The following is a 230,686-nucleotide window of genomic DNA, read 5'->3' as shown; positions in this document are numbered from 1 at the left end:
TCGATGGCTGCGATTTTCGCGTTTCAGCACAGGGCTCTTTCAATCGCCGTAATCACCGCAGGATCATCCGGCGCCGTGCGCGGCGAGAAACGCGCCAGAACGCGACCGTCCTTGCCGAGCAGGAATTTCTCGAAATTCCAGGTGATATCGCCGGGAAATTCGGCGCCCTCGCCCGCCAGCAGACGGTAGAGCTGATGGCGATCGTGGCCGTTGACTTCGAGCTTCTTCGACAACGGAAAACTCACGCCATAGTTGAGGCTGCAGAATTCCTGAATCTCCTGCTCGCTGCCCGGTTCCTGGCCGGCAAACTGGTTGCACGGCAGGCCCAGCACGCTGAAGCCTTTGCCCTTGTATTGCTGATAGAGGTTTTCCAGCGCCGCGTACTGTGGAGTCAAGCCGCATTTGGAGGCGACGTTGACCACCAGCACGACTTGGCCCTTGAAGGGTGCCAGCGGTAGCTCCTGACCATCCAGGGCTGTCAACTTAAGGTCGTGAAAAGCACTCATGACGAACTCCAGATTCCCGTGTTCTACTCGAAACAGCCACTTGGCGAGGCCACCAAGGACAGCCGCGGACTAAAAAGGCGCCCTCGGGCGCCTCTCCAGTTCTCTGAGCTTAGCGCAGAAAATCAGTGGTGATGGCCACCTTCGCCATGGACGTGACCATGAGCGACTTCTTCCTGGCTGGCGTCACGGATGGCAACGACCTTCACTTTGAAGTTCAGGCGCTGACCGGCCAGCGGATGGTTGCCGTCGACGGTGACGTCGTCGCCGTCCAGGTCACGAATGGTGACGATCTGCATCTGGCCGTCCGGCGCCGAAGCGTGAAACTGCATGCCGACTTCCAGCTCGTCGACGCCTTCGAACATGCTGCGGCTCAGGGTGCTGACCAGTTCGGCCGAGTACTCGCCATAGGCATCTTCCGGCTCGACGGAAACTTCCAGCTCGTTGCCGACTTCTTTGCCTTCCAGGGCTTTTTCCAGGCCCGGGATGATGTTGCCTGCGCCATGCAGGTAAACCAGCGGAGCGCCGCCGGCGGAGCTGTCGATGACCTCACCAGCGTCGTTGGTCAGGGTATAGTCGATGGAGACAGCCTTATTGGCGGCGATCAGCATGGGGCGAGACCTTTTGCATAAGAATATAGAAAGGCCAAGTTTAGCGAAGCAATCGCTCGAAAGCGAACACAACCCTGACAAACGGGATTCGACGATCACAGGCTTCCATCAGGACGAGGACGGTCACTGGGTGGTCGAACTTTCCTGCGGCCACACCCAGCACCTGCGTCACCAGCCGCCGTGGCAGTCACGGGCATGGGTGCTGGACGCAACGCAACGTATTGAAAAAATAGGCCAACCCTTTGCTTGCGGTTGGTGCGCACAAGGCTCGGTTAGCGCTAACCTTGACGCCTGAAAAATCGGTGGAAGGCCAGCCATAGGCCAACGCCCTTGCCATGCACCCTTAGAGAATCCGCATGCAAACTTTTTTTATCGCGCCCACCGATTTTGGTGTGGGTCTGACCTCCATCAGCCTCGGGCTGGTGCGTACGCTGGAACGGGCCGGGCTGAAGGTCGGCTTCTTCAAACCGATTGCCCAGCCGCATCCGGGCGACACCGGCCCTGAGCGCTCCACTGAATTGGTGGCACGCACCCATGGCCTGAAGCCGCCGCAGCCACTGGGCCTGGCTCACGTCGAGCGGATGCTCGGCGACGGTCAGCTCGACGAGCTGCTCGAAGAAATCATCGCGCTCTACCAGCAGGCAGCCATCGGCAAAGACGTGCTGGTCGTCGAAGGCATGGTGCCGACCCGCAGCGCCAGCTATGCCGCACGGGTCAACCTGCACCTGGCCAAGAGCCTGGATGCCGAGGTGATTCTGGTCTCGGCGCCGGAAAACGAAGTGCTGACCGAACTGTCCGGCCGCGTCGAGTTGCAGGCACAACTGTTCGGTGGGCCGAAAGACCCGAAAGTCCTCGGCGTGATCCTCAACAAGGTCAAGACCGACGAGAGCATGGACGCCTTCGCCGCGCGCCTGAAAGAACACTCACCGTTGCTGCGCAGCGGTGATTTCCGTCTGCTCGGCTGCATTCCGTTCCAGCCGGAACTCAACGCCCCGCGCACCCGCGACGTCGCCGACCTGATGGGCGCCCAGGTGCTCAACGCCGGCGACTACGAAACCCGGCGCATGACCAGGACCATCATTTGCGCGCGCACCATGCGCAACACCGTGGATCTGCTCAAGCCCGGCGTGCTGGTGGTGACCCCCGGCGACCGCGACGACATCATCCTCGCCGTCAGCCTCGCGGCCATCAACGGCGTACCGCTGGCCGGCTTGCTGCTGACCAGCGACACCCTGCCGGATCCGCGCATCATGGACCTGTGCCGTGGCGCATTGCAGGCCGGTTTGCCGGTGTTGTCGGTGAGCACCGGCTCCTACGACACCGCCAACCTGCTCAACGGCCTGAACAAGGAAATCCCCGTCGATGACCGCGAGCGTGCGGAGATCATCACCGATTTCGTCGCCAGTCATCTGGATGCCAACTGGCTGCACCAACGTTGCGGCACGCCACGGGAAATGCGCCTGTCGCCAGCGGTGTTCCGCTATCAATTGATTCAACGCGCGCAGGCCGCCAACAAACGCATAGTCCTGCCCGAAGGCAGCGAGCCTTTCACCGTGCAAGCGGCGGCGATCTGTCAGGAGCGCGGGATCGCCCGTTGTGTGTTGCTGGCCAAACCGGCAGACGTCGAAGCCGTCGCCCGGGCCCAAGGCATCGTGCTGCCGCCGGGGCTGGAAATCCTCGATCCGGACCTGATCCGCGAGCGCTACGTCGAACCGATGGTCGCCCTGCGCAAGAGCAAAAGCCTCAACGCGCCGATGGCCGAGCAGCAACTGGAAGACACCGTGGTGATCGGCACCATGATGCTGGCGCTGGATGAAGTCGACGGACTGGTTTCCGGCATCATCAACACCACCGCCAACACCATCCGCCCGGCCTTGCAACTGATCAAGACGGCGCCGGGCTGCACGCTGGTGTCGTCGGTGTTCTTCATGCTGTTCCCTGAAGAAGTGCTGGTCTACGGCGACTGCGTGATGAACCCGCATCCGAGCGCCAGTGAACTGGCCGAGATCGCCCTGCAAAGCGCCGACTCGGCCGCCGCGTTCGGCATCACCCCGCGCGTGGCGATGATCAGCTACTCCAGCGGCGAATCGGCCACCGGCGAAGAAGTCGAAAAAGTCCGCGAAGCTACCCTGCTCGCCCACGAACAACAGCACTCGCTGCTGATCGACGGCCCGTTGCAGTACGACGCTGCTGCGAACGAAACCGTGGCCCGGCAACTGGCGCCGAACAGCCAGGTGGCCGGTCGCGCCACAGTGTTCGTGTTCCCCGACCTGAATACCGGCAACACTACGCACAAAGCCGTGCAGCGCAGCGCCGACTGCGTGAGCCTCGGCCCGATGCTGCAAGGCCTGCGCAAACCGGTGAACGATCTGCCGCGCGGTGCGCAGGTCGATGACATTGTCTACACCATCGCCCTGACCGCGATTCAAGCTGCCAACCGACCTTTGGATATCTGACTCAATGCTGGCCTTTCTCCCTGCCCCCTTGCGCGGCGTGATCGCCGCGCTGCTGTTGGCGCTGAACACGATTCTGCTGTGCTCGTTCCTGTTTCTCGTGGCCCTGATCAAAGTGCTGCCGTTCGACCTCGCACGCCGTGCCTCGCGCTGGCTGATGAGCCACACCCACGAAGCCTGGATCAGCAACAACAAAGGCTGGATGAACCTGGTCCGCCGCACCCGCTGGCACCTCAGCGGCTTGCAAGGCCTGGACTATCAACACTCGTACCTGATCACCAGCAACCACCAGAGCTGGGTCGACATTCTGGTGCTGCAATACGTGCTGAACCGGAAAATTCAGCCGCTAAAATTCTTCCTCAAACAGGAACTGATCTGGGTGCCGATCATCGGTCTGGCGTGGTGGACGCTGGGCTTTCCGTTCATGAAGCGCTACTCGAAAGCTTATCTGGAGAAGCACCCGGAAAAGAAAGGCAAAGACCTGGAAACCACCCGCAACACCTGCGCGAAATTCCGCGACAACCCGGTAGGCATCTTCAACTTCGTCGAGGGTACGCGCTTCACCGAAGGCAAACATGCACAGCAGCAATCGCCGTTCAAATACTTGCTCAAACCAAAGGCCGGCGGCATTGCGTTCGTGCTGGATGCGATGGGCGAACAGCTGGAATCGATCGTCAACGTCACCATCCACTACCCCGGCGGACGCCCTGGCTTCTGGGATCTGTTGTGCGGCAACGTCCGAGACGTAGTGGTGCACTTCGAAGAGCTGAAAATTCCACCGCAGTTCATCGGCAAGAACTACGACCAGGACGGCGAATACCGCCTGCAATTCCAGGGCTGGATCAACCAGCTGTGGCAGGACAAGGATGCGTTGCTGGAGCAGATGCATCGCGAATATCCGAACCAACGCTGATTACCCTGAGGGAGCCCCTGACAGAACAGGCCGGCCGTCAGGCCGCCATCGTCAGCAGGCTGACTCCCACGGGAAAGCAAAAGCAGTTCGCCTCTCGCTTCCCACCACTCAACACGATGAGCGTTAGCTCAAGTACCGCTTTTGACGTACCGGCCCCGTTGAGAGGCTGAGTGGAGGGGTTTATCCGGGGGTGGGCGCGAAGCGCCGTTTGGCGAAGCCAAACGCATCGAGAGGAGGTGCAGCGAAGCAAACCGGAGGCGATGCCCCCGGATGAATCCCGGAGCGAAGGAACGCCGAGCCACAGCGAGGCGCCGAACGTTGGGGCAAGACTTTTTGGTTACTTTTGGCTGGGCCGGCATTCCGGGCGTTTGTCAAAAGTGACTCGCCGTAAGGGCGAAACCGCCAGCCGCAACACCCGAAGAAACGGATATTCACCCCAACCAACCCAATAAAAAACCCGCCGATAATCACTCATCGGCGGGTTTTTCATTTCCAGCTAACGCTTAAATCGCGCCACGCTTGCGCAGCAGATCCAGCACTTGCTTCACACCCTCTTCCAGCGACAGCGACTGGGTATCGATCACCAGATCAGCATCCAGCGGCACGTCATACGGGAAAGACTCACCCGGAATGTTATCGCCACCCGCTGCATACAACCCTTGCGGATCACGCTCGGCGCAGACAGTCGGCGAAGCCTGGACATAGACCGTCAGCAGACGCTCCTTGCCGATCAGGTCCTTGGCCTGTTCACGACCTTCAGCACTCGGCGCCACAAACGCAGCAAGCGTCAGCAGACCCGCTTCGTTGAACTGACGCGCCACGTGTGCGGCACGACGCCAGTTCTCGGTGCGACCGGCTCGATCCTGCGGCAGCCCCTTGTTGAGGTCATGACGCAGATTCTGGCCATCGAGTACAAACACCGCACGTCCCATGTCGAACAGCTTGCGCTCGACCGCGTACGCCAGCGTGCTCTTGCCAGCACCGGACAGGCCGCTGAACAGCACGGTGGCCGGTTGCTGACCGAAACGCTGGGCGCGTTCTTCGGTTGCTACATGAGCCAGTTTGCCATGGTGGGTGGCCGTGCCATGGGTTACCGGCTGAGCCACGATCATGCCGGCGCCGACGGTGCCGTTGGTCAAACGGTCAATGATGATGAACGCGCCAGTGGTGCGGTTGCTGTCATAACCGTCGAGGGCGATCGGCGCGTCGAGCGCGATCTTCACCTTGCCGATTTCGTTGAGCTGCAACGCGCTCGCCGGGCCTTCTTCGAGGGTGTTGACGTCGACCTTGTTGACGATGCTGGCGATGGAGCCCGGCACGTAACTGGTGGCGCGTTTGATGTCGTATTTCTTGCCCGGCAGCATCGGCTCTTCAGCCATCCATACCAGCATCGCTTCGAAGCTGTCGGTCACCGGCGGTACGTTGTCGGCGTGTACCAGCAGGTCGCCACGGGAGATGTCGATCTCGTCTTCCATGGTCAGAGTCACGGCCTGACCCGGGCCTGCATGCTCCAGCTCACCTTCGAAGGTGACGATGGATTTCACGCGGCTGCTCTTGCCCGACGGCAGGACCACGACTTCGTCGCCCTTCTTGACGATGCCGCTGGCCAGGGTGCCGGCGAAACCGCGGAAGTTCAGGTTCGGACGATTGACGTACTGCACCGGGAAACGCAGATCGGTGAAGTTGCGGTCGCCCGCCACTTCCACGGTCTCGAGGATTTCCATCAGCGACTGGCCGGTGTACCACGGCGAGCGCTCGGACTTGTTCACCACGTTGTCGCCCTTCAGAGCGGACATCGGCACGAAGTGCATGCTCGTCGGCTTCATCTTCAAGCCTTCGGCAAACTTCAGGTAGTCGGCCTTGATCGACTCGAACACGCCCTGATCGAAGCCCTTGAGGTCCATCTTGTTGATGGCGACAACGATGTGCTTGATGCCCAGCAACGAGGCGATAAAGCTGTGGCGACGGGTCTGGGTCTGCACGCCGTAACGGGCGTCGACCAGGATGATCGCCAGGTCACAAGTGGATGCACCGGTGGCCATGTTGCGGGTGTACTGCTCATGGCCAGGGGTGTCGGCAATGATGAATTTGCGTTTGGCGGTGGAGAAATAGCGGTACGCGACATCGATGGTGATGCCCTGCTCGCGCTCGGCCTGCAGGCCGTCGACCAGCAACGCCAGGTCGATGTCGTCACCGGTGGTGCCGACTTTCTTCGAATCGCGGGTGATGGCTTCGAGGTGATCTTCGTAGATCATCTTCGAGTCGTGCAGCAGGCGCCCGATCAAGGTGCTCTTGCCGTCATCGACGTTACCGCAGGTCAAAAAGCGCAGCAGCTCTTTACGTTCGTGCTGGCCCAGGTAGGCGAGGATGTCCTCGCTGATCAAATCAGATGCGTGCGACATGACAACCCCTTAGAAATAACCCTGACGTTTCTTGTCTTCCATCGAGCCTGCGCCATCGTGGTCGATGACCCGGCCCTGGCGCTCGGAAGTTCGCGTCAGGAGCATTTCCTGAATGATGTCCGTCAGGCTTTCGGCCTCGGACTCCACCGCGCCCGTCAACGGGTAGCAGCCAAGGGTACGGAAACGCACTTTCTTTTTGACGATGCGCGCTTTGTCCTCGTCGGACAGGTGCTCAAGGATGCGCTCGTCGTCGATCATGATCAGCGTGCCGTTCTTCTCGATCACTTCGCGTTCGGCGGCGAAGTACAGCGGCACGATCGGGATACCTTCGAGGTAGATGTACTGCCAGATATCCAGCTCGGTCCAGTTCGACAAAGGGAATACGCGGATGGATTCGCCCTTGTTGACCTTGCCGTTGTAGACGTTCCACAGCTCCGGGCGCTGGTTCTTCGGGTCCCAGCGGTGCTTGCTGTCACGGAACGAATAGACGCGCTCCTTGGCACGGGACTTCTCTTCATCGCGACGGGCACCGCCGAACGCGGCGTCGAAACCATGCTTGTCGAGTGCCTGCTTCAGGCCCTCGGTCTTCATGATGTCGGTGTGTTTGGCGCTGCCGTGGGTGAACGGGTTGATGCCCTGCGCAACGCCATCCGGGTTGACGTGGGTGATCAGGTCCAGACCAAGTTCTTCGACCATCTTGTCGCGGAACTTGTACATCTCCTGGAATTTCCAGCGGGTGTCGACGTGCATCACCGGAAACGGCAGTTTGCCCGGGAAGAACGCCTTGCGTGCCAGATGCAGCATCACGGCGGAGTCTTTACCGATGGAGTACAGCATTACCGGGTTGTCGAACTCGGCGGCCACCTCGCGGATGATGTGGATGCTTTCCGCCTCCAGCTGTTTCAGATGCGTCAGTTTGTCGACCATGGCTACTCACGAAAGCTTTCTTATGAACGGCCAGCGGGCCGTGTTCGAGCGGGGAATCCTAGCACAGCGCCCCCTTCTAATCAGGACGCCAACTAGATCGAAAGGGCATATGAATATGCCCGCTCGTTCGGGTGTTTTTCAGGGGAAAGTCAGATCGGATTCGGGCAGTCGATGAAGATGTGCTCAAGGGCAAACCGCTTCGCCAGATAGTCGCCCAGCGCCTGCACGCCGTAGCGTTCGGTGGCGTGGTGGCCGGCAGCAATAAAGCTGATGTCGTTTTCCCGGGCGCTGTGGAACGTCTGCTCGGAGGCTTCACCGCTGAGGAACAGATCGACGCCGGCAGCGATGGCATTGTCGATGTAGCCCTGACCACCGCCGGTGCACCAGCCGACGCGACGAATCATTGCGCTGCCTTCGATCAGCAGCGGCTCGCGGCCCATGCGTTCCTGCACACGACGGGCGAAATCGCGGGCGGTCACCGGCTCGTCCAGCGAACCGACCAGGCCAACGATCTTCAGGTTGTCAGGATCCAGCGGCCCTTCAACAGTAATGTCGAGCTGCCGGGCCAATTGCACGTTGTTGCCGACGTCCAGGTGCAAATCCAGCGGCAGGTGATAGGCCAGCAGACTGATGTCGTGTTTGAGCAGGGTCTTCAAACGACGCTGCTTCATGCCGGTGATGCACGGGTTCTCGCCCTTCCAGAAATAACCGTGATGCACCAGCACCAGATCGGCTTCGGCCTCGACGGCAGCATCGAGCAGCGCCTGACTGGCGGTGACGCCGCTGACGATGCGCATCACCTGCGGACGGCCCTCGACCTGCAGGCCGTTGGGGCAATAATCGGCAATTTTCGCACTACCGAGATAACGGTCGGCTTCTTCGACCAGGGTACTGAGGGCAACGGCCATGAAAGACTCCTGAAAATCCCGTTCAGAGGCACGCGCGGCCTCGTATAATGCGCGACATTATGGGCGGTCTGACCCCGCCTGCAACCTTTCCAGGACGTGCTTAATGCTCAAGGCGCTGCGTTTTTTCGGCTGGCCGCTGTTGGCCGGTGTGCTTATCGCTCTGTTGATTATTCAGCGTTACCCGCAGTGGGTCGGGCTTCCGAGCCTCGACGTCAACCTGCATCAGGCTCCGCAGACCACCAGCGTGCAACAGGGGCCGGTGTCCTACGCCGACGCGGTGGTCATTGCCGCGCCGTCGGTGGTCAACCTCTACACCACCAAAGTCATCAACAAACCGGCGCATCCGCTGTTCGAGGATCCGCAGTTCCGCCGCTTCTTCGGTGATAACTCACCGAAGCAGAAACGCATGGAGTCGAGTCTCGGCTCCGGCGTGATCATGAGCCCGGAAGGCTACATTCTGACCAACAACCACGTTACCACCGGCGCCGACCAGATTGTCGTGGCGCTCAAGGACGGTCGTGAAACCCTGGCCAGGGTGATCGGCAGCGACCCGGAAACCGACCTCGCGGTCCTGAAGATCGATCTGAAAAATCTGCCGGCGATCACCGTCGGTCGCTCCGACAATATCCGCATCGGCGACGTGGCCCTCGCCATCGGCAACCCGTTCGGGGTCGGCCAGACCGTGACCATGGGCATCATCAGTGCCACCGGCCGTAACCAGCTGGGCCTGAACAACTACGAAGACTTCATCCAGACCGACGCGGCGATCAACCCGGGCAACTCCGGCGGCGCGTTGGTGGACGCCAACGGCAACCTCACCGGCATCAACACGGCGATCTTCTCCAAGTCCGGCGGCTCGCAAGGGATCGGTTTTGCGATTCCAGTGAAACTGGCGATGGAAGTGATGAAATCGATCATCGAGCACGGCCAGGTAATTCGTGGCTGGCTGGGGATCGAGGTGCAACCGCTGACGCAGGAACTGGCCGAGTCGTTTGGCCTGTCCGGGCGTCCGGGGATTGTAGTGGCGGGGATTTTCCGCGACGGTCCGGCACAGAAGGCCGGCCTGCAACTGGGTGACGTGATTCTGAGCATCGACGGCGAACCGGCCGGCGATGGCCGCAAGTCGATGAACCAGGTGGCGCGGATCAAGCCGACCGACAAGGTCACGATTCAGGTGATGCGCAATGGCAAGGAGTTGAAGCTGACCGCTGAAATCGGCCTGCGTCCGCCGCCAGCGCCGGTACAGGAAAAGGAAGAGTAAGACTTTGTTCGCGTCATTGGCGCGAATAACAGAAATTCTCAACAGGCATGTTATATTGTTTCAATTAGCACATTGGAACAACATAACATGTCGTCTCGAAAAAAGGCCTCTCTCCTCGGCCTGACCCTTGGCCTGCTTGGCGATCCCGTGTTTGCCGATGAACCGCAAACGCTCGAACTCGACGCCATCAGCGTCACCTCCGATTACGAATCCCCTACTGGCCCGGTCAATGGCTACCGCGCCACGCGCTCGTCCAGCGCCACCAAAACCGACACCGCAATCCGCGATATTCCGCAGGCCATCAGCGTGGTGCCCGCCAGCGTACTCAAGGATCTGGGCAGCACCAGCGTCGAACGCGCGCTGGATTTCGCCGGTGGCGTTTCAAAGCAAAACAACTTCGGCGGCCTGACGCTTTACGAATACAGCGTGCGCGGCTTCACCACCTCCGAGTTTTACCAGGACGGCTTCAGCGCCAACCGTGGTTACCCGAGCACACCGGACGCCGCCAACATCGAGCGCATCGAAGTGCTGAAAGGACCGGCCGCCAGCCTTTACGGCCGAGGCGATCCGGGTGGCACGGTCAACATCGTCACCAAGAAACCGCAGCCCGAGGCCTTCACCACCCTGCAAACCAGTGCCGGCAGTTGGGATCGTTATCGCACCGCGCTGGACGTCAACACGCCGCTGGATGATCAGGGTGATGTGCTGTCGCGAATCAACCTCGCGGTCGAGGACAACAACAGCTTTCGCGATCACGTCGACAGCAAACGGGTCTTCGTCGCCCCCTCTTTCAGTTGGCGGTTGAACCCGGACACCAGCCTGCTGGTGGAGAGCGAATTCGTGCGTCATAGCTCGACCTTCGACCGCGGCATCGTTGCGCCAAACAATAAATGGAGCGGCGTCTCGCGCTCGACATTCCTGGGTGAGCCGAACGACGGCAACATCGACAACCACAACAACAGACTGCAAGCCACGCTTGAGCACCACCTCAGCGATGCCTGGAAACTGCGCCTGGCCAGCCATTACAAGGAAGGCAAACTGTGGGGATTCGCCTCCGAAAACCGTCCTTTGAATGCCAATGGCCACACAGTCAACCGCCGCTATCGCGAACGCGATACCAACTGGCACGACAGCATCACCCAGCTGGAACTGCGCGGCCTGTTCGACCTCGGCACCTGGCAGCACGAACTGCTGATCGGCAGCGAGTATGAGAACTTCCGCAAGAACGAGCGCGTCACCACCATCGCCGGCGGGCCTTACGCCATCGATATCTATAAACCGGTGTACGGCCAGCCCAAACCCAACGGCGCACGCTCCGGCACAGACTTCTTCGAACACGTCGAAAGCCATGCGCTGAACCTGCAGGATCAAATCGTCTTCAGCGAAAAACTGCGCGGGATGATCGGTGCGCGCTTCGAGCATTTCGACCAAGACATCGATGACCACAGCCGCAACACCACCAGCCGCCAGACCCACGATGCGCTCACCCAACGTGCCGGCCTGCTCTATCAACTGACACCGGACACCGGCCTGTTCGCCAACGCCTCGACCTCATTCAAACCGAACAACGGCCTCGATGCGGCTGGCAAATCCTTCGATCCGGAGGAAGGTGTGGGTTACGAAATCGGCATCAAGAACGAGCTGTTCGACGAACGGTTAAGCAGCACCCTCGCCTTCTTCCATATCGACAAGGAAAACGTCCTCGCCCTCGACCCGGGCACCGACACCAGCCGCGCCATGGGCAAGGCCCGCAGCCGGGGTTTCGATCTGCAAGTCACCGGGCAAGTCACCGACGCCGTCAGGGTGATCGGCGCCTTCGCCTGGATCGACGCCGAAGTCACCAAGGGTGATGCCGCGATTCCTGCCGGTAGCCGCATCCTCGGGGTGGCCAAACGCAGCGGCAGCCTGCTGGGTGTTTACGAGTTTCAGGACGGCCGCTTGCGCGGCTCGGATATCGGCGCGGCGTTCACCTACGTCGGTGACCGCTCGGGTGAGTCCGGCAGCGATTTCGAGCTGCCGGCCTATCACACCGTCGACCTGCTGGCCCATTACAAGGCCAGCGACACCGTCACTCTCGGACTGAATCTGAACAATCTGTTCGACGAAAAGTATTACGAGCGCTCGTACAGCGACTACTGGGTCAACCCCGGCGAGCCGCGCAATTTCACGGTCAGCCTGACACTCAACCTGTAAAAGGACGTCACAATGCATTACGGCAAATCCCTGCTGCTCATCGCCGCGCTGTTCGCCACTCACGCCTCGGCCCATGGTTTGTGGACCGAACAACGACGCGGCAATATCGAAGTCGTCTACGGCCACGGTGCCGAGGACAATGCGTTCAAACCGCAGAAAGTCAGCGGGGCGTGGGCCTTTGACGCGAGCGGCAAGATGATTCCCGTCAGTGTGCAGCGCCTGGCAGATCACGCCCGCCTGCAACCGTTGAAACCGCCGGCGGTGATGGCCGTGGCCCTGAACAACGGCATGTGGTCGCAAACCGCCGACAAGAAATGGGCCAACGAGGGGCGTAGCAAAGTCCCGGGAGCCATCGAGTCGACCGAGACCCTCAAGTACAGCCTGGCGATTTATCAGCCCGGAGCGAAGTTGCCCAAACTGGATCAGATCAAATTGCTGATTTTGCCGGAGGTCGATCCGCTGACCGTCGGGCCGGGGAAATCATTGCCGGTGCGGGTGTTGCTGGATGGCAAACCGGCCGCGGGCGTGAAGTTGATCGGTGACTACCGCAGCGCGCCGAATACCTTGAGCACTGAAACCGACAAGGACGGCCGCGCTCAGGTGCTGGTGCGTAATGAGGGATTGAATGTGATTGCGGCGCAGGTGGAAGTGCCGGTGAAGGACAGTGCAGAGGTGAGCAGCAGAGGGTTGTTCAGTTCGTTGACGTTCCTTGGCGAGCCGCATCACGAATAAACCAGCGCTGATCCCTGCGGGACTGAACCCACAGGGATCAGCGTCGTTTCAGAGTTCGCCCAGACCGTCGATCAACGCCTGATTCTGTTCCGGCGTGCCGATCGAGATCCGCAGGAACTGGGCAATCCGCTCCTGCTTGAAGTGGCGCACGATCACGCCCTGCTCACGCAGTTTGGCCGCCAGCCCCGCCGCATCGTGTTGCGGATGCCGGGCGAAGATGAAGTTGGCCGCTGACGGCAGCACTTCAAAACCTTTGGCCTGCAACTGCGCAACCACCCACTCGCGACTCTCGATGACCAGTGCGCAGGTCTTGTCGAAGTACTCGCGATCCTCGAACGCTGCCGCCGCGCCGACGTTCGCCATGCGATCGATCGGGTAGGAGTTGAAGCTGTTCTTGATCCGCTCCAGCGCCTCGATCAGGTCCGAATGGCCAACCGCCAGACCAACCCGCAGGCCCGCCAGCGAACGGGACTTCGACAAGGTCTGGGTCACGAGCAGGTTTGGATAACGGTCCACCAGACTGATCGCGGTCTCGCCGCCGAAGTCGATGTAGGCCTCATCGACCACCACCACTGAATCCGGGCTGGCCTTGAGGATTTGTTCGACGGCTTCCAGTGCCAGCAGGCAACCGGTCGGCGCGTTCGGGTTGGGGAAGATGATCCCGCCGTTCGGTTTGGCGTAGTCGGCCGGGTTGATCTGGAACTGCGCATCCAGCGGCACCGCGTCGAATGTGATGCCGTAGAGACCGCAGTAGACCGGATAGAAGCTGTAGCTGATGTCCGGGAACAGGATCGGCTGATCGTGTTGCAACAGGCCGTGAAAGATGTGCGCCAGCACTTCATCCGAACCGTTGCCGAGGAACACCTGGTTGCTCTGCACTCCGTAGTATTCGGCGACAGCGTTTTTCAGCCGATCGCTGTTCGGATCCGGATACAGACGCAGGTTGTCGTTGAGTTCGGTCTGCATCGCCGCCAGGGCTTTTGGCGACGGGCCATACGGGTTTTCGTTGGTGTTGAGTTTGACCAGCCGGGTCAATTTCGGCTGCTCACCCGGTACATAAGGCACTAGATCCTTGACGAACGGGCTCCAGAATTTACTCATGTTCAGTTCCCCTTCACTTCGTCTTTGATGCGGTATTCAGCGCTGCGAGCGTGAGCGCTCAGCGATTCACCACGGGCCAGGATCGATGCAGTCTTGCCCAGTTCCGAAGCACCTGCCTCGGAGCAGAAGATGATCGACGAGCGTTTCTGGAAGTCGTACACGCCCAGCGGCGAGGAGAAACGCGCAGTGCCGGAGGTCGGCAGCACGTGGTTCGGACCGGCGCAGTAGTCGCCCAGCGCTTCGGAGGTGTGTCGCCCCATGAAGATCGCGCCGGCGTGGCGGATCTGCGGCAGCCAGGCCTGCGGGTCGGCGACCGACAGTTCAAGGTGTTCCGGGGCAATGCGGTTGGCAACTTCGATGGCCTGGGCCATGTCGCGCACCTGGATCAGGGCGCCACGGCCATTGATCGAGGTTTCGATGATGGTCGCGCGATCCATGGTCGGCAGCAGTTTATCGATGCTCGCGGCGACCTTGTTGAGGAACTCGGCGTCCGGGCTGACCAGAATCGCCTGGGCGTCTTCGTCGTGCTCGGCCTGGGAGAACAGATCCATGGCGATCCAGTCCGGATCGGTCTGGCCATCGCACACCACGAGAATTTCCGACGGGCCGGCGATCATGTCGATGCCGACCTGACCAAACACGTGACGCTTGGCAGTGGCGACGTAGATGTTGCCCGGGCCGACGACCTTGTCCACCTGCGGCACGCTTTCGGTGCCATAGGCCAATGCGGCAACGGCTTGCGCGCCACCGATCGTGAACACCCGGTCGACGCCGGCGATGCACGCCGCCGCCAGCACCAGCTCGTTGACTTCACCGCGCGGGGTCGGCACCACCATGACCACTTCGGTCACGCCGGCGACCTTGGCCGGAATCGCGTTCATCAACACCGACGACGGGTACGACGCCTTGCCGCCCGGCACATACAGACCAGCACGATCCAGTGGCGTGACTTTCTGGCCCAGCACCGTGCCGTCGGCTTCGGTGTAGCTCCAGGAGTCCTGCTTCTGTTTTTCGTGATAGCTGCGAACGCGAGCGGCAGCTTTTTCCAGCGCTTCGCGTTGCGCCACGGTGATACGGGTCAGGGCCAGTTCCAGACGCTCGCGCGGCAGGATCAGGTCTGCCATGGAGGCGACTTCGAGGCCATCGAATTTCTGCGTGAACTCGACCAGCGCCGCGTCACCCCGCTCGCGCACAGCCTTGATGATGTCCAGCACCCGCTGATTGACCGAGTCGTCAGACACACTTTCCCAGCTCAGCAGATGATCCAGATGTTGCGCGAAATCCGGGTCAGCAGCGTTGAGTCGGCGAATTGCAGTCGGTGCGGTCATAGCGAGAGCCTCATAGGAATGGCAAAAAACTCAGGCGCCCGAAATTACCATTCGATCCGCTTGGGCACCTGAGATTCTGGCTATGAGGCGGATAGACGGGCGCGACTTAACGTCGCGCAGGTACATCAGCCGCGGTGTCGAGACTCCACTGCCTTGCGCAGGGTGTCGATCAACGCCTGGATTCGGGCGTGTTGCATTTTCATCGAAGCTTTATTGACCACCAGACGCGAGCTGATCGTGGCGATCAGTTCCTGGGGTTCCAGGCCGTTGGCGCGCAGGGTGTTGCCGGTGTCGACCACGTCGATGATCTTGTCGGCCAGGCCGATCAGCGGTGCCAGCTCCATCGAGCCATAAAGCTTGATGATGTCGACCTGACGGCCCTGCTCGGCGTAGTAGCGCTTGGCAACGTTGACGAACTTGGTGGCAACGCGCAGACGGCCCTTTGGCTCGACCGCGCCGACCTTGCCGGCGGTCATCAGTTTGCACTGGGCAATCTGCAGATCCAGCGGCTCGTACAGGCCTTGTCCTGTGTATTCCATCAGCACGTCTTTACCGGCAACGCCGAGGTCGGCCGCGCCATGCTCGACATAGGTCGGCACATCGGTGGCGCGCACGATCAACAGGCGTACGTCTTCCTGGGTCGTGGGGATGATCAGCTTGCGGCTCTTGTCCGGATTCTCGGTCGGCACGATGCCCGCTTCGGCGAGAAGCGGCAGGGTGTCGTCAAGGATGCGGCCCTTGGACAGTGCGATGGTCAACATGGGAAACGTCAGTCCTTATCAAGGTACTCATGTCCGGTCGCAATCGGCGCCGGACATACATCGAGGGCGTCACCCCCCCCGATCAAAACGAATTCAACGGACACGTCCCTGTGTCCAGATGCAGCGACTAGCCCGGAACGCGACGGATCTTGGCGCCCAGCATCTGCAGTTTTTCCTCGATGCATTCGTAACCACGGTCGATGTGGTAGATGCGGTCGATCAGGGTATCGCCCTCGGCCATCAGCGCCGAGATCACCAGGCTGGCCGAAGCCCGCAGGTCGGTTGCCATCACTGGCGCGCCTTTCAGGATTTCAGTACCGGTCACGATGGCCGTGTTGCCTTCGACCTGAATCTTGGCGCCCATGCGGTGCAGTTCGTACACGTGCATGAAGCGGTTTTCGAAGATCGTCTCGATCACGGCACCGGTGCCTTCGGCAATGGCGTTGAGCGAGATGAACTGCGCCTGCATGTCGGTCGGGAACGCCGGGTACGGCGCGGTGCGCACGTTGACCGCTTTCGGGCGCTTGCCATGCATGTTCAGTTCGATCCAGTCTTCACCGGTGGTGACTTCTGCACCGGCTTCGCGAAGCTTTTCCAGAACGGCTTCGAGAATGGTCGGATCAGTGTCCTTGACCTTCACGCGGCCACCGGTAACCGCGGCGGCCACCAGGTAAGTACCGGTTTCAATGCGGTCAGGCATCACTTTGTAGAAGGCCGAACCCAGGCGCTCGACACCATCGATGGTGATGGTGTCGGTGCCAGCGCCAGAGACCTTGGCACCCATGGCGTTCAGGAAGTTCGCCAGGTCGACCACTTCAGGTTCGCGGGCGGCGTTCTGCAACACGCTACGGCCCTTGGCCAGAGCAGCGGCCATCATGATGTTCTCGGTACCGGTCACGCTGACGGTATCGAAGAAGAAGTGTGCACCGCGCAGGCCGCCTTCAGGGGCCTTGGCCTTGATGTAGCCGCCTTCGACGTCGATGATCGCACCCATGGCTTCCAGGCCACGGATGTGCAGATCGACCGGACGCGAACCGATCGCGCAACCGCCAGGCAGAGCCACTTCGGCTTCACCGAAACGGGCCACCATCGGGCCCAGCACCAGGATCGATGCACGCATGGTTTTCACCAGTTCGTACGGAGCGATCAGGGTCTTGATGGTGCGCGGATCGATTTCGACGCTGAGCTTCTCGTCGATCACAGGCTCGATGCCCATGCGACCGAACAGCTCGATCATGGTGGTGATGTCGTGCAGGTGCGGCAGGTTGCCAACGGTGACCGGCCCATCGCACAGCAGGGTGGCGGCCAGGATCGGCAGGGCGGAGTTCTTCGCCCCGGAGATGCGGATCTCGCCATCAAGACGAGCGCCACCAGTAATAATCAATTTATCCATAACAATCTCGACGCCCTAGGGCTCAGGTGCGCTCGGCCCAGGCCGCGCTGCTGAAAAATTTCATAGTGACCGCGTGGATGCTGCCATCGGCGATCCATGGGTTCAAATGGGCATAGATGCTTTGCTGACGCTTGACCGGGCTCAACGCCGCCAGTTCATCGCTAATCACGTTCAGCTGAAAGTTGCAGCCTTCGCCTTCAACTTCCACCTGCGTTCCTGGCAGCTTTCCTTCAAGGAAGCTCTTCACTTCTACGGCCTGCATGCTCAACCTCAATCGGCGCCCTGTGCGCACGGGTCGGACATCATACAAAAAAGCCCCGCGCCTGCGAACCCCGCTGCGCAGGACTCTGACGGGGGGCTTCTTTATAGATGCGGGTTCAGGGTTGCGCCAACAGCTCGGTCAGTTCGCTGACCTGAGCGATTTCACGCATGTCTTCCGGCATCCCGCGGATACTGACCGCCTTGCCGGCGGCTTTCGCATCGCGAATGAAACACAGCAGCAACGACAGGCCGACGCTGCTGGACTTTTCCACCGCCGAACAATCGATCACCAATGCCGGGGCATTGCACGATTTGATCAGCGCCCGGCCCTGCTCGCGAAGGCCAGGACCGGTGCGGTAATCCAGCACACCGGTGAGCTGAAGCTGACTGGCTTCGTCCAGACGAATGGCCGACTCGGTCATTGGGCAGGCTTCTCTTGTTTCTCGGCGGTCTGCTTGGCCTTGGCCACTTCGCCGGCCCAGCCATTGATGGTCTTGTCCAGGTCGTTGCCATTGCGCTGCATCGCGTCGGCGAACTGGTCACGGAACAGCTTGCCGATGTTGATGCCATTGATGATCACGTTGCGCAGCTTCCACTCGCCGCTGATCTTCTCCAGCGTGTACTGAACCGGATAAATCGCGCCGTTGTTGCCCTTGACGGTCATGCCGACGCTGGTGCGGTCGCCCGACTCATCTTTCGGCGCATCGACGGTGATGCCCTGGTTGTTGTATTCCAGCAAGGCGTTGCCATAGAACTGGAACAGGCCACGCTTGAAGTTTTCCTGGAAGGTCTGCATCTGCGCCGGGGTGGCCTTGCGCGAGTACTTGACCGTCATGATGCTTTTGGAAATGCCTTCGGCGTCCACTACCGGACCCACAATGGTATTCAGCGCGGTGTAGAAGTCCTGCGGGTCCTGCTTGTACTTCTCTTTATTCGCCGCCAGATCGGCGAGCATCCGGTTGGTGGTGTCCTGAACCAGATCGTGCGCCGACTGCCCGGGCGCAGCGTTCGCCAGCAGCGGCAGTGTCGCGAGCAACATCAACAGGCCACGTCGCAAGGTAGAGATCATTCAAAAGCTCCTCATTTGGCGTCTTTGCTAACGGTATTGAGCAGGAATTTACCGATCAGGTCTTCCAGCACCAGAGACGACTGGGTGTCGTGAATGGTTCCACCATCCTTGAGCCGGGTTTCTTCCCCGCCCACGCTGATGCCGATGTACTTCTCGCCCAACAGGCCAGCGGTCAGGATAGACGCTGTGGAGTCGGTCGGCAGGTTGTCGACCTTTTTATCCACCAGCAGGGTCACCCGGCCGGTAAAACTGTCGCGGTCCAGATCGATCGCCGTGACCTTGCCGATGGTCACACCGGCCATGGTCACTTTGGCTCTGACCGTCAAACCGGCGATATTGTCAAAGTAGGCATAAAGCTTGTAGGTATCGGTGGTCGAAGTCGGAGACAGGCCACTGACCCGCAGGGCAAGCAGCAACAAAGCCAGGATCCCTGCCAGCAGGAACAGGCCGACACCGATTTCCAGGGTGCGGTTTTGCATCAGAAATCTCCAAACATCAAAGCGGTCAGAATAAAGTCCAGGCCGAGCACTGCCAGCGAGGCAAACACTACGGTCTTGGTGGTGGCACGACTGATCCCCTCGGAAGTGGGCTCACAGTCATAGCCTTGGAATACGGCGATCCAGGTCACGACAAAGGCGAAAACGATACTTTTGATCACGCCGTTGAGCACGTCGCTGGAGAAGTTCACGCTGTTCTGCATGTTCGCCCAATAGGAGCCTTCATAGACGCCCAGCCAGTCGACCGCGACCCAGGAACCGCCCCAGATGCCGACCACGCTGAAAATCATCGCCAGCACCGGCAGGGAAATGAAACCGGCCCACAGGCGCGGGGCAATGATGTACTTGAGCGGGTCCACACCGATCATTTCCAGGCTGGACAACTGCTCGGTGGATTTCATGTTGCCGATTTCCGCCGTCAGCGCCGAACCGGCACGACCGGCGAACAGCAGCGCCGTCACCACCGGGCCCAGCTCACGCAGCAAGGTCAAGGCAACCATCTGCCCCACCGCCTGCTCCGAGCCATAGCTCGACAGGATGTTGAACCCCTGCAGCGCCAGCACCATGCCGATGAAAATCCCGGAAACCACAATGATCACCAGCGACATCACGCCGACCGAGTGCAGTTGCTTGACCAGCAGGCCAAAACCGCCACCGATGCTGCCACGACCGAGCAAGGCATGAAACAGGAACAGGGTCGAACGCCCGAATACCGCGACGGTGTCGATCCCCGCCTGGCCAAACCGACGCACGCGCTCCATTAGTGTAATTCTGCGCATCAGCGGCGTTTCCCCAGAAGATCTGCGCGGTAATCCGTCGCTGGAAAATGATATGGCACCGGACCGTCGGGTTCACCGGTCATGAATTGACGGATTCGCGGCTCGTCCGAGTTCATCAGCTCATCCGGCGTGCCCTGCCCCAACACCTGACCATCGCCCACCACATAGATGTAATCGGCAATGCTCGCGGTTTCGGCGAGATCGTGGGAAACCACGATACTGGTGATTCCCAACGCATCGTTGAGCAGACGGATCAGACGCACCAGAACGCCCATGGCGATCGGGTCCTGGCCGACGAACGGCTCGTCGTACATGAGAATCTGCGGATCAAGCGCAATCGCCCGGGCCAGAGCCACGCGGCGTTTCATGCCGCCGGACAGTTCATCGGGCATCAGCTCGATGGCGCCCCGCAGACCGACCGCCTGCAATTTGAGCAGCACGATGTCGCGGATCATCTCTTCCGGCAACTGGGTATGAACGCGCAGGGGAAAGGCGACGTTCTCGAACACATCGAGATCGGTGAACAGCGCGCCGCTCTGAAACAGCACGCCCATGTGCTTGCGGGCATCGAACAGATCGCTGCGCGACAGCTTCGGCAGGTTCTGGCCGTTGACCCAGACCTCGCCCTGCGATGGCCGCAACTGGGCACCCATCAGGCGCAGCAGCGTGGTCTTGCCACACCCGGAAGGCCCCATGATGCCGGTGACCTTGCCGCGCGGGATGCGGATATCGACGTTATTGAAAATGCTCCGCGCACCGCGCTTGAAGGAGACTCCCTTCAGCTCGACCGCGTAGGCGTTATCGGCACTCATCTAAACTCCTTGCGATGCAGCCTCTCACTCGGACGCCTGGCTTTCTGGAGAAAGCCCTTACATCCCGGGCAGGCCGAACTGGCGGCGAACTATATCACTGCAAAGGGCAAGCGCCCAAGGCCTCTCCCCGGCCACGTTCAGCGATATGACAGGCCCGAGGCTTCTATAAAAGGGTTTTAGTAACCGGGAATGACAAAGCACGACGAACTTGCGTGAGGCTTTTCAACATAACCGCTATAATCGCCGCCTTTTCATCGGGCTATACGATTTCTGACATGAGCCAAACCAGCGACCTGATTCAATCGGCACAACGCACCATCCGCCTCGAAGTGGAAGCCGTACAAGGCTTGTTGCCCCATATCGACGCCGATTTCGTACGCGCTTGCGAGATGATTCTGGCCAGCAAGGGCCGTGTAGTGGTGGTCGGCATGGGCAAGTCCGGACACATCGGCAACAAGATTGCTGCGACCCTGGCCAGCACCGGCACCCCGGCGTTTTTTGTACACCCGGCCGAAGCCAGTCATGGCGACATGGGCATGATCACCCGTGACGACGTGATCCTGGCCCTGTCGAATTCCGGTTCCACCAACGAAATCGTCACGTTGCTGCCACTGATCAAACGCCTGGGCATCCAGTTGATCAGCGTGACCGGCAACCCGCAATCCCCACTGGCAAAGGCGGCGGAGGTCAATCTCAACGTTCACGTCGAGCACGAAGCCTGCCCGCTGAACCTGGCGCCGACGTCCTCGACCACCGCCGCACTGGTCATGGGCGACGCCCTGGCCGTGGCGCTGCTGGAAGCCCGCGGTTTCACCGCCGAAGATTTCGCCTTTTCCCACCCGGGTGGCGCACTGGGCCGACGCCTGCTGCTGAAGGTGGAAAACGTCATGCACGCCGGCCAGGAGCTGCCGCAGGTACAACGCGGCACCCTGCTTAAGGACGCACTGATGGAAATGACCCGCAAGGGTCTGGGCATGACCGTCATTCTCGAGGCCGACGGCAAACTCGCCGGGATTTTCACCGACGGCGACTTGCGCCGCACGCTGGATCGCAGCATTGATATACGCAGCGCCACCATCGACCAGGTGATGACTGTGCATGGCAAGACCGCCCGCGCCGAAATGCTCGCCGCCGAGGCCCTGAAAATCATGGAAGACCATCGAATCAACGCGCTTGTCGTCGTGGATGAGGACGATCGCCCTATCGGCGCCTTCAACCTCTCCGACCTGCTGCGCGCAGGAGTGATGTAAATGAGCACCGATCTGCTGCAACGCGGCAAAGCCATCAAACTGGCAGTTTTCGACGTCGACGGCGTCCTCACGGACGGGCGCCTGTACTTTCTTGAAGACGGCAGCGAGTTCAAGACTTTCAATACGCTCGACGGCCAGGGCATCAAGATGCTGATGAACGCCGGCGTACAAACGGCCATCATCAGCGGTCGCAAGACCCCGGTGGTCGAGCGCCGGGCGAAAAACCTGGGCATCCCGCACCTGTTTCAGGGCCGTGAAGACAAACTCGTCGTCCTCGACGGCCTTCTCGAGCAACTGGGCCTAAGCTATGAACAGGTCGCCTATCTCGGCGACGACCTGCCCGACCTGCCGGTGATTCGCCGGGTGGGGCTGGGAATGGCGGTGGCCAACGCTGCCTCCTTCGTGCGCGAGCATGCCCATGGTGTTACCCAGGCCCGTGGTGGTGAAGGTGCCGCCCGTGAATTCTGCGAACTGATCCTGCGCGCCCAGGGCAGCCTCGATGCCGCCAACAACGCGTACCTGTGAGTCAAACCATGTTTAGCAAAAAGTTTCGCAACATACTGCTGTTCGGCTGCATCGCGGCGATTTTCGGCGCGGTCGGCTACTGGAACATCAGCCCGGAACGCTTCCTCGACAAGCCTCCTGTCTCGACAGAAGAGAGCCCGATCGACTGGTACGCGACCAATACCCACACCTTGCAATACCTGGAAGACGGCAAGGTGCAGTACGAAATGACTTCCGACAAGGCCGAGCACGTCAAGGCGACCGACATTACACTGGTCACCAAGCCCGACCTGAACATGTATCGCGGCACCGACTTTCCGTGGCACGTGACCAGCGAGCGCGGTGAAGTGAACTCCGGCGGTACCGAGGTCGAGCTGATCGACTCGGTTCGCGTCAAGCGCACCGATGAAAAGAACCGTGACACCCTGATTACCAGCACACGCATGACCGTGTTTCCGCAGCAGCAATATGCGCAGACCGAGCAACCCGTTAGAATCGACGGCGCTGGCGGTGTATCGACTGGCGTGGGAATGAAAGCGTATTTGAAGGAAAGCAGGATACACCTGCTATCGAACGTAAGAGGACAGTATGAGGCTCGTTAAAACCCTCCCTATTTTGCTCAGTCTGGGCGCAGCACTGGGAAGCGTGAGCGCCTGGGCTCTGCCGAACGATAGTCAGCAACCGATCCGCATCCAGGCTGACGATGCTCAGCTCGATGACAAGAATGGTATCGCGACCTATAAGGGCGATGTAATCATCACCCAAGGCTCGATGATCGTAAAAGGCAACACCGTGACCATGACCCGTGCACCCAACGGCGATATCGACGTCGTGACTTCGGTGGGCAACCTGGCCTACTTCGAGCAGTTGCAGACCCAGGGCGACGCCAAGCCGGTCCAGGGCTACGGCGTGACCATTCAGTACCACGCGCAGCAAAACCGCGTAGTACTGATCGACAAGGCCAAGGTCATCGACAAGGACAATAACGTCACCCAAGGCGAGAAAATCGTCTATGACACGGTGAAAAAGCTGGCCAGCGCGGGTCGTGCCACCGGCAACAAAGTCACCGAAGCGCGTCCGCGCATTGACATGGTGATCCAGCCGAAGAAGAAAACCGACGAGAAAACCCAGTAATGGCAACCCTGAAAGCTCAGCACCTTGCCAAGGCCTATAAAAGCCGCCAGGTCGTGCGCGATGTCAGCCTGTCGATCGACAGCGGTCAGATCGTCGGCCTGCTCGGCCCCAACGGCGCCGGCAAGACCACCTGCTTCTACATGATCGTCGGCCTGGTGCAGGCCGATCAGGGTCGCGTGCTGATCGACGACCTGGACGTCAGCCACCAGCCGATGCACGGCCGCGCCAAGGCCGGTATCGGCTATCTGCCACAGGAAGCGTCGATCTTTCGCAAACTGTCGGTAGCCGACAACATCATGGCCATCCTCGAGACCCGTCAGGAGCTCGACAAGGCCGGCCGTCGCAAGGAGCTGGAAAGCCTGCTGCAGGAATTCCACATCAGCCACATCCGCGACAACCTCGGCATGAGCCTGTCCGGTGGTGAGCGTCGCCGGGTGGAAATTGCCCGTGCACTGGCCACCGCACCGAAATTCATCCTGCTCGACGAACCGTTCGCCGGTGTCGACCCGATCTCCGTGGGCGACATCAAGCAGATCATTCACCACCTCAAGGCCAAGGGCATCGGTGTGTTGATCACCGACCACAACGTCCGCGAGACGCTGGATATCTGCGAAACGGCCTACATCGTCAATGACGGCCAACTGATCGCCGAAGGCGACTCCGCGACCATCCTCGCCAACGATCTGGTGAAGGAAGTGTATCTGGGTCACGAGTTCCGTCTGTAAACGCGACAGCATTCGACCGACCGTCCGGGTGCTGTAACGTTGAAGCGCACTTTTATACGCTTTTATTGTTACAGCGCTCTAGGCAAACACGACAGTTTCAGGCATATAATTTGCTTAAGTTTGGCGCTTCGGCGCCCTGTAGTGGATGGCGCATAGCGCCGGCGAATAAGGTGTTAAGCCCCTGCCATGAAACCATCGCTAGTCTTGAGAATGGGCCAGCAGCTGACGATGACACCGCAGCTGCAACAGGCCATCCGCCTGCTCCAATTGTCGACCCTGGACCTGCAACAGGAAATCCAGGAGGCTCTGGAATCCAATCCGATGCTCGAACGCCAGGAAGACGGCGACGACTTCGACAACTCCGATCCCATGGCCGACAACGCCGAACAGAAGCCCAACACCGAGATTCAGGAGCCTTCCTATCAGGAGACCGCCCCAACGGTCGACAATCTTGAAGAAGGCGAATGGAACGAGCGAATCCCCAACGAACTGCCTGTCGACACCGCCTGGGAAGACGTCTACCAGACCAGCGCCAGCAGCCTGCCAAGCAGCGATGACGACGAGTGGGACTTCACCACCCGCACCTCTGCTGGCGAGAGCCTGCAAAGCCACTTGCTGTGGCAGTTGAACCTGGTACCGATGTCCGACACCGATCGCCTGATCGCCGTGACCCTGATCGATTGCATCAACAATCAGGGTTACCTCGACGAAACCCTTGAAGAAATCCTCGACGCCTTCGACCCGGAGCTCGACATAGAGCTGGACGAGATCGAAGCCGTCCTGCACCGCATCCAGCAATTCGAACCTGCCGGGATTGGTGCACGCAACCTGGGCGAATGCCTGCTGCTGCAATTGCGCCAGCTGTCGGCCAAGACCCCTTGGCTGGCCGAGGCCAAACGCCTGGTCACCGATTACATCGACCTGCTCGGCAGCCGCGACTACAGCCAGTTGATGCGGCGCATGAAGCTCAAGGAAGATGAACTGCGCCAGGTCATCGAACTGGTACAGAGCCTCAATCCGCGCCCTGGTTCGCAGATCGAATCCACCGAAGCCGAATACGTGGTGCCTGACGTGATCGTGCGCAAGGATAACGAGCGCTGGCTGGTCGAGCTGAACCAGGAATCGGTGCCGCGCCTGCGGGTCAACGCCCAGTACGCCGGTTTCGTACGCCGCGCCGACACCAGCGCCGACAACACGTTCATGCGCAATCAGTTGCAGGAAGCCCGCTGGTTCATCAAGAGCCTGCAAAGCCGCAACGAAACCCTGATGAAAGTAGCGACCCAGATCGTCGAGCATCAGCGCGGTTTTCTTGAATACGGCGACGAAGCCATGAAGCCACTCGTGCTGCATGACATCGCTGAAGCGGTGGGCATGCACGAGTCGACAATTTCCCGGGTAACCACACAAAAATTCATGCATACCCCACGGGGCATATATGAACTGAAATACTTTTTCTCCAGCCACGTCAGCACCTCCGAAGGCGGCGAATGCTCGTCCACGGCAATCCGCGCGATCATCAAGAAACTGGTTGCTGCGGAAAATCAGAAAAAGCCGTTGAGTGACAGCAAGATCGCTGGTTTACTGGAAGCACAAGGCATTCAGGTGGCTCGCCGCACCGTCGCCAAGTACCGCGAATCCCTCGGGATCGCGCCTTCGAGCGAACGCAAGCGGTTGATGTAAGCCACGTTACAGCGTTCCAGTGGCAGGCTCTTCGGCCTGCCGCTTTATGCACTGGCAACGAAGGAGAAGCTGTATGCAAGTCAACATCAGTGGACACCAACTGGAAGTTACCCAACCTCTCCGTGAGTACGTTGAGCAAAAGCTCAAGAGGCTTGAGGGGCATTTCGACAAGATCACCAACGTGCAAGTCACGATGTGCGTCGAGAAGCTGAAGCAGAAAATCGAAGCCACGCTGCATATTCCCGGCAACGAGGTCGTCGCAAACGCGGAACATACCGATATGTACGCAGCGATCGACGCGCTGACCGACAAGCTTGATAAACAACTCAAAAAGCATAAGGAAAAGACCCAGAGCCTGCTTCAGGGCGCTACCGGTCGATAACCCCCACCCCCATGATCCGACTTGAAAGCATCCTGACCCCCGGCCGTTCCCTGGTGAACGTGCCGGGCGGCAGTAAAAAGAAAGCCCTCGAACAAATTGCCAACCTGATCGCCCGGGAAAAGCCGGATCTGGAGATGCAAGATGTCTTCGAGGCGCTGATTGCCCGTGAAAAACTCGGTTCGACCGGTTTTGGCAACGGCATCGCCATTCCCCATTGCCGCCTCAAGGGCTGTGAGTCGCCCATCAGCGCCTTGATGCACCTTGAAGCACCTATCGATTTCGATGCCATCGATGGCGCACCGGTCGACCTGCTGTTCGTGCTGCTGGTCCCGGAAGCTGCCACCGATGCACACCTGGAACTGCTGCGCCAGATCGCCAGCATGCTCGATCGCAAGGAAGTACGCGAAAAGCTGCGTCGCGCCACCACCAACGAAGCCTTGTATCAGGTTGTCCTGGACGAGCAAAACGGGCACTAAACATGCGCTTGATCATCGTCAGTGGCCGCTCCGGCTCGGGCAAAAGTACGGCCCTGGATGTCCTCGAGGACAACGGCTACTACTGCATCGACAATCTGCCGGCCGGCTTGCTGCCGGAGCTGGCGGAACGCGCACTGATTCATACGGAACTGTCTCAGCCACTGGTCGCGGTATCGATCGATGCACGCAACCTGCCAAGCCATCTTTCGCGTTTTCCGGAGTTGCTTGAGGAAGTCCGCAGCCGGCACATCCAGTGCGACGTTCTGTATCTGGATGCCGATGAAGAAACCCTGCTCAAGCGTTTCTCGGAAACCCGTCGCCGTCACCCGCTGAGCAGTGCCAATCGTTCGCTGGCTGAAGCCATCAACGATGAAACAGCTCTGCTGGGCCCGATCGCCGACCTGGCCGATCTGAAGGTCAATACCACCAATCTGAACCTGTACCAGTTGCGCGACACCATCAAGCTGCGCCTGCTGAACCAACCGGAGCCGGGCACCGCGTTTCTGGTGGAGTCGTTCGGTTTCAAACGCGGCATGCCGGTGGATGCGGATCTGGTGTTCGATGTACGCTGCCTGCCCAATCCGTACTGGAAACCGGAACTACGCGCGCAATCAGGCCTCGATGAGCCGGTAGCCGAGTACTTGGCGGCACAGCCGGAAGTCGAAGAGATGTTCCAGGACATCTATACGTATCTGTTCAAATGGCTGCCGCGCTTCGCTGCAAGCAATCGCGCCTACGTCACCATTGCCATTGGCTGCACCGGCGGGCATCACCGCTCCGTCTACCTGACCGAACGCCTGGGTCAGGCCCTGCAGAAAACCCTGAAGAACGTCCAGGTTCGCCACCGCGACCTCAGCTAAAGGATTCACACCGCGATGCCTGCTCTGGAAATCGAAATCATCAACAAGCTGGGCCTGCATGCCCGGGCGTCGGCAAAGTTCGTTGGCGTGGCGGGGCAGTATCCCGACTGCACGATCAGAGTGGGTCGCACCCCGGAAACCACGGTAGATGGCAAAAGCATCATGGCAATGATGATGCTCGCCGCCGGCAAGGGCACCAAAATCTTTCTGAGCACCGAAGGACATCAGGAACAGGAAGCCCTGGATGCCTTGGTGACACTGATCAACAACTACTTCGACGAAGGCGGTTGAAAGCCTTTGGTAGCGAGGGAGCAAGCTTCCCTCGCCCCTCTCATCCCAACGCAGTGTCCATCACCATCATCAAGCAGAACCCGATCAACAACCCCAGGCTCGCCAGTTTATCGTGACCATTGCGTCGCGATTCCGGGATCACTTCGTGGGTCACCACCAGCAACATTGCCCCGGCCGCCAGCGCCAACCCCAAGGGCAACAACAACTCCGCCAGGCTGACCAACCACGCACACAGCAGTGCAAATACCGGTTCGACCAGCCCCGATGCCGCTCCTATCAGAAACGCCTTGACCCGCGACATCCCGGCTCCGGCCAACACCAGCGCAATCACCAGACCTTCCGGCACATCCTGCAGGGCGATACCCATCGCCAGGCTATCGGCGTCCGGCATGCCGCCGCCAGCGGAGACGCCGACGGCCATGCCTTCCGGAATGTTATGGGCAATGATGGCAAACACGAACAGCCAGATCCTCGGTGGAATCACCGGATGCTCAACAGTGCCGATGAGCATTTCCGGTGAAGCGCCGGACAACTTGCGGTCCACCAGGTACAGACCAAAAGCACCGAGCATGATGCCGAAACAGATCAGGCTACTGGCGCCCCAAGGACTCAGGCCAAGGCTTTCTGCGGCAGCAATCCCTGGCACGATCAGCGAAAACGCAGTCGCCGCCAGCATCACGCCGGCGCCAAACCCCAGCAGCGTGTCGCCCAGCGCCTGCGGCATGTTGCGGATTACCAGCACCGGAACGGCACCGAGCGCCGTGCCGAGCGCGCAGATCGCACCGCCCTGCAATGCCCGTGACAGTTTCGACTCCAGGTTCAGCCATTCCAGCCCGTGAGCCACCAGCAAGGTCATCCCCGCCAACAGCAGCAGCGACCCGAATGCGTAACGAAACATTCGTCCGCTTCCGATCGCCAGTGTTTCAGTGCCCATAGTCAGCCCTGGATTGTTTTTATAGGAGACTTAAACCAGTGCAGCCTGATAACGCGCAGCGACTTCAGGCCAGTTGATCACGTTGTAGAACGCGCTGATGTATTCCGGGCGGCGGTTCTGATAACGCAGGTAGTAGGCGTGTTCCCACACGTCGAGTCCAAGAATCGGCGTATTGCCGCCCATCAGCGGGCTGTCCTGGTTGCCGCTGCTTTCCACCACCAGTTTCTTGTCGGGGGTGACACTGAGCCACGCCCAGCCGCTGCCGAAGCGGGTCAGCGCAGCCTTGGTGAAGGCCTCCTTGAAGCTGTCGAGGCCGCCCAGTTGTTCCTCGATCGCCCTGGCCAGCGCGCCATCCGGCTTACCGCCACCTCCTGGCACCATCACTTCCCAGAACAGTGAATGGTTGGCATGACCGCCGCCCTGATTGATCACCGCCGCACGCAGCTTTTCCGGCAGTTGCTGGACGCTGGCGACGAGTTTTTCCACCGGCCACTCGGCGTATTCCGTGCCTTCGACCGCAGCGTTCAGGTTGTTGATGTAGGTCTGGTGATGCTTGGTGTAATGAATTTCCATGGTCTGCGCATCGATGTGCGGTTCCAGTGCGTCATAGGCGTAAGGCAGGGCTGGCAGGGTAAAAGCCATTTCAGTGGACTCCATGGTGATGTTGGGCAGGCACGCGGCGCGCATTGCCGGTATTCGGGTGCAGCAAGCGCTGGGTGCGCGGGTATTCGCCGTGTTCGCTGATGAAATTGAGCAACTCGACATAGGTCTTGCTGCTCTGGCGCAACGCCGCCTCACGCAAGGCCGGACGCAGACGCTCGTCCTGCATGGTCTGCAATAGGCGTTGATGGATCGCGCAGAGGTATTCGGCGCTCTCCTCCGGCTGGTTCAGGCGCAGATGCAGGTCGGCCAGGTTGTGATGGGAAATGACACAGGCCGCCACCGCTTCGTCGGCATCGGCCCAGCGCTCGAACAGCACCTGGGCCAGGGCTAGCGCTTGCAGATAGGCTTCGCGGGCATCGATCAGCTCGCCCAGCATGAAGCAGCGATTGGCCCGTTCGATCGTGCGTTTCCAGTGCTCCATGGTGAACCTCCAAAGCGGTTGCGGTGCTTACACGCCGCCAGCGGTGAGTTTCTCGGGATTGAGCAACTCTTCCAGCTGGCTGCGCGACAGGTCGGTGTGCTCCAGCGCGACGTCGATCACCGGACGGCCCTGTTTGTAGGCCTGCTTGGCGATTTCGGCGGCTTTCTGGTAACCGATGATCGGGTTGAGTGCGGTGACCAGAATCGGGTTGCGCGCCAACGCTTCCTTGAGGCGCGACTCATTGACCTTGAAGCTGGCAATCGCCTTGTCACCCAGCAGACGGCTGGCGTTGGCCAGCAACTCGATGCTGCTCAACAGGTTCTGGGCGATGATCGGTAGCATCACGTTCAGTTCGAAATTGCCCGACTGACCGGCGATGGTGATCACCGAGTCATTGCCGATCACTTGCGCGGCAACCATGGTGGTGGCTTCCGGAATCACCGGGTTGACCTTGCCTGGCATGATCGATGAGCCAGGCTGTAGGCCTTCCAGCTCGATTTCTCCGAGGCCGGCGAGCGGGCCGGAGTTCATCCAGCGCAGATCATTGGCGATTTTCATCAGAGACACGGCGGTGGCCTTGAGCTGACCCGACACGGCGACGGCAGTGTCCTGCGAGCCGATCAGCGCAAATAGATCCTTGCCCGGGGTGAATTGCACGTTGGTCAGTTGGCTAAGCTGGCGGCTGAAACGCGCAGCGAATTCCGGATACGCGTTGATCCCGGTACCGACCGCCGTGCCGCCCTGAGCCAGGGATTGCAGGCTTGGCAGCAAATCCTGCAGGTGACCGATATTGGCCTTGAGCTGCTGCGCCCAACCGTTGAGCACCTGGCTCATGCGCACCGGCATGGCGTCCATCAAGTGAGTACGGCCGGTCTTGACGTGGTGATGCACCTGCTCGGCCTTGCGCTCGATGACTTGCACCAGATGCAGCAGCGCCGGCAGCAACTGTTCGTGCAGGGCCAGCGCGGCACTGACGTGGATGGTAGTCGGGATGATGTCGTTGCTGCTCTGCCCGCAGTTGACGTGATCGTTAGGATTGACCGGCTCGTCGAGCAGGCGGCTGGCCAGGGTGGCAATCACTTCGTTGGCGTTCATGTTGGAGCTGGTGCCGGAACCGGTCTGGAAGATATCCACCGGGAAATGCTGCATGAAATCGCCTTCAAGCAACCCTTGGGCCGCGTCGCTGATGGCTTTGCCTTGAGCGGCGCCGAGCTGGTTGAGTTCGACGTTGGCCCGGGCGGCAGCGGCTTTTGCCAGGATCAGCGCGCGAATGAACTGAGTCGGCATCGGCTTGCCGCTGATCGGAAAGTTATCCACTGCGCGCTGGGTCTGCGCGCCGTAGAGAGCGTCCATCGGCACCTGCAGTTCGCCCATGCTGTCGCGCTCAATACGTGTCTTGGTCATCGGTAAATCCTTGGACTAATTCAATGAGAGGAATCGAGGGTTGCAACTCGCAGGTGGCGAGCTGCCAGGTGTAGCTTTGCCAGCGTTTGAGCCGGCATTTGCACAGCGACAGGCGCTCCATTTCACGCAATGGGTGCCAGGCTTGATCGAGACAGAGGCTGCGCCAGTGCCACGGCAACGCGATATCGGTGGCCGTGTCGAGCAGCAGACGGAAAGAGGTTTCAGCGACAGTCCAGGGCGAGGTCGCCGTGCAGCAGGCCAAATACCGGCCTTCGGCCAGGTAATGTTCGATCAGACGCGGTTCGTCGGGATCCATGGCACAACGGATCTGGCGACTCATCCAGCGCCAGCTATCGAGGTACGGTTGCTCGTGCAAGGCAGAACTCATGATCCTGGGCTCATCCGATAATGAGATTTATTATTAGATGATAATGAGAACCAAAACAAGGGTAGCTTTTTAGCTGGCCTGATCAGCCGAAAAAATCTGCGAACACAAAAAAGGCGCGCCACCCAATCGGATGGCGCGCCTTTTGTGTAACTGCCTGGAGCTTAACTGCCCGCGACGGTCATCTTCTCGATCAACACCGAACCGGTGCGAATGTTGCTGCGCAGCTCCAGATCGTTACCAACCGCGACGATCTGCTTGAACATGTCGCGCATGTTGCCGGCGATGGTCACTTCCTGCACCGCGAACTGGATTTCACCGTTCTCGACCCAGAAACCCGCCGCACCGCGCGAGTAATCACCGGTAACCATGTTCAGCCCGTGACCCATCAACTCGGTGACCAGCAGGCCACGCCCCATGCGTCGCAGCAGTGCGGCCTGGTCTTCATCACCATGAGTGACGAACAGGTTATGCACCCCGCCCGCGTTGGCGGTGCTCGGCATGCCGAGTTTGCGCCCGGAATAAGTGCCGAGGATGTACGACACCAACTCGCCTTTTTCGACGAACGGTTTGGCATAGGTCGCCAGACCGTCACCGTCGTACGACGCACTGCCCATGGCACGCATCAGGTGCGGGCGCTCGTCGATGGTCAGCCACTCCGGGAACAGCTTCTGCCCCAGCGTGCCTTCCAGGAACGACGATTTACGGTACAGGCTGCCGCCGGAAATCGCCGACAGGAAGCTGCCGAACAACCCGCCCGCCAGCTCGGCGGAAAACAGCACCGGCACTTCGCAGGTCGGTACCGGGCGTGCGCCCAGACGGCTCGCCGCCCGTTGCGCAGCACGCTGGCCGATGCTCACCGGGTCGGCCAGCAAGCTGCCCTGACGGTTCACGTCATACCAATAATCGCGCTGCATCTGGCCCTCGGCCTCGGCGATCATCACGCAGCTCAGGCTGTGTCGGGTCGACGCGTAACCACCGATGAAACCGTGGCTGTTGCCGTACACGCGGCAGCCCTGATGAGTGCTCAACGTGGTGCCATCGGCATTCTTGATGCGCGCATCGGCGTCGAACGCGGCGGCTTCGCAGAGCAGCGCCTTCTCGATGGCCTGTTCCGGGGTGATGTCCCATTGGTGGAACAGGTCGAAATCCTGAATATCCTTGGCCATCAGCGCGGCATCCGCCAGCCCCGAGGCTTCGTCTTCGGACGTGTGCTTGGCAATCGCCAGTGCCGCAGCGACGGTCTCGCGAATCGCATCCGGCCCGGTAGCGGACGTGCTGGCCGAGCCCTTGCGCTGGCCGACGTACAGCGTGATGCCAAAGCCCTGATCGCGGTTGAACTCGACCGTTTCGACTTCACGTTGACGCACCGAAGTCGACAGGCCCTGCTCCAGCGACACCGCCACTTCACAGGCGCTGGCGCCCTGACGCTTGGCTTCGGCGATGATCTGCTCGACCTGTTCCTGCAGTGCCGGCAATGCCTGTGGGCCGACGCTTTCAACTGCACTCATGCTCATCTCCACTCAAATTCTGCTTTCGGCTGGGGCCTTCGAGCGACCGGGCCGGACAAGCGGCCCCCGACTGGTTATCATGGCGGCGTTTCTTTGCGGACTGCCACCATGGTTGATTCTTACGACGACTCCCTCGATACGGGAGAAAAAAGCAAATCCCAGGTCAAACGCGAGCTGCATGCTCTGGTTGACCTTGGCGAGCGCCTTACAACGCTCAAGCCCGACTTGCAGGCGAAACTGCCATTGACCGACGCTTTGCGCCGGGCCTTGGCCGATGCGCCCAAGCACACCGCGAACATCGCGCGTAAACGGCACCTGCAGTTCATCGGCAAACTGATGCGCGATCAGGACACTGACGCGATTCTCACCTTGCTCGATCAACTCGATGCCTCTACCCGTCAGTACAACGAGCGTTTCCACAACCTCGAACGCTGGCGTGACCGCCTGATCGGCGGTGACGATGCCGTGCTGGAGAAATTCGTCGTCGAGTACCCGGACGCCGACCGCCAGCAACTGCGCTCCCTGATCCGTCAGGCCCAGCACGAGGTTGCACATAACAAGCCTCCTGCCTCGAGCCGTAAAATCTTCAAGTACATCCGTGAGCTGGACGAGACTCAACGCGGTCTGCGTTGATATTCGCCACCGGGTGGCCGCACTGCGCGCCACCCGAAGCTCCATCCCTTCTTACGCGCCCGTGCCACCCACGGTGATCGCATCGATTTTCAGCGTCGGCTGACCCACGCCCACCGGCACCGATTGCCCGTCCTTGCCGCACGTGCCCACACCGCTGTCCAGCGCCAGATCGTTGCCGACCATCGACACCCGGCTCATCGCTTCCGGGCCGTTGCCGATCAACGTCGCGCCTTTGACCGGTGCGGTGATCTTGCCGTCCTCGATCAGGTACGCCTCGCTGGTGGAGAACACGAACTTGCCGCTGGTGATGTCGACCTGACCACCACCGAGGTTGGCGCAATAGATACCCTTCTTCACCGACGCGATGATTTCCGCCGGATCGCTCTGGCCACCCAGCATGTAGGTATTGGTCATCCGTGGCATCGGCAGGTGTGCGTAGGATTCGCGACGACCGTTGCCGGTACGGGCCACGCCCATCAGACGCGCATTGAGCTTGTCCTGCATGTAGCCCTTGAGCACACCGTTTTCGATCAGCGTGGTGCACTCGGTCGGCGTACCTTCGTCGTCGACGCTCAGGGAACCGCGACGACCGGCCAACGTGCCGTCATCGACAATGGTGCAGAGCTTGGAAGCGACCATCTCACCCATGCGCCCGCTGTAGGCCGAACTGCCCTTGCGGTTGAAGTCGCCTTCCAGACCGTGGCCGACCGCTTCATGCAACAGCACGCCAGACCAACCCGAGCCCAGAACGACCGGCAAGGTGCCAGCCGGGGCCGGAATCGCTTCCAGATTCACCAGCGCCTGACGCAGCGCTTCACGGGCATAACCCATGGCGCGGTCTTCGGCGAGGAAGTAACGGTAGTCGGTACGCCCGCCGCCGCCATGGCCACCGCGCTCACGACGGCCATTCTGTTCGACGATCACACTGACGTTGAATCGCACCAAAGGACGCACGTCGGCCGCCAGGCCACCGTCGGTCGAGGCCACCAGAATTCGTTCCCAGACCCCGGCCATGCTCACGCTGACCTGCTGGATACGCGGATCAAGGGCGCGGGTGGCAACGTCGATGCGCTTGAGCAGTTCGACTTTTTCGGCGCGACTCAGCACTTCCAGCGGGTTGTCCGGCGCATACAACTGAGCGACGTCCTGGGTGCTGAACGCTTGCACCGTACCGCTCTGCCCGGCACGGGAAATCGAACGGGCCGCACGGGACGCCGCGCCAAGGGCTTCGAGGGTGATCGCGTTGCTGTAGGCGAAACCGGTTTTTTCGCCGGACTGCGCACGCACGCCGACGCCCTGGTCGAGGTTGAAACTGCCTTCCTTGACGATGCCGTCTTCCAGCGACCAGGACTCGGAAATCTGCCCCTGGAAATACAGGTCGGCCGCATCAATGCCTGGACCCGCCAGATCACCGAGCACGCCTTGCAGGCTCTCGATCGTCACGCCGCCTGGCGCCAACAGGTGATCACTGACTGAGGACAACAACTCGCTCATAGGTTTTACGCCTTAAATTCGTGTTCTGAAGCAGGTCGCTGTGCGCCCTGCGAAAAAAACCGCCGATGACCCGTCACCGGCATTCGCGCCCGGATGGACGCCTGTTCGTTGCTGTCGCGCTCGGCCAGCAACACGGCTTCGCCTTGCTCCTGCTGCGCCAGCACGCGGCCCCACGGATCGATAATCGCCGCATGGCCAAAGGTTTCCCGCGGCCCCGGATGCGTACCGCCCTGGGCTGCGGCTAACACGTAACACTGGGTTTCAATCGCCCGTGCACGGATCAACACATCCCAGTGTGCTGCACCGGTCACCGCAGTGAAGGCCGACGGTGCAGTAATCAGTTCAGCCCCGGCAGCACGCAACTCGCTGTACAGCTCCGGGAAGCGCAGGTCGTAACACACCGTCAGGCCGATTCGGCCGACCGGCGTGTCCGCGACCACCACGCCACTGCCATAAGCATAGTCATCGGATTCGCGGTAACGGCCGCGATTGTCCGCTACATCGACATCGAACAGATGCAACTTGTCATAGCGGGCAACAAACTCGCCCTGATCATCCACCAGCAACGAGCAGGCATGGGACTTCGCCGCAGGCTGACCCACCGGGGGCAACGGCAAGGTGCCGGCCACTATCCATAACTTGAGGTCGCGGGCGGTCTGTTTCAACCACGGCAGGATCGGGCCTTCGCCAAGCGCTTCGGCACGGCCGATGTCGGCGATGTCGCGACGCCCCATGGCGGCGAAGTTTTCCGGCAGCACCGCCAGCTTCGCACCCGCGTTGGCCGCTTGTTCGAGCAAACGTCGGGCATCGCGCAGATTGGCCAGCACATCGCTCTGGCTGACCATTTGAATCACCGCTAAAGACATGGCGAACTCCGCAAGAGGTAGGCAGCCATGCTACTCCATCGGTTTATAGCCTGTTTGATCAAAAAGGCTTGTCGAAGGTGATTTTCGGCTCTTTCCACGGGCCTTTGACGGTGTATTTGACGCTGGCGAACCGCGCCACGCGATCACCGATCAATTTATCGATCAGGAACAGCGCGCCGCCGACGGCTGGTGCGCCGACAATCAATGCGGCAATCGGCAGGTTGTTGGTCACCGGCAGGGTCACCAGTAATTTTGCGTCGACTTGATCGGCGACCAGATCCAGCGTGCCGTTCAGTTCAATGTTGCTCGACGGCCCGGTCAATTTGATCGGCTCTTGCGTCACGTAGACGCCGTTGTTTGCCACCAGCAATCCCTTCACTCGGTCATAGCTCAAGCCTTTGCCGAACAAGTCGGAGAAGTCGAGGCGCAGACGCCGACCGATGGAGTTGAAGTTGAGCAGACCGAACACCCGTAATGCCTGAGCGCCGCCCTCCACTTCAACAAACTGGCCTTTATTCAACGACGCATCGAGGGTGCCAGAGAAGCGCTTGGTCGCCAGCCACGCCGGCGAACCCGGCCAGCGGCCGTCGACATCCATGTGGAATTCTTCGCTGGTCACGCTCGGCGCAAAGCCCCAGCCCTTGAGCACGTCGGCGAGATTCTTGCCGCCGATCCGGCCCTTGTACCAACTGCTGGTAGCACCGGGCGTGCCCTCCCAGCCACCGCTGCCCTGCAGCAGAATGCCTTTGAGACCCAGATCGAGATTGTTCAGGGCGATGCCTTTGGCAGTCGGCCGGACTTTCAGCGACCAGCCACCGATCAGGTCCTGGCCCTGGAACAGCTGATTGATGGTGATATCCAGCGCCGGGATCTTGGTTGGATCGACCGAGGCCAGGGGGTCAGGTGCGTTATCGTCGGCCTGCACCGTCGGGTCCGATGCCGGCAAGCGCACGTATTGCAGGTTCACCACGATCGGCGCGCTTTTGGCGTCGGGAATGCCGACCGTGCCCTTGGCCTGCTGGCTGTCGAGGGCCAGCGCCCAGGCGCCGGGCTTGCGATCCAGTTGCACCGCCGCCTGATCCAGCGTGGTGCCAAAGGCTGTCAGTTTGCCGACCTTGAAATCCGCGCTGCTGAGCAGCTGCTTGGCGCTGCCCCCAGGATCCTGACCGGCGTACTTGTCCACCAGATCCTGCCAGGGTTTGACGTCCAGCTCGGACAACACACCGCGTATCCGCAAGCCTTTGTTGCCCGGCAATACCGCTTCGCCGGCGCCTAGGAACAGCTCGCCGCGGCCATCGACGAGACTGTTCGGTGGCGCAGCGAAGGTGAAGTTGGCCAGTTGATCGTAATTGACCCAGTAACGCCGCTCCTGCCCTTGCAACGTCATGCGGAACACCGTGTCACGCCCGACATCGGCCGTCATGCCGAACGGTGCGGGCAGATCCACCGCCACGCCCTTCATACTGGAACTGACCATCAACTGGCTGTCGGCACCGTCCAGATTCACTTGCAACTGGTAAGGAATGGTCCCCGACACCGGCAACGGCTGAGTCACGCCGAGCCAGTCGGTGAGTTTCTTGACTTCAACCTGCCCCGACGCCGCCACCCGGGTCTTGAGCCTGCCGGGGCCACCATCGGCAAAGATCTGCGCAGTGACCGGTTTGTCAAAGGCCCGGGCACTGATGTTCTGCCCGCTCAGCCCCTTGGCGCTGTCGAAACGGAAATCCCCCTTGAGCTGGCTCAACTCCAGCTTCGGCTCGGCCAGTTTCAATCGCGCATTGGCGGTTTTGAAGTCCACGAGGATTTTCGGCTGATCGCCCTTGGCCAGCGGCACGTCCAGTTTGAGTTTGCCTTGCAGATCGCCCTCGCCTTCCCAGCCGGCGAAAGTGTCAGCGGTGCCGATCGGCGCTTCCTGAAGAATCTTCAAGCCATCGCCAAGTCCGCCGGCAAATTCGCCGTCGAGGTACATATGGCTGTGCTCGCCATTCGGGACATGAGGGATATTGACGAAGACGTCGTTGACCTGAGTGTCGAGCAACTGACCTTTGCTGGCGACGATCCGCACACCGCTGTCCTCGATAAACACATCACCGCTGACTTTGCTCACGTGTGGCCAGCCAGGCTGGAATGCCAGTTCGGCATCATGCACCTTGAAGAACAGACTGATGCTGCGATCCGCATCTGCGGCGCCTTTGTTCAGGGAACCCTGATATTGGAAAAACCCTTGATCCACTGCCCCTTTGAGAATCGCCGTGCGCAGCCATTCGTCGAGGGCCGGGCTCAGGACTTCCGGCAGGTATTTGGCGGTGTAGCGACCGTCGCCGTCCACTAGGCCGACCCGCAGGTCCATGTAGTCTTCCTGGTCGTGGTCGAAATGCAGGCGGATCAGGAAGTCGCCGGCAATCTTGCCCTCTTCGCCGAGCACCTTCAGGTACGGAGCGATCAGGGTGAAGCCTTCCTTATCGAGCTTCCAGGTCAACCGGGCGTTGGCCTGAATGTATTGCCATGGTTTGGCGAAGATCGGATCGAGGTGCAGGACGAAGTCCTTGCTGTCCATGCGCAACTCACCGCCGCCGAGGTTTCCGGTCAGGCTGCCGCTGACATTTCGCGCTGCGGGTGCGCCGTGATAGGCGTCAAAACCGACCTGATCGAGGTTGGCGGCGAAGCTGAATTTGCTGTCGTCGGTGGCGTTCGGGCGGAAATCCAGCAGTACGTTGCGCAAGCCACCGGTCACTTTCAGATGCTCGATTACGGTGGCAAAGCCTTGTGGCAACGGTCCCAGCGCATTGAGTAACGGGGTTATCGGCGTCAGGTCGAGACGATCGGCCTGCAGGTGCCAGAGCTCGTCAACCTTGTCGGTAGCAGCGGTCTGTTTGACCTGGACACGGGACTCCCAACGCGTTTCGCCAAAGTTCATCGCCAGTGAATCGAGAGTGACAGTCGCGCCCTCGGCGCTGCGCTGGAAGTACCCGTTGAGGGCCAGATTGTTGATCTGGATTGGCTTGCGCTCTGCGTAAGCGCCGGTCAGTTGCGGAGCGTTGAGGCGAATGGCAGCGCTTTGCAGCGCGCCCTCGCTCCAGTTGACCCACAGCTCGCCACCGGCCTTGATCTCGGAGAAATTCCATTGCTGGGTCAGGCGCTCGGGCAGCCATTTCGCCCAGTCGCTTTGCGGCAGACTGATGTAGCCCTCGACCGCACTGTCCTGCAACTGGCTGGCATGAATCTGCGTACGCAGGCTCAGTGCGACGGGTTGCCCGTCGGGCAATGTCAGTCGCGCGTCGAGGCGCTGGCGATTGAGGCCGGTCTTGAGGTTGAGCCCGACATAGGTAAGGGTCATCGGTGCCTGTTCCAGCGGCTGCAAGGTCACCTGACTGTCGAGCACCGACAATTGCTGGACCATTTGCATGCGGTTGAACAGTTGCTCGGGATCCATGGGCTGATCCTGCTGCACCGGCAATCCTTCGAGCACCCATTGGCCGTCTTCACCCTCTTTGAGGCTGATCTTCAGGCCATTGAGCTCAAGATGCGCGATACGAACTTCGCGGGCCAGCAGACTGGCCCACAGATCCGGCACTGCGCGCACCCGATCCAGGCGCAAGGCATTGGCGCCGTCGCCGACCATCACGTCGTGAGCCAGCAGGATCGGCGCGAAACCGCTCCAGTTGCCTTCCAGCTCACCGATCTGCAACGGCATGCCCAAGGCCGCGCTGGCCTTTTCTTCCACGTCGGTACGGTATTCGGCCACCAGTGGCGTGAGTTCCCGGCCGAGGCTGACGTACAACGCCATCAACACCAGAACCAACGCGCACAGGCCCAGACCCCAGCGAGTCAATGCAGCCAAAATGCGTGTCAGACGTTCCATGTCAGTTGGCTCCCATGGCAAAAATACTGCAAAAAGCTGAGGCCAGCCGTTTCAGGAAAAAGGTGACGCAGGGGATCAGAGCAGCACCACGTCATATTGTTCCTGGGAATACATGGTTTCCACCTGGAAGCGTATGGTGCGCCCGATAAATCCTTCAAGCTCGGCGACGTTACCGGACTCTTCATCGAGCAGCCGGTCGACGACTTTCTGGTTCGCCAATACGCGATAACCCTCGGCCTGGTAGGCGCGGGCTTCGCGCAGGATCTCGCGGAAAATCTCGTAGCAAATGGTTTCCGGCGTCTTCAGCTTGCCGCGCCCCTGACAACTGCTGCAAGGCTCGCACAGCACCTGCTCCAGACTTTCGCGAGTCCGTTTGCGGGTCATCTGCACCAGACCCAGTTCGGTGATGCCGATGATGTTGGTCTTGGCGTGATCGCGCTCCAGCTGCTTTTCCAGGGTACGCAGTACCTGACGCTGGTGCTCTTCATCTTCCATGTCGATGAAGTCGATGATGATGATCCCGCCCAGATTGCGCAGGCGCATCTGCCGGGCAATCGCCGTGGCGGCTTCAAGGTTGGTCTTGAAGATGGTTTCTTCGAGGTTGCGATGCCCGACGAACGCGCCGGTGTTGACGTCGATGGTGGTCATGGCTTCTGCCGGATCCACCACCAGATAACCGCCGGACTTCAGCGGCACCTTGCGCTCAAGGGCTTTCTGGATTTCGTCTTCGACGCCGTACAGGTCGAAAATCGGCCGCTCACCCGGGTAATGCTCCAGACGATCGGCAATTTCCGGCATCAGTTCGGCGACGAACTGCGTGGTTTTCTGGAAGGTTTCCCGGGAGTCGATGCGGATCTTCTCGATTTTCGGGCTGACCAGATCACGCAAGGTGCGCAGGGCCAGACCGAGATCTTCGTAGATCACGCTCGGTGCGCCGATGGTCTTGATCTGTTCGTTGATCTGATCCCACAGGCGTCGCAGGTAGCGGATGTCCATCAGGATTTCATCGGCCCCGGCGCCTTCGGCGGCAGTGCGCAGGATAAAGCCGCCGGCCTCCTTGATGCCTTCTTTGGCCACACAATCGCTGACCACCTGTTTCAGGCGTTCGCGTTCGGCTTCGTCTTCGATCTTCAGGGAAATGCCGACGTGGGCGGTGCGCGGCATGTACACCAGGTAACGCGAAGGGATCGATAGCTGAGTGGTCAGACGCGCCCCTTTGGAGCCGATCGGGTCCTTGGTGACTTGCACCACCAGGCTCTGGCCTTCATGCACCAGCGCACTGATGCTTTCCACGGCCGGGCCTTCGCGCAGGGAAATTTCCGAAGCGTGGATGAACGCCGCACGGTCCAGGCCGATGTCGACGAAGGCCGCCTGCATGCCCGGCAGTACCCGCACGACCTTGCCTTTATAGATGTTGCCGACGATCCCGCGTTTTTGCGTGCGCTCGACGTGCACTTCTTGCAGCACACCGTTTTCGACCACCGCCACGCGCGATTCCATCGGCGTGATGTTGATCAGAATCTCTTCACTCATGGCAGGGTCTCGTTCAGGCATGTTCACGATAATGGCCGCATCTTGTTCCGTTCGACGCTTACTGCGCACTCAGGTTTTGCCAACAGGGTATGCCGAAATGGCCGAGCAGTTCTGCGCTTTCGCACACCGGCAAACCGACCACGGCTGAATAGCTGCCGTTGAGACCGGCGACGAACACCGCGCCAAGTCCCTGAATGCCATAACCGCCGGCCTTGTCCCGAGGCTCGCCGCTGGCCCAGTAGGCGGCAGCTTCTTCGCGGCTGATCGCCCGGAACCGTACCAGACTGCGCACCACTTGCGACTCGCAGCGCTCACCGTCGAGCACGGCGATGGCAGTCAGCACTTCGTGCTCCTTGCCGGACAACATCATCAGCATGGCGCATGCATCGGCTTCGTCCACCGGTTTGCCGAGAATTTTGCCGTCCAGCACCACAGCAGTGTCGGCGCCCAGCACGCAAAACGGTTTGTCGGTAACGACAGAGCGCTGCCCGGCCTCGGCCTTGCCGCGCGCCAAGCGCTCGACATAGGCCGACGGGGACTCATTGGCGAAAGGGGTTTCATCGATGTCCGCACTGATGGCGGTGAACGGAACGCCGATCTGCGTGAGCAGCTCACGCCGACGCGGCGATCCAGAGGCGAGGTAAAGCGGCTTCATCAAGACATCTCCCTGTCGAGGTGGCAAATGCCTGACCGAATCAGTTGATTTTGTAGCGTCGGCGCAATCCACGCAAAGCGAAGCTGACCCAAGGCCAGAGCAAGGCACTGACCAGTGCCGGCAAGACCAGCGCCAGGGTCGGCTGGCGATTGCCGGTCAGGGCACTGAGCCAGAGTTGTACCAACTGAGCGAGGCCGAAGATCACCAGGATCACCAGACATTGCTGCCACATCGGGAACATCCGCAAACGCTGTTGCAACGACAGCACCAGGAACGTGATCAACGTCAGGATCAACGCGTTCTGTCCAAGCAGCGTGCCGTACAGCACGTCTTCAGCAAGCCCGAGGCAAAATGCAGTGACCATGCCGACCTTTTGCGGCAGGGCCAATGCCCAGAACGCCAGGAGCAAGGCCAGCCAGAGCGGGCGCAGGATTTCCATGAATTGCGGCAATGGCGACACGCTGAGCAGCATGCCGATCAGAAACGTCAGCCAGACGATCCAGCCATTCCGGGAGGCTTTGACACCGACCATTATTCTCGTCCCCCAGTGGTGCCCGGCGCAGTGACCGGCGGTTTGGCGGCCGGCCGTGTACTGGCAGGCTGAGCGGCCGGCGGCTTGCTGGCTGCCGGGGTCGCCGCGGGTGGTTTCGCTGGCGGTTTGCTGGCAGCGGGTTTGGCCGGTGTAGCAGTCGCGGGTGCAGCGGCGGACGTACCAGACGCAGCAGGTGCCTGAGCGGGTGTATTCACCGTTTTCGGTACCGTGGCCGGAATGATCGGGCCACCGCCAAACGCATCAAGATTCTCCTGAGCCTGTGCCGCATCGTTGGCACGCTCTTCAGCCGTACGGTTGTCGCTGAACACCAGCAACAGGTAGCGGCTGCGATTCAGCGCGGCGGTCGGCACGGCGCGGACAATGGCGAATGGCTGACCGGAATCGTGGATCACTTCCTTGACCGTCGCTACCGGGTAACCCGCCGGAAAACGCTGACCGAGACCGGAGCTGACCAGCAGATCGCCTTCCTTGACATCGGCCGTATCGGCCACATGCCGCAATTCAAGACGCTCAGGGTTACCGGTGCCGCTGGCAATCGCCCGCAAACCGTTACGGTTCACCTGCACAGGAATACTGTGGGTCGAGTCGGTCAGCAGCAAGACACGGGAGGTGTACGGCATCAGTTCGACCACCTGCCCCATCAGGCCGCGCGCATCGAGCACCGGCTGACCGAGCACCACGCCGTCGCGCTCACCTTTATTGATGATGATGCGATGTGTGAAGGGGTTGGGATCCATGCCGATCAGTTCGGCCACTTCGACCTTCTCGTTGACCAGCGCGGAGGAATTGAGCAACTCGCGCAGACGGACGTTCTGCTCGGTGAGGGCTGCCAGCTTTTGCATGCGGCCCTGTAACAGCAGGTTCTCGGTCTTGAGTTTTTCGTTTTCGGCGACCAGCTCTGTGCGACTGCCGAACTGACTGGCGACACCTTCCCACAGCCTGCCGGGCAGGTCGGTGATCCAGTAAGCGTCCATCAGCACCAGCGACATCTGGCTGCGGGCAGGCTTGAGCAGGCTGAAGCGGGCATCGACCACCATCAGCGCGACCGACAGTACGGCCAGCACCAACAGGCGCACGCCCAGTGAGGGGCCCTTGGCGAAAAGCGGTTTAATAGGCCGCTCCTCCCAGGCAAATGTTCTGTTTATTCATACGGCATCAAACCGGCCTGGATGAAGACTGACAGAAGATAAACGCCAACAGGCAGCACTGCAAAGTGCTGCCTGCGCGCTCACCCACGTATTGCACCCGGCGACTTATTCGCTGGAAAGCAGGTCCATGGTGTGCTTGTCCATCATTTCCAGTGCACGGCCACCGCCGCGAGCAACACAGGTCAGCGGATCTTCGGCAACGATCACCGGCAGACCGGTTTCCTGGGCCAGCAACTTGTCGAGGTCACGCAACAGCGCGCCACCACCGGTCAGCACCAGGCCACGCTCGGCGATGTCGGAAGCCAGTTCCGGCGGCGATTGTTCCAGGGCGCTTTTCACGGCCTGAACGATAGTAGCCAGCGACTCTTGCAGAGCTTCCAGCACTTCATTGGAGTTCAGGGTGAATGCGCGTGGAACGCCCTCGGCCAGGTTGCGACCGCGAACGTCGACTTCGCGAACTTCGCCGCCCGGGTAGGCCGTACCGATTTCCTGCTTGATGCGCTCGGCAGTGGATTCACCGATCAGGCTGCCGTAGTTGCGACGCACGTAGGTGATAATCGCTTCGTCGAAGCGGTCGCCGCCAACGCGGACGGATTCGGCATAGACCACACCATTCAGGGAGATCAGCGCGATTTCGGTGGTACCACCACCGATATCCACAACCATCGAACCGCGTGCTTCTTCAACCGGCAGGCCGGCACCGATCGCAGCAGCCATCGGCTCTTCGATCAGGAACACTTCACGGGCACCGGCACCAAGGGCCGATTCACGAATGGCACGACGCTCAACCTGGGTGGACTTGCATGGAACGCAGATCAGCACACGAGGGCTGGGCTGCAGGAAGCTGTTTTCGTGAACCTTGTTGATAAAGTATTGCAGCATCTTTTCGCAGACACTGAAGTCGGCGATCACGCCGTCCTTCATCGGACGAATGGCAGCAATGTTGCCCGGCGTACGGCCGAGCATGCGCTTGGCCTCGGTGCCGACAGCAACGACACTTTTCTGGTTACCGTGTGTCCGAATGGCCACAACCGATGGCTCATTCAGGACGATGCCGCGCTCGCGCACGTAAATAAGGGTGTTGGCAGTGCCCAGGTCAATGGAAAGATCGCTGGAAAACATGCCACGCAGTTTCTTGAACATGGGAAAGGGACCCTAGGCAACGCGTGGGTAAAAAAGTGCGGCAAACTCTAACAACGACAGGGATTTTGGGCAAGGCGCCAATATGTTAAATTGGCCGCTTTTCTGTGCACCAAGCCCCACAATCGCGGCCTTATGACCGTAGAAGTGCGGTAGTGTTCCGACAATCTAACACACGGACGCCGTCCGTCCTGTTTTCCACTGGAGAAACCCGATGGCGCTAGAACGCTCCGACGTGGAAAAAATCGCTCATCTGGCCAGCCTTGGCCTGAATGACGCCGATCTTCCACACATCACTTCGGCCCTCAACAGCATTCTCGGGCTGGTCGACGAAATGCAGGCGGTCAATACCGATGGTATCGAGCCGCTGGCACACCCGCTGGAAGCCAGTCAGCGCCTGCGCGCCGACGTCGTGACCGAAAGCAATAACCGCGAGGCTTATCAGTCCATCGCACCAGCGGTCGAAAACGGCCTGTACCTGGTTCCGAAAGTCATCGACTAAAGGGAAAGAGCCTGCAATGCATCAATTGACTCTGGCCGAGATCGCCCGCGGTCTCGCCGATAAAAAGTTTTCTTCCGAAGAGCTGACCAAAGTCCTGCTGGCGCGCATTACCCAGCTCGACCCGCAGCTCAACAGTTTCATCAGCCTCACCGAAGAGCTGGCCCTCGAGCAGGCGAAAGCCGCCGACGCGCGCCGGGCCAATGGTGAGAGCGGCGCCCTGCTCGGTGCGCCGATCGCCCACAAGGACCTTTTCTGCACCCAGGGCATCCGCACGAGCTGCGGCTCGAAAATGCTCGACAACTTCAAGGCCCCGTACGACGCCACCGTGGTCGCCAAACTGGCTGCTGCCGGCACCGTGACCCTGGGCAAGACCAACATGGACGAATTCGCCATGGGCTCGGCCAACGAGTCGAGCTGGTACGGAGCAGTAAAAAACCCGTGGAACCTGGAGCACGTTCCGGGCGGTTCGTCCGGTGGTTCGGCGGCGGCCGTTGCCGCTCGTCTGTTGCCAGCCGCTACGGCCACTGACACCGGTGGCTCGATCCGTCAGCCGGCCGCGTTCACCAACCTCACTGGCCTGAAACCGACCTACGGTCGCGTTTCACGCTGGGGCATGATCGCTTACGCCTCCAGCCTCGATCAGGGCGGCCCTTTGGCTCGCACGGCCGAAGACTGCGCGATTTTGTTGCAAGGTATGGCTGGCTTCGATCCGAACGACTCCACCAGCATCAATGAACCGGTGCCGGACTACACCGCCGGTCTGAATGGCTCGCTGCAAGGCCTGCGCATCGGCGTGCCGAAGGAATACTTCGGTGCCGGTCTCGACCCGCGCATCGCCGACCTGATCCAGAACAGCATCAAGGAGCTGCAGAAGCTCGGTGCCGTGATCAAGGAAATCAGCCTGCCGAACATGCAGCACGCGATTCCTGCGTATTACGTGATCGCTCCGGCAGAGGCGTCCTCCAACCTCTCGCGTTTCGACGGCGTGCGCTTTGGCCACCGCTGCGCAGACCCGAAGAACCTGGAAGACCTGTACAAGCGCTCGCGTGGCGAAGGCTTCGGGCCTGAAGTACAGCGCCGGATCATGGTCGGTGCCTACGCACTGTCCGCCGGTTACTACGACGCCTACTACCTGAAAGCGCAGAAGATCCGTCGCCTGGTGAAGAACGACTTCATGACCGCATTTAATGAAGTCGACATCATCCTCGGCCCGACCACGCCAAACCCGGCCTGGAAACTCGGCGCCAAGAACAGCGACCCGGTCGCTGCCTACCTGGAAGACGTCTACACCATCACCGCCAACCTCGCGGGCCTGCCGGGCCTGTCGATGCCGGCCGGTTTCGTCGACGGCCTGCCGGTCGGCGTGCAACTGCTCGCTCCGTATTTCCAGGAAGGTCGCCTGTTGAACGTTGCCCACCAGTATCAGTTGAACACTGACTGGCACACCCGCACCCCAACCGGCTTCTGAGGAGACACACATGCAATGGGAAGTCGTGATCGGGCTGGAGATTCACACCCAGCTCACCACCCGGTCGAAAATCTTTTCCGGTAGTTCCACCCAGTTCGGTTCCGAGCCGAACACCCAGGCCAGCCTGATCGACCTGGGCATGCCCGGCACCCTGCCGGTACTGAATCAGGAAGCAGTGCGCATGGCGGTGATGTTCGGTCTGGCGATTGACGCCGAGATCGGCCAGCGCAACGTGTTCGCCCGTAAAAACTACTTCTACCCGGATCTGCCGAAGGGCTACCAGATCAGCCAGATGGAATTGCCGATCGTCGGCAAGGGCCACCTGGACATCGCCCTGGAAGACGGCACGGTCAAACGCGTCGGCATCACCCGCGCGCACCTGGAAGAAGACGCCGGCAAGAGCCTGCACGAAGAGTTCAGCGGTGCCACCGGCATCGACCTGAACCGTGCCGGCACGCCGCTGCTGGAAATCGTTTCCGAACCTGACATGCGCAGCGCCAAGGAAGCCGTGGCCTACGTCAAGGCGATCCACGCGCTGGTGCGCTACCTGGGCATCTGCGACGGCAACATGGCCGAAGGCTCGCTGCGTTGCGACTGCAACGTGTCGGTGCGTCCGAAAGGCCAGGTCGAATTCGGCACCCGCTGCGAGATCAAGAACGTCAACTCGTTCCGCTTCATCGAGAAGGCGATCAACTCCGAGATCCAGCGTCAGATCGACCTGATCGAAGACGGCGGCAAAGTGATCCAGCAGACCCGTCTGTACGATCCGAACAAGGACGAGACCCGTCCGATGCGCAGCAAAGAGGAAGCCAACGACTACCGTTACTTCCCCGATCCGGACCTGCTGCCGGTAGTCATCGAGGATTCGTTCCTCAACGACGTGCGCGCCACCCTGCCGGAGCTGCCACCGCAGAAGCGCGAGCGCTTCCAGAGTGCCTTCGGTCTGTCGGCCTACGACGCCAACGTGCTGGCCACCAGCCGTGAGCAGGCGGACTACTTCGAGAAAGTCGCGAGCATTGGCGGCGACGCCAAACTGGCGGCGAACTGGGTGATGGTCGAGTTGGGCAGCCTGCTCAACAAACAGAACCTGGACATCGAGGATTCGCCGGTTTCGGCCGAGCAACTGGGCGGCATGCTGTTGCGCATCAAGGACAACACCATCTCCGGCAAGATCGCCAAGGTTGTGTTCGAAGCGATGGCCAACGGCGAAGGCAGCGCAGACGAGATCATCGAAAAGCGCGGTCTGAAGCAGGTTACCGACACCGGCGCCATTTCGGCAGTGCTGGACGAAATGCTCGCGGCCAACGCCGAGCAGGTCGAGCAATACCGTGCGGCAGACGAAGCCAAGCGCGGCAAGATGTTCGGTTTCTTCGTCGGTCAGGCCATGAAAGCCTCCAAGGGCAAGGCCAACCCGCAGCAAGTGAACGAACTGCTGAAAAGCAAGCTCGAAGGCTGATGAAAATGGGGCCAGTTCCAACGCCTGGCTCCATTCCCTGTGGGAGCCGGCCGACTGGCTCCCACATCTGTTTTCGGGAAACCTTTGAATGAAGCGTCTATTCATCAGCTGCGCCCTGCTTTCCCTGCTGGCCGGTTGCGCCAGCACCGACACCATCGACCCGCACGGTTACGACCAGACCGGCGTCGCCTCCTATTACGGAGCCAAACACCACGGCAAACGCACCGCCAGCGGCGAAGCGTTCAACCAGAATTCCCTGACCGCCGCCCATCGCCAGTTGCCGTTTGGCACGCGGGTGAAGGTCACCAACCTGAAAAACGAAAAATCCTGCGTGGTGCGTATCAACGACCGCGGGCCGCATACCCGTGGACGCATCATCGATGTTTCACGGGAAGCCGCCGAACGCCTCGGCATGATAGGCAGCGGCACGGCGCGGGTTCGCGTGCAGGCCCTCGACGACTGATGGAGCGCCCGCCATTTTCGGACTGACCGATTTACCGCTGATCAACGTAATCGAACTGCTCTGCGGATTGTTCCTGCTGATCGCCGGTGCCGAACTGATGGTGCGCGCCGCCGTACGCCTGGCGGCGCGCCTGCATGTGCGGCCGCTGATCATCGGTCTGACCATCGTCGCCCTCGGCAGCAGCGCCCCGCAAATGGCGGTCAGCCTGCAAGCGACCCTGACGCACAACCCCGACATCGCGGTCGGCAGCGTGATCGGCAGCAGCATTTTCAACATCCTCGTGACCCTCGGCCTGTCGGCGCTGATCATCCCATTGCGCGTCTCTCGGCAACTGGTGCGCCTCGACATCCCGCTGATGATCGGCGCCAGCCTGCTGGTGTTCGTGCTGGCCTGGAACGAAGAGATCGGCCGTTTCGACGGCATCCTGCTGCTGGCAGCACTGGGACTGTATCTCGGATTGTTGTTGCGCCAGTCGCGGCACTCGACCCGCCCACATTCCGATCATCCTCAGACTCAGCCGGCCCCATGGTTCATCAGTCTGCTGATGATCGTTGCCGGGCTGGCCATGCTGGTGTTCGCCGGGCATTTGCTACTGGGTGCCGCTGTCGCAGTGGCCACCGATCTCGGATTCTCCGAGCGGGTGATCGGCCTGACCGTGGTCGCGGTCGGCACCTCGCTGCCGGAGCTCGCCACTTCGTTGATCGCCGCATTGCGCGGTCAGCGGGACATTGCCGTGGGCAACGTGATCGGCGCCAACCTGTTCAACCTGCTCGGGGTCCTCGGCATCACGGCATTGATTGCACCGACGCCACTGTCGGTCTCGCCGAACGCGCTGGATTTCGACCTGCCGGTGATGCTCGGCGTCGCGGCGCTGTGCCTGCCGGTGTTCTATTCCGGTTACCGCGTGACCCGGGCCGAAGGTTTGTTGCTGCTTGGCTTGTACCTGGCGTACGGGCTGCATGTGGTGTCGTTCACCACCGGCATGCCACTGGCCGGCAAGCTCGAACGGTTGATGCTGTTTTATGTTCTGCCGGCACTGCTGACGTTTCTGTTTTTCACGTCCGTACGCGCCTGGCGCCGCCAACACCATAAGAGGGATGTGCCATGACCGAATCGAAGAAGTCCGGGGTCGAAATCCGCCGCCAGGTAATGGGTGACGCGTTCGTCGACCGCGCCCTGGGCAATGCCACCGGGTTCACTCAACCACTGCAGGACTTCGTCAACGAACACGCCTGGGGCGGTGTGTGGAATCGCGAAGGTCTGCCGCTGAAGACCCGCAGCCTGATCACCCTCGCCGCGCTGACCGCGTTGAAATGCCCACAAGAGTTGAAGGGCCACGTCCGCGGTGCGCTGAACAACGGCTGCACGGTCGATGAGATCCGTGAGGCGCTGCTGCATTGCGCGGTGTATGCCGGCGTGCCGGCGGCGATCGATGCGTTTCGTGCGGCGCAGGAAGTGATCGACAGTTACCAGCAGCCTGAGTAACTGCCGGCTCTCAGATCCACCCGCTCCACTGCAAGAAGAAGATCCCGACGTTGGTGGTCACCGCCGCCATCAACGTGGTCAACACGATGATCGCCGCCGCCAGTTCATGATTGCCCTGCGCCGCTCGGGCCATGACAAAACTGGCGGCCGCCGTCGGACTGCCGAAGTACAGAAACAGAATCCCCAGCTCCGCCCCGCGAAAGCCCCAAAGCCACGCCCCCAACGTCGCGAGCACCGGCAGACCGATCATCTTCACCAGACTGGAACTGAGCGCCATGCTCCCGCTCTTGCGCAGCGCCGCCAGTGACAGTGTGCCGCCAATGCAGATCAGCGCCAACGGCAGCGTGGTTTGCGCCAGGTACTGACCCGACGTCTCCAGCCATCCCGGCAGACCAATCTTGAACCAGGCAAACGGCGCCGCCGCGATCACGCTGATGATCAGCGGATTGCTGAACACGCTTTTGCAGATGCTCCATGGGTCGGACTTGATCACCGGGCTGTACACCGCCAGCACGATGGTCGACAGGGTGTTGTAGAACAGGATCACCAGCGCCGCGAGAATCGCCCCGAGGGAAATTCCGTAGTCGCCGTACATGCTCGCGGCCAGCGCCAGGCCGATCACCCCGTTGTTGCCGCGAAACGCGCCTTGCGTGTAGATGCCACGATCTTCGCGCGGACAGCGAAATATCGCCCAGCCCCAGGCCACGGCAAAACTGACCAGCGTGGCCAGTGCGAAATAGATCAGCAGCGCCGGTTGCAGCGCGGCGTGCAGGTCGGCATGCAGGATGCCGAGAAACAGCAGCGCCGGCATGCTGACGTTGAACACCAGCGACGACGCCGTGTGGATGAAGTTGTCGTTGATCCAGTCGATGCGCTTGAGCAACACCCCCAGAAACAGCATGGCAAACACCGGCGCGGTGATGTTCAGGGTTTCGAGGAAGATTGCCAGCATGCCGGAGAGCCTTGAAGGTGAGCGTCGTCAGGGGGCTAATGATAAGCCACTTTCACCCCGATCGTTCCCACGCAGCGCGCGGGAACGATCAACCATCAAGTAATCGGCGCCGGATTGAACAACGTAATGTCGTTATGCAGTTTGTGCTTTTCAGCCCACGTCTGCTGCTTGCCGCTCGCCACATCCAGATAGTAGTGGAACAACTCCCAACCCAACTCCTCGATCGACGCGCGCCCGGTAGCAATCCGCCCGGCGTCGATGTCGATCAAGTCCGGCCAACGCTGCGCCAGCTCCGTACGGGTCGAAACCTTCACCACTGGCGCCATGGCCAGACCATAAGGCGTGCCACGCCCGGTGGTGAACACATGCAGGTTCATCCCCGCCGCCAACTGCAAGGTGCCGCAGACAAAATCACTCGCCGGCGTCGCACAAAAAATCAAACCCTTCTGCTTGAACCGCTCCCCCGGACCCAGCACGCCGCTGATCGCGCTGCTGCCGGACTTCACGATCGAGCCCAGCGACTTCTCGACAATGTTCGACAACCCGCCCTTCTTGTTGCCCGGCGTGGTGTTGGCGCTGCGATCCGCCTCGCCCTTGGCCAGGTAACGGTCGTACCAATCCATCTCACGCACCAGTTCCTCGGCAACGGTTTTGCTCTGGGCCCGGGAGGTCAGCAGGTAAATCGCATCGCGCACTTCGGTGACTTCGGAAAACATCACCGTCGCCCCTGCTCGCAGCAACAAGTCCGAGGCATAACCGAGCGCCGGGTTGGCGGTGATCCCGGAAAACGCATCGCTGCCGCCGCACTGCATACCGAGGATCAACTCGGACGCCGGCACGGTTTCCCGGCGGCGCTGGTCGAGTTTCTTCAGGCGGGTTTCGGCCAGTTCCATGATCTGCTCGATCATCTCGGTGAAACCGTGACTGGAATCCTGCAAGCGATACAGCCATGGCTCGCTCAGGTCCACCGACGCATCGTCCTCGTGCATCACCTGCCCGGCCTGCAATTTCTCACAGCCGAGGCTGATCACCAGCGCCTCGCCACCGAGGTTCGGGTTGCGCGCCAGATTGCGCACGGTGCGGATCGGGATGTAGGCATCGGTGGCCGTTATGGCCACGCCGCAACCGTAACTGTGGGTCAGCGCCACCACGTCATCGACGTGCGGATACTTCGGCAACAGTTCATCCTTGATTCGCTTTACCGCGTGATCCAGCACCCCGGTGACACATTGCACGGTGGTGGTGATCCCGAGAATGTTGCGCGTGCCGACGGTGCCGTCGGCATTGCGATAACCCTCGAAGGTGTAACCCTCCAGCGGAGCCTGCGCGGCCGGCACGTCGGTGGACAGCGGCAAGCTGTCCAGCGGCGGCGCGGTCGGCATGCGCAGTTGATCTTCCTTGACCCAACTGCCACGGGGAATCGGCTGCAACGCGTAGCCAATGATCTGACCGTAGCGAATCACCGTGCCGCCCTCGGGGATGTCCACGAGGCTGACCTTGTGACTCTGCGGCACGAAATCCACCGTCACCAGGCCATCGGCAAATGCGGTGCCGGCCGGAACGCCTTGGTCATTGACCACTACCACTACGTTGTCCCGCTCGTGCAGGCGGATGTAGCGCGGCGAGTCGGAATGTTCAATCAACTGCATGACGCCGCTCCTCAGGAATGCGCTTGAGACAATTTACCGGTGGCTTCGGAACCGCCATTGGCTGGCGGCTCTTTCAGTACCACACGTTTGATCGGGCCGACGATCACCAGGTAGCTGATTACCGCCACCAGTGCGTTGGCGCCGACGAACACCAGCGCCCATTTGAACGAACCGGTGGAGCTGATGATGTAGCCGATGACGATCGGCGTGGTGATCGAGGCGATGTTGCCGAAGGTGTTGAACAGGCCGCCGCTCAGACCGGCAATCTGTTTCGGCGAGGTGTCGGAGACCACCGCCCAGCCCAGTGCACCCACGCCTTTGCCGAAGAACGCCAGGGCCATGAAGCCGACCACCATCCATTCAACGTCGACATAGTTGCAGGCCACGATGCTGCTCGAAACCAGCAGACCGGCAATGATCGGTGCCTTGCGGGCGAAGGTCAGCGAATGGCCCTTGCGCAGCAGGTAATCGGAAATCACCCCGCCGAGGACGCCGCCGATAAAACCGCAGATCGCCGGCAACGAGGCAATGAAACCGGCCTTGAGAATAGTCATGCCACGCTCCTGCACCAGGTACACCGGGAACCAGGTCAGGAAGAAATAAGTGATGCCGTTGATGCAGTACTGGCCCAGGTACACGCCGAGCATCATGCGGTTGGTCAGCAACTGACGGATGTAATCCCACTTCGGGCCGTCAGCCCTTTTGCCTTGTTTCTGGTCCATGTCGACCATGCCGCCGTTGTCGGCGATGAACTTCACTTCCGCTTCGTTGGCCATCGGGTGCTGGCGCGGGCTGTGGATAACCTTCAGCCAGATCAGCGAGAACACGATGCCGAACACACCCATGACAATGAACACGTGTTCCCAGCCGAAGGCATAGACGATCCAGCCCATCAGCGGCGCGAACAGCACGGTGGCGAAATATTGCGCCGAGTTGAAGATCGCCGAAGCGGTGCCGCGCTCAGCGGTCGGGAACCAGGCCGCGACGATGCGCGCGTTGCCGGGGAACGAAGGCGCTTCGGCCAGGCCTACCAGGAAGCGCAACATGAATAGCGCGACGATGGCCGTGGACATGCCGAACTCACCGACGAAGCCTTGCAGCACGGTGAACAGCGACCAGGTGAAAATGCTCAGGGCATAGACTTTTTTCGAGCCGAAACGATCGAGCAGCCAGCCGCCGGGAATTTGCCCGGCCACGTAGGCCCAACCGAATGCAGAGAAGATGTAGCCGAGGGTGACCGCATCGATGCCGAGGTCTTTTTGCAAACTGGAACCGGCGATCGCGATGGTGGCGCGGTCGGCGTAGTTGATCGTGGTCACCAGGAACAGCATGAGCAGAATCAAATAGCGGACGTGAGTCGGCTTGGACGATTGCATGTAGATGTACTCCCACTGATTATTTTTATGCGGGTAAAACATTCTTTGGTCTTGTGCCGCGCAGGGCCTTGGCAATAACCCTGCGCGGGTGCAGCGACTTACGAACCGATGTAGGCGGTTTTCACTACGGTGTAGAACTCTTGCGCATAGCGGCCTTGCTCACGTGAGCCATAGGATGAGCCCTTACGGCCACCGAACGGAACGTGGTAATCGACACCGGCGGTCGGCAGGTTGACCATCACCATCCCGGCCTGGGAATGACGCTTGAAGTGGTTGGCGTACTTCAGCGACGTGGTGGCGATACCCGCCGACAGGCCGAATTCGGTGTCGTTGGCCATGGCCAGTGCAGCCTCGTAATCGGCCACGCGGACGATGTTGGCCACCGGGCCGAAGATCTCTTCGCGGCTGATGCGCATAGAGGCTTCGCTGTCGGCAAACAGCGTTGGCGCGAGGAAGTAACCCTCGGTGTCGCAGGTCACCAGACCACCGCCGCTGACCACCCGGGCACCTTCGGACTGACCGATGTCGATGTACTTCAGGTCCTGTTCAAGCTGCGCTTGCGAGACCACCGGACCGATATCGGTGCCAGCCTTCAGCGCATGGCCGACCTTGATCGATTTCATGCGCTCGGCCATCGCTTCGACGAACTTGTCATGAATCCCGGCAGTGACGATCAAACGGCTCGACGCAGTGCAACGCTGGCCGGTGGAGTAGAACGCGCTCTGCACCGACAGCTCCACCGCCTGCTTGAGGTCGGCATCGTCGAGAATGATCTGCGGGTTCTTACCGCCCATCTCCAACTGAACCTTGGCTTGGCGCGACACGCAGTTGACGGCGATCTGACGGCCGACGCCGACGGAGCCGGTGAAGCTGATGCCGTCGACTTTCGGGCTGTTGACCAGCGCTTCACCGACCACGCGACCGCTGCCCATCACCAGGTTGAACACGCCGGCCGGGAAGCCCGCGCGAGAGATGATTTCGGCCAGGGCCCAGGCGCAACCCGGTACCAGATCCGCCGGTTTCAACACCACACAGTTGCCGTAGGCCAGGGCCGGGGCGATTTTCCATGACGGGATGGCAATCGGGAAATTCCACGGGGTGATCAGGCCGACCACGCCGAGGGCTTCGCGGGTGACTTCAACGTTGACGCCCGGGCGCACCGACGGCACGTAGTCGCCGGACAGACGCAGGCACTCGCCGGCGAAGAACTTGAAGATATTGCCGGCGCGGGTCACTTCGCCGATGGCTTCCGGCAGGGTCTTGCCCTCTTCCCGGGCCAGCAGGGTGCCGAGTTCTTCGCGGCGGGCGAGGATCTCGGTGCCGACTTTGTCCAGCGAGTCGTGGCGAGCCTGAATGCCCGAAGTCGACCACGCAGGGAACGCGGCGCGAGCGGCGTCGATGGCGGCGTTGACCTGAGCCAGGTCAGCTTTGGCGTAGTCGCCGATGGTGTCGCTCAGCTCGGACGGGTTGATGTTGACCGAGTAATCGTTGCCGGCGACCCATTCACCGTTGATGTAATTGTCATAGCGCTTGGTCACGAATCATTCTCCTGACGCAAAAGGCCGCTGATTGCTCAGCGGCCTTGTTTATAGAGTTGGGTTACTGCGCACCTTGCTTGTCGATCAGCGCGGCAAGCATTTCGTACTCTTCGCGAGTCAGGTCGGTCAGCGGCGCCCGCACCGGGCCTGCGTCATAGCCGGCGATCTTGGCGCCTGCCTTGACGATACTTACGGCGTAACCGGCCTTGCGGTTGCGGATGTCCAGGTACGGCAGGAAGAAGTCGTCGATGATCTTGCCGACGGTGGCGTGATCTTCGCGGGCAATCGCGTGGTAGAAATCCATCGCGGTTTTCGGGATGAAGTTGAACACCGCCGACGAGTAGACCGGCACGCCCAGGGCCTTGTAAGCCGCGGCGTAGACTTCAGCGGTCGGCAGACCACCGAGATAGCTGAAGCGATCGCCGAGACGACGACGGATCGACACCATCAGCTCGATATCACCCAGACCGTCCTTGTAGCCGATCAGGTTCGGGCAGCGTTCGGCCAGACGTTCCAGCAGCGGCGCGGTCAGGCGGCAGACGTTGCGGTTGTAGACCACCACACCGATGTTCACCGATTTGCACACCGCTTCAACGTGGGCGGCAACGCCGTCCTGGCTGGCTTCGGTCAGGTAGTGCGGCAGCAGCAACAGACCTTTGGCGCCCAGGCGCTCGGCTTCCTGTGCGTATTCGATGGCCTGGCGGGTCGAACCGCCGACACCGGCGAGGATCGGCACGCTGCTGGCGCAGGTGTCGACGGCAGTCTTGATGATTTCCGAATATTCGCTGGCAGCCAGGGAGAAGAACTCACCGGTGCCACCGGCGGCGAACAGGGCCGAAGCACCGTACGGAGCCAGCCACTCCAGGCGTTTGATGTAGCCCGCGCGGTTGAAATCGCCCTGGGCATTGAAATCGGTGACCGGGAAAGACAGCAGGCCGGCGGAGAGGATGGACTTCAGTTCTTGTGGATTCATTATTCGAACACCCTGGTAGCAACGTTTTTTTGTGAGTGGACCGTTCAGCCTTCGCCGAAGTTGTATGTCATCGTACAACTTAAAAGATAACCGTCAACTGCATTTCATCGCTGGGAGGCATTTTTTGTCGGACAAGATTTCTTTTTGACGTAGGCGTTTTCTCGACTAGGCTCGATTTAACTGTATATACGTACAGTTAAATAAGAACCCACCGACGACATATCAAGGAGAAAGAAATGTCCGGTCTACAACCAAAATGCCTTGAACAACCCACACCGGTCATCGCCCGTTTCGATGATCTTTTTACCCCAGGCGGCATCGACTTCAGTGCCGAAAACCCGCATCTGGTGCTGCACATTGCCGACTCCCACAGCGATGTCGAACCCTCCCCCGCACTGACCGGAAAAGCCATGAAAGTCAAACCGCCGCTGCGCTTCGAAGGCGCGGAACACACGGCGATCGGTGATAACACCCGGTTGCGCTTCGTCGAAAATGCCGAGCCGGTGCTCGCACAAAATGTTCCTTTGCACCTGCCGAACGGGTTGGCGCTGACCTATGGCCAGGTGCTCGCGCTGGGTGGCGATTTCTACGGAATCGCCGACCGGCCGATCAACGAAGGCGCCACCCCGGCAGAACGCCTACAACGTTTTTCGGCGGCGTTCGACACCCTCGCCGTTCTGCCGGCGTCAAAGGCCGAAGCGCCGCAAATTCTGGCGATCATGCAAAAAGAGATCGATGCGATTAAACAGGCGATCAAGGACGGCAAACCACCCCACGAAGCCTATGACGCGCTGGGAGATACGTTGTCGGAGGAGTGGAACAAGATCACCGGCGGCGGCAGTTTCGTCTCGGCACTTTTCCCGCTCGGTCGCTACCTGAAACTGGCAGCGAACAATGCCGATCATTTCGGCGAGTGGGCCCGGCAGGCCTATATCGCCGGGCACACCGCTGCCCTGCAAACTGCCGCAGCCGCCCACGCCAGTCAGGACGAACTGCAACTTGAACGGGCATACGCCATGAACGCGTTCGCCGATCACTATCTCACTGACCTGTTCTCCTCCGGGCACCTGCGAGTGCCACGCAAGGCCATGGCCGCCGCGGTGACGCCAAGCGATCTGGGCTCTCTGATCACCCGATTCATGCACGACGAAGACAGCAAATTCGGGCTCAAGGTACGCAACGGACATGGCGAGCAATGGCGGGCATTCGGTGACAAGCGCTACTTCGACGCCACGGACGCCGACAACCGCAATCAGGTGAATCAGGCGGTGCAGGATTCGGCGGACGAGGTCTATGCTGCGTATTCAACCGGCAACGTGCCGACCACCTTCAACGCGCTGCAACGGTTGCCGGATCTGACTTTCGTGATGAGTCTGACGAACAACTTTTCGCCACTGTTCCGCCTTCAGGGCAACAAAGTCCTGCGGCGCAAGGACGTGAACAACCTCAACGACACCGCCACCGTCGACGACTGGTGGGGCTGGAGCACTTACCTGCTGCTCAAGGACTATCACCCGACCGGCAACACGAATTAAGGAGCGATTCGATGACCATCAAATTGAAAGTTGAACTGGCCTCGGGCCAATCGTTGAAAAGTGCGCCGCTGCAATTGCTGCGCGACGGCGTGGCCATCGCCCGGACGTCGGTAGACGCTCATGGCCAGGCGACATTCGACGTCAGGCCGGGCCCGGGCAAACTGGCGGTCAGGGTGGATCGTTCGATTCTGCCCCGCAGCTGAAATGCCCGGACAAGATTGCCCCGGCGCATCTCACAGATTCGCCGGGTAAAGTGCGACGACTGCCGCGAAGGATCGCGGCAGATCTTTCAAGGAGCACGAGCCATGACGTTTGCCGCTGCACACCTTCCTCAATTCCCCGATCACGCCAGCGACTCGATCATCCTGCGATTATCGAACCTGGATGATGACCTGATCGTCCGCGTACCCGATGGCCAGAACACCCCACCGAACTGGGATGTGTACCCGATCCTCGGCGAGGATCCTGAAGAACCTGAATGGCTGGGTTTGTCGGAGCCGACCGGCGTCTGGGATGACGCACTGGACGACATGATCGGCCTGACCGGAATCGAACTGAGCATTCCCCGATTCGAACTGGAAAAGTACCTGAACAGCACCGTCGAACTGCGCTACAAGTTTGCCGACGAGTCCAGTCTCGAACCTTGCTCGGAGCCACTGAGACTCTACGTCGAAGCCTGATCCCTCAGCCCTGTGCCTGCGCCTCTTCGTGGGCCTGACGCAGTCGTTCGCGGCTGTTGGTCAGGTGCAGGCGCATGGCCGCGCGAGCGGCATCGGCATCCTGACGGGCAATGGCCTCGTAGATTTCCTCGTGCTCGCGGCTCAGGCGATTCATGTAGTGCTGTTGATCGTCATGGGCCAGGCGCGCCGAGTTCAGCCGCGTGCGCGGAATGATGCTGGTGCCCAGGTGGGTCATGATGTCGGTGAAGTAGCGGTTGCCGGTGGACAGCGCAATTTGCAGATGAAACTGGAAGTCCGACGCCACTGCATCGCTGGCATGGGCCACGCTTTCGTTCAGCGCATCCAGAGCGGCGCGCATGGCGGCCAATTGCTCGGCGCTGCGACGCTGTGCGGCGAGGCCGGCGGATTCGACTTCCAGGCTGATGCGAAATTCGAGAATCGCCAGTACGTCACGCAGGGTGACTACGGTGGCCGGGTCGATCCGAAAACCGCTCGGGCTCGGCGTGTCGAGCACGAAGGTGCCGATGCCATGGCGGGTTTCGACCTGCCCCGCAGCCTGCAGCCGGGAAATCGCCTCACGCACCACGGTGCGGCTGACGCCATGGGCTTCCATGATCGCCGACTCGGTGGGCAACTTGTCGCCACGCTTGAGCAGACCGTCGCGGATTTGCTCGGTCAGCACCGTCACCAGTTCCTGTGCCAGGCTGCGGCGCTTGCGAGGGAGGCGCGGGGTGTCGATCGGGGTTTCCATGGTCTGCGTTTGTCTCGAAAATTCGGTAAGAGGGGCATCATAGCCCAAGGGAGTTGTACGATCACTGTCCTCTGTGGGAGCAGGCTCCCACAGAGGACGGTGCACATCAGGCCGTCACGGTCTGCTCGACCAGATGCCCGCTGTCGATCCGCACATGCCGTGGATGGAAGCGCTTGAGGCTGCTGCGATGGCCGACGCTGACGATGCTTAGGCCCGGCAACTGATCGATCAGCGCCTGATACAGCGTGGCCTCGTCTTCTTCGTCCATCGCCGACGTCGCTTCGTCCATGTACAGCCAGTGCGGTGCGTAGAGCAGCGCACGGGCGAAGGCCAGACGTTGCTGCTCACCCGGCGAGAGCATGCGTTGCCAGTGGTTGGCTTCGTCCAGACGTGCCACCAGATGCGGCAGACGGCAGGTTTCCAGCATTTGTGCATAACGCTCTGGCGCGTAAGTGTCGCCCGGCTGTGGATAACTCAAGGCTTCGCGCAAGGTCCCAATCGGCAGGTACGGCTTTTGCGGCAGGAACAGATAGCGGGCGGACGGCAGGCGGATACTGCCGTGTCCGGCGGGCCACAGATGCCCCATCGCCCGCAAGAGTGTCGACTTGCCGCTGCCGGAGCGGCCACTGAGCATTACCCGGTCGCCCGCCTCCACGGTCATGTCGGCGCTGGTCAGCAGGTGACGACCATCGGCCAGATCGAGCCCGAGGTTGTGTAACTTCAACTCGCTGCCCTGATTTTGCACATCGATGGCCGGTGCCCTGTCTTCGTTGTCACTCATGGCCTGACGGAAACTCAACAGACGATCACAAGTGGCGCGCCAGGCAGCCAGTTCCGAATACGCGCTGATGAACCAGCTGAAGTTCTCCTGCACGTTGCCGAACGCCGAGTTGATCTGCATCAGCTCACCCAACTCGATCTTGCCTGAGAGATAGCGCGGTGCTGCCACGATAAACGGAAAAATGATCGCGATCTGGCCATAACCGGACGTGAAGAATGTCAGGCGCTTGGACACGCGCATGATGTCCCAGAAGTTCTGCCAGACCAGCCCGAAACGGCTGCTCAAACGACGATTTTCGTTCGGTTCGCCGTTGTACAGCGCAATACTTTCGGCATTCTCGCGCACTCGCACCATGGAAAAACGCAGGTCAGCTTCAAAGCGTTGTTGTTGGTTGTTCAGGCCGATCAGGCGCCGACCGATCAGGTGCGTCAGCCAACTGCCGACCGCTGCATACAGCAGCGCACACCAGAACATGTAGCCGGGAATTTCGAAGCCGAAAACTTCGATGCTGCCGGACACACCCCACAGAATGATCGAGAACGACACCAGGCTGACCACCGTGCGGATCAGTCCCAGCCCGAGACTCAGGGTATTGGCAGTGAAGGTGTTGAGGTCTTCGGAAATCCGTTGGTCAGGGTTGTCGGTGTAGCCGCCCTGCTCCAGCTGGTAGTAATTCTTGTGCCCTAGCCAGCGCTTGAAGTGGTTCTCGGTGAGCCATGCCCGCCAGCGGATGGTCAGCATCTGCGTCAGGTACAGGCGATACACCGCGCCCAGGATCGCCACCGTGGCAATGCCGCAGAAATACAGGATCAACTGCCAGAACGCCGCCTCATCCTTCTTCTGCAGAGCGTTGTAGAAATCCTTGTACCAACTGTTGATCCACACCGAGATCGCCACGCTGAACAGCGACAGCGCAATCACGGCAATCAGCAATGTCCAGGCCTTGCCCTTCTCTTCGCTGCTCCAGTAAGGCGTGGTCATCGCCCACACCTTGCGAAAAAACTGCCCGCGCACAGCATCGTTGACCGCGGAATATTCAGCGTTCTGATTCATGGAAAAGGCTCGATAAAGAAAAGAACAGACACGCACCGATCATAGATGATCGGTGCGCTTTATCGCGAGGGCTGGCGATGGCCGTTCAGCGCAGGTTCAGCGACGAACCGGGCGCTTCTGCAGCTTGCGCTGCAGGGTACGACGGTGCATGCCCAGGGCGCGGGCAGTGGCGGAGATGTTGCCTTCGTGCTCGGTCAACACGCGCTGGATGTGTTCCCACTGCAGACGATCCACCGACATCGGGTTTTCCGGCACCAGGCTATCGAGGTCGGCGTGTTCGGACAGCAGCGCCGCCAGCACGTCGTCGGCGTCCGCCGGTTTGCACAGGTAGTTGCAGGCGCCGCGCTTGATCGCTTCGACCGCGGTGGCAATGCTCGAGTAACCGGTGAGAATTACCACGCGCATTTCCGGGTCCAGCTCCAGCAGTTTGGGCAGCAAGACCAGACCGGAGTCACCGTCCATTTTCAGGTCCAGCGCAGCATAGTCCGGCAGATCGGCCTGGGCGATGGTCAGGCCCTCCTCGGCGGAACCGGCGGTGCTGACGCGGAAACCACGGCGAGCCATGGCACGAGCCATCACCCGGGTAAAGGTCGCGTCGTCATCGACCAACAGCAAATGCGGCAGTTCTTCGCCTTCGACTTGGATTTCGTCACTCATGTTGCTCTCCTCGGGCGCCGTGGGGCAGGCGCAGCTCGGTGAGCGTGCCGCCTTCCTCATGACTATAGAGTTTCACTGAGCCGCCGGCGCGTGTCACGCTGGCCTTGCTCAAAAACAGGCCCAGGCCGAAACCTTTGCCCTTGGTGGTAAAAAACGGTTTGCCAATCTGCTCGGCGATGGCCAGCGGCACACCGGCGCCATGATCGCGAATGCTGATGGTCAGATCTTCGGCGGTCCAGTCCAGGGTCACCTGAAGGTTTTCCGGGCAGGCATCGGCGGCGTTGTTCAGCAGATTCAACAAGGCCTGGGTCAGATCCGGTGGCGGTGCCACACGCGGCAGCGGGCCCTGGCCCAAACGCTGGAAACGGTAACTGGCTTCGGGGCGCATCAAGTGCCAGCGATTGAGCGCCTCGTCGAGCCACTCGGTGACGTCCTGCATCTCCACCGCCATCCGACGATTGGCTTCGGCGGCGCGCACCAGTTGCTGCAGGGTCTCCTTGCAGAGCTTGACCTGATCTTTCAACACCTTCAGGTCTTCCTGAAGCATCGGGTCGTGATGATCCTGCTGCATTTCATTGAGCAACACGCTCATGGTCGCCAGCGGTGTGCCCAGTTCATGAGCGGCACCGGCGGCCTGAGTCGCCACGGCCAGCAATTGCTGATCACGCAGGCCTTCTTCACGGCGGATCGCGCGTAACTCTTCCTGGCGGCGCAGCTCTTCAGCCATGCGCGCAGCGAAGAAGGTAATCACCGCTGCCGCGAGGGCAAAACTCAGCCACATGCCGTAGATTTGCAGGTTTTCCCGGGCGACCGGCAGGGTTTCCAGCGGATAGAAATGCGTCAGCATCAGGGTGTACAAGGCCAGCGCAATACCGGACAGCACCACGGAATAACGCCACGGCAGCGTCACCGCAGCGATGGTCAGCGGCACCAGATAATACGAAACGAACGGGTTGGTCGACCCCCCGGAGAAATACAGCAAGGCACTGTGGATAACCAGATCGCAGGCCAGTTGCAGCGCGTATTCGAGCTCGGTGACCGGCCACGAAGTGCGCAGGCGCACGGCGGTGAACACACACAGCAGGATCGAACAGCCGAGGGTCATCACCAGTTGCACCCACGGCAACGGCAACAGCTCCAGCCAGTAGGCCAGGCCCACGGAACCGGCCTGCGCGGCGAGCACCAGAGTGCGGATGAAAGTCAGCCGCCAGAGGTTCTGGCGAGTGGCGGAAGTCAGTTGTACGGGGGCGAGCATGAGCTCTCCTGATGAGCGCTCCAGGCGGATCGCACGGAGTATAACCAAGCCGCGGGCTTGAGAGGCGAAAGTGCGGCAAACGACCACATGGCGCAAAGTTTTTCTGCGGCTATAAGGGCGTATTCGCTACGGGCGATCACCGGCATTGCACACGGCGCCGTTCGGAGCAAAAAAACGGCAATCTGTTCCCGAATTGCCGGTAGCAGTATCAGTCGATTTCACATTCCGTACGATTGTTGATTAATCAATCCCTCCACGCGGTTCCACCCTTCACTCTCAGAACCAAATGGGCCACCCATCTGATTGCCGTTGAAGTAAACCCAATAGGACCAATTGCCGGCCCCCCGCTCCTGGAGTAGCACTGAATATCCTCGACTTTTAGCATCCGCTTGTTCTTGTGCGTTCATCATCAATTTCCTTATTTGCAATTGTCGTGCTTGAGGCCGAGTGCTGTAGCGCCTCACAAACATGCTTAATCTTTCGGCGAGATCCGTCTACTGAGAGAACTAACAGGTACACGGCGATATGCGACGGGCGGTGTGCGCTTGTATCTGTATAGAAGTTGTAACTGGGCGAACCGGATCATAAAAGCTAGAGTCTGATGGTTTCACGCAGGCCCCCGAACCATCACCTGCGCCCTCATCAAGGAGCTTTCATGCACACATTTCGCCGCAGCGCCGCCCTTCTCGCCCTGACCGTAGGCAGTGTCGCCAGCCTTCCGGCCCTGGCCGCCGATGAGCTGCACTACAACCAGATTTCCCTGCGCGCCGAAGTCAGCCAGGAAGTGGCCCGCGACCTGATGATCGTGACCCTCTACACCGAAGAACAGAACACCGACCCGGCCAAACTCGCCGCCGACGTCAGCACCACCATGAACAAGGCCCTCGCCCAGGCCAAGCAGGTCAAAGACATCACCCTGCGCCAGGGCAGCCGCAACAGCTACCCGATCTACGACACCAAGGGCCAGAAAATCACCGGCTGGCGCGAACGCGCCGAACTGCGCCTGGAAAGCGCCGACTTCGCCGCCCTGTCCAAACTCACCGGCGAGTTGCTGACCGACCTGAAAATGGGCGGCATGGACTTCGCCATCGCCGACCCGACCCGCAAGGCCAGCGAAGACAAACTGCTGAAAGAAGCCGTTACCGCCTTCAAGGCCCGCGCCCAACTGGCCACCGACGCCTTGGGTGGCAAGGGCTACAAAATCGTCAACCTGAACCTCAACAGCAACGGCTTCCCACAACCGTACATGCGCGCCCCGATGATGATGAAAGCCGCCGGCATGGATTCGGCGCCCGTCACGCCTGAAGTCGAAGCCGGCACCAGCCAGGTCAGCCTGACCGCTGATGGCTCGATTGAAGTGTTGATGCAGTAATTGAGTGACGGCTGAATGAAAAACCGGCGATCAGTGAATGATCGCCGGTTTTTTTGTGCCCGGCATTTGGGTTGTCAGCTCCGCCGTCATCGCTAGCAAGCTAGCTCCCACATTTGGAATGCGGACTCCTGTGGGAGCCAGCCTGCTGGCGATGAACGATGACACGGTCTCAGGTTTGCGGATCAACCCGATCCAGCGCCCGGTTCACCGCCAGCTCGGCCAGCATGATGATCTGCTGGATCCCGAGCGCCGTACTGCGCTGCGAACCGCTGAGCTCATTGGCGAAATTGCTGGCGATGGTACTGGCCGACGCCAGGGATTCGCAGGCATTGGCCAGCAGGCTTTCGGTGTCGACGTTGGGACTGACCATGTACATCGTGCTCGGCGGGCGCGGTTTGGAAGGATTGGGGCACAGGTAATAGTCGAGGGCGCGTTTGATGGCTTCGCGGTTGCGGGCGAGGTCTTCGGCGCGCATGGCTTCTTCGAGGGGGGTGGGTGATTCGAGGGGTGGGTCGGGTATCAGCTTATCCATGTAGCAATTTCTCCAGGTTATGGAGCCACTTTTCCCGATCTCACTCGAAGAAGAGGTGGCAGCTATGTACGGGGTGAGATCACCGGTATGGATACCCGGCAGGACATTCGTCCACCCGTACACAGCCGCCATAAAAATCGCTGACAGTTTAAGCTGGCGGCGATTATGAAGGGGCTTGAACAAGTATCCAAATGAATAGCCGGGATCTCACTCCCGGTCGCTGAATTGGCAGCGACAACCAAAGACTAGGGATCGTGCTTCCGACGGACAACCTGAAAACCTTGTGGGAAGGATCCGGTGTTGTTGTTGAGATTTAAACAACTTCAAAAGCAGCCCTCACCCTAGCCCTCTCCCGGAGGGAGAGGGGACTGACCGCGGTGTTTAAATGGAATACGCCGACGTGAGATACCGAGGTGAACTCGGGTTTTACAACGCATACAACTCCACTCCGGCTTTGGCTTTGGCTTTGGCTTTGGCTTTGGCTTTGGCTTTGGCTTTGGCTTTGGCTTTGGCTTTGGCTTTGGCTTTGGCTTCCACCACTCAACACGATGAGCGTTAGCTCGAGTACCGCTTTTGATCTTCGGGCGACGTCGGAAGGCTGAGTGGAGGGATTTATCCGGGGGTGGGAGCGCAGCGACCGTTTGGCGAAGCCAAACACATCGAGAGGAGGTGCAGCGAAGCAAACCGTAGGCGATGCCCCCGGATGAATCCCGGAACGAAGGAACCCCGAGCCCCAGCGAGGGGCCGTACGCCGGGGCCCAAGACCTTTGGTTACTTTGGGGCGTTTGCCAAAGTGACCCGCTGTAAAAGCGGAACCATAAGCAGCCGTTACCGCAGCAACGGATATGTACATAATTACCCCAGATATACCGAGATAGACGCATCCCCTCAAAAAACGATATTTCCGAACACCCCCAAATCCCCGCTAACCTCAAGGATCAACCACCTAAAAACCCACGGGCCAGACATGCATAGATCCACCCTAAAACCACTCCTGATCACCCTCGCCCTGACCGCCATAACCCCAATCGCCAACGCAGCAACAACCCTGGTCTACTGCTCCGAAGCCAGCCCCGCAGGCTTCGACCCCAGCCAATACACCAGCGGCACCGACTTCGACGCCTCCGCCGAAACCGTCTTCAACCGCCTCACCCAATTCAAACGCGGCAGCACCGACATCGAACCGGGCCTGGCCACAAGCTGGGACGTGAGCCCGGACGGCCTCCAATACACCTTCCACCTGCGCCAGAACGTAAAATTCCACACCACTGACTACTTCACCCCGACCCGCACCTTCAACGCCGATGACGTGCTGTTCACCTTCCAGCGCCTGCTCGACCCGGAAAACGCCTTCCGCAAGGCCTACCCCGCCGAGTCCCCCTACTTCACCGACATGGACCTGAACACCACGATCAAATCCGTGGAAAAAATCGACGAAAATACCGTGCGCTTCAATCTGAACAACGTCGACGCCGCGTTCGTGCAAAACCTCGCCATGAGCTTCGCCTCGGTGCAATCGGCCGAATATGCCGCGCAGTTGCTGAAGGAAGGCAAGGCAGCAGACATCAACCAGAAACCGGTCGGTACCGGCCCGTTCGTGTTCAAGCGTTACCAGAAGGACTCGCAGATCCGCTACGCAGCGAACAAGGACTACTGGAAACCCGAAGATGTCAAAATCGACAACCTGGTGTTCTCGATCACCCCGGACGCAGCCGTCCGCCTGCAGAAACTCAAGACCGGCGAATGCCAGGTCAGCGGCTACCCGCGCCCGGCCGACATCGAAGTGATGGAAAAAGACCCGAACCTGCGCGTGTTGAAGCAGGCCGGTTTCAACCTCGGTTTCCTTGCCTACAACACCACCCATCCGCCGCTGGATCAGCTCAAAGTACGCCAGGCGCTCGATATGGCCATCGACAAACCGGCGATCATCAAAGCGGTTTACCAGAGTGCCGGTCAGCTGGCGCAAAACGCCTTACCGCCAGCGCAGTGGTCGTTCGATCCGAACATAAAAGATGCGCCGCACGACCCTGTCAAAGCCAAGGCGCTACTCAAGGAAGCCGGGGTTGCACCGGGTACAACCATCAATCTCTGGGCGATGACCGTGCAGCGCGCGTCCAACCCGAATGCGCGGATGTCGGCACAGATGATCCAGCAGGATTGGGAGAAGGTCGGCATCAAGGCCAACATCGTCAGCTATGAATGGGGCGAGTACATCAAGCGCGCCAAGAATGGCGAACACGACGCGATGATCTACGGCTGGACCGGTGACAACGGCGACCCGGACAACTGGCTCGGCGTGCTTTACAGCTGCGCGGCGGTGAAAGGCAGCAACTACGCCAAATGGTGCGATCCGGCCTACGACAAACTGGTGCAGCAGGCCAAGGTGTCCACCGATAAATCGCAACGGGTAAAACTGTATCAACAGGCGCAACTGATCCTTAAACAGCAAGTGCCGATCACGCCGATCGCCAACTCCACGGTGTTCCAGCCGCTGCGCAAGGAAGTCACCGACTTCAAGATCAGCCCGTTCGGTCTAACCCCCTTCTATGGCGTGGGTATAAATAAGTAACACCCGGCCCCAAGGCGGCGCGCAAATCATGACCAATGCACCGTTTTGGGGCTTCATTTGCACCGTAAAAAACGACCGCAAACGGTCAAATGCGTCAGAAGTTATACGGATGCGACATTAAGGTACGTTCGTGCCACCGTTTGATGCCGCCGGGCGCTCTGGATCTTGCATTGGGTATGGGCCCTGCATAAGTATCCGCAGGCACGACTCACGAGGTCGTACCTCAATATTAAAAAATGACAACAAATCATGAGGCCAACATGCTTAAACACGCGGTCATTCCGTTTTTAGTCGGCGCAGGCTTGTTAGCCTCCGCACCTTTCGCTTCCGCTGCGACTAACCTGGTGTTCTGCTCCGAAGGCAGCCCGGCCGGTTTCGACCCAGGCCAATACACCACCGGAACCGACTTCGACGCCTCAGCCGAAACCATGTTCAACCGTCTGACCCAGTTCGAGCGTGGCGGCACCGCCGTTGTTCCTGGGCTGGCGACCAGCTGGGACATTTCCCCGGACGGCCTGACCTACACCTTCCACCTGCGTGAAGGCGTGAAGTTCCACACCACCCCGTATTTCAAGCCGACTCGTGAGTTCAACGCCGACGACGTGCTGTTCACCTTCAATCGCATGATTAACAAGGATGACCCGTTCCGTAAGGCGTACCCGACCGAATTCCCATACTTCACCGACATGGGGATGGATACCAACATCACCAAGATCGATAAATTCGACGACCACACCGTCAAGTTCACTCTGAAAGAAGTCGACGCCGCGTTCATCCAGAACATGGCCATGAGCTTCGCTTCGATTCAGTCCGCCGAGTACGCAGCGCAGCTGCTGAAGGAAGGCAAGGCTGCCGACATCAACCAGAAGCCGATCGGCACTGGTCCGTTCGTGTTCAAGAGCTACCAGAAAGACTCCAACATCCGTTACACCGGCAACAAGGATTACTGGAAGCCTGAAGACGTGAAGATCGACAACCTGATCTTCGCCATCACCACCGACCCGTCGGTACGTATCCAGAAGCTGAAAAAGAACGAGTGCCAGGTCACTCTGTTCCCGCGTCCGGCCGACCTCGCCGCACTGAAAGCCGACCCCGCGCTGAAGATGCCTGACCAGGCCGGCTTCAACCTGGGCTACATCGCCTACAACGTGATGGACAAGGTCAAGGGCAGCAACGAAGCCAACCCGCTGGCCGACCTGCGTGTTCGCCAGGCGCTGGACATGGCTGTGAACAAGCCACAGATCATAGACTCGGTTTACCAGGGCGCAGGCCAGTTGGCCGTCAACGCCATGCCGCCGACCCAGTGGTCCTACGACACCACCATCAAGGACGCCAAGTACGATCCTGAGAAAGCCAAGCAGCTGCTCAAGGAAGCCGGCGTCAAGGAAGGCACCGAGATCGTCCTGTGGGCGATGCCGGTTCAGCGTCCGTACAACCCGAACGCCAAACTGATGGCCGAAATGCTCCAGTCCGACTGGAAGAAGATCGGTCTGAACGTGAAGATCACCAGCTACGAGTGGGGCGAGTACATCAAGCGCTCCAAAGGTGGCGAGAACCAGGCCATGATCATTGGCTGGAGCGGTGACAATGGTGATCCGGACAACTGGCTCAACGTGTTGTTTGGTTGCGACTCGCTGAGCGGCAACAACTTCTCCAAATGGTGCGACAAGAAATTCGACGGCCTCGTGAAAGAAGCCAAGCGCACCACTGACCAGGCCAAGCGCACCGAACTCTACAAAGAGGCGCAACACGTCCTCAAAGATGCAGTCCCTATGACACCTATCGCTCACTCGACGGTGTATCAACCCATGCGCGCCAACGTGCAGGACTTCAAGATCAGCCCATTCGGCTTGAACTCCTTCTACGGCGTCAGCATCAAGTAAAAAAGCCAGCGGCGACGTTTTCAGCGTCGCCGCTGTTTTTTTCTGCCGAATAGTCAGGAATCTGCCTACATCCATTTCCACCTGGTCTTACCAGATTGGTTTAGGACGTGTCGCCTTTTCCTACGAGTCTTTAGGACTCAGCGCATTTACTGCCAGACCTACGGCCCCTACCGTCAGGTTCTGACCAGTGACTGCGTGGGCTATCGGTTTGCTGTTGGATTGAGCTCAATGCAGCCACAACTTCCCTGGAAGGGATCGCGGCGCATTGAAAAACACTGAGACAAGAGGGAGCGTCATGCGCCACACCTTGGTTTTTTCCGCATTGCTGGGCGCCGGCCTGTTGGCCGCCACGTCCGCGAGTTTTGCCGCCAGCGACAGTCTGGTGTTCTGCTCCGAAGGCAGCCCGGCCGGTTTCGACACCGCGCAGTACACGACGGCCACGGATAACGACGCCGCCGAACCGCTGTACAACCGCCTGGCCGAATTCGAAAAAGGCGCGACCAATGTCGTACCGGGCCTGGCAACGAGCTGGGATATTTCCGAGGATGGCCTCAAGTACACCTTTCACCTGCGTGAAGGGGTGAAATTTCATACAACGGCTTACTTCAAACCCACCCGCGATTTCAACGCCGACGACGTGCTGTTCACGTTTAACCGCATGCTCGATCCGCAACAGCCATTCCGTAAGGCTTATCCGACCGAGTTCCCGTATTTCAACGGGATGAGCCTGAACAAGAACATCGCCAAGGTCGAAAAGACCGGGCCGCTGACCGTGGAGTTCACGCTCAACAGCGTCGACGCCGCATTCATCCAGAACATCGCCATGAGCTTCGCCGCCATTCTGTCTGCTGAATACGCTGACAAGCTACTGGCCGAAGGCAAGCCGAGCGACATCAATCAGAAGCCGATCGGCACTGGCCCGTTCGTGTTCAAGAGCTATCAGAAAGACTCGAACATCCGCTATACCGGCAACCCGCATTACTGGGATCAGAGCCGGGTGAAGCTGAAGAACCTGATTTTCGCGATCAATACCGACGCCTCGGTTCGCGTGCAGAAGCTCAAGGCCGGCGAGTGCCAAGTCACTCTGCACCCGCGCCCGGCCGATGTGCCGGCACTGAAGAACGACCCGAAACTGCAACTGATCGAAAAGCCGGGCTTCAACCTCGGTTACATCGCCTACAACGTGCGCCACAAACCGTTCGACCAGCTCGAAGTGCGTCAGGCGCTGGACATGGCGGTGAATAAACAGGGAATTCTCAACGCTGTTTACCAGGGTGCCGGTCAACTGGCGGTCAACGCCATGCCGCCAACTCAATGGTCCTACGACACCACGATCAAGGACGCCGCCTACAACCCGGAAAAAGCCAAGGCACTGCTCAAGGCTGCCGGCGTCAAGGAAGGCACCGAGATCACCCTGTGGGCCATGCCGGTGCAGCGTCCGTACAACCCGAACGCCAAACTGATGGCCGAAATGCTCCAGGCTGACTGGGCCAAGATCGGTCTGAAAGTGAAGATCGTCAGCTACGAATGGGGCGAGTACATCAAGCGCACCAAGAATGGCGAACACGACGTCAGCCTGATCGGCTGGACCGGTGACAACGGGGATCCGGACAACTGGCTCGGCACGCTGTACAGCTGCGACGCCATTGGCGGCAACAACTACTCCATGTGGTGCGACCCGGCTTACGACAAGCTGATCAAAGAGGCCAAGGTCGTCACCGACCGCGACCAGCGCACCGTGCTCTACAAACAGGCCCAGCAGTTGCTCAAACAGCAAGTGCCAATCACGCCTGTGGCTCACTCGACGGTCAACCAGCCGTTAAGCGCCAGGATCGAAGGATTCAAGGTCAGCCCCTTCGGTCGCAACGTGTTTTCGGGTGTGAGCATCGACTAAACAAATAACCGACTAGCCGCAACGCTGAGGAGGCCGTCTACCTCCTCACGCAAGCGCTTTGCCGAAAATCGCCAATCAGGCCTTTTGCAAACGTTTGCGATGTGTGAATGAGTTCTAAAACCAAAAACCGGCCCTACAAAAAAAGCCGGCATAAAAAGAAAGTAAAGGAGCTTCACCCATGAAACTGAGCAGCACCGCGATACTGGCCCTGGCCATCAGCAGCATCACCGCCACGGCTTATGCCGAGGAACAGAGCCAGGCGTTCACCCCGGTTACCGTCAACGAGCAGAGCGCCCAGGCTGAAGCCACCGGCTTCCTCGAAGGCTCCAAAATCAGCGGCACGACCCGTAACTGGTACGCCAACGAGCAACTGAAACGTGGCGGCAAGTTCACCTACCGCAAAGACGGTGTCGCGACCCCGACCGATCGTCGTATCAACTGGGTGCAGGGCACCATCGTCAACTACACCTCCGGCTTCACTCAGGGCACCGTCGGTGTCAGCACTGAAGTGGCCGCGTACAACGCCGTTGCACTGGAGCGCAATCGCAAGGATCTGGCCTCCAACAACGGTGGTGCACCGGGTTCGCGTCCAGGCGCAGGCAACAACCGTACGCTGACCAAAGAAGGCGGCGACGCTGAAGGTCAGTGGAGCAAACTGGGCCTGGCCAACGTCAAGTTCCGCGTTTCCAACACCACCCTGACCGCCGGTCGCCAGAACTTCAGCACGCCAATCGTCGACACCATCGGCAACCGTGCGCTGCCTTCGAGCTTTGAAGGTGTCAGCCTGCACAGCGAAGAGCTGAACAACCTGTCGTTCGACGCCGGCAGCTTCGACCGCGTATCGCCGCGTACCGAAGAAAGCTTGTCGAAATTCCGCTCCGAGTACACCAACAACAAAGCCGAGACCGATCGCGTGAGCATCGTCGGCCTGAACTACCAGCCGCTGAAAAGCCTGAAGACCAGCCTGTACGCCTCCAAGGTTGAAGACTTCTGGAACCAGTACTACTTCGGCGCCACCCACGAACTGGGTGACAGCAACATCGTGAGCCTGACCACCGGTCTGAACTACTACAAGACCGTCGATACCGGCAAGAAAGAGATGGGCAACATCGACAACGACACCTACTCCCTGTCGTTCGGTCTGACCCACCAGGCCCACAGCCTGACCTTCTCGTACCAGGAAATTAACGGTGACGAGTACTTCGACTACCTGCACGAAACCAACGGCATCTACCTGGCCAACTCCCTGCTGTCCGACTTCAACGGCCCGAACGAGAAATCCTTCCAGGTCGCCTACGGTCTGAACATGGCCGAATACGGCGTGCCAGGCCTGAAGTTCAACATCTACCAGGCTCGCGGCTGGGGCATCGACGGTACTCACTACACCGGCACTGCGTATGACGTGAAAAACATGGACGGCGAGCACCACTACGAATACGGCATCGGTGCCACTTACGCGGTACAGAGCGGCCCGCTCAAGGCGACCACCGTGCGTGCCACCTACACTGCTCACCGCGCCAGCGAAAACCAGGCTGACGGCAGCATCAACGAGTTCCGTCTCGTGACCACCGTACCGTTCAACATTCTGTAAAAACGCGTGCCGACGGCTGACTCAGTGACGAGTCGGCCGTTCGGCTTTTTTTCTTCAACCGATTGCAGAGGGTTATCGATGAAAATGCTTCCCCTACGTGCGGCCGTCGCTGCCGCCCTGTTGAGCGCCACCATCGGCGTCTCGGCCAAACCCTTGGTGGTCTGCACCGAAGCCAGTCCGGAAGGCTTCGATATGGTCCAGTACACGACTGCAGTCACTGCCGACGCGGTGGCCGAAACCATCTTCAACCGCCTGGCTGACTTCAAGCCCGGCACCACTGAAGTGATCCCGGCGCTCGCCGAGTCCTGGGACATCAGTGACGATGGCCTGACCTACACGTTCCACCTGCGCAAAGGCGTCAAGTTCCACACCACCGAATACTTCAAGCCGACTCGCGACATGAACGCCGACGACGTGGTCTGGAGCTTCCAGCGTCAGCTGGACCCGAATCACCCGTGGCACAAACTGTCGAGCGTGGGCTTCCCGTACTTTGAAAGCATGGGCTTCAAGGAACTGCTTAAGAGCGTCGAGAAAGTCGACGACAACACGGTCAAGTTCACGCTGACCCGCCGCGAAGCGCCGTTCCTGGCCGACATCGCCATGGCGTTCTCCTCGATCTACCCGGCCGAATACGCCGACCAGTTGCTCAAGGCCAACAAGACCGGTGATCTGAACAACAAACCGGTCGGCACCGGGCCGTTCGTCTTCCAGCGCTACAACAAGGACGCCCAGGTTCGCTTCAAGGCCAACCCGGACTACTTCCGTGGCAAGGCACCGGCGGATGCGCTGATCCTGGCGATCGCCACCGACAACAACGTGCGCTTGCAGAAACTCAAGGCCAACGAGTGCCAGATCGCGCTGTATCCGAAACCGGATGACATCCCGAGCATCAAGAAAGACGACAAGCTGAAAGTCGATGAAATGGACGCGATGACCGTCTCCTACATCGCCATGAACACCCAGCACAAATACATCAGCGACGTGCGGGTGCGTAAAGCGATCGACATCGCCTTCGACAAGGAAGCCTATGTCAACGCCCTGTTCGGCAAAGGCAACGCCTCGGTCGCGGTCAACCCGTACCCACCGACCCTGCTGGGTTACAACCACGACCTGAAGAACCCGCCACGCGACCTCGACAAGGCCCGCGCCCTGCTCAAGGAAGCCGGCGTGCCGGAAGGTACCGTGTTTACCCTGTTTACCCGCAACGGCGGCGGCCCGACCAACCCGAACCCGATGCTCGGCGCGCAAATGATGCAGGCTGACCTGGCGAAAGTCGGGATCAAGATCGACATCCGCGTGATGGAATGGGGCGAAATGCTCAAACGCGCCAAGGCAGGCGAGCACGACATGGTTTCGGCCGGATGGGCGGGCGACAACGGCGACCCGGATAACTTCCTGACGCCTATGCTCAGTTGCGAAGCCGCCAAGAACGGCGAAAACTACGCTCGCTGGTGCAACGAGAAGTTCCAGACACTGCTCGACGAAGCACGGGCTAAAGTAGATCCGGCCGAACGCGCCAAACTGTATGAAGAAGCCCAGACGATTTTCAATCAGGACCAACCGTGGATCAGCATGGCCCACACCCGGATGTTTACCGCAATGCGCAACAACGTAGAGGGTTATCACATCAGCCCTCTGACAACCAATAACTTCGCCACCACCCAGGTGAAGTAGATAAGAAACTCCCGGCCTCCCTGACCCCAGGGTCGCCGGGCACGCCTAACCGGCTGATGAGGTACCACACAAGATGTTTAGTTTTATTGCCCGCCGACTGGGGTTGTTGATCCCCACGTTTTTCGGCATCACCTTGCTGACTTTCGCGTTGATTCGCATGATTCCCGGCGACCCCGTGGAAGTGATGATGGGCGAACGTCGGGTCGACCCCGAAATGCACGCTCAGGCAATGGAACGCCTCGGTCTTAACAAACCGTTGTACGCCCAGTACCTGGACTACATCGGCAAGTTGGCTCACGGCGACCTCGGCGAATCCCTGCGCACCCGTGAGAGCGTATGGACCGAGTTCACCTCCCTCTTCCCGGCGACCCTGGAACTGTCCATGGCCGCCCTGCTGTTCGCCGGTATCCTGGGCCTGTTGGCCGGGGTGATTGCGGCCCTCAAGCGAGGATCCCTGTTCGACCACGGGGTGATGGGCATCTCCCTGGCGGGGTATTCGATGCCGATCTTCTGGTGGGGCCTGATCCTCATCATGTTCTTCTCGGTGAGCCTGGGCTGGACCCCGGTTTCCGGGCGGATCGACCTGCTCTATGACATCGAGCCACGCACCGGTTTCATGCTGATCGACACCCTGCTGGCCAATGACACCGGCGCTTTCCTGGATGCGCTGCATCACCTGATCCTGCCGGCCATCGTGCTCGGCACCATTCCGCTGGCGGTGATCGCGCGGATGACCCGCTCGTCGATGCTCGAAGTACTGCGTGAAGACTACATCCGCACCGCCAAGGCCAAAGGCCTGTCGCCATCGCGCGTGGTGTTCGTTCACGGTCTGCGCAACGCCCTGATCCCGGTGCTGACCGTGGTCGGCCTGCAAGTCGGCACCCTGTTGGCCGGTGCGGTCCTGACCGAAACCATCTTCTCCTGGCCCGGCATCGGCAAGTGGCTGATCGAAGCCATCGGCGCCCGGGACTACCCGGTTGTGCAGAACGGCATTCTGTTGATCGCCTGCCTGGTGATCCTGGTCAACTTCGTGGTGGACATCCTCTACGGCTTTGCCAACCCACGCATCCGTCATCAGCGCTGAGGTCAATACCCATGAGCACTCCAACATCCTCAGTAGTCACCGCCGCCACCGCCGTGGATCAAAGTCTGCTGTATCCGTCACCGTACAAAGAGTTCTGGCAGGCCTTCGCCAAGAACAAGGGCGCCGTCGCCGGCATGCTGTTCATGCTGCTGGTGATTTTCTGCGCGATCTTCGCGCCGTGGGTCGCCCCGCATAACCCGAGCGAGCAATACCGTGACTTCCTGCTGACGCCACCGGCGTGGCTCGAAGGCGGGCAGATGCAGTTCCTGCTCGGCACCGATGAACTGGGTCGCGACCTGCTGTCGCGTCTGATCCAGGGTTCGCGTCTTTCGCTGCTGATCGGTCTGTCGTCGGTGGTGATGTCGCTGATCCCGGGGATTCTGCTGGGCCTGTTCGCCGGCTTTTTCCCGAAAATGATTGGCCCGACCATCATGCGTCTGATGGACATCATGCTGGCCCTGCCATCGCTGCTGCTGGCCGTGGCGATCGTCGCCATCCTCGGCCCAGGCCTGATCAACACCGTGATCGCGATTGCCGTGGTGTCCTTGCCGTCCTACGTGCGTCTGACCCGTGCCGCGGTGATGGGCGAACTGAACCGCGACTATGTGACCGCCGCGCGCCTGGCCGGTGCCGGTCTGCCACGCCTGATGTTCATCACCGTGCTGCCCAACTGCATGGCACCGCTGATCGTCCAGGCGACCCTGAGCTTCTCTTCGGCGATCCTCGATGCCGCCGCCCTGGGCTTCCTCGGCCTCGGCGTCCAGCCGCCAACCCCTGAGTGGGGCACCATGCTGGCTTCGGCCCGCGACTACATCGAACGCGCCTGGTGGGTCGTGAGTCTGCCTGGTTTGACCATTTTGCTCAGCGTGCTGGCAATCAACTTGATGGGCGACGGCCTGCGCGATGCGCTGGACCCGAAACTCAAGAACGCCGCCTGAGGAGATTCCCATGTCACTGCTAGAAATCAAGAATCTCAACGTTCGCTTCGGCGACAAGAACGCCACACCCGTGGTCGACGGCCTCGACCTGAAAGTCGACAAGGGCGAAGTCCTGGCGATCGTGGGCGAGTCGGGTTCCGGCAAGTCCGTGACCATGATGGCGCTGATGGGCCTGATCGAACACCCGGGGATCGTCACTGCCGATTCCCTGAGCTTCGACGGTAAAGACATGCTCAAACTGAGCAATCGCCAGCGTCGGCAGATCGTCGGTAAAGACCTGTCCATGGTGTTCCAGGATCCGATGACCGCCCTGAACCCAAGCTACACCGTCGGTTTCCAGATCGAAGAAGTGCTGCGCCTGCACCTGAAAATGTCCGGCAAGCAAGCGCGTAAACGTGCGATCGAATTGCTGGAAAAAGTCGAAATCCCGGGCGCCGCCAGCCGTATGGACGCCTACCCGCACCAACTGTCCGGCGGTATGAGCCAGCGTGTGGCAATCGCAATGGCGATTGCCGGCGAGCCGAAACTGCTGATCGCCGACGAACCGACCACCGCACTCGACGTGACGATTCAGGCGCAGATCATGGATCTGCTGCTGGCGTTGCAGAAAGAGCAGAACATGGGCCTGGTGCTGATCACCCACGACCTCGCCGTGGTGGCCGAAACCGCCCAGCGCGTGTGCGTGATGTACGCCGGTCAAGCCGTAGAAGTCGGTCAGGTGCCGCAGCTGTTCGACATCCCGGCCCACCCGTACAGCGAAGCGCTGCTCAAAGCGATTCCGGAACACAGCCAGGGTGCCGAACGTCTGGCGACCCTGCCGGGCATCGTTCCCGGCCGCTACGACCGCCCGCAAGGTTGCCTGCTGTCGCCGCGCTGCCCGTACGTGCAGGACAGCTGCCGCGCGCAGCGTCCGACCCTTGACCCGAAAAGCAACAGCCTCGCCCGCTGCTTCTATCCGTTGAACCAGGAGGTGGCGTAATGGCCGTCGTACTTACCGCCCGCGACCTGACCCGTCACTACGAAGTCTCCCGTGGCCTGTTCAAGGGCCACGCGACCGTGCGCGCCCTCAACGGCGTGTCGTTCGAGCTGGAAGCCGGCAAGACCCTCGCCGTCGTCGGTGAATCGGGCTGCGGCAAATCCACCCTCGCCCGCGCCCTGACTCTGATCGAGGAACCGTCGTCCGGCTCGCTGAAAATCGCCGGGCAAGAAGTGGCCGGTGCCGACAAGGCTCAGCGTAAACAACTGCGCAAAGACGTGCAGATGGTGTTCCAGAGCCCTTACGCGTCGTTGAATCCACGGCAGAAAGTCGGAGATCAACTGGCCGAACCGCTGCTGATCAACACCAACCTTTCGGCCGCCGAGCGCCGCGAGAAAGTCCAGGCGATGATGAAGCAGGTCGGCTTGCGTCCCGAGCACTACCAGCGTTATCCGCACATGTTCTCCGGCGGTCAGCGTCAGCGTATCGCGCTGGCTCGCGCCATGATGCTGCAACCGAAAGTGCTGGTGGCGGACGAACCGACCTCGGCGCTGGACGTGTCGATCCAGGCGCAGGTGCTGAACCTGTTCATGGATATGCAGCAGGAGTTCAACACCGGTTACGTGTTCATCTCGCACAACCTGGCGGTGGTGCAGCACGTGGCCGATGACGTGATGGTGATGTACCTCGGTCGTCCGGTGGAAATCGGTCCGAAAGAGGACATTTATGCCCGTCCTCTGCACCCGTACACCCAGGCGCTGCTGTCGGCGACGCCGACCATCCATCCGGATCCGGACAAGCCGAAAATCAAGATCGTCGGCGAGCTGCCCAACCCGCTGAACCCGCCGCCTGGCTGCGCGTTCCACAAGCGCTGCCCGTACGCGACCGAGCGTTGCAGTACTGAAGAACCGATGTTGCGCCACCTCGACAATCGGCAGGTGGCTTGCCACTACGCCGAACAGTTCCTCGACGGCGCGGCATGAAAAAACCCGCCCGGTTTCCTGGGGCGGGTTGTTGATGATGTTGACCAAACCCCTTCTGCCTCGATTGCGCATCAGTCGAGAAAGAAGGGGTTTTCTTTTGTCCGGAATTTACGTCTGGCTATCGCCTTCATCCGGATCATCGGAGTCCGGCTCGTCGGTGGTCGAGTCGTCATCGTCGGCGCTGCCGCCCTGGCCCTGATCGCCCGGCTCGAACTCGGACTTGGCCAGCATCAGCGCACTGTGCCCCATCTGCCCGCTGGACGCCTGGGTATCGTGATCCTCGCACTCGGCCCAGGCTGTCGCGGTGCCGAGCAGCTCCTCCACGGCGTGGCGAAGTAAACGCTCATGTAATTGTGGCGGTATTCAAACAATCAGCTAAACCGCTTTCTTCCAAAACGACAATTGGAAGAAAGCGGTTGCTCAGCGATTATCACAAAGATACAGAAGACCTTTTTTCCAAACCACAACAAAAGCCCCCTCCCTTTCGCCAATAACTCCAGACAATTTAAAAATCAAACAAAAGCCTAACCCATGAATTAAGGATTACGGTTCCTCAAACCCCACAAATTCACCTGGAACCACGACTTTATCCTTAACATCACCTGTAGCACTTTCCAACTTCAACCTAGCTTCAAAATCGGCACTTTCAGACAAAACATCGAACTTCCGAAACACGATAGTTCCTGAAACACCGTCATAGGTAACCCCCTCAGCGCTCTTATAATAAGCTAACGCAGTTTCCTTGTCTCCGGACCAAGCCGCTTGTATATCGTAACTTACGTTCTCTTTAACATCTAAAGTTCGCATAAAAAAACCCAGTTGCTCCTTTGCCATTCTGCCGTCAAAGGAATAGCCTTTATCCGATAGATTTTGCTGAAAAGAAACATCAGTAGTCGAAAAACCTGACACCGAAGTTCCAGTAGCCTGCAATTTCCCGGTAGTATTCTTGCTTTCGTCAGTACTCATCATACGACTCCTTTTAGTAATTAAAAGCATCTAACTGCACGAATACTTATAAGGAGCAAACAGCACGACGTCTACTGTCATTTCTGACAGGCCTGGAACAATCAATGTGAAATTCCGACAAACGGCTCGCATTGTAAGCAGGAGATTTTCAAGCAGAGCCGACAACTTTGCGGATCCGCGGGAAACATAGAGGAAGGATAGTCCGGACTAAAGCCTGAAGTATTTTAGGCTTCGGTAACTTCAAACTGTTTTCTCGTTTACTCCCCTCTTCCACCTCGATTGCGATTGCACATCAGTCGAGGCAGAAGAGGTTTTCTATTGTCTGCAATCTACGTCTGGCTGTCCCCTTCATCCGGATCATCGGAGTCCGGCTCGTCGGTGGTCGAGTCGTCATCGTCGGCGCTGCCACCCTGGCCCTGGTCGCCCGGCTCGGACTCGGACTTGGCCAGCATCAGCGCGCTATGCCCCACCTGCCCGCTGGAGGCCTGGGTATCGTGATCCTCGCACTCGGCCCAGGCCGTCGCGGTGCCGAGGGACAGCATCACCATCACTTTCAACAGCAGCAAAACCCGTAGCAACCTGTTTTTCATAGCCGAGTCCATCCTGTTCCAGGTGAGAAATTCATGCTGACCTGACGCTGATTGAAATCTAGTTCCGATCCGCCGGGTTCACCAGATAGGACGTTGCCCCATGCCCGAAAATGCCATGCGTGGACAGATCGCTTTCGAATAACGCCTATAACCGGATCGGCTAAGCATTTGCGCATTGCGTGGTTCGAATACGGGTGGCCTGATAAATCAGCGGTACTGACAGCGAGGCCAGTACGGCACTCGCCAGCCAGACACTGTGGCCACCGAACTGGCCGTAGAGCTGCCCACCCAGCACCGGCGACAACAGGGAACTCGCACTCCAGGCCATGAAGAACAGACCGAAGTAACGGCCGCTTTTTCCGGTTTGTGCATGCTGCATTACCAGCACGTTCAACGGTGGCATGAACAACGCCTCCCCCAGCGTCCAGATGACTGTCGAGAGACAGGCATAAAACAAGCCGGAACCCAGCGGCAACATGCCGAGTCCGACCGCCAGCAGCACACAACCGGCGATCAATGGCCGACGCGCGCCCCAGCGTTCCCCCCAGTGCGACATGGGAATCTGCAGCGCTACCACCAGAATCGCGTTGATCGCGAACTGCCAGCCGATGGCCTCGGTGCTCAAACGGTAATAGTCGCGAAGATAGTTGCCCAAGGTGCTGTAGACCGTGTCGAACGACATGCCAAGAAGGACGGTCGCCGCCAGCAACCAGAGAAATGGTTTGTCGCGATAGGGAAGGCCCGAACCCGATTGCGCCGGTGGCGCCTCGTCAGCGATCAGCACCGGCCGGCGCCAGGTCGTGCGGATGAACCAGAGCAGCGCCAGCAGCGTGAGCCCGGCACTGATGAAAAACACCCAGCGAAAATCCACCTGTGCCAGCACACCGCCCGCTACACCGGCAGCGGCCATCCCGAGGTTCCGGGCGATGCGACTCAAGGCCTGCGCCCGTGGGCGCTGCGCAACCTCGCAATACTCCATGATCAGTCGCTGATGCAGGGTGCGAATCGCGCCATCGAGAGTGCCGCTGAGCAATAGCAACCCGGCCAGCAACGGCACTTGCGTGACCAGACCCAGCAAGACCAGAACCCACGCAGAGACAAAGAACAGCGCCGCCGTCAGGCGCGCCGTGCGGACGTGGTCACTGAGCCATCCGCCGAGCATCGAGCCGATCAGCAGACCACCGCCATATGACGACAGCAGCCAGCCGACGGTTTCAATCGCCAGCCCCAGCTCCTGGCGCAAGTACAACGCCATGAACAGCTTGACCATGCTGCTCAGGCGATTAATGAAGAGCAACGCCGCCAGCACCCAGGCCATCAGGCTGAAATAACCATTGGGCCGAAGCAGATAAGCGAGCCTCCCTGTCATTCGATCGCTCCCTTATTGATGGGACCAGATGCACTGCGCCCGACTTGAATGAGTTCGCATACTTAATCAACACGCAAAAAAAACCCACTGTTTTAACAGTGGGCTTTCGGGTGTCGCCAGTCAGCGCTTAGTGATGCTCACGGGTCGCACGGAATTTCACGTCCGGCCAGCGCTCTTCCATCAGGGCCAGGTTGACTCGGGTCGGAGCGAGGTAGGTCAGGTGACCGCCGCCGTCCAGCGCCAGGTTTTCCACAGCCTTGTTGGAGAATTCCTCGAGCTTCTTCTTGTCGCTGCATTCGATCCAGCGCGCGGAGTACACGGTGATCGGCTCGTAGGAGCACTCGACCTTGTATTCCTCTTTCAGGCGGCTGGCGACCACATCGAACTGCAGCACACCGACGGCGCCGAGGATGATGTCGTTGCTGCGCTCCGGGAAGAACACCTGGGTCGCGCCTTCTTCGGCCAGCTGTTGCAGGCCCTGACGCAGCTGCTTGGATTTCAGCGGATCGCGCAGGCGTACGCGGCGGAACAGTTCCGGGGCGAAGTGCGGGATACCGGTGAAGCCCAGGGTTTCGCCTTCGCTGAAGGTGTCGCCGATCTGGATGGTGCCGTGGTTGTGCAGACCGATGATGTCGCCGGCGTATGCCTCTTCCAGCTGTTCACGCTCGGAGGAGAAGAACGTCAGGGCGTCGCCGATGCGCACGTCCTTGCCGGTACGCACGTGACGCATCTTCATGCCTTTCTCGTACTTGCCCGAGCAAATGCGCATGAAGGCGATGCGGTCGCGGTGTTTCGGGTCCATGTTCGCCTGGATCTTGAAGATGAAGCCCGAGAACTTCTCTTCCACCGGCTCCACGGTGCGCTCGTTGGCCACACGTGGCAGCGGGCGCGGTGCCCAGTCGACCACGGCGTCGAGGACGTGATCGACACCGAAGTTGCCCAGTGCGGTACCGAAGAACACCGGGGTCAGCTGACCGTCGATGAACTCCTGCTGGTTGAACTCGTGGCAGGCGCCCTGCACCAGTTCCAGCTGTTCGAGGAAGCGGTCGTACTCATCACCCAGGTGGGCGCGGGCTTCGTCGGAATCCAGCTTCTCGATGATCTTGGTTTCGGTGCGTTCGTGACCGTGACCGGCGGTGTAGACAATGATGTAGTCGTCGGCCAGGTGGTAAACGCCCTTGAAGTCGCGGTAGCAACCGATCGGCCAGGTGATCGGCGCGGCCTTGATCTTCAGAACGGCTTCGATCTCGTCGAGCAGTTCGATCGGGTCGCGGATGTCACGGTCGAGTTTGTTGATGAAGCTGACGATCGGCGTATCACGCAGACGGCAGACGTCCATCAGCGCGATGGTACGTGGCTCTACACCCTTACCGCCGTCGAGAACCATCAGGGCCGAGTCCACCGCCGTCAGGGTTCGGTAGGTGTCTTCGGAGAAGTCTTCGTGGCCCGGGGTGTCGAGCAGGTTGATCATGTGTTCGCGATACGGGAACTGCATGACCGACGTGGTAATGGAAATACCCCGCTGCTTCTCCATCTCCATCCAGTCGGATGTCGCATGGCGGTCGGATTTACGGGATTTCACCGTACCGGCCACTGCAATCGCCTTGCCCATCAACAGGAGCTTTTCGGTGATCGTGGTTTTACCGGCATCGGGGTGGGAAATAATGGCGAAAGTGCGGCGTTTCGCGACTTCGGCGGCCTGTCTGGTCATGGGAAATCGCCTGGCGGTGATTCAAAAAAGGGCCGCGATTATAGCCCAAGTCAAGACAATAACCGAACCGTTGAGCACATTAAGGGTGGCCAAATGCTGCCTCAGATGGGAACCTTTTAAAGCACGGAGACGTCCATCCCCTGTTACGACTTTTCGTCAGGGGCTGAAAAATCAGCAAGTTAGCCTGACGAGGCTGCGCTCATGGCTCACTTTCAGACCGCTTTTGGCCGGTGCTGGGGGAGCTGCTTCTCGCGAACGTTCACGCCCGGCAGCCAGGCATGGCATGCCACTCGGGACAGCGTCCGCCGACTATAAAAAAGGAGTCCGCCTGTGGCTATCCGCTATGGCAAAGGGCTGATGGGAGGTGCGGTGGTAATCGCGCTCCTGGCCCTGCTGGTCCACTGGATCGGCATCAACACGATCGAACACTACCGCGACGATTTGTTGTTTTACCTGCAAGCTCATCTGATTCTCGTCCTCGCTTCAATGCTGGCCGCCCTTGTCGTGGGCATCCCCGCCGGTATCTTCCTGAGCCGCCCGACCATGGTCGGCCGCGCCGAACGCTTCATGCAGATCTTCAATATCGGCAACACCGTGCCACCGCTGGCTGTACTGGCGATTGCCCTGGGGATACTCGGCATCGGCAGTGGTCCGGCGATCTTCGCTTTATTCCTCGCCTCGCTTTTGCCGATTGTGCGCAACACCTATGAAGGCCTGAAAAACGTCCAGGGTTCGCTGAAAGAAGCCGCCGTCGGCATCGGCATGACTCCGCGCCAGGTGTTGTGGCAGGTCGAATTGCCCAACGCCGTGCCGATCATCGTTGGCGGTGTGCGGGTGGCCCTGGCGATCAACGTCGGTACAGCGCCGCTGGCCTTCCTGATCGGCGCCAACAGCCTCGGCAGCCTGATCTTCCCCGGCATCGCCCTGAACAATCAGCCGCAACTGCTGCTCGGCGCCGCGTGCACCGCGCTGTTGGCGTTGCTGCTCGATGGCGTGGTCACCCTCGCCAGCCGTCTCTGGCTGGAACTTGGTTTGCGCCCGTCTTAAGGCTTCGGCAAAGGAATATTCATGAAACGACTTAGCTTGATTCTAGGCTGCGCCCTGCTGTTCGCAGGATTTGCCCAGGCGGCGGAAAAGCCGCTTATTCGCCTCGGTGCCCGGGTGTTCACCGAACAAACCCTGCTCGCGGAAATCACTGCGCAATACCTGCGCAGCAAAGGCTACGACGCGCAGATTACCGGTGGCCTGGGCAGCAACCTGGCCCGCAGCGCCCACGAAAGCGGGCAACTGGACATGCTCTGGGAATACACCGGCGTCTCGCTGGTGGCCTACAACCATGTCACCGAAAAACTCGACAGCGAACAGTCCTACGCACGAGTGAAAGAACTCGACGCGAAAAAAGGCCTGGTCTGGCTGACACCGTCGAAATTCAGCAACACCTACGCCCTCGCCCTGCCGAAAAAGGTTGCCGAGGAATATCCGCAGATCAGCAACATCAGCCAGTTGAACGACGTGCTGCGCAGCGAGGCCAGGAGCAATCATCTGGTGGCGCTGGACACCGAGTTCGCCAACCGCTCCGACGGTCTGGACGGCATGGTCAAGCTGTACGACATGAACCTGACCCGCCAAAACATCCGGCAGATGGACGCAGGACTGGTCTACACCGCCCTGCGTAATGGCCAGGTGTTTGCCGGTCTTGTCTACACCACTGACGGTCGCCTCAATGCTTTCGGCCTGAAGCTGCTGGAAGACGACAAGCATTACTTCCCGGACTACACCGCTGCGCCAGTCGTGCGTCAGGCCTACCTCGACGCTCACCCGCAACTGGCGGCGCAACTCAAGCCGCTGGCCGAACTGTTCGACGACGAAACCATGCGCCAGCTCAACGCGCGGGTCGATGTCGATCATGAGAGCCCGTCGAAAGTCGCTGCCGACTTCCTGCGCCAGCACCCACTGAATTAAAGGAGGAAAAGTCATGGAATTTTTGAACGCCTTTTCCCACCTCGACTGGCAGCAGGTGATGCACCTGACCTGGCAGCACATCACCCTGGTCGGCATCGCCGTCAGCCTGGCGATTCTCATCGGCGTGCCGCTGGGTATTTTGATGACGCGCTTCCCGAGTCTCGCTGGCCCGCTACAAGCCAGTGCCACGGTGCTGCTGACCGTGCCGTCGATTGCGCTGTTCGGCCTGCTGCTGCCGTTCTACTCGAAATTCGGCCAGGGCCTCGGCCCGATGCCGGCGATCACCGCCGTATTCCTTTATTCACTGTTGCCGATCATGCGCAACACCTACCTCGCCCTGACCGGCGTCGAACCGGGCATCCGCGAAGCCGCACGCGGCATCGGCATGACCTTCGGCCAGCGCCTGCGCATGGTCGAGTTGCCGATTGCCGTGCCGGTAATCCTCGCCGGTGTGCGTACCGCCGTGGTGATGAACATCGGCGTGATGACCATCGCCGCGACCATCGGCGCCGGCGGCCTCGGCGTACTGATCCTCGCCTCCATCAGCCGCAGCGACATGTCGATGCTCATCGTCGGCGCACTGCTGGTCAGTCTCCTGGCGATCTTCGCGGACTTGTTTTTGCAGTGGCTGCAACGCTCTTTGACTCCAAAAGGATTACTCAAATGATCGAACTTCAAAACCTCAGCAAGACCTTCCAAAGCAACGGCAAAGATGTGAAAGCCGTGGACTCGGTGAGCCTGACCGTCAATGAAGGCGAAATCTGCGTATTCCTCGGGCCATCGGGCTGCGGCAAAAGCACCACGCTGAAAATGATCAACCGCCTGATCAAGCCGACCTCCGGCAAGATCCTGGTCAACGGTGAAGACACCACCGACCTCGACGAAGTGACCCTGCGCCGCAACATCGGCTACGTGATTCAGCAGATCGGTCTGTTCCCGAACATGACCATTGAAGAGAACATCGTCGTCGTGCCGAAACTGCTCGGCTGGGACAAACAGAAATGCCACGATCGCGCCCGCGAATTGATGAGCATGATCAAGCTTGAGCCCAAGCAGTATCTGCATCGTTATCCCCGTGAACTGTCCGGCGGCCAGCAGCAACGGATCGGCGTGATCCGCGCGCTGGCAGCAGATGCACCGCTGTTGCTGATGGACGAACCGTTTGGTGCGGTGGACCCGATCAACCGCGAAATGATCCAGAACGAGTTCTTCGAGATGCAGCGCGCGTTGAACAAGACCGTGATCATGGTCAGCCACGACATCGACGAAGCGATCAAACTCGGCGACAAGATCGCGATCTTCCGCGCCGGCAAGCTGTTGCAGATTGATCACCCGGACACCCTGCTCGCCCATCCGGCGGACGACTTCGTCAGCAACTTCGTCGGCCAGGACAGCACACTCAAACGCCTGCTGCTGGTGAAAGCCGAAGACGCGGCGGACAACGCGCCGTCGGTGAGCCCGGAAACCCCGGTGGCGGATGCGCTGGAGCTGATGGATGAACATGACCGCCGTTATGTGGTGGTCACCTGTGCCGAGAACAAGGCATTGGGTTACGTGCGACGTCGCGACCTGCACCGTCAGACCGGTACATGCGCGCAATTCCTGCGCGAGTTCAACGCCACGGCCGCCTATGACGAACACCTGCGCATTCTGTTGTCGCGCATGTACGAGTTCAATCGGGCGTGGCTGCCTGTGATGGATGCCGAGCGGGTTTTCCTTGGCGAAGTCACCCAGGAGTCGATTGCGGCGTACCTGAGTTCGGGTCGTTCACGCGGAATGAAGACCAATATCGTGTCGCCGGCCGAAGCGGTGGCCTGATCAAAAGCAAAAGGGCTGTTCGACAGCCCTTTTTTTCGACCGCCGGAAACTCAAGGCCGGGATTTTCCTACCGACGATGAGCCGGCAAGAAATATCAACACACCCGAGAGCCGAACCCGGCCGATTTTGCCAGCCTGAACCAGCAACTTCCCCCTCATCTGCCTTTCTCGCCGCCAACGTCGCCGATGTTGAAGTGATCGTAGTTATCCATGACTTGGCATACATCAGCATCGAACGTGCAGGTATTTTTAACACCTGAAAATTATTGCGGAACATCTGACCGTCATCTCGGTCGGGTACAAAGAGTGATATCCGCGACGTACGTCAGAAGCGTGCAAAAACGCGACATTTTTAGTTGATCTCAGGCCCCTCACGCCCTAAAGTTCGCGCCGAACGTCCATGCTGGAAACGATCCATCCGGCTCAAGTACTGACGACGAGACAGCAAGGCCAAGGGAAAGAAAGACTACATTTCCCATGGCCTTTTTGCTTTCGGCGACATGCCTTGGGAAGTAGGCGAACCAAAGTGGGGATACGGAGGGCGTTCATTTGCACCCATTGATTTCACGAGTTTGCCCATAGGAGCTCCCAAGTATGTCGATCCAGGTCGAAGACTATTTCGCGCGCGAAACCTTTCAGAAAATGAAGGCGTTCGCCGACAAACAGGAAACCCCGTTCGTGGTGATCGACACCGCGATGATCGCCCAGGCCTACGATGACCTGCGTGCCGGTTTCGAATTCGCCAAGGTCTACTACGCGGTCAAGGCCAACCCGGCCGTCGAGATCATCGACCTGCTCAAGGAGAAAGGCTCGAGCTTTGACATCGCCTCGATCTATGAGCTGGACAAAGTACTGAGCCGTGGCGTCAGCCCGGACCAGATCAGCTACGGCAACACCATCAAGAAATCCAAGGACATTCGCTACTTCTATGAGAAGGGCGTACGCCTGTTCGCGACCGACTCGGAAGCCGACCTGCGCAACATCGCCAAGGCTGCGCCGGGCGCCAAAGTCTATGTGCGCATCCTGACCGAAGGCTCGACCACGGCCGACTGGCCACTGTCGCGCAAGTTCGGCTGCCAGACCGACATGGCCATGGACCTGCTGATCCTCGCCCGCGACCTGGGTCTGGTGCCATACGGCATTTCGTTCCACGTCGGTTCGCAACAGCGTGACATCAGCGTCTGGGACGCGGCGATCGCCAAGGTCAAAGTGATCTTCGAGCGCTTGAAAGAAGAAGACGGCATCCACCTGAAGCTGATCAACATGGGCGGTGGCTTCCCGGCCAACTACATCACCCGCACCAACAGCCTGGAAACCTACGCCGAAGAAATCATCCGCTTCCTGAAGGAAGACTTCGGTGATGACCTGCCGGAAATCATTCTGGAACCGGGCCGTTCGTTGATTGCCAACGCCGGCATCCTGGTCAGCGAAGTGGTACTGGTCGCGCGTAAATCCCGCACCGCCGTCGAGCGTTGGGTTTATACCGATGTGGGCAAGTTCTCCGGCCTGATCGAAACCATGGACGAAGCGATCAAGTTCCCGATCTGGACCGAAAAGAAAGGCGAGATGGAAGAAGTCGTGATAGCCGGCCCGACCTGCGACAGCGCCGACATCATGTACGAAAACTACAAGTACGGCCTGCCGCTGAACCTGGCGATCGGTGATCGCCTGTACTGGCTGTCGACCGGTGCGTACACCACCAGTTACAGCGCCGTAGAGTTCAATGGCTTCCCGCCGCTGAAATCGTTTTACGTGTAAGCACCTTACCCGTAACGCGAAAAGCCCATGACATGTCATGGGCTTTTTTATGCTTTACAGTCGGGTCATTTTGACCAACTGGTTCGACATGCTTTGCACATCGTCCAACGGCACCTTGAGCATCGGCAGCGTAGATTTCGCCCGCGCCATCGTCATCGTCGGGTAATGACTTCTGAGCATCTGTTGCGCTTCATCCAGCATCCAGGTCATCCGAAAGCAGAAATCGCTGAGATTGTTCGCCGCACTGGCAGCGCGTCGACGCAGATTGAACAGAAACTCGACATGTTCTTTGGACAGCGCGATTCGCTCCTCCTGCGAATACAACCGGCCCGGCACATAAGTCGTACCGGGTAATCCCATTTTACCCAGGCCGTAATAGACTTCGATCTTGGCGACGGGTTCATCGCAGGAACAGATGGGCATCGTCAAACACTCGATGAAACGTACGAAGATGCTGTGGATCGATTCAGCCAGGCTGGTCACCTGGGTTTTGAAATTCAACACCGTGCCCCGGTATTGCTCCAGTCGTCGATCCATTTCCCGCAGCACATCGATGATGCTTGCGGCGGGTGCATTGCCCCAGACAGGCGACCTTACCAATGAAAATTGCCGTGGATCGATAGTGTCAATCGCCTCTCGGCGATTGTCGGCATTTGAAACAGTGGCCTGAAACTCTTCAATAAAGCCGAATACCTCAAGTAACACCCGCGCGGAATTGCTGCCAAGCAACGGTGTTGCTTCCTGTATCGCCAGCCAACACGCTCCATTGGCTTGTGCCGCCAGCCTCAGGCTTTGAATATTTGGTGGGGACAGCATGGTGTGCCCTTGTCGTTCAAAGCTTTTACTAAACTCAGTCATTTCCTGTAAGGCAGGGGGTAGATCCTGCAGAAACTTCACATACTGCTTCAATGCAGCGAAGTTTTTTTCTGCCAGTAAATATTCAAGCATCAGCCTCTCCTTGGTCTGATCGAACTTTTGTTGCCGATGGAACCGTGCCCATCGGCAATCCTGCGCCGGACTCTGATATCACACACAAACACAGAGCACGGCCTGCCGGCAGAATCAGCGCTGCGGTAATGACAGCGGATCAACGAAAGCGATAAACAGTGGCGCATGCTGTTTCAATGCGGCACTGAGTGCATCAAAGTCGTCCAACCGCTCGACATTGATCGCATCGCGCAATTGCTCAAAAGCATTCACGGCAGGACGGTAGGTGGCGGCATATTCGGCGCGACAGTCTTCCATGACATGAATGGCCGTCAGGTACGCGACCTTGCCTTGCGAATCACGGATACCCGAGCGCTCACGTTCGATATCAGCCTGCACGCCATCGACTTTCAGCTTCAGCTTGTCGCTCTCGCGAATCATGTCCAGAAAGCGCACCGATTCGCCGATGCCGATGAGGGTTCGCTTCAGTTGATCGATGGCCGCCATCACCAGTTTGATTTCCGGCGGAGCCAGGCCCAGCTCGGTTATCTTGGCGATAGTCAGTTCAACATCCTTGCCGAGTTTCTCGATGCCACTTTTTTCCAGAAGAGTGACCCCGTCATTGATGATCTTGCGTTCAGCCGCAAGCTCTGCAAGTTTGCCCTCCAGTTGGGCAATTTCAGCATTGGCCACAAGCGCGTCGCGCTGAAAATCAGCGATGTAAGCCTGCGTCAGGCGAACATCAAACCGTGCATCAATGTTGCGCAAGGCGCTTCCCACCAAAGATGCCTGCTTGGTCATCGCAGAGGAGATCGAACGCAAAATGTCCTTACGCTCATCATCGATTTCTTCAATGACCTCAGGATCGGTTTCTTTTAACCGGTCCTTCTCGTTGCGGGTGAGACGTCGCAGGCTGTTTTGCAGATCATTCACACCCGACTGTGCCGAATCCTGCAATTGGCTTTGGCATTGTCCCATGCCAATCACGATTCGCTTGAAGCGGTCAAAAAGATCGGGCAGGTAACCCAGTCGGGTTTTCAAGACTTCTGCCTGAGTGCGGGCTTCACGCACCTGTTCAATAGAGGATGTCAGGGTGGCAACGTCCACAGGCGAATAGCTCACTGTGGTGTTGATACCGATCACACGCGAGGCACGCGTGCTGAACGAATAGTTGCGCTCGTATTCTGCATCAGCTTCTTTGAAGACCTGGATAAGCTTGTCCGAGTCGGTCTCGATGGCTTTCCATGGCAACACGACTTCTTCGAATTCGGTCCCGAAGATCCGCAGGCTCAAGGCGTCGTTGACTCGGTTCATCGCCGCTACCGAGTTGGAGATGTGCACGTACAGGCTTTTCCAGACATGTATCAGGTTCTGCGTGGCAATGTCAGCATCAATCGCCACGATCATCAGACTTTGCAGGTCATGCTTGACGCGGGCAAGGGAACCGAGCGTCTGATTCATACTCGCCAGCAGCTGGATATCCCGCTCCTGTTCGGCATACAACGCGTTGCGTGCAGCACGAATATTTTCGGCCTCTACCCCCATGTAGATAGCCATGGCCAGGCCCACGATGTTCATCCCGGCTGCAGACTTCAATGCCTCCTGAACCGCCGCCTTGTATTCAGTGTTTTTGATATCAATTTCTTTAGCACGATTATCAATATTGTTCTTCAATACTTTGACATTCTCTGCCAACGTACTGCTGTCAATCAGCCCGACCCGAAGTTTTATGCCGGGCAGAACATGCTCGCGCAGATCATAACCAAACATATCCAAATCATTTTTTATGCCCTGCACATCGCTCAGGTTTTTATTGATCCTCTCGAATATCCGTTGCAGGTAATAACCCAGTGTCGCGACCGTATCAGGGTCAATTTCAATATCCGGAAACTTGTCACCCAGTTCGATTTCCAGCGCCTTAAGCTGAGCGAGTGTTTTAATCTTGTTTGCCTTGAGGAACGCGACAGAATCATCATCGTTCAAGACTTCCTGAATCGATTTGCCATAATTGAGCATGCTGCTGGCAAAGCTCTTCAGTCCTTGTCCGGTCATCATGATGCGTTCACGCAACGGCGACCAACGTCTTGCGTGGTTGCGGGTGTTGACGAAGGTCGAAAGGAAATCAGTCGGGTTTAAACCTGGGCCACCGTCCTGCCCGGCGCCGAAACGCAGATAATCAACGACATCCTTCAGGGTATGTGGAAGCGCCAGACCGGCCGCTTCATATTTACGCAAATCAATGATCTGTTTCTTGGTGAGGAGAAGTCCGCGGTCACGCACGACATCGTCCCCCTCGGAAACCGATGCATCACTGAGTAACTTAGGCGCTGCCGCCGCCATCTGCATAACTTGCTCAGGCGAGGCGTTATTCAGGGCATCGCCCCATAAGCTGGAAGAAGACATGATCATTCCTTTAATCAGTTTTAAGTTAAGTTAAATCAACAAGAAAGTTAAAGCAGACAAGCCTCAACTATTCCAAGCGAACTTAAACATAAAATCCAAACTTAAAGAAGCGCACCACACCTTCAATTTATTTAAAAAGAATAACAACAACTAGACACACGAATCGAAACTTCGAACAGCTCGTTTTGTTTGACTAGACGGCCATGTGTTCTGCGCGCTCTTTGTACTCTTGAGCCAATGCTTGAATAGCAGGGTGCGATGCGCTTTCCAAGGTCTGGGCAGCCACATGGAGAAACACAGCATGCCCCCCGCACATCGCCTGGCGGTACCATTTCAACGCCTCTCTTATCTGTGAGCGCTCGGCCAGAACACTGGCATAACTGAACTGGCCACGGAAGTCGCCGCTCTGCGCCGAGCGGCGATACCAATCGAAGGCTGCGGCCGGGTCAGCGCGGCAATGACGTCCCTCTTCAAGATACCGACCGAGCAGGTTCATCGACTTGGCGTGCCCCGACTCGGCGGCCTGACGATAAAGCGCCAAGGCTTGCGGCTGATCCACAGCCACCCCGCGCCCGGTCGCCAGCAGATTGGCGAGGTTGTACATCGCCCAGTCCAGCCCGGCGTCCGCTGCAACGCGATAATGCCTGGCGGCAACCGCTGCGTCGGCCACACAACCCCATCCGTGTTCATGACAACGGCCGAGCATGTTGCGCGCCATCAGATGCCCCTGCCCTGCCGCGATTCCAAACCAGCGCAGCGCCAACGGCTGATCCTGAGCAATCCCGTGACCATCAAGAAGGATCTGTCCGAGCAGCGCCTGCGCCTCCAGCACGCCCTCACCTGCCGCCAGCAGAATGGCCTGGGCCGCACGTGCCGGACTTTCTGCAAGCATGGCGGTGAGCCGTTCGCCGTCGAGGACTTCTTCGCGGCGCAAACGAAAGTCCGCCACTCAGACCTCGACCCAGCGACGCAGCAGGTTGTGATAGGTGCCGGTCAGACGGATCAGCGAAGGGTGATCGGGCATGTCCTGGGTCAGTTGCTGGATCGCACCGTCCATCTCGAACAGCAAAGCGCGCTGGCTGTCTTCGCGCACCAGACTTTGGGTCCAGAAGAACGAGGCATAGCGCGCGCCGCGAGTGACGGCGTTGACCTTGTGCAGGCTGGTGCCGGGGTAAAGCACCATGTCGCCGGCGGGCAGTTTCACGCGCTGGGTGCCGTAGGTGTCCTGGATCTCCAGCTCGCCGCCGTCGTAATCCTCGGGCTCACTGAAGAACAGCGTGGCCGACAGATCGGTGCGCACCCGCTCGATGCTGCCCTTGGGCTGGCGCACCGCGTTGTCGATGTGAAAATCGAAACTGCCGCCCGCCGTGTAGCAGTTGAGTAACGGCGGAAATACTTTGTGCGGCAGCGCAGCCGACATGAACAGCGGATTTTTCCACAGGCGTTCAAGCATTGCCGCGCCGATTTCCTTGGCCAGCGGATGGCCTTCGGGCAGTTGCAGATTGTGCTTGGCCTTGGCCGATTGATAGCCAGCGGTGATCTTGCCATCGGCCCAGTCGGCCTGTTCCAGAGCCTCGCGGATGCGCCGCACTTCGTCTTTCTCGAACAGAGCGGGGATGTGCAGCAGCATGTCGAAGTCACCTGATGGCAAAGAGACGGTAATGGTATTGATTCTTATTGGCTGTGTAAAACCCGCTAGACGAATGAGTCGGCAAAAACCGTAAGGTTAAATTGTAAAGAATGTAAATTTGTCGCGAATAACAATATTTCGCAATTGATACGAATACCTGTTTACCCTATATTCCGCCGCCTCAAATCCTTGGGGAGGGGAAATAGAAATGGCACGTCAACACGCACAATTACCAGTGAGTTCACCACGTCTGCTCGCTTCCGCCATCGGCGTGGCAATCACCGCCGGCTCCGCTGGGCACATGGTGTTCGCCGCTGAAAAGACCGACAGCAAAGCCTCCGGCAATGCCATCGCCCTGGACGCCACCGCCATCACCGGCGAAGCCCTGGACTCGACGTCCTACCAGGTCGAGAAAGCCTCCTCGCCCAAGTACACCGCGCCGCTGGTCGATACGCCGCGCTCGGTCACCGTTATTCCGCAGCAAGTCCTGAAGGACACCGGTGCCCTGAACATGCAGGATGCGCTGCGCACCGTGCCAGGCATCACTTTTGGTGCCGGTGAAGGCGGCAACCCGCAGGGCGACCGTCCGTTCATCCGTGGTTTCGACGCCCAGGGCGACACCTACCTCGACGGCGTACGTGACACCGGCTCCCAGAGCCGCGAGATCTTCGCCGTGGAAAACATCGAAGTCAGCAAGGGCCCGAACTCCGCCATCGGTGGTCGCGGCGCGGCAGGCGGCAGCATCAACCTGGTGAGCAAGAAAGCGCATCTGGGCAACTCGTTCGACGGTGGTTTCACCTGGGGCTCCGACCAGACCCAGCGTTACACCCTGGACGGCAACTACCAGTTCAGCGACACGGCTGCCGGCCGTCTGAACCTGATGAGCCACGAGAGCAACGTCGCCGGTCGTGACAAAGTCGACTACGACCGCTGGGGCATCGCGCCGTCCCTGGCCTTCGGCCTGGGCACCGACACCCGCGTCAACCTCGATTACTACCATCTCGAAAGCAACGACACGCCGGACTCGGGCATTCCTTACACCATCCCGGCCGGCGGCTCGGCGGCGCGTACCAAGTCCAACCCGGACAAACCGTACGCCGGCGGCGATCACAGCAACTTCTACGGTCTGGACCGCGACTTCCGCAAGGGCCGCACCGACACCGCGACCTTCGCCATCGAGCATGACCTGAGCGACTCGCTGACGATCAAGAACACCCTGCGTCACGGCACCAGCATGCAGGATTACATCCTGACCCAGCCGGACGACAGCAAGGGCAACGTCAACAACGGCAGCGTCTGGCGTCGTGCTAACACTCGCGTGAGCAACACCGAGACCACCACCAACCAGACCGACCTGTTCGGCAACTTCTACCTCGCCGGTTTCAAGAACAGCTTCTCCACCGGTGTCGAATACACCCGTGAGGAAAGCAGCAAATCCTCGTACAACGTCAACACCGATACCACGCCGCGCACCTCGGCCGTGACCACCAACTGCAACCCGGGCCTGATCGGCGCTGCCAGCGGCTACAACTGCACCTCGCTGTCGAACCCGAACCCGAACGATCCGTGGAACGGCGCAATCTCGCGCAACTACGCCGGCACCGACACCCAGTCCGATACTTACGCGCTGTATGTATTCGACACTCTGGAGCTGTCCCAGCAATGGCTGGTGAACATGGGCCTGCGTTACGACCACTTCGAAACGGGCTACAACACCTACAACAACGCTGGCCGCACTACCTCCAAGGGTTCGGACACCAGCGAGTTCGTCACCGGTCAGTTCGGCATCGTCTACAAACCGGCCGAGAACGGCAGCATCTATGCGTCCTACGCCACCTCCGCCACACCGCCGGGCAACACTCTGGGTGAAGGTCAGGAAGGCAACCCGCTGGGCGGCACGCCGGATCGCAACGGCAACCTGCTCAAGAGCGACATGGAGCCGGAAACCACCAAGAACTACGAAATCGGTACCAAGTGGGATCTGCTGAACGATCGCCTGTCGCTGACCGCCGACATCTTCCGCACCGAGAAAGAAAACGCGCGTGTCCAGGTTGATACCACCTCGTACGAAAACGCCGGCAAGACGCGTGTACAAGGTATCGAGTTGTCCGCCAGCGGCAAGATCACTGACAAGTGGCAAGTGTTCGCCGGCTACGCCTACATGGACAGCGAACAGGTTGACGGTGGTGACCTGCCGGCCAACAAGGCCAACAACGGTAACGAGCTGCCCAACACGCCGAAAAACAGCGCCAGCCTGTGGACCACTTACCAGGTCACGCCGAAGCTGACCATCGGTGGCGGTGCGTTCTACGTGGATGACGTATTCGGCAACGTGGCCAACACCACCATGGTCGATTCCTACGTTCGCTACGACGCAATGGCGGCGTACAAGCTGAGCAAGAACGTCGACCTGCAACTGAACGTGCAGAACCTGACCAACGAGACCTACTACGACAAAGCCTTCTCGACTCACTTCGCCAATCAGGCGGCGGGCCGTACGGCATTGCTGAGCACCAACTTCCACTTCTGATCGATGTGGAAACCTGTGGGAGCGAGCTTGCTCGCGAAAGCGGTGGGTCAGTGACGTAGATGCTGACTGATACGACGCCTTCGCGAGCAAGCTCGCTCCCACAAGGTATGCGCCCACAAGGCTCGGCCCCGTTCATTCATTTGAGCGGGGCTTTTGTGCGTAATAAAGAACGTTTCTCGATAAGCCACGGCATAATGCACGCCGTGAACACAATTACCGAACGGACAAGGCAAGCGACGTGTTGAAGAAAACCCTGTTCCAGTTGCACTGGTTTTTTGGCATCACTGCCGGGCTGGTGCTGGCCCTGATGGGCATCACCGGCGCTGCCTATTCGTTCCAGGACGAAATTCTCAAAGCCCTCAACCCCTCCGTGTTGCAGGTCGAGAAACAGGTCGCCGGCGTCCTGCCGCCCGCCGATCTGGTGGCGCAGATGGAAGCAGCCTCGGGCAAGAAAGTCTCGATGCTCTCGGTCGAGACCGAAAGCGGCAGCGCCGGACGCGTCTGGTTCACTCCGCCCAAAGGCGAGCGCCGGGGCGAGATGCGTTATTTCGATCCGTACACCGCCGAGTTCAAGGGCGACGCCACCGGCCAGGACTTCTTCGGCCTGATGCTGCAGCTGCACCGGTTCCTCGCCATGGGCGATACCGGTCGCAACATCACCGGCGCCTGCACCCTGATGCTGCTGTTCTTCTGCCTCTCGGGCCTATACCTGCGCTGGCCGCGCCAGTGGAACAGCTGGCGCGTGTGGCTGACCCTCGACTGGAAGAAAAAGGGCCGCAGCTTCAACTGGGATCTGCACTCGGTGTTCGGCACCTGGTGCATGCTGGTTTACCTGCTGCTGGCACTGACCGGACTGTCCTGGTCCTACGAGTGGTACAACAAGGGCCTGACCAAATTGCTGTCGGATGCGCCGCAAAACGAGCGCGTGCGCGGTGGTCGTGGCCCGGCCCCCGAAGGTCCGGCGCCGACCGCCGATTACGCCGCGATGTGGGTCAGCATCTACAGCGCCGCAGGTCCGGGCCTCGCTTCCTACAACATCCGCATGCCGCCGGTGGCCGGCCAACCGGCGACCGTGTTCTATCTGCTCGACAGCTCGCCCCATGACCGCGCGCTGAACCAGATCACCCTCGACCCGGCCACCGGCGTCGTCAAACGCGTCGACCGCTACGCCGACAAGAGCTTCAAGGCGCAATTGCTGACCAGCATTTACGCGTTGCACGTCGGCAGCTATTTCGGCCTGGTCGGGCGGATCATCGTCACCGTCGCGGCGGTGTTGATGCCGCTGTTCTTCATCACCGGTTGGTTGCTGTACCTGGATCGCCGACGCAAGAAAAAGCAGATCAAGGATGCCCGCAAAGGCCTCGACCAACCGGCCGGCGATACGCCGGCGTGGCTGATCGGCTTTGCCAGCCAGAGCGGTTTTGCCGAGCAACTGGCGTGGCAGACCGCCGGCCAGTTGCAGGCGGCCGGGTTGCCGGTGAAGGTGCAGCCGTTGGCGAATGTCAGCGAGCAGGATCTGCGCGAATCGAACAACGCGCTGTTCGTGGTCAGCACCTTCGGCGACGGCGAAGCGCCGGACAGCGCTCGCGGTTTCGAGCGCAAGGTGTTGAAGAACGCCTCGCCCCTCGACAGCCTCAACTACGCGGTGCTCGGCCTCGGCGACCGTCAGTATCAACACTTCTGCGGTTTCGCCCGGCGCCTGCATCAATGGCTGGGCGAGCACGGCGGCAAGACCCTGTTCGCCCCGGTGGAAGTCGACAGCGGCGATCCTTACGCCCTGCGTCACTGGCAGACCCAACTCGGCCTGATCACCGGGCAAGCGCCGGTCGACACCTGGCAGGCGCCGAGCTACGAGAACTGGACGCTGGTGCGCCGCGAGCTGATGAACCCGGACAGCGCCGGCGCCCCGGTTTTCCTGCTCGGCCTGACCGCGCCGACCTCCCGTAGCTGGCTGGCCGGCGATCTGGTTGAAGTGCTGCCACGCAACTGCCCGTGGGCGATCGAGCATTTCCTCGACGGCCTCGGCATCCGTGGTGAAACCAGCGTGAAGGTCAATGGCCTGGAAGAGTCGCTGGAAGTCGCCCTCGCCACCCGCCAGTTGCCCGAGCACCGCGCGCATCTGGTGGGCCTGCATGCTCAGGCACTGGTCGATGCAATGGTGCCGCTGGCGATGCGCGAATACTCGATCGCCTCGATTGCCGCCGATGGCGTGCTGGAGCTGATCGTGCGTCAGGAACAGCATGCCGACGGCAGCCTCGGCATCGGCTCCGGCTGGCTGACCGAGCATGCTCCGGTGGGTGGCAGCATCAGCCTGCGGGTACGCCGCAACAGCGGTTTCCATCTGCCGAATGCACCGGTGCCGATGATCCTGCTGGGCAACGGCACCGGCCTTGCCGGACTGCGCAGCTTGCTCAAGGCGCGGATCGCCGACAATCAACAGCGTCAGTGGCTGCTGTTCGGCGAACGCAATCGCGAGCACGATTTCCTCTGTCGTGCAGAGCTGGAAGAGTGGTTGATCAATGGCGATCTGGAACGCCTCGATCTGGCGTTCTCGCGGGATCAGGCCGAGAAGATTTACGTGCAGGATCGCCTGCGCGAATCGGCCGACGAGTTGAAGAAATGGCTGGCGGACGGTGCAGTGATCTACATCTGCGGCAGCCTGCAAGGGATGGCTTCGGGCGTCGACCTGGCGCTGCATGACATCCTCGGCGCCGAAGAAGTCGAACGCCTGATCGAACAGGGTCGCTATCGCCGCGACGTTTACTGACCATAAATAACAACTGTGGGAGCAAGTTCGCTCCCACAGTTTGTTTGCGCTGAACTCAGGTCGGCTGTAACTTCTGCTCAAACACCGCCACCCCGTTCAGATCGCGCAACACCACGCTCATCTCCCCGCTCTGCCCCTCGATATTCACCTCGCCAAAAAACTGGAATCCGGCAAACGGTGAGGCGTTTTGCGTCGGCGGCGCTTTCTGGAACACCACTTCCGGGCCAAAGGTCTTGTCCAGCGGATTGGGTCCGAAACTCCCGGCATTCAACGGGCCTGCGACAAACTCCCAGAACGGTTCGAAATCCTGGAACGACGCGCGATCCGGGTGATAGTGATGCGCCGCGCAGTAATGCACATCCGCTGTCAGGAACACGAAGTTGCGCACCTGATGTGCCCGCAGGAACCCGAGCAATTCCGCGACTTCCAGCTCTCGACCCTGAGCCGGGCCGGGGTCTCCGTTGGCCACCGCTTCCCAACGCGGCACGCCGGGGCTGACTTCACCGTCCGGCACGCCAAGACCGATCGGCATGTCAGCAGCGATGACTTTCCACTGGGCTTTTGAGGCCTTCAATCCGCGCTTGAGCCAGTTCAGTTGCTCGCGCCCGAGGAACGGTTTTTCCGCCCCAAGATTGTCATCGTTGGCGCCGCGATAGCTGCGCATGTCGAGCACGAACACATCGAGCATCGGCCCGTAGCTCAGCTTGCGATAGATCCGCCCGCCACCGTCCGCTGCCTGACGGCGCATCGGCGAATATTCGAGCCAGGCCTGACGCGCGCGCCCGACCAGGGTGTGGATATCTTTTTCCTGATAGCGCTCGTCGAGCTGTTTGCCCGGCGACCAGTTGTTGACCACTTCATGGTCGTCCCACTGCCAGATCTGCGGCACTTCGGCGTTGAAGCGGCGGATGTTTTCATCCATCAGGTTGTAGCGGTAATTACCGCGATAATCGTCGAGGGTCTGGGCGACCTTGCTCTTGGCTTCCGTGGTGAGGTTGCGCCACACGCGGCCACCTTCGGTGGTCAGTTGCGCCGGCACCGGGCCGTCGGCGTAGATGGTGTCGCCGCTGTGGATAAAGAAGTCCGGCAGGCGCAAACGCATGGATTCGTAGATGCGCATGCCGCCGATATCCGGATTGATGCCGAAGCCCTGGCCGACCGTGTCGCCGCTCCAGACGAATCGGATATTGCGTCGCGCCGTCGGTGTACTGCGCAAGTGGCCGAGCCACGGCTCACTGGCGACGCCGGTCTGGGCGTCCTTGAAATACACGCGATAGAAAATCGCCTGATCCACGGGCAACCCAGTGAGCTCGACGCGGGCGGTGAAATCGCTGCGGGCATCGGCCAGCGCGGAGATGACGCGCCGAGGATGGTGGAACTGACTGCGGGTGTCCCATTCCACCACCATCCGCGCCGGGCGGTCGCTGCGGCTCCAGATCATCGCCCGGTCGCCCTGCAGGTCGCCGGACTGCACGCCATCGGTGAGTTGTGGTCGATCCTTGGCCGAAGCAATGACTGCCGGGGCCAGCCCCGGCATCAGCAAACCGGCGCCGACCACTTGCATTACACGCCGGCGACCGAGGTTGAAATCGCTCATGCTGTTCTCCCTGAAAAAAGGAAAACTTAACCATCACCAGATGAAGCGGGTATGACACCTCAAGCGTTGGCCGGCTCCAGCGCCAGCTCGACGGCCTCCGGCCGCTTGACCAGCGCATATACCACCGCCGTCAGCAGGCTGCCCGCGACAATCGCCAGCAGATACAGCAGCGCATGGTTGATCGCGTTCGGGATCGCCAGCACAAACAGGCCACCGTGGGGCGCCATCAGCTTGCAGCCGAAGTACATCGACAGCGCACCGGTCAGCGCACCGCCGGCAATGCTCGCCGGGATCACCCGCAACGGGTCTTTCGCGGCAAACGGAATCGCCCCTTCGGAGATGAAGCACAAACCCAGCACCAGCGCCGCCTTACCCGCCTCGCGCTCGGTCTGGGCGAACTTGCGTCGGGCGATGAAGGTGGCGATGCCGAGACCAATCGGCGGCACCATGCCGGCGGCCATGGTCGCGGCCATCGGTGCATAACTCTGCGAGGCCAGCAGCCCCACCGAGAACGCGTAGGCAGCCTTGTTGATCGGCCCGCCGAGGTCGACGCACATCATGCCGCCCAGCAACACACCCAGCAGGATCGCGTTGGTGGTGCCCATGCTGTCGAGGAAGTGCGTCAGCGCCGCGAGCATCCCGGCCACCGGTTTGCCGACCACGTAAATCATCACCAGCCCGGTGATCAGGCTGGCGAACAGCGGGATGATCAGAATCGGTTTCAGCGCTTCCAGACTTTGCGGCAATGCCACATAACGACTGATCAGCTTCGCCGCATAACCGGCAATGAAACCGGCGACGATCCCGCCGATGAACCCGGCGCCCAACGTACTCGCCAGCAAACCGCCAATCATTCCCGGCGCCAGGCCTGGACGGTCGGCAATCGACCAGGCGATGTAACCGGCCAGCAACGGCACCATCAATTTGAACGCGGTCTCGCCACCGATCTGCATCAGCGCCGCCGCCAGCGTACCTTCTTCCTTGAACGCGGTGATGCCGAACACGAACGACAAAGCGATCATCAGACCGCCCGCCACCACCATCGGCAGCATGAACGACACGCCGGTCAGCAGGTGTTTGTAGACGCCGCTTTTCTCCTGTTTGGCCGGGGCCTTGCCGTCGCTCGCGGCACTTTCCTGCTTGCCTTCGGCCAAGGCTTTTTTCAGCGTGGCTTCAGATTGCTTCAACGCAATCCCGGTGCCGCAGCGGTAGATTTTCTTGCCGGCGAAACGCTCGGTGGCGACCTCAATGTCAGCCGCCAGCAGCACCACGTCAGCCTCGGCAATCGCCGCTGCGCTCAGCGGGTTTCGCGCGCCGACCGAGCCCTGGGTTTCGACTTGCAGGTCGTAGCCCAGACGCTTGGCGGCTTGCTGCAAGGCTTCGGCGGCCATGAAGGTGTGGGCGACGCCAGTCGGGCATGCAGTGACAGCGACCAGGCGCGGCGCTTGGGCGCTGGCAACCACGGGCGGCGTTTCGGCAGCGACGTAAACCTCGGCCTCGACGGCGCCGCGCCGCAGCACGTCTTCGACATCCTGCAGGGCTTGCGCCGGCGCGATCCGGAAGACTTTCTTGCCGATGAACCGGGTCATGTCCACAGGTCCAGTGGCCACCAGCAAGACCCACTCGGCGGCCTCGATGGTGGCCGCCGACAACTCGCGTTCCGGGTGCGCCGCATCCACCACTTCGACGCTGGTGCTCCAGCCCTGACGCTGCGCTGCGGCATCCAGCAGCCGGGCGCACAGCACACTGGTGACCATGCCGTTCGGGCAGGCCGTGACAATGGCTAATTTCATGACAAACCCTCTTATTGTTCTGTCAGGGGACGCACGCGCACGCCCTGTTCGAGCTGCGTCAGTTGCGCAGCATCGTGAATTCCGAAACCGATCTGGGTCACCGCCTGCGCCGCAATCGCCGTGGCCGTGCGCAGGGTCTGTTCCGGCGTATCGGCGCTGAGCAGACCGTGGAGCATGCCGGCCAGCAATGAATCACCGGCACCGACCGTGCTGGCGACGCTGACCTTCGGAGGCGTGGCATGCAACGCCGAGCCGACACTGAACCAGTTCACCCCTTCTGCGCCGTGGGAGATCACCACATGCTCGATGCCTTGAGCGTGCAGCCGATTGGCCGCTTCTGCCTGTGACGCGTGGGACACCACTTCACAGCCGAGTGCATCCGCCAGCTCTTCGGTATTCGGTTTGATCAGCCACGGGCCGGCCTTAAGCGCCGTGCGCAATGCTTCGCCGCTGGTGTCCAGCGCGACTTTCAGGCCCTGGCCCTTCAGGCGTTCGATCAACTCGCGCAACCATTTCGCACTGACTCCGCGCGGCAGACTGCCGGCAACCACCACCGCGTCATGCCCCGGCGCGATCTGCACCAGTCGATCCAGCAATGCCTGTTGCGCCACCACGCCCACCACCGGCCCCGGACCGTTGATGTCGGTGATTCGCCCGTCCTGTTCCGCGACCTTGATATTGCTGCGGGTTTCGCCTGGCACGCGGATGAAGGCGTCGACAAAACCACGCTTGGCGAACAGGGTTTCGAACGCCTGCAAATTGTCTTCGCCGAGGAATCCGCTGACGGTCAGTTGATGACCAAGATCAGCCAGCACCTGCGCGACGTTCACGCCTTTACCGGCGGCATGGGTGTGCATCTCGTCGCTGCGATTGACCTGACCGGGTTCCAGACGTGGCAACTGCACCGTGAGGTCCAGCGCGGGGTTGAGGGTCAGGGTAAGAATCTTGGCCATTACAGGGCCTCCACTAATGCGCGCACTTCATTGGCGCTGCCCACGGCCAGGGCTTGTTGAGCAAGGGTTTGCGCCTGGGTCAGGCTGAGTTCGCGGATGCGTGCCTTGACCTCGGCGATGCTGCGCCCGGAGACGCTCAGTTCATCCACACCGAGGCCGACCAGCACCGGCACCGCCAGCGGATCCGCCGCCAGCTCGCCACACACACCGACCCATTTGCCATGGGCATGGGCCGCGCGCACGGTGATGTCGATCAGTTGCAGCACCGCCGGGTGCAGGCCGTCCGCCTGGGCGGACAGGGTCGGATGACCACGGTCGATGGCCAGGGTGTATTGGGTCAGGTCGTTGGTGCCGACGCTGAAGAAGTCCACTTCTTTGGCCAGCACCGGCGCCAGCAACGCGGCGGACGGCACTTCGATCATGATCCCCAGTTGCAGGTCGGCGACCGGGATTTCCAGGCGCAGTCGCTCGGTCATGTCGCGGGCCTGACGCCACTCGTCGACGCTGCCGACCATCGGGAACATGATCCGCAATGGACGGTTGTCCGCCGAACGCAGCAAGGCGCGCAACTGCGCTTCCATGATCTGCGGACGCTGCAAGGTCAGGCGAATCCCGCGCACACCGAGGAACGGATTTTCTTCCTTGGCGATCGGCCAATACGGCAGCGGTTTGTCGCCGCCGACGTCGAGGGTTCGCACCACCAGCGGCCGCCCGGCGAGGCCGTTGAGGACGCGACGGTATTCGGCTTCCTGAGTCGCCTCGTCCGGCGCCTGCGGGTGAGCCATGAAAATCAGCTCGGTGCGCAGCAGGCCGATGCCTTCGGCGCCCTGCTCCACCGCACTGGTGACACCGGCGCTTTCGCCGATGTTGGCGAACACTTCCACGGCGTGGCCGTCGGTGGTGTGCGCCGGTTGGTGACGTTGTTCGGCGGCGGCTTTCAGGCGTTGTTCGCGGGTGTCGCGTTCTTCCGTGGCACGTTGCAGGGTCGCGGTATCGGCATCGACATGCAGACGCCCGCGCTGGCCATCGAGTAGTAATGATGTGCCCGGCTTCAGCAGTAATACCGCTGCGCCCGCACCGACCAACGCCGGAATCCCCAATGCGCGGGCCACGATGGCGCTGTGAGCGGTAGCGCCACCACGGGCAGTGAGAATCCCCGCTACCCGCGCCGGATCCAGTCGCGCCACGTCGGACGGACCGACCTCATCCATCACCAGAATGTACGGTTGCTCAGGCTCGGCAGGCGTCTGCACGCCGCACAGTTGCGCCAGCACCCGACGCCCGATGTCACGCAGATCGGCAGCACGTTCGGCGAGCAAGGCGTCCTGCAACGCCTCCTGTTGTTTCGCAGCGGCCTCGATCACGACCATCCACGCCGCTTCGGCGCTTTCGCCCTGCTTGAGGCGGGTGTCGACTTCGTCGGTGAGTTCCGGGTCGTCGAGCATTTCCTGATGGGTGATGAAAATCTCGCGGATCGCCTTGGCCTTGCTGCGTTCGATCAGGCCCTGAATGTCCTGACGCACCTCGACCAGAGCGTTTTTCAGACGTTCGCGCTCGATGGCGGCGGACTCGCCACGCAACGGGTAATCGATGGTTTGCTGGACCTGAATGTGCGCCGGGCCTATGGCGATCCCCGGCGCTGCGGGAATCGCTTGCAGCAGGCTGCCGGAGGTCGGGGCGCTCAGGACTTCGGCGATATCCGCGATCACTTCGTGTTGCTCGCTCACGGTCGGCAGCGGCTCGACTTCTTCGCCCAGGCCTTCTTCGATGGCCGCCAGCAAGGCCGGCAAGGCGTCGGCGGCGATGTTCGGCTCGGCGACGATTTCCAGCACCTGACCGCGACGGGCGCCGAGGCTCAGCAGTTTGCTCAGGCTCTTCACCGATACCGCACTGTCCTGACCATCGACGATGCGGATGCGGATTTCACCTTCGAAGCTTTTCGCCAGTTGCGCGAGAATCTTCGCTGGCCGCGCATGCAAGCCATGGGCGTTGGCCAGTGCAATCCGGGCGCTCGGCCAATCGGCCGGCAACTCACCGCCAAGCACTTCGAGGACTTTTCGGCTGCTGGTGGCGCGACCCAGTTCATGGCCGCGACCTTCGATCAGCAACGCGCACAACCGCTCGAGCAACGCCTGATGCGCTTCACCGAGGCTGGCCAGACAGAACAGACCGCTGAGCGGCTGGCCGAGGTAACGCATCGGTTTGTCCGGGGTGACGAACGCCAGACCCGGACGCTTCACGGTCTGCTCGCTGTGCAGCCACCACAGGCCATCGCCCAGCGGCAGCGCTTCGACTTGCTGCAATACACCGGCGAAACCGTTGCTCACGCAATCGGCCTGGCGCAGCAGACGTGCACCGCGCCAGACCAGCTCTTCGAAATCGTCGGCGGAGACCCCGAGACCGATCATCTGCGCATCCAGCGCCAGCTCTTGCGGCGCACCTTGCAGCAGTTTCAGCAGCGCTTCAGGCGAACTCGCACGACGCAGGGCCTGGCCCAGATCGGTCTCACCGAGGGCACGGGTCAGCAATTGCAGCAGGCGCAGGTGTTCGTCGGATTTGGCCGCGATACCGATGGCCAGATAGACGATCTGGCCGTCACCCCAGTCCACGCCGTCGGGAAACTGCATCAGCCGCACGCCGGTGGCAAACACCTGATCGCGGGTTTCGGGCGTGCCATGGGGGATCGCAATGCCTTGACCGAGGAAGGTCGAGCCCTGAGCCTCCCGGGCCTGCAGCCCGGCAAGGTATCCGTCGGCGACCAGACCATCAGCGACCAGGTGACTGGCCAGCAATTGCAGGGCGGCGGGTTTATCCACAGCCGATTGGCTCATGGATATCTGCTCTACAGTGAGCTCGAGCATGCGATCTCCTTTTTGGCACTGTTCAATGCCAGGTATTGTTTTGAATGGTTGCAGCTTAGGCGCTTGTAGGCTTCCCTTTCAGGAGGCAGTTTTGGCGGTTTCACGGCAGAACCGGCCAAAGGCGTCTAAAACGTAGAAAATACGCTTGCTGAAACGTTTAATCTAGATTGATCGGCACGTTACTCGATAATGTCTCATCCTTGAAGTCCAACTTGTCGGATGCGCTGCGACAATGGTCGCCTGCCTGAATCGGGTAGGATTGGCGAAAATGTGGCGGCAAGCTCGAAAAAACAAGGAAATCCCGGGTTGAAACTCAGTGATATCGCGCGGTTGGCCGGAGTGTCCGTGACCACCGCCAGCTACGTCATCAACGGCAAGGCCGAACAGCAACGCATCAGCAATGCGACCGTCGAGCGAGTGCGGGCGATCGTCGATCAGCACGGCTTTACTCCCAATCCACAAGCGGCCGGGTTGCGCAGTCGACACACCCGGACCCTTGGCTTCATCCTGCCGGACCTGGAAAACCCCAGTTACGCGCGGATCGCCAAATTGCTGGAGCAAGGTGCGCGGGAACGCGGTTATCAGTTGTTGATCGCCAGTTCCGACGATGCGCCGGACAGCGAACGGCAACTGCTGCAACTGTTCCGCGCCCGGCGCTGCGATGCGTTGATCGTCGCCAGTTGCCTGCCGGCCGGTGACGACAGCTATCGCCAGTTGCAGGCCAAGGGTTTGCCGATCATTGCCATCGACCGGGTGATGGACCCCGAGCATTTCTGCTCGGTGGTCAGCGATGACCGCGAAGCCAGTCTGCATCTGACCGAAAGCCTGCTCGACCCGCAACCGAAACAGATCGTGCTGCTGGGCGCCCGTCCCGAACTGAGCATCAGCCAGGAACGTACCGCCGGGTTCAAACAGGCCCTCGCCGGCTTCAAGGGCGAAGTGCTGATCGAGCACGCCGAGTCCTTCAGCCGCGAGTGCGGCAAGCAATTGATGGAAGAACTCCTGCAACGCCTCGGGCATTTGCCGGATGCGCTGGTCACCACGTCCTACGTGCTGTTGCAGGGTGTATTCGATGCGCTGCATGACTTCCCGCTGAAAAACCGCCCACTGCGCCTCGGCACGTTTGGTGACACCCAGTTGCTGGACTTCCTGCCGCTGCCGGTCAACGCCATGGCCCAGCAACACCAGTTGATCGCCGACAAGGCGCTGGCACTCGCGCTGGCGGCGGTCGAGCAATCGGACTACCAGCCTGGCGTGCAGGCCATCGCCCGCACCTTCAAGCAACGTATTCACCGGGACTGAGCCGTGGAGCTGATCGACAGCCACACCCACCTGGACTTTCCCGACTTCGACGCCGACCGTGCGGCGTTACTGGCTGAAAGCCGCGCCCTCGGGGTGCGGCGGATGGTGGTGCTGGGGGTGTATGAGGGCAACTGGCAACGAGTGTGGGATCTGGTGCAAAGCGATCCCGAGTTGTACGCCACTTTTGGCTTGCACCCGGTGTATCTCGATCAGCATCGGCCTGAAGACCTGCCTGCTCTGGGCGATTGGCTGACGCGGCTGCGCGGTCATCGGCAACTGTGCGCTGTCGGCGAAATCGGACTGGATTACTTCATCGAAACACTCGACCGCGAACGCCAGCAAGCGCTGTTCGACGCACAACTGCAAATGGCAGCGGATTTCGAGTTACCGGCGTTGATTCATGTGCGGCGCAGTCATGCGGCGGTGATTGCCACGCTCAAGCGCTTCAAGCTCAAGCGCGGGGGCATCATCCATGCCTTCGCCGGCAGTCGTGAAGAGGCGCGGGAATACATCAAGCTCGGTTTCAAACTGGGTCTCGGCGGTGCTCCGACCTGGCCCCAGGCCTTGCGAATGCATCGGGTGCTGGCTGACTTGCCACTGAGTTCGGTGGTGCTTGAAACCGACTCACCGGACATGGCGCCCGCCATGTACCCCGGCGTACGCAATACACCGGCACATCTGCCGGCGATCTGTACGGTGCTTGCGGGATTGATGTGCGTCAGTGCAAAGGAGCTCGCCGAGGCAAGCACCGTCAATTGCTGCGAAGTATTCGGCTGGTAGTCATTCGCCGTGGGCCTTCACCGCATCGAGCGTCAGGGTCATGTGCTGACGGTGGTGAACAAAACGCATCAGCGCGAAGTACACGAAAATCACGATCAATGAGGCATTCAACTGTTCGGTCACGTTGAGCAGCCCGATCCATTCCATCACCAGCGCCACCAGCAACGCGGTACACACTGTCAACGATGCGCTGAAGCGCAACAGGCCCAGCGAATCGAGGGATCTGAAACGTCTGATCTGTTTCGGGCAACGCAGCTCCAGGGCCTTCTGGCAGTGGGCACAGGTGAACGGTTCATTGATCGCAATGGCATTCAGTTGCCAGGGTTTGAGCAGCAGCGTGGTCTGGCAATGGGCACAGCGGCCCTGGACTCCCAGGGTTGCAACAGACATGTGTGGCCTCCTCCAAACGGTCAGTTGATGTGATCTTGATCCATTGAAGACGAAAAATCAGAGCCCGGAGGAAATCAGGAAATTGCTTACAAAAGTAAGCAAATAAGTACTACAAATTATTCCGACAAACCTGCCTCCGGAGAGGCAGGCTGATTAAACCCGGAAGGCGCTGATCAACTGTTTCAACTCAACCACCTGCGCCGACAGTGCCCGACTGGCGTTTTCGGTCTGATAGGCCCCTTCGGCCGTGCGCTCACCGGCACGGTTGATCTCGACGATGTTCTGGTCGATGTCATGGGCGACAGCGGTCTGCTGCTCCACGGCAGCGGCAATCTGCTGGTTCTGATCGACGATCATGCCTACCGCACCGAGGATGTTTTCCAAGGCCTGCTGGACCTTTTCCGACTGCCCGACGGTGCCATTGGCCATCTGATGGCTAACGCCCATGGCCTTCACCGCTGCACCGACCCCGCCGTGCAGCTTGGCGATCATCTGCTCGATTTCTTCGGTCGATTGCTGAGTACGTTTGGCCAGGGTCCGTACTTCGTCCGCCACTACCGCAAAACCTCGTCCCTGTTCCCCTGCACGCGCGGCCTCGATCGCCGCGTTGAGGGCCAACAGATTGGTCTGCTCGGCAATGCTCTTGATCACCTCCAGCACTCGGCTGATCGACTGGCTATCGCTGGCCAACTGGTTGATCACCAGCACCGACTGATCGATCTCACTGGCCAGTGCTGCGATGCTGCCCTGCTGCGACTCCACCAGGCCACGTCCGCTGATGGTTTCATCGTTGACGCTGTGGGCGCTGCTGACCGCAGCCGCCGCACTGCGCGCGACTTCCAGCGAGGTGGCGGACATCTGGTTCATGGCCGTAGCCACTTGTTCGATCTGAGTGCGCTGTCCGGCCACGGCCTGATTGCTTTGCGCCGAGACGTTTTCCACTTGCCCGGCCTGACGCTCGACTTCGCCGACGGTATGCCCGACCCGCTCGATCAGGTCGTGGATCTTGCGCACCGTGCCATTGAACACCTCGCCCAGCTCACCCAGTTCATCGCGGCTATGGGCTACGAAGTTGACCGTCATGTCCCCGGCGGCGACCTTGTCCATCATCGCGCCCAGGCGTTTAAGCGTGTTGCGGGTCGAGGCGTAGAAGCCGCCATAGAGGTAGAAAATCAGCACGAACACCACCGACAGCGCCACAGCCTGCAACACCATGTGCGTGCGGTTCTGCGCCAGACGTTGCTGCAATTGGGTATCGAGGAATTTCAGGGTGGCTTCGTTGAGTTGGTATGTCCGGTCCATCAGGCCCGTGACCTGATCATAAAAAGCCTGCCACGACGCATCGAGGGTCTCGGCGACCACCACTTGCTCTTCGAATATTTCGCTGGCCTGCTTCAGCGAGGCCTTGCTGACATCGGCCACGGTACTCAGCGAGTCCCGCGCGGCTTTGCTTGAGCCCAGTGCATCCTGCAGTTTCAGCCCGTACTCGCCCTGGAGTTTTTCGATCTGTGCCAGCAGCTCATCGAACCGGGTGCTGGAGGAACTGTTGAGAAAACCCTGCCCCAACGAGAATGAGCCCACGGCCCGGCCTTCACCGAGGGTCTGAGTGATGGCTGGTGTGATCGCAGTGACCAGTTCGCTGAGTTGACGGATATCGCTCTGGGTGTCGCGGCTCAGACCGGCCTGGCTGGCGATGATCTGGCTGAAAATCTGTGCGCTGCCGAGCAGCTTGCCGATCAGCGCACTTTTGCTTTGCAGGGAGCTTTCCACTTGCTGGGCCTTGAACGCGGTAATCATCTCATCGCGCTTGGCATCGAAGACCTTGATCTGCTCCGGGTCCTCGGTCATGGCCGTCAGCCCTTGCAGGCGCACCAGCACGGTTTTTTCCAGCCCGGTGATTTGCGCTTCGACATTGCCGGCCTTGCCCGACTGGCCAAGGGTGACGTTGATCTGCACCAGATTGTTGAGGGTTTCCAGATCCCGGCGCAGGGTCAGGCTGCTGCCCAGCAGGTCGAGGCTTTGCAACTCCACCCGGGTGCCCTGGAATTCGCGATAGGAATCGCGCACCAGATAAAAGTTGGTCACCAGCATCGGTACCAGGAACAGCACGCTGATCAAGCTGAACTTCATGCCGAAGCTCAAGCGGTTCATCAGCGAGACGGCGGGATAGAGCAAGCTCTTCACTGGAAGTCTCCCTTGGTTTTTTCTTGTTTTTATTGGCGGGCGCGGGGCGAAAGCAGATAGCCACTATCGGGCGCTATCTCTGTATAGCTCAAATCGAAGGGAGGTTTTGTAACTTAAGGTTAACGAGGGGGATTGCCCCCCTCACCACGCGGATGGGCGCTAGAACTGCTAGTGCAACACCGTCCACAGCGCAAATCCGGCATACCACAACACGGCAGCACGCAGCAGCAGTTCCCACAGGCAATCGAGGGTATTGATGCCTTCCGGGCCGACGGCGGCGGGCGGGATTTCCCCGGCAGCCAGGCCGACCTTGTTGATCAATTGCGCGGCGCTGATGTTCCAGTTCAACAGTTCATGCAGCATGACCCGGCTGACCGCAACAAAGTTGCCGACGAGGGCGAAACTCGCCGCCAGCAGGCGTACCGGCACCCAGTCGAACGCGTGCCGCAGTTGCCCTGCCCGCTCGGCCAGTGCCGGGTTCTGTGCGTTTTCTTCAGCCAGCGCCAGCAGGCGATAGCTCAGCGCGGCAACCGGGCCGAGCAGGAAGTACCAGAAAATCACTGCAAAGAAGCTCTGGTACGCCTGCCACAACAGATGGCGCTGCACTTGTTCCAACAATTGCTCGCCACTTTCGGCACAAATATCCAGATCGCGTTTGGCCACATGGGCAGCGGCCTGCAAGTCTTCCCGGCGCCAGGCATCGCGGAACGGGCCCAGACCGCCGAGCAAATCACCGCGACCCAAACTGTAAATCACCACCAGCAGATGCACCGGCAGGGCCAGCAAGCCGTAGGCGACCGGGTCCAGCACTACCAGCAGCAAACCCAGCAACGCCACCGGCAGCAGCACCAGTATGACCAGCACCAACCAAGGCCGTTTTGTCAGATTGCCGCTTTCAAGCTTGTGCAGTTCGCGGATCCACCCGCCATCGCGTTGAACCCGGTGGCGCAAGGCCGAGAACTTCTCGATCCATACCGCCAGCAGTAACACCAGAAAACTCATTGTCCTTCCTCTTGTGCCAGGGCGGCGCGGTAGCGTGCCCAGTCGAATGCGGGTCCAGGGTCGGTCTTGCGTCCGGGTGCGATGTCGCTGTGCCCGCAGATGCGTTCGACAGTGATCGCCGGAAACGCTTTTTGCAAATGGCGGGTCAGCACGATCAAGGCCTGATACTGCGCATCGGTGAACGGCAGATCATCGGTGCCTTCGAGTTCGATGCCCACGGAAAAATCGTTACAGGTTTCCCGTCCGTCGAACACCGAAACACCGGCATGCCAGGCACGCTCAAGACAGGAGACAAACTGGGTGACCTTGCCGTCACGTTCGATCAGGAAATGCGCGGAGACGCGCAGGTCGGCGATCCCTGCAAAATAGGGATGCTCCGTGACATCCAGGCGATTCTGGAAAAATTCCTGCACCTTGCCGGTGGCAAACTGCGCCGGCGGCAGACTGATGTTGTGGATGACCAACAGAGACACTTCGCCCGCCGGGCGTTCATTGAAGTTGGGCGAGGGGCAGACCTGTACCCCGTGACACCACCCGCTTGCGGGATCCAACTGCATACCGATTCCTTCAACGCCGACTGTGTTGGCGCCCAGTATGCCGTGATCGGCCCCTGGCGCGCGATCACTTGCCGCGATTGAGCCGTCGCAAGTTACCGAGCACCGACTCCAGCGCGCGGTCGAACAGCAAGGTGTCATCCAGCGCCCGTACCGTCCCGCGACGGAACTCCATGGCCAGGGCGATGCGATTGCGCTCCTGCACTTTCATCCCGGTACGGTCGACAAACACATACTTGCCGGTCGCCTCGATAATTGCCGCCAGTTTGCAGCGCAAGGTGTGTTCTTCATCTTCTTCGAACGCCACCCAACTGCCCAGACGCAATTGATCAACCTGACGCAGGCTCGCGTCATCGGCCGGCAGACGCTCCGGGCCCAACACCGGATGATTGTCGTCGGCGGTCTGCAAAACGATGGCCTGAGACACCTGGATCATCGGCGGCGACTCGGCCTGGTCCGGCTCGGCGGAGGGCTGAAGCAATCGAACGTGCAGCGCTTCCAACGCGCTGAAAAACTCACTGGTGGCAAATGGATCGAACGCCGAACTGCTCAACCCGTCGCGCAACGACTTGAGCAGACCCGGCACCAGCGACAGCAGACGCAGGCCCGAGTCGGCATCCTCGTGACGCTGCACACTCCAGATCAATTGCTCCATGGTCTGCACGTCGGCGTGCCATTCGGCGGACTGATCGCCGTGTTTGAGGCACGTCAGCAGCAAAACTTTGCTCCATGCCGCCTGGACAAAGGTCACCACCGACGGCGGCAGGACTTTGCCGAGCATCGCCTGGTTCAACGCCTGTTCGACACGCAGGCGGGCCAGTTCGGTCTTCGCCCGGCCCTCTTCGGCATCACGCAGACGCTGCTCAAGCAGTTCGCTGCGACGGCGCTCGTCGCTGGTAAAGGTGAGGAAGTCCGCCAGCAACTCGGAGAAAATCGCCGGATCATCGACGAACTCCGTCAGCAAACGCTGCACTACTTGCTCGATGCGCAGATAAAGGCTGTCGCGCGCATCGCCATCGCATTCACCCCAGCCCATGGCCGCTTCGGCGATTTCGTTGAGCAGACGTCGCGCCGGGTGGCTGCTGCGACTGAAAAAGCTCTTGTCGATCACCGCGACTTTCAACATTGGAATCTGCAACCGGGCGATCAACGCCTTGAGCGAATCCGGCAGATTTCGGTCATCAAGAATACAGTCGAAGACCATGGCCACCAGGTTGATCACATCCTCGTCGGCGCCACCGACGATCCTTGATTTACCGCTTTTCACACTGACCCGGGTCAGCAATTGCTCAAGCTGATTACGCAGATCGAAGTCTTCCTGCCCCGCCAGCGCCGGCACGTACTGCTGTAAATGCGAAAGCAGGCGCAGCAGGTCGCGGGTGGAAATCGGCTGAGTCGCCGCGCTCGGCTCAAGAGTCGGCGCGACGCTGCCGCGCACGTGCATCAACAGTTCCTGGAGTGCGGCGAAGACCTCCTGCACACCTGCGTCCGCCGGGGATTGATCGAGATCGTCGAGTTCGCTGTGTGCGCTGGCCGAAGCATGATCCCTGGCGCGACGGGCCGGTGCCGGTTTCAGCTCGGGCAACACGCCTGTAGCGACCAACAGTTGATTGGCCTCCGCGAAGAGCTGGTCGGTATCGGCCAGAACATAGCGCTCGAACAGTTTGAGCAGGATCAGTTTGACCTTGATCTCCACGCCCAGATTGCGCCCGGCCTGCAGGAAATACTCACACAGCATCGCCGGGCCCAGCGGGTTGTGTTGATCGTCCAGGGATTTGCCGAGCAGCGCATTGAATCGCGCGGTCAATTGATCAAGGGCGAAACCGTCGCGATTCAGTACGCGGCCGACCATGGTCTCAATGGCGACACTGCGCTCCATGTCGTCGGTGCGTGCCGTGGTGTCCTCGTACTGCAATGCGTGGGACACGACATTTTGTGCGGGATTATCTTGAGTGAGGCCGACAAAGGCCTCGAAGAATTGCTCGAGAAAGCCGCGCTCAATGTTCTTGCGCTTGAGGCGCAGGTCGCGCATCGCTTCAAAAAAGATGTTCTGCTCGACGTCGTTGCGCGCCCGGTCGGCCATTTCGAACAGCGTGTCGTCGGCGTTATCGAACAGCTCCTGCAAACCGTTGCGCAGGCGCTGTGCAGCCTTGTCGCGAACCTGAAGCAGAATCACAGGCAGGCGGGCGAGCGGCGAGTGAGTCGCCTGATCGGTAGCGGCCTTGTGCAAAGGCACTACATTCCCGTCGTTGTGCATCCAAGCCTCCTGAAACGGTGATTTGCCGACGTCAAAGCTATGGCGTCAAATGCAAGGCGGATTATCTTGCAAAAGTTGTCTCCGGCGCCAGAGGCGTCAGGGTTTCCCCTAGGCGCCGACACCTTCAAGTGACCATCCGAGAATCGGGTTTGCTCAAAGAAATTCGACCGGATGCAAGTCGACGGAGAGGTCTCGCCTTGGGTTGGTCGGTGCCATGCCCCTATAATCGGGCCACTTAGTTTGTGGAGCCCGTTATGCCGAATCTACGTCTCGCCGATTTGACCGCCGAAATCGAAGCCAACGTGCGCCGTGCGTTGCTCGAAGACATCGGCAGCGGCGACATCACCGCGCAACTGATCCCGGCCGAACGCCTGGCCAAAGCCACCATCATCACCCGTGACGCTGCCGTGATCTGCGGCACAGCCTGGGTCGACGCGGTGTTCCGTCAGCTCGATCCTCGGGTCGCGGTGCACTGGCAGGTACGCGATGGCGAACGGGTTTCACCGAACCAGCCGCTGTTTCACCTGGAAGGCCCGGCCCGTTCGCTGCTGACCGGCGAACGTAGCGCCCTGAACTTTCTGCAATTGCTGTCTGGCGTGGCCACCCGCGCGCAATACCTTGCAGACTTCGTCGCCGAAACCGACGTGAAACTGCTAGACACCCGCAAGACCCTGCCGGGCCTGCGTCTGGCGCAGAAATATGCGGTCACCTGCGGCGGTTGCCATAACCATCGCATCGGTCTGTACGACGCGTTCCTGATCAAGGAAAACCACATCGCCGCCAGCGGCGGAATCCCGCAGGCCATTGCCGCCGCGCACAAGATCGCGCCGGGCAAACCGGTGGAAGTTGAAGTGGAAAGTCTGGATGAACTGAAGGAAGCGCTGGCGGCCGGCGCCGACATCATCATGCTCGACGAACTGAGCCTCGATGACATGCGCGAAGCCGTACGCCTGAACGGCGGCAAGGCGAAGCTGGAAGCCAGCGGCGGCATCAACGAAAGCACGTTGCTGCCGATTGCCCAAACCGGGGTGGATTACATCTCGATCGGTGCGATGACCAAGGATGTGAAAGCCGTGGACCTGTCGATGCGTCTGAGCCTCTGAATCGAGCGCGCATTAAAAAACGCCAGCCCTTTCGAGGCTGGCGTTTTTGTTTCAGACCACCAGATTGTTCATCTCGCAGTACTCTTCCCAATCGACACCCAGCACTTCGGCTGCCTCCTTGTGCAGCTCCAGGCGCTTGGCCTCGAACTCTTCAGGGCTGCTGGTGTACTTGAGCGTCAGTTCCCACGGCTGCAAACCCTGGGCTTCGGCTTCGTCTTCGAACGCCCATTGGATCTGGTCTTTCTGCTCATCGGGACTCAGGTCCTTGATCTCGTCCATCAACTCCGGCGCATCAAGTTTGTACTTCTCCAGCGCTTGTTCGTGGCGTTGCTCTTGGGTCAATTCAGTCATGGCGTTCTCGCTGATCTTAAGAATGGAAGATGGATCTGGATCATCAAGGATCTCTCTGACGCGGATTGTCCGGCCTTCGGAACCATTCGGGATCATCTGAAAACTGCTGGGCGATGCTCATGCAGACAGCGAATATAGGACGTTTGGCGAGCGAATTACACGGGTCTTTACATCTCTCCCACAAAAAGTTGACCTGCGGAACATAAACCGGATTTCCAAGTCGTAGCGATGTGCCATATCGGCACTCACCTTCGCTGTTCACAAGGAAACCCAGTGATGCGCAGTTTTTCGAAGATTTCTTCTGTTGTGTCCGCCACCGCTCTGACCGCCCTGCTGGGCACACTGGCCCTGCCGGCCAGCGCAATGGCCGTTGAATTGAGTAGCAGCAGCCCCTCCTATGGCGACCAGATCTCCGCCATTCACAACGATTTCGGCAAAGACGTGGTGATCAAGAGTGGTATCGGTGTCGAAGAACTGAAAAAGATGCGCGACACCGTCAACGACCAGTCGCGTCAGATCGAGGAACTCAAGCGCAGCAGCGGTTCCAGCTCAAGCTCCAGCGGCAGAGAGATTGATGATCTGAAGAACAAGGTCAAGGAACAGGATCGTCAGATCGATACGCTGAGCCGTCAGGTCGACGACCTCAAGCGCAACAGCGGCTCCAGCTCCAGTTCGAACAACAGCGAAATCTCCAGCCTGAAGCAGAAGCTCAACGATCAGGATCGCGCGATGGATCAGCTCAAACGCACCGTCGAGGAGTTGAGCCGCAAGGTGAAATAAGGGGAAGTGGTGCCCGAGACAGGAATCGAACCTGCGACCTTCGCGTTACGAGTGCGCTGCTCTACCGGCTGAGCTACACGGGCGGTGGGCTAAACCTAGCACCGGTATTGAAGGTCGGCAACTTCGTAGAATGACTCGATATTTCGCAGACAAAAAAATGCCCCGCCGTTTTCACGGCGGGGCATTTTTATTGTGCTAAAGCGGCGGGGTGATTAAACGCCCGAAGCCTTGGCCGCTGCCACGTCTTTGATGGACAGTTTGATACGGCCACGGTTGTCCACGTCCAGTACCAGCACTTCCACTTCCTGACCTTCTTTCAGGATGTCGGTCACTTTCTCTACGCGAGCGTCGCTCAGCATCGAGATATGAACCAGGCCGTCCTTGCCCGGCAGGATGTTGACGAATGCGCCGAAGTCGACGATGCGCTCAACCTTGCCGACGTAGATCTTGCCGATCTCGGCTTCTGCGGTGATACCCAGAACGCGCTGACGTGCTGCTTCAGCCGCTTCCTTGGTTTCGCCGAAGATCTTGATCGAACCGTCGTCTTCAATGTCGATCGAAGCCTTGGTTTCTTCGCAGATCGCACGGATGGTCGCGCCGCCTTTACCGATAACGTCACGGATCTTGTCGGTGTCGATCTTCATCGCGATCATGGTCGGAGCGTTGGCCGACAGCTCGGTACGCGACTGGCCGATGATCTGGTTCATCTGGCCGAGGATGTTCAGGCGCGCTTCCAGGGCCTGGCCCAGAGCGATTTCCATGATCTCTTCGGTGATGCCCTTGATCTTGATGTCCATCTGCAGCGCGGTAACACCTTTGGCGGTACCGGCCACTTTGAAGTCCATGTCGCCCAGGTGGTCTTCGTCACCCAGGATGTCGGTCAGGACGGCAAATTTCTCGCCTTCTTTAACCAGACCCATGGCGATACCGGCAACCGGTGCCTTCATCGGAACACCAGCGTCCATCAGAGCCAGGGAAGCGCCGCACACGGAAGCCATCGAGCTCGAACCGTTGGATTCGGTGATTTCCGATACTACACGGATGGTGTACGGGAACACGTCGGCAGCAGGCAGCATCGCCGAAACCGAACGACGGGCCAGACGGCCGTGACCGATTTCGCGACGACCGGCGCCACCCATGCGACCACACTCGCCCACCGAGAACGGAGGGAAGTTGTAGTGCAGCATGAACGGGTCTTTTTTCTCGCCTTCCAGGGTGTCCAGCAGCTGTGCGTCACGGGCGGTGCCCAGAGTCGCGACTACCAGAGCCTGGGTTTCGCCACGGGTGAACAGTGCCGAACCGTGGGTCTTCGGCAGAACGCCGACTTCGATGTTCAGCGGACGTACGGTGCGGGTGTCGCGACCGTCGATACGTGGCTTGCCGTTAACGATGTTTTCGCGAACGGTGCGGTATTCGATTTCGCCGAATGCAGCTTTGACGTCGGAAGCCGAAGGCTGGCCTTCTTCGCCGGACAACTTGGCAACCACCTGGTCACGCAGCTCGCCCAGACGCGCATAGCGGTCGGCCTTGATGGTGATGGTGTAAGCCTGGGAGATCGCTTCGCCGAACTCGGAGCGGATGGCAGCCAGCAGCTCGGTGGCTTCTGGAGCCGGTGCCCAGGTCCAGGTTGGCTTCGCCGCTTCGGCAGCCAGTTCTTTGACTGCGTTGATCACAACCTGGAACTCGTCGTGAGCAAACAGTACCGCGCCCAGCATCTGGTCTTCGGTCAGCTCTTTGGCTTCCGATTCAACCATCAGCACGGCGTCAGAAGTACCGGCAACGACCATGTCCAGGCTCGAGGCAGCTTGCTGCTCGTAAGTCGGGTTCAGCAGGTAGCCGGTGCTTTCGTGGAAAGCAACGCGAGCGGCGCCGATCGGGCCGTCGAATGGAATGCCGGAGATCGCCAGGGCAGCCGAGGTACCGATCATCGCAGCGATGTCCGGATCGGTCTTCTTGCTGGTGGAAACGACGGTGCAGACAACCTGCACTTCGTTCATGAAGCCTTCTGGGAACAGCGGACGGATCGGACGGTCGATCAGTCGGGAAGTCAGGGTTTCTTTCTCGGAAGGACGGCCTTCACGCTTGAAGAAACCGCCAGGGATCTTGCCGGCAGCGTAAGTCTTTTCCTGATAGTGAACGGACAGAGGGAAGAAGCCCTTGCCCGGATCGGCTTGCTTGGCACCGACTACGGTCACCAATACGCTGACGTCGTCGTCAACGGTGACCAATACTGCGCCGGAGGCCTGACGGGCGATACGGCCAGTCTCGAGGGTAACGGTCGACTGACCGAACTGGAATTTTTTGATTACCGGGTTCACGGTGTCCTACCTTCTTTGTGGCTCTTGGGGGAACTGGTTTCTTGCGAAATTCTTGGGCAACGTCGGGAATCGGCCCGCTTATTGTCCGGGTAAAACGGTAGTTCAGATAAAACTTGAGGCTGGGAGCCTGCCATGCGCCAGCGGGAAACCCGTTGACGCACGACAGACAACCAACCTCTAGCGCAATCGCTGATTAGCGACGCAGACCCAGGCGAGCGATCAGAGCGCTGTAACGGCTCAGGTCCTTGCCTTTCAGGTAGTCCAGCAGCTTGCGACGCTGGTTAACCATGCGGATCAGACCACGACGGGAGTGGTGGTCTTTACCGTTGGCCTTGAAGTGACCTTGCAGTTTGTTGATGTTGGCGGTCAGCAGTGCGACTTGCACTTCTGGCGAACCAGTGTCACCAACAGCTTGCTGATAGTCAGCTACGATTTGGGCTTTTTCTTGAACGTCGAGAGCCATGAGGCAATCCTTTTATCAGGAAACCGTTACAAAAACGGTTTCAACAGGCCAGGGACAAATCCCTGTATCTATAAATGAGTAGTGACCGTGCCTGTTAACAGCCACACTCGTTCGGTCATTCTGACCGAATCAGTCGACGCGGCGCGATGCGCCCGTCTTCGCTCACTTCACCGATACCGATGAAGCGACCGTTATGATCCTGTACCCGCACCATGCCGAACTTCGGAGCATCCGGGGCACGTACCGGCTGGCCGTTGAGCCAATAGAACGCGCTCGCTTCCGAGAACTGCAGCAGTGGCCAATCCTGCAGGCCGCTGTCCGATGGCATCAGGAAGCGGTCGACCGCTTCGTTGCCGCCTTCGGCATGTACCGCTTCCAGCTCTTCGAGGGTCACGGTCTGCGCCAGGGTGAAAGGCCCGGCCTGGGTACGACGCAGTTCAGCGACGTACGCACCACAACCGAGTTGCTCACCGATATCCTCCACCAGGGTACGAATATAGGTGCCCTTGCTGCAATCCACCGCAAGACGCGCAGTATCGCCTTCGAAGGCCAGCAATTCCAAGCGCGCAATAGTAACAGAACGCGGTTCGCGCTCCACTACTTCGCCTGCACGGGCGAGCTTGTACAGCGGCTGCCCATCACGCTTGAGAGCCGAGTACATCGGCGGTATCTGACTGATTTGCCCGCGAAATTTCGGCAGGACCGCTTCAATGTCGGCCTGACCAACGGTCACCGGACGCTCCTGCAAAACCTCGCCTTCGGCGTCTGCCGTGGTGGTGGTCTTGCCCAGTTGCGCCAGGGTTTCGTAACCCTTGTCGGAATCGAGCAGATACTGCGAGAACTTGGTCGCCTCGCCAAAGCACAACGGCAGAACGCCGGTGGCCAGCGGGTCGAGACTGCCGGTGTGGCCGGCCTTCTCGGCATTGAGTAGCCAGCGAACCTTCTGCAACGCGGCGTTGGAAGTGAACCCCAGCGGCTTGTCGAGCAGGATGATGCCGCTGACGTTACGACGGATACGTTTGACCTGAGCCACCGAGTTACTCCTTGGTGTCTTCGGGTGCAGCAGCTTCGTGCTGACTGTCTTCGGCCACCGCGCGCTCGATCAGAGCCGACAGGTGCGCACCACGGGCGACACTTTCGTCGTAGTGGAAATGCAATTGAGGCACGCTGCGCAGCTTCATTTCACGGGCCAGCTGCATGCGCAGGAAACCGGCGGCAGCATTGAGCACCTTGATACTTTGCGCGATGTCTTCAGCGTTGTCCTGCCCCATCACGGTGATGAAGATCTTCGCGTGACCCACGTCACGACTGACATCGACAGCGGTAATGGTGACCAGGCCGACACGCGGATCTTTGACTTCACGACGGATCAGCTGGGCCAGCTCGCGCTGCATCTGATCGCCGATACGTTGGGTACGGCTGTATTCTTTTGCCATGATTTGTTACCTGTTACTGCCCCGCGGTGAAACCCGCAAGGTCTGAAAGCGGCAAACGCCCGGCCTGACAAAAAGCCAGACCGGGCGTTGCGTTTAGAGTCCTGACGCCGTACCGCGCATTTTCATGCGACGGTCCGACGTGGCCCTTGAAGTGCGCGAGTCAGAGGCTGCGAGCAACCTGAACCTTCTCGAAGACTTCGATCTTGTCACCGACCTTGACGTCGTTGTAGCTCTTCACGCCGATACCGCATTCCATGCCGGCACGCACTTCGGAAGCGTCATCCTTGAAGCGGCGCAGGGATTCCAGCTCGCCTTCGAAGATCACGATGTCTTCACGCAGTACGCGGATCGGACGGTTACGGTGAACAGTACCCTCGATCACCATGCAGCCGGCGATAGCGCCGAACTTAGGCGAACGGAACACGTCACGGACTTCGGCCACACCGAGGATGTTCTCGCGAACATCGCTGCCAAGCATACCGGTCAGGGCTTTCTTGACGTCTTCGATGATGTCGTAGATCACGTTGTAGTAACGCATGTCCAGACCTTCCTGCTCGACGATCTTCCGTGCGCCGGCATCGGCACGCACGTTGAAGCCGAACAGTACAGCGTTGGAAGCCAGTGCCAGGTTGGCGTCGGACTCGGTGATACCACCGACACCGCCACCGACCACGCGCACTTGCACTTCGTCGTTGCCCAGGCCGTTCAGAGCGCCCTGCAAGGCTTCCAGCGAACCACGGACGTCGGATTTGAGGACGATGTTGAGCGTCTTCTTCTCTTCCTGACCCATGCTTTCGAAGATGTTTTCCAGCTTGCCGGCGTGAGCGCGAGCCAGTTTGACTTCGCGGAACTTGCCTTGACGGAACAGAGCCACTTCACGGGCTTTCTTCTCGTCGGCAACCACGCTCATCTCGTCGCCAGCGTCAGGCGTACCGTCCAGGCCGAGGATCTCGACCGGAATGGCCGGACCTGCTTCCTTGATCGGCTTGCCGTTCTCGTCGAGCATGGCGCGCACGCGGCCGTAGTTCGAGCCAACCAGCACCATGTCACCTTGACGCAGCGTACCGTCCTGAACCAGAACAGTCGCTACCGGGCCACGGCCCTTGTCCAGACGCGATTCAACCACGACACCACGGCCAGGAGCCGATGGAGTGGCAGTCAGTTCGAGAACTTCGGCTTGCAGCAATACTGCTTCAAGCAGTTCGTCGACGCCGGTACCCATTTTCGCCGAGACCGGAACGAATGGAGTGTCACCACCCCAGTCTTCGGAGGTCACGCCGTGGGCCGACAGTTCGCTACGGATGCGATCGAGATCAGCGCCCGGCTTGTCGATCTTGTTCACTGCGACTACCAGCGGAACGCCAGCCGCCTGAGCATGCTGAACAGCTTCGATGGTTTGTGGCATCACGCCGTCGTCCGCCGCAACCACCAGGATCACGATGTCGGTCGCCTTGGCACCACGGGCACGCATTGCGGTAAACGCGGCGTGACCCGGGGTGTCGAGGAAGGTGACCATGCCGCGTTCGGTTTCAACGTGGTAGGCACCGATGTGCTGGGTGATACCACCGGCTTCGCCAGCAGCTACCTTGGCACGACGGATGTAGTCGAGCAGCGAGGTCTTACCGTGGTCAACGTGACCCATTACGGTCACAACCGGCGCACGAGGAACAGCCTCACCTTCAAACTTCAGGGACTCGGCCAGGGAATCTTCCAGGGCGGTGTCGCTGACCAGGGTCACTTTGTGGCCCAGCTCTTCAGCTACCAGCTGAGCAGTTTCCTGATCAAGCACCTGGTTGATGGTCGCTGGAGTACCCAGTTTGAACATGAACTTGATGATTTCAGCAGCCTTCACCGACATCTGCTGAGCGAGATCGCCAACAGTGATGGTTTCGCCGATCTTCACTTCACGCACGACAGGGCCGGTCGGGCTCTGGAAACCGTGGGCGTTGCGTTTCTTCAGCTTGGCCTTGCCGCGACCGCCGCGACGGAAGCCATCGCTTTCTTCGTCGGTAGTGCGTGGCGCCACACGTGGAGCCGGTGCCTTTTCCTTGACCGAAGCGCGATGCGGAGCGTTCTTGCGCTCGCCATCGCCGCTGCCGCGACGGTTGTTGTCGTCGGCACGTGGCTTGTCCGGACGGCGCTGTTCGTCACGCTTGCGAGTGTCGGCAGCTGGCGCAGCAGCCACAACCGGTGCAGCTTCGCGCACGGGTTCAGCGGCTGGCGCAGGCGCAGCAACAGGCTCGGCGGAAGCGGTCGGTGCAGCAGCGGGCTGGCGACGCGCTTCTTCTTCGGCGCGAACGCGGGCTTCTTCTTCAGCCTTTTGACGGGCAGCATTTTCTACTGCGCGACGCTCATCCAGTTCACGCTTGCGCTCGGCTTCGATTTCTTCCGGGCTACGCTGTACGAAAACTTTCTTCTTGCGGACTTCAACGCTGATGCTTTTGCTGCCAGCCACACGCAGGGTGCTGGTGGTTTTACGCTGCAGCGTGATCTTGCGTGGTTCTTCCACTTTCGCCTTGTGGCTGCTCTTCAAGTGAGTCAGCAGGGATTGCTTCTCACTGTCAGTCACATGTTCTTCGGCGGCGGTGTGCGGCAGACCTGCCTCACGCATCTGCTGCAACAGGCGCTCTACCGGTGTTTTGACCTCATCGGCCAGTTGTTTCACCGTGACTTGCGTCATGCATTTCTCTCCTCAGGCCGCGCCTAATTACTCGAACCAGTGGGCTCGGGCGGCCATGATCAACTTGCCGGCACGATCATCGTCAATGCCGTCGATGTCGAGCAGGTCGTCAATAGACTGCTCGGCCAGGTCTTCGCGGGTAATTACGCCGCGCACCGCCAGTTCCATCGCCAAATCCTTGTCCATACCCTCAAGCGAGAGCAGGTCTTCGGCCGGATGGGCGTCTGCCAGCTTTTCCTCAGTAGCGATGGCTTTGGTCAACAAGCGATCCTTGGCACGAGCGCGAAGCTCGTTGACGATGTCTTCGTCAAAGCCGTCGATGTTGAGCATTTCTTCCAACGGTACGTAGGCAATCTCTTCCAGGCTGGTGAAGCCTTCGTCGACCAGCACCTGAGCCAGCTCTTCGTCGACTTCCAGCTCGTCGATGAAGTTGCGCAGGATGTCGCCGGTTTCCGCTTGTTGCTTAGCCTGGATGTCCGATTCGGTCATCACGTTCAGGGTCCAGCCAGTCAGCTGGCTCGCCAGACGCACGTTCTGACCACCACGACCGATGGCCTGAGCCAGATTGTCTGCGCCAACGGCGATGTCCATGGCGTGGGCATCTTCGTCAACGATGATGGCCGCCACTTCTGCCGGCGACATGGCATTGATCACGAACTGCGCCGGGTTGTCGTCCCACAGGACGATGTCGACACGCTCGCCACCCAACTCGCCCGACACGGCCTGGACGCGCGAACCGCGCATACCGATGCACGCGCCCTGCGGGTCGATGCGTTTGTCCTTGGAGCGGACGGCGATCTTGGCGCGCGAACCCGGATCACGGGAAGCGGCCATGACTTCGATGAGGCCTTCAGCGATTTCCGGCACTTCGATACGGAACAGCTCGATCAGCATTTCCGGCGCGGTACGCGACAGGATCAGCTGAGGGCCGCGGTTCTCGGTGCGGATTTCCTTGAGCAGCGCACGCAGACGCACGCCAACACGGAAGGTCTCGCGAGAAATGATGTCTTCACGGGCCAGCAACGCCTCGGCGTTATTGCCCAGATCTACGATCACGTTGTCGCGCGTCACTTTTTTCACGGTACCGGAGATGATTTCTCCCAGGCGCTCGCGATAAGCATCAACCACTTGAGCACGCTCGGCTTCGCGCACTTTCTGCACGATGACCTGCTTGGCGGTCTGCGCAGCAATACGGCCGAATTCGATGGATTCGATCTTTTCTTCGACGACATCACCGACCTTGGCGCCTGGATGCGTTTCAGCAACCTTGCTTGGCCAGGTTTCGATGGCCGGATCATCGAGGTCATTCTCTTCGACGACCGTCCAGCGACGGAAAGTTTCGTAAGAACCGGTGTGGCGATTGATTTCCACACGCAGATCAACTTCGTCTTCAAAACGCTTTTTGGTAGCAGTGGCCAGGGCCAGCTCCAGCGCTTCAAAAATTACGCTTGCCGGTACGCCCTTTTCATTGGATACCGACTCAACAACCAGCAGTACTTCTTTGCTCATCGTACGCCTCGCCTTTCGCAAGCCATTGGATCCGCGGGATCCGCGTCTCAGTCAAAACTGGGAATAATGTTGGCCTTGTCGATCATATCGATCGGCAACAGGAACTCATGGTCATCTACCTGCACCACGACATCCTGTTCTTCTACACCGCGCAGAAGGCCCTGAAAGTTGCGTCGTCCTTCAAAAGGCGAGCGCAGCCTGATCTTTACTTGTTCACCGGCAAATTTGGCAAACTGCTCAAGAGTGAACAGTGGGCGTTCCATGCCAGGCGAGGAAACTTCAAGGGTGTATTCAACGGAGATCGGATCTTCAACATCCAGCACACCGCTGATCTGACGGCTGACGATGGCGCAATCGTCCACCAGTACGCCGCCTTCCTTATCGATATAAACGCGCAACATTGAGTGACGACCTTGAGCCGAGAACTCAATACCCCAGCATTCATAGCCCAGGGCCACGACCACCGGGGCCAACAAGGCCTGCAACTCTTCTAGCTTGCTCGACACCTGAACCCCCTCGTGCATGTATGTGCATGCTTTGCAAAATAAAAAAATGGGCGGAACGCCCATCCTTGAAACGCCGTCGAACAGCGGCGTTGAAAGTGTCCAGCTAACAAAAAGCCCCTTAAAAGGGGCTCCTTAAACTGGTTGCGGGGGCCGGATTTGAACCGACGACCTTCGGGTTATGAGCCCGACGAGCTACCAGACTGCTCCACCCCGCGACAAAGCTGGGGCGGAAGTATACGACCGATCCCCAGTAGGGTCAATGTAACCTTCCACCTGCAAGAAAGCCCGCAACAGCGGGCTCTCCTGACTAATTGGTACCGAGAAGGGGACTCGAACCCCTACACCCTATGGGCACAACCACCTCAAGGTTGCGTGTCTACCAATTCCACCACCTCGGCAATACTACGTTTGAAACCCTTCTTACTTCTGCTCTTGAGCTGGAGGCACGTCAGTCGCTGGAGTAGCCGACTTTTGCTCTTGAAGCACCGGGACATCATCAGAAGCCGGTTGTTGCTTTGGAACTTCCAACACTGCCGGATTTGGCAAACCTGCTTGAGTCAGCTGATGAGCTTTCTCTTTAGCAAAGTATCCTAACCCCAAGCTGGTTATGAAGAAACCGGCGGCAAGTATAGCAGTAAACTTACTAAGAAAGGTAGAGGAACCTTGGCTTCCGAACACAGTATTTGAAGCACCTGCTCCGAAAGACGCGCCAGCGTCCGCACCCTTACCCTGCTGCAGCAAAACCAGAGCAACTACGCCCAATGCACCCAGCAGATGAAAAACGACTACGACTGTTTCCAGCATTTTTTCAGTTTCCCGCGGCGCGACAGATCGCACCGAACTCATCTGCATTCAGGGAAGCTCCACCAATGAGCCCCCCATCGATATCCGGCATGCCGAACAGTTCGACCGCATTGGCCGCCTTCACGCTGCCGCCGTATAGAAGCCGCACATTTCGCGCGACTTCAGAATTCTCTGCCGCCAACTGCTCACGAATGGCTTTATGCACATCCTGAGCCTGCTGCGGCGTTGCAGTCAGCCCGGTACCAATGGCCCAGACCGGCTCGTAAGCGATCACTGCATTGGCAAAAGCACCTACACCCAGCTCCTCGATGATGCTGCCCAGCTGACGCCCGACAACCTCAAGAGTTTTTCCGGCTTCGCGCTGCTCCAGGGTTTCCCCTACACACAACACCGGAATCAAGCCACATGCCTGTGCCGCTGCGAACTTGCGATTCAGCATTCCGTCTCGCTCGCCCATGATCTGGCGGCGTTCGGAGTGCCCGACAAGCACCAGGGAACAACCTGCATCCACCAACTGACTTGGTGCAATTTCACCGGTCAATGCACCTTGCATCGATTCCACCGCGGAATTCTGCGCGCCGACCGAAATCGACTTTCCTTTCAAGCCATCAATCACTTGATTGATATGCAGGCAAGGCGGGAATACCACGACATCAACACCGCTTGGCAAGGCCAGATGACGAAGGCCGTTGATCAGCTCAGCGACGCTGGCGCGGGTACCGTGCATCTTCCAGTTACCAGCTACCATAGGGCGACGCATGCTGTACCTCGTCGGTCAAAGTGGGCGCAGATGTTACCCAACACAATCATGGCTGGCAAGCCGTATCAGGCAGAAACTTCAGTTACCAGTTTTGCCAGCTCTTCGGCATAGCTGCGAACCTGTGTTTCATCCTCGCCCTCGACCATGACACGCACCAGAGGCTCTGTCCCGGACTTGCGCAGAAGCACACGTCCACGCCCCCCCATTGCCTCGGTTACACGCTTGCTGGCTTCCTTGACAGCCGGGTGGTCGAGCGGACTGTCGCCGCCACCAAAACGCACATTGATCAATACTTGAGGGCACTTGCGCAGCGCCTGGCGGGTTTGCGCCAGACCTTCGTTGCGGGTTTTCAGTGCCATCAACACCTGCAACGCCGCGATGATCGCATCACCCGTTGTGGTGTGATTGAAGCAGACGACATGCCCGGAGTTCTCACCACCGACCAGCCAATCGCGCTCCAGCAACTCGGCAATCACATAACGGTCGCCTACATTTGCGCGCACAAAAGGAATCCCCAGATCCGCCAGGGCCAACTCCAGACCCAGGTTGCTCATTAGCGTACCGACCACGCCGCCCTGCAATTTGCCACGCTCATGCAGATCACGAGCAATGATGAAAATCAGCTCATCACCATCAACAACCGCACCGGTGTGATCAACCATCAACACCCGGTCACCATCACCATCGAAAGCGATTCCCAGATCAGCGTGCTCGGCAAGCACCGCAGCCTGCAGCGGCCCCATGTGCGTCGAGCCACAGTTGTCGTTGATGTTCAGACCGTTGGGCTGGGCGGACAACACCACAACCTCGGCGCCCAACTCACGGAAGACGCTCGGCGCAACCTTGTAGGTTGCTCCGTGTGCGCAGTCGATTACGATCTTGAGACCGGCAAAACTGGTGTTGGTCGGCACGCTGCTCTTGCAGAACTCGATGTATCGACCGGACGCATCGTTGATTCGCGATACCTTGCCGATCTTGCTCGACTCAACGACTGTCATCGGCGTGTCGAGCAACTCCTCGATCATCAGCTCCAGCTCATCCGGCAACTTGGTGCCGCGACCGGAGAAAAACTTGATGCCGTTATCATCGTGAGGATTGTGCGAAGCACTAATCACGATACCGGCCTCAGCCTGGAATGTGCGTGACAGGTAAGCGATAGCAGGCGTCGGCATCGGCCCGAGCAGCATCACGTCGGCACCTGCGGATGTGAGGCCGGCCTCCAGAGCCGACTCGAACATATAACCGGAAATTCGTGTGTCCTTGCCAACGAGCACCTTGCAGGCGCCCATTTTTCGGAATGCCATCCCTGCTGCCCAGCCAAGCTTGAGCATGAAATCCGGAGTAATCGGATACTCACCGACGCGACCACGAATGCCGTCGGTACCAAAGTATTTCTTGCTCATAAGTGCTCCATCATTCTTATTCGGCTGATTCCACGGCCGCGATCATCCGCACGACATCCACCGTTTCGGCCACATCATGGACGCGCAATATACGCGCGCCTTTGACGGACGCCAGTGCAGCCAGGGCCAAACCACCATACAGGCGCTCGCCCACCGAGCGATTCAGCGCCTGCCCGATCATGCTTTTTCGCGAGACGCCGACCAACAGAGGTCGCCCCAATGCATGAAGGGCATCCATATGCCTGAACAAGCTTAGATTGTGCTGCAGGTTTTTTGCGAAACCGAAGCCAGGATCAAGAATGATCCGCTCCGCAGGTATGCCAGCCGATGCGCACCGCTCCATGCGTTCGGCGAGAAACTCACCCACTTCCCGGGTGACATCCTGATATTGCGGGTTGTCCTGCATGTCACCGGGCTCACCCAGCATATGCATCAGACAGACCGGCAACCCCGTGGCCGCGGCGGCATCCAGCGCACCGTCACGCCGCAGCGATCGCACGTCGTTGATCAACCCGGCGCCCAGGCGTGCAGTTTCCCGCATGACGGCTGGAGTCGATGTATCGACAGAGATGATCACATCCAGCTCGCGATTGATCAGCTCCACGATTGGCGCAACACGCTCCAGCTCCTCAAGCGGTGAAACCGCTCGCGCACCAGGTCGCGTGGACTCCCCGCCAACATCAATCAGCGTCGCACCAGCCAACACCATCGCCTCGGCATGACGCAGGGCCGCATCAAGCTGACTGTATCGGCCGCCATCGGAGAAGGAATCGGGAGTGACATTGAGAATGCCCATGACATGCGCCTGGGCCAAATCAAGAACCCGGTTGCCGCAAGGCAACCGGGTCAGGGACTGTGCAGAAATCATTTCAAACCTTAAACGTCAGCAGCCGGACCGCCAATCGGTGTTTCCGGACGCTCATCCTGAACCACCGGAGGAGGCGTGCCAGTACCGGTGCCACCCGACCAGTCGCGAGGTTCACGCGGCGTGCGACCGGCCATGATGTCGTCGATCTGTTCGGCATCGATCGTCTCGTACTTCATCAGGGCATCAGCCATGGCATCGAGCTTGTCACGATTGTCCGTAAGGATCTGTTTGGCGGTGCCGTAGCACTGATCGATGATGCTGCGCACTTCCGAATCGATCAACTTCGCTGTTTCACCCGAGAAGCTGGCGTTCTGACCACCGCCACCACGACCCAGGAACACCTCGCCCTCTTCTTCCGCATACATCAACGGTCCGAGTTTTTCAGACAGGCCCCACTTGGTCACCATGTTCCGCGCAATCTGACTGGCACGCATGATGTCATTGGAGGCGCCTGTAGTCACACCGTCGAAGCCCAGGGTCATTTCTTCAGCGATACGACCGCCGTACAGCGAGCAGATCTGACTGATCAACGCACGCTTGGACAGGCTGTAGCGATCTTCTTCCGGCAGGAACATGGTCACACCCAGCGCACGACCGCGCGGGATGATCGATACCTTGTAGACCGGATCATGCTCAGGCACGACGCGACCGACAATGGCGTGGCCGGCTTCGTGATAAGCCGTGTTCTGCTTCTCTTTCTCGGACATGACCATGGATTTGCGCTCGGCACCCATCATGATCTTGTCTTTGGCCAGTTCGAATTCCTTCATCTCGACAATGCGCTTGCCAGCACGGGCAGCGAACAGCGAAGCCTCGTTGACCAGGTTCGCAAGGTCGGCACCGGAGAAGCCCGGAGTACCACGAGCGATAACAGCTGGAGCAACGTCGTCACCCATCGGCACTTTACGCATGTGCACTTTGAGGATTTGTTCGCGACCACGGATATCCGGCAGACCGACCACCACCTGACGGTCGAAACGACCCGGACGCAGCAAAGCAGGGTCCAGCACATCAGGACGGTTGGTTGCCGCGATAACGATGATGCCGTCATTCATTTCGAAGCCGTCCATCTCGACCAGCAACTGGTTGAGAGTCTGCTCACGCTCGTCGTGACCACCGCCCATGCCAGCGCCACGATGGCGACCAACGGCGTCGATCTCGTCGATGAAGATAATGCAAGGTGCGTGCTTCTTGGCCTGTTCGAACATATCGCGAACACGGCTGGCACCGACACCGACAAACATTTCGACAAAGTCGGAACCCGAAATGGTGAAGAACGGCACTTTGGCTTCGCCGGCAATCGCCTTGGCCAGCAAGGTTTTACCAGTACCGGGAGGACCGACCATCAGTACGCCGCGAGGAATACGACCACCCAGACGCTGGAACTTGCCCGGATCACGAAGGAACTCGACGAGTTCGCCGACCTCTTCCTTGGCTTCGTCGCAACCAGCTACGTCAGCCAGGGTGGTTTTCACCTGGTCTTCGGACAGCAGGCGCGCCTTGCTCTTGCCAAAGCTCATCGGCCCGCCCTTGCCGCCCGCACCGCCCTGCATCTGGCGCATGAAGAACATGAACACCGCGATGATCACCAGGATCGGGAAGCTGGCCACCAGAAGCTGGGTCCAGATGCTTTGCTGCTCAGGCTGCTTGCCTTCGACAACGACGTGGTTGTCGACCAGATCGCCGATCAGGCCATTGTCTTGAATTGCCGGACGAATGGTCTTGAAGCTATCGCCATCGTTGCGCTTGCCGGTAATCACGTAGCCATCAACCGCTACGCGCTCGACTTTGCCATCCTTGACCTGCTGGATGAAGTCGGAATAGTTGAGGGTCTGCGGCTCGTTAGGGCTGGAGAAGTTGTTCATCACCGTCACCAGGACAGCCGCGATGATCAACCACAGGATCAGATTCTTTGCCATATCGTTCAATTAACTACCCTCTGAAGCAAGCTCCGCTACTGGCGCGCGCTTCGCATGATATTCACCGGCCTAACTTACTACATTACCTACAGCTCTGGCAGGCGCCGTCTGTAACCCTTTGTGAAACACTTTCTACACAATATTCGCTTATGCACGCGGGGCGAAATACGAAAAACCTATCACCCCGCCAAAAAAACTCGTTTTACTCGCTGCGACCGCGATAACCCCAAGCCAGCATGTATTGCTCGCGGGAACTGTCGCGGGAAGAGTCCGGCTTGATCATCTGGACCTTGTCGAATTTCCGACGAGCGTCCTTCAGGTAAACATCGAACCCTTCGCCCTGAAAAATCTTGATCAGGAAATTACCGCCCGGCTTGAGAATCCGCTCAGCCAGGTCAAGCGCCAGCTCGCAAAGAAACATGGCTTTCGGCATATCTACGGCAGGCGTACCACTCATATTGGGGGCCATATCGGAAATCACAAGGTCCACCTGTGAATTACCCACCGCCTCGAGGATTTGAGCGAGCACTTCATCCTGAGTGAAATCCCCCTGAATGAAGGTCACGTCAGGAATACTGTCCATTTCCAGGATGTCCGAGGCGATCAGACGCCCCTGGCCACCGATCAGTCGACTGGTGACCTGAGACCAGCCGCCGGGCGCCGCGCCAAGATCGACCACGCTCATGCCTGGGCGGATCAGTTTGTATTTCTCCTGGACTTCCAGAAGCTTGTAACTCGCACGCGAGCGGTAGCCATCCTTCTGCGCCTGCTTCACATAAGGATCGTTGACATGTCGTTTCAGCCAACCAAGGCTTGTCTTGGAACGCGCCATTGGGCACCTCGTTGATTAGGGTCGTGATTAATTGGGCGGATCCACGAGCCCTCGGGTAAAATGGCCGCCATTTTACAGAATCCAGACGAAAGGGTCAGATTATGCCGCTCACTCCAGAGCAGAAGAAACAGTACAAATCCATTGGCCACCACCTCAAACCAGTTTTGACGGTGGCCGACAACGGTTTGACTGAGGGTGTTTTAGCCGAACTCGAACGCGCATTGGCGGATCACGAGCTGATCAAGATCAAGCTCAACATCCTCGATCGCGAGGCGCGCCTGGCGTCCGTTGCAGAGCTGTGCAAGGTCGGCAAGGCCGATCTGGTTCAGGTCATCGGCAAGATGGCACTGATTTACCGCAAGAACTTCAGCGTCAACAAGCAGCTGTCGAACGTCCATCGCTTCAAGTGACGACAAGGGTCAAGGGTGTGCTTCGCGCACCCTGCCACTCCATCCCGGCACCGGTTGCAACACCAGCACCAGCCCGGAAAAACCCAGAACAAGATAACTGAACACCTGCCAGCGCTGTGCATCCGGCCAGCCGACACGCACTGCGACATACATCGCACTCGCATACAACGCCATCAGCAGCACTTGCCCGCGAAAATCCCGCCATAGACTGGCAAGGCCTTCGGCCCGTACCAGCACCAAAGCCTGAAAAACCAAACACACGGCAGCGAAACCCACCACCGGCACTTCAAACGCACTGGCGACTTCGTCGATCAGCAGCGGTGCCAGGCCAATCTGGCCCAGCACCGGCCGCAGACCGAGGTGCACCAGCCATAAACCGCCGACCCACAACATCTGGGTCAGCTGCCAGAGCATGGCGCCCGCATGCAGCGGGCGCCCTGTTTCAGATGTGACGGACTTCGACAATCTCATACTCGATATCGCCGCCCGGCGTTTTTACGACGACCGTGTCGCCCTCTTCCTTGGCAATCAAGGCGCGGGCGATCGGCGAACCGACCGAAATCTTGCCGAGTTTGATGTCCGCCTCGTCTTCACCAACGATCTGGTAAGTCACGCTTTCATCAGTCTCGACGTTGGCGATCTCGACGGTAGTGCCGAAAATCACTTTGCCGGTGTGCGCAATGGTCGTCACATCGATGATCACGGCATTCTGCATGCGACCTTCGATGTCACGGATCCGCGCCTCGACCATGCCCTGCTGTTCGCGGGCAGCATGGTATTCAGCGTTTTCCTTCAAGTCACCCAACTCGCGGGCCGTACCGATGTCCTGGCTGAGCTTCGGACGAACGACCTTGGTCAGATGAGCGTGTTCCTCTTCCAGGGCTTTCGCGCCCTGGACGGTCATTGGGTATTTATTCATGCCTTCAATCCTGCGTGTAGATCCTGCAAGCGGCGCACGGTCTTCTCGGGACCGAACTTCAGCGCTTCGCAGATGGCTTCGCCAGCAGCAATAGTGGTGGTGCAGTAGATCTTGTGCTGCAAGGCATTACGACGAATGGAGTAAGAGTCGGCGATCGATTGACGACCTTCAGTGGTGTTGATAATCAGAGTGACTTCGTCATTCTTGATCATGTCGACCACGTGCGGACGACCCTCGGTCACCTTGTTCACACGACGCACTTTCAGGCCTGCAGCCTCGATCAGCTTGGCAGTGCCGGCAGTGGCGACCACTTCGAAGCCCAAGTTGATCAGATCACGGGCCACGCCTGCAACCAGCGGCTTGTCATCATCACGTACGCTGATGAATGCGGTACCGCCGGTCGGCAGCACTTCGCTCGCGCCCATCTGGGCTTTGGCAAAGGCTTCGCCGAAGGTGTCACCGACGCCCATCACTTCACCGGTGGACTTCATCTCCGGGCCGAGGATCGGGTCAACGCCAGGGAATTTGGCGAACGGGAACACCGCCTCTTTCACGCTGTAGAAGTTCGGAATGATTTCCTTGGTGAAGCCGATTTCCTTCAGGGTTTTACCAGCCATTACACGGGCAGCAATCATGGCCAGGGAAACACCGATGCACTTCGACACGAACGGTACGGTACGGGAAGCACGCGGGTTGACTTCGATGACGTAGATGTCTTCGCCTTGCAGCGCCAGCTGAACGTTCATCAGGCCGACCACGCCCAGTTCCAGGGCCATTTTCTTGACCTGCTCGCGCATCTCGTCCTGGATGTGCGCAGGCAGCGAGTACGGCGGCAGCGAGCACGCGGAGTCACCGGAGTGAACGCCCGCCTGTTCGATGTGCTGCATGATCGCGCCGATCACTACGTCCTTGCCGTCGCAGACCGCATCCACGTCCATCTCGATGGCGCAGTTGAGGAAGTGGTCGAGCAGCACCGGGCTGTCGTTCGACACTTGCACCGCGTCACGCAGGTAACGCTTGAGCTCCTCTTCCTTGTAGACGATTTCCATCGCCCGGCCGCCCAGTACGTAGGACGGACGCACCACCAGCGGATAACCGATCTTCGCGGCAGCGCGAACGGCTTCGTCTTCGCTGCGTACGGTGGCGTTTGGCGGCTGACGCAGGTTCAGGCGCTCAACCATCTGCTGGAAGCGCTCACGGTCTTCGGCACGGTCGATGGCGTCAGGGCTGGTGCCGATAATCGGCACGCCGGCCGCCTCGAGGGCGCGAGCCAGTTTCAGTGGAGTCTGGCCGCCGTACTGGACGATCACGCCTTTCGGCTTCTCGACGCGGCAGATTTCCAGCACGTCTTCCAGGGTCACCGGCTCGAAGTACAGACGGTCGGAAGTGTCGTAGTCAGTGGAAACGGTTTCCGGGTTGCAGTTGACCATGATGGTTTCGTAGCCGTCTTCGCGCAGGGCGAGAGCGGCGTGTACGCAGCAGTAGTCAAACTCGATGCCCTGACCGATACGGTTCGGACCGCCACCCAGAATCATGATCTTGTCGCGGCCCGACGGCGCGGCTTCGCACTCTTCCTCGTAAGTCGAGTACAGGTAAGCCGTGTCGGTGGCGAACTCCGCGGCACAGGTGTCCACGCGCTTGTAGACCGGGAACACTTCCAGCTTTTGACGGTGAGTGCGCAGGTTCTTTTCGGTGACGCCCAGCAGCTTGGCCAAACGCTGGTCGGAGAAGCCTTTACGCTTGAGCTTGAACATCAGGTCGCGGTCGATAGCGGACAGACCCAGGGTCTTGACCTTCTCTTCGTCCTTGATCAGATCTTCGATCTGCACCAGGAACCACGGGTCGATCATGTTCATGCCGAAGATTTCTTCGACGGTCATGCCGGCACGGAAAGCGTCCGCCACGTACCAGATACGCTCGGCGCCCGGCACGGTCAGCTCGCGCTTGAGCACGCTCATGCTTTCCGGATTGCTCAGGTCGACTTTCTCGTCCAGACCGCAAACGCCTACTTCCAGACCGCGCAGGGCTTTCTGCAGGGATTCCTGGAAGGTACGGCCGATGGCCATGACTTCGCCTACGGACTTCATTTGAGTGGTCAGGCGTGCGTCAGCGTTGGCGAACTTCTCGAAGGCGAAGCGCGGCAGCTTGGTCACGACGTAGTCGATGGACGGCTCGAAGGACGCCGGGGTCTTGCCGCCGGTGATGTCGTTCGACAGCTCGTCGAGGGTGTAGCCGACCGCCAGTTTGGCCGCGACCTTGGCAATCGGGAAACCGGTGGCTTTCGAAGCCAGGGCCGACGAACGCGATACACGCGGGTTCATTTCGATCACGACCATGCGGCCGGTGTTCGGGCAGATACCGAACTGAACGTTGGAACCGCCGGTCTCGACGCCGATCTCGCGCAGTACCGCCAGCGAGGCGTTACGCAGGATCTGGTATTCCTTGTCGGTCAGGGTCTGAGCCGGGGCAACAGTGATCGAGTCACCGGTGTGCACACCCATCGGGTCGAAGTTTTCGATCGAGCAGACGATGATGCAGTTGTCCTTTTTGTCGCGGACAACTTCCATTTCATATTCTTTCCAGCCGATCAGCGATTCGTCGATCAGCAGTTCCTTGGTCGGCGACAGGTCCAGACCACGGGCGCAGATTTCTTCGAACTCTTCACGGTTGTAAGCAATACCGCCACCGGTGCCGCCCATGGTGAAGGACGGACGGATGATGCACGGGAAGCCCAGGCGCTCGAGCACCGCGTTGGCTTCTTCCATGCTGTGGGCGATACCGGAACGCGGGCATTCCAGGCCGATGGCCTTCATCGCTTTGTCGAAACGCGAACGATCTTCAGCCTTGTCGATGGTGTCAGCGTTGGCGCCGATCATCTCTACGCCGAACTTCTCCAGAACGCCTTCGCGCTCGAGGTCCAGGGCGCAGTTCAGAGCAGTCTGGCCGCCCATGGTTGGCAGCACCGCATCCGGACGCTCTTTTTCGATGATCTTGGCAACGGTCTGCCATTTGATCGGCTCGATGTAGGTGGCGTCGGCCATGTCCGGGTCGGTCATGATGGTGGCCGGGTTGGAGTTCACCAGGATGACGCGGTAACCCTCTTCGCGCAGGGCTTTGCAAGCCTGGGCGCCGGAGTAGTCGAATTCGCAGGCCTGGCCGATAACGATCGGGCCAGCGCCGAGAATCAGGATGCTTTTAATGTCTGTACGTTTTGGCATGGGTTTGTCACTCAAATCCGCAGGTCAGTCGGCAAGCCGTCTTGATCGATTTCTGAAGTCCCGAGGGGGCCGCCGGTTCCGGGGCCGCCCTCGAGGGGCTTCTCGCTACAGTCTCAAGGCGAGCACTTAGCGTCGCTTGGCCATCTCGTTGATGAAGCGGTCAAACAGTGGGGCCACATCGTTCGGGCCCGGGCTCGCTTCAGGGTGGCCCTGGAAGCTGAACGCGCTCTTGTCGGTACGCTCGATACCTTGGAGGGTGCCGTCGAACAGCGATTTGTGGATCGCGCGAACGTTGGCTGGCAGGGTCGCTTCGTCAACCGCGAAACCGTGGTTCTGGCTGGTGATCATCACGACGCCAGTGTCCAGATCCTGTACCGGGTGGTTGGCACCGTGGTGGCCGTGACCCATTTTCAGGGTCTTGGCGCCGGAGGCCAGAGCCAGCAGCTGGTGGCCGAGGCAGATGCCGAACACCGGAATCTCGGTTTCCAGCACTTCCTTGATCGCCTTGATCGCGTAGTCACAAGGCTCCGGATCGCCAGGGCCGTTGGACAGGAACACGCCATCCGGATTCAGGGCCAGCACGTCGGCAGCCGGGGTTTGCGCCGGCACCACGGTCACGCGGCAGCCGCGCTCGACCAGCATGCGCAGGATGTTGACCTTGACGCCGTAGTCGTAGGCAACCACGTGGTATGGCAGCTCGGAGGCTTCGATGGTCGCGTGGCTGTCGGTTTTCAGATCCCAGACAGTGGAGCGCCATTCGTATTGGGTCTTGGTGCTGACGACTTTCGCCAGGTCCATGCCCTTCAGGCCCGGGAAGCCTTGCGCAGCGGCGATGGCCGCTTCTTCGGAGATGTTGTCGCCGGCCATGATGCAGCCGTTCTGTGCGCCTTTTTCACGCAGGATACGGGTCAGGCGGCGGGTGTCGATACCGGCGATTGCCACAACATTGTTGGCTTTCAGGTAGTCGGACAGGGACATCGTGTTACGCCAGTTGCTCGCTACCAGCGGCAGGTCACGGATGACCAGGCCAGCGGACCAGACGCGATTGGACTCGGCGTCTTCCGGCGTGGTGCCGGTGTTGCCGATGTGCGGGTAAGTCAGGGTAACGATCTGTTGGGCGTAGGAAGGATCGGTAAGGATTTCCTGATAGCCGGTCATTGCGGTGTTGAACACCACCTCACCAACGGTCTGACCGTCGGCTCCAATGGCTTCGCCGCGAAAAATGCTGCCATCAGCAAGGGCGAGTATGGCTGGCTTAGTCAAGAAGACCTCCCGTAAATAACGCATGAAAGGGCAATCGCAGGTTGTAAAAAAGCGGAGTGACGTATGGACACGTCACCCCGCTTCTTCACTGAATTATTCTGCGCGCTTTTAGTGGACACACTAAAGCTGTAGCTTACAGAAAAAGGGATTTTTGGTCTACCGCCAATGAGCCTGAAAGTCCGGAGAATGCGACAGGGCGTCGCCAGACAGAGTAAAACCGGCACAAACAGGGCGTTTGCGCCGGGCTCAAACAAAGCTCAACGCAGATCGAGCACGTCCTGCATGTCGTAAAGACCCGGTTCGCGAGCATCCAGCCACAGCGCCGCACGCACGGCCCCCTTGGCGAATGTCATGCGGCTCGAAGCCTTGTGGGTGATTTCCAGACGCTCGCCCTCGCAGGCGAACAGCACCGTATGATCACCCACCACATCACCGCCACGAACAGTGGCAAAACCGATGGTTTCACGCTCACGCACACCGGTGTGACCTTCACGACCATAGACCGCGACCTTCTGCAGATCACGATCCAGCGCACTGGCGATCACTTCACCCATGCGCAGGGCCGTACCCGATGGCGCATCGATCTTGTGGCGGTGATGGGCCTCGATGATTTCGATGTCTGCGTCATCACCCAGCACCCGCGCAGCCATGTCGAGCAGCTTCAGTGACAGATTGACACCAACGCTGAAGTTGGCCGCGAACACGATCGGAATGTCCTTGCCCGCTTCGGCCAGCAACTGCTTCTGCGCAGCGTCCAGCCCGGTCGTGCCGATCACCATCGCCTTGCCGGCCTTACGGCAGAAGGCCAGGTTTTTCAGCATCACTTCCGGCAGGGTGAAGTCGATCAAAACATCGAACTCTTCCGCGACCGATTCCAGATTCCCGGACAACGGCACGCCGATCCGACCGAGCGAAGCCAGCTCACCGGCATCCACCCCGATCAGCGTACTGCCAGGGCGGACAATGGCGGCCGTCAAACCGGTCAACGGTGCGCGCTGCTGCACGGCCTCGACCAGAATCTTGCCCATGCGCCCGGCAGCGCCCATCACAGCTATACGTCGCATGCCGACTCCTTACAGATCGCCGAAGAAGCGTTTCACACCATCGAACCAACCGGTGGTTTTCGGCGAATGGCTGTTGTCATCCGCCAGAGAGCTGCGGAACTCTTCGAGCAATTCACGCTGACGACGGTTCAGATTGACCGGAGTCTCGACCGCAACACGGCACATCAGGTCGCCCGCACCGCCACCACGCACCGGCGCAACGCCTTTGCCGCGCACGCGGAACTGCTTGCCGGTCTGAGTCCCTTCCGGAATCTTCAGCTTCACGCGACCATCGAGGGTCGGGATTTCCAGCTCGCCGCCCAGCGCCGCATCGACAAAGCTGATCGGCACTTCGCAGAACAGGTGCTTGCCGTCACGCTGGAAGATCGCGTGTTCGCGCACATTGATCACAACGTACAGGTCGCCGGTCGGGCCACCTTGAGTGCCCGCCTCGCCTTCTCCGGACAGACGAATGCGGTCACCGGTATCGACGCCGGCTGGCACTTTGACGGAGAGGGTTTTGTATTCTTCGACGCGACCGTCACCGTGGCAGGAGTCGCACGGATCGGAAATGATCTTCCCTTGGCCATGGCAGCGCGGGCAGGTCTGCTGCACGGAGAAGAAGCCCTGCTGCATGCGTACCTGACCGATACCGCCGCAAGTCGGGCAAGTCGATGGCGACGAACCTTTCTTAGCGCCCGAACCATCGCACGGTTTGCAATTGACCAGTGTCGGAACGCGGATATTCACGGTCGTACCGCGCACCGCTTCTTCCAGGTTCAGCTCCAGGGTGTAGCGCAAGTCGCTGCCACGCTGGGCGCCGCCACGGGAACCACCGCGACCGCCACCAAAGAAGTCACTGAAGACATCACCGAAAATATCGGAGAAGTTCTGGCCGCCGAAACCGCCACCGCCGCCACCCATGCTTGGGTCGACACCGGCATGGCCATACTGATCGTACGCCGCGCGCTTGCTGGAATCGGACAATACTTCGTAGGCCTCGTTGGCCTCTTTGAACAGTTCTTCCGACGCTTTGTCATCGGGATTACGGTCCGGGTGATGCTTCATCGCCAGACGGCGATAGGCCTTCTTCAGGTCTGCTTCGCTTGAGCCGCGCTCAACACCCAACACTTCGTAATAGTCACGCTTTGCCATAAGTTCTTCATACTCTTGAGGACGTTCGGCAAACCCCTCCTGAGCTTCGCCAAACTCGTTGAGCCCCAATACAGGCCCGGACCCAACTCACGTCAATTCAACGATCCTGGTCTTTGGTTCATGCGGTATTTGCGGCGCGAAAAGCAGGAGCATTCCCGGCCATACCGCCAACACACGAAGCTTGTCGCATGCTGTAAAAATTCGCGTATTCCAGATACGCCAACGCGGGAGCAAGCTCCCGCGCGGCGACATCCTACCAGTCACCGCCGCAAGGCAGTCAACCGGGCGACCAACAACTTACTTGTGGTCTTTTACTTCTTCGAACTCGGCATCGACGACATCGTCAGCCTTTTCAGCTTTCTCTGCGTGCGGTGCCGCGCCTTCGGCAGGCTGAGCCTGTTCGGCGTACATCTTCTGGGCAACCGGCGCGGAGACTTTCGACAGCTCTTCAACCTTGGCGTCGATGGCAGCCTTGTCGTCGCCTTTGACGGCGGCTTCCAGGGCAACCACGGCCGCTTCGATTGCAGCCTTCTCTTCCGCAGTCACTTTGTCGCCAGCGTCAGCGATCATCTTGCGAGTCGAGTGAACCAGCGCATCACCCTGGTTACGGGCACCGGCCAGCTCTTCAAACTTGCGATCTTCCTCAGCGTTCAGCTCGGCGTCGCGCACCATCTTCTGGATTTCTTCATCCGACAGACCCGAGTTGGCCTTGATGGTGATCTTCTGCTCTTTGCCGGTCGCCTTGTCTTTCGCGCCGACGTGCAGGATGCCGTTGGCGTCGATGTCGAAGGTCACTTCGATCTGTGGCACACCGCGTGGCGCTGGTGGAATCTCGGACAGGTCGAACTTGCCCAGGGACTTGTTCTGTGCAGCTTGCTTGCGCTCACCTTGCAGGACGTGAATGGTCACGGCGCCCTGGTTGTCATCGGCAGTCGAGAACACTTGCGATTTCTTGGTAGGAATCGTGGTGTTTTTCTCGATCAGCGCGGTCATCACACCGCCCATGGTTTCGATACCCAGGGTCAGCGGGCTGACGTCGAGCAGCAGAACGTCTTTCACGTCACCGGCCAGAACGGCGCCCTGGATGGCAGCACCCATGGCAACAGCTTCGTCAGGGTTCACATCCTTACGAGCTTCTTTACCGAAGAAATCGGTAACTGCCTTCTGCACCAGAGGCATACGAGTCTGGCCACCGACCAGGATCACGTCGTCAATTTTGCTGGCGTCGATGCCGGCGTCTTTCAGAGCGATGCGGCATGGCTCGATGGTACGGTTCACCAGGTCTTCGACCAGCGACTCGAGCTTGGCGCGAGAAATCTTCACGTTCAGGTGCTTAGGACCAGTCGCATCTGCTGTGATGTACGGCAGGTTGACGTCGGTCGACTGAGAAGAAGACAGCTCGATCTTGGCCTTCTCAGCGGCTTCTTTCAGACGCTGCAGGGCCAGAGGATCGTTCTTCAGGTCCATGCCGGACTCTTTCTTGAACTCGTCGACGAGGTAGTCGATCAGACGCATGTCGAAGTCTTCACCACCCAGGAAGGTATCACCGTTGGTGGCCAGTACTTCGAATTGGTGCTCGCCATCAACTTCAGCGATTTCGATCACGGAAACGTCGAAGGTACCACCACCCAGGTCGTAAACGATCACGGTGTGATCGCCCTTGGCCTTGTCCATACCGTAAGCCAGAGCAGCTGCGGTTGGTTCGTTGATGATACGTTTTACATCCAGACCGGCGATGCGACCGGCGTCTTTGGTCGCCTGACGCTGGCTGTCGTTGAAGTAGGCCGGAACAGTGATCACCGCTTCGGTCACTGCTTCGCCGAGGTAGTCTTCGGCGGTCTTCTTCATCTTCTTCAGGACTTCGGCGCTGATTTGCGGCGGAGCCATCTGCTTGCCGGAGGCCTCGACCCAAGCGTCACCATTGTTGGCCTTGACGATCTTGTAAGGCACCAGCTTGATGTCTTTCTGCACGACTTCTTCGTCGAAGCGGCGGCCGATCAGGCGCTTCACCGCGAACAATGTGTTGTGCGGGTTGGTCACAGCCTGACGCTTGGCGGACTGGCCGACCAGGATTTCGCCATCGTTGGCGTAAGCGATGATCGACGGCGTGGTACGCGCGCCTTCGGCGTTTTCAATAACTTTGGCTACGCCGTTTTCCAGCACGGAGACGCAGGAGTTGGTAGTCCCCAGGTCGATACCGATAATTTTGCCCATGTTCACTCTCCCGAAACTTTGGATTTGGTTGCCGCAGCAGTGGTGGCTAACTGCGGTAATACTTAAACGCTTGACTTCTAAATGGGGGCCTTGCGACTAATTTCAAGCCTTCTCGTCAATCGAAGGCGAAACTGGCGCCGGCGCCTTGCTGACAACGACCATCGCCGGACGCAGCAGGCGCCCGTTGAGCTGGTAGCCCTTCTGGAAAACTTTCAGAACACTGTTCGGTTCCAGGTCAGCACTTTCCTGCATGGCCATTGCCTGATGTTCCACGGCGTTGAACGGCTCGCCTTCCTGCGGACTGACGGCTACAAGCTGATAGCGCTTGAGGGTGTCCTGGAACATTTTCAGGGTCAGCTCGATGCCTTCGCGCATCGGACGGATGCTTTCGTCGTCCGGATTCGACAGCTCGAGGCCGCGTTCCAGACTGTCGACGATCGGCAGCAGGTCGCCGGCGAATTTTTCCAGCGCAAACTTGTGAGCCTTCTCAACATCCTGCTCGGCACGGCGGCGGACGTTCTGCAGATCGGCAGCTACGCGCAGAGATTGATCCTGCGCGGCGGCCAATTGCTCTTCGAGCACTTGCACACGGGTCGCCAGGTCATCACCCGAAGCCTCGGGCGCCTGATTGGCTTCTGGATTTTGCGTATCTACTGTCTGTTCGTCAGCCATAGAATTCTCCTTTCAATATCGTCCGCGAGTTCGATTCGCGCTTCTGCCCCGGTATATGGGGCCGCAAAATCAGGCTTCAAGGGCTGACAATGATTAACCCTACAAAAAAGTGCTGCATTGTCATTCCCGGGCGCGATAAGCATTTGATCGGATCAAGCCAATCGAGCTAAGCGAGGGCATTGTCAGGCCGAAACAAAACACTGTATAAATAACCAGACCTAAAGCCTGGGAGCGGCCTTTATGCTGGTGCACCTGTCCGTACACAACTACGCCATCGTTGAACATCTCGATCTCGAACTCGATCGCGGGATGAGCGTGATTACCGGGGAAACCGGCGCCGGCAAATCAATCATGCTCGACGCACTGGGCCTGACCCTCGGCGATCGCGCCGACAGCGGCGTGGTTCGCCCGGGCGCCGACAAGGCCGACATCCTGGCGACCTTCGACCTGGCTGACATCCCCGAAGCCAGCGCCTGGCTGGCCGAGCGCGACCTGGAAATCGACGGCCCGTGCATCCTGCGTAGGGTCATCACCTCGGAAGGCCGCTCCCGTGGCTATATCAACGGCACGCCCTGCCCGCTCGGCGACCTCAAGGCCCTCGGCGAGCTGCTGATCGACATCCATAGCCAGCACGAACACCAGTCCCTGCTCAAGACGGATACTCACCGTCGCCTGCTCGATGAGTACGCCGGCGCCACCGATCTGGCCCGACAGGTACAACTGGCCGCCCAGCGCTGGCGCCAGACTCGCCAGGAGCTGGAGCGCCTGTCCAACTCCGGCGACGAGCAACGCGCACGTCATCAACTGCTCAGCTACCAGCTCGAAGAACTGGAAAACCTCGGCCTCGGCGAGAACGAGCTGGAAGACCTGGAGCAGGAACACAAGAACCTGACCAACGCCGAAACCCTGCTGGGCATCTGCCGGCAAGTGGTCGAACAATGCAGTGAAAGCGATTCCGGCAATGTCCTGAATGCGCTGACCGCCAGCCTCAATCGCCTGTCCAGCGTGAACAACTCGATCGGCGCCTTGGGGGAAGCCAGCAGCCTGCTGACCAGTGCGCAGATCCAGGTCGAAGAGGCTGTGGGCGAACTCAACCGTTTTCTCGACAACTTCGACGCCGATCCGGCGCGCCTGCAATATCTGGAAGAACGCCTTGATGCCATTTATACCCTGGCGCGCAAACACCGGATCCAGCCGACCGAAGTCGCCGAGATGCAGCAAAAACTGCTGGATGAAATCGAAACCCTGAATGCCAACGACGAATCCATCGAGCGCCTGGGCGAAGAGCTTGCTTCGTATGCCCGTCATTATCAGGAAAAGGCTCGTGAGCTGAGCGATCTGCGCCATCAGGCTGCAGGCAGCCTGGCCAGCGCCGTGGAACAGGAGATTCAACGGCTCGGCATGCCCGGCGGACGCTTCACCATCGAGTTGCGCCCCAACGCCAGCGGCGAACTCCTGCCCAACGGCCTCGAGCAGGTCGAACTGCTGGTCAGCGCCAACCCTGGCCAGCCATTAAAGGCCTTGGCCAAAGTGGCATCCGGCGGCGAACTCTCGCGGATCAGCCTGGCGATTCAGGTCATCACCGCCCAGACCTCACGCGTGCCGACACTAGTATTCGACGAAGTGGACGTCGGCATCGGCGGCCCGACCGCCGAGATTGTCGGCCAGTTGTTGCGACGCCTGGGTGAACGCGGCCAGGTCCTGACCGTTACGCACTTGCCGCAGGTGGCCGCGCAGGGCCATCAGCATTTATTTGTGCACAAGGTGCGGGGCGATCAGGCAACTCACACCGCTGTCTCGAAGCTGAGCAAGAATGACCGTATAGAAGAAGTCGCGAGGATGCTTGGCGGCATTGATCTGACCAAAGAGTCTCTGGCACACGCCAAGAAAATGGTCGTAACCGCTAAGGTTTAAGCACGACAGAAAGCACGAAGGCGACCCTTGGGTCGCCTTCGTTCGTTTCGCGAACCTGAAATTCGCGCGACATGCTTACTTTTTCTTGCGTACGTACAGCACCAGGTTGTGATCCACCAACTCGACGCCGTGCTCTTCGGCAATTGCCTTCTGGAGCTTTTCGATTTCGATGCTGACGAATTCGACGACCTCACCGGTTTCCACATTGACCATATGATCGTGGTGGCCACCGTCAGCCAATTCGAATACCGCGTGGCCGCCGTCGAAGTTGTGACGGACCACGAGGCCAGCGGCTTCGAACTGAGTCAGAACACGGTAAACCGTGGCCAGACCGACGTCTTCGCCAGCTTCCATCAACGCCTTGTAGACGTCCTCGGCACTCATGTGACGCTGCTCGGTAGAGTCGAGCATTTGCAGGATCTTGACCCGTGGCAGGGTCACTTTGAGGCCGGCTTTGCGTAGTTCGCTATTTTCAACCATGGTCAGCTTTCTCGCGATGCTGCTTCGCAGCTTCTCTTAATGCGGGTATGATCGGCGTTTACGTTGTCCCAGCCAAGATAGTGGAAGTCGCCCACCGATGCAAAACACCAAGCTCTTGCTAACCAGTTTCACCTTTGTGGGACTGCTCGCACTCGCCGGTTGTTCATTCCCCGGGGTTTACAAAATCGACATCCAGCAGGGCAATGTCGTCACGCAGGACATGATAGACCAGTTACGCCCGGGAATGACCCGGCCGCAAGTACGGTTTATCATGGGCAACCCTCTGCTTGTCGACACGTTCCATGCCAATCGCTGGGATTATCTCTACAGCCTGCAGCCTGGTGGCGGTGAACGCCAGCAGGAACGCATGAGTGTCATTTTCGACTCTAACGACCGTCTTGTAAGCCTGTCCGGTGACTTCATGCCGGGCGTGAGCCGTGACGAAGCCATTCTCGGCAAGGACAGTGGCACCAGCGTGACCGCCCCTGCTGAAAACGCCGAGAAGCCAAAACCGGAGAAACCGGTCAAGCCAGGTTCCTTGCTGGATCAAATCCAGAAGGACGTCGATGGTGTGGAAACCGTTCCGGTTCCGACACCAGAGCCGCTGGATACCTCGCCGCAATAATTTGCGACGCAATAAAAAACCCGGAAATTCCGGGTTTTTTATTGCCTGCAGATCGGCACAATCACTGATTTCTGGCTTTAGCCTCGGCAGCCTTGGCGGCCCGCAATCGGCGCACCTCTTTCGGATCAGCCAGAAGAGGTCGGTAGACTTCAAGGCGATCCCCCGCCTGAACAACCCGCACATCCGGATCAGCAATCACTTTGCCGAAAATCCCGACCGGACAACCCGCCAGATCCAGCTCGGGAAAGTCGGCAACGATGCCGCTGGCCAACAGCGCAGCACGGACAGTCGTCCCTTCTGCCACGCTGATCGTACGTAACACCTGACGATCAACCGCCGCGTACACCACTTCTATTTCGATCACCGGCTCAACCATGCATCTGCTTGGCGCGCTGGCAGAATGCATCTACCAGAGTGTTCGCAGCCTGATTGAACAGCGGCCCGAGCGTGGCGCGAACCAGCGGGCCGGCATAATCGAAGGACAGATCGAGGCTGATCTTGCAGGCCTTCTCGTTCAGCGCCTTGAACACCCAGACCCCATGCAACTGATTGAACGGACCTTCTTCAAGGTTCATCTCAATCGATTGCCCCGGCACCAGGGTATTGCGCGTTACGAAGTGCTGGCTGAGGCCACCCTTGGCCACACCGACACTGGCGCGCATGTGTTCAGGCGAGCTTTCCAGGACTTCCGCAGACGAACACCACGGCAGAAACTCCGGATAACGCGCCACGTCATTGACCAGGTCATAGAGAAATTGCGCCGGATAAGGCAGCAGCGCTGATCGTTGAATATGTGTCGTCATGTAAGCGTCACTTCCAGAGCTGGGTGGCAAACACTACAAGAATGCCGATGGGCGCCACATAGCGCATCAAGAACAGGGACAGGGTGAATAGCGCCGGGCTGCGAATCGACAATTCGTCACGCACCGCTTCACGCCCCATCACCCAACCGGCAAACAGCACGAAGCACAACCCGCCGAGCGGCAGCATGATCCGCGAGGTGAAGAAGTCGATCACACCAAAGAAGTCCAGACCGCCTGCGGCACCCCATTGGTAGAGATGGAACATCCCGCCTTCGTTCACGAAAAATTTCGCTTCCTTCCAGATATTGAAGGAAAACACCGTGCCCAGGCCGACAAACCAGCAGGTGAACGCCAACCAGAATGTCACCCATGCACGACTGATTTTAGTCCGCTCGACCAGATAGGCGACCATTGGCTCCAGCAGGGAAATCGCCGAACTCCAGGCAGCGATCGCCACCAGAACGAAGAACACCACGCCCATCAACTGGCCGAACAGCACGTTACCGAACGCAAATGGCAGGCTGACGAACATCAGCCCAGGACCTTCACTCGGGTTCAAACCGCCGGCGAACACAATCGGAAACAATGCCAGACCGGCCACCAGCGAAACGAAGGTGTCGAGCAGCGCCACACCCACGACGGTGCCGGAAAGCGAGGCTTCCTTGGTCATGTAGGCGCCATAGATCATGATCGAGCCCACGCCCACGCTCAGGGAGAAGAATGCGTGCCCCATCGCCGGCAACAAGCCATCCAGGACTTTTTCCGGATGGAAGTCGAACATGAAATGCACGCCTTCCATGAAATGCCCGGTGGTCATGCTGTAGCCCAGCAGAACGAGGACCATCACAAACAACAGCGGCATCATGATCCGCAGGCTGCGCTCAAGCCCGGCGACCACGCCTTTGGCGATCACCACCGCCGACAGCAACATGAAAACCGTGTGCCACAGCGTGATGCGCCACGGGTCGGCGATGACATTGCCGAAATAGGCACCGACCTGATCAGCCGTCGCCCCCTGGAAATCCCCACGCCCCATATCAATGATGTAATCCAGCGACCAGCCGCCGACCACACTGTAGAAAGACAGGATCAACAACGCCGTGATCATCCCGGCGAACGCGCCCCACGACCATTTGCCCGAATGCCCGGCCTCCCGCGCCAGCACCTTTAGGGCGTTGGCCGGACTCTGACGAGCACGCCGGCCGATCAGGGTTTCCGCGAGCATCACCGGAATGCCGATCAGTGCGATGCAGGCCAGAAACATCAGCACAAAGGCGCCGCCACCGTAGACCCCGACCATGTAGGGGAACTTCCAGATGCTGCCCAGTCCCACGGCCGAACCGGTCGCGGCGAATATGAAAACCCAGCGGCTAGCCCAACTGCCGTGGACAGAAACCTTGTCTGTCGACATCGTTTATCACGCCCAAGCGTTAGAAAAAGAGGCCGCATTGTCCGGGATTCACTCAACCTGCTCAAGCACGCAGCATCACCGTAGCCGACAGCCGTTTATCTCCATATAATGCCGCCCCTATGGCTAAACAGAAGAAACACCCAACAGGGACCATCGCGCAGAACAAAAAGGCGCGACACGATTACTTCATCGAGCACAAGTTCGAGGCTGGTCTGGTCCTGGCCGGCTGGGAAGTAAAAAGTCTGCGGGCAAGCAAGCTGCAACTGGTCGACAGTTACGTCCTGCTCAAGGACGGCGAAGCCTGGCTGCTCGGCAGTCACATCACGCCGTTGATGACTGCCAGCACCCACGTCATCGCCGACCCGGTCCGCACCCGCAAGCTGCTGCTCAACCGGCGCGAGCTGGACAAGCTGGCCGCCGCCGTGCAGCAGAAGGGTTACGCCTGCGTATGCCTGTCCTGGTACTGGAGCAAGCACATGGTCAAGTGCGAAATCGCTCTGGGCAAGGGCAAGAAGGAATACGACAAGCGTGACACCGAACGCGAGCGCGATGCTGGTCGCGAGCTGCAGCGTGCGGTGCGCAACAAGGGCAAGGAAGACTGATTCTTCTGCCTGAATGACCGTTCCCGCGCTCGGCTCGGGAACGGTCTGCTTACATCCCTTTGCGCCGCTCGGCCCGAGCCATGCGCTGTACTTCCTGACGCACTTCTTCCAGCACTTCCTGCACATACAGAATGTGTCGGCTGGAAACCTCTCGCGCCTGCTCTGCACGCCCCTCGATAATCGCCTGATACAGCTCCCGATGCTGCGTGATCAGCATGTCGCGGGTTTCCGTGCGCTGCTTGTACATACCGCCGATGTTGGTAACCACGTTGCGCTTGAGCAGGTCGAACAGCCCGCGAATGGTGTGCAGCAACACAGCGTTGTGGCTGGCCTCGGCGATGGCCAAGTGGAATTTCGCGTCCGCCGCGCCCTCCTCGGCCCGACTCACTTCGTCATGGCGCGAATAGCAGTCCTGTAATTCTTCAAACGCTGCGGTCAGCCGTTCGCGATCCACGTCTGTGGCGCGCAATGCCGCGTAATAGGCGCACGATGCCTCCAGCGTGTGGCGAAACTCCAGCAGATCGCGCTGGGCCTCGGGATTACTTTCCAGCAATTGCAGCAATGGATCGCTGAAGGTCGAGCCCAGGCTTTCCACCACGTAATTGCCGCCGCCCTGCTTGCTGACCAAAAGCCCCTTGGCCGCCAGCTTCTGGATCGCCTCACGCAGCGAAGGTCGGGAAACACCGAACTGCTCCGCCAATGTGCGCTCCGCCGGCAGGCGCTCGCCAGACTTCAGCGTGCCCTCGAGGATCATCCCCTCGAGCCGCTCGACAATATCGTCAGACAAACGGCGCTGACGTATCTGATCAAACCCCATCACTCAATTCTCCACGAGCCCGACCACTCGCCGGGCTCTCTATTCTGGCCTATCGGCGCCTTGCCGACACCTGCCAGATGAAACGCCCCGGAGCGGATCAGATCGAGTCTGCACCGGTGATTCGACGAAAGTTTCAGGGCGGCAAATTGACACACCGACGTCAAGGCTTTTACCCTAGCCAACAGCGATTGTAAATTGGTCTTACCAATTAACCAAGAACGCTGACAGTGCCTGACCAACAACAATTAGGGGCCACCCCATATGCAAACCTGGCAACAGCTCTACAGCCCGCTCGGCAGTCTCGGCGTGTCCGCACTCGCGGCCGTCATCCCCATCGTTTTCTTCTTTCTTGCCCTGGCGGTGTTCCGCCTCAAAGGTCATGTCGCCGGCAGCATCACGCTGGCCTTGGCGATTCTTGTGGCGATCTTTGCGTTCCAGATGCCCGTCGACATGGCGTTCGCCGCTGCGGGTTATGGTTTCGCCTATGGTCTGTGGCCGATTGCCTGGATCATTGTCGCGGCGGTGTTCCTCTACAAACTGACGGTCAAGAGCGGTCAGTTCGAAGTCATCCGCAGTTCGGTTCTTTCGATCACCGATGACCAGCGCTTGCAGGTGTTACTGATCGGTTTCTGTTTCGGTGCGTTCCTCGAAGGTGCGGCCGGTTTCGGCGCGCCAGTGGCGATTACCGCCGCGCTGCTCGTAGGACTGGGCTTCAACCCGCTGTACGCCGCCGGCCTGTGCCTGATTGCCAACACCGCGCCGGTCGCTTTCGGTGCCCTGGGGATTCCGATCATCGTCGCCGGGCAGGTCACCGGTATCGACGCGTTCAAGATTGGCGCCATGACTGGCCGCCAACTGCCGCTGCTGTCGCTGTTCGTGCCGTTCTGGCTGGTGTTCATGATGGACGGCCTGCGCGGCGTGCGCGAAACCTGGCCAGCCGCACTGGTTGCCGGCCTGAGCTTCGCCGTGACCCAATACTTCACGTCGAACTTCATCGGCCCGGAACTGCCGGACATCACCTCGGCCCTGGCCAGCCTGATCGCGCTGACCCTGTTCCTGAAAGTCTGGCAGCCAAAACGCACTGCGGGCGCACAAATCGCCGGTGCGACGTCGAACGTCGCAGTCACCGCCAGCGTCGGCGGTTTCGGCCAGAAACGCACCACCATCGAATCCCCCTACAGCCTCGGGGAAATCTTCAAGGCGTGGTCGCCGTTCCTGATCCTCACCGTACTGGTCACCATCTGGACCCTCAAACCGTTCAAGGCGATGTTCGCCGCTGGCGGCTCGATGTACGCCTGGGTGTTTAACTTCGCGATCCCGCACCTGGATCAACTGGTGATCAAGACCGCACCGATCGTCGCGACGCCGACAGCCATTCCGGCGGTGTTCAAACTCGACCCGATTTCCGCAACCGGCACGGCGATTTTCTTCTCCGCGCTGATCTCGATGGTCATCCTGAAGATCAATTTCAAAACTGGTCTGACCACTTTGAAAGAGACCTTCTACGAACTGCGCTGGCCAATTCTGTCGATCGGCATGGTGCTGGCGTTTGCCTTCGTCACCAACTACTCCGGCATGTCTTCGACCATGGCTCTGGTACTGGCAGCGACCGGCGCAGCGTTCCCGTTCTTCTCGCCGTTCCTCGGTTGGCTGGGCGTGTTCCTCACCGGTTCCGATACCTCGTCCAACGCGCTGTTCAGTTCGCTGCAAGCGACCACCGCGCACCAGATCGGCGTCAACGACACCTTGCTGGTGGCGGCCAATACCAGCGGCGGCGTGACCGGCAAGATGATTTCGCCACAGTCGATTGCCGTGGCCTGCGCCGCGACCGGGCTGGTCGGCAAGGAATCCGACCTGTTCCGCTTCACCCTCAAGCACAGCCTATTCTTTGCAACGATTGTCGGCCTGATCACCCTGGCTCAGGCCTACTGGTTCACCGGCATGCTGGTGCACTGATAACGACAAAAAGACTACAAGAAGCATGGAAATAACCGACGCCGGTTCGTGATTCCGGCGTCAGCAATTCACGACCCGGTCTGTAAGGCTGCTGAAAGCAACACGCTCTATATTCGGCAGCCTCACAGACGGATAACCGGGCCCACCCGGAGACACGCCTGATGAGCGAGCTTTTTTACAACGCTGTGCCCAACGCCACTCGCGTTGCACCGCCACTGCCCGAACCCCGGCAATACCCCAACGAGAAACCGTCGCGGGTCTACCTGTTCGGCACCTGCGTGGTCGACCTGTTTTATCCCGAAGCCGGGATGGACGCGATCCACTTGCTGGAACGCGAAGGCATTCGGGTCGAGTATCCGCAAGGGCAGAGTTGCTGCGGACAACCGGCCTACACCTCGGGTTACACCGAGCAGGCGCGGACGGTGGCGCGCTCGCAACTGGCGCTGTTTGCCGGCGATTATCCGGTGGTGGTGCCGTCAGGTTCCTGCGCGGGAATGATCCGTGAGCATTACGCCGACTTGTTCAAGGACGAGCCGGAAACGTTGAAACAGGTTCAGGCCCTCGCGGCCCGCACCTATGAGCTGGCCGAGTTCCTGCTGTTCGTCTGCAAGGTGCAGCTCAAGGACAGCGGCGAGCCGGTAAAAGTGGCGCTGCACACCTCGTGTTCGGCACGACGGGAAATGAACACCCACCTGCACGGCCGCGAGTTGTTGGCGCAGTTGAGCAACGTGGAACGGGTCAATCACGATCACGAAAGCGAATGCTGTGGCTTCGGTGGGACATTCAGCGTCCGTATGCCAGACATTTCCGGCGCGATGGTGGCCGACAAGACCCGGGCATTGAAGGAGTCCGGCGCGCATCAGGTGCTCAGTGCCGATTGCGGCTGTTTGATGAACATCAACGGCTCGCTGGAAAAACAGCAGGAAGCGTTGCGCGGGCAACACCTGGCGAGCTTCCTCTGGCAACGAACCGGAGGTGCGCGATGAGCACTTCCACGATTATTCCTACGGTTGCCGTAGAAGAAGATTTCCGCACCCGGGCACACAACGCCCTAGGCGACCAGCAGTTGCGGAACAACTTCCGCACCGCGATGGACTCACTGATGACCAAGCGGGCAGCGGCTTTCAGCGATGCCCACGAAAGAGAACACTTGCGTGAACTGGGCAATGCGATCCGTGCCCGCGCGCTCTCCAAGTTGCCCGACCTGCTCGAGCAACTGGAACAGAACCTGACCCGCAACGGTGTGACAGTGCACTGGGCGGAAACGGTGGACGAGGCCAATGGCATCGTCCTTTCGATCATCCGCGCTCACGAGGCGCGGCAAGTGATCAAGGGCAAATCGATGGTCAGCGAAGAGATGGAGATGAACCATTTCCTCGAGGCTCGGGACATTGAATGTCTGGAGTCCGACATGGGGGAGTACATCGTCCAGCTCGACCACGAGAAGCCTTCTCACATAATCATGCCGGCAATCCACAAGAATGCCGGTCAGGTCGCGTCCTTGTTCCACGACAAACTTGGCGTGGAATACACCAAGGACGTTGACCAACTCATTCAGATCGGTCGCAGGGTCCTGCGGCAGAAGTTCTTCGAAGCGCACATCGGCGTCTCCGGCGTCAACTTCGCCGTGGCCGAGACCGGCACCCTGCTGCTGGTGGAAAACGAAGGCAACGGCCGCATGACCACCACCGTGCCGCCAGTGCACATCGCCGTCACCGGCATCGAAAAGGTTGTGGAAAACCTGCGCGACGTGGTGCCGCTGCTGTCATTGCTGACCCGCTCGGCGCTGGGCATTCCGATCACCACCTACGTCAACATGATCTCCGGCCCGCGCAAGGAACACGAGCTCGACGGCCCGCAGGAAGTGCATCTGGTGCTGCTCGACAACGGTCGGAGCCAGGCCTTTGCCGACAGCGAATTGCGCCAGACCCTGAACTGCATCCGCTGCGGCGCCTGCATGAATCATTGCCCGGTCTATACCCGCGTCGGCGGCCACACCTACGGCGAGGTCTACCCCGGCCCGATCGGCAAAATCATCACCCCGCACATGGTCGGCCTGGCGAAAGTCCCGGATCACCCGAGCGCCTCTTCGTTGTGCGGCGCTTGCGGTGAAGTGTGTCCGGTAAAAATTCCTATTCCCGCGCTGCTGCGTCGCCTGCGCGAAGAGAACGTCAAAGCCCCCGACAGTCCTCGTCAAGTGATGCGCGGCCAGGGCAGCAAGTATTCGCGCAAGGAACGCTTTATCTGGAACGCCTGGGCGAAGCTCAACAGCTCGCCGACCTTGTATCGGCTGTTTGCGTTTTTCGCCACGCGCCTGCGCGCCCTGGCGCCGAACAATGTTGGCCCATGGACGCAAAACCACAGCGCTCCAAAACCCGCCGCCCGCTCATTGCATGACATGGCTCGCGAGCATCTGGCCAAACAAGGAGATCGTTGATGAGCGCCAAACAAAACATCCTCGACAAGTTACGGAAAAGTCTGACCGGCACCACACCGATTACCGACAACTTCAATGTCGATCTGGTGACCCAGCCCTACACCTACAGTGCCGAACAGCGCATCCCGCAACTGCGCAAACTGATGGAAGCGGTGCACACCGAAATCCATCTGACGTCCGCTGATGCATGGCCGGCGCTGCTGGCGCAACTGCTGCGCGACCGTCAGTTGCCGAGTCTGTTGATCGCACCGACTACGCCTCACGGGCAACGCATCACACAGCACTGGGCGAACAATCCTGATCTGCCGACGCTGAAATCCTACGACCGACCGATGGAAGACTGGAAAGCCGAGCTGTTCAACGACACCCCGGCCAGCCTCACCGGCACCCTCGGCGCCATCGCCGCCACCGGCAGCCTGATTCTCTGGCCGACCCGCGAAGAGCCACGGCTGATGAGCCTGGTGCCGTCGGTGCATTTCGCCCTGCTCAAGGCCAGCCAGATCCGCGACAACTTCTATCAGGTCCAACAGGAATTCGAGTGGGCCCAAGGCATGCCGACCAACGCGTTGCTGGTGTCCGGCCCGTCGAAAACCGCCGACATCGAACAAGTGCTGGCCTACGGCGCCCACGGCCCGAAAGACCTGGTGGTGTTGATCCTGGAGGACCAATGACCTTACCGGCGACTTTCCTGCGCGACGCGCAACATCTGATTCCGGCCGAACGGCGTTTCGACGATCCGCTGTCGACACTGGCCTTCGGCACCGACGCCAGTTTCTACCGACTGATTCCGCAACTGGTGATCCGCGTAGAATCCGAAGATGAAGTGGTGGCGCTGCTGAAACTGGCCCAGCGCGATCTGGTCCCGGTGACCTTCCGCGCCGCCGGCACCAGTCTGTCCGGCCAAGCAATTAGCGACTCTGTATTGATCGTGCTTGGGGATAACTGGAACGCTCGTGAGATTCGCGGCCAGGGCACACAGATTCGCCTGCAACCGGGCGTGATCGGTGCCCAGGCCAACGCCTGGCTCGCGCCATTCGGGCGCAAGATCGGTCCGGACCCGGCCTCGATCAACGCCTGCAAGATCGGCGGCATCGTTGCCAACAACGCCAGCGGCATGTGCTGCGGCACCGCGCAAAATACCTATCACACGCTGGCCGGGATTCGTCTGGTGTTGGCCGATGGCACGCGCCTGGACACCGAAGACGCCGCCAGCGTCGCGGCGTTTCGCGCAAGTCACGGTGAATTGCTGGAACGCCTGGCGACATTGGGCCGCGAAACCCGCGCCAATGCCGAACTGACCGCACGAATCCGCCACAAATATCGTCTGAAAAATACCACCGGCCTGTCGCTCAATGCCCTGGTGGATTTCGATGAGCCTGTGGATATCTTGAGTCACTTGCTGGTGGGTTCCGAAGGCACCCTTGGCTTCATCAGCGCGGTGACCTACGACACGGTGATCGACCACCCGAACAAGGCCTCGGCGCTGATCGTTTTCCCCGACGTGGAAACCTGCTGCAACGCCGTCACCGTGCTGAAAAGCCAACCGGTGTCCGCCGTGGAACTGCTGGATCGACGCAGCCTGCGCTCGGTGCAGGACAAACCCGGCATGCCGGATTTCGTACAGCAGCTGTCGAACAATGCCTGCGCGCTGTTGATCGAATCTCGCGCAGCCTCTTCCACTTTGCTGCAAGAGCAACTGGCGCAGATCATGGCGTCGCTCAACGGTTTCCCGGTGGAAAAGCAGGTCGACTTCACCGAAGACCCGGTCGAGAACGCCCGCCTCTGGGCGATCCGCAAGGACACCTTCCCCGCCGTCGGCGCCGTGCGCAAGACCGGCACTACGGTGATCATCGAAGACGTGACCTTTCCGGTGGAACAACTGGCGATCGGTGTGAACCGTCTGATCGAGCTGTTCGACAAACATCACTACGACGAAGCGATCCTTTTCGGACACGCGCTGGAAGGCAATCTGCACTTCGTCTTCACCCAAGGCTTCAACAGTCCGGAAGAAGTCGCACGCTATCAGGCGTTCATGGACGACGTGGCGCAACTGGTGGCCGTGGAGTTCGGTGGTTCGCTGAAGGCCGAACACGGTACCGGGCGCAACATGGCGCCATTCGTCGAGCTGGAATGGGGCAGCGATGCCTATCAATTGATGTGGCAGCTCAAGCGACTGCTCGACCCTCAGGGCATTCTCAACCCGGACGTGGTGCTCAGCGAAGATCCGCAGATCCACCTCAAGCACCTGAAGCCGCTGCCTGCCGCCGACGAGATTGTGGACAAGTGCATCGAGTGCGGTTTCTGCGAGCCGGTTTGTCCATCGAAAGGACTGACCCTGAGCCCGCGCCAGCGCATCGTGATCTGGCGCGATATTCAGGCGCGAAAACGCGCCGGGATCGACACCACCGAACTGGAAAAAGCCTACGAGTACCAAGGCATCGACACCTGCGCCGCGACTGGTTTGTGTGCCCAGCGTTGTCCTGTAGGCATCAACACCGGGGAGCTGGTGAAAAAGCTTCGCAGCCGTCACGCCACGCATCAGAAAGCCGCCAACTGGATCGAAGGAAATTTCGCCACCACCCTGCAAGGGGCGCGCTTCACCCTGCACGTGGCCAACGGTGCACGAATGTTGTTGGGTGCACCGCGTCTGGCGAAGCTGTCGGCAACACTGACGCGCCTGTCCAAGGGCCAGGTGCCGCAGTGGACCAACGCGATGCCACAACCGGAAAGAGCCATTCGCCTCAGTCCGACAGTCTCGGACGAACGCCCGCGCGTGGTGTATCTGCCGGCTTGCGTATCGCGGGTGATGGGACCAGCAGCCGGCGACAAGGAGCAGATGTCGCTGTACGACAAAACCCGTGGCCTGCTGGAAAAGGCCGGTTATCAGGTGGTGTTCCCGGACAATCTGGACAACCTCTGCTGCGGCCAGCCGTTCGCGTCCAAAGGCTACGCCGAACAGGCCGAACACAAGCGTCAGGAGTTGATCGGCGCCTTGCTGCACGCCAGCCGTGGCGGGCTCGATCCGATCTATTGCGACACCAGCCCCTGCACCTTGCGACTGGTGCAGGATGTGGGAAATGTTCGCCTGGATCTGTATGACCCTGTGCGTTTTATCCGTACGCATCTGATGGATCGTCTGGATTTCACTCCGCAGGAAGCACCGATTGCCGTTCATGTGACGTGCAGCACGCAGCACCTGGGGGAAAGCCAGGCGCTGCTCGACCTGGCGCGCAAGTGCAGCAAGAACGTGGTGATCCCGGAAGGCATTCATTGCTGCGGCTTTGCCGGCGACAAGGGTTTCACCACGCCGGAGCTGAACAGCCATTCCCTGCGCACCCTCAAGGATGCCGTGCAGCATTGCAGCGAAGGGATTTCCACCAGCCGCACCTGTGAGATCGGTCTGACGCAACACGGCGGAATCGACTACCACGGGCTGGTCTATCTGGTGGATCGAGTAACCCGGGCCAAACCCCGTGAAACCGCCACCTGAAGAAAAATAGAACCCCTGCGAACGAGAGCAGTCCACAGAACAGGCCCCGAACAATCGGGGCTTTTCCTCCATTCGGTTGCCCGTCCTGACGGCCAGCGAAGTCGGGATCCCTCAGTTCAAGGAGATTCATATGAAACGTTCTGTACTGTTAGGTCTGTTCGTTACTGCCTCGATGATGGCTTCCACGTCCTTTGCTGCAGACAAGCCTGCCGACCTGTGCGATGCCAACATCCAGACCATCAACAATGCCAAGGGGCAGCTGTCTTCGTCGCCCGAACTGAGCCAGCGTGCTGAAACCAGCGTGCAAAAGGCTCAGGCGCTCAAAGCCCAAGGCAAGATCGATGACTGCGTTGCGGAAACCTCGCAAACCATTCTGGAACTGCGCAAATCCACCGGCACCAACAATTGATCCAGGCCCGGCCAACCTTCGGGTTGGCCTTGCGGGCCGTTTGGCGTACACTGCACGTGCTTGTTGCTCGAACAGATGTACCGGGCAATGAGTTCGGGGCCGTTTAGGATTCGACGCCGGTTGCGAAACTCTAGGTGCATGCCGACTTGGTAACAGAAGTCGTAAATCCACTGTTGCAACTTCTTATAGTTGCCAATGACGACCAATACGGTGCTGCTCTCGCTGCTTAATTGCAGCTGACATGCACTCCTGGTGCCTTCGGGCCCAGCAATCATCAGGGGATGTCTGTAAACCCGAAATGATTGTCATATAGAACAGAATCGCCGTGCAGTACGTTGTGGACGAAGCGGCTAAAACTTACACAACTCGCCCAAAGCACCCTGCCCGTCGGGTCGCTGAGGGTTAACTTAATAGACACGGCTACGCATGTAGTACCGACAGCGGAGTACTGGCGGACGGGGGTTCAAATCCCCCCGGCTCCACCAACTCAACAAAAAAGACGTCCTCGGACGTCTTTTTTTGTGCCTGCGATTCGGTGCTGGTTTTTTTGGGGGGTCAAATCAGCACCCGCTCTTTCGGCCAACGAGGCTTTTTACGCAGGCATGTAAAAATAGCTCAATGGCACCAATCGCTTAGTCTCCGGATCGGTAGCCGGGTAATGCGCCATCAACGTGCGAGCCAGTTCATCCAGCGTCCACATTGTCAGATGAACATGGGCCCTCTCTCCCTCGTAAAGCGCCTCTTTAGTGAACCCGCCAGTGCTGACATACAGCCCGCGATCATCCTTGTGCCTACCGCCCAAGAAGCTACGAATCTCACTACTCCCCATTCGGGCATTTCGATGTTTAACCTCCACAACAATACGTGGCGGCTCAAATCCAAAACCGTCAGGGGAAGCAATGATGTCTTTCCCCCTATCAGCACCGGCCGGGGATACAAGCGTCTTGTAGCCCATCGCTCGCAAAATTCCAGCTACCAGCTCCTGCATTTCAGCCCAATCCAGACTGTTGATTTGGTCCTTGATCCGCTCGAAGGCAATCTCTTGAACACCCTTCAACGGGTCTTCCAAAGCCTCTGGTTCTTCAGTCAAATCTTTCGGCGCAGCCGAGACGTTTTTACCAGTCGCGAGGGCCAGCAATTCCTTCTGGGCTTCCTCTGCAATATTAAATACGGTTAGCGTAGATCCCAGACTGTTTCTGCTCGCGCCAGTGAGCTTGTCGCGATCAACTTCCTGCGGGAACCACTCAACAGACCTGGTTAAAGACATCCCATCATCCGCCAGATCTGGGCGAAGCTGGCATTCACCAGTGAAACGACCGACCAGATACGTTCGGTTCGCGGGAGAATACGTAACGACTGTATCGCCAATGCTGATTTCGTTAACGAAACGAAATACCTGTGAAGCACCGGATACGGCACTCCCGTCCTTAATCCCTGGCTGGAGGTCTTTATAGGCCTGAATCAGTGCCTTCCGAGAAACACCTGGCTTGGCCGCTGGGGCTAGTTGAGCCCAACCAATCGCCGCCATATTGCGATCTCTGAAATCGTCATAGAGACGGCCGCCGTCACCTCGAATCATCCACATCGCTGCCATGCTGACACTCGTTATTCCATGAATTCGAGGTGAGACTGTAGCAATGGTGGACGTTTGTGTGTAGTGGTCAACTAGATCCGTTTTTTCTCGGCCTGAGCCGGGGTCAGCCCATCATTGAAATGGTGCGGTCGAGTCCAGTTGTACCGATGCATCAGGTAATGACTGAAGTCTCGGTGCGTTTCTTTTGCCGTCATGTTGCCTAACCATATCGAGGCCTGGCCATCGCCCCCCCCCCATCTCGCGAGCACTCTCGCCTAAATGGGGGGGCGTCATTTGACCACTACAAGTGTGACGAAGCCTTCTGGATCTCACTGCGCGAGATCGCCAATGAGCACGCACTAACAGATATGGTCTTTCTTGGCAGAGCTACCCGAACGGGTAGTGGCCTCATACCTGAATCCAGGCATCATGCCAAAACCACTCCAGATTAGGATGGCCGGGGTCATGCCTTGGTTTGAAACTCTACTGTCTACTGCTCTTCAGGAAGAACATGACTAGCAAAAAAGTACTGCCTCGACCCGAGAGAGTTACAAAAGTTATGGCCCCACCGACCTCATAACTACTGCATTAAGACGAGCTCACGTCTAAGCACCTGAAGCAACAAATATTAGTGAGCGCCAGACAGTTACATCGGTACCATGGCTTTCCGGCTGCGTAGTCGGTTGCACACGTCCTGTTTTTTCAATCAGACCTCCATTATGAGCCCGACGCATCACCCCACCGAGAGCACGCGCTTCATTTGGCTTATGAAGTCCAGTTGCCCATATGTCGTCAGGCGTAAACTCTGACTGTCTCTCAGCAACCTGACGCACTGCCGCGTACGCCAATTCGGCCCAATCGTTATCTGCCATGTAGCGCCCCTAAAATACCTTTCCAAAGATAATGTTCGCGGTTCATTCGTCAATTTATCGGAATTAGAAAGGTTCCGCAGCTTACCTTCCTTCGCAACCACTCCAGCTCATCGACGCACTGTTTAAACAGATTACCGAACCGACCCAATGAACTGAAAACTCCAATAATCCTATTCAGTTGCCCCCTCGCCTTGTTCATCCTTCCAAGGAGTTAATAGCTGGTTCAATTTGGATAGAGGATTGACTCCGTCACGGAGCATGAAAATTTTATCGGGCTCGCTCATAAACCAGGAAAATGAACCCCAGGCCAATCCTGTGACAGTCTTCTTGAAGCCTGCTGACTCCCGATCCGCGTACGCAGTGACAAAAGCGACTTGCGAGCGCTTGAAGCCGCCTCTGTCTGTCAGATCGAACAGAGCATCTTGGCGTCGCGCGGTGATTGCTCCATCAGTGGCCACCACTTCGATAAATACGATCAGAGGATTGTTCGGTCCGAGATCTACCAAGATCAGATCAGGTAGGTTCTTCTGCGCCTCAATGTCAAGTCCAATGGCGGAAGCCATTTGCAGGTCCTGCATAGCGACTTTTTTACTCGACTCACTGAGCCAGAGCACAGCAGGCTTCTCCAGGAACTGCTTAGCGAAGACCTCAACAACTGCCCTAGAAATCAGCGAGCTAGGGCCATGGGAAAGTGTGCGCGTTTCACTGTTGGGGAAGCGAACAAGTACGCCTTCCTGATCGGCGGCGCCCATACGCATCAGCGAAATCCGTGCGAGCGCGCCCTTGTTCAAGTGTTCATCTTGCCATTTAAGAATAGCGCCCTCTAACTCTTCGCCCCGAAGCTCAGGATCGAACAACGCAGCCAGATCAGTCTTGAGAGCATAGCGCGGCTTACCGGATGTAGTGGGCACGTCCTTGTCTTCCATGACGGCACCGACTGTTACAAGACCTTCACGGAGGGTCTCGTCCCGGATGGGTTCACGGGTATTGTCGGCGTACCAGCGCTTGCCGGGAACCTCGTATGACTTCTTGCGCAAATTAGACCTGTAGCTTAGGCGCCCCTCGTCGCTGTCATTCGCCGCCTGTACGTCGGTCATACGGTAGACATGCACCGGCCCCAACCGAACACTGGAATGCTCGACAGCCCCGATATACAGCATGGCAAATACAGAGCTTGCAGCAAGTTCGCGAGTGCAGTAGATCCGATTCGGAGTTCCTTCCGGGAAGATTAGCGGGAGCCTTTCAGCCACCAGTTCTCTTGGTACATACGGTGGCAGCACTACATATCCCCTTCAAATAAACGACTGCATGCAGCTTCAATGGATTCGCGATCAGCACCAGCATCAATCAGCTGGGTCAACTCCACGAGTTCCTCTGGGCCGGGCAGCGGTAGCGACTCCAGCTCATAGGCAGAGACAGCGACAGAGCCACTCACACACCGAAATGCACGGTCTGCTGCAACGCTGTTTAGAAATGTACCCAGCACCTCTGCGCTAATCTGGGGCACTTCGGTGATCGGCCGAATCATATTGATGTGGTTCTCGATGACAGCACCGCCGTGCTCTTGTAGGAACTCAACAGGTAGCACTGCAGCAATCAGGCGGCGACTCTGCTCTTTGGCCGTAGTACGTTGCAGCAGAACACAGGGTTTAGTGGTCACCAGCCAGTTATCCCCAGAGTTGAGCTCGAAGTAGGGTGCATGGTTCTTCTTGTCTGCACGAAACACAAAACGGCCATCGGGAGTGATTGCCTCGGCCCAGATCAGCGGCAGGCGTTTGCTGCTAGGGCGATGTGCTAGCTGGCTCTTGAAACGGTTCCATACCAGTGGTCCTGTGCTAACACCATAGCCCCAGTCGACCAGACGATGGGGCATGTGTGTCAAGCGCTCGACCAAGGCGCTTTGCTCGGTCGTACGAGGTAACAGCCAGGGCTGAGATGGGTCAACCGGAAGGGATATACCTCCCGTCTGCTGAACCTCCAGCCCGTCTCTGGAGGGGGCGACCTCGGCAACTATGACCCGAACGCTATCCCCGCCGCGACGATAGGTCGAGAGGGCCGTTTCCTGCAACACATCATCAAAAACGCCCTTACGAGCAGTGACGAAATCGATGGTTAATGGCGGCGCTGAGCGCCCCAGCAAAGCCCGTAGATTCTTAAAGTAAACACCGGCCAAGAATGACGTGGGGGTGACATAGGCAATCACGCCACCTAACTTGGTATGACGCAGCGCCAGATCGGTGAACAGCCCATACAGGTTGGCATGGCCATACAGAGAGCGCTTGTAACGTTCGCGAGTCTCCGCATCGAGCTTAATCCGGCCATATGGCGGATTGCCTATTACCAAATCGAAACGGTCTTTCGGCGGGCTGCGGCGAAGCGAGTCGCAAACGGTAACCATGACGGGCAGCTTGCGCCCAGCCAGCCGGCTTATCGGCAGCACTATGGCATCCAGAGTGACCTGACTGAGCCATGCCCCGAAGGGATCAATCTCATAGCCGCGCAAGCGGTTGCCTATGCTCTGCATCAGCAACTTCGGGCTGCAATCCTTCTGCTCGTCCATTATCCGCTGGGCAATGGGGGCTAGAAACGCCCCTCCGCCGCATGCTGGATCAAGCACACGGCACTTCGCCCAGTCAACATCGGCTGCCGTTACTTGGTCGAGGAGACGGGCAGTCAGGGCAGGTGGAGTATAGAAAATACCAAACTCCCCGCGATGTTCAGTCGGGAGCATGCCGGTATAAGTAAGGCCAATCTGATAGGCAGCGGTCTCGGCATCAAATTTCGCGGCAGTCCGGCCAATTGTTTCCGCGAGTGCGGCGGCAGCCTCTGGCAGCGGTTCAATAGGGAACGACTCGATAGGGGAGCGTAGCTCCTGGGGAACGATGTCGACGCTGGTCAAACCACACCACCATGCCTCAATTAGGCGAACGCCGAAAGCACGCGCCAGGGCCATTTGGCGATCTGCTGGAAATGTGGTAGCTAGGGCGCAAGCCATGACTCTGGCGGAGGCCAATGCTTGACTCGGGGATTCCGAGGCCGCTTGCTCTGCCTGTTGAATCAGTTTTGTCGGTGCCTTGTGAGCCATATGTCCCCCTTCTTTCGCGGGCTGAGATACTACAGGATTCGGCATCCCGCCGACCGCTTTTGCGCAAGATTGCGTGATAATTTGATACTCGACAATTGTAAGAGCGCCACTTAATGCGCCGAATTATCTTCAGCTCGAGCTTGCCAAAATGGTGCGCAACGTCTTAGGTAAGCGTTTGGCAGTCACGTCCAATTAAGTTGCCAAGTCGTAGAGGGAAAATCGACTGGTATCACCTAACAAAGCAGATCCTTTAAAGTGCAAAGACATCTGCTGAAGGACAGCCAAAGGCTTAATGCGTAACCTCGCCCTCTCTATCAACAGGACATTTGAAAAATACTGTTCAAATATACAGCCAATCTAAGGTCGCGCCATTTCTTTCTGAGCCTCGTATGGCCTGATCGGTTTCAGACTTGGAAGACGAGGCCCCCTTCCCCCCTCTCCACCCTACCGCGGTACAAATCCAATACAACAAGTGGACAATGCCAACCGCTAAAATTTCAGCAAGCTGAAGCACCTGACACTAACCGACCACTACTGGTCTCCGCCCCGTGTGAAACCACAATCGTCAGGGTTTGTTTTTTCCAGAGGTCTGGAGGAGTAATTCATTCCCTGGGAGCTAGCCTCCCCCCCCCGGCCAGCATCTTCGGAAATTTCCCTCAACCCGCGTCGACTTCCATGAACTAGCCCCCCCGCCCCCACCCGGTTACCCTCCACCCCTCGCAACAAACAGGTGAACGGCACTACCCCGCCGAAGCGCAAGGATCACCCCTCACATGGAGTCCGGTCATGAAAAAAGATACCCCCGATCCATCCGAAAATTCCCCGGTTGCTGAGTCCAGGACGATCTCGACTTCCGAACGCCCCGTTACCGTTGCCCGCAGGCGCAATTCCCGGCTTCTTCCGGTCGATCAGATCTTCAGCGTGCGTCCCGACGTCGACCTGGTCACGCTGTTGACCCACGCCAGCCAGAATCTCGCGGCGCTCAATATGATGGCGCATGATCTGGTCCATCGACCGGATGAGGTGCAACGTGCGCGGATCGTTGCGATGCATCAGTTGGCGGGGTTGGCGGAGATGCTGGTCAGCAGCGCCCTGAGCAAGCTTGACCCACTGCAGCAGGCTGCCGAATCGAAGCCGGTTATCTGCCACTGATCCTCTTGAAAGAGCCGAAATCAGGCGACTTGGCGTCTTGAACGAAGGTGCAGCGAGATGAATTTTTCTTCACAGCCCCGCTCCCGCCAAAGCTGTAAAGTCCGTTCGCTCATTCAAGAAACTACGGTTCGCCCGCTCTCCTGCGGGCTTTTTTTTGCCCGGGATTTGGCCACGCGTTTGTGTTTTCCCTCCCACCGCGCAATTCTGGCGATCAACCCCGCCCCCCGGAGCCCCCAATGCCGCTGTTGACCCTCCCCTGCCAACGCCTGACGCTCGCGGTGCTCTCCCCGGATCAGGCGCCTCTGGAAAGTGATTTCTACCAACGCAACCAGCGCCATCTCGCCCCGTGGTCACCGATCCGCACCACCGACTACTTCTCCACCGAACAGATCCGCCGACGCCTGGAAATACAGGCCAGCGCTTTCGATGCCGGGCTGGCGGTGCATATGGCGTTGCTGACCCCGGATGGCCAGCAAATGATCGGCGCCTGCAATTTCAGCGGAATCATTCGTGGTGCGTTTCAGGCGTGTTATCTGGGTTATCACATCGATGCAGCCCATCAGGGTCAAGGTCTGATGCAAGAGGCGCTGGAGTCCGCCATCGCCTACATGTTCGAAACCCAGAATCTGCACCGGATCATGGCCAACTACATTCCCGGCAACGAACGTAGTGCGCGGTTGCTTGAGCGCCTGGGGTTCGAGAAAGAAGGCTACGCAAAGGCTTATCTGAACATTGCCGGACGCTGGCAGGATCATGTGCTGACGGCGCTGGTCAATCCGGCATTCGAAGCCCCGGATCAGCGCTGGTCGCGACGACTCGCGTGAGTTTCACAATTTGTTAAGCATTGACGAAGTATGCTCACGCCTCTCGCCCCTTCCGGTTATCTGAAACCTATGTCGTCGCGTGCCGTCACTTCCCTGTTCCTGCTTGCCGCCCTGCTGTTTTTCTTCGCGTTGGGTAACCATCAATTGCAAGGCTCCACCGAGGCCCGCGTCGCCGGGATCGCCATGGAGATGCATCTGGATGATGACTGGGTGACACCCCGTCTGTTCGGCGAACCGTTTCTGGAAAAACCGCCCCTGAGTCTGTGGCTGGACGCCGGCGCGATGCGCGTGTTCGGCGTGTCGCCGTGGGCGGTGCGGTTGGCGTCGGCGGTGGCCGGTCTGCTCAGCGTGATGATTCTGTACGGCATGCTGCGGCGCTTCGGACGGCCGAAAGCGGTCGCGTGGACGGCGGGGATTCTGCTGGCGACCATGGCCAGTTATTGGAGCAACGTGCGCGGGGTCGGTGAGGATGCCTTGCTCGCACTCGGCGTGACCACGGCACTACTGGCGTTTTTCCAGGCGCAACGCGCTTCGACGCCAGGTAATTCGTTGCTGTTTATCGTCGGGATTGCCATCGCGACCCTGAGCAAAGGCGTGCTCGGTCTGGCGATGCCGGGGGGGGTGATTTTCGCTTACCTGTTGGCCGACAACCTGATGGACAAGCGCTTCAAACTGACCGAGTGGCTGCGGCCCGGTTTGTTGACCGCGCTCGGGCTGATTCCGTTGCTGATCTGGCTCGCAGTGCTCTATCAGCACGGCGGCGCCCAGGCCGTCAGAGAGGTCTTGCTGACCAACAGCGTCGGACGTTTCAGCGGCTCCTTCGTCGAAGCCGGGCACTATGAGCCGTTTTACTACTACATCGCCAAACTGCCCGAAGCGTTCCTGCCGTGGAATATTCTGGTGTACTTGGGGCTGTGGCACTTCCGTAAACAATTGAAGACCAATCGTTATCTGCTGTTTTTCAGCCTGTGGATCGTTGCGCAGTTCATCATGCTGACCCTGGCGTCGAGCAAGCGCACGGTGTACCTGATGTCGATGACGCCGGCAGCGGCAGTGATTGCGGCGGAATATGCGAGCGTACTGTTCGACAGGTTGAAGGACCGTAACAGCGGTTTTGTAGGATGGATCGCCCGTCATCGTCAGGCATTGGCGGCCGGTATCCTGACCGTGGTGATCGCCAGCTATCTCGGCGCCGCACAATGGGCACTGCCGAAGGCGGACAAGGAATTGTCGTTCCTGCCACTGACCGAACACATCCAGTCCCTGCAAGCCAGCGGCCATCAGGTCGCGCTGTTCCAGGCCAACGAACGGGTTGGCGGCGCCAGCGTGTTCTACACCCAGAGCGTCCTCAAGGGCCTGGACACCGATGCGCAACTGAAGGATTACCTCAGTGCCTCGCCTTCGAACATCGCGGTAATGTCGGGGGACAGCGAGCCCGTCGCCCCGTTGAAAGTGCTCAAGACCATGATGGTCGGGCGCCAGGCGTACTACTTCGTAGGCTATTGATACAGCGATGCACAAACGAAAAACCCGCCGGTCACGGCGGGTTTTTCATTTCAATCGCGACGCTTCAGAGAGCAGCCTCAGGCTGTGCACTGAACACCTGTCGCTCACGCTTGCTCAACACCGGCAACTCCAGTCGAGCCCGACCATAGAACGCCAGCGCCGTCAGCAAACACGCCAGCCACACGAAGATACCGGCCCAGAACGTGTGGGACATGTAGTGCCAGCCCTGCAGGACGCGTGTGGTGCCGTAGACGAAACCGAGCAGCAGCGAGCCCCACAACAAGGCGCTGGAGAAGCGCCACTGATAACGCCGCGCGACAAAATACAGCGCCAGCATGGTGAAGCCGCCGGAGGCATGTCCGCCCGGCCAGCAACGACCGTCGCCGGCTTCATGGAACAGCTGGAAATTGTTGTACCACTCGATGTGGGCCATCTTGCCGCCGTACAGCGTCGTCTCGATCGGGCAGTAAACGCTGGTGTGGGCCTTGAGGAAGTGAATCACGCCGGTACACACCGCGAAGGCCACCACCACAAACAGAAAATCCCGCCGATGGTCAGCGGCAAAACGCAGCACCGGAGCCACTTTACAGCGCTCCAGAAACTCGCCGAGACGCGGGCGCTTCTGCGGATTGACCAGCGGCCAGACCACCGACAGCATCGCGCCGATCAAGGCAATTTCAGCGGTCCAGTTCGGAATGATCCGCGCCCACTTGTGGGTCAGTTTTTCGAAGAAATGAATCTTGTCGAGCGGGAAGGTGTGGGTCAGCGGATCGAACAGCAGGTTGCTGAAGGCAATGTCGATGTTTGTCATATCGAACATCAGAAACACCACAGCAGCACAAAACAGCGGGATACCGAAGTTATAAGCGTAAAAGCGAGAACTCATCGGGTGGTCACCGTGCGCCAATCGGAGGCTTCAATGAAGCCGAGCATTTTGGGAGCCGCCGGGTTGGCAGCGGAAACGAACAGCGAGGATCCATAACCGAGGGTCGAGGCCGGCACCTTGAGGTCTTTTTCCAGCTGCGCCATGCATTCGCTGTGGGTGACCAGGATCAGGTTGCGCCCCGGGACCTTGTGCGCGAGCGCATCCTGCAACATGCGCCCCTTGCAGCTGATCAGCCAGTCTTCGCCGGTCGTCGCGTGGTTGAACATGTAACCGGCGGTCTGCACGGTGCGGGTCATCGGGCTGTTGTAGATGTCGGCATGGTTCAGGCCCAGGTGTTCGAACTGTGCGCCGACGGCGACCGCGACACTGCGCGAACGGTCGGTGATGCCGTCATTGCCGCTCAGGCATGGCGCCGGGGAGTGATCGCAGCGCTCGACATGACGCACCAGCACGATCATGTCGCCCTTGGCCCAACCGGCCGCCAATGCCTGTGCACCGGCCACATTGCCGTGAGCCAGATCAGGCACCGCCGCCGGGGCAAGCAGCCACAGGGTCAATGGCACCACCAGCGCCAAGGTCGCCAGGACAACCCCGGCGTTCCGAAAACGGGCCAAACCGCTCAGGTCGATCGAGCGTTTGACGCCGAACAGACTCAGTCTCAATTCCACAAAAATCCGCCTCGCCAGTTCGCAGCACTGTCATTTGATCCGGCGAAGGTACAGAGGCCCCCGTGGGCAGCCAGTGAAAGTCATGTGAAAAAAGTCTTGGGATCCCTTGTTACAAATTCCGTCGGACAAAATCCTTTCAGCTCTCGGATTCGCGGCCGATACAGTCCTGCTTACACCCTTGCTGGCTCAAAAGAACAACAATCTTCCAGCCTGACCGACGATCAAGACGCACAACGTTTTCTGGAGGAATTGTGATGAATAGCTGGTTCGGCAACATCAGCGTGAACCTCAAACTGGGGCTGGGTTTCGGTCTCGTCCTGGCCCTGACCTGCATCCTTGCCCTGACCGGCTGGACCAGCCTCGGCGGCCTGATTGACCGCAGCAACTGGATGAGCGACATCACCCAGCTGAACGCCGGCCTGACCAAGCTGCGTGTGGTGCGCCTGCAATACATGCTGACCAACGGCGATGAAACCGCCGCGCAGAACGTGCAGACCACCCTCGACGGATTCGCTGCACAACAGCAAAAACTGATCGGCAGCTTCAAGAGCCCCGAGAACGTCAAACTGCTCAAGGAGCAGGCGGCGACCATCGCCGAATACCAGACGTCCCTGAACAAGATGCGCAATGCCTACCGCACCGGCAACACGGCACGTGACACCATGGCCACCAATGCCGAGACCGCGTACAACCTGATCGAATCGATCAGCACCCGCGTCCAGCAGATGGACATGAGCGAGCAGCGTTTCGAGCAATTCCAGGCCATCACCGCTGCCAAGGAAGCTTTCATCCTGGCGCGCTACGAAGTGCGCGGCTACACCGCCACCACCAACGCCGAGACCGAGCAAAAAGCCGTCGGCCAGCTGGACGTGGCCATCGCCAGCCTCAAGCAACTGAACGTGCATTTCGCCAGTTCGCAGCAAGACACCCTGCGTCAGCTGGAAACCGCGCTGACCAATTACCGCAGTGCCTTGCAGGCGTTCAAGAACGCCAACAGCGAAGCGGTGCAGGCGCGCAAGGAAATGACCGATCAGGGCGCCACCATCGTGACCCTGAGCGAGCAGCTGTATCAGATCCAGCTCGACCGTCGTGACATCGAAAGCGCACAGGCCCGCACCCTGCAACTGATCAGCACTCTGCTGGCGTTGCTGGTGGGCGTCATTGCGGCGTTCATCATCACCCGTCAGATCACCCGTCCGCTGCAGGAAACCATGGCCGTGGTTGACCGTATCGCCAGCGGCGACCTGAGCCACAACGTGATCGTCACCCGCCGCGACGAACTCGGTGTGCTGCAACAAGGCATCGCGCGCATGGGCGTGACCCTGCGCGACCTGATCAGCGGCATCCGCGACGGCGTGACCCAGATCGCCAGCGCCGCCGAAGAACTGTCGGCCGTGACCGAGCAGACCAGCGCCGGCGTGAACAGCCAGAAGGTCGAGACCGATCAGGTGGCCACCGCCATGCACGAGATGACCGCCACCGTGCAGGAAGTCGCGCGCAACGCCGAAGAAGCCTCGCAAGCCGCAGCCGCCGCTGACGGCGAAGCCCGCGAAGGCGACAAAGTGGTGAACGAAGCCATCGCCCAGATCGAGCGTCTGGCCAGCGAAGTGGTGCGTTCCACCGAGGCCATGAGCGTGCTGCAACAGGAAAGCGACAAGATCGGCAGCGTCATGGACGTGATCAAGGCCGTGGCCGAACAGACCAACCTGCTGGCCCTCAACGCCGCCATCGAAGCCGCCCGTGCCGGTGAGGCCGGTCGCGGTTTTGCCGTGGTCGCCGACGAAGTCCGTGGCCTGGCCCAGCGCACCCAGAAATCCACCGAAGAAATCGAAGGCCTGGTGGCCGGCCTGCAGAACGGCACGCAACAGGTTTCCGCCGTGATGAACAACAGCCGCGCCCTGACCGACAGCAGCGTCGCCCTGACCCGCAAGGCCGGCGACTCCCTGGAAAACATCACCCGCACGGTGTCGAACATCCAGTCGATGAACCAGCAGATCGCCGCAGCCGCCGAACAACAAAGCGCCGTGGCCGAAGAAATCAGCCGCAGCATCATCAACGTCCGCGACGTGTCGGAACAGACGGCGGCGGCGAGTGATGAGACGGCCAAGTCCAGCGTGGAACTGGCGCGGCTGGGTGGGCAGTTGCAGCAGATGGTGAGCCATTTCCGCGTGTAAAACCTGCACACGAAAGCCGATGTACAAAGAAGGGCAGCTGAAAAGCTGCCCTTCTTTTTTGTCCTGAAATTGCCATGTTCAGGAATTGGATGACGGGTTCTGAATCGCAATTACACACGCTTGGTCAGGGGTGTTTAAGGACACGCCGTGATACGTCCCGAAGCCCACAAAACCTTGCGCCGTTGCCTACGGCTACGCCAGAATCCGCCGGCTTGTGCGCCTTGGAATGGCTGCGTAATTTGATTGCGTCACTGATTTCCAGTGATCGAACTTAGCGGCTCGGCAAGCGTTTCACGGTTGTACAAGTACGATCCAGTCAGGCACTCGCCTGCACTTGATGGTGGCTGTGCGCATGGCATCTTCGGATGCGCCGGGTTGAGATGCTTACCGGACCGCTAACTTGCGCACAGCTGCCTCCCTTTTGCTTAGCGGTAAAATGGACGCGGCCTCATCCGAGGTAAGCATCAATGTTCAAAGTAACGCCAAACCCACCGCTCACCGAACCCACAATCATCCCGGATCCGGCATCCCCCTACGAATGCCCCGGCTCAAAGAAATTCAACGAAGCCGCCGAACGCGCCCTCGATTTTCACCTCGGCCCAATCACCGCCCATATCATGGCCGCGCCCTACAAACCCAACACCCTCTATCAGGCCCACCCCGAAGCCGACACCGAATCCCTGCTGGTAGACGCCAGCGAATCCCTCGGCTCCGCCACCGTCATGCTCAACAATCATGTGGCGCTGGTCGAGGGCAGCCACCGCAAGACCCTGCAAGGCATCGCCCAGATCGTGATGATCGCCGAAATGGCCGTTAACCGTGCGCTGGACAAAGTGGTGCCGACTGATTGATACGTGATGTGGTGAGTGCGGTGCACTCGCCATTTTTTTGCTGATCCGAAAACCATCCTTCCCTCTCCACAGTGTGGTGAGGGAAGGAAATGCAGTTAAGTCAAATCACTCACCGAGTCCCCCGCTGCCGCAACGCCGACGGCATGAAATACGAATCCTCCGGCACCGGTTGCGAGAAGTCGACGGTGGAGGCTTCTTCGTTATCCAGGTTCTGCACGTAGTACCGGCGGGCCTGCAAGTCGTGGAAGACGTCGAGTGCGCTCCAGGTGGTGGGCAGGTCGTAGAAGTTTTTCAGGTAGGCCATCGACACGCGCCACAACTCCCCTCGCCCGTCGTACTGGTCCACCAGCGCGGCGCCCCAGCTGTCTTCATCCAGAAACAGCACTCGCTTGGAATAGACATGCCGCGCACCTGGCTTGAGCGTGCCTTCCACCACCCAGACCCGGTGCAGTTCGTAGCGGGTGTATTGCGGGTTGAGGTGGCCGGGAGTGAGCAGCTGGGCATATTTCACGTCAGGGCTGCCGACTTTGTAGTTGTTGTAGGGGATGTAGATTTCCTGTTTGCCCTTGAGCTTCCAGTCGAAGCGGTCCGGCGAGCCGTTGAACAGGTCGGTGTCGTCTGCGGTGCGCAGGCCATCGGAGGAGGCGATCGGCGTGTCGTAGGCGAGGTTCGGCGCGCGGCGGACGCGGCGTTGGCCGGCGTCGTAGATCCAGGCCTGGCGCGGGTCCTTGAGTTGATCCAGCGTCTCGTGTACCAGCGCTGCACCACCGGCGAGGCGCGCCGGGCTTTTCACGAAGGCGAGGTAGTAGAACAGGATGTTTTTCAGGTCGGCGAACTGGCCGCCCGAGCGGTAATAGTTGAAGAAACCTTCCTGCTGCGAGGTCACCAGCGCGAAGCTGCCGTTGCGTTGCACCGGTGCTTCGGAAGCTCGGCGAACGACGTAGATGCCGCGATAGCGAGTGATGTGATTCCACAGCACTTCGACCCCGTCCTTCGGCACCGGAAACGGCACGCCGCCATAGGCATCGGCGAACCCGCTGCCGCCCTCCAGCAGTTTGGCCGAGGTCGCATTTTTCAGGGTGTTGTCATACAGCCACTGCGGTGCCGAACCGGATCGGCGCGTGGGATAGACCGGCATCTGGAATGTGTCGGGGTAGCTGTTGAACAGGGCGATCTGTCCCGGTGTGAGATGCGCCTTGTACTGGTCGAGATTGGCCTTGGTGATGGTGAACAGCGGTTTGTCCGCCGCGTACGGATCGGGGTGATGCTGGCCGGGTTTGTAGCCCGCCGGGGCCTGGGTGATGCCGCCGGTCCAGGCCGGGATGGTGCCGGCAGCATTGCCGGCGCGCTCGGCACCCATGGGGGTGAGCGAGGTTTTCAGTTGTTCGGCTTGCTGGGGCGAGATGGCCGCCAGTGCACTGCCGGTGGCCAGGCCGAGGACGAGCGCCAGCGTGGTTTTGGTCAATCGTGAAGTGTGAAACATGTTCGTTCTCCGAAATAGAAAACCTGTGGTACTCACAAGAAATACTTGAGGTTGAACCCGACGTTGTCGCGGTCGCGAATGCCGTTGTTCTGCCCGCCGCCCCAGAACTCGGTGTACTGCAGTTCGGCTTCGAGCTTGTTCTGGAAGTTGGCCTTGACGCCCAGCGTGTAGGCCTTTCGCCCGTCGATGGCGTTGCCGGCCTGGTAGCTGTTGCCCTTGAAGTCGTCCTTGTAGACGACGTAGGGCGAGACGTTGATCCCGGCGTACACGTCGTTCCAGGTGCCGTTGAACATCACCGTGTAGCTGTAGGAATTTCGGTTGACCTGATCGTCGCGATCACCGCCGGACACGTACGAAGTGTTACCGGTGCCGGCGTAGTAACGGGTGCTGCCGTCGTAGGCGGTGTATTGCAGGCTGCTGCCGCGCAGGTGCTCGGAGGCCAGTTCGAAGATGCCGAACATCGAGTCGAACGACAGCGTCGGGCCGAAGTTGTAGATGCTGCCCAGCGAGGTGTTGAACGCTTCCACCCGTTCGGCGTTGTTGATCCGGCTGTCGAGGGTGACCATTTGCCCGCCGACGTTGATGGCCTTGCCGGACACGGCTGCGGCGGCACCGTTGGCCAGGTCACCGATCAGGTCATTGGTGGCCGCGACGCCGATGGGCAGATTCGGCCGATAGGCCACTTCACCGAACACCGAGGCACTGCCCAACGTGGTGTTGAAACTGAAACCGTACATGCGGATGTCTTCGGCATAACGCCGATGGGCCTGGATGTTGCCCATCACATCGGCAGTCGCCAGCCCGTTGGCGAGGGCCCCGGCCTGGCTGCCGGCAACGCTGGAAAGCATGTTGGTCAGGGCATTCATGTCGATGCCCTTGTAGCCGCCAAGGTCGGCGGCGATGGTCGGCTCCTTGGCGTGGTAGTTGACCATATACAACCCGAACTCGGTGCTGTTGAGCTCTTCGGCGATGTAGCGAAAGGCGAAGCCGAACTGGCCATCGTTGCGTGCGTTGTAGTCCTTGCCGATGGACGCCACTTTCAGGGTGTTGCCGTAGGCCGGGGTCACGCCGTTGGCATAGAGGCCGGTGGATTTCAGCGCCGGGCCGAGCAACGGGTTGTTGCCCAGCGCGCTATACAGGCCGATGACATTGCCGAACCCCGGCACCGGCGTATCGAGGGCAGTGCCACTGAAGTTGTTGTAAGCGGTGTTACCGCCGTCGGCGAACAGGTCGGTCTGCGAATAGAACGTGCCGACCGGATCGATGCGAGTTTCTTTCCAGTTGGTCTGGTAGAAACTTTCCATGGTCAGGCTGTCGGTCAGGCCGATGTTGAAGCTGACCGCCTCCACCGGCATCAGCACTTCCTTGACCTCGGCACCGGGCAAGCGGTACTTGGCGGCGTCCACCGGGTTGGTGGTGTTGACCCCGCCGCGATAGAAAATCCCCTCGCCCCAGTTGAACACCTGACGCCCCACCCGTGCCGTGACCGGCATTTGGGCAACATCCCAGCTGCCGTGGACGTAGGCGTCGAGCATCTCGATCCGGCTGCCGGCGATGTCGCGGGTCTGGCTGGTGAAACGGTCGTCCTGGGGATAACTCTGGCTCGGCTGCGACGGGCTGTTGTTGTGGTAGTAGTCGTTGCGCTTGTCCATCAACTGAGTGTCGTAGAACGCGGTGCCGCGCAAGAACATCCCGTAGTTCTGGTAGTTGGCCTCCAGCTCCGAAGTGATCTTGTACACCTCGGAAACCAGCCCGGTTTCGAAGTTGCGATTGCCGTCGTTGGTGTTGACGTCATCATTGTTCTTGTCCCGGCCCTGGACCCGCCACAGGCGGCCGTAGGACAAGGTCGTGTCGAGCGAGCCGGTGACCTGATTGTCCAGCACGCTGAACTCGGCGGCCTGCACCGCATCGACTGCGCAGAGTTGCAGCAGCCCTGCCAAACCGACACCGGGGAGCGCTGCGCCAGACAGGCGCAATCGAGTGTTGATCATCTGTTCCTCCTTCCCTGTTCTTATTGTTGTGTGTTGCCGCGATGCTTAGGGCGCCAGTCCCGCACTGACATAGATCCGGCTGTGGGCGCCGAAATGGCCGAGCAGTCTGAGCAGTTGCCGGTTGAGTTGCGGATGGTCGAAATTCTCTTGCTGCAGCTGATTGCCGGCACTGAAATCGCTGGTGACCGGTGCCGTTTCCAGCCACTGACCGATGGCTTCATCGAAGGCGGCGGAGTCATTGACGGACTCGGCACTCACCACTTCACGCAGGTAGTCCACGGAGTACGGCGGGTAATGTGCGTCCCCGGAGACATCGGCGTAGGCGTCAAGCATCGGATGCGGCTGGCCGGCGCGCAGCACGCGGCGTAGCCAGGTCGACTGGTATTTCTCGACTTCCGTGTGGCGGGTCGCGACCCGTTCAATGGACGCCTGTTTGTCCTGCGCAAAACCGGCCAGGGCCTTGCCTTCCAGCAGCAGAAGGCTCGGCAATTCGACGCCTGGCAGCGGCTTGGCGTGATACGGCTGGGTCAGGTCTTGAACGTGGTGCAGGCCCCAGCCGAGAAAGCGATATCCCCAGTAGGAATGCCCCGTGGCAAACGCCAGTCGCGCCAGCCCCATGTACTGATACGCGCGCCAGTCCGGCCAACTGCGCTCGATAAATCCGGCAGCCGCGTACACCACCGGACTCTCATGGAAGAAGCCCATGTGGAACGGCGCCTGGGAGCTGTACTGGAAGCGCGCATCGCCAAACGGCTGTGGGCCGAAGCCGTATAACGCGGCGACTTCGCCGGGGTTGTCGCTGAACAGATTGATGTCGTGGCCGTAATCCGGCTCATCAGCCGCGCTCGCCAGTACGGCGAGGGGCGCGAATTTTTCGTGATCGGCCACGCGAATGAAACGCTGTCGATTCCACGGCGAAAGCGTCTGCTCGACCATCACCTGATCGGCCTGCAGATGTTCGCGTTCGGGCAGGTCTTTGCCTGGCAACGGCTGAATGACCATCGCCAGATGAATCAGCGGATTGATCCGCAACGCGGTGAGGAAGTCGTGGCGCAGATTGTCGCTCGGCGCCGCTGGCATTTTGAAGTTGTCGGGGCGCGGCGGGTATTGCTTGAAGTGTTCGCGGGCGAAGCGTTCCTGTTCATCGAGCAACGCGACGATGGCCGGGTATTGCTCGGAGAGAAACCGCTCCAGCGGTTCGACCTCGACGAGCGATGCATCGCGCAACGCCGGCAGATCCTGCAACGCCAGGTAGCTGCCCACCGTATGGTTCGACCAGCCCCACGCCGTCGGGGCCATTGCGCAAAGCAGCAGGAGGGAGATCAGCTTCATTGCTTCTGGTTCTTGTTATGTGTGCCGTGGGGATCGAGCCTAACAACCGACCCCGCCCCTGACACTGTCCGATCTCACCAGAAAAGTTCTCCGATAGCGCCACATGCGCTGTTGTTTCAGGCCGGGTAACCGGTGATCTTGCGGATACTCTGGTACAACGGTTTGAGCTGCCGATACATGCGCAGATACACGTCCTTGTACAGTCGTTCATAGACCTGCTGCGCCTCAGGCTGCGGCTGGAACACCGCGCCAACCCGGGTCATCGCCGCTATCGCCGTGGGGAAATCCGCGTGCAACCCAAGCCCCACCGCACAACAGATCGCCGCCCCCAGACCGGACGCTTCATAGACATGCGGGCGCTCCGCCGGCAGGCCGAAAATGTTCGCCGTCAGTTGCATCGCCGCATCACTTTGCGAGCCACCGCCCGCGACCCGCAGACGGGTGACGGAGATCTTCGAGCGCTTCTCGATTTTCTCCATGCCTTGGCGCAAGGCATAGGCCAGGCCTTCAAGAATCGCCCGGTAAATGTGCGCACGGGTGTGCACATCGCCGAAGCCGATCATCGCGCCTTTGGCCTCCACGCCCGGTTCGCGAATGCCCGGTGACCAGTAAGGTTGCAGCATCAAGCCCATCGAGCCCGGTGGCACCGCATTGACCAACGCATCGAACAACTGCTCGGGCTCGACGCCCTGCTCCCTGGCCTGCTGCATTTCCCGCAGGCCGAACTCGTTCTTGAACCAGCTGACCATCCAGTAGCCGCGATAAATCATCACCTCACAGTTGTACTGATCCGGTACCGCCGACGGGTACGGCGGAATCAGCGGGACGATTTCCAGATAGCGCGAGCGGGTACTGGTGATCGTCGCCGTGGTGCCGTAGGACAGGCACACCGTGCCCGAGTCAACGACGCCGGAACCGAGCACTTCACAAGCCTTGTCCGCCCCCGCTGCGATCAGCGGAACCCCCTCGGGAATGCCGGTGTGGCGACTGGCTTCGGCGCTGATGTGGCCGAGGATTTCACCGGGCTTGTGCAAGGTCGGCAGTTGCTCGGGACGCACCGCCAGCGCCTGCCATTTCCAGTCACGGGTTGCGGCCCAGCGCAGGCGTTTGAAGTCGAACGGCAAGTAACCGACGCAACAACCTACCGAGTCGACGAAGCGCCCGCACAGCCGATGCGTGAGAAAGCCTGAGAGCAGCAAAAACTTGTCGGTCGCCGCCCACACTTCGGGTTGATGGCGGGCAATCCAGTTGGCCTCGGCCTGGGCGCGAAAGTAATCCACGGTGGCCTGCGCGCCGGCCAGTTTGAACAGCCAGCCCCACGGTCCCTTGATCCCGCCTTCGACTTCACTCTGGCGCTGGTCGAGCCAGAGAATTGCCGGGCGCAATGGCTTGCCCTGGGCATCGACGTTGATCACCGTGCCACGCTGGGTCGTGAGGGAAACCCCGGCAATCTGCGAACGATCGATGCCGGTTTGCGCCCATACCTGCTGACAGGCCTCGCCCAGTTTCGCCCAGTAATATTCCGGATCCTGTTCGGCCCAGCCCGGCTGCGTCGAGTAATAGACCTGCAATTCAACTTTGCCCTTGCCGAGCAGATTGCCCTGCAAATCGAAGAGCAGCGCGCGCACGCTCTGGGTGCCATTGTCGATGGCCAGCAGGTAACGCTTGTTCGGGTGGTTGTCCATGGAGCTCTCTTCGAGGGGCATCACTGCGCGATTTCCGGCAGACCGTGATGGCGTTGCCATAACGCCTGGTAACGTTGCTGTTCCTGTTGCCAGCGTTCGTCGTCCCAGCCCAGTCGTGGTTGGCAGAGTCGGCGAATGGCCGGGAAACAATCGGCGCCGCCATGGGGCAGCAACAAGCCGAGACGGGTTCGGCGCAGCAGCAGGTCATCCAGATGCAGGACCATTTCTGCTTCGCAGGCGAAGGCCAGTTCCGCCCACAAGGTGTCGGTGGGGCCGACCGCTTCATGGCCCAGTTCGGCGAGCAGTTGCGCCAGCCTCGGCAAATCACGGCCATGTCGCCCGGCCAGACGTCGCCACTGACCGGGGCTGAGGCCGGGGATCGCCATTGGCGGCACGGCGGCAAATACCGGCGCGGCGTCGTCATCAAAAGAACGGCCGAGCATGTCGGCGCACGCCTTGAGCACTTCGATGGCCTGCGGTCGGAACGTCGTGAGTTTGCCGCCGGCCAACGTTACGCAACCCGGCTCCTGCCACAGCACATGTTCACGGGTTTCGTTCGACGGTTTGTCCTGATGCTCACCCGCCGCACTGCCCACCACCGGGCGCACGCCGGACCAGGTTGAAAGCACGTCGGCCGCTGTCACTTCAGCGCCGGGAAACTGCTGTCGGCAGGCGGCCAGCAAATAGTCGAGTTCTTCACCGCTGATGCTCGCGCTCTGGTCCAGATTCTCGCGGTGATCGAGGTCGGTGGTGCCGACCACCGTGGCGTCTTCCCACGGGAAAACAAACACCGGTCGCCGATCCTGCTCGTGCATAAACGTAAAGGCCTGCGCCACCGGCAAGCGCCAGCCCGGCAGCAGCAAATGACTGCCGCGCAACGGGCGCAACTGACGCGGTGCCTCGGGCGGACGCAAGCGTTCGGCCCAGGCCCCGGTGGCCACCGCCAGCACACCACATCGCAATTGCATTGATGCGCCGGCCTCGCAATCCTCGACCTGAACCCCACACACCCGCCCGTTTTCCCGCAACACATGTTCGACGCGCATACCGTTGAGCACTACTGCGCCATCGGCCCGCGCTTCGCTCAACACGCGCATCACCAGCCGTGCGTCATCGGTCAGCGCATCGACAAAACAGGTGCCGCCCAGCAGACCATTTTCTTTCACGCCCGGCGCCAGAAAACGCAGTTGCTGCGCATCATGAAAACGATGATCCCGGCGCCCGGCCAATGCGTCATAGACCGACAACAAACCACCCAACACACGCGGCCCGGGAAAGCCGCCGCGATAGTGCGGCATCATGAAACTCATCGGCTCCACCAGCCCCGGCGCTTCGTCGAGCAGACGCTGGCGTTCGCGCACCGAATCCCGGGTCAGGCGCCACTGGCCCTTGGCGATGTAGCGCAAACCGCCATGGACCATTTTCGAAGATCGGCTGGAGGTGCCCCAGGCGAAATCACGCTGTTCCAGCAACAGGCAACGCCAGCCACGGCGCGCGGCTTCACGCAGGATGCCGGCGCCGCTGATGCCGCCGCCAATAACGATCAAATCCCAGTGCTCACCCGCCAGCGTCGGCAGGATTTGCTGGCGCCATTCGGCGTTCCAGTCCGCGCTCATGGCGGTCACTCCTGCAACAGGGTGCCGGGGTTCAGGCGCCCGGCCGGGTCAAAGTGCCGGCTCAACGCCTGCAAGGTGTCCATCGCCAGCGCGCCCTTTTCGCGCGGCAGGTACGGCGCGTGATCCTTGCCCACGCCGTGCTGGTGGCTGATGGTGCCGTGGTTGTCGACGATGGTCTGGCTGGCCGCGTGCTTGAGTGATTTCCAACGGGCCAGTGTCGCGGGATAGTCCGCCGCCGGGCGAAACACGTAGGTGGTGTAGATGCTCGAGCCTTCGCCGTAGACGTGGGACAGATGGGTGAACACGTGCACTCGCTCACCTTCGGCCGCCAATGCATCCCGCAGGCTGTTTTCGATCAGGTTGAGCAGGTTGTCGACGTTGCTCCAGTCGGTAGCGGTTTCCAGGGTGTCGACCACATAACCGGCGTTCCACAGGTTCTCCCGCAGATACGGAAAACGAAAGCGGTTCTGCGCCCACTTCTTGCCGAGCAGCGTGCCGGTGAACACCCCGCCGAACGCCTTCAGATGCTGACGGGCCTGAGTCAGGGACAGCGCATTCTGCTTGCGATTGCCGGTCACGCCGAAGGTCAGCAGGCATTTGCCTTGCCCGGCCCCGCGCAGGCTCAGGTATTTTTCCAGCCAGGCGATCTGCTGCGGATGACCGGCCAGTGCCAATTGGGTTTCGGTCTCCACCGCATTGGACAGGCGCAGCATCGACAGCGGCACCCGCGCTTGCGCCAGTCGCCGAATGGCTTGCAGCGCCTTGCTCCAGCTGGGCAGAAACACGCCGTAGAAACGCTCATCGGCCGGCAGCGCACTGACCCGCACCTTGACCTCGGAAATGATCCCGAAACGCCCCTCGCAACCCAGCACCACTTCACGCAGATCCGGGCCGGCCGCCGAGGCCGGGAAGGTTGGAATTTGCAGCGGTCCGGCAAAGGTTTCCAGGGTTCCGCCGGCGAACAGTTGCTCGATCCTTCCGTAGCGCAGCGATTGCTGACCACTGGATCGACTGGCCACCCAACCGCCCAGCGTCGACAGCTCCCACGACTGCGGGAAATGCCCAAGCGTGTAGCCACGGGCGCGCAATTGACTTTCCACCTGCGGACCACTGGCGCCGGGGCCGAAAGTCGCCAGCAGACTTTGTTCGTCGAGGTCGATCAGACGATTCATCCGCGCCAGCGACACCGTCACCACGGGCCGCGCAGAGTCCGGCGGGTTGATATGCCCGGCCACCGACGTGCCGCCGCCATAGGGAATCAGGCACAGGTCCTGCGCCTGGGCGAGCGCCAGCAACTGGCGAATGTGTTCGGCGGTTTCCGGGAACGCCACGGCATCGGGATAGTTGCCCAGCGCGCCTTCACGCAACGCCAGCCAGTCCGGCAGGCTCTGACCCCGGGCATGCAGCAAACGATCATGGGCGTCGATGCTGTACAAGGCGTGTTCCGCCAGCCGCGAGACCGGCACGCGGGCCAATGCTGCTTCAAGCGTGGCGTCGGGCAGCGCTCTACCTTCCCCTAGCCGCTCATGGAGAAAACTTGCGCCCTGGGCCGGCAGTTCGACCACCGTGGTTGCATCTCCCCAGCCGTTCCAGCGTCGCATGCGTGTGTCCTTCTGTGCAGTCTGATCAGTGAGATTTCAGGCCCTCATACTAGTCAGCCGGCGGAAAGTGTCACGGTCGCATCCGGCCAGTTCGAGTAGCCAATTGAGTCAAACGTCGCGCAAGCGTCAGCCATTTACTTTAGTCGTGGATTCAAATTACCTTTCAGGGCGCTCATCCGCCCGTGGCGGCCTCGATCAAGGGAATTAGGTCATGCAATCGCTCGGCTTCACCTCCGTTCCGCCACTGCTCAAATACCTGCGCCACGCCGAGCATCTGGGCTTGGCCATCGAGCCTGCGTTGGCGGCGGCCGGGTTGCAGGCGCAGCAGTTGAGCGACAACAGCCTGCGCCTGCCGGGTGAAACCCATGAACGGTTGCTCGACTACTTTTGCGAACACTCGGGCGATCCGTTGTTCGGCCTCAACGCGGCGAATTTCGTGCTGCCCAATTCCTGGAGCGTGCTGGGTTACATCACCATGAACTGCGCGACACTGGGCGACGCCATGAGCCGCATCATGCCGTTCGAAAAACTGGTGGGCGACATGGGCGTCAGCCGTGCCGAGGTGCAGGACAGCCACGTGCACCTGATCTGGAGCTGTCGTTTTGAGCGCCCGCGGATTCGCCGGCATCTGGTGGAGAACGTGCTCGGCTCCTGGCTGCAATATGCACGCTGGATCGCCGACACCCAGTTGTCGCCGGCCGCTGTGTGGCTGGAGCACTCACGTCCGGCGGACACGACCCTGGAACAGTACGAACAGTTTTTCGAATGCCCGGTGCTGTTCGATCAGCCCTATTCCGCGCTGATCGTGCCGTTGCCGTATTTGCAGTTGCCGCTGCGCCAGGCCGATGCGCATTTGCTGCGCACCCTGGAAGAACACGCGCAGAGTTTGATGGCGACGCTGGAGGATGCATCGCTGGAACAACGGGTCAAAAGCATCCTGCGCCAGTTGCTCAAGGAAGGTCTGCCGCGCAAGGAACAGGTGGCCGAACATCTCGCCGTCTCCGTGCGCACGCTGCAACGCCAGTTGCATCAGGCCGGCACGTCGTATCAGCAGATCCTCGATGAACTGCGCCAGGAACTGGCCGAGCACTACCTGCTCAACAGCACCTTGCCGATTCAGGACATTGCGCAGTATCTGGGTTTCACCGAACCGCGCTCGTTTCACCGCACCTTCAAGAGCCGGCGCGGGATGCCGCCCGGTGAGTTTCGGCAGACTCACCGGGTAGCGAACGACAGCTAGAGGCTGATCGCGTTGGTGAACACCAGACGATTGCCGAACGGATCGGCGATGGTCATGTCCTGGCTGCCCCACGGCATGGCCTGAATCCCCGGGTGGGAGAACTTGTAGTTCTTCGCCAGCAGTTGCTGCTGGAATGCCTCAAGTTCATCGGTCTCGATCCGCAGGGCCGAACCCGGTGTCGCATCGCCATGATGCTCAGACAGGTGCAGCACGCATTCGCCCCGGGAGACTTGCAGATACAACGGAAAACCGGGTTCGAAACGATGCTGCCAATCGATCTTGAAGCCGAGGAAGTCGACATAGAACTCCAAGGCCTTGGCTTCATCGAAAATCCGCAGGATCGGGGTGGTTTTGCCGAAGCTCATGGGGTGCTCCCTGACTGATTGGCCCCGCAGTGTAGCCGGGGTAGATGTCAGCAATTCGGCTTGGTGATGGCTTTCTTTAATCGCAATGTGCCATCACTGTGACGCAATCCGCGAAACTCAGTGAAAGTTGTCACGCAGATCACCTTCACGCGCCAGAAACCGCCCTGCCCTTTGCCCGTTGGCCTGCCCCTCGCGATAACTCAGCACGCCGTTGATCCACACGCCGTCGATGCCTTGCGCGGCACGTTGCGGGTCGCTGAAGTCTGCCACGTCATGCACGGTTGCCGGGTCGAACAACACCAGATCCGCCCAGTGTCCTTCGCGAATCTCGCCCCGCTCTTTCAAGCCGAAACGCGCTGCCGACAGACCGGTCATCTTGTGCACGGCGGTGTGCAGCGGAAACAGGCCGACGTCGCGACTGAAATGGCCGAGCACCCGTGGGAAAGCGCCCCACAGGCGCGGATGGGGGAACGGATCTTCCGGCAAGCCGTCGGAACCGACCATCGTCAGCGGATGGGCGAGGATCCGGCGCACGTCGTTCTCGTCCATGCCGTAATACACCGCGCCCGCCGGCTGCAGGCGTCTGGCGGCATCGAGCAGTGGCATCGTCCATTCGGCCGCGATGGCGGCCAGGTCGCGGCCGCTGACTTCCGGGTGAGGCGTCGACCAGGTGATGGTGATGCGGTGGGCGTCGGTGACCTGCTTCAAATCCAGCGTCGAAGAACTCGCCGCGTAGGGGTAGCAATCACAGCCGACCGGGTGGGTTTTCGCCGCTTCTTCCAGCGACGCGAGCAACTGCGGGCTGCGCCCCCAGTTACCCACACCGGCACATTTGAGGTGGGAAACGATCACCGGCGAACGGGCGTGGCGGCCAATGCGAAAGGCTTCGTCCATGGCCTCCAGCACCGGCTCGAATTCACTGCGCAGATGGGTGGTGTACACGGCGCCGAACGCGTTCAATTCTTCAGTCAGTTGCATGACTTCATCGGTGGACGCCGAAAACGCACTGGCGTAGGCCAGACCTGTGGATAAACCAAGGGCGCCCGCCTCCAGGCTTTCACGCAACTGCTCGCGCATCGCGGCGATTTCATCGTCGGTCGCCGTGCGAAACAGATCATCGAGGTGATTGCTGCGCAGCGCCGTGTGCCCCACCAATGCCGCGACATTCAACGTGGTGCTGGCCGCTTCGACCGCCGCGCGGTAATCGCTGAAACGCGGATAGACGAATGCGGCGGCCGTGCCGAGCAGGTTCATCGGATCCGGTGGATCGCCCTTGAGACTGACCGGGGCGGCGCTGATGCCGCAGTTGCCGACAATCACCGTGGTCACGCCCTGGCTGAGCTTGGGCAGCATCTGCGGCTGGCGGATCACCACGGTGTCGTCATGGGTGTGCACGTCGATGAAACCCGGCGCCAGCACACGACCGGCGGCGGCGATCTCTTCGGTGGCGCGGGCATCGCCCAGATCGCCGATGCGCGCGATGCGGCCGTCGAGGATTGCCACATCGGCGGTGTAGCCCGGGGTGTTGCTGCCGTCGATGACCAGGGCGTTGCGAATCAGTGTGTCGTACAGCATGTCAGTCTCCGGCGGCAGCGCGGCGTCAGTGTCTGCCTTTGATCAAATGGTGATCGAATCCTTGTTCGATCAGGTAGCGCCAGGCTACCTCGACTTCCTCGGGAATCACTTGCTCGGTTTGAAAGCCCATCGAAGGGTAAACCATGATCCGGTGGATATCCCCGACCATTTCGTCGATCAGCCCCAGGACCCCGATCAGGTTGCTGACCTCCCCCGGAAAACTGAACGACGGCGCATCCACCCACGCCTCAAGCTCTGGCCATTGAACGGGCAAGGTCAGCGCCACGCGCCGGATCGAATTCGGCTTGGTCAGGAAGGTCGCCCGGCGCACGTCCGGGAACAACGCCCTGGCAAACGCGATGTTCTCGGCGAAGTTGGTGGCGCGGGATTCGAGGGTGAACTGATCCGGCGAAACACCTTGAATCATGGCCCGTTGCGCAAAAATATCGGCTTCGGTGCGTGCCCACAAATGCTTCGTCCAGTTGCCGGTGTTGCCGGTGAACAACAGATGCGGGGCGACGCCTTTTTTCAGCAACTGACAGGCGTAATCGCAGACCCGCAAGTCGTAGGAACCGCACACCACGATCAGCTCACACTCACGGTGCTGGCGCCCTGCTCCCAGGAAATTCCACAGGACGGTCGCGTGTCGCAAGGTCGGTGTCATGAGTGTGCGAACCTCTTGGTAACGTTCCCACTGATAAACAGCCCGCCGTCGACATAAAGGTGTGTATCCACACCGCCCTGCGAGACCGGGAGCGCCGTGAAATCCGCGTACGTCCGCAGTGCCCCGTGGGCCGTCAGCGTAGGATCGTCGCCGATACCGATGCACAGCGCGCCGCTGCTGACCGCCGACTGCACACCGCTGACCGAGTCTTCGAAGACCAGGCATTCATCGCTCTGACGCTCCAGGTGGGCGGCGGCCAGACGATAAGGATCGGGAGCCGGTTTGCCACTGCGCACATCGTCGCGGCAGATGATGCAGTCGAAAACCGACGTCAGGTCGTGTTGTTGCAGGACGTGGTCGACTCGCGCTCGCCAGCTGCTGGTCACCAGCGCCAGCGGCACGCGTCCATTCAATTCGGCGATGAACGCAGCGACCCCCGGCACCAGCGCGCAGATCGAAACCTCTTCGATGGCATCGACTTCCTGCTTGATCACCACACGCTGCTCTTCGTCGAACTGACCAAACAGGGCCCGCAGGGTGTAACCGCCCGGGCGGCCGTGAATGTGATCGTCGATGAAGGCCTGATCGACCGTCACACCGTACTTGCGCGCTACCGTGGTCCAGGCCAGTTCGATGACCTGGCGCGACTGGATCAGCACGCCATCCATATCAAAGCAGACGGCTGTAAACGTTCGTTGTGTCATCGGTTGCACTTCGCATTTTCTGGTGAGCAATGAATGCCAGCACGGTCCCCATCAGGGCAAACAGCGCCATGACATACCAGGACCATTGTGGCTGCGTCTCGTACAGATACCCGGCAAAGGGTGTGGCCAACCCCATGGGCAAGGCAACTGCCAGCGAGTAATAGACCCCCTGGGTAAAGACCTGGATATCCGGTGGTGCATGGTCGCGAATACAGCGCATGATCGCCGAGTGATACGCCGCGAAACTCAAGGCGTGCAGGCATTGCCCCAACAGGATCACCGGCACCGCATCGCTGTCGGAAAACAGCGCCCAGCGCGCCGCCGCACAGACGCTGGAAAACATCACGATAGACAACGGCGAACAGCACGACAGGACTTTGTTGGAGAACGCGAAATAGGTGATTTCCGCGATCACCGCCACTGACCAGAACACCCCGATGGCGGTTGAAGAATAGCCCTTCACGCCCCAGCCGATCGACGCCGTGGAAAAGTACAGGGTGTGACTCAGTTGAATGAAACTGGCGGCGGCAATCGCGATCAGCAGGCCCTTTTGGGCGAACAGCGCCTTCCAGTCGGGCCGCTTCGTCGCACGCTCGGGGGGTTGCAGATGCGCCAGCGTGACCTGACGCTTCAGCCACAGGCACGCCAGCGCGGTGAGCAACATGCACGCGGCAATCACCACCGGCACCCACGACTGGTTGTACTGCGCAAACAACAGGCCGCCGAGGGTCGATGTCAGGATAAAGGCCGAGGAGCCCACCGCGCGGACCCAGCCATAGTTCTGCAGGGCTTGCTTGTCACGCTTGAGCAGATAGGACTCGGACAGCGGCAACACCACCATCCACAGCCCGCCGAACAGAATGCTCAGGCACACGAATCCCCACAGGTGCACCGGCATGAAATAGAACAGCAACGTACACAACGCTGCCGAGAAACCGAGAAAAGCCGCGAGCCGCAGTTGGTCCACGCGCCAGTCGGCCACGTAGGTGATCAACACTCCGGTCACCACCTGGGGCCAATAGACCGCCGCGATCAGCAGGCCAATCTGGCTGGCGCTGAAACCCAGCGAATTCAGCCAGGTCGGCCAGAACGGATAGATGATCCCTTCCGCGGCAAAGAACCCGAAAAAGATCAGATACATGAATCAACCATACGCTCGATACTCCTGAGCAGGGCTCCAGCGGAGCCCTGTAACCATCCTTGCGTTATTCGAAGCGTTGCTGGGTGAAGCTGTTTTTGCCTTTGCGCCAGACAATCAGCGACTCACTCATCACCACCAGATCGACCATCCCTTCTTTCAGCGCATCCAGTGCATCCTGAGACGAACACACGATCGGCTCTTCATGGCGATTGAACGAGGTGTTGATCAACGCCGCCTGACCCGTCCGCTCATGCCAGGCATTCAACAGGCGATGCATGAACGCATCGCGCTCCGGGCGAATGATCTGCGGCCGCGCGGTGCCGTCGATGTGCACGACTGCCGGACTGGCTTCGCTGAACTGCGGATGACAATCGTAGGTCATGGTCATGGTGTCTGCCGCGACTTGATCCTCATCCCAGCCAACGTAGCAGGCCGCTGCCTGTTCAATGGCGGTGACCGGGCCGAACGGCATGAACTCCGTGCGGTGCATGCGCTTGTTCAGCCAGTCGTTCACTTCGCCATCCTGCGCGTGATAGACGATGCTGCGGTTGCACAGTGAGCGCGGGCCGAACTCCATCTTGCCCTTGAACATGCCCAGCACCTGGTTTTCCATCAGTGCGTCGGTCAGCACATCGATGATGTTCGACGGGGTGTGGTAACCGAGCTCGGGATAGTCGCGATGGATCAGGTTGATGTTCTGCGAAACGCTGCGCGAATCCGGGCCGAGGGTCATTACCGGGTTCTTGAAGCGGGTGCCGTTCTCCAGGTACGCCGCCCCGACGGCCGCCGCCAGTGCCAGGCCACCATCGCCCATGCACGGCAGCACATAGACGTTTTTAACGCCGGGAATCTCGCGCAGGCGCTGGTTGAGTTTGACGTTGCCAAACACGCCGCCGGCCAGGCACAGATTGGTGCTGCCGCGTTGTTCCAGATGATGTTTGACGACCGCCACCAGCAAGTCTTCGGAGTGGCGCTGCACGGCGGCGGCGATGTCCTCGGGGGTTTCCCGGGAGAAAAGGGTTTCCAGTGATTCGCTGTAGTTGTTGTAGGACGGCACGAACAGGTCGCCGCAACTTGCCTTGATGCGCCCGTCTTCGAAACGGATCATCTGCTGCATCACCCCCAGCAGCTTCTGCGGATCGCCGAACGCGGCCAGGCCCGTGACCTTGCCTTCATGACGGTTCGGTTTGTAGCCCAGCAAGTGAGTGATCCGGCCGTAGAAGTAACCCAGGCTGTCGATGCTGGTTTCTCGTTGCAGTACCGTGGTTTCGGTCGGGCTGTACCAGGTCACGGTCAGGGACTGGAAGTCGCCGCGCCCGTCACAAGTCAGGGTCAAGGCCTCATCGAACGGCGAGCAGACATAAGCACCGAGGGCATGGCACTCGTGGTGATCGATGTAATACGCCTTGCCGGTCAAGCCATTGGCAGCGATGTACCGGTCGAATTCGGCGCGCTTCTCTCTGTCGTTGCGGACTTCATCGGTGACACGCTGGCGGAACTGCGCCAGGCCCTCGGGGTTGTTCCGGACCTCCTCGACGATCCGGTCGAAATACAGCTCAAGGTGTTTATCGGCGTTGAAACCGGCATTCCATCCGTAAGCCACGTAGTCGAGATCTTCCAGCGACACGCCGGCCTGACTCAAGACAAACTCGATGGATTTGGCGGGCCAGATCTTGTGGTCCTTGATCCGGGTGAAACGCTCTTCGCTGACTGCCGAGAGAATCTGACCATCACGTACCAGGCAAGCGCCCGACAAATCGTTATTGGTAATGCCCAAAATGACCATAACTACTCCTTGTTCTTGCCAATTTCGCGGATGAGTTTGCCCACGACCGAAGAGCGCAATGCTCCAGCCAGGGCGCTTGGTGCCGTGTCATGAACCGTGAGGAGGCGAAATCGTCTGGTTCGCCCGGGATGTGCCTTTACAAGCAGGCAGCAGAGGTGCGTATTGCCATCGCAAATTCCTTTTGCAAAAAATTTCCACGGGCGTTACCCACCGACCTGGCCTCATGGCCAGACAACCAGTGGGTGCCCGCTATCCTACAAACCGGCCAGTTGCGTTGGCCATGCCTGTGCGGGGATCAGACTAGTAGGAAATGTCTGAACGTTTCGATGAGCCTCGGCATCCTGTCCTTCTTTTCCGGGGCATAAAAAAACCTGTGGGAGCCGGTTGGCTCCCACAGGTTCAAGTTTGGTGTGTGGACTCACACCATTTCGTTGCGAATCCAATCAACCACCGACGTACGCTTCGGCGCCCAGCCCAGCAGTTCGCGGGCGTGTTTGCCGCGTACCCGGCTGTTGGAGCCGAGGCCGTAGTTGGCCATTTCGTAGCCCCACTCCGCTTCGGCGTCTTTCAGCGGCCAGTCTTGTGGCTTGCCCAGATTCAGGGCCACGGCCATGGCGGTGGTCATGTCGATGAACGACGCTTCGCCGCTTTCGACGAAGTAGAAGGTGCCCGGGACGTTTTGGGTCAGGGCCAGCAAGTACAGCGCCACCACGTCTTCGATGTGCACGTTGGACCAGATGTTCTGACCGGTGCCGACGTGACGCACCACGCCGCTTTGGCGCGCCTGTTTCAGCAGGCGCGGCAGTTGCACGCTGTCGCGATTGACGCCCAGGCTGTGACCGTAGATCAAGGTGTTGCAGATGACGGCCGAGTTCACGCCGTCCTTCGCCGCGGCGAGGATCAGGTTGTCGATGGCCACGCGTGCGGCTTTGTCGATGGTGGGCTCCGGCAGGTTGTCTTCGAAGTAGATGACGTCGCTGGATTTACCACCCGAGGCATCGCCGACGATGCTCGAACCGCTGGTGTGCAGGAACACTTTGTTCGAGCCGCGCAGGGCATCGAGTAAGGCTTCGACGGCGCCGCGATGGTCGCTGCTGGCGGCGTTGATCACCGCGTCAGCGGCGCGAGCCTGTTCGGCCAGCAGTGCCCTGTCGTCGAGGGTGCCGATCACCGGGGTGATGCCCAGTGCTTTCAGCTCATTGGCCTGTTCCTCGCTGCGCACAAGACCGGTGACGGCGTGGCCCGCCTGGACCAGACCGGTGGCGATGGAGCCGCCGATAAAACCGGCGGCGCCGGTGACGAATACGTTCATGGAGAAACTCCCTGCGTGAATAAGTGATGCAACGAGTATCGACCGCAGAACCCGGTGGAAAAACCCGTCGACAACCAAATCACTGTTGCGCAGGGGTCACGAATCAGCCTTTGAAATCAGCGCTGGCGTAAGCCGCCAGTTTGCTCTGGATAAAATCCAGGAAGCACTGGATGCGCAGCGCCAGTTGTGAGTTGCGGTAGTACACCGCGTTGATCGGCTGGCGATAGCCGCTGTTGAATTCCGCCAGCAACACCTTGAGGCGCCCGGCGCGAATGTCGTCGATAGTCATGAAGTGCGAGAGGCAGGCAATGCCCTGGCCCTCCAGCGCCAGATGGCGAACCGTCTCGCCGCTGGAGGCGCTGATCGCCGGGGTGATCGGCCAGCGATCGCCGTGCACGTAACGCAACGGCCATTGGTTGAGGCCTTCGTTCTGGGTGAAGCCGAGCAAGGTGTGTTCACTCAGATCGGCGACCTGGAGCGGCGCACCGTGCTTTTCCAGATACGCGGGACTGGCGACGATCAACAGCGGACTGCAGCCGAGCGACCGGGCATGCAACGTCGAATCGGCAAGGGTGCCGATGCGGATGGCGACGTCGGTGCTTTGTTCCAGCAGGTCAATGATCAGGTCATTGCTGTTGAGTTCGAGCTGGATGTCCGGGTACAGCCGCCGGAATTCGTCGATGTACGGCACGATGGCGTGGAGCATGAACGGCGACGCGGCGTTGATTCGCAGTCGCCCCGATGGCGTCTGTTGACGTGAAGACAGGCGCTCTTCGAGTTGATCCATCTGGTCGAGGATCAGCTTGGCCTGTTCGAAGAAATACTTGCCCTCCTCGGTCAGGTCCATGCGCCGCGTGGTGCGGTTGATCAGCGTGGTGTCGAGCTTGGCTTCCAGCCGCGACAGCGTGCGGCTGACCGCCGACGGCGTCTGTCCGACCTGCTCGGCGGCGGCGGAGATCGAACCGCATTCGATCACGCAGACGAAAATCTGCAACTCATCGGATCTGGCTTTCACGGGTGTCCTCGAATCGAAAGGCCTGCTGCACAGGCTCAGGCCTTCGATAGTAGCCGAGCGTCAGGCCTTGAGGCCAAACACCTCGGTCAGATGCTGCTCGTAACGCGCCACATCCGCTTCAATGTTCGGGCGTTTCATCACGTCCACGCAGAGGAAGGTCGGCAAGCCGGTCATGCCAAGAAACTCGTTGGCCTTGTGGAACGGGAAGTAAACGGCATCCACGCCTTTGGCTTCGAAGAAGTCGCTTGGGTCATCGAACGCCTGCTGCGGTGCGTTCCAGGTCAGCGACAGCATGTACTGCTTGCCCTGGATCAGACCGCCGCTGCCGTACTTCTGCGACGCGTCGGAACGGGTGCGACCATCGCTGGCGTAGAGGCTGCCGTGGCCTTCGGTGAACACTTCGTCGATGTACTTTTTCACCGTCCACGGCGCGCCCATCCACCAGCCGGGCATCTGATAAATGATCACGTCGGCCCAGAGGAATTTGGCGACTTCTTCAGCGATGTCGTAACCCTCGTCGATGAAGGTAGTCTTGACGTCGACACCGCCACGATCCAGCACGCTCAGCGCCGCTTCGTGCAGGGTGGTGTTGTAGCGACCGTCGGAGTGGGCAAATTTTTTACCGCCATTGAGCAACAGCACTTTTTTCATGGGACAGCCTCGATCGGATGCCGATGCGCAGCGCAGAGCGCTGGATGGACAAAGGGAGAAATTGGATGGCGGCAGATTAACGATGCGCCTCGCGCGGAATAAGCCGCGTTTGCGCAAAATTCATTTGAGTAAAACGCACGAATCGATTGCCGATTGTTGCCGTAGGATTGGCCGCCATCTGAATCTGAGGAGTTTTTTGCGATGAGCGAACGCCAGGGTTTCATCCTGCACGCCAAGACCCGCCCGGAAAAAGCCGAGGCCTTCGAAGCGTTTTTCCGCGCTTATGTCGAGCCGAGCCGCGCCGAACCTGGCTGCATCGAGTACCACATGCTGCGCGACAAGGAAGATCCGAGCCTGTTCATCTTCTACGAGATCTGGGAAAGCCAGGCACATCTGGACGTGCACTCGAACCTGCCCCACATGCAGCAGTTTCTCGCCAATCGCATGGAGTATCTGGAGCGGGATTTCGATATCCGCCCGATTGAAATGCTCAGCGCGTCGTCCGCTAGCCGCTGATCAGCAGATGGGCGCCGAGCGCGCCCAGACCGATGAAGAACACCCGCTTGAACAGCACGGCACTGATGCGCTGGCGCAGCCATTGGCCGAGCAGCATACCGAGCATGGCGGGGATCAGCGCCAGCAGCGAAGCGCTCAATTCCGCGCCGCCGAGCGACCCGCGCCAGAGCAATCCGCCGGCCAGTGCCAGGGTCGAAACCGTGAAGGACAGGCCCAGCGCCTGAACCAGTTCGTCGCGGCTCAAACCCAGTGCCTGTAGATACGGCACCGCCGGAATCACGAACAAGCCGGTGGCCGAAGTGATGACGCCGGTGATCACGCCACACAGCGGTTCCAGCCACGGTTCATGGCGGCGACTGACACTCAGCGTCGGCATAAACAATCCGCTCAGCGCATAGAGCAACAGCGCCGCGCCCAGCCCGCGCACCACCCAATGCCCACCCGCCATGCCGATCCACAACGTGCCGATGGCCGTACCGAAAAAGATCGCCAGCAGCATCGGCCACAGCCGGTTCACCAGCCCGCGCAGATGCCCGCCGAACGCCAGTTGCCAGACATTGGTGAGGGTTGCCGGAATAATCAGCAACGCCGCAGCCTGCGACGGCACCATAGCCAGACCAAGCAAGCCCATGGCGACGGTGGGCAGGCCGAGGCCGATCACGCCTTTCACCAGACCGGCGAGGACGAAGGTCGCAATCACCAGCAAAGACAGGGCCAGACCGAGGTTTTGATAGAAATCTGCGAGTGCGTTCATGGCGATACTGTGCGCCTGCGCGGATGAACTGAAAATCTGTCATACACTGAGGCAGCCTCTCCCTCAGCAAGAGCCACACGTCATGCACTTCGACCTCACCGACCTGCGCCTGTACCTGCACATCCTCGACAGCGGCAACATCACCGCCGGCGCCGCCCGCAGTCATCTGTCGCTGGCGGCGGCCAGTGCGCGGATCCGGACGATGGAAGCTTCGTTGGGCACCGAGTTCTTGGAGCGCGGGCGCCGTGGCGTCACACCGACGCCGGCCGGCAAAGCCCTGGCGCAACATGCGCGAGTGTTGCTGCAACAGGCCGACCGCTTGCAACAGGATCTGGCGGAATACGCGCGCGGCGTCAAAGGCCAGGTGCGTCTGTTGTGCAACACCACGGCCCTCAGCGAATACCTGCCGGAGGTGCTCGCGGATTTCCTGCGTGAGCATCCCAACCTCGACATCGATTTGCAGGAGTTGCCCAGCGCCCGCATCACCCATGCCTTGCGCCAGGGCTCGGCGGATCTGGGCATTGTGTCCGATGCGATCGACACCACCGACTTGCAGACCCGAGCCTTTCGCGATGATCCGCTGGTGCTGATTCTGCCGCTGGAACATCCGCTGTCTGACGCGACCGAAATCAGTTTCAGCGACGCCCTGCGCCACGACTTCATCGGTCTGCATGCCGACAGCGCGCTGGCGATTTACCTGGAAGAACAGGCCCTGCACAACGGCTCGCGGATGCAGATCCGCATCCGCGCCGACGGTTTCGACGGCGTGATGCGCATGGTCGCTCGGGGTGCCGGTCTGGGCATCGTACCGCTGGCGGCGGTCCAGCGTGCCGCGCCGCAAGCCTTCAAGACCGTGCCGATGAATGAGGGCTGGGCCATGCGTAAACTGTTGCTGTGCGCGCGGGATTTCGCCGCCCTCCCCGCCTATGCCCGCGCGTTGCTCGACGCCTTGACTCTGCCCTGAGGGGCAGACTTTACCCTTGGGGTTTCTTCCTCAGGGGCAGTCATGATGGGCAAGCGGATTTTGTTGATTCTCGGCCATCCATCCAGCGAAAGTTTTTGTGCGGCACTGGCCGGACGTTACTTGGAATCAGCCCGCGAGGCCGGGCACGAGGTGCGGCAACTGTCCCTCGGCCAGATCGATTTCGACCCGATCCTGCGCGAAGGCTACCGCCAGGTTCAGGTCCTTGAACCGGATCTGCTCCAGGCTCAGGCAGACCTGCTGTGGGCCGAACACCTGACGCTGGTGTACCCGATCTGGTGGGGCGGGATTCCGGCGCTGCTCAAAGGTTTTTTCGATCGGGTCCTGCTCCCCGGCTTCGCTTTCAAATACCGCGAGGGCAAAGCATTTCCCGACAAACTCCTGCACGGTCGCAGCGCCCATTTGCTGGTCACCATGGACACGCCGCCCTGGTATTACCGCTGGATCTATCGCATGCCCGGCCTTCACGAGGTGCGCAAGAACACACTGGCGTTCTGCGGTATCGAACCCCGCCGGACGCTGACCTTCGGACCAGTGCTCGGCGCCAGCGACCATCAGCGTGAAACCTGGCTGAAGCAGGCCGGATCGATTGCCCGGCATTGAGTTTTCCGCTATTGGTGCTCTGGCCCGCTGACGGAGAAAAGGGATTTGCACATGTACATCGGCCAGGCCGCACAGCGTTCGGGAACCACGATCAAGACCATCCGCCACTACGAGTCGATCGGCCTGCTGCCCGAGGCCCCGCGCCAGGGCAAATACCGGGTTTAAGACCCGCAGACGGTCGAACTGCTGAGTTTTATCAAATGCGCACAGGCACTGGGTTTTCGCCTCAGGGAATTGCAGGCGATCTTTGCCGGCCAGCCTGAACTGACGCCCTATGAAAAGGCCCGCCGCGCGATTGCCGGCAAACAACAGGAAATCGCGGCGCAGCTCTCGAAACTCACCCGCCAGCAAGAGGAACTGAGCGCGCTGGAGGCCAGTCTTGAACACGCGCAACAGCAATGCCTGTCGAGCGTATCGACTGCAAAATAAGCACAAGGAATAGCTTGCAAGGTACGTATACATACGTACTATATCGCCAGAGCGAACGTGTTGCCCGATACCCGTTTTCGCACAACGACAACGGACAAGGAAGAACGGATCGGCTCCATTAAACCTACATGGAATGAGGTGACGCGATGGTTGATTCAACGGAGTTTCGTAATGCAATGGCGATGTTGGGGAGTGCCGTCACCATCGTCACGACCGATGGCCCTGCGGGGCGTTTCGGCTTTACCGCGTCGGCGGTGTGCAGCGTGACGGATTCACCGCCCACGCTGCTGGTGTGCGTCAATCGCTCGTCGTCCAATCACGAGCATTTCAAGACCAATGGCGTGTTGTGCGTGAACGTCCTGACCGGCGATCACCAGTCGACCTCCGGGGCGTTCGCCAATCGGCAGTTGAGCATGCAGGAGCGTTTTTCCAGCGTGAACTGCCAAACCCTCAAGACCGGTTCGCCGGTGATCGAAGAGGCGCTGGTGAGCCTCGATTGCCGGGTCAGCAAGGTCGATGAAGTGGGCACTCACAGCATCTTCTACTGTGAAATTCTCGAGCTGCAGCAACACAGCGAGGCCACGGAAGGCCTGGTCTACTTCAACCGCAGTTACTACCGTCTGAACGACGAACTGCGCCTGGCACCCGAGCAGTGATCCAGACACCCGCCGGCCTCGGCTGACGCCGGCCGGCGGGTCATGACAGGGATGTACCCATGCTATTCAATGAAGACAACTTCGCGGATATCGACCTGAACCTGATCATCATTTTCCTGGTGCTGTTCCGCGAACGCAGCGTGTCACGCACGGCCGAACGCCTGCACGTCAAACAACCCGCCATCAGCGGATCGCTGGCCCGGCTGCGCAAGCGGTTCGATGATCCTCTGTTTCTGCGCTCATCCAGAACCATGCGCCCGACCTCGAAAGCCGAGGAGCTGGCGCAGGCCCTGACGCCGGCCATCAAGCAGATCGAAGCGGTGATCCGGCTCTGAAAAACCGGCGAAAAAAAACCTGCGGGCGTTCGCTCCCGCAGGTTTCATTTTGTCAGGCCGACTTGAGCGCCTGAGCGTACTCGACCCGAGCCCAGAACGCCGGCAGGAAGCACTCGCTGACCAGCAGCGCCGAGCCATTGCGGGTGAAGCGCGAACGCCGGGCCAGCAGACGTTTGGCCTGCGGCGCGTAGCGCTGGGACAGCGCCGCCAACGGTGCGCCAGGGGGCAGCACGGCGCACTGGAAGGGCTCGCGCAGGGTCTGCTCCGAGGTGTAGAGAATCTCGGCCAGCGGTCGACGACCATAGCCGTTCAGATCCGCCCAGTCGCCCTTCAGCGCCGGCATGCTGGTCAGGCTGCGCGCGGTGACACAGGCCTCGCCATCGAGCTTCATCACCACTTCACGCACCCAGCCGATGGTCATCGGCGGCACGTTCAGTGCGTGCGCTTCTTCTGGATTGAGCGGGCCATGGGACTGCTCGACCACTTCGATTGAATAGTCGCCCATGGCTTTCAGGCGCGGGGTCAAGGCCCCGGGCAAAAACAGCCAGTGATGCTCGGAGCCGGTCAAATCCGACAGGGGTCGCGACGACCAGTAATGACTTGTATCCATACCCGCACACACCTTCCTGGTGATGGTGAATTGTTTGGTTGCCGTGGAAGGCCAACCCTTCACCGGCGGTGTCTGTCACTCGGTTCCGTTTTCTTCGGTCACTTCGTGTTTGCTGATCACGCTGATGGTCTGTTCATCGGTCTTGACCGCCGACAGCAGCGAGTCAAGAAGCCCCGGGAAACGCATGTCCATGTCTTCACGACGCAAGGACAGCAGGTTTTCCCGACCGTAGGGGCGTTGCCAAATCAGACCGCTGTCGCGCAGTACCCGCCAGTGGTGGGTCATGGTCGACTTCGATGCGCCCTTGAGGATCCGGCCGCATGGATGTTCCTGGCCATCGGACAACACTTTCAACACGGTCAGGCGAAGCGGGCTTCCCAATGCGTTCAGCACATTTTCCAGAAGGATCTGATCCTGATTGGGATGATTCGGGACGTTCATAGGTAGGTACCCTTGATGATATAGGCGGGAAAAATCCGTCTTGTATTCGTCTATACGAGAACAGTAAGACTATACACAAGATGCTTTTTTCCCGCGACAGCCACCCCGAAGGCGGCGTCCCGGAAAACACTACAGAGCACTGCTCTGTGCCGTCTCCAGCGCAGGCGCCTGGAACCCGCCGCCCAGCGCTGCCATCAACGAAACCGAGCTGTCGATGTGCTTGCTGTTGAGGAAGGCCAGGCGCATTTCGTCCTGAATCAATTGTTGCTCGATGTTCAGCGCATCGAGGAACGTGTCCTCCCCTGCCTTGTAACGCGACTGCGACAGATCGTAAGACGACTGGGCAATCGAACAGGCATCGCGCTGCACGACGATTTGCTGCTCGAACGAACGCAACTGTGTCACCGAAATTGCCACTTCGTGCAGGGCCGAATTCAACACCCGGTTGTACTGGGCGATAGAGCTGTCCAGTTCAGCATTGCCGGCTTTCAGATCGGAGCGCAGACGACCCGCATCGAAGATCGGCAGCGACACCGTCGGCGCCACATTCCAGAACTTGCTGACCCCGGCGAACATCGCATCACCGATCAAGGCATGCGAGCCTGCCGCCGCCACCAGGTTGATGTTCGGGTAGAACGTGGTCTTCACCGCTTCAACGTTCTTGGTCTCGGCCTCTACCCGCCAGCGCGCAGCGACGATATCCGGACGACGACCGAGCAACTGCGCCGGCAACTGCGCCGGCAATGCCACGACGCTGGCTTGCAGATTCGATGGCCGCTCGAGTGTGCGCGCACGATCGACACCCTTGCCGATCAGCGCCGACAATTGCAGCCGGGCGATTTCGATGTCTTCGTTGGCGCCGATCAGGGTCGACTCCGAACGCGCCTTGAGGCTCTGCACCTGTTTGAGTTGCGAGAGGTTGTCGAGCCCCGAGCCGTAGCGCGAATCCGTCAGCTCCACAAGTTTGCTCAAGCGTTCGAGGTCGCGCTGGTTGAGCTCCGACACCTGCCAGGCGTACGCCAGCTGGTTGTAGGCCTTGGCCACGTTGACCGCCAGAATCAGCCGCGACGATTGCAGATCGACTTCCGCCGCTTTCGCGCTGTTGAGCGCCGATTCCCAGGCAGCACGCTGGCCGCCCCAGAGGTCGAAGGTGTAGCTGAAGTTCACCGCCAGATTGCGTGCGGTGAAGTATTTCTCACCCTCGCCGCTGTAATCCTCGAAGCGCGACAGCCGACCGCGAGTGACACCCGCCGACGCATCCATTTCCGGGTAACGCTCAGCATCGCGCAGGTCGAGGAACGCGTTGGCCTTGGCGACCCGGGCAGCGACTTCCTGCAAGTCCGGGTTGCTGGCATACGCCTCTTCGATCAACGCGCCCAAGCGTGGATCGCCCAGCGATGTCCACCAGTCCGCACGCGGCCACTGGGCCGCTGGCAACTTGTCTTTCAGGCTGTCGGACGGCGCATCGCCGACCGCCAGCAATTTGCCCTGATGATCGATCCCGGCGTAGTTCACACAACCCGCCGCCAACAGGATGGACGCCGCCAGGGGCGCCAGCATCAAGCGTGTAATTGAATACATGTCACGTCCTCACAGGATGGGTTGCGGCACACCGGCCGGTTCGGCTTCGGGTGCGTGGCTCGGTTGCTTGATCGAACTGAGCAGCGTGTACACCGACGGCAGAATGAACAGGGTGAACAAGGTACCGATCAGCATCCCCACCACAATTACCAGGCCCAGGCCGAAGCGGCTGTTGGCGCCGGCACCGCTGGCGAACAACAGCGGCGCGAGACCGACCACCATGGCTGCGGTGGTCATCAGGATCGGCCGCAGACGCACCTGCGCGGCGTGCTGGATCGCTTGCACGCAGTCCATGCCTTGCTGGCGCTGCAACTCGTTGGCGAACGCGACCATCAGGATCCCGTGTTTACTGATCAGACCGATCAGCGTGATCAGGCCGATCTGGGTGTAGATGTTCATCGAAGTCATGCCCAGCGCCAGCGGCACCAGGGCCCCGCAGATCGACAGCGGCACGCTGATCAGAATGATGAACGGGTCGCGGAAGCTCTCGTACTGCACGCTCAGCACCAGATAGATGATCACCAGGGCCAGGCCGAAGGTGAACGCCAGGCTGTTGCCTTCCTGCACGTATTGGCGGGCGTCGGACTGCCAGTCGAAACTGAAGCCGGCCGGGAAGTTTTCCGATTGTTTCTGCAGGAAGCCCACCGCATCGCCCAACGTCACGCCCGGTGCCGGAATGGCCTGGAACGTGGCGGAGTTCTGCTGGTTGAACTGGGTCAGGCGATTCGGCTCAACCTTGACGCTGAGGGTGGCCAGTGTCGACAACGGCACCGGGTTGCCCTTCTGATCCTTCACGTAATACAGCTTCAGGGTTTCCGGGGTCAGGCGATCCGCCGACACCGACTGCGGGATCACGTCATAGGAACGACCGTGGAACGAGAACCGGTTGACGTACTTCTCGCCGATCAGGCTGTTGAGCGTCTCGCCGATGTCCTGCATGCGGATGCCCAGGGCGTTGGCCTTGGCGCGGTCAACCTGGATTTCCACCACCGGGTTGTTGAAGTCCAGATCGCTGTCGACCACCGCGAACAGACCACTGGCTTGCGCCGCCTGCTTGAGCTGATCCATCACGTTGTACAGCGCCAGATAATCCTGATCGCTGCGGATCACCATCTGCACTGGCAGACCACCGGTAGAGCCCGGCAACGGCGGCATCTGGAACACGAAAATGCTCGTGCCTTCAATCTGGTTCACCCGTGCCTGCAAGTCAGGCTGGATGGTGTTGGCATCCCGGCCGCGCTTTTCCCAGTCCACCAGGTTGATCCCGCCGACGCTGTTGGACAGACCATCGGAACCGTTCGCCACCCAGTTGCTGTAGCCCTCGGGGATTTCGTTGAAGGTCTTGTACAGCTCGTGGGCATAGGCCTCGAGGTAATTCAGGTTGGCGTGCTGCGGTGCCTTGATTGCGGTCAGCAGGATGTTCTGGTCTTCCAGCGGCGCCAGTTCGGTCTGCGCCGAACGATAGAGGAACGGCAGGCTGAAGAAGATCACCAGCGCCACGCTGAGGCTGATCCAGCGACGCGATAGCGAACCGCCGAGCAGCGCGCCATAACGACGGGACAGGTACTGGAAGAAACGATCCGCCTTGACCGCCATGAAACCTTCGCTGGTTTTCGCGTCCAGCAGACGGGTACTCATGATCGGCGAAAGGGTCAGGGCGACGATGCCGGAAATCACCACGGCGCCCGCCAGGGTCAGTGCGAACTCCTTGAACAGCGTGCCGGTGAGGCCGCCCATCAAACCGATCGGCGCATACACCGCCGCCAGGGTGAAGGTCATCGCCACTACCGGACCGGCCACTTCACGGGCGCCGATCAGCGCCGCTTCGAACGGCGTCTTGCCCTCTTCGATGTGACGGTGGACGTTTTCCACCACGACGATGGCGTCGTCCACCACCAGCCCGATGGCCAGCACCATGGCGAGCAGGGTCAGCAAGTTGAGGCTGAAGCCGAACATCTGCATCAGCATCGCCGCGCCGAGCATCGACAGCGGAATGGTCACCAGCGGAATCAGCACGGTGCGGAACGTGCCCAGACACAGGTAAATCACCAGCACCACGATCACCAGCGCTTCGAGCAGGGTGTAGCTCACCTCGTCGATCGACGACTGAATGAAGTGCGCCACTTCGAACGGGATCTGTACGGTCACGCCCGGTGGCAGGGTTTCCTGGATCTGCGGTAGCAATTCACGCACGCGTTTGACGATGACCAGCGGGTTGCCGGTCGGTGCGGCGTCCAGACCGAGGAACAACGCCGGAACGTCGCTCATCGCGCCGCTGGTGTCGGTGGAGGCTGCGTTCAGTTCTACAGTGCCGACGTCACGCACACGGATGATGTGACCGTTGTCGTTGCGCAGCACCATGTCGCGGAAGTCTTCGACGCTGTTCAGGTCAGTGTTGACCCGCAGGTTGCTGACCACGTACAGGCCTTTGACCTGACCCGGCGCTGCCTGGAAGTTGTTGCCTTCGATGGCAGCCGAAACGTCCTGCCCGGTCATGCCGTAACCGGCCAGACGCTGCGGATCGAGCCAAAGGCGCATGGACAGTTTCTGCTCGCCCATGATGTTGATCTTGGCCACGCCTTCGATGCCGGCGAACATCGGTTCGACGACGCGGGAGATGTAATCCGACATCTCCGGAATGGTCAGGTTGGAGCTGGCAAACGCGACGTAAGCCACGCTGGTGAAACCGCCGGAAGTACGCTCAACCACCGGGTCATAAGCATCCTTGGGCAAGCGGTATTTGATCTGGTTGACCTTGGCCATGACCTCGGTCAGCGCCGCGATGGAATCACTGTTCAGTGCCATGCGGATCGTCACCTGGCTGCGGCCCTGGGTCGAGGCCGACGACAGATAGTCGATGCCCTCGACCGAGGCAACGGCCTGGCTGATCGGTTGGGTGACGAAGCCCTGCATCAGCTCCGAAGAGGCGCCGGGATACTGGGTGGTGACCGTGATGGTCGACGTTTCCAGCATCGGGTACTGGCGGATCGGCAGGTTCATCAGCGCGCGCACCCCGAACAGCAGGATCAGCGTGCTGACCACCACGGCCAGCACCGGGCGGCGAAGAAAGAGGTCGGTGAATTTCATTTTTCCAGCCCACTGAGTTTAAGAGCAATCGTGTCCGGCACGCCTTCCACCGCCACACCGTCGTGGAGTTTCAACTGACCGGAAGTCACCACCTGCACACCTTCGATCAAGCCCTTGTCGACCACCGCCCAGCCGTTGCGACGCTCGCCGACCTTGATCGACTCACGCTTGACCTTCTGCACGCCGGTCTCGTCGGTGTAGACCGAGAACACGCTCTCGCCGTAGGCGTTGTAGGTGATCGCGGTTTCAGGAATCAGCAGTTCGGCGGTCTGTGGCAGGGTCACCGAGACCCGTGCATACATGCCGGGACGCAGGCGTTTTTGCGTGTCGGTGATGACCGCTTGAACGTTGATGGTGTGCGACTGGTTGATCTGCGGATCGACCGCGACGATCTTGCCGGCAAAGGTCGCGTCCCCCCAGGCATCGACCTTGGCCTGCACGGTCTGGCCCAGTTGCACTTGCGAGCCATCGCGCTCGGCGAGGGTGAAGTTGACGCGCAGCAGGCCCGGATCCGTCAGGGTCGCCACCGCGCTGCCGGCTTGCAGGTACTGGCCAAGGTGCGCCTGGCGAATGCCGAGGGTGCCGGCGAACGGCGCACGAATGTGCCGCTGGGCGATCTGCGCCTGCATACGTTCCATGTCGCCCTTGGCCGCGTCGTATTGAGCGCGGGCACTGTCGAAGGCGCGACGGCTTTCGGCGCCGGTCTTGGCCAGTTCCTGGACCCGGGCAAACTGCGCCTTGGCCGATTCGTACTCGCCTTTCAGGCGCACCAGTTCACCTTGCTCGGGTGCGTCGTTGAGCTTGAGCAGCACCTGCCCCGCCTTCACTTCATCACCGGACTCGAAATCGATGTCCACCACTTTGCCGCTGACTTCGGCCGAGACCAGCACCTGACGCTGCGCCTCGAGTTTGCCGATGGCTTCGAGGTAGTAGGTGTACGGTTGTTTCTTGACCACGGCCAGGCCGACGCGGGTGCTGGGAATTCGTTGTTCGGCAGCGGCCGGTGGCGGCGACCAGAAACGCCAGCCCAGCGCGGCAGAAAGAACCACCACCAGAACAATAAAGATCAGCGACTTGATAATATTTCGAGCAAGCATGTGGCACTCCCTTGACTCTTTACTGCGAGCACAAAAGTTTGAGATTTAAGAAAATAAAGGTGCAACTTGAAACGGGCGCGTTATTGATCCCTGTGAATATTCACTGATAACGCACCCGTTTTTTTATTTATCGGCTATTACGCCGCCGCCAGTACGTTGGTTTTATCCAGGTAATACTTGCCGATACCGTGCAAGTTCAAAGGCGACAGGGTGAAGTGCTTCGAACCGGTATGAATATCGCGGAAGCAACGTTCCAGGAAGTGCGACTTGTAGACCGCTTTGGAGCCGGCCATCGAGTAGAGCTGGTTGACCGCATTGACCGAGTTTTCAGTCAGTACCGAGGCTGCCAGACCGACACGGGCGCTGACCGGTTCGCCGATGGTTTCACCACGGCTGATTACCTGGTGAATCGCATCTTCCAGCAGCAGTTGCGCGGTGTGGACCGAAGAAATGGCGCGACCGGTCTTCTCGAAGATCACCCCTTCCAGGCCCGGGTCGGTGTTGACCGCGCGGTCGTTGCGGAAGTGATCCACCGCAGCCCGGGCCACACCCAGCACGGTGGACATCGCCGCCAGGGTGCCGAACTCGTAGTAACCGGTGGCGTAGGCACGGGAGCTGCGCGCTTCGGGGGACTTTTTCAGGGTTTCGACGTCCAGCGAATACGACTTGTGGACGATGACGTTGGAGCACTGGAAGTGATGGCTGCCGGTGCCGCGCATGCCCAGGGTGTCCCAGGTCGGCAGGATGGTGCACTGGCTGGCGGGGACGAAGAACATCCGCACTTCAGGGGTGGTGTTGTTTTCGGTGCCTTTGACGGTGGCGGTGCAGACCAGCCAGTCGGCGTGGGCCGAGCCGCTGGCGAACGCCCATTTGCCGCTCAGCAGGTAGTTGTCGCCCATTGGCAGCGCTTCGCCGCCGGAGTGGATGGCGCCGATCACGAAACCGTCGCAGTGGTTATAGATCGCTTCGGAAGTGGCTTCCGGCAGGTAGTCCGACAGGCGCCCCATCGCCACCTGAACCGCCAGTTGCCAAGACAGCGAAGCGTCGTACCGGGCAAATTCCAGCACCAGCGCGGAAGTGGTCTGGATATCGACCTGGGAGCCGCCGAATGCCCGGGACACCGACGTACGGCCAAAACCGTCCTTGAAGAACTTGGACATCACATCCTTGTGCGTCGCATTGGTCTGCTCGCTGTAATCGCGGTGCTGAACAATCAGCGGGTTCAGTGCACGCACCTTCTCGAGCCATTCATTGGATTCGGAGGGAAGGCTGTTCCATTGCATTAGATTTTTCATAACGGCTCCTAGCTATTATTTATTTACGATCAGCAGACGAAAAAACAGACGAACTTTTATTGTTGTTAAACCCCGATAAAAATGTACGTCTACAGTCGTACATTTGACAAGCACTATTATCAGACTTCTTTCAATTTCCTATGAAAGTGCAATCGCTGTCCGACAATAACGCAAGGCGCAAGAGACCAACGTAACTTGCAAACAAGTTACGTTGTTCGAATCTTTTAATTACTTCACACCGGCACGCCGGTCACTGACCCGCGACAGCGATGCCCAATCCTGATCCGCCTGACCATGGGCCATGCCGTCCAGCAAGTTGTCCTTCAACACACTGGCAAACGGCAGCGGTACCTGGGCAGCCTCCCCGGCCTCCAGCACCAGACGGACGTCCTTCAATCCCAACGATAATTTGAAGCCGGCCGGCTCGAATGTGTCATCGGCCATCTGCTTGCCGTACCCCTGATAGACCGGAACGGGAAACAGCGTCGAGGTGATCATGTCGATGAATGCCGCACGGCTGATGCCGTAGCCACCGGCCAGAGTCGAGGCTTCGGCCAGCGACTCGATCGCCGAAGCGACCATCAGGTTGGCCGACAGTTTGGCGGCGCACGCCACGTCTGCGGCCTCACCGAAGTGCCAGGTCTTGCGTCCCAGTACATCGAACAGCGGCTGCACCCTGGCCAATGCTTCGGCAGGCCCGGAGGTGAGGATATTCAGATTGCCGGCGGCCGCCACATCGACTCGCCCCAGCACCGGAGCCGAGACGTAACCGACCCCACGGGACTCATGCAGTGCCGACAGCTCCCGGGCCAGTGCCACGGAAACAGTGGACATGTTGACGTGAACGCTACCGGCCTGAAGTCCTTCCAGCACCCCGGAATCGAAGAACACCGAGCGGATCGCCGAGTCATCGCCGAGCATCGAAATCAGCACGTCGGCCTGCGCTGCCAGCGCGGGTGTATCGACAGGTTCGGCGCCGGCCCTGGCCAGTGCTTCCAGCGGTACCGACGAGCGATTCCACACGCGGACCCGATGCCCGGCCTTCAGCAGGTTCAGCACCATCGGCGCACCCATCGTGCCCAGACCGATAAATCCCAGTTCCATGTCGCGCTCCTCTCTCGATGAGGTCTTCAAATCCGTTTGTAAAATGACCCACGATTGCGATTGTACGTGTACAGGCGTACATTTCAAGTGCCGCGTTGATTCATTCTTCGTGGCAAGGGTTTCAAACGTACCTTTACCCAAGGCAAGGAGGCTTTATGCAATTCGGGATCTACACCGTTGGCGACGTCACACAAGACCCTACCAACGCCCGTACCCCCAGCGAATCCGAGCGCATCCAGGCCACCCTGCAAATTGCGCAGAAGGCCGAAGACATCGGACTGGATGTGTTCGCGACCGGCGAGCACCACAATCCTCCGTTCATCACCTCCTCTCCCACCACGCTGCTGGCGTACATCGCAGCGAAGACCCAACGCATCATTCTCTCGACGTCCACCACCCTGATCAGCACCAACGATCCGGTGCGTCTGGCGGAAGAATATTCGCTGCTGCAAAACCTCTGCGGCGGACGCATGGACCTGATGCTCGGCCGTGGCAACACCGCGCCGGTCTATCCCTGGTTCGGCAAGAGCATCGCCGACGCCCTGCCATTGGCGATGGAAAATTATCGCCTGCTGCACCGGCTCTGGCGCGAGGAAGACATCAACTGGAGCGGACGCTTTCGTACGCCGCTGAACCACTTCACGTCGATCCCGCGACCACTGGACGACCTGCCGCCCTTCGTCTGGCACGGCTCGATCCGCACCCCGGAAATCGCCGAACAGGCGGCGTATTACGGCGACGGTTTTTTCGCCAGCCACATCCTCTGGCCCCGGGAACATTTCATGGCGCTGGTGGAGTTCTACCGCACGCGCTTTGCCCATTACGGCCATGGCACACCGGAGCAGGCGATCGTCGGCCTCGGCGGGCACATCTTCATGCGTCGCAACTCCCAGGATGCACGTCGGGAATTCCGTCCTTACTTCGATAACGCGCCGGTGTATGGCCACGGTCCATCCCTGGAAGAGTTCATGGAGATGACTCCGCTGGCCGTTGGCAGCCCTCAGGAAATCATCGACAAGACCCTGACCTTCCGCGAGCACTTCGGCGACTATCAGCGCCAGTTGTTCCTGTTCGACCACGGCGGTATTCCACTGAAGACCGTGCTGGAACAACTCGACATGTTCGGCAAGGAAGTCTTGCCGGTGCTGCGTGAAGAAACCCGTAAACGCCGCTCGCCACTGGCAGCCGAAGCGCCGACTCACGCCAATCGCCTGGCTAGTTTGCAATCCCTGCAACCCTTGCCAGCCGAACCACGCCCGGGCGTCAAAAACCCGCAACATGACAGTGTGACCGGCCACTGAAACCGTGGGAGCATCCGTGCTCCCACATTGATCTCGCAACGGTCAGGCAGCGCCTTTCAGCGGGCGCTGCGCGTCCATCGAAACCACCACATCATCGTTGATCAGCCGCGCCAGATACTGACCGTAACCGGTCTTGCTCATGCTGCCCGCGTGGACCAGCAACTGCGCATCGTCGATCCAGCCCTTGTTGTAGGCGATCTCTTCGAGGCAGGCGATTTTCAGGCCCTGACGCTTCTCGATGGCCTGCACGAAATTACCGGCTTCCATCAACGCATCGTGGGTGCCGGTGTCGAGCCAGGCCATGCCACGGCCCATCACCGAAACGTTCAACTTGCCGCGTTGCAGGTAGACATTGTTGACGTCGGTAATCTCCAGTTCACCGCGCGGCGACGGCTTGATGTCGGCGGCAATCTGCAACACTTCGTTGTCGTAGAAATACAGGCCGGTGACGGCGTAGTTGGATTTCGGATCGCTCGGTTTTTCGCAGATGCTCAGGGCCTTGCCGGCGGCATCGAATTCCACCACGCCAAAGCGCTCGGGATCGGCCACGTAGTAGCCGAACACCGTGGCGCCCTCGTCGCGAGAAGCGGCTTGCAGCAGGGTTTCACCGAAACCGGCGCCGTAGAAAATGTTGTCGCCGAGCACCAGGCAGACGTTGTCTTCACCGACAAATTCACGACCGATGATGAACGCCTGGGCGAGGCCGTCCGGGCTCGGCTGCACCGCATAACTCAGGCTCAGGCCCAACTGGCTGCCGTCACCGAGCATGCGCTGGAAGCCCGGCAGATCTTCCGGGGTGGAGATGATCAGGATCTCGCGGATTTCCGCCAGCATCAGCACCGACAGCGGGTAATAGATCATCGGTTTGTCATACACCGGCAGCGACTGTTTCGAGACGCCCAGGGTGATCGGGTGCAGACGCGAACCGGCGCCGCCTGCCAGCAGAATTCCTTTGTACTTGGCCATGCTTTTTTCCTTTCAAGCAGTGAGATTTGAATGACTGAGTGTTCAGGCCACGAGGGCTACGTTACGTTGCTCGCCGAGACGCTCCAGCGCGTAGGCACCGGACATCACCCGCACCCACCAGGCGCGGTTGTCGAGGTACCAGTCGACGGTTTTCTTCATGCCGCTTTCGAAGGTTTCCTGCGGCGTCCAGCCCAGCGTCGCGTGGATTTTCCCGGCATCGACGGCATAGCGTTTGTCGTGCCCTGGACGATCCTTGACGAAGGTGATCAGGTCGCGGAAGTGCGCAATGCCTGCCGGCTTTTCCGCACCGCGCGCTTCCAGCAAATCGCACAGGGTTTGCACGACTTCCAGATTGGTCTTCTCGTTGTGGCCGCCGATGTTGTAGGTCTGCCCGACTTCACCGCGCGTGACCACCGCATGCAGGGCGCGGGCGTGATCCTCGACGAACAGCCAGTCGCGGATCTGCGCGCCATCGCCGTACACCGGCAACGGTTTGCCTTGCAGCGCGTTGAGGATGACGTGAGGAATCAGCTTTTCCGGGAAGTGATACGGCCCGTAATTGTTCGAGCAGTTGCTCATCACCACCGGCAAACCATAGGTGCGATGCCAGGCGCGGACCAGATGGTCGGAACCGGCCTTGGTCGCCGAATACGGCGAGCTTGGCGCATACGGCGTGCGTTCGGTGAACGCCGGATCTTCGGGTTCCAGGTCGCCATACACTTCGTCGGTGGAAATGTGATGGAAACGAAACGCCGACTGACGCGCCGCATCCAGTCGGTTCCAGTAACCGCGCGCGGCTTCGAGCATCGTGTAAGTGCCGACGATGTTGGTTTCGATGAAAGCTTGCGGGCCATCGATCGAACGGTCCACGTGGGACTCGGCAGCCAGGTGCATCACCGCATCCGGTTGCAGGCGCGCGAACAGTTCGTCCAGCGCCGGCTTGTCGCAGATGTCCACCTGACAGAACCGATAACGCGGCGAGTCGGACACATCGGCCAGCGACTCGAGATTGCCGGCGTAGGTCAGTTTGTCGACGTTGATCACTTCACATTCGGTCTCTTCAATCAGAAACCGCACCACGGCCGAGCCAATGAAGCCCGCGCCCCCTGTCACTAAAATTTTCATCAGCGCCTCCCCTGGCAAAATGATGATTTAACGTCCTTCGATGCTGCCCGCCGTCATGTGCGGTTCAGTTCAACAGTGCCACCCAATATTGCGACAGCCCTTGTTCGAGAATCAGCAGCGTCTGGATGCAGACGAAGCTTTCGTCGGTGGTTGCCGAGGTCGCGTTGAGCGGGCCGAAACCACCGTCCTGCTTCTGATGGGAAGCGATCCAGTCTTTCGATTCCTGCAAATACGTCGGCTGCGCGTCGAGCAGAAACATCGCCGCGATGGCCATGTAAGTGCCCACCAGACTGACCGCTTTGCCCGGCCGGTAATGGAACGAGCCGTTGGCCAGTTGCAGCTTTTGCAGCCAGGCAACGGTCTGTTCGGCATCGACGATGCGTCGGTTGAGAATGAACAGCGTCGACACCACGCGGTACACCGAAAACGCGTCCGGCGGATATCCGGGCTTGTTGGCGAAACCGCCGTCGGCCGAGCGACAGCGCAGGGCAAACGCCATCACGCCCTGTTCGTCCGGCGCCTTGGCCTCAAGCGCGTGCAACGACAGCACTGCCAGGTTGGTGTGCCAGATGTCCGAGCCGAAACCCGGCACATCGCCGAACCCGCCATCGGGGTTCTGACACGCTTGCAGGTAACGCACGCAACCGCCGATATCGTTCGGCAGCGCGCCCAGCACTCGCAGCGACAACACCGCACAGTAGGTCGCGAACACATCGCTCAGATGCCCCGGCTGCTCGGCAAATCCACCGTCGGTGTTCTGCGAAGCCCTGATGCAGTCGATCAGGCTGGCCTTGTTTTCGATTTGCAGGCCCAACGCGTGCAAGTCCGAGATCACATGCAGCCCGGAAAACACCTGCCAGGTTTTGTCGGCACGAAAGCCCAGCGGCGCGGTTTCGGCGGTCAGCCCGTAAGGCGTTTCGTTCGACGCCCGGGCTTTGGCCAGCCACGCCAGATAACGTTGCAGATCGACATTGATGGTCGGCACGCCATTCGGGTGAATGCGTTGCACGTCGCCACCGCCATCGATCACTTGCAGCTCACGATTTACCAACGCCGCATCGTCATGATGAGCAACGGCAACGGCCGGCTCGATGGCCTGCAAGGCGTGGGCGGCGGCGAGCTGGGTTTTCAGGCTCTTCAGGTGCAGCGGCAGGTACGTCAGGTTGCCGATGCTGAAGATCCCCGGCTGACGCGGCGGCGCCCAGAACTGCCGGATGAACGGCACGGTCGGGTCGTCGGGCGTCGACCAGAAGTAGCCCTTGCCCATGAACAGTCCGCCATTGCGGGTGTCATGAAACTCCAGCAAAGCAGCCGTCAGCGAAGCCCGGTCAGCGTCGCTCGAGCCGGACGGCAAGGCCTGAATGGCCTGCAACAGCAACGCCACGTCGTAGGCGGTCTTGATCGGGAACGGCGACTCGTGGTTCTTGTACGTGGTGTGCCAGTCGCAACGCACTTTGCCGTTGATCCCGACCCGGTCCCAATACCCGCCGTAGGCCGGATCGCGGAACAACGCCAGGGTTTGCAGCAGGAACGAACGGGCCAGATTCGACAACGCATTGTCGTCCCGCACATCGGCCAGTTGCGCCAGCACCAGGCTGACCTGAGCACGCACGGCGCAACGGGTCAGCGCCACATCGACACAGGATTGGCTGTCGCTGCCGGCCACCCGGCCGATCAGGTTTTCTGCATGAATCTGCAGGTGCCCGACCAGTCCCAGGCCCAACGGCTCGTTGCCGATGCGCGCCAGCAAAGCCGTGGCGCTGATGTCGAGATCGATCGAGCTCGCCAGCTCCAGCGGAGTCGACCAATCACTGCTGTACAGCCCGGCAACCGTGGAACGGGCGTAAAGCGCTTCGACCTTTTCCAGCATACCGTGGATCACGGCATCGTTAGCCGCGTCCTGCGGCACTCGACGCTGATAGGCAATCAGCGCAGCCAATGCGTCCAGTTGCAGCGCCAGCGTCCGGCAACGCCCCGAACCGTGGGGCGTCCAGTAGCGGTCAGCGAGCTCGTGAAAACCGGCGTTCGGCGCATCGTACAAATGCATCAGCCCGTCGTGGGCAAAACGCAGTTGAACATCGTCACCGTGGTCGGCCTGGTAGAGCGTGGCTGCGACCTGGTCCTGCAACTGCTTGTCAGTGGAAATCGCGACCTCGCCACTGGCATCGGTGACAGCAAAAAAACCGCCGTACTCAATGTCCTTGAGGCCTTGATCAAATACAAACTGCGGATGCAGTGGCATGGTAAATCCCTCTTCCTTGAGGTTAAGCGGCTTTGCTTTCGGTCAGAGACACAACGCTGCCCTGGCACAACTCGATGATGCGCGTCGCGGCGCGGGCGGCACCTTCGCCGTCCGGTGCGGCCACCTGACGATGAGGCGCGTAGTAGGCCGAAGCGCGAGTGTCTTTCTCCAGTTCGCCCTGAATCAGTTCGACGATTGCATCGCGATCGTGACCCAGATGCGTCGGGAAACCGAGCAGCTCCAGGCGGCGTAGCGCTTCGAGTTCGTGGTACTCGGATTTGGACGGCAGCACGAACAGGGTCGGAATCTGCAGCGCGGCGATTTCCGTCACGGTGATCCAGCCCGGCGCCGAAATCAGCAGACTGGCTTCGCGCAGCAGGCCCATCCAGTCCGGGTAGTACGGCACGCAAACCACGCCGTCCTGAGTCTGGATATCCTGACGGCCGAGCAACACCAGTTTCAGTTCCGGATTGCGTTCGCGCAGGACCTTGAAGCTGTCGAGGTAGGCGGCGAGCAGCGCATCCTTGTTCTGCGCAAACATGGTGGTGCCGCTGATCGAGGCAACCACGAACGGCGCATCGCCGAGGTTCAATTGCTCGCGCACGTTCAAGCCGCTCTGCACATTGATGTCGCGGATCATCGGCCCGACAAAATGCGCCTTACCACTGTTCAGTGCTTCAGCCACCGGCGTGCCCTGATCGAGGGAAGCCACATAAGGTTTGTCAGTCAGCACCAACTGGCTCTGATTGATCATCCAGTTGAACTGGCTGTGCAGCGCGGTGCGGGCCCGGGCCATTTCCAGCGAGTTGACCTCGAAACCGCCGTCGGCCAGGTCGTGATCCTGGAGCTGGCAGAGCGTGAAGTCATAACGCTCGGTCACGAACACCAGCGGCGTACCGCTGAAAATCGCGGCCAGGCAGGCGGCCATGTTGTAGTCCGACACCAGGGCGGTCGGTTTGTACTCGTCGATCAGGGCCAGGTAAGACAGAATCCGCTCGCCAGACAGAAAGGTATTGGCGATATAACCGCCGATGTAATTATTCCAGTCGAGTTCTTTCGACAAGTTGCTCTTTTTAGAGTAGTCGACCAGACGTCCGGCGATATCCACTACTTCAACGCCGGACTTTTCGAACATCGGTGTGAAGGTCGGCTGCAAAGAGGCCAGTGCCACGATCAACGGCATGTCCGGACGTTGCTTTTTAATCGCTTGAGCGATCGAAAGCGCGCGCATGTTGTGGCCAGAACCGGTCGGATTGGGGGCAAATAAAATCATTCTTGAATCTCCATTAGTTGAACAACGCCATGAACCACAGTGTTTTCCAATACATCCCTTATCACCACCGAATACGGTTTTATAACTGCACCGTCACCGATATTCAGTGGACCTACCAAGATGGCGCCCTCGCCAATTACACAACGACTACCAATGCGCACCGGAGCCTCCTCCCAAGGCAGTGAGCGGAACGAATGATCATGAGTAGACGCAACAATCGTGACGCCTTCGGCCAGCTCGCTGAAGGCGCCGATGGTCACTCCGCCGGCTGCTTCGATGACCACGCCCGACGCCAGTCGAGCGCCAGTGCCCAGTTCGATGCCGCCCAGTTGCGACATGCCGCCCTGGCGGCTGCTGCGCCCGATCAGAATGCAGTCCCGGGCGATCTCCACCGAAGCCCCGCCGCGCAATTCGGCATCGATCAAGGCATCGTCGCTGATGTCCCAGGTCGCGGTGTCGGGGTTCAACGCCTTGAGGCGTGGCACCGATTGCGTAGAACGATCAAGCATCGACGGCAAGCCTTGACGCGCCCGGTCCCGGACTTTGGCCAGCACGGGCGCAGGGCTTGGCAGGCCGTCTTCGACCACCGTGCGCTGGGCAATGACCCGCGCCGGGCGACCGACCACGATGGCATCGGCCGGTACATCCGACGTCACCAGCGCTCCGGCAGCAATGACCGCTCCCGCACCGATGGAAACGCCGGCGGTCACGGTGGCCTTGGCACCCAGCCAGACGTTTTCGGCAATCTGCACCGGTGCTTGCGCCGTTCCCAGGCAACGTGCGCCAGTGGCAAACATGCTGGACGCGCCAACTGAAGTGAACTGCAAATCACACTTGAATCCGATGAAACAATCATCGGCGACCTGAACGTTTTGCAGGCGGCTGCCAGCACGAATCCAGACATGCCGGCCCAACTCACTCGCGTCATTCACGGTCGTCGAAACTTCAATTACGTTTATGTCGTCCACAATAAAGCCTCATTCCATTGATGCCGGGCACATAAAAATCCGAAAGGCGTGCGTATCCCGCAGATATAATTCCGCCGATGCACAAATAATAATTAACTGTTTATTTAGGGCTTCCATTCAAAGCACGCACAACATTGCGTCTGCGCAACTTATTAACTGACCGGTTCATTCAATTGTCGTTATTCATTAACAACAGGTAGAAGTTCACGCTTGCGCCGATGGCCAAGTCAGTTTTATGTGAAGAAAAGCCGATTCAAGTCTGTCCGTGACTCTGGTGTAGCTCCATTAGGGTGGGATTGTCCTTTAGTACGAATGTTATAGTACAGACGATTTTGTTTTGCAATAGGTGTCAGGATGGTTATCTCGTTTTGGTCTAAAAATTTATTGAACTTTTATGGTGCGCTCTTGTATTAAAACCGTCATATATGCACAGCATTGGTGCAAATTGCGGCTTTATCGGGTTTCCCGATCAGCGCTAACAGGCATCTGTAGGTCGACCCCAGACATTCCGACGGTGCTCACCCACGTTACGGTGGCGACTCAAACTGCTTTGACCTGGAGCCGTCATGCCCGCACCTATCACCGTTCTGCGCGACACCCACCCGCTGCCCGTACTCGACGCCTGCAAATGGGAAAAGCTCGAGGGCGACCCGCACACCGTCAACCTCAACGCCTACACCAGCGAAGACGGCAGCAAGATCATGGGCACCTGGATCTGCACGCCGGGCAAGTGGCGGGTCGATTACGTGAAGTGGGAGTACTGCCATTTCCAGGAAGGCTACTGCGTGATTACCCCGGACGGCATGGAGCCGATCCACCTGCGTGCCGGCGACATCTTCGTCGTTGAGCCAGGCATGAAGGGCACCTGGGAAGTGGTCGAGACCGTGCGTAAATATTTCGTGTTCGCCTGATACAAAAAAGCCGGGAAACCACCCGACGTGATTTCCCGGCAATACAGACCTGTGCCGAGCACAGGCCTGACGACGATTACTGCGGTTTGCGATAGCTGTTGATGATCGCCGAGAAGTCCTTGCCACCCTCTCCGCGCTGACTCATCGCCTGATACAACTGCTGCGCCACCGCGCCCAACACCACCGGCTGATGGGCCTGACGCGCCGCTTCGGTGGCCAGCCCCAGATCCTTGAGCATCAGCTCGGCGCCGAAGCCACCGGTGTAACCGCGCGAGGCCGGCGCCGTTTCGACGATGCCCGGCCAAGGGTTGTACATTTCCGAACTCCAGCAACGACCGGTCGAGCTGTTGATGATCCCGGCAAGCACGCCGGTATCGATCCCCAATGCATCGCCCAGAGCCATCGCCTCGCTGACGCCGACCATCGAAATGGCGAGCAACAGGTTGTTGCAGATCTTGGCGATCTGTCCGGTGCCGACTTCACCGCAATGCACGATGTTGCGGCCCATCTGCGCCAGCACCGGTTGCAGGGTGGCGAACAGTTCGGGAGTGGCGCCGACCATGAAGGTCAACGTACCTGCGGTGGCGCCGCCGGTACCGCCGGAAACAGGTGCATCAGCCATGGCCACGCCTTGTTTGGCAGCAGCCGCTGCCACGTCGCGAGCAGTCTGCGGATCGATGGTGCTGCAATCCACTGCCGGCACACCTTTGCCGATCCCGGCCAGCACGCCGCCCTCACCGAGCCAGACACTGCGGACATGCACGGCGGCCGGCAGCATGGTGATCACCAGTTCTGCGTCTTCAGCGGCTTCACGAGCCGAGGCGCGGATGGTGCCGCCCAGTTGCTCCAGTTCCGCCAGCACGGTTTTGTTCAGGTCCACCAGATTCAGCGAATGCCCGGCCTTGATCAGGTTGCGCGCCATCGGCGCGCCCATGTTGCCCAGACCGATAAATGCGATTTTCATGGCCATTCCTCAGCGCAGGTTAATGGTGGTGTTCACGCCGTCGTTGACACTGTCGTCATCGAACCAGCGCGCCGTGACCGTTTTGGTCTGGGTGTAGAACTGCACCACTTGCTTGCCGTATGGGCCAAGGTCGCCGAGTTTCGAACCGCGCGAACCGGTGAAGCTGAAGAACGGCACCGGCACCGGAATCGGGATGTTGATGCCGACCTGACCGACGTCGATTTCAGTCTGGAATTTACGCGCCGCCGCGCCGCTCTGGGTGAACAGGCCGGTGCCGTTGCCGAACGGGTTGGCGTTGACCAGCGCGATGGCCTGATCCAGGGTGTCGACCTCCAGCACCACCAGTACCGGGCCGAAGATTTCCTGGGTGTAGATCTGCATGTCGGTGGTCACGCCCGAGAACAGGGTCGGGCCGACGAAGTTGCCTTTCTCGTAGCCCGGCACGCTGATATCGCGACCGTCCAGCTCTAGTTTCGCGCCTTCCTTGATGCCGCTTTCGATCAGATCGAGAATCCGCGCCTTGGCCTTTTTCGAAATGACCGGGCCGACATCTGTGCCCGGCTCATTGCCGGCGTTGACCTTGAGTTTCTGCGCCAGCGCTTTCAGATCCGGCAGCCACTGTCTGGCCGCACCCACCAGCACCACTACCGAGGTGGCCATGCAACGCTGACCGGCCGCACCGAAACCGGCACCGACCAGGGCATTGAGCGCTTGCTCGCGATTGGCGTCCGGCAGCACCACCGCGTGGTTCTTCGCGCCCATCATCGATTGCACGCGCTTGCCATGTTTACCAGCCAGGTCATAAACGTGGGTGCCGACGGCGGTCGAACCGACGAACGAAACGGCCTTGATGTCTTTGTGGGTGCACAGGCCATCGACCACGTCCTTGCCACCGTGCACGACGTTCAATACACCGGCCGGAATGCCGGCTTCGATCGCGAGTTCCACCAGCAGCATGGTCGACAGCGGATCCTGTTCGGATGGCTTGAGCACGAAGGTGTTGCCGCAGGCGATGGCCATCGGGAACATCCACAGCGGAATCATCGCCGGGAAGTTGAACGGCGTAATGCCGGCGCAGACGCCGATCGGCTGGCGCAGGGTGTAGGTGTCGACGCCGCCGGCAACGTTTTCGGCGAACTCGCCCATTTGCAGGCTGCCAATGGAACAGGCGTGCTCGACCACTTCCAGGCCACGGAAAATATCGCCTTCAGCGTCAGCGATGGTCTTGCCCTGCTCGGCGCTCAGCACCACGGCAATGCGTTTGGAGTGCTCGCGGATCAACGCTTGCAGCTTGAGCATGATGCGCATGCGCGCGCCGATCGGAGTCAGCTTCCAGGTCTGGAAGGCGCGCTGGGCGGCGCTGACGGCAGCGTCGACTTCAGCGGCGGTGGCAAACGGGACCTTGGCCAGCACCTGCTGGGTCGCCGGGTTGACGATGTCGTGCCACTCGGTGGTCTGCGACTCGACCCACTCGCCGTCGATCAGCAGCTTGACCTTCTGGATCGTGGTTTCGTTGGGCGTAAGCGATGCGTTCATGCTGGTCTCCAGAAATTGTTTTTATCTTGGGAGCCAAGGCGAAAAGTTCGCCTTGAGATGAGGCGTGTGTCGCGAATTGGTTGTCGGACTGTTTTTGGAGTATAGATGTGCAAACTTCTAATAAGAACGCACATATAAGCCCGTCCATCATGCAAAAAAACATCACGTCTTTAGGCTCGCTGAACTGGGACGACCTCAAGTTTTTCCTCGAAGTCGCCCGTACCCGCAAGGCCAGCACCGCGGCCAAACGCCTGGCGGTGGACTACACCACGGTGTCACGCAGAATCAGTTCGCTGGAAGGGGCATTGGGCACATTGCTGTTCGAGAAATCCCGCACCAGCGGTTTCGTGCTGACCGCCGAAGGCCAGCGTCTGCTGAGTTACGCCGAGTCGATCGAAAGCACGCTGCACATGGCCTGCGAACAGGTGTCCGGCTCCGGCGTCGCACTGTCCGGGCATGTGCGCATGGGCTGCACCGAAGGTTTCGGCAGCTTCTTCATCACCCCGCAACTGAGCCACTTCGTCGACGCCTACCCGGCGATTTCGGTGGACATCCTGCCGTTGCCGCACTTCATCAGCTTGTCCAAACGCGAGGCCGACATCGTCATCGCCCTCGAACGCCCGGAACACGGGCCGTACGTGTGCTGCAAACTCTGCGACTACCGCTTGCAGCTCTACGCGACCCAGGAATACCTCGACAAGCACCCACCAATTCGCCGCCCAGCCGACCTGGGCAGGCATCAGTTCATCAGTTATGTGGATGATCTGGCGTTCAGCTCGGAGCTGCTGTATCTGGCGAACGTGGTGCCCGGCGCCAGCGCCAATTTGCGCAGCACCAGCGTAATCGCACAATTCGTGGCGGCGCAGCAGGGGCGCTCGCTGGCGATTCTGCCGTGCTTCCTCGCGGCCCAGGATCCGCGTCTATTGCCAGTGTTGCCGGAAGAAATCGACATCACCCGGCAGTTCTGGATGTACTGCCGGGAGGATCTGCGCAAGTTGAAGCGGATCACCCTGTTGTGGGATTACATCCGCGAGGTGACCGAGCGCAATCAGGCCCTTTTGATGGGGCAGACGCGGGAAATGCAGTTTGCCGATTAATCGGCGCTGACCACGATCGACACCCGGCGGTTTTCGGTGCGGCCGGCTGCGGTGTCGTTGGAAGCGACCGGTTCGCGGCTGCCGAGGCCTTGCAGCTGGATATTCTCTTCCTTCATGCCGACCGTGGTCAGCACTTTACCCACACTCTTCGCTCGGCGCAGCGACAGTTGCTGGTTGTAACTTTCCTTGCCCGAGGCATCGGTGTGGCCATCCACGCGAACCCGCTCGATGCCTACACCCAACAAGGCCTTGCCGATACGCTCGACGATCTCGGTACTTTGCTTGTTCAGGCTTTCGATGTCGCTGCCAAACAGCACTTTGCCCGACAGGCCGAACTCCCAGCCGTCATCGGTCAGTTCAAAGCCTTGCTGCTTGAGCACGGCAATCTGCGCCGGCGTCAGGCCTTTTTGCGGAGCGGTCTGGCAACCGGTCAGGGCCAGCATGGCGGTCAGTAACAGGGTGGAAAACAGTCGAAAGGAAATTGAGAACACGGGTATCAGCTCCTGGTTTGAACGGGATCGACCGGGTGCTCCGACCCGGCGGTGAATTGGGCGCCGCGGGACAGGCGCTTTGCTTGATACATCGCGGCATCCGCCGCATCGAGCAAGGTGCCGGGCGTGGCGCCATGGTCGGGGTAAACCGCAATGCCGATACTGAGCGAGGTCACCACACTGGTGTCGCCCGGCAATGCAATCGGGGTGTCCATGCTGGCGAGTATCTTGTCGGCAATGCGCTCGGCGTCTTCGGTCTTGTGCAACGGCGTCAACAGCACGGCAAATTCATCGCCGCCCAGACGCGCCACCAGATCCTCTTCGCGCAACTGCGCCCGCACCCGGTTCGCTACCGCCACCAGCACCGCATCGCCAGCCGCATGGCCAAAGTTGTCATTGATCTCCTTGAAACGATCACTGTCGAGAAACAGCACCGCTGCACGCTCGTTGAGTTTGTTGGCGCTGCGCAATGCACGAATCAGACGCCCCTCGAAAAACGCCCGGTTGGGCAGTCCCGTGAGGCTGTCGTGAGTGGCCTGGTGGGCAAGGGTTTCGTTCTCGTTTTGCAGGTGGGTCTGCCACGATTCCAGCTCATCGAGCAGAGCGTTGAAGTCGTTGCCGAGGTTGTCGAGCTCGGCGATTTTCGCCGGTGGCACCCGCCGGTCCAGTGCCCGTTCACTGCGGGCGGCGTGGGCCACTCCCGCCAGGCTGTGCAGCGGACCGATGATCCCGCGCAACTGACGGCGCGCCAAAAAGAGCGCCACCCAGGCGCTGATCGCGGTGCAGAGAATGATGCCCGCCAGACCGCTCAACAGAAACTGCATCAGGCTGCCACCGTGACCGATCAACAGGATCCGGCCGATCTCGCGATCCTGGTGCAGGATCGGCAGGCTGATCGGTTTTTCCAGCACTATCCGTGTGATCTGCATTTCCAGCCCGGAAAAAAAACCGTTTTCCGGACGCTGCCATCGCGCCAGCAACTGACCCTGACTGTCCAGCACCTGCGCGTCCGCCACTTCTTCGGTCGAGGCGATCAATGCCAGCGCCTCCGTTGCGGCAGGCTTGTCGTTGAACACCACCGCCGCTTCCACGGTGTAACTGATCGAACGAGCGATCAGGTGAAGGTTGTGATCGGCATAGACCCGCAGCGCCAAAACGCCAAGCAGGGTCAGGGACACACTGGCCATCGCCACGGCAACCAGCGCCACGATCAAGTGCCCGCGACCTATGACCGAACCCAGGGTCGGACGCCCTGTGGATTTGTCGCGCCTCATGGGGCCGCCGGCTTGCGGCGTGACAACTGCAGCACGCTTGGATGAATGCGTACGCCGCTGCGGGCGACGGAGTCGAGATTGACCTCGAAAGATACCTGCTCATCACCGACTCGCAGACAGAACAGACTGCCGACCGTGCACTGATCACCGCCCTCGCTGATGCTCAATACCGGATGGCCGATCAGTGAAGCGAACAGTCGACTGCGTTCATCGGAAGTGAGTTTGCCGATGTATACCGCATCGCACTCGCTGACGATAGACGGGTTGTCGGCCAGCAGGCGACGCACAGTGACAGGTCGCCCCGTGGCCTGCGTCGTGCCTTTCACCAGATCATCGGTATATTCGGTTGGGCCGACGATGCACAGGCGCAATTGTGCAGGCTCAACCGGCCAGCGGGCATAGCTGAGAATACCGAGGACCACTTGAGTAACGGACTTGGCCCTTTGTTCGGCCATGCCCATCGGTGTTTGCGGCTGGGCAGCAGCCACACCCGTGAGCAGACAGAGCAGACTGACAAGCAACGCTCGCTTGCAGCCAACTACGCGTTCTGTCGCCCAGACAGCCAGCTTCATGCAGGGATTCTCTTGGATCGTAACGAGATGATGCCGCAACGATAGCACAGCGTTGGAACGCCAGCGATACAGCACCCTCTGACCGGCTGGTCAGATAACGCCGACAAGCGTCAGCATTTTCATCCTCGAGCCCCCGCGCGCTCTTCCAGTTCCAGCATCAAGCCGCTCAAGCGCTTGACCTTGCGCTGCACCGCTTCCTCAAACACTCCGGCTCGCGGTTCGATCAAGGTGAACCAATGCTTGGCTCGGGTAATGCCGGTGTAGATCAGCTCTTTGGTCAGCACCGGATTCAAGGCGTCCGGAAGGATCAGCGCGGTATGGGCAAACTCCGAGCCTTGCGACTTGTGCACCGTCATCGCGTACACGGTTTCCACATCATTGAGCCGGCTCGGCAACACGAACCGTACCCCGCCGCGCCCGTCGTTACGAGGGAACGCCACCCGAAGGACTGCTTCACCGGCGTTCGGCCCATCCCGTTCGGGCAATTTGAGAGCGATGCCGATATCACCGTTCATCAGCCCCAGACCGTAGTCATTGCGGGTCATCAGGACCGGACGACCTTCATACCATTGCTGGTCGCTGTCGATCAGCCGGGCCTTGAGCAGCGCTTCGGTGATGCGTTGGTTCAGCCCCTCGACACCCCACGGCCCTTTGCGCACGGCGCACAGCAGCTGGAACGTATCGAAGGCCTGTAAGACTTCCCGAGCCCAATCGAGCCAACCGGGGTGTTCAAGAGTTGCTCCGGCAAGCGGGCGCTTATTGCGCAGAACGCTCAGATAATGCCGATAACCGTGCGGACCTTCACCATGCCCTTCCAGAACAAGACGCTCCAGTGCGTGGTCGTGTTCACCCTTGAGCGCCAACGAATACACATCTTCGTGGCTTCGCGCTGCCAACAACTGGCGAGCCTCATCCGGCAATTGCTGATTCACCCTGCGAGCAAGCTGGCCGATCCCACTGCCCTCGCCAAAACGCCGCGAGTGACGCAACATCACCACTTGCTGCGCCAACGGGTGCGTACCGTCGCTGTCCTCGTGCAAACCGCTGTTCTGCAAAGACTCGCCGCTCACGGACTCCAGCCACTGGCGGGTCTGCGGACTGTACCAACCCGCCTCCGCATCGCGGCACAGATCCCCCAGTACTGCACCGGCCTCGACGGAGGCCAGTTGATCCTTGTCGCCCAGCAATACCAGACGAGCGTGTGACGGCAACGCATCAAGCAGGTTGGCCATCATCTCCAGGTCAATCATGGATGCTTCGTCGACCACCAATACATCCAGTGGCAGACGGTTACCGGCATGGTGACGGAAGTGTCGGGTGCCAGGACGGCTGCCGAGCAAACGGTGAACGGTGGTGACCTCGGAAGGAATCTTTTCCCGAACGGCGTCGGCGACTTTCAGCGATTGCACTTGCTGGCTGATGGACTCGGTCAACCGCGCAGCCGCCTTACCCGTAGGGGCAGCCAGGCGAATTCGCAGTGGCTGACCGGCTTCGACCGCAGGAGCCTGAAGCAACGCCAGCAAGCGTACCACCGTGGTGGTCTTGCCGGTGCCAGGCCCGCCCGTGACGATGCTGAAGGCGCCTCGGGTCGCCAGTGCGCAGGCGAGTTTCTGCCAGTCGATCGCATTGGTTTTCTTGGCCGATCCGAATAACTCGTCCAGTCGCTGCGACAGGTCGCCCGGCGTCGGTTCATGCTCTGCCAAGCGCTGACGCAGTGCAGTGTCGATGCGTCGCTCGTAGGCCCAGTACCGCCGCAAGTACAGGCGTTTGCCGGACAGCACCAGCGGGCATTGCCGTGCAGACTCACTGTCGTCGGCAGCCAGCGCCACCAGCGAACTGCCGGCCAGCACCTTGCACCAGTGCGTCCCTTCAAGGGACTCCAGCAATTGCGATGGCAGCAACAACACACCCGATTGCACGTCACCTTCCGGCGGCAGGGACAGGGCGAAGTCCGGGGCCTTGAGGGTTTCAAACAAATCCAGGCACACATGACCGTGGCCGAGTTGATGACTGGTCAACGCAGCGGCAAGCAATACCAACGGATCAACGTCAGGCGCCAACTCGTAAAGAAATGCCACGAATGCCTTGTCCAGCGCCCGCAGCCATCCACGCTCGACCCAGAGGTTCAGTAACTGCAACAGGTCATGGGCTCGCGTAAGAGGGGTGAGCTGCGCCAAGCCGTCGGCATCCAGCGAAACCGGCGGAAAATCCGCGAAGGTGCGGCTCATAGCAATTCTCCCTGCTCCCACACGGGCTCGGCCTTCGATTCCGGTTTGCCCTGGAACATCCGGTCCAGACGCTCGATCAGCTCCCGCGGCGGCCGCACGAAATACACGCCACCACTGTCAGCACGAGTGCCCCGCAGGAACAGATACAGCGCACCGCCAACATGCCTGTCGTAATCGTAATCGGCGAGGCGGGCCTTGAGCTGACGATGCAGTGCCAGCAGATACAGTACGTACTGCAGGTCGTAACGGTTTTCCAGAATCGACTGCTCCATGGCCTGCTCGGTGTAGGCGGCGTCATCGACGCCCAGCCAGTTGGATTTGTAGTCCGCCACGTAGTAACGACCGTCATGTTCAAAGGTCAGATCGATGAAGCCTTTGAACATGCCGTTGAGCTGCACCGCTTCGGCGGCGACCCGGGCAACGCCGTTGTGGGTGAACTTGCGGACCTGTTCGTCGAGTCTGACGACATCGACCTTGTGGCTGGCGAACCAGAACTCCATCTCGACCCGATACTGTTTCAATTGCTCCAACACCACCGGTGGTCGACCGGTGCCTGCGGGCATCGGCGATTTGAGCAGGTGCTGCAGCCAGTCGCTGAGGGTCGTGATCCAGCCTTCCCAGCCGCGACGATTGCAGCGTCGGGCGATCGCGTCTTCCAGTACCTCGCGCGAAACCGCGAACCCTTCATCGCCTGCCCACTCGAGCAGTCCGTGGAGAAACGTCCCCGGATTCGGTCCTCGGGGGAAGCGGTGAATCTCGGCACCTCCCGGAATGATCTCGCGAGGAGCATCGGGCTCAAGGCGCTCGTCGTCGAACAGTTTCTGCGCTTGCGGACTGTCCGGCGCCTCTTCACTGCCCATGCTCAACTCGTCACTGATGCGCAAGGCACTGTAGGAGGCGATCCACCAGTTTTCGCTGGCCTTGCGTTTGGGGATCAACGTGGCACTTGGGATCGCTTCGTTGCGTGGTGGCTGGTAGCGCTCACTGGTTGCCAGTGGCATTTCAACGATGCTCAGCGCAGAACAATGTTGCTGCAGATCGTCGAGCCAACGGGTCAGACCGCTGGACTCACTCAATGACGCGCCACCACCCACCAGATAGCCAAGTGCTGAAAGATGCAGGACCGAGCTGCTGTTATTGCCGCGTTTGAGGTCCGTCACGCCAAGCCAGCAGGCATGTTGTGCGCGGGTCAGTGCAACATAGAGTAATCGCAGGTCCTCCGCCAGACGCTCATTGTCGGCCAGGGCAATCAGCTCGGCATCAGGCTTGAGACTGACTTGAGCTTTGCCGGATGCATCGTGGTAATGCAACGGCAGACGGCTACCGTCCACGGGTTTGGCTGAGCAGATGAAAGGCAGAAACACCAACGGATACTCAAGCCCCTTGGACTTGTGAATGGTCACGACCTTAACCAGTTGCTCGTCGCTTTCAAGGCGCAGGATCTGCTCCTCACCCGCGTTACCGGACAGCGCAAGGTGCTCGGCCAAATGCCGGATCAGCGCCTGCTCGCCATCGAGTTCGGAGGCCGCCTGCTGCATCAGCTCCGACAGGTGCAACAGGTTAGTCAGCACCCGCTCACCATCACTGCGCGCGATCAAGGTTTGCGGCAGATGGAAGTCATGCAGAAAGCGCCGCAGCATCGGCAGCACGCCTTGTTTGCGCCAGATCTCACGGTAGGCTCGGAACTGCATGACGCGTGCTTCCCAGACCAGTTCGTCCTGATTCAGGCGTTCCAGCTCAGTCAACGGCAGATTCAACGTGGTGCAGGCCAGGGCTGCTTTCAACGAGCGCTCGACATCCGGTTCGGCACAGGCCTTGAGCCAGGCCAGAAGATCATGGGCCTCTTGGGCCGCGAAGACAGAGTCCTTGTCCGACAGGTAAACACTGCGCACCCCTCGGGCAGCAAGCTCACCGCGTATTGCTTGAGCCTCTTTGCCGTCACGCACAAGAATTGCGATATCCGCCGGTTGCAGCCCGCGAAAATCCTTGCCGTCCTGCGCGAAACCAGCGCTGCCGACTTGTCCGCCATTGAGCAGGGCAGTGATTTCACTGGCGCAGGCCGCCGCCAGCTGCTGGCGATAGACCGCACCAGAGACTGGTTGCTCGGTGGATAAATGCCAGATATTCAGCGCAGGGACGTCTTGCCCGGAAATCTGCAAATGCTCCTTGCGCCCCTGAGAGTCCACGGGCTGAAACGGCACCGGGTTGTCACCGTTTTTCTCTCGAAACAGAAACGCGCCGCGTCCCTGTTCGCGGGACTCGGCGCGCTCGAACACTTGGTTTACTGCACGGACCATCCCATGACTGGAGCGGAAATTCGTACCCAGTGTATGCAGTCGCCCTGAGGTGGCTATTCGCGCGCGCAGGTAGGTGTAGATGTCCGCACCACGGAAGGCATAGATCGCCTGTTTCGGATCACCGATCAGAAACAGTCCGGTCTCGGGATTGTTTTCCTCGATGCGATAGATGTTCTCGAAGATCCGGTACTGCACCGGATCCGTGTCCTGGAATTCGTCGATCAGGGCGACCGGAAATTGCTCGCGGATAAGTGTGGAGAGTCGCTCGCCACCTTCGGATTTCAGGGCTGCGTCGAGTCGCAGCAGCATGTCGTCGAAACCCATTTCGGCGCGTCGACGCTTCTCTTCTTCAAAACGCTCGCCCACCCATTTGGCGGCGTGCTGCAGCACCGCAGCATCGGGGGTTGGCAGCCCGTCGAGGCTCGACTTGAGTGCCTGCATTGCGTCCAGTCCCGGATGGCTCGGTGGCTCGCCTTTCCAGGCATCGGCCATGCCGTCAGGCGTGAGCCGGGTAAATCCGGTACCAATATCCAGTTGTTCCAGTGATTCGTCTTCAGCCCAGGCCTTGAGTTTTTCGAACCAGGGCTCGAAGTAGCGGGCCTGCATCTTGCGTCCGTCGACTGTCTTGCTGGCAACGCCCTGATGACAAATGGTGAGCAACTCATCCGCCCACTGCTGCCAGGGCTTCTTCAATTCAACCAATGCCGCGCGGCGTTCCAGCAGGTACTCTTCGATCAGCTCGGTCGGAGATTTGCCTTCGGCTCCGTCACGTTCAGTACCAAAGAGAGCACGTACGCGAGGCAAGAGAGCGGCAGGACCTCCCCAGTTAGTGCGTACCCAGTTCAGGGCGTCACCCTGCATCGGATAGCAGAACAGGCGCCAGTAATCACGGAGCACTTCGCCGAGCAGATCGCTGTGATCGGTTTCGAGGGTCTGGGTAAACAGGCTGCCGCTATCGAATGCATGTTCGCGCAACATTCGCTGGCACCAGCTGTGGATCGTCGAGACGGCAGCCTCGTCCATCCATTGCGCGGCGATATCCAGACGGTTAGCGCAACCGGGCCATTGCTGAGGGTCGAACTGCGCGCGCAACTCATCGATCAACGTATCAGGAGGCGACGTCTCATCACGGAAGAAGCGTGCGGCCTCAGCCAGACGTGTGCGAATACGTTCGCGCAACTCCTTGGTCGCTGCGTCGGTGAAGGTCACCACCAGAATCTGCGGTGGCAGCAGCTCGCGACCGAAGCCATTCGCCTCGCCTCCGTGGCCAAGGATCAGGCGCAGGTACAACGCGGAGATGGTGAACGTCTTGCCAGTACCCGCGCTGGCCTCGATCAGTTGACTGCCCTTCAATGGAAACGCCAAGGCAAGTGGCTGCTTTTTACTCATGAACGCCCCCCCTCGTTGGCCAATGATTGCCAGGGAGCTTCGAGCACCGGGCGGTACAGAGCGTTGCACCAATCGGTGAATGTCTCCTCCGCCAGCAACGCATCGTAATCCGGGAACTGCCGCGCCAATGCGGGGCTTTCGCGTCTCTCGCCTTCGCTGGTCTGGCCATCACCTTCATAGGCTTTGCGTGCAGAGGCTTCAGCCTTCAGCGGGTCATTCTGACCCAGCCATGCAAAAGCGGTTTTCACCGCAACCGGGAGCGGTTGACACATTCCTGACTGCCAGGCGAGCAGCAGGTCTTCGAGTATTCTCCAGGCTCGATCTTGTTCCATCGGTTCAAGCAAAAGGGTGTCGTCACTGGCGACCAGCGCCGTAGTCAGAGAAAGCCCACTCGCACAAGCGACCAGATGATTGACCCATGGTTTGGTCAGACGGTGCCATTTGCGGTTCTTGATCGAACCGATGCTGTTGGGGATCGTCGTCACCGACAGCACACCTCCGTCGGCGCGTTGATGAAGACCTCCAAGCCATCCTTCCAGGCGTAATCCCTGCCATTCAAGATTGATCGGGACCGCGCTGGTCAACGGAGTCGGCCAAAGCATCAGTAGCTGCTGATAGCGTTGCAGCAAATCAGGAAGCGGTTCGATCAACTCTCGCTGCAGGCACTCACCGAATCCCGCCATGGGCAGCAGCCCGCTGTTTTGCAGGCGCCGAGCCTGAGCCTCAAGCGCCTGATCAACACCCTCCGGATGTCTCAAGGCCGCTTCGAGCAAACTGTCACTTAGGGTATATCGCTGCAACGCATCCAGCACAAACGGCTCTTCATCGGCTTGAGGTACTTGTGCCGCTTCAAAGTAAACTTTCAATCGCTGAGTGAAAAAGTGTCGCACCGGATTGCGCAGGAAATCCTGCAGCAGTGCGAGACTCAACGGCTCCTCCTGGACATGGGGTTCAAGCATTCCTTTCCCATCAACAGGCTCATGACGTTGATGCAGCACCTGCCATTCGCTGGCGTAACTGAACAGTTCATTTCCCTCATGGAAGTAACGTGAACTGAATGGCTGCAGCGGGTGCTCCTGAGTCATGGCATGCAGAATATCCGCGCCTTCATCTATGGTTCGCCAACCGTTGGCGAGATGATCCCGCAACTGCCCGATCAGCACCGAGGGTGGCCGCTCACTGTTGTCACGAATACTGCGTCCAACCCAACTGATGTAGAGCTGCTGACGCGCGGACAACAGTGCTTCGAGCAACAGATAGCGATCATCCTCACGGCGGGAGCGATCTCCCGGCCGGTAATCGCTGCCCATAAGGTCGAAGTCCAGTGGTGGTTGTGCCCGGGGATAATCGCCATCGTTCATGCCCAGAAGGCAAACCAACTTGAATGGAATTGCCCGCATCGGCATCAGGGTACAGAAGTTCACTGCACCGGCCAGGAAACGTTGGGACAGACGCCCCTGGTCCAACCCGGCCAACCAGGCTTCGCGAACAACGGTCAGCGGTAACTCGTCTTCCAGTCCGACAGACTCACAGGTCTCCAGCCATGTTCCGCGCAGCTCCTCTAGCTGACTCAGCAAGTAGTCGTCATGCTCATTGCTCGCTTTGAAAAACACCTGCATCAGTACCTGCAACCGGCTCCCCCACTCTTGAGGTTTCGCAGGCTTCAGAAATTGCTGGTGCGAGTACTCCAAGGCGTCCAGCAAGGCAACCAGAGGGCCGATCAACGCGGCATCGAGACCGCCAATTTCATCGTAGGGTTCAATCCCCGCGCAGGCACTTGAGTCGCCAACCGCATATCCGAGGAGCATCCGCCTCAGGCCGAAACGCCAACTGTTCTGCTCCAGTTCATTTGGCAAACCCAGTCCGGCGCGCTGGTCTGCATCCATCCCCCAACGCACACCGGCACCTTCGATCCAGCGATGCAGAGTCGGCAAGTCCCGCTCCTCCATACCGAACCGTGCGCGTAATGCCGGAACGTCGAGCAAGTCGAGGATTTCGCTGACGGGGAAGCGACTGTCTGGCAGTTTGAGCAGATGTTCGACAGCGATCAGTAATGGATCGCGACCGCGTTGCCCTTGGTCTGCCAGTGTGAAAGGAATGAACCGTGGATCATGACGATCCAGCTGCCCGAACACCGCACGGACATGCGGCGCATAACTGTCGATGTCGGGCACCATGACGATCACGTCGCGGGGGCGCAGTGCGGGATTGGCGCTGAATCGAGCCAGAAGCTGATCGTGGAGAATCTCGACCTCGCGCTGTGCACTATGCGCGATGTGGAATCGAATCGATTGATCCTGTTTCAGATCGACCTCAGACCAGAGCTCACGTGTTTCGCTGAGCGGACGCAGCTCCAGAATGTCATCCTGCAGTTGATTGAGCATGTTTTGCGGGGCTGTTTCGCTGAACATGTCGATACGACCATTGCGAAATGCTGCGCGATAGCTGTTGGGATCGTCATAGCTATCGAGCAGATTGATGTAGTCACGACCTTGCTTGCCCCAGGCCGCGAGCAGCGGGTGGGCATGTTGGTGCAGCGACTCCGAGTCCAGAACCACAGGCATGCCATTCTTTCGAGCTTGGCGTTTGTATTGATGACGCAACAGATCCTTGTCAGCAACGATATCGGCCCAATGATAACGGCAAGGATTGTGGACACAGAGCAGGACCTGGCTGAACCGGGCCAGCCCTGCTAAAGCTTCGAGTACTTGTGCGGGCAATGAGGAAATCCCGAAAACAATGACTCGTGACGGCAAGCCTGCCGGTGCTTTTTCAAGGCTGTAGATGCACTCGATGAATCGCTGGTGCACACCCGCACGGCTTTGAGCCATGCCTTGTTCACCGACATCCTCAAGCAATGCCCGCCACAGTTCTGCCTGCCAGCAATTGGTGGTGGGCAGCGGTTTAATTTCGCCTCTGACATTTCGTAGTTGATGTCGCCCCTCGGCCCAATCCTCAAGCCAGTCGGCACGGTACACCTGATACTGGTCGAACAGATCTGCCAGACGTTCGGACAGCTGGTAACGCTTGCGCAAGTCGGAGTCATGGGTCAGGAATCGTTGCAGGGGTTCGAAATGCGGCAGGTCGATGACCTGCGGTAACAAGCGCATCAGTCGCCAGGTCAGAGGTGCCTTGTCGAGCAAGGACTTTGCCGGGATCTCATCTCGTCCCAGGACCGTGCGGTAAAGCTGCCACATGAAACTGCCCGGCAACTGCACATCAATTGCGGCGGCAATACCGCAGCCGCCAAGATCATCCTCTTCAGGATCCTCGGCTAACGCCAACTTGAGCCATTGGGCAATGCCGTTGCTTTGCACAAGCGCAATTTCGTTTTCCAGGGGAGCCAGCGGATAGCGCCGCATTATGCTGATCACAAGGCTGCGCAGTTCGTCCAGGCTGTTGCTCTGAACCACCATGAATGCAGCGTTGAGGGACTGAGTGTCCGGCATGAAGGCTTCCTTGGAAAAGTACAAAAGCTAGGGCTGAACCTTAGCATTGTCGGCTGGTGAGGGCAGCCGCAAGGCGTCCGAGAATGCTGTACGAACTTTCCTGCGGGCAAAACAAAACCCCAACTGCTTTCGCAATTGGGGTTTCGGAATTTAATCTTGACGATGACCTACTCTCACATGGGGAAACCCCACACTACCATCGGCGATGCA

Annotated in this window: 197 protein-coding genes, 3 tRNA genes, 1 other RNA gene and 3 pseudogenes; 74 read left to right on the top strand and 130 right to left on the bottom strand. The window is 59.8% G+C overall.

Features of this window, described 5'->3' with window-relative positions; genetic code table 11:
• Positions 1-23: 23 nt before the first annotated feature.
• A complete protein-coding gene (locus CAF87_RS07840; RefSeq protein WP_085729633.1) occupies positions 24-506 on the bottom strand; it encodes a glutathione peroxidase in 483 nt (160 codons plus the stop codon).
• 122 nt (positions 507-628) lie between these two features.
• Positions 629-1,114: a peptidylprolyl isomerase gene (locus CAF87_RS07835; RefSeq protein ID WP_085711766.1), complete on the bottom strand. Its 486-nt coding sequence runs from the start codon at positions 1,112-1,114 to the stop codon at positions 629-631.
• Here CAF87_RS07835 and CAF87_RS07830 point away from each other — a divergent pair.
• From CAF87_RS07830 to CAF87_RS07820, 3 genes are all read left to right on the top strand, one after another.
• Complete coding sequence (locus CAF87_RS07830) at positions 1,083-1,409, top strand: DUF3565 domain-containing protein (protein WP_085729632.1); 327 nt, start codon at positions 1,083-1,085, stop codon at positions 1,407-1,409. The two genes, CAF87_RS07835 and CAF87_RS07830, sit on opposite strands and share 32 nt — an antisense overlap.
• 61 nt (positions 1,410-1,470) lie before the next feature.
• Positions 1,471-3,570: a phosphate acetyltransferase gene (gene pta / locus CAF87_RS07825; protein WP_085729631.1), complete on the top strand. Its 2,100-nt coding sequence runs from the start codon at positions 1,471-1,473 to the stop codon at positions 3,568-3,570.
• 4 nt (positions 3,571-3,574) lie between these two features.
• Positions 3,575-4,480 carry an acyltransferase gene (locus CAF87_RS07820; RefSeq protein WP_085729630.1) on the top strand — a complete coding sequence of 302 codons (906 nt, stop codon included), beginning with the start codon at positions 3,575-3,577 and terminating at the stop codon, positions 4,478-4,480.
• A 503-nt stretch (positions 4,481-4,983) separates the two neighbouring features.
• Here the strand turns inward: CAF87_RS07820 and cysN are convergent.
• The 3 genes from cysN to CAF87_RS07805 all read right to left on the bottom strand — a co-directional run bounded on the left by cysN (position 4,984) and on the right by CAF87_RS07805 (position 8,717).
• Positions 4,984-6,882: a sulfate adenylyltransferase subunit CysN gene (gene cysN, locus CAF87_RS07815; RefSeq protein WP_085729629.1), complete on the bottom strand. Its 1,899-nt coding sequence runs from the start codon at positions 6,880-6,882 to the stop codon at positions 4,984-4,986.
• A 9-nt stretch (positions 6,883-6,891) separates the two neighbouring features.
• Positions 6,892-7,809, bottom strand: a complete 918-nt coding sequence (gene cysD, locus CAF87_RS07810; protein WP_007953546.1) for a sulfate adenylyltransferase subunit CysD — start codon at positions 7,807-7,809, stop codon at positions 6,892-6,894.
• 149 nt (positions 7,810-7,958) lie between these two features.
• Positions 7,959-8,717, bottom strand: a complete 759-nt coding sequence (locus CAF87_RS07805) for a Nif3-like dinuclear metal center hexameric protein (RefSeq protein WP_085729628.1) — start codon at positions 8,715-8,717, stop codon at positions 7,959-7,961.
• Between the two features lie 103 nt (positions 8,718-8,820).
• On the opposite strand from CAF87_RS07805, the gene algW reads away from it, so the two are divergent.
• From algW to CAF87_RS07790, 3 genes are all read left to right on the top strand, one after another.
• Complete coding sequence (gene algW, locus CAF87_RS07800; RefSeq protein WP_085729627.1) at positions 8,821-9,978, top strand: Do family serine endopeptidase AlgW; 1,158 nt, start codon at positions 8,821-8,823, stop codon at positions 9,976-9,978.
• Between the two features lie 87 nt (positions 9,979-10,065).
• Positions 10,066-12,171, top strand: coding sequence for a TonB-dependent siderophore receptor (locus tag CAF87_RS07795; RefSeq protein ID WP_085729626.1), 2,106 nt, complete (start codon positions 10,066-10,068; stop codon positions 12,169-12,171).
• 12 nt (positions 12,172-12,183) lie between these two features.
• Positions 12,184-12,903 (top strand): DUF4198 domain-containing protein, encoded by a 720-nt coding sequence (locus tag CAF87_RS07790; protein ID WP_085729625.1) that lies wholly within the window; start codon positions 12,184-12,186, stop codon positions 12,901-12,903.
• Between the two features lie 48 nt (positions 12,904-12,951).
• Here CAF87_RS07790 and hisC read toward each other — a convergent pair whose 3' ends face one another.
• The 10 genes from hisC to CAF87_RS07740 all read right to left on the bottom strand — a co-directional run bounded on the left by hisC (position 12,952) and on the right by CAF87_RS07740 (position 20,904).
• The gene (gene hisC, locus CAF87_RS07785) at positions 12,952-14,004 is read right to left on the bottom strand and encodes a histidinol-phosphate transaminase (protein ID WP_085729624.1); all 1,053 of its coding nucleotides are present in this window, start codon (positions 14,002-14,004) and stop codon (positions 12,952-12,954) included.
• Between the two features lie 2 nt (positions 14,005-14,006).
• Entirely contained in the window at positions 14,007-15,332 is a 1,326-nt protein-coding gene (gene hisD, locus CAF87_RS07780; RefSeq protein WP_085729623.1) for a histidinol dehydrogenase, read from the bottom strand.
• A gap of 125 nt (positions 15,333-15,457) precedes the next feature.
• Complete coding sequence (gene hisG / locus CAF87_RS07775; RefSeq protein WP_007953554.1) at positions 15,458-16,093, bottom strand: ATP phosphoribosyltransferase; 636 nt, start codon at positions 16,091-16,093, stop codon at positions 15,458-15,460.
• 127 nt (positions 16,094-16,220) lie between these two features.
• Entirely contained in the window at positions 16,221-17,486 is a 1,266-nt protein-coding gene (gene murA / locus CAF87_RS07770) for a UDP-N-acetylglucosamine 1-carboxyvinyltransferase (protein ID WP_085729622.1), read from the bottom strand.
• Between the two features lie 22 nt (positions 17,487-17,508).
• Positions 17,509-17,748 (bottom strand): BolA family protein, encoded by a 240-nt coding sequence (locus tag CAF87_RS07765; RefSeq protein ID WP_007953556.1) that lies wholly within the window; start codon positions 17,746-17,748, stop codon positions 17,509-17,511.
• Positions 17,749-17,863: 115 nt separating this feature from the next.
• A complete protein-coding gene (locus tag CAF87_RS07760) occupies positions 17,864-18,169 on the bottom strand; it encodes a lipid asymmetry maintenance protein MlaB (protein ID WP_085711775.1) in 306 nt (101 codons plus the stop codon).
• Positions 18,166-18,816, bottom strand: a complete 651-nt coding sequence (locus CAF87_RS07755; RefSeq protein ID WP_085729621.1) for a phospholipid-binding protein MlaC — start codon at positions 18,814-18,816, stop codon at positions 18,166-18,168. Before CAF87_RS07755 ends, CAF87_RS07760 begins: the two co-directional genes overlap by 4 nt.
• Positions 18,817-18,827: 11 nt before the next feature.
• On the bottom strand, positions 18,828-19,295 hold the full coding sequence (gene mlaD / locus CAF87_RS07750; RefSeq protein WP_085711777.1) for an outer membrane lipid asymmetry maintenance protein MlaD: 468 nt from the start codon (positions 19,293-19,295) through the stop codon (positions 18,828-18,830).
• The gene (mlaE, locus tag CAF87_RS07745; RefSeq protein ID WP_085729620.1) at positions 19,295-20,092 is read right to left on the bottom strand and encodes a lipid asymmetry maintenance ABC transporter permease subunit MlaE; all 798 of its coding nucleotides are present in this window, start codon (positions 20,090-20,092) and stop codon (positions 19,295-19,297) included. The genes mlaD and mlaE overlap by 1 nt, the downstream gene beginning before the upstream one ends.
• The gene (locus CAF87_RS07740) at positions 20,092-20,904 is read right to left on the bottom strand and encodes an ATP-binding cassette domain-containing protein (protein WP_085729619.1); all 813 of its coding nucleotides are present in this window, start codon (positions 20,902-20,904) and stop codon (positions 20,092-20,094) included. The genes mlaE and CAF87_RS07740 overlap by 1 nt, the downstream gene beginning before the upstream one ends.
• A 275-nt stretch (positions 20,905-21,179) precedes the next feature.
• On the opposite strand from CAF87_RS07740, the gene CAF87_RS07735 reads away from it, so the two are divergent.
• From CAF87_RS07735 to CAF87_RS07690, 10 genes are all read left to right on the top strand, one after another.
• On the top strand, positions 21,180-22,154 hold the full coding sequence (locus CAF87_RS07735; RefSeq protein WP_085729618.1) for a KpsF/GutQ family sugar-phosphate isomerase: 975 nt from the start codon (positions 21,180-21,182) through the stop codon (positions 22,152-22,154).
• Positions 22,155-22,679, top strand: coding sequence for an HAD family hydrolase (locus CAF87_RS07730; protein ID WP_085729617.1), 525 nt, complete (start codon positions 22,155-22,157; stop codon positions 22,677-22,679).
• Positions 22,680-22,687: 8 nt separating this feature from the next.
• Positions 22,688-23,260, top strand: a complete 573-nt coding sequence (gene lptC / locus CAF87_RS07725) for an LPS export ABC transporter periplasmic protein LptC (RefSeq protein ID WP_085729616.1) — start codon at positions 22,688-22,690, stop codon at positions 23,258-23,260.
• A complete protein-coding gene (gene lptA / locus CAF87_RS07720; RefSeq protein WP_085729615.1) occupies positions 23,247-23,792 on the top strand; it encodes a lipopolysaccharide transport periplasmic protein LptA in 546 nt (181 codons plus the stop codon). The genes lptC and lptA overlap by 14 nt, the downstream gene beginning before the upstream one ends.
• A complete protein-coding gene (gene lptB / locus CAF87_RS07715) occupies positions 23,792-24,517 on the top strand; it encodes an LPS export ABC transporter ATP-binding protein (protein WP_007953572.1) in 726 nt (241 codons plus the stop codon). Before lptA ends, lptB begins: the two co-directional genes overlap by 1 nt.
• Positions 24,518-24,703: 186 nt before the next feature.
• Entirely contained in the window at positions 24,704-26,197 is a 1,494-nt protein-coding gene (locus tag CAF87_RS07710) for an RNA polymerase factor sigma-54 (RefSeq protein ID WP_085729614.1), read from the top strand.
• 73 nt (positions 26,198-26,270) lie between these two features.
• A complete protein-coding gene (gene hpf / locus CAF87_RS07705; RefSeq protein WP_007953578.1) occupies positions 26,271-26,579 on the top strand; it encodes a ribosome hibernation-promoting factor, HPF/YfiA family in 309 nt (102 codons plus the stop codon).
• A gap of 11 nt (positions 26,580-26,590) precedes the next feature.
• Positions 26,591-27,055 (top strand): PTS IIA-like nitrogen regulatory protein PtsN, encoded by a 465-nt coding sequence (gene ptsN, locus CAF87_RS07700; RefSeq protein WP_085711784.1) that lies wholly within the window; start codon positions 26,591-26,593, stop codon positions 27,053-27,055.
• A gap of 2 nt (positions 27,056-27,057) precedes the next feature.
• Positions 27,058-27,915, top strand: coding sequence for an RNase adapter RapZ (gene rapZ / locus CAF87_RS07695; RefSeq protein WP_085729613.1), 858 nt, complete (start codon positions 27,058-27,060; stop codon positions 27,913-27,915).
• Positions 27,916-27,930: 15 nt separating this feature from the next.
• Positions 27,931-28,206 (top strand): HPr family phosphocarrier protein, encoded by a 276-nt coding sequence (locus CAF87_RS07690; RefSeq protein ID WP_085729612.1) that lies wholly within the window; start codon positions 27,931-27,933, stop codon positions 28,204-28,206.
• Positions 28,207-28,246: 40 nt separating this feature from the next.
• On the opposite strand, the gene CAF87_RS07685 is transcribed toward CAF87_RS07690, so the two are convergent.
• From CAF87_RS07685 to pmbA, 6 genes are all read right to left on the bottom strand, one after another.
• Positions 28,247-29,140 carry a ZIP family metal transporter gene (locus CAF87_RS07685; protein WP_085729611.1) on the bottom strand — a complete coding sequence of 298 codons (894 nt, stop codon included), beginning with the start codon at positions 29,138-29,140 and terminating at the stop codon, positions 28,247-28,249.
• A gap of 30 nt (positions 29,141-29,170) precedes the next feature.
• On the bottom strand, positions 29,171-29,782 hold the full coding sequence (locus CAF87_RS07680) for a superoxide dismutase (RefSeq protein WP_085729610.1): 612 nt from the start codon (positions 29,780-29,782) through the stop codon (positions 29,171-29,173).
• Position 29,783: 1 nt separating this feature from the next.
• Positions 29,784-30,224, bottom strand: coding sequence for a hypothetical protein (locus CAF87_RS07675; protein ID WP_085729609.1), 441 nt, complete (start codon positions 30,222-30,224; stop codon positions 29,784-29,786).
• Positions 30,225-30,251: 27 nt separating this feature from the next.
• Positions 30,252-31,628 carry an aspartate ammonia-lyase gene (locus tag CAF87_RS07670; RefSeq protein ID WP_085729608.1) on the bottom strand — a complete coding sequence of 459 codons (1,377 nt, stop codon included), beginning with the start codon at positions 31,626-31,628 and terminating at the stop codon, positions 30,252-30,254.
• A complete protein-coding gene (locus tag CAF87_RS07665; RefSeq protein WP_085729607.1) occupies positions 31,609-32,016 on the bottom strand; it encodes a FagA protein in 408 nt (135 codons plus the stop codon). The genes CAF87_RS07670 and CAF87_RS07665 overlap by 20 nt, the downstream gene beginning before the upstream one ends.
• Positions 32,017-32,177: 161 nt before the next feature.
• Complete coding sequence (gene pmbA / locus CAF87_RS07660) at positions 32,178-33,524, bottom strand: metalloprotease PmbA (protein WP_085729606.1); 1,347 nt, start codon at positions 33,522-33,524, stop codon at positions 32,178-32,180.
• Positions 33,525-33,632: 108 nt separating this feature from the next.
• Between pmbA and yjgA the strand changes: the two genes are divergently transcribed.
• Positions 33,633-34,157 (top strand): ribosome biogenesis factor YjgA, encoded by a 525-nt coding sequence (gene yjgA / locus CAF87_RS07655; protein WP_085729605.1) that lies wholly within the window; start codon positions 33,633-33,635, stop codon positions 34,155-34,157.
• 51 nt (positions 34,158-34,208) lie between these two features.
• On the opposite strand, the gene tldD is transcribed toward yjgA, so the two are convergent.
• From tldD to mreB, 8 genes are all read right to left on the bottom strand, one after another.
• Positions 34,209-35,651 carry a metalloprotease TldD gene (gene tldD, locus CAF87_RS07650; protein WP_085729604.1) on the bottom strand — a complete coding sequence of 481 codons (1,443 nt, stop codon included), beginning with the start codon at positions 35,649-35,651 and terminating at the stop codon, positions 34,209-34,211.
• A 5-nt stretch (positions 35,652-35,656) separates the two neighbouring features.
• On the bottom strand, positions 35,657-36,517 hold the full coding sequence (locus CAF87_RS07645) for a carbon-nitrogen hydrolase family protein (protein ID WP_085729603.1): 861 nt from the start codon (positions 36,515-36,517) through the stop codon (positions 35,657-35,659).
• Positions 36,518-36,575: 58 nt separating this feature from the next.
• A complete protein-coding gene (locus CAF87_RS07640) occupies positions 36,576-40,379 on the bottom strand; it encodes a YhdP family protein (RefSeq protein ID WP_085729602.1) in 3,804 nt (1,267 codons plus the stop codon).
• A 75-nt stretch (positions 40,380-40,454) separates the two neighbouring features.
• Positions 40,455-41,912 (bottom strand): ribonuclease G, encoded by a 1,458-nt coding sequence (gene rng, locus CAF87_RS07635; RefSeq protein WP_065260839.1) that lies wholly within the window; start codon positions 41,910-41,912, stop codon positions 40,455-40,457.
• 58 nt (positions 41,913-41,970) lie between these two features.
• Entirely contained in the window at positions 41,971-42,567 is a 597-nt protein-coding gene (locus tag CAF87_RS07630) for a nucleoside triphosphate pyrophosphatase (RefSeq protein WP_085729601.1), read from the bottom strand.
• Positions 42,568-42,607: 40 nt separating this feature from the next.
• Complete coding sequence (gene mreD / locus CAF87_RS07625; RefSeq protein ID WP_085711798.1) at positions 42,608-43,099, bottom strand: rod shape-determining protein MreD; 492 nt, start codon at positions 43,097-43,099, stop codon at positions 42,608-42,610.
• Positions 43,099-44,232 (bottom strand): rod shape-determining protein MreC, encoded by a 1,134-nt coding sequence (gene mreC / locus CAF87_RS07620; RefSeq protein WP_085729600.1) that lies wholly within the window; start codon positions 44,230-44,232, stop codon positions 43,099-43,101. Before mreC ends, mreD begins: the two co-directional genes overlap by 1 nt.
• 141 nt (positions 44,233-44,373) lie before the next feature.
• Complete coding sequence (gene mreB / locus CAF87_RS07615; RefSeq protein WP_002555108.1) at positions 44,374-45,411, bottom strand: rod shape-determining protein MreB; 1,038 nt, start codon at positions 45,409-45,411, stop codon at positions 44,374-44,376.
• A 211-nt stretch (positions 45,412-45,622) separates the two neighbouring features.
• Here mreB and gatC point away from each other — a divergent pair, with 211 nt between their 5' ends.
• The 6 genes from gatC to CAF87_RS07585 all read left to right on the top strand — a co-directional run bounded on the left by gatC (position 45,623) and on the right by CAF87_RS07585 (position 50,782).
• Complete coding sequence (gene gatC / locus CAF87_RS07610; protein WP_007953612.1) at positions 45,623-45,910, top strand: Asp-tRNA(Asn)/Glu-tRNA(Gln) amidotransferase subunit GatC; 288 nt, start codon at positions 45,623-45,625, stop codon at positions 45,908-45,910.
• Positions 45,911-45,926: 16 nt separating this feature from the next.
• Complete coding sequence (gene gatA, locus CAF87_RS07605; protein ID WP_085729599.1) at positions 45,927-47,378, top strand: Asp-tRNA(Asn)/Glu-tRNA(Gln) amidotransferase subunit GatA; 1,452 nt, start codon at positions 45,927-45,929, stop codon at positions 47,376-47,378.
• A gap of 10 nt (positions 47,379-47,388) precedes the next feature.
• Positions 47,389-48,834 (top strand): Asp-tRNA(Asn)/Glu-tRNA(Gln) amidotransferase subunit GatB, encoded by a 1,446-nt coding sequence (gene gatB / locus CAF87_RS07600; RefSeq protein ID WP_085729598.1) that lies wholly within the window; start codon positions 47,389-47,391, stop codon positions 48,832-48,834.
• Between the two features lie 88 nt (positions 48,835-48,922).
• Complete coding sequence (locus tag CAF87_RS07595; RefSeq protein WP_085729597.1) at positions 48,923-49,297, top strand: septal ring lytic transglycosylase RlpA family protein; 375 nt, start codon at positions 48,923-48,925, stop codon at positions 49,295-49,297.
• A 40-nt stretch (positions 49,298-49,337) separates the two neighbouring features.
• Complete coding sequence (locus CAF87_RS07590) at positions 49,338-50,405, top strand: calcium/sodium antiporter (protein WP_085729596.1); 1,068 nt, start codon at positions 49,338-49,340, stop codon at positions 50,403-50,405.
• A complete protein-coding gene (locus CAF87_RS07585) occupies positions 50,402-50,782 on the top strand; it encodes a carboxymuconolactone decarboxylase family protein (protein ID WP_085729595.1) in 381 nt (126 codons plus the stop codon). Before CAF87_RS07590 ends, CAF87_RS07585 begins: the two co-directional genes overlap by 4 nt.
• A gap of 10 nt (positions 50,783-50,792) precedes the next feature.
• On the opposite strand, the gene CAF87_RS07580 is transcribed toward CAF87_RS07585, so the two are convergent.
• The 5 genes from CAF87_RS07580 to kdgD all read right to left on the bottom strand — a co-directional run bounded on the left by CAF87_RS07580 (position 50,793) and on the right by kdgD (position 57,270).
• Positions 50,793-51,734: an AEC family transporter gene (locus tag CAF87_RS07580; RefSeq protein WP_085729594.1), complete on the bottom strand. Its 942-nt coding sequence runs from the start codon at positions 51,732-51,734 to the stop codon at positions 50,793-50,795.
• Positions 51,735-51,829: 95 nt separating this feature from the next.
• Positions 51,830-53,383 (bottom strand): galactarate dehydratase, encoded by a 1,554-nt coding sequence (gene garD / locus CAF87_RS07575; protein WP_085729593.1) that lies wholly within the window; start codon positions 53,381-53,383, stop codon positions 51,830-51,832.
• Between the two features lie 11 nt (positions 53,384-53,394).
• Positions 53,395-54,759: an MFS transporter gene (locus CAF87_RS07570; protein WP_085730109.1), complete on the bottom strand. Its 1,365-nt coding sequence runs from the start codon at positions 54,757-54,759 to the stop codon at positions 53,395-53,397.
• A gap of 98 nt (positions 54,760-54,857) precedes the next feature.
• A complete protein-coding gene (locus CAF87_RS07565) occupies positions 54,858-56,297 on the bottom strand; it encodes an aldehyde dehydrogenase family protein (protein WP_085711804.1) in 1,440 nt (479 codons plus the stop codon).
• Positions 56,298-56,358: 61 nt separating this feature from the next.
• The gene (gene kdgD, locus CAF87_RS07560) at positions 56,359-57,270 is read right to left on the bottom strand and encodes a 5-dehydro-4-deoxyglucarate dehydratase (protein WP_007953624.1); all 912 of its coding nucleotides are present in this window, start codon (positions 57,268-57,270) and stop codon (positions 56,359-56,361) included.
• 236 nt (positions 57,271-57,506) lie between these two features.
• Here kdgD and CAF87_RS07555 point away from each other — a divergent pair, with 236 nt between their 5' ends.
• From CAF87_RS07555 to CAF87_RS07545, 3 genes are all read left to right on the top strand, one after another.
• A complete protein-coding gene (locus CAF87_RS07555) occupies positions 57,507-58,805 on the top strand; it encodes a phospholipase (RefSeq protein ID WP_085729592.1) in 1,299 nt (432 codons plus the stop codon).
• Positions 58,806-58,816: 11 nt separating this feature from the next.
• A complete protein-coding gene (locus tag CAF87_RS07550; protein ID WP_085729591.1) occupies positions 58,817-59,008 on the top strand; it encodes a hypothetical protein in 192 nt (63 codons plus the stop codon).
• A gap of 102 nt (positions 59,009-59,110) precedes the next feature.
• Positions 59,111-59,485 carry a hypothetical protein gene (locus tag CAF87_RS07545; protein WP_085729590.1) on the top strand — a complete coding sequence of 125 codons (375 nt, stop codon included), beginning with the start codon at positions 59,111-59,113 and terminating at the stop codon, positions 59,483-59,485.
• A gap of 4 nt (positions 59,486-59,489) precedes the next feature.
• On the opposite strand, the gene CAF87_RS07540 is transcribed toward CAF87_RS07545, so the two are convergent.
• From CAF87_RS07540 to CAF87_RS07520, 5 genes are all read right to left on the bottom strand, one after another.
• A complete protein-coding gene (locus tag CAF87_RS07540; RefSeq protein WP_085711808.1) occupies positions 59,490-60,236 on the bottom strand; it encodes a FadR/GntR family transcriptional regulator in 747 nt (248 codons plus the stop codon).
• Positions 60,237-60,342: 106 nt separating this feature from the next.
• Positions 60,343-62,070 carry an ABC transporter ATP-binding protein/permease gene (locus tag CAF87_RS07535; protein ID WP_085729589.1) on the bottom strand — a complete coding sequence of 576 codons (1,728 nt, stop codon included), beginning with the start codon at positions 62,068-62,070 and terminating at the stop codon, positions 60,343-60,345.
• 96 nt (positions 62,071-62,166) lie between these two features.
• The gene (locus tag CAF87_RS07530; RefSeq protein ID WP_003221630.1) at positions 62,167-62,727 is read right to left on the bottom strand and encodes a response regulator transcription factor; all 561 of its coding nucleotides are present in this window, start codon (positions 62,725-62,727) and stop codon (positions 62,167-62,169) included.
• Positions 62,720-63,982: an ATP-binding protein gene (locus CAF87_RS07525; RefSeq protein WP_007953651.1), complete on the bottom strand. Its 1,263-nt coding sequence runs from the start codon at positions 63,980-63,982 to the stop codon at positions 62,720-62,722. The genes CAF87_RS07530 and CAF87_RS07525 overlap by 8 nt, the downstream gene beginning before the upstream one ends.
• 218 nt (positions 63,983-64,200) lie before the next feature.
• Positions 64,201-64,389, bottom strand: a complete 189-nt coding sequence (locus CAF87_RS07520) for a hypothetical protein (protein WP_085729588.1) — start codon at positions 64,387-64,389, stop codon at positions 64,201-64,203.
• A 248-nt stretch (positions 64,390-64,637) separates the two neighbouring features.
• Here CAF87_RS07520 and CAF87_RS07515 point away from each other — a divergent pair, with 248 nt between their 5' ends.
• Positions 64,638-65,354 carry an SIMPL domain-containing protein gene (locus tag CAF87_RS07515; RefSeq protein ID WP_085729587.1) on the top strand — a complete coding sequence of 239 codons (717 nt, stop codon included), beginning with the start codon at positions 64,638-64,640 and terminating at the stop codon, positions 65,352-65,354.
• Positions 65,355-65,523: 169 nt separating this feature from the next.
• Here the strand turns inward: CAF87_RS07515 and CAF87_RS07510 are convergent, their stop codons facing one another.
• Entirely contained in the window at positions 65,524-65,886 is a 363-nt protein-coding gene (locus tag CAF87_RS07510) for a DUF6124 family protein (protein ID WP_085729586.1), read from the bottom strand.
• Positions 65,887-66,853: 967 nt separating this feature from the next.
• Here CAF87_RS07510 and CAF87_RS07505 point away from each other — a divergent pair.
• The 9 genes from CAF87_RS07505 to CAF87_RS07465 all read left to right on the top strand — a co-directional run bounded on the left by CAF87_RS07505 (position 66,854) and on the right by CAF87_RS07465 (position 79,478).
• Entirely contained in the window at positions 66,854-68,455 is a 1,602-nt protein-coding gene (locus CAF87_RS07505; RefSeq protein ID WP_085729585.1) for an ABC transporter substrate-binding protein, read from the top strand.
• Positions 68,456-68,715: 260 nt separating this feature from the next.
• Complete coding sequence (locus tag CAF87_RS07500) at positions 68,716-70,338, top strand: ABC transporter substrate-binding protein (protein WP_085729584.1); 1,623 nt, start codon at positions 68,716-68,718, stop codon at positions 70,336-70,338.
• Between the two features lie 295 nt (positions 70,339-70,633).
• Positions 70,634-72,232 carry an ABC transporter substrate-binding protein gene (locus tag CAF87_RS07495; RefSeq protein ID WP_085729583.1) on the top strand — a complete coding sequence of 533 codons (1,599 nt, stop codon included), beginning with the start codon at positions 70,634-70,636 and terminating at the stop codon, positions 72,230-72,232.
• 178 nt (positions 72,233-72,410) lie between these two features.
• Positions 72,411-73,823, top strand: coding sequence for an OprD family porin (locus tag CAF87_RS07490; protein ID WP_085729582.1), 1,413 nt, complete (start codon positions 72,411-72,413; stop codon positions 73,821-73,823).
• A 78-nt stretch (positions 73,824-73,901) separates the two neighbouring features.
• The gene (locus CAF87_RS07485) at positions 73,902-75,497 is read left to right on the top strand and encodes an ABC transporter substrate-binding protein (protein ID WP_085729581.1); all 1,596 of its coding nucleotides are present in this window, start codon (positions 73,902-73,904) and stop codon (positions 75,495-75,497) included.
• A 73-nt stretch (positions 75,498-75,570) separates the two neighbouring features.
• Positions 75,571-76,581: an ABC transporter permease subunit gene (locus CAF87_RS07480; RefSeq protein ID WP_085711818.1), complete on the top strand. Its 1,011-nt coding sequence runs from the start codon at positions 75,571-75,573 to the stop codon at positions 76,579-76,581.
• 11 nt (positions 76,582-76,592) lie between these two features.
• Positions 76,593-77,519, top strand: a complete 927-nt coding sequence (locus tag CAF87_RS07475) for an ABC transporter permease subunit (protein WP_085729580.1) — start codon at positions 76,593-76,595, stop codon at positions 77,517-77,519.
• Between the two features lie 10 nt (positions 77,520-77,529).
• Positions 77,530-78,498, top strand: a complete 969-nt coding sequence (locus CAF87_RS07470) for an ABC transporter ATP-binding protein (protein ID WP_085729579.1) — start codon at positions 77,530-77,532, stop codon at positions 78,496-78,498.
• On the top strand, positions 78,498-79,478 hold the full coding sequence (locus tag CAF87_RS07465) for a peptide ABC transporter ATP-binding protein (protein ID WP_085729578.1): 981 nt from the start codon (positions 78,498-78,500) through the stop codon (positions 79,476-79,478). Before CAF87_RS07470 ends, CAF87_RS07465 begins: the two co-directional genes overlap by 1 nt.
• A 108-nt stretch (positions 79,479-79,586) precedes the next feature.
• On the opposite strand, the gene CAF87_RS07460 is transcribed toward CAF87_RS07465, so the two are convergent.
• The 5 genes from CAF87_RS07460 to CAF87_RS07440 all read right to left on the bottom strand — a co-directional run bounded on the left by CAF87_RS07460 (position 79,587) and on the right by CAF87_RS07440 (position 84,114).
• Positions 79,587-79,802, bottom strand: a complete 216-nt coding sequence (locus tag CAF87_RS07460) for a hypothetical protein (RefSeq protein ID WP_256575857.1) — start codon at positions 79,800-79,802, stop codon at positions 79,587-79,589.
• A gap of 219 nt (positions 79,803-80,021) precedes the next feature.
• Positions 80,022-80,444, bottom strand: a complete 423-nt coding sequence (locus tag CAF87_RS07455; protein WP_085741070.1) for a hypothetical protein — start codon at positions 80,442-80,444, stop codon at positions 80,022-80,024.
• Positions 80,445-80,773: 329 nt separating this feature from the next.
• Entirely contained in the window at positions 80,774-81,034 is a 261-nt protein-coding gene (locus CAF87_RS07450) for a hypothetical protein (RefSeq protein WP_085729575.1), read from the bottom strand.
• A 160-nt stretch (positions 81,035-81,194) separates the two neighbouring features.
• Positions 81,195-82,403 carry an MFS transporter gene (locus CAF87_RS07445; RefSeq protein ID WP_085729574.1) on the bottom strand — a complete coding sequence of 403 codons (1,209 nt, stop codon included), beginning with the start codon at positions 82,401-82,403 and terminating at the stop codon, positions 81,195-81,197.
• Positions 82,404-82,530: 127 nt separating this feature from the next.
• Positions 82,531-84,114 (bottom strand): peptide chain release factor 3, encoded by a 1,584-nt coding sequence (locus tag CAF87_RS07440; protein WP_085608055.1) that lies wholly within the window; start codon positions 84,112-84,114, stop codon positions 82,531-82,533.
• Between the two features lie 357 nt (positions 84,115-84,471).
• Here CAF87_RS07440 and CAF87_RS07435 point away from each other — a divergent pair, with 357 nt between their 5' ends.
• The 5 genes from CAF87_RS07435 (at position 84,472) to CAF87_RS07415 (ending at position 89,651) form a co-directional block, all read left to right on the top strand.
• Complete coding sequence (locus CAF87_RS07435) at positions 84,472-85,161, top strand: ABC transporter permease (protein ID WP_170929615.1); 690 nt, start codon at positions 84,472-84,474, stop codon at positions 85,159-85,161.
• Between the two features lie 21 nt (positions 85,162-85,182).
• Entirely contained in the window at positions 85,183-86,076 is an 894-nt protein-coding gene (locus tag CAF87_RS07430) for a glycine betaine ABC transporter substrate-binding protein (RefSeq protein WP_085729572.1), read from the top strand.
• A 13-nt stretch (positions 86,077-86,089) separates the two neighbouring features.
• Positions 86,090-86,743 (top strand): ABC transporter permease, encoded by a 654-nt coding sequence (locus CAF87_RS07425; protein WP_085729571.1) that lies wholly within the window; start codon positions 86,090-86,092, stop codon positions 86,741-86,743.
• Positions 86,740-87,894 carry a betaine/proline/choline family ABC transporter ATP-binding protein gene (locus CAF87_RS07420; protein WP_085729570.1) on the top strand — a complete coding sequence of 385 codons (1,155 nt, stop codon included), beginning with the start codon at positions 86,740-86,742 and terminating at the stop codon, positions 87,892-87,894. The genes CAF87_RS07425 and CAF87_RS07420 overlap by 4 nt, the downstream gene beginning before the upstream one ends.
• Positions 87,895-88,487: 593 nt before the next feature.
• The gene (locus CAF87_RS07415) at positions 88,488-89,651 is read left to right on the top strand and encodes a type III PLP-dependent enzyme (RefSeq protein ID WP_039769212.1); all 1,164 of its coding nucleotides are present in this window, start codon (positions 88,488-88,490) and stop codon (positions 89,649-89,651) included.
• Positions 89,652-89,705: 54 nt separating this feature from the next.
• Here the strand turns inward: CAF87_RS07415 and CAF87_RS07410 are convergent, their stop codons facing one another.
• The 4 genes from CAF87_RS07410 to CAF87_RS07395 form a co-directional block, all read right to left on the bottom strand.
• Positions 89,706-90,599, bottom strand: a complete 894-nt coding sequence (locus CAF87_RS07410) for a hypothetical protein (protein WP_085729569.1) — start codon at positions 90,597-90,599, stop codon at positions 89,706-89,708.
• A gap of 114 nt (positions 90,600-90,713) precedes the next feature.
• The gene (locus CAF87_RS07405) at positions 90,714-92,981 is read right to left on the bottom strand and encodes an alpha-xenorhabdolysin family binary toxin subunit A (RefSeq protein ID WP_085729568.1); all 2,268 of its coding nucleotides are present in this window, start codon (positions 92,979-92,981) and stop codon (positions 90,714-90,716) included.
• Between the two features lie 193 nt (positions 92,982-93,174).
• Complete coding sequence (locus tag CAF87_RS07400; RefSeq protein WP_256575854.1) at positions 93,175-93,930, bottom strand: tetratricopeptide repeat protein; 756 nt, start codon at positions 93,928-93,930, stop codon at positions 93,175-93,177.
• Positions 93,931-94,611, bottom strand: a complete 681-nt coding sequence (locus CAF87_RS07395; protein WP_085729567.1) for a Fe2+-dependent dioxygenase — start codon at positions 94,609-94,611, stop codon at positions 93,931-93,933.
• A 208-nt stretch (positions 94,612-94,819) separates the two neighbouring features.
• On the opposite strand from CAF87_RS07395, the gene CAF87_RS07390 reads away from it, so the two are divergent.
• Positions 94,820-97,141, top strand: coding sequence for a TonB-dependent siderophore receptor (locus CAF87_RS07390; RefSeq protein WP_085729566.1), 2,322 nt, complete (start codon positions 94,820-94,822; stop codon positions 97,139-97,141).
• 238 nt (positions 97,142-97,379) lie between these two features.
• On the top strand, positions 97,380-99,908 hold the full coding sequence (locus tag CAF87_RS07385; protein WP_085729565.1) for a sulfite reductase flavoprotein subunit alpha: 2,529 nt from the start codon (positions 97,380-97,382) through the stop codon (positions 99,906-99,908).
• A 55-nt stretch (positions 99,909-99,963) separates the two neighbouring features.
• Here the strand turns inward: CAF87_RS07385 and CAF87_RS07380 are convergent, their stop codons facing one another.
• From CAF87_RS07380 to ptsP, 4 genes are read right to left on the bottom strand one after another with little or no spacing between them, the layout of a single operon-like run.
• On the bottom strand, positions 99,964-101,505 hold the full coding sequence (locus tag CAF87_RS07380) for an alkaline phosphatase (RefSeq protein WP_085729564.1): 1,542 nt from the start codon (positions 101,503-101,505) through the stop codon (positions 99,964-99,966).
• A gap of 59 nt (positions 101,506-101,564) precedes the next feature.
• Positions 101,565-103,298 carry a PTS fructose-like transporter subunit IIB gene (locus tag CAF87_RS07375; protein WP_085729563.1) on the bottom strand — a complete coding sequence of 578 codons (1,734 nt, stop codon included), beginning with the start codon at positions 103,296-103,298 and terminating at the stop codon, positions 101,565-101,567.
• An 11-nt stretch (positions 103,299-103,309) separates the two neighbouring features.
• Positions 103,310-104,251, bottom strand: coding sequence for a 1-phosphofructokinase (gene pfkB / locus CAF87_RS07370; RefSeq protein ID WP_085729562.1), 942 nt, complete (start codon positions 104,249-104,251; stop codon positions 103,310-103,312).
• Entirely contained in the window at positions 104,251-107,112 is a 2,862-nt protein-coding gene (ptsP, locus tag CAF87_RS07365; protein ID WP_085729561.1) for a phosphoenolpyruvate--protein phosphotransferase, read from the bottom strand. The genes pfkB and ptsP overlap by 1 nt, the downstream gene beginning before the upstream one ends.
• A gap of 306 nt (positions 107,113-107,418) precedes the next feature.
• On the opposite strand from ptsP, the gene cra reads away from it, so the two are divergent.
• Positions 107,419-108,414, top strand: coding sequence for a catabolite repressor/activator (gene cra / locus CAF87_RS07360; RefSeq protein WP_085729560.1), 996 nt, complete (start codon positions 107,419-107,421; stop codon positions 108,412-108,414).
• A 3-nt stretch (positions 108,415-108,417) separates the two neighbouring features.
• Positions 108,418-109,194 carry a TatD family hydrolase gene (locus tag CAF87_RS07355; RefSeq protein ID WP_085729559.1) on the top strand — a complete coding sequence of 259 codons (777 nt, stop codon included), beginning with the start codon at positions 108,418-108,420 and terminating at the stop codon, positions 109,192-109,194.
• Here CAF87_RS07355 and CAF87_RS07350 read toward each other — a convergent pair whose 3' ends face one another.
• From CAF87_RS07350 to CAF87_RS07330, 5 genes are all read right to left on the bottom strand, one after another.
• Positions 109,195-109,584, bottom strand: a complete 390-nt coding sequence (locus CAF87_RS07350) for a hypothetical protein (protein ID WP_085729558.1) — start codon at positions 109,582-109,584, stop codon at positions 109,195-109,197. It lies immediately after the preceding gene.
• Between the two features lie 153 nt (positions 109,585-109,737).
• Entirely contained in the window at positions 109,738-111,768 is a 2,031-nt protein-coding gene (locus CAF87_RS07345) for a methyl-accepting chemotaxis protein (RefSeq protein WP_085729557.1), read from the bottom strand.
• Positions 111,769-111,936: 168 nt separating this feature from the next.
• On the bottom strand, positions 111,937-112,770 hold the full coding sequence (gene ampE, locus CAF87_RS07340) for a regulatory signaling modulator protein AmpE (protein ID WP_085729556.1): 834 nt from the start codon (positions 112,768-112,770) through the stop codon (positions 111,937-111,939).
• Positions 112,767-113,327, bottom strand: coding sequence for a 1,6-anhydro-N-acetylmuramyl-L-alanine amidase AmpD (ampD, locus tag CAF87_RS07335; RefSeq protein WP_085729555.1), 561 nt, complete (start codon positions 113,325-113,327; stop codon positions 112,767-112,769). Before ampD ends, ampE begins: the two co-directional genes overlap by 4 nt.
• Before the next feature lie 64 nt (positions 113,328-113,391).
• Positions 113,392-115,581: a DUF1631 domain-containing protein gene (locus CAF87_RS07330; protein ID WP_085729554.1), complete on the bottom strand. Its 2,190-nt coding sequence runs from the start codon at positions 115,579-115,581 to the stop codon at positions 113,392-113,394.
• A gap of 254 nt (positions 115,582-115,835) precedes the next feature.
• Between CAF87_RS07330 and nadC the strand changes: the two genes are divergently transcribed.
• The gene (gene nadC, locus CAF87_RS07325; RefSeq protein WP_085729553.1) at positions 115,836-116,684 is read left to right on the top strand and encodes a carboxylating nicotinate-nucleotide diphosphorylase; all 849 of its coding nucleotides are present in this window, start codon (positions 115,836-115,838) and stop codon (positions 116,682-116,684) included.
• A gap of 51 nt (positions 116,685-116,735) precedes the next feature.
• On the opposite strand, the gene CAF87_RS07320 is transcribed toward nadC, so the two are convergent.
• Positions 116,736-117,035: a DUF6388 family protein gene (locus CAF87_RS07320; protein ID WP_085729552.1), complete on the bottom strand. Its 300-nt coding sequence runs from the start codon at positions 117,033-117,035 to the stop codon at positions 116,736-116,738.
• Between the two features lie 276 nt (positions 117,036-117,311).
• Between CAF87_RS07320 and CAF87_RS07315 the strand changes: the two genes are divergently transcribed.
• Positions 117,312-117,815, top strand: a complete 504-nt coding sequence (locus CAF87_RS07315) for a hypothetical protein (RefSeq protein WP_085729551.1) — start codon at positions 117,312-117,314, stop codon at positions 117,813-117,815.
• 7 nt (positions 117,816-117,822) lie between these two features.
• Here CAF87_RS07315 and CAF87_RS07310 read toward each other — a convergent pair.
• From CAF87_RS07310 to rlmE, 16 genes are all read right to left on the bottom strand, one after another.
• Positions 117,823-117,898 (bottom strand) — tRNA-Thr (locus tag CAF87_RS07310).
• A gap of 129 nt (positions 117,899-118,027) precedes the next feature.
• A complete protein-coding gene (gene pnp / locus CAF87_RS07305) occupies positions 118,028-120,133 on the bottom strand; it encodes a polyribonucleotide nucleotidyltransferase (RefSeq protein ID WP_007953735.1) in 2,106 nt (701 codons plus the stop codon).
• Positions 120,134-120,326: 193 nt separating this feature from the next.
• Positions 120,327-120,596, bottom strand: coding sequence for a 30S ribosomal protein S15 (gene rpsO, locus CAF87_RS07300; protein WP_085698397.1), 270 nt, complete (start codon positions 120,594-120,596; stop codon positions 120,327-120,329).
• Between the two features lie 115 nt (positions 120,597-120,711).
• Entirely contained in the window at positions 120,712-121,629 is a 918-nt protein-coding gene (gene truB / locus CAF87_RS07295) for a tRNA pseudouridine(55) synthase TruB (RefSeq protein WP_007953739.1), read from the bottom strand.
• Positions 121,630-121,633: 4 nt separating this feature from the next.
• Complete coding sequence (gene rbfA / locus CAF87_RS07290; RefSeq protein WP_085729550.1) at positions 121,634-122,032, bottom strand: 30S ribosome-binding factor RbfA; 399 nt, start codon at positions 122,030-122,032, stop codon at positions 121,634-121,636.
• A 160-nt stretch (positions 122,033-122,192) separates the two neighbouring features.
• On the bottom strand, positions 122,193-124,712 hold the full coding sequence (gene infB, locus CAF87_RS07285; protein ID WP_085711845.1) for a translation initiation factor IF-2: 2,520 nt from the start codon (positions 124,710-124,712) through the stop codon (positions 122,193-122,195).
• Between the two features lie 27 nt (positions 124,713-124,739).
• Entirely contained in the window at positions 124,740-126,221 is a 1,482-nt protein-coding gene (gene nusA / locus CAF87_RS07280; protein WP_003221546.1) for a transcription termination factor NusA, read from the bottom strand.
• Positions 126,222-126,268: 47 nt separating this feature from the next.
• Positions 126,269-126,727 (bottom strand): ribosome maturation factor RimP, encoded by a 459-nt coding sequence (gene rimP / locus CAF87_RS07275; protein WP_065260004.1) that lies wholly within the window; start codon positions 126,725-126,727, stop codon positions 126,269-126,271.
• 138 nt (positions 126,728-126,865) lie between these two features.
• Positions 126,866-126,942, bottom strand: a tRNA-Met gene (locus CAF87_RS07270).
• A gap of 97 nt (positions 126,943-127,039) precedes the next feature.
• Positions 127,040-127,125 (bottom strand) — tRNA-Leu (locus CAF87_RS07265).
• A gap of 22 nt (positions 127,126-127,147) precedes the next feature.
• Entirely contained in the window at positions 127,148-127,531 is a 384-nt protein-coding gene (secG, locus tag CAF87_RS07260; protein WP_011332406.1) for a preprotein translocase subunit SecG, read from the bottom strand.
• A gap of 4 nt (positions 127,532-127,535) precedes the next feature.
• The gene (gene tpiA / locus CAF87_RS07255; RefSeq protein ID WP_085729549.1) at positions 127,536-128,291 is read right to left on the bottom strand and encodes a triose-phosphate isomerase; all 756 of its coding nucleotides are present in this window, start codon (positions 128,289-128,291) and stop codon (positions 127,536-127,538) included.
• Positions 128,292-128,356: 65 nt separating this feature from the next.
• Positions 128,357-129,694: a phosphoglucosamine mutase gene (gene glmM, locus CAF87_RS07250; protein ID WP_085729548.1), complete on the bottom strand. Its 1,338-nt coding sequence runs from the start codon at positions 129,692-129,694 to the stop codon at positions 128,357-128,359.
• A 16-nt stretch (positions 129,695-129,710) separates the two neighbouring features.
• Entirely contained in the window at positions 129,711-130,562 is an 852-nt protein-coding gene (folP, locus tag CAF87_RS07245; RefSeq protein ID WP_085729547.1) for a dihydropteroate synthase, read from the bottom strand.
• Between the two features lie 8 nt (positions 130,563-130,570).
• Positions 130,571-132,481, bottom strand: coding sequence for an ATP-dependent zinc metalloprotease FtsH (gene ftsH / locus CAF87_RS07240; RefSeq protein WP_085711849.1), 1,911 nt, complete (start codon positions 132,479-132,481; stop codon positions 130,571-130,573).
• Between the two features lie 202 nt (positions 132,482-132,683).
• Positions 132,684-133,313 (bottom strand): 23S rRNA (uridine(2552)-2'-O)-methyltransferase RlmE, encoded by a 630-nt coding sequence (gene rlmE, locus CAF87_RS07235; RefSeq protein WP_085711850.1) that lies wholly within the window; start codon positions 133,311-133,313, stop codon positions 132,684-132,686.
• A gap of 101 nt (positions 133,314-133,414) precedes the next feature.
• Between rlmE and CAF87_RS07230 the strand changes: the two genes are divergently transcribed.
• Positions 133,415-133,723 carry a YhbY family RNA-binding protein gene (locus tag CAF87_RS07230; protein ID WP_011332401.1) on the top strand — a complete coding sequence of 103 codons (309 nt, stop codon included), beginning with the start codon at positions 133,415-133,417 and terminating at the stop codon, positions 133,721-133,723.
• Between the two features lie 9 nt (positions 133,724-133,732).
• Here the strand turns inward: CAF87_RS07230 and CAF87_RS07225 are convergent, their stop codons facing one another.
• The 8 genes from CAF87_RS07225 to grpE form a co-directional block, all read right to left on the bottom strand.
• Positions 133,733-134,137: an MFS transporter gene (locus tag CAF87_RS07225; protein WP_085729546.1), complete on the bottom strand. Its 405-nt coding sequence runs from the start codon at positions 134,135-134,137 to the stop codon at positions 133,733-133,735.
• Between the two features lie 28 nt (positions 134,138-134,165).
• Entirely contained in the window at positions 134,166-134,642 is a 477-nt protein-coding gene (gene greA, locus CAF87_RS07220; RefSeq protein ID WP_085729545.1) for a transcription elongation factor GreA, read from the bottom strand.
• Positions 134,639-137,860: a carbamoyl-phosphate synthase large subunit gene (gene carB / locus CAF87_RS07215; protein ID WP_085729544.1), complete on the bottom strand. Its 3,222-nt coding sequence runs from the start codon at positions 137,858-137,860 to the stop codon at positions 134,639-134,641. The genes greA and carB overlap by 4 nt, the downstream gene beginning before the upstream one ends.
• Positions 137,861-137,986: 126 nt before the next feature.
• A complete protein-coding gene (carA, locus tag CAF87_RS07210; RefSeq protein WP_085711854.1) occupies positions 137,987-139,123 on the bottom strand; it encodes a glutamine-hydrolyzing carbamoyl-phosphate synthase small subunit in 1,137 nt (378 codons plus the stop codon).
• 257 nt (positions 139,124-139,380) lie between these two features.
• Positions 139,381-140,187 (bottom strand): 4-hydroxy-tetrahydrodipicolinate reductase, encoded by an 807-nt coding sequence (dapB, locus tag CAF87_RS07205; RefSeq protein WP_085729543.1) that lies wholly within the window; start codon positions 140,185-140,187, stop codon positions 139,381-139,383.
• 9 nt (positions 140,188-140,196) lie between these two features.
• On the bottom strand, positions 140,197-141,321 hold the full coding sequence (gene dnaJ, locus CAF87_RS07200; protein ID WP_085729542.1) for a molecular chaperone DnaJ: 1,125 nt from the start codon (positions 141,319-141,321) through the stop codon (positions 140,197-140,199).
• A gap of 297 nt (positions 141,322-141,618) precedes the next feature.
• Positions 141,619-143,535 (bottom strand): molecular chaperone DnaK, encoded by a 1,917-nt coding sequence (gene dnaK, locus CAF87_RS07195; protein WP_085729541.1) that lies wholly within the window; start codon positions 143,533-143,535, stop codon positions 141,619-141,621.
• Positions 143,536-143,637: 102 nt separating this feature from the next.
• Positions 143,638-144,207, bottom strand: a complete 570-nt coding sequence (gene grpE / locus CAF87_RS07190; RefSeq protein WP_085729540.1) for a nucleotide exchange factor GrpE — start codon at positions 144,205-144,207, stop codon at positions 143,638-143,640.
• A gap of 240 nt (positions 144,208-144,447) precedes the next feature.
• Here grpE and recN point away from each other — a divergent pair, with 240 nt between their 5' ends.
• A complete protein-coding gene (recN, locus tag CAF87_RS07185) occupies positions 144,448-146,121 on the top strand; it encodes a DNA repair protein RecN (protein ID WP_085729539.1) in 1,674 nt (557 codons plus the stop codon).
• Positions 146,122-146,196: 75 nt separating this feature from the next.
• Here the strand turns inward: recN and fur are convergent, their stop codons facing one another.
• Complete coding sequence (fur, locus tag CAF87_RS07180; RefSeq protein ID WP_064119476.1) at positions 146,197-146,601, bottom strand: ferric iron uptake transcriptional regulator; 405 nt, start codon at positions 146,599-146,601, stop codon at positions 146,197-146,199.
• 97 nt (positions 146,602-146,698) lie between these two features.
• Here fur and CAF87_RS07175 point away from each other — a divergent pair, with 97 nt between their 5' ends.
• Positions 146,699-147,226, top strand: coding sequence for an outer membrane protein assembly factor BamE (locus CAF87_RS07175; protein ID WP_085729538.1), 528 nt, complete (start codon positions 146,699-146,701; stop codon positions 147,224-147,226).
• Between the two features lie 61 nt (positions 147,227-147,287).
• Here CAF87_RS07175 and CAF87_RS07170 read toward each other — a convergent pair whose 3' ends face one another.
• Genes CAF87_RS07170 through CAF87_RS07160 form a run of 3 tightly spaced genes read right to left on the bottom strand, consistent with a single transcriptional unit; the run spans position 147,288 to position 149,440 of the window.
• The gene (locus tag CAF87_RS07170) at positions 147,288-147,602 is read right to left on the bottom strand and encodes an RnfH family protein (RefSeq protein WP_085729537.1); all 315 of its coding nucleotides are present in this window, start codon (positions 147,600-147,602) and stop codon (positions 147,288-147,290) included.
• Positions 147,595-148,029, bottom strand: coding sequence for a type II toxin-antitoxin system RatA family toxin (locus tag CAF87_RS07165; protein WP_003221509.1), 435 nt, complete (start codon positions 148,027-148,029; stop codon positions 147,595-147,597). Before CAF87_RS07165 ends, CAF87_RS07170 begins: the two co-directional genes overlap by 8 nt.
• A 7-nt stretch (positions 148,030-148,036) precedes the next feature.
• Positions 148,037-149,440 carry a sodium-dependent transporter gene (locus CAF87_RS07160; RefSeq protein WP_085729536.1) on the bottom strand — a complete coding sequence of 468 codons (1,404 nt, stop codon included), beginning with the start codon at positions 149,438-149,440 and terminating at the stop codon, positions 148,037-148,039.
• A 119-nt stretch (positions 149,441-149,559) separates the two neighbouring features.
• On the opposite strand from CAF87_RS07160, the gene smpB reads away from it, so the two are divergent.
• Positions 149,560-150,042, top strand: a complete 483-nt coding sequence (gene smpB / locus CAF87_RS07155; protein WP_007953781.1) for an SsrA-binding protein SmpB — start codon at positions 149,560-149,562, stop codon at positions 150,040-150,042.
• Between the two features lie 49 nt (positions 150,043-150,091).
• On the opposite strand, the gene CAF87_RS07150 is transcribed toward smpB, so the two are convergent.
• A complete protein-coding gene (locus tag CAF87_RS07150) occupies positions 150,092-150,859 on the bottom strand; it encodes an FCD domain-containing protein (protein WP_085729535.1) in 768 nt (255 codons plus the stop codon).
• 261 nt (positions 150,860-151,120) lie between these two features.
• On the opposite strand from CAF87_RS07150, the gene CAF87_RS07145 reads away from it, so the two are divergent.
• The 7 genes from CAF87_RS07145 to ssrA all read left to right on the top strand — a co-directional run bounded on the left by CAF87_RS07145 (position 151,121) and on the right by ssrA (position 159,636).
• Positions 151,121-152,815: a lactate permease LctP family transporter gene (locus CAF87_RS07145; RefSeq protein WP_085729534.1), complete on the top strand. Its 1,695-nt coding sequence runs from the start codon at positions 151,121-151,123 to the stop codon at positions 152,813-152,815.
• Between the two features lie 161 nt (positions 152,816-152,976).
• Entirely contained in the window at positions 152,977-153,801 is an 825-nt protein-coding gene (locus CAF87_RS07140) for a (Fe-S)-binding protein (protein ID WP_085729533.1), read from the top strand.
• Positions 153,798-155,252, top strand: a complete 1,455-nt coding sequence (locus CAF87_RS07135) for a LutB/LldF family L-lactate oxidation iron-sulfur protein (RefSeq protein ID WP_085729532.1) — start codon at positions 153,798-153,800, stop codon at positions 155,250-155,252. The genes CAF87_RS07140 and CAF87_RS07135 overlap by 4 nt, the downstream gene beginning before the upstream one ends.
• Positions 155,252-155,923: a lactate utilization protein C gene (locus CAF87_RS07130; protein WP_085729531.1), complete on the top strand. Its 672-nt coding sequence runs from the start codon at positions 155,252-155,254 to the stop codon at positions 155,921-155,923. The genes CAF87_RS07135 and CAF87_RS07130 overlap by 1 nt, the downstream gene beginning before the upstream one ends.
• On the top strand, positions 155,920-158,742 hold the full coding sequence (locus CAF87_RS07125; RefSeq protein ID WP_085729530.1) for an FAD-binding and (Fe-S)-binding domain-containing protein: 2,823 nt from the start codon (positions 155,920-155,922) through the stop codon (positions 158,740-158,742). The genes CAF87_RS07130 and CAF87_RS07125 overlap by 4 nt, the downstream gene beginning before the upstream one ends.
• A 130-nt stretch (positions 158,743-158,872) precedes the next feature.
• A complete protein-coding gene (locus CAF87_RS07120) occupies positions 158,873-159,151 on the top strand; it encodes a hypothetical protein (protein WP_085711868.1) in 279 nt (92 codons plus the stop codon).
• A gap of 95 nt (positions 159,152-159,246) precedes the next feature.
• Positions 159,247-159,636: a transfer-messenger RNA gene (gene ssrA / locus CAF87_RS07115) on the top strand.
• 107 nt (positions 159,637-159,743) lie between these two features.
• Here the strand turns inward: ssrA and CAF87_RS07110 are convergent.
• The 4 genes and pseudogenes from CAF87_RS07110 to CAF87_RS07100 all read right to left on the bottom strand — a co-directional run bounded on the left by CAF87_RS07110 (position 159,744) and on the right by CAF87_RS07100 (position 164,549).
• On the bottom strand, positions 159,744-160,745 hold the full coding sequence (locus CAF87_RS07110; RefSeq protein WP_085729529.1) for a restriction endonuclease: 1,002 nt from the start codon (positions 160,743-160,745) through the stop codon (positions 159,744-159,746).
• 71 nt (positions 160,746-160,816) lie between these two features.
• Positions 160,817-160,948: pseudogene (locus tag CAF87_RS28955) on the bottom strand (IS3 family transposase); the annotation flags it as partial.
• A gap of 818 nt (positions 160,949-161,766) precedes the next feature.
• On the bottom strand, positions 161,767-162,846 hold the full coding sequence (locus CAF87_RS07105) for a BsuBI/PstI family type II restriction endonuclease (RefSeq protein WP_256575846.1): 1,080 nt from the start codon (positions 162,844-162,846) through the stop codon (positions 161,767-161,769).
• 29 nt (positions 162,847-162,875) lie between these two features.
• Complete coding sequence (locus tag CAF87_RS07100; protein ID WP_256577063.1) at positions 162,876-164,549, bottom strand: class I SAM-dependent DNA methyltransferase; 1,674 nt, start codon at positions 164,547-164,549, stop codon at positions 162,876-162,878.
• A gap of 918 nt (positions 164,550-165,467) precedes the next feature.
• Between CAF87_RS07100 and CAF87_RS07095 the strand changes: the two genes are divergently transcribed.
• The 3 genes from CAF87_RS07095 (at position 165,468) to CAF87_RS07085 (ending at position 168,163) form a co-directional block, all read left to right on the top strand.
• The gene (locus CAF87_RS07095; RefSeq protein ID WP_085734043.1) at positions 165,468-165,833 is read left to right on the top strand and encodes a DUF6124 family protein; all 366 of its coding nucleotides are present in this window, start codon (positions 165,468-165,470) and stop codon (positions 165,831-165,833) included.
• 236 nt (positions 165,834-166,069) lie between these two features.
• Positions 166,070-166,657, top strand: coding sequence for a ribosomal protein S5-alanine N-acetyltransferase (gene rimJ / locus CAF87_RS07090; RefSeq protein WP_085734044.1), 588 nt, complete (start codon positions 166,070-166,072; stop codon positions 166,655-166,657).
• Between the two features lie 30 nt (positions 166,658-166,687).
• Positions 166,688-168,163, top strand: a complete 1,476-nt coding sequence (locus CAF87_RS07085; RefSeq protein ID WP_085734045.1) for a glycosyltransferase family 39 protein — start codon at positions 166,688-166,690, stop codon at positions 168,161-168,163.
• Between the two features lie 64 nt (positions 168,164-168,227).
• On the opposite strand, the gene CAF87_RS07080 is transcribed toward CAF87_RS07085, so the two are convergent.
• Both CAF87_RS07080 and CAF87_RS07075 read right to left on the bottom strand, forming a co-directional pair.
• Positions 168,228-169,049 (bottom strand): phosphatase PAP2 family protein, encoded by an 822-nt coding sequence (locus tag CAF87_RS07080; RefSeq protein ID WP_085734046.1) that lies wholly within the window; start codon positions 169,047-169,049, stop codon positions 168,228-168,230.
• Positions 169,046-169,717 carry a histidine phosphatase family protein gene (locus CAF87_RS07075; protein WP_085734047.1) on the bottom strand — a complete coding sequence of 224 codons (672 nt, stop codon included), beginning with the start codon at positions 169,715-169,717 and terminating at the stop codon, positions 169,046-169,048. Before CAF87_RS07075 ends, CAF87_RS07080 begins: the two co-directional genes overlap by 4 nt.
• Before the next feature lie 254 nt (positions 169,718-169,971).
• Between CAF87_RS07075 and CAF87_RS29685 the strand changes: the two are divergent.
• The 3 genes and pseudogenes from CAF87_RS29685 to CAF87_RS07065 form a co-directional block, all read left to right on the top strand.
• Positions 169,972-171,033, top strand: a pseudogene (locus CAF87_RS29685) (methyl-accepting chemotaxis protein); the annotation flags it as partial.
• Positions 171,028-171,891, top strand: a complete 864-nt coding sequence (locus tag CAF87_RS29680; protein ID WP_371321019.1) for a methyl-accepting chemotaxis protein — start codon at positions 171,028-171,030, stop codon at positions 171,889-171,891. The pseudogene CAF87_RS29685 and the gene CAF87_RS29680, both read left to right, overlap by 6 nt.
• A gap of 467 nt (positions 171,892-172,358) precedes the next feature.
• On the top strand, positions 172,359-172,742 hold the full coding sequence (locus CAF87_RS07065; RefSeq protein WP_085734049.1) for a DUF6124 family protein: 384 nt from the start codon (positions 172,359-172,361) through the stop codon (positions 172,740-172,742).
• A 109-nt stretch (positions 172,743-172,851) separates the two neighbouring features.
• Here the strand turns inward: CAF87_RS07065 and CAF87_RS07060 are convergent, their stop codons facing one another.
• From CAF87_RS07060 to CAF87_RS07035, 6 genes are all read right to left on the bottom strand, one after another.
• Positions 172,852-174,225, bottom strand: coding sequence for a DUF1329 domain-containing protein (locus CAF87_RS07060; protein ID WP_085734050.1), 1,374 nt, complete (start codon positions 174,223-174,225; stop codon positions 172,852-172,854).
• Between the two features lie 32 nt (positions 174,226-174,257).
• On the bottom strand, positions 174,258-176,216 hold the full coding sequence (locus tag CAF87_RS07055; RefSeq protein ID WP_085734051.1) for a DUF1302 domain-containing protein: 1,959 nt from the start codon (positions 176,214-176,216) through the stop codon (positions 174,258-174,260).
• A 45-nt stretch (positions 176,217-176,261) separates the two neighbouring features.
• Positions 176,262-177,548 carry a phospholipase gene (locus CAF87_RS07050; RefSeq protein WP_085734052.1) on the bottom strand — a complete coding sequence of 429 codons (1,287 nt, stop codon included), beginning with the start codon at positions 177,546-177,548 and terminating at the stop codon, positions 176,262-176,264.
• Positions 177,549-177,664: 116 nt separating this feature from the next.
• Positions 177,665-179,233, bottom strand: a complete 1,569-nt coding sequence (locus CAF87_RS07045; protein WP_085734053.1) for an FGGY-family carbohydrate kinase — start codon at positions 179,231-179,233, stop codon at positions 177,665-177,667.
• A gap of 20 nt (positions 179,234-179,253) precedes the next feature.
• Positions 179,254-180,849 carry a glycerol-3-phosphate dehydrogenase/oxidase gene (locus tag CAF87_RS07040; RefSeq protein ID WP_085734054.1) on the bottom strand — a complete coding sequence of 532 codons (1,596 nt, stop codon included), beginning with the start codon at positions 180,847-180,849 and terminating at the stop codon, positions 179,254-179,256.
• Positions 180,850-180,854: 5 nt separating this feature from the next.
• Positions 180,855-182,450 carry an FAD-binding oxidoreductase gene (locus CAF87_RS07035; protein ID WP_085734055.1) on the bottom strand — a complete coding sequence of 532 codons (1,596 nt, stop codon included), beginning with the start codon at positions 182,448-182,450 and terminating at the stop codon, positions 180,855-180,857.
• A gap of 211 nt (positions 182,451-182,661) precedes the next feature.
• On the opposite strand from CAF87_RS07035, the gene CAF87_RS07030 reads away from it, so the two are divergent.
• A complete protein-coding gene (locus CAF87_RS07030) occupies positions 182,662-183,690 on the top strand; it encodes an AraC family transcriptional regulator (protein WP_085734056.1) in 1,029 nt (342 codons plus the stop codon).
• Here CAF87_RS07030 and CAF87_RS07025 read toward each other — a convergent pair.
• The 9 genes from CAF87_RS07025 to CAF87_RS06985 form a co-directional block, all read right to left on the bottom strand.
• Positions 183,687-184,055, bottom strand: coding sequence for a glyoxalase superfamily protein (locus tag CAF87_RS07025; protein ID WP_085734057.1), 369 nt, complete (start codon positions 184,053-184,055; stop codon positions 183,687-183,689). The genes CAF87_RS07030 and CAF87_RS07025 overlap by 4 nt on opposite strands.
• Before the next feature lie 117 nt (positions 184,056-184,172).
• Entirely contained in the window at positions 184,173-185,630 is a 1,458-nt protein-coding gene (locus CAF87_RS07020; protein WP_085734058.1) for an amidohydrolase family protein, read from the bottom strand.
• Positions 185,631-185,655: 25 nt separating this feature from the next.
• Positions 185,656-186,294, bottom strand: coding sequence for a YdcF family protein (locus tag CAF87_RS07015; protein ID WP_085734059.1), 639 nt, complete (start codon positions 186,292-186,294; stop codon positions 185,656-185,658).
• Positions 186,291-186,998 (bottom strand): HAD family phosphatase, encoded by a 708-nt coding sequence (locus CAF87_RS07010; RefSeq protein ID WP_085734060.1) that lies wholly within the window; start codon positions 186,996-186,998, stop codon positions 186,291-186,293. Before CAF87_RS07010 ends, CAF87_RS07015 begins: the two co-directional genes overlap by 4 nt.
• Positions 186,964-188,139 (bottom strand): MFS transporter, encoded by a 1,176-nt coding sequence (locus CAF87_RS07005; RefSeq protein WP_085734061.1) that lies wholly within the window; start codon positions 188,137-188,139, stop codon positions 186,964-186,966. Before CAF87_RS07005 ends, CAF87_RS07010 begins: the two co-directional genes overlap by 35 nt.
• A gap of 64 nt (positions 188,140-188,203) precedes the next feature.
• A complete protein-coding gene (locus CAF87_RS07000; protein ID WP_085734062.1) occupies positions 188,204-189,925 on the bottom strand; it encodes a carbamoyltransferase C-terminal domain-containing protein in 1,722 nt (573 codons plus the stop codon).
• A gap of 418 nt (positions 189,926-190,343) precedes the next feature.
• Positions 190,344-191,237 (bottom strand): NAD-dependent epimerase/dehydratase family protein, encoded by an 894-nt coding sequence (locus tag CAF87_RS06995; RefSeq protein WP_085734063.1) that lies wholly within the window; start codon positions 191,235-191,237, stop codon positions 190,344-190,346.
• A gap of 103 nt (positions 191,238-191,340) precedes the next feature.
• The gene (locus CAF87_RS06990) at positions 191,341-192,252 is read right to left on the bottom strand and encodes a LysR family transcriptional regulator (protein WP_007953823.1); all 912 of its coding nucleotides are present in this window, start codon (positions 192,250-192,252) and stop codon (positions 191,341-191,343) included.
• A 60-nt stretch (positions 192,253-192,312) separates the two neighbouring features.
• Positions 192,313-192,903, bottom strand: coding sequence for an NAD(P)H-dependent oxidoreductase (locus CAF87_RS06985; protein WP_085734064.1), 591 nt, complete (start codon positions 192,901-192,903; stop codon positions 192,313-192,315).
• Positions 192,904-193,104: 201 nt separating this feature from the next.
• Between CAF87_RS06985 and CAF87_RS06980 the strand changes: the two genes are divergently transcribed.
• Positions 193,105-193,419 carry a putative quinol monooxygenase gene (locus CAF87_RS06980; protein WP_065261059.1) on the top strand — a complete coding sequence of 105 codons (315 nt, stop codon included), beginning with the start codon at positions 193,105-193,107 and terminating at the stop codon, positions 193,417-193,419.
• On the opposite strand, the gene CAF87_RS06975 is transcribed toward CAF87_RS06980, so the two are convergent.
• A complete protein-coding gene (locus tag CAF87_RS06975; protein ID WP_085734065.1) occupies positions 193,409-194,173 on the bottom strand; it encodes a sulfite exporter TauE/SafE family protein in 765 nt (254 codons plus the stop codon). The two genes, CAF87_RS06980 and CAF87_RS06975, sit on opposite strands and share 11 nt — an antisense overlap.
• An 82-nt stretch (positions 194,174-194,255) precedes the next feature.
• Between CAF87_RS06975 and CAF87_RS06970 the strand changes: the two genes are divergently transcribed.
• The 5 genes and pseudogenes from CAF87_RS06970 (at position 194,256) to CAF87_RS06950 (ending at position 197,178) form a co-directional block, all read left to right on the top strand.
• Positions 194,256-195,137 carry a LysR substrate-binding domain-containing protein gene (locus CAF87_RS06970; protein WP_085734066.1) on the top strand — a complete coding sequence of 294 codons (882 nt, stop codon included), beginning with the start codon at positions 194,256-194,258 and terminating at the stop codon, positions 195,135-195,137.
• A gap of 42 nt (positions 195,138-195,179) precedes the next feature.
• The gene (locus CAF87_RS06965) at positions 195,180-195,758 is read left to right on the top strand and encodes an NAD(P)H-dependent oxidoreductase (protein WP_170929670.1); all 579 of its coding nucleotides are present in this window, start codon (positions 195,180-195,182) and stop codon (positions 195,756-195,758) included.
• Between the two features lie 51 nt (positions 195,759-195,809).
• Positions 195,810-196,187, top strand: a pseudogene (locus CAF87_RS06960) (MerR family transcriptional regulator).
• Between the two features lie 146 nt (positions 196,188-196,333).
• Complete coding sequence (locus tag CAF87_RS06955; protein ID WP_007953834.1) at positions 196,334-196,843, top strand: flavin reductase; 510 nt, start codon at positions 196,334-196,336, stop codon at positions 196,841-196,843.
• A gap of 59 nt (positions 196,844-196,902) precedes the next feature.
• Complete coding sequence (locus CAF87_RS06950) at positions 196,903-197,178, top strand: LysR family transcriptional regulator (protein WP_085713206.1); 276 nt, start codon at positions 196,903-196,905, stop codon at positions 197,176-197,178.
• 52 nt (positions 197,179-197,230) lie between these two features.
• Here the strand turns inward: CAF87_RS06950 and CAF87_RS06945 are convergent, their stop codons facing one another.
• From CAF87_RS06945 to CAF87_RS06915, 7 genes are all read right to left on the bottom strand, one after another.
• Positions 197,231-197,788, bottom strand: coding sequence for a chorismate lyase (locus CAF87_RS06945; RefSeq protein WP_085734067.1), 558 nt, complete (start codon positions 197,786-197,788; stop codon positions 197,231-197,233).
• Between the two features lie 75 nt (positions 197,789-197,863).
• Positions 197,864-198,229 carry a helix-turn-helix transcriptional regulator gene (locus CAF87_RS06940; RefSeq protein ID WP_085734068.1) on the bottom strand — a complete coding sequence of 122 codons (366 nt, stop codon included), beginning with the start codon at positions 198,227-198,229 and terminating at the stop codon, positions 197,864-197,866.
• 129 nt (positions 198,230-198,358) lie between these two features.
• Positions 198,359-199,810: an efflux transporter outer membrane subunit gene (locus tag CAF87_RS06935; protein ID WP_085734069.1), complete on the bottom strand. Its 1,452-nt coding sequence runs from the start codon at positions 199,808-199,810 to the stop codon at positions 198,359-198,361.
• Between the two features lie 9 nt (positions 199,811-199,819).
• A complete protein-coding gene (locus tag CAF87_RS06930) occupies positions 199,820-202,897 on the bottom strand; it encodes a MexW/MexI family multidrug efflux RND transporter permease subunit (protein WP_085734070.1) in 3,078 nt (1,025 codons plus the stop codon).
• Positions 202,894-203,994 (bottom strand): efflux RND transporter periplasmic adaptor subunit, encoded by a 1,101-nt coding sequence (locus CAF87_RS06925; RefSeq protein ID WP_085734071.1) that lies wholly within the window; start codon positions 203,992-203,994, stop codon positions 202,894-202,896. Before CAF87_RS06925 ends, CAF87_RS06930 begins: the two co-directional genes overlap by 4 nt.
• 137 nt (positions 203,995-204,131) lie before the next feature.
• Positions 204,132-205,289, bottom strand: coding sequence for an oxidoreductase (locus CAF87_RS06920; RefSeq protein ID WP_085734072.1), 1,158 nt, complete (start codon positions 205,287-205,289; stop codon positions 204,132-204,134).
• Between the two features lie 228 nt (positions 205,290-205,517).
• On the bottom strand, positions 205,518-206,480 hold the full coding sequence (locus CAF87_RS06915) for an NAD(P)-dependent oxidoreductase (protein ID WP_256576074.1): 963 nt from the start codon (positions 206,478-206,480) through the stop codon (positions 205,518-205,520).
• A gap of 68 nt (positions 206,481-206,548) precedes the next feature.
• On the opposite strand from CAF87_RS06915, the gene CAF87_RS06910 reads away from it, so the two are divergent.
• Positions 206,549-207,694, top strand: coding sequence for an LLM class flavin-dependent oxidoreductase (locus tag CAF87_RS06910; protein ID WP_085734074.1), 1,146 nt, complete (start codon positions 206,549-206,551; stop codon positions 207,692-207,694).
• A 42-nt stretch (positions 207,695-207,736) separates the two neighbouring features.
• Here the strand turns inward: CAF87_RS06910 and rfbA are convergent, their stop codons facing one another.
• The 5 genes from rfbA to CAF87_RS06885 form a co-directional block, all read right to left on the bottom strand.
• Complete coding sequence (rfbA, locus tag CAF87_RS06905; protein ID WP_085734075.1) at positions 207,737-208,660, bottom strand: glucose-1-phosphate thymidylyltransferase RfbA; 924 nt, start codon at positions 208,658-208,660, stop codon at positions 207,737-207,739.
• A 42-nt stretch (positions 208,661-208,702) separates the two neighbouring features.
• A complete protein-coding gene (rfbB, locus tag CAF87_RS06900) occupies positions 208,703-209,785 on the bottom strand; it encodes a dTDP-glucose 4,6-dehydratase (RefSeq protein ID WP_218189731.1) in 1,083 nt (360 codons plus the stop codon).
• A gap of 64 nt (positions 209,786-209,849) precedes the next feature.
• A complete protein-coding gene (locus tag CAF87_RS06895) occupies positions 209,850-212,027 on the bottom strand; it encodes a prenyltransferase/squalene oxidase repeat-containing protein (protein ID WP_085734076.1) in 2,178 nt (725 codons plus the stop codon).
• Positions 212,028-212,049: 22 nt separating this feature from the next.
• A complete protein-coding gene (locus tag CAF87_RS06890; RefSeq protein WP_085734077.1) occupies positions 212,050-213,300 on the bottom strand; it encodes a hypothetical protein in 1,251 nt (416 codons plus the stop codon).
• Positions 213,297-214,097, bottom strand: coding sequence for a DapH/DapD/GlmU-related protein (locus CAF87_RS06885; RefSeq protein WP_256576075.1), 801 nt, complete (start codon positions 214,095-214,097; stop codon positions 213,297-213,299). The genes CAF87_RS06890 and CAF87_RS06885 overlap by 4 nt, the downstream gene beginning before the upstream one ends.
• Before the next feature lie 737 nt (positions 214,098-214,834).
• Here CAF87_RS06885 and CAF87_RS06880 point away from each other — a divergent pair.
• Entirely contained in the window at positions 214,835-215,179 is a 345-nt protein-coding gene (locus CAF87_RS06880) for a cupin domain-containing protein (protein ID WP_007953863.1), read from the top strand.
• Between the two features lie 76 nt (positions 215,180-215,255).
• Here CAF87_RS06880 and mmsB read toward each other — a convergent pair whose 3' ends face one another.
• Both mmsB and CAF87_RS06870 read right to left on the bottom strand, forming a co-directional pair.
• A complete protein-coding gene (gene mmsB, locus CAF87_RS06875; protein WP_085734079.1) occupies positions 215,256-216,143 on the bottom strand; it encodes a 3-hydroxyisobutyrate dehydrogenase in 888 nt (295 codons plus the stop codon).
• Between the two features lie 9 nt (positions 216,144-216,152).
• Positions 216,153-217,679: a CoA-acylating methylmalonate-semialdehyde dehydrogenase gene (locus CAF87_RS06870; protein WP_085734080.1), complete on the bottom strand. Its 1,527-nt coding sequence runs from the start codon at positions 217,677-217,679 to the stop codon at positions 216,153-216,155.
• 149 nt (positions 217,680-217,828) lie between these two features.
• On the opposite strand from CAF87_RS06870, the gene CAF87_RS06865 reads away from it, so the two are divergent.
• Positions 217,829-218,776, top strand: a complete 948-nt coding sequence (locus CAF87_RS06865; RefSeq protein WP_085734081.1) for a LysR family transcriptional regulator — start codon at positions 217,829-217,831, stop codon at positions 218,774-218,776.
• On the opposite strand, the gene CAF87_RS06860 is transcribed toward CAF87_RS06865, so the two are convergent.
• The 6 genes from CAF87_RS06860 to recC all read right to left on the bottom strand — a co-directional run bounded on the left by CAF87_RS06860 (position 218,773) and on the right by recC (position 230,476).
• Positions 218,773-219,219: an OmpA family protein gene (locus tag CAF87_RS06860; RefSeq protein WP_371850998.1), complete on the bottom strand. Its 447-nt coding sequence runs from the start codon at positions 219,217-219,219 to the stop codon at positions 218,773-218,775. The genes CAF87_RS06865 and CAF87_RS06860 overlap by 4 nt on opposite strands.
• A gap of 53 nt (positions 219,220-219,272) precedes the next feature.
• Positions 219,273-220,541 (bottom strand): diguanylate cyclase domain-containing protein, encoded by a 1,269-nt coding sequence (locus tag CAF87_RS06855; RefSeq protein WP_085734083.1) that lies wholly within the window; start codon positions 220,539-220,541, stop codon positions 219,273-219,275.
• Positions 220,538-221,113, bottom strand: coding sequence for a YfiR family protein (locus CAF87_RS06850; protein ID WP_085734084.1), 576 nt, complete (start codon positions 221,111-221,113; stop codon positions 220,538-220,540). The genes CAF87_RS06855 and CAF87_RS06850 overlap by 4 nt, the downstream gene beginning before the upstream one ends.
• 119 nt (positions 221,114-221,232) lie before the next feature.
• Positions 221,233-223,341, bottom strand: coding sequence for an exodeoxyribonuclease V subunit alpha (recD, locus tag CAF87_RS06845; RefSeq protein ID WP_085734085.1), 2,109 nt, complete (start codon positions 223,339-223,341; stop codon positions 221,233-221,235).
• Entirely contained in the window at positions 223,338-227,027 is a 3,690-nt protein-coding gene (gene recB, locus CAF87_RS06840; protein ID WP_085734086.1) for an exodeoxyribonuclease V subunit beta, read from the bottom strand. The genes recD and recB overlap by 4 nt, the downstream gene beginning before the upstream one ends.
• A complete protein-coding gene (gene recC, locus CAF87_RS06835; protein WP_085734087.1) occupies positions 227,024-230,476 on the bottom strand; it encodes an exodeoxyribonuclease V subunit gamma in 3,453 nt (1,150 codons plus the stop codon). Before recC ends, recB begins: the two co-directional genes overlap by 4 nt.
• Between the last annotated feature and the right edge of the window lie 210 nt (positions 230,477-230,686).

Origin of the sequence: Pseudomonas sp. R38(2017), from assembly GCF_002112395.1 — a bacterium.
Lineage (GTDB): Bacteria > Pseudomonadota > Gammaproteobacteria > Pseudomonadales > Pseudomonadaceae > Aquipseudomonas.
The sequence above is the reverse complement of the archived record's forward strand: the minus strand, read 5'-3'. Positions and strand labels throughout refer to the sequence as shown.

What these genes read in the sequence shown, in the direction of transcription:
- dnaK (WP_085729541.1), bottom strand. Translation starts at nt 143,535, where the DNA reads ATGGGCAAAATTATCGGTATCGACCTGGGGACTACCAACTCCTGCGTC.
- CAF87_RS07595 (WP_085729597.1), top strand. Translation starts at nt 48,923, where the DNA reads ATGAAGCGTCTATTCATCAGCTGCGCCCTGCTTTCCCTGCTGGCCGGT.
- CAF87_RS07550 (WP_085729591.1), top strand. Translation starts at nt 58,817, where the DNA reads ATGACCATCAAATTGAAAGTTGAACTGGCCTCGGGCCAATCGTTGAAA.
- CAF87_RS07395 (WP_085729567.1), bottom strand. Translation starts at nt 94,611, where the DNA reads ATGCTGCTGCACATCCCCGCTCTGTTCGAGAAAGACGAAGTGCGGCGC.
- garD (WP_085729593.1), bottom strand. Translation starts at nt 53,383, where the DNA reads ATGCAGTTGATTGAACATTCCGACTCGCCGCGCTACATCCGCCTGCAC.
- CAF87_RS07140 (WP_085729533.1), top strand. Translation starts at nt 152,977, where the DNA reads ATGAGCGAGCTTTTTTACAACGCTGTGCCCAACGCCACTCGCGTTGCA.
- lptB (WP_007953572.1), top strand. Translation starts at nt 23,792, where the DNA reads ATGGCAACCCTGAAAGCTCAGCACCTTGCCAAGGCCTATAAAAGCCGC.
- dapB (WP_085729543.1), bottom strand. Translation starts at nt 140,187, where the DNA reads ATGCGACGTATAGCTGTGATGGGCGCTGCCGGGCGCATGGGCAAGATT.
- CAF87_RS07805 (WP_085729628.1), bottom strand. Translation starts at nt 8,717, where the DNA reads ATGGCCGTTGCCCTCAGTACCCTGGTCGAAGAAGCCGACCGTTATCTC.
- CAF87_RS07420 (WP_085729570.1), top strand. Translation starts at nt 86,740, where the DNA reads ATGATCGAACTTCAAAACCTCAGCAAGACCTTCCAAAGCAACGGCAAA.
- CAF87_RS06895 (WP_085734076.1), bottom strand. Translation starts at nt 212,027, where the DNA reads ATGCCACTGCATCCGCAGTTTGTATTTGATCAAGGCCTCAAGGACATT.
- nadC (WP_085729553.1), top strand. Translation starts at nt 115,836, where the DNA reads ATGCCGAATCTACGTCTCGCCGATTTGACCGCCGAAATCGAAGCCAAC.
- tpiA (WP_085729549.1), bottom strand. Translation starts at nt 128,291, where the DNA reads ATGCGTCGCCCTATGGTAGCTGGTAACTGGAAGATGCACGGTACCCGC.
- mreD (WP_085711798.1), bottom strand. Translation starts at nt 43,099, where the DNA reads ATGGTCGGTGTCAAAGCCTCCCGGAATGGCTGGATCGTCTGGCTGACG.
- mlaD (WP_085711777.1), bottom strand. Translation starts at nt 19,295, where the DNA reads ATGCAAAACCGCACCCTGGAAATCGGTGTCGGCCTGTTCCTGCTGGCA.
- CAF87_RS07380 (WP_085729564.1), bottom strand. Translation starts at nt 101,505, where the DNA reads ATGAGCGATTTCAACCTCGGTCGCCGGCGTGTAATGCAAGTGGTCGGC.
- CAF87_RS07515 (WP_085729587.1), top strand. Translation starts at nt 64,638, where the DNA reads ATGCACACATTTCGCCGCAGCGCCGCCCTTCTCGCCCTGACCGTAGGC.
- rimJ (WP_085734044.1), top strand. Translation starts at nt 166,070, where the DNA reads ATGCCGCTGTTGACCCTCCCCTGCCAACGCCTGACGCTCGCGGTGCTC.
- pta (WP_085729631.1), top strand. Translation starts at nt 1,471, where the DNA reads ATGCAAACTTTTTTTATCGCGCCCACCGATTTTGGTGTGGGTCTGACC.
- CAF87_RS07645 (WP_085729603.1), bottom strand. Translation starts at nt 36,517, where the DNA reads ATGTCTTTAGCGGTGATTCAAATGGTCAGCCAGAGCGATGTGCTGGCC.
- lptC (WP_085729616.1), top strand. Translation starts at nt 22,688, where the DNA reads ATGTTTAGCAAAAAGTTTCGCAACATACTGCTGTTCGGCTGCATCGCG.
- CAF87_RS07145 (WP_085729534.1), top strand. Translation starts at nt 151,121, where the DNA reads ATGCAAACCTGGCAACAGCTCTACAGCCCGCTCGGCAGTCTCGGCGTG.
- rpsO (WP_085698397.1), bottom strand. Translation starts at nt 120,596, where the DNA reads ATGGCTCTCGACGTTCAAGAAAAAGCCCAAATCGTAGCTGACTATCAG.
- CAF87_RS07670 (WP_085729608.1), bottom strand. Translation starts at nt 31,628, where the DNA reads ATGACCAAGACACGTATTGAGCGCGACAGCATGGGCGAACTGCAGGTG.
- grpE (WP_085729540.1), bottom strand. Translation starts at nt 144,207, where the DNA reads ATGGCTGACGAACAGACAGTAGATACGCAAAATCCAGAAGCCAATCAG.
- CAF87_RS07125 (WP_085729530.1), top strand. Translation starts at nt 155,920, where the DNA reads ATGACCTTACCGGCGACTTTCCTGCGCGACGCGCAACATCTGATTCCG.
- CAF87_RS07130 (WP_085729531.1), top strand. Translation starts at nt 155,252, where the DNA reads ATGAGCGCCAAACAAAACATCCTCGACAAGTTACGGAAAAGTCTGACC.
- CAF87_RS07430 (WP_085729572.1), top strand. Translation starts at nt 85,183, where the DNA reads ATGAAACGACTTAGCTTGATTCTAGGCTGCGCCCTGCTGTTCGCAGGA.
- CAF87_RS06975 (WP_085734065.1), bottom strand. Translation starts at nt 194,173, where the DNA reads ATGAACGCACTCGCAGATTTCTATCAAAACCTCGGTCTGGCCCTGTCT.
- recD (WP_085734085.1), bottom strand. Translation starts at nt 223,341, where the DNA reads ATGAGCCGCACCTTCGCGGATTTTCCGCCGGTTTCGCTGGATGCCGAC.
- CAF87_RS06935 (WP_085734069.1), bottom strand. Translation starts at nt 199,810, where the DNA reads ATGTATTCAATTACACGCTTGATGCTGGCGCCCCTGGCGGCGTCCATC.
- CAF87_RS06855 (WP_085734083.1), bottom strand. Translation starts at nt 220,541, where the DNA reads ATGAGGCGCGACAAATCCACAGGGCGTCCGACCCTGGGTTCGGTCATA.
- CAF87_RS07320 (WP_085729552.1), bottom strand. Translation starts at nt 117,035, where the DNA reads ATGACTGAATTGACCCAAGAGCAACGCCACGAACAAGCGCTGGAGAAG.
- CAF87_RS07535 (WP_085729589.1), bottom strand. Translation starts at nt 62,070, where the DNA reads ATGAATCAGAACGCTGAATATTCCGCGGTCAACGATGCTGTGCGCGGG.
- CAF87_RS07010 (WP_085734060.1), bottom strand. Translation starts at nt 186,998, where the DNA reads ATGACACAACGAACGTTTACAGCCGTCTGCTTTGATATGGATGGCGTG.
- CAF87_RS07020 (WP_085734058.1), bottom strand. Translation starts at nt 185,630, where the DNA reads ATGCTGTACGACACACTGATTCGCAACGCCCTGGTCATCGACGGCAGC.
- CAF87_RS07525 (WP_007953651.1), bottom strand. Translation starts at nt 63,982, where the DNA reads ATGCTCGCCCCCGTACAACTGACTTCCGCCACTCGCCAGAACCTCTGG.
- CAF87_RS07510 (WP_085729586.1), bottom strand. Translation starts at nt 65,886, where the DNA reads ATGGATAAGCTGATACCCGACCCACCCCTCGAATCACCCACCCCCCTC.
- rfbA (WP_085734075.1), bottom strand. Translation starts at nt 208,660, where the DNA reads ATGGCCAAGTACAAAGGAATTCTGCTGGCAGGCGGCGCCGGTTCGCGT.
- CAF87_RS06850 (WP_085734084.1), bottom strand. Translation starts at nt 221,113, where the DNA reads ATGAAGCTGGCTGTCTGGGCGACAGAACGCGTAGTTGGCTGCAAGCGA.
- CAF87_RS07165 (WP_003221509.1), bottom strand. Translation starts at nt 148,029, where the DNA reads ATGACGACACATATTCAACGATCAGCGCTGCTGCCTTATCCGGCGCAA.
- CAF87_RS07470 (WP_085729579.1), top strand. Translation starts at nt 77,530, where the DNA reads ATGTCACTGCTAGAAATCAAGAATCTCAACGTTCGCTTCGGCGACAAG.
- CAF87_RS06980 (WP_065261059.1), top strand. Translation starts at nt 193,105, where the DNA reads ATGAGCGAACGCCAGGGTTTCATCCTGCACGCCAAGACCCGCCCGGAA.
- yjgA (WP_085729605.1), top strand. Translation starts at nt 33,633, where the DNA reads ATGGTTGATTCTTACGACGACTCCCTCGATACGGGAGAAAAAAGCAAA.
- folP (WP_085729547.1), bottom strand. Translation starts at nt 130,562, where the DNA reads ATGATTTCTGCACAGTCCCTGACCCGGTTGCCTTGCGGCAACCGGGTT.
- CAF87_RS06970 (WP_085734066.1), top strand. Translation starts at nt 194,256, where the DNA reads ATGCACTTCGACCTCACCGACCTGCGCCTGTACCTGCACATCCTCGAC.
- CAF87_RS07435 (WP_170929615.1), top strand. Translation starts at nt 84,472, where the DNA reads ATGGGAGGTGCGGTGGTAATCGCGCTCCTGGCCCTGCTGGTCCACTGG.
- CAF87_RS07120 (WP_085711868.1), top strand. Translation starts at nt 158,873, where the DNA reads ATGAAACGTTCTGTACTGTTAGGTCTGTTCGTTACTGCCTCGATGATG.
- CAF87_RS07025 (WP_085734057.1), bottom strand. Translation starts at nt 184,055, where the DNA reads ATGAGCTTCGGCAAAACCACCCCGATCCTGCGGATTTTCGATGAAGCC.
- lptA (WP_085729615.1), top strand. Translation starts at nt 23,247, where the DNA reads ATGAGGCTCGTTAAAACCCTCCCTATTTTGCTCAGTCTGGGCGCAGCA.
- CAF87_RS07795 (WP_085729626.1), top strand. Translation starts at nt 10,066, where the DNA reads ATGTCGTCTCGAAAAAAGGCCTCTCTCCTCGGCCTGACCCTTGGCCTG.
- CAF87_RS07450 (WP_085729575.1), bottom strand. Translation starts at nt 81,034, where the DNA reads ATGAAAAACAGGTTGCTACGGGTTTTGCTGCTGTTGAAAGTGATGGTG.
- CAF87_RS07100 (WP_256577063.1), bottom strand. Translation starts at nt 164,549, where the DNA reads ATGGCCCTGGCGCGTGCTTTCGGCGTTCGCCTAATTGAGGCATGGTGG.
- CAF87_RS07410 (WP_085729569.1), bottom strand. Translation starts at nt 90,599, where the DNA reads ATGCTTGAATATTTACTGGCAGAAAAAAACTTCGCTGCATTGAAGCAG.
- CAF87_RS07480 (WP_085711818.1), top strand. Translation starts at nt 75,571, where the DNA reads ATGTTTAGTTTTATTGCCCGCCGACTGGGGTTGTTGATCCCCACGTTT.
- CAF87_RS06930 (WP_085734070.1), bottom strand. Translation starts at nt 202,897, where the DNA reads ATGAAATTCACCGACCTCTTTCTTCGCCGCCCGGTGCTGGCCGTGGTG.
- CAF87_RS07630 (WP_085729601.1), bottom strand. Translation starts at nt 42,567, where the DNA reads ATGAAGCCGCTTTACCTCGCCTCTGGATCGCCGCGTCGGCGTGAGCTG.
- CAF87_RS07035 (WP_085734055.1), bottom strand. Translation starts at nt 182,450, where the DNA reads ATGCGACGCTGGAACGGCTGGGGAGATGCAACCACGGTGGTCGAACTG.
- CAF87_RS07330 (WP_085729554.1), bottom strand. Translation starts at nt 115,581, where the DNA reads ATGCACAACGACGGGAATGTAGTGCCTTTGCACAAGGCCGCTACCGAT.
- smpB (WP_007953781.1), top strand. Translation starts at nt 149,560, where the DNA reads ATGGCTAAACAGAAGAAACACCCAACAGGGACCATCGCGCAGAACAAA.
- CAF87_RS07640 (WP_085729602.1), bottom strand. Translation starts at nt 40,379, where the DNA reads ATGGAACGTCTGACACGCATTTTGGCTGCATTGACTCGCTGGGGTCTG.
- CAF87_RS06950 (WP_085713206.1), top strand. Translation starts at nt 196,903, where the DNA reads ATGCTATTCAATGAAGACAACTTCGCGGATATCGACCTGAACCTGATC.
- CAF87_RS06965 (WP_170929670.1), top strand. Translation starts at nt 195,180, where the DNA reads ATGATGGGCAAGCGGATTTTGTTGATTCTCGGCCATCCATCCAGCGAA.
- CAF87_RS06985 (WP_085734064.1), bottom strand. Translation starts at nt 192,903, where the DNA reads ATGAAAAAAGTGCTGTTGCTCAATGGCGGTAAAAAATTTGCCCACTCC.
- CAF87_RS07665 (WP_085729607.1), bottom strand. Translation starts at nt 32,016, where the DNA reads ATGAGTTCTGCCTTGCACGAGCAACCGTACCTCGATAGCTGGCGCTGG.
- rapZ (WP_085729613.1), top strand. Translation starts at nt 27,058, where the DNA reads ATGCGCTTGATCATCGTCAGTGGCCGCTCCGGCTCGGGCAAAAGTACG.
- greA (WP_085729545.1), bottom strand. Translation starts at nt 134,642, where the DNA reads ATGAATAAATACCCAATGACCGTCCAGGGCGCGAAAGCCCTGGAAGAG.
- CAF87_RS07455 (WP_085741070.1), bottom strand. Translation starts at nt 80,444, where the DNA reads ATGAGTACTGACGAAAGCAAGAATACTACCGGGAAATTGCAGGCTACT.
- nusA (WP_003221546.1), bottom strand. Translation starts at nt 126,221, where the DNA reads ATGAGCAAAGAAGTACTGCTGGTTGTTGAGTCGGTATCCAATGAAAAG.
- CAF87_RS06865 (WP_085734081.1), top strand. Translation starts at nt 217,829, where the DNA reads ATGCAAAAAAACATCACGTCTTTAGGCTCGCTGAACTGGGACGACCTC.
- CAF87_RS07475 (WP_085729580.1), top strand. Translation starts at nt 76,593, where the DNA reads ATGAGCACTCCAACATCCTCAGTAGTCACCGCCGCCACCGCCGTGGAT.
- rfbB (WP_218189731.1), bottom strand. Translation starts at nt 209,785, where the DNA reads ATGAAAATTTTAGTGACAGGGGGCGCGGGCTTCATTGGCTCGGCCGTG.
- CAF87_RS07350 (WP_085729558.1), bottom strand. Translation starts at nt 109,584, where the DNA reads ATGTCTGTTGCAACCCTGGGAGTCCAGGGCCGCTGTGCCCATTGCCAG.
- CAF87_RS07840 (WP_085729633.1), bottom strand. Translation starts at nt 506, where the DNA reads ATGAGTGCTTTTCACGACCTTAAGTTGACAGCCCTGGATGGTCAGGAG.
- CAF87_RS07405 (WP_085729568.1), bottom strand. Translation starts at nt 92,981, where the DNA reads ATGTCTTCTTCCAGCTTATGGGGCGATGCCCTGAATAACGCCTCGCCT.
- CAF87_RS07315 (WP_085729551.1), top strand. Translation starts at nt 117,312, where the DNA reads ATGCGCAGTTTTTCGAAGATTTCTTCTGTTGTGTCCGCCACCGCTCTG.
- infB (WP_085711845.1), bottom strand. Translation starts at nt 124,712, where the DNA reads ATGACGCAAGTCACGGTGAAACAACTGGCCGATGAGGTCAAAACACCG.
- CAF87_RS07150 (WP_085729535.1), bottom strand. Translation starts at nt 150,859, where the DNA reads ATGGGGTTTGATCAGATACGTCAGCGCCGTTTGTCTGACGATATTGTC.
- tldD (WP_085729604.1), bottom strand. Translation starts at nt 35,651, where the DNA reads ATGAGCGAGTTGTTGTCCTCAGTCAGTGATCACCTGTTGGCGCCAGGC.
- kdgD (WP_007953624.1), bottom strand. Translation starts at nt 57,270, where the DNA reads ATGAATCCACAAGAACTGAAGTCCATCCTCTCCGCCGGCCTGCTGTCT.
- mlaE (WP_085729620.1), bottom strand. Translation starts at nt 20,092, where the DNA reads ATGCGCAGAATTACACTAATGGAGCGCGTGCGTCGGTTTGGCCAGGCG.
- mreB (WP_002555108.1), bottom strand. Translation starts at nt 45,411, where the DNA reads ATGTTCAAGAAACTGCGTGGCATGTTTTCCAGCGATCTTTCCATTGAC.
- CAF87_RS07440 (WP_085608055.1), bottom strand. Translation starts at nt 84,114, where the DNA reads ATGACCAGACAGGCCGCCGAAGTCGCGAAACGCCGCACTTTCGCCATT.
- fur (WP_064119476.1), bottom strand. Translation starts at nt 146,601, where the DNA reads ATGGTTGAAAATAGCGAACTACGCAAAGCCGGCCTCAAAGTGACCCTG.
- CAF87_RS07160 (WP_085729536.1), bottom strand. Translation starts at nt 149,440, where the DNA reads ATGTCGACAGACAAGGTTTCTGTCCACGGCAGTTGGGCTAGCCGCTGG.
- rbfA (WP_085729550.1), bottom strand. Translation starts at nt 122,032, where the DNA reads ATGGCAAAAGAATACAGCCGTACCCAACGTATCGGCGATCAGATGCAG.
- ftsH (WP_085711849.1), bottom strand. Translation starts at nt 132,481, where the DNA reads ATGGCAAAGAATCTGATCCTGTGGTTGATCATCGCGGCTGTCCTGGTG.
- ptsN (WP_085711784.1), top strand. Translation starts at nt 26,591, where the DNA reads ATGATCCGACTTGAAAGCATCCTGACCCCCGGCCGTTCCCTGGTGAAC.
- algW (WP_085729627.1), top strand. Translation starts at nt 8,821, where the DNA reads ATGCTCAAGGCGCTGCGTTTTTTCGGCTGGCCGCTGTTGGCCGGTGTG.
- CAF87_RS07490 (WP_085729582.1), top strand. Translation starts at nt 72,411, where the DNA reads ATGAAACTGAGCAGCACCGCGATACTGGCCCTGGCCATCAGCAGCATC.
- CAF87_RS07445 (WP_085729574.1), bottom strand. Translation starts at nt 82,403, where the DNA reads ATGACAGGGAGGCTCGCTTATCTGCTTCGGCCCAATGGTTATTTCAGC.
- CAF87_RS07175 (WP_085729538.1), top strand. Translation starts at nt 146,699, where the DNA reads ATGCAAAACACCAAGCTCTTGCTAACCAGTTTCACCTTTGTGGGACTG.
- CAF87_RS07740 (WP_085729619.1), bottom strand. Translation starts at nt 20,904, where the DNA reads ATGAGTGCCGATAACGCCTACGCGGTCGAGCTGAAGGGAGTCTCCTTC.
- CAF87_RS06995 (WP_085734063.1), bottom strand. Translation starts at nt 191,237, where the DNA reads ATGAACGTATTCGTCACCGGCGCCGCCGGTTTTATCGGCGGCTCCATC.
- CAF87_RS06910 (WP_085734074.1), top strand. Translation starts at nt 206,549, where the DNA reads ATGCAATTCGGGATCTACACCGTTGGCGACGTCACACAAGACCCTACC.
- CAF87_RS07585 (WP_085729595.1), top strand. Translation starts at nt 50,402, where the DNA reads ATGACCGAATCGAAGAAGTCCGGGGTCGAAATCCGCCGCCAGGTAATG.
- CAF87_RS07225 (WP_085729546.1), bottom strand. Translation starts at nt 134,137, where the DNA reads ATGCTCTGGCAGCTGACCCAGATGTTGTGGGTCGGCGGTTTATGGCTG.
- CAF87_RS07820 (WP_085729630.1), top strand. Translation starts at nt 3,575, where the DNA reads ATGCTGGCCTTTCTCCCTGCCCCCTTGCGCGGCGTGATCGCCGCGCTG.
- CAF87_RS07425 (WP_085729571.1), top strand. Translation starts at nt 86,090, where the DNA reads ATGGAATTTTTGAACGCCTTTTCCCACCTCGACTGGCAGCAGGTGATG.
- CAF87_RS07080 (WP_085734046.1), bottom strand. Translation starts at nt 169,049, where the DNA reads ATGAGTTCTCGCTTTTACGCTTATAACTTCGGTATCCCGCTGTTTTGT.
- CAF87_RS06925 (WP_085734071.1), bottom strand. Translation starts at nt 203,994, where the DNA reads ATGCTTGCTCGAAATATTATCAAGTCGCTGATCTTTATTGTTCTGGTG.
- CAF87_RS07000 (WP_085734062.1), bottom strand. Translation starts at nt 189,925, where the DNA reads ATGGTCATTTTGGGCATTACCAATAACGATTTGTCGGGCGCTTGCCTG.
- CAF87_RS07540 (WP_085711808.1), bottom strand. Translation starts at nt 60,236, where the DNA reads ATGGAAACCCCGATCGACACCCCGCGCCTCCCTCGCAAGCGCCGCAGC.
- CAF87_RS07685 (WP_085729611.1), bottom strand. Translation starts at nt 29,140, where the DNA reads ATGGGCACTGAAACACTGGCGATCGGAAGCGGACGAATGTTTCGTTAC.
- CAF87_RS07500 (WP_085729584.1), top strand. Translation starts at nt 68,716, where the DNA reads ATGCTTAAACACGCGGTCATTCCGTTTTTAGTCGGCGCAGGCTTGTTA.
- glmM (WP_085729548.1), bottom strand. Translation starts at nt 129,694, where the DNA reads ATGAGCAAGAAATACTTTGGTACCGACGGCATTCGTGGTCGCGTCGGT.
- CAF87_RS07065 (WP_085734049.1), top strand. Translation starts at nt 172,359, where the DNA reads ATGTTCAAAGTAACGCCAAACCCACCGCTCACCGAACCCACAATCATC.
- CAF87_RS06870 (WP_085734080.1), bottom strand. Translation starts at nt 217,679, where the DNA reads ATGAACGCATCGCTTACGCCCAACGAAACCACGATCCAGAAGGTCAAG.
- CAF87_RS07760 (WP_085711775.1), bottom strand. Translation starts at nt 18,169, where the DNA reads ATGACCGAGTCGGCCATTCGTCTGGACGAAGCCAGTCAGCTTCAGCTC.
- CAF87_RS07415 (WP_039769212.1), top strand. Translation starts at nt 88,488, where the DNA reads ATGTCGATCCAGGTCGAAGACTATTTCGCGCGCGAAACCTTTCAGAAA.
- hisG (WP_007953554.1), bottom strand. Translation starts at nt 16,093, where the DNA reads ATGTTGACCATCGCACTGTCCAAGGGCCGCATCCTTGACGACACCCTG.
- recC (WP_085734087.1), bottom strand. Translation starts at nt 230,476, where the DNA reads ATGCCGGACACTCAGTCCCTCAACGCTGCATTCATGGTGGTTCAGAGC.
- CAF87_RS07730 (WP_085729617.1), top strand. Translation starts at nt 22,155, where the DNA reads ATGAGCACCGATCTGCTGCAACGCGGCAAAGCCATCAAACTGGCAGTT.
- CAF87_RS07765 (WP_007953556.1), bottom strand. Translation starts at nt 17,748, where the DNA reads ATGCAGGCCGTAGAAGTGAAGAGCTTCCTTGAAGGAAAGCTGCCAGGA.
- cysD (WP_007953546.1), bottom strand. Translation starts at nt 7,809, where the DNA reads ATGGTCGACAAACTGACGCATCTGAAACAGCTGGAGGCGGAAAGCATC.
- secG (WP_011332406.1), bottom strand. Translation starts at nt 127,531, where the DNA reads ATGCTGGAAACAGTCGTAGTCGTTTTTCATCTGCTGGGTGCATTGGGC.
- CAF87_RS07580 (WP_085729594.1), bottom strand. Translation starts at nt 51,734, where the DNA reads ATGCTGGCAATCTTCCTCGAAACCCTGAACATCACCGCGCCGGTGTTT.
- gatA (WP_085729599.1), top strand. Translation starts at nt 45,927, where the DNA reads ATGCATCAATTGACTCTGGCCGAGATCGCCCGCGGTCTCGCCGATAAA.
- CAF87_RS07110 (WP_085729529.1), bottom strand. Translation starts at nt 160,745, where the DNA reads ATGGCAGCGATGTGGATGATTCGAGGTGACGGCGGCCGTCTCTATGAC.
- CAF87_RS07545 (WP_085729590.1), top strand. Translation starts at nt 59,111, where the DNA reads ATGACGTTTGCCGCTGCACACCTTCCTCAATTCCCCGATCACGCCAGC.
- CAF87_RS07790 (WP_085729625.1), top strand. Translation starts at nt 12,184, where the DNA reads ATGCATTACGGCAAATCCCTGCTGCTCATCGCCGCGCTGTTCGCCACT.
- CAF87_RS07530 (WP_003221630.1), bottom strand. Translation starts at nt 62,727, where the DNA reads ATGAGTGACGAAATCCAAGTCGAAGGCGAAGAACTGCCGCATTTGCTG.
- CAF87_RS07050 (WP_085734052.1), bottom strand. Translation starts at nt 177,548, where the DNA reads ATGAAGCTGATCTCCCTCCTGCTGCTTTGCGCAATGGCCCCGACGGCG.
- CAF87_RS07690 (WP_085729612.1), top strand. Translation starts at nt 27,931, where the DNA reads ATGCCTGCTCTGGAAATCGAAATCATCAACAAGCTGGGCCTGCATGCC.
- CAF87_RS07045 (WP_085734053.1), bottom strand. Translation starts at nt 179,233, where the DNA reads ATGGACAACCACCCGAACAAGCGTTACCTGCTGGCCATCGACAATGGC.
- CAF87_RS07015 (WP_085734059.1), bottom strand. Translation starts at nt 186,294, where the DNA reads ATGACACCGACCTTGCGACACGCGACCGTCCTGTGGAATTTCCTGGGA.
- CAF87_RS07060 (WP_085734050.1), bottom strand. Translation starts at nt 174,225, where the DNA reads ATGTTTCACACTTCACGATTGACCAAAACCACGCTGGCGCTCGTCCTC.
- CAF87_RS07465 (WP_085729578.1), top strand. Translation starts at nt 78,498, where the DNA reads ATGGCCGTCGTACTTACCGCCCGCGACCTGACCCGTCACTACGAAGTC.
- CAF87_RS07735 (WP_085729618.1), top strand. Translation starts at nt 21,180, where the DNA reads ATGAGCCAAACCAGCGACCTGATTCAATCGGCACAACGCACCATCCGC.
- recN (WP_085729539.1), top strand. Translation starts at nt 144,448, where the DNA reads ATGCTGGTGCACCTGTCCGTACACAACTACGCCATCGTTGAACATCTC.
- CAF87_RS06920 (WP_085734072.1), bottom strand. Translation starts at nt 205,289, where the DNA reads ATGAAAAATCTAATGCAATGGAACAGCCTTCCCTCCGAATCCAATGAA.
- recB (WP_085734086.1), bottom strand. Translation starts at nt 227,027, where the DNA reads ATGAGTAAAAAGCAGCCACTTGCCTTGGCGTTTCCATTGAAGGGCAGT.
- pfkB (WP_085729562.1), bottom strand. Translation starts at nt 104,251, where the DNA reads ATGGCCAAGATTCTTACCCTGACCCTCAACCCCGCGCTGGACCTCACG.
- CAF87_RS07710 (WP_085729614.1), top strand. Translation starts at nt 24,704, where the DNA reads ATGAAACCATCGCTAGTCTTGAGAATGGGCCAGCAGCTGACGATGACA.
- carB (WP_085729544.1), bottom strand. Translation starts at nt 137,860, where the DNA reads ATGCCAAAACGTACAGACATTAAAAGCATCCTGATTCTCGGCGCTGGC.
- ampD (WP_085729555.1), bottom strand. Translation starts at nt 113,327, where the DNA reads ATGCAGTTGGATCCCGCAAGCGGGTGGTGTCACGGGGTACAGGTCTGC.
- cysN (WP_085729629.1), bottom strand. Translation starts at nt 6,882, where the DNA reads ATGTCGCACGCATCTGATTTGATCAGCGAGGACATCCTCGCCTACCTG.
- CAF87_RS07835 (WP_085711766.1), bottom strand. Translation starts at nt 1,114, where the DNA reads ATGCTGATCGCCGCCAATAAGGCTGTCTCCATCGACTATACCCTGACC.
- pmbA (WP_085729606.1), bottom strand. Translation starts at nt 33,524, where the DNA reads ATGAGTGCAGTTGAAAGCGTCGGCCCACAGGCATTGCCGGCACTGCAG.
- CAF87_RS07375 (WP_085729563.1), bottom strand. Translation starts at nt 103,298, where the DNA reads ATGAAATTAGCCATTGTCACGGCCTGCCCGAACGGCATGGTCACCAGT.
- CAF87_RS07520 (WP_085729588.1), bottom strand. Translation starts at nt 64,389, where the DNA reads ATGAACGCACAAGAACAAGCGGATGCTAAAAGTCGAGGATATTCAGTG.
- CAF87_RS07040 (WP_085734054.1), bottom strand. Translation starts at nt 180,849, where the DNA reads ATGAGCGCGGACTGGAACGCCGAATGGCGCCAGCAAATCCTGCCGACG.
- CAF87_RS07485 (WP_085729581.1), top strand. Translation starts at nt 73,902, where the DNA reads ATGAAAATGCTTCCCCTACGTGCGGCCGTCGCTGCCGCCCTGTTGAGC.
- CAF87_RS07555 (WP_085729592.1), top strand. Translation starts at nt 57,507, where the DNA reads ATGTCCGGTCTACAACCAAAATGCCTTGAACAACCCACACCGGTCATC.
- CAF87_RS07830 (WP_085729632.1), top strand. Translation starts at nt 1,083, where the DNA reads ATGGAGACAGCCTTATTGGCGGCGATCAGCATGGGGCGAGACCTTTTG.
- rlmE (WP_085711850.1), bottom strand. Translation starts at nt 133,313, where the DNA reads ATGGCGCGTTCCAAGACAAGCCTTGGTTGGCTGAAACGACATGTCAAC.
- gatC (WP_007953612.1), top strand. Translation starts at nt 45,623, where the DNA reads ATGGCGCTAGAACGCTCCGACGTGGAAAAAATCGCTCATCTGGCCAGC.
- dnaJ (WP_085729542.1), bottom strand. Translation starts at nt 141,321, where the DNA reads ATGGCAAAGCGTGACTATTACGAAGTGTTGGGTGTTGAGCGCGGCTCA.
- CAF87_RS07030 (WP_085734056.1), top strand. Translation starts at nt 182,662, where the DNA reads ATGCAATCGCTCGGCTTCACCTCCGTTCCGCCACTGCTCAAATACCTG.
- CAF87_RS07095 (WP_085734043.1), top strand. Translation starts at nt 165,468, where the DNA reads ATGAAAAAAGATACCCCCGATCCATCCGAAAATTCCCCGGTTGCTGAG.
- gatB (WP_085729598.1), top strand. Translation starts at nt 47,389, where the DNA reads ATGCAATGGGAAGTCGTGATCGGGCTGGAGATTCACACCCAGCTCACC.
- rng (WP_065260839.1), bottom strand. Translation starts at nt 41,912, where the DNA reads ATGAGTGAAGAGATTCTGATCAACATCACGCCGATGGAATCGCGCGTG.
- CAF87_RS07680 (WP_085729610.1), bottom strand. Translation starts at nt 29,782, where the DNA reads ATGGCTTTTACCCTGCCAGCCCTGCCTTACGCCTATGACGCACTGGAA.
- ampE (WP_085729556.1), bottom strand. Translation starts at nt 112,770, where the DNA reads ATGAGTTTTCTGGTGTTACTGCTGGCGGTATGGATCGAGAAGTTCTCG.
- CAF87_RS07230 (WP_011332401.1), top strand. Translation starts at nt 133,415, where the DNA reads ATGCCGCTCACTCCAGAGCAGAAGAAACAGTACAAATCCATTGGCCAC.
- CAF87_RS07055 (WP_085734051.1), bottom strand. Translation starts at nt 176,216, where the DNA reads ATGATCAACACTCGATTGCGCCTGTCTGGCGCAGCGCTCCCCGGTGTC.
- hpf (WP_007953578.1), top strand. Translation starts at nt 26,271, where the DNA reads ATGCAAGTCAACATCAGTGGACACCAACTGGAAGTTACCCAACCTCTC.
- ptsP (WP_085729561.1), bottom strand. Translation starts at nt 107,112, where the DNA reads ATGCTCGAGCTCACTGTAGAGCAGATATCCATGAGCCAATCGGCTGTG.
- CAF87_RS07755 (WP_085729621.1), bottom strand. Translation starts at nt 18,816, where the DNA reads ATGATCTCTACCTTGCGACGTGGCCTGTTGATGTTGCTCGCGACACTG.
- CAF87_RS07570 (WP_085730109.1), bottom strand. Translation starts at nt 54,759, where the DNA reads ATGCAATCGTCCAAGCCGACTCACGTCCGCTATTTGATTCTGCTCATG.
- CAF87_RS07085 (WP_085734045.1), top strand. Translation starts at nt 166,688, where the DNA reads ATGCTCACGCCTCTCGCCCCTTCCGGTTATCTGAAACCTATGTCGTCG.
- CAF87_RS07390 (WP_085729566.1), top strand. Translation starts at nt 94,820, where the DNA reads ATGGCACGTCAACACGCACAATTACCAGTGAGTTCACCACGTCTGCTC.
- CAF87_RS29680 (WP_371321019.1), top strand. Translation starts at nt 171,028, where the DNA reads ATGGGCGTGACCCTGCGCGACCTGATCAGCGGCATCCGCGACGGCGTG.
- CAF87_RS06940 (WP_085734068.1), bottom strand. Translation starts at nt 198,229, where the DNA reads ATGAACGTCCCGAATCATCCCAATCAGGATCAGATCCTTCTGGAAAAT.
- CAF87_RS06955 (WP_007953834.1), top strand. Translation starts at nt 196,334, where the DNA reads ATGGTTGATTCAACGGAGTTTCGTAATGCAATGGCGATGTTGGGGAGT.
- CAF87_RS06885 (WP_256576075.1), bottom strand. Translation starts at nt 214,097, where the DNA reads ATGTTTGCCACTGGCGCACGTTGCCTGGGAACGGCGCAAGCACCGGTG.
- hisD (WP_085729623.1), bottom strand. Translation starts at nt 15,332, where the DNA reads ATGACCGCACCGACTGCAATTCGCCGACTCAACGCTGCTGACCCGGAT.
- murA (WP_085729622.1), bottom strand. Translation starts at nt 17,486, where the DNA reads ATGGATAAATTGATTATTACTGGTGGCGCTCGTCTTGATGGCGAGATC.
- CAF87_RS06880 (WP_007953863.1), top strand. Translation starts at nt 214,835, where the DNA reads ATGCCCGCACCTATCACCGTTCTGCGCGACACCCACCCGCTGCCCGTA.
- CAF87_RS06945 (WP_085734067.1), bottom strand. Translation starts at nt 197,788, where the DNA reads ATGGATACAAGTCATTACTGGTCGTCGCGACCCCTGTCGGATTTGACC.
- CAF87_RS06860 (WP_371850998.1), bottom strand. Translation starts at nt 219,219, where the DNA reads ATGCTGGCCCTGACCGGTTGCCAGACCGCTCCGCAAAAAGGCCTGACG.
- CAF87_RS07005 (WP_085734061.1), bottom strand. Translation starts at nt 188,139, where the DNA reads ATGTATCTGATCTTTTTCGGGTTCTTTGCCGCGGAAGGGATCATCTAT.
- CAF87_RS07495 (WP_085729583.1), top strand. Translation starts at nt 70,634, where the DNA reads ATGCGCCACACCTTGGTTTTTTCCGCATTGCTGGGCGCCGGCCTGTTG.
- hisC (WP_085729624.1), bottom strand. Translation starts at nt 14,004, where the DNA reads ATGAGTAAATTCTGGAGCCCGTTCGTCAAGGATCTAGTGCCTTATGTA.
- CAF87_RS07675 (WP_085729609.1), bottom strand. Translation starts at nt 30,224, where the DNA reads ATGGAGCACTGGAAACGCACGATCGAACGGGCCAATCGCTGCTTCATG.
- CAF87_RS06890 (WP_085734077.1), bottom strand. Translation starts at nt 213,300, where the DNA reads ATGATTTTATTTGCCCCCAATCCGACCGGTTCTGGCCACAACATGCGC.
- CAF87_RS07135 (WP_085729532.1), top strand. Translation starts at nt 153,798, where the DNA reads ATGAGCACTTCCACGATTATTCCTACGGTTGCCGTAGAAGAAGATTTC.
- CAF87_RS07505 (WP_085729585.1), top strand. Translation starts at nt 66,854, where the DNA reads ATGCATAGATCCACCCTAAAACCACTCCTGATCACCCTCGCCCTGACC.
- mmsB (WP_085734079.1), bottom strand. Translation starts at nt 216,143, where the DNA reads ATGAAAATCGCATTTATCGGTCTGGGCAACATGGGCGCGCCGATGGCG.
- CAF87_RS07170 (WP_085729537.1), bottom strand. Translation starts at nt 147,602, where the DNA reads ATGGTTGAGCCGGTGATCGAAATAGAAGTGGTGTACGCGGCGGTTGAT.